This window comes from Ferribacterium limneticum, assembly GCF_020510625.1.
Taxonomy (GTDB): Bacteria; Pseudomonadota; Gammaproteobacteria; order Burkholderiales; family Rhodocyclaceae; genus Azonexus; species Azonexus limneticus_A.
Genome location: NZ_CP075191.1, coordinates 1,066,607 through 1,292,829 on the forward strand (window position 1 = coordinate 1,066,607; position 226,223 = coordinate 1,292,829).

The window sequence follows — 226,223 nt, forward strand, 5'->3', positions numbered from 1 at the left end:
CGCCGCCGGTTGGCGGTTCGACCTTGCGGCCCTCGGCTACATCGCGGGCATAGGCGCGCAGGCGATTGATCGACCAGGTCAGCCAGCCGGAGAAAAAGAGGCCGATCGCTGCCGTGGCGGCCAGCAGCAGCAGGCCGGATTGCTTGACGCGCTCGGCCGCCCGATTAACGTAGGGGGCAACCGAGGACATCGGCTTGGCCAGCGACAGAACGCCGATCAGTTCGCCCTGCCAGAAGATGGGTGCGGCGACATGCATGACCGAAGAGGTCGGATCGTAGGGATCTTCGCGGGTCTGGCGGGCGCCGTATTCACCGCGCAGGACGCGGGCGATGTCGCGCCAGTGCGAGAAATCCTCGCCGAGCGCCGCCTGTTTCGAGTCGTAGAGAACGATACCCTGCGCATCGGTGACGTAGATGCGGAAATCGATGCTTTCCTTGTGCACGCCGGCAATGTCGGCTTGCGGGCTGCGCCTGATGGCGGCCCGGACTGCGTCGGCAAACGGGCCCTGGCCGATGCGCCCGGCCGAGAGTTCGAGTGCCGCCATTTCGGCCAGGACGTGGGCCGTGTCGACCAGCGTTTCTTCGGTGGCCTGGCGGATGCCCGGTTCGGTTTCGCGGGTGAAGGTGTTGAGGACAAACCAGGCGGCGAGGCCGACGACCAGGAAGTAGCCGAAAAAGAGGCGGACGGAGATGTTCACGGCAGGATTACCCGACGACGCTGTAGCCGAGGCCGCGGTGGGTGAGGATGACGTCCTCGTCGGGGTGCAGCCCGCGCAGCTTGCCGCGCAGCGTCTTGATGTGGGTGTCGACCGTGCGCTCCAGGCTTTCGCCGCCATCCTGCCAGACGGTTTCCATGATCTGGGTGCGGCTCAGGATGCGGCCGGGGCGTTCGAGCAGCAGCGCCAGCAACAGGTATTCGTAGCGCGTCAGGTTGAGCCAGTGGCCGTGGTAGGCGATGCGCAAGCCATCAAGATCAATGGCGAAACGGCTTGGCGTCGCCGGAAGGGCTGTGGCGAGGCGCGGCTCGGGATTGAGCCGGCGCAGGATGGCGCGGATGCGCGAAACGACTTCACGCGGGCTGAACGGCTTGGCGACGTAATCATCGCCGCCGAGCTCAAGGCCGACAATGCGGTCTACTTCGTCGGAGCGGGCTGTCAGGAACAGCACCGGCACATCGGAATGGCGACGCAGGGCGCGGCAGACATCGAAACCGCTCATGTCCGGCAGGCCGACGTCGAGCACGACCAGGTCATGGCCGCCGGCACCAAGCAGCGTCAGCGCCTGGGCGCCGAGGGTGCAGCTTTCGGCAGTGAAGCCGTCGCTGCGCAGCGCATAGGCCAGCGTCTCGGAGATGGCGGGCTCGTCATCGACGATGAGGATTTTCATGGGCGTGATGATAATTCATCCCGTTGCCATGGCGGCAGCCCGATTTCTCTTGTTGGCGAGTGGCTCAGGGAAGCACTAATTTCTCTCCCCGCATCCGTAGCTTGGGGGGGCGATACGGTCCAGTTAAGCGTCATTCCCGCGAAGGCGGGAATCCAGTACGTTGAAATCCCTGGGTTCCCGCCTACGCGGGAACGACGAATTCGAAGGGTTTTCCTCTTAACTGAACGGAATTGGCCCGGCGGGGTACTTTTCTGCCTCAAGTGAGGCGGCGAGTGCTTACTGCCAGCTGACCAGGCCGTAGTTTTTCTTGCCGCGACGCAGGATAGTGAAACGGCCGTAGAGCAGCTCATCGCCGCCGATGGCATGGTCCAGCGCCTCGGCTTTGTTGCCGTTGATGGAGACACTGCCGCTCTGGATGAAAGTGCGGGCTTCCGATTTTGACTTGGCCAGACCGCTTGCAACAAGGGCGTCGATCAGACCGGTGTTGGATTTTTCCAGCTGCACGCCCGGCATGCCGTCCTGGGCCAGTTGTTCGAGGTCGTTTTCAGTCAGGTCGGCGAGCTGGCCGCTGAAGAGGCATTCGGTGATGCGGCGGGCGGCCATCAGGGCGACTTCGCCGTGCACCAGTCGGGTCGCTTCCTCGGCCAGGATGCGCTGGGCTTCCGGCTTGGTGCCGCTGGCCTGGTCGGCCGCTTCGATCTCGGCGATGCGGGCGACCGGCAGAAAGGTGAAGAAGTTCATGAACTTGTAGACGTCGGCGTCGCTGGTGTTGAGCCAGAACTGGTAGAAAGCGTAGGGCGAGGTCTTTTTCGGGTCGAGCCAGATGGCGCCGGATTCGGTCTTGCCGAACTTGGTGCCGTCGGCCTTGGTGATCAGCGGCAGGGTCAGGCCGAAGACGTGTTTCTGGTGCAGGCGGCGCGTCAGGTCGGTGCCGGCGACGATGTTGCCCCATTGGTCGGAACCGCCGATCTGCAGCACGCAGCCGTAGCGCTTGTTGAGTTCGGCGAAGTCGTAGCCCTGGAGCAGGCTGTAGGAGAACTCGGTGTAGGAAATGCCCTGGTCTTCACGGGTCAGGCGCTGCTGGACGGATTCCTTCTTGATCATGGCATTGACCGAGAAATGCTTGCCGATGTCGCGCATGAATTCGAGGCAGTTCATGCCGCCGAACCAGTCGTAGTTGTTGGCCATGATGGCCGGGTTGGCGCCGTCGAACTTGAGGAAGGGCTCGACCTGGCCGCGAATCTTGTCGACCCAGGTGGCGATCACGTCCGGCGTGTTGAGCTTGCGCTCGGTGGCCTTGAAGCTCGGGTCGCCGATCATGCCGGTGGCGCCGCCGACCAGCGCGATGGGCTGGTGGCCGGCTTCCTGGAAGCGCTTGAGGATGAGTACCGGCACCAGGTGGCCGAGGTGCAGGCTGTCGGCCGTCGGGTCGAAGCCGCAATAGAGCGTTACCGATTCCTCAGTCAGCAGTTTGTCGAGCGCCGCAGCGTCGGTGATCTGGGCGATCAGGCCGCGATCGTGCAGATCCTGGATGAGGGGGGACTGGTACATTGTGCTTTCTCCACGGAACAGCGCCGCCGGCGCCGGAAATTCGAACCGGCGATTTTAGCAGAGCGGCCGACGGTCTTTTCGGGTGTGGCGCGCGATTTGAAATTTGCTTGTTTTTTCCGCTTGACCGTGGGAGCGAGATGTATTCGGTTGCATGCGGCAGGTTACTGGCTTGTTTTGGCGCAGATTGAATACCTCGGTTCAGGTATCGTTTCCGTGGGTAAGGCCCCGCTTTTGCAATGCTTCCAGCGTCTGCAAATCGTTAGTATCGGCGAGGCGCACCGCTTCCTGGCGGCGCCCGGTGGCGAAGGTTTCGTAACGTTCCAGAGCCAATTTTTCCGCAACTTCTGCGCTCAGTTTGCCGGCATGCGTCAGCACTTCGCGCTCGTTGAAATCCAGGAAGGCATCGAGTCGGCCGGCCCAGTCGGCCATCGTCATGGACTTGCGGCGGCGGGCCTGATCTTCGGCGAATTCCAGGTACATGGTGACGATGCGGTTCAACTCGTCGATTTCCTCGGCATTCAGGTAATTCTTGGCTATCGTCACGTCTTTCTGGCGAACCTGAGCTCCGGCCCATGTGGTCAGCCCCATGTCCGGCGCCGAAGCATCGGCCCGAGCAGCAATCAATTCCGCTGCTGTCTGGCCGGTGATCGCCCACAGCATCTTGTTCTGCACCTTCTTGAAGAACAACTGCGCCGCCTCGCTCTTGCTGTCGTAATCAACGGCCGTCGCGTAAATATCGCGCACCTTCTGGTAGAAATGTTTTTCCGAAGCGCGAATGTCGCGAATGCGCGCCAGCAGTTCGTCGAAATAATCCCAGCCAGCCGGGTCTTTCAGTCGGGCATCGTCCATGACGAAGCCCTTGACCAGGAATTCGTTCAGATGCCGCGTCGCCCACTGCCGGAACTGCGTGCCGCGCGCCGAGCGTACCCGGTAGCCGACGGCCAGGATCAGCGGCAGGCTGTACATCATCGTTTTTCGGCGAACGCTTCTGCTGCCTTCGTTTTGAACTGTCAAATACGATTTGACAGTTGCCTCCGACTGCTCACCCTCGGCCAGAATGGCGCGGACATGGTGGCTGATGTTCTGCTTACTCGACGCGAACAATTCGGCCATTTCCTGCTGCGAGAGCCAGACCGTGCCGTCCTCGGCGCGCAGCTTGATGCTGGTCTGGCCGTCTTCGGTGGTGTAGAGGATTAGTTCGGGCATGTGGGTATCACTGAGGGGCAAAAAAACCATTGTTTCGGTCGAAGGTAAGAAGTGCCTAATCTGCGACTTCGGGCAAGTCCCAATTGCCTACGCGAGCATTGTCGGTCTGGTGGAACTGCCTGACCCAGCTGATGAAGTTCTGAAAGTCGCTGTTTTCCATTGCCAGGCGATTACAGGCGTCCCAGTCGATGTCTGATCGTTCGCGAGCCGGGATGAGAATTTCGCTTTCGCTTGGGTCTGCGGCATTCAGGCGTATCAGGCCGATACCGTAGGAGGCGGCGAGCAGATGTAGTTCCTTCATCGCGGATTCTTGAATTTCTCCAGCGACCAGATAACCAAGATTGGCCCACGACGAGTTGGATACGGCCTGGAACCAGACTTCGCGAACATTGGCACGATTGATCAGTAGCTTGACCTCGAATGACCATAAACGCGCCCGTTGTGCGGCAACCTGCTGTACGCAGGCGCGAATTTCCCGGTCCCAACTGGCGCCAAGGTCTTCCAGCGCAACCAGATCAGGGAAAAGCCATTTGTTGCCGTTGGGGCCATTCCGGTTGGAAGAGCGTTTTTCATCAATTCGTTTTGGGTAAAGCCCCCATTCGCTGTGGAGGTATAGGCACAGCAGCGGATACAGATCATGCTCGGTCAGTTTTCCGGCATTGGGCGCTGCTGGTTTCTCTGCTTCGGCAATTTCTGCTGCCTCACTGACAGCGGTCCAGTAATACTGACGCGGGCGGCCTTCGGTGGTGCGTACCTGTGGCCATCGCTTCTGGATTTCCGGTCGATTGGCGCCAATTTCCGCGACCAGTTGATAGAGGAAAGTCGCGTCCTCGCTCAAGTCCTGCTGGCTGTTTTGCCGTTTTACCTCGCACGCTTCGCGCAGGTTCTCAAACATCCACAGTGCGATTTGTCGGGCAGTGAAACGTTCTTCCGGGCGTGTCTTCAGGAAGTCGACGATGGTTTGGCGCAGATTCAGCTTCGCGGTCATGGTTGGGACTGCATTCCATTGATTTCGGTAGCGCACCATATTAATTCACCCCAATGCCATCAGCGGCGACTGGATTCCTTTGGCTGGCCGGTGGGTTAGGGCGCAAAGACTGTTTCGGGTAAAATCCCCTTTTTTTCCAGCGGCCTGCGCCGCGCCTTGGCGCCTAAAGACCATGACCCAGAACACTTCCCTCTCCTACCGTGATGCCGGCGTCGATATCGATGCGGGCGATGCCCTCGTTGAACGTATCAAGCCCCTGGCCAAGAAGACCCTGCGCGAAGGCGTGCTGGGCGGCATTGGCGGTTTCGGCGCGCTGTTCGAAGTGCCGAAGCGTTACAAGGAGCCGGTGCTGGTGTCCGGCACCGACGGCGTCGGCACCAAGCTGCGCCTGGCTTTTGACCTGAACCGCCATGACACGGTCGGTCAGGATCTGGTCGCCATGAGCGTCAATGACATTCTCGTGCTCGGCGCCGAGTCGTTGTTCTTCCTCGATTATTTCGCCTGTGGCAAGCTCGATGTCGATACCGCCGCTGCGGTCGTCGGCGGCATCGCCAAGGGGTGCGAATTGGCCGGCTGCGCGCTGATCGGTGGCGAAACCGCCGAAATGCCGGGCATGTACCCGGCTGGCGAATACGATCTGGCCGGTTTCGCGGTTGGCGTCGTTGAAAAATCCAAGGCCATCGACGGCAAGGCTTCGATTGCCCCGGGCGACGTGGTGCTCGGTCTGGCTTCTTCCGGCGCCCACTCCAACGGTTACTCGCTGGTCCGCAAGATCATCGAACGCTCCAATCCGGACATGAACGCCAAGTTTGACGGCGAGCGCACGTTGGCCGACGTCGTCATGGCGCCGACCCGCATCTACGTCAAGCAAGTGCTGGCGACGATGGAAAAGGTCAGCATCAAAGGCATGGCCCACATCACCGGCGGCGGCCTGCTTGAAAACGTGCCGCGCGTGCTGCCGGAAAACACCGTCGCCGAGCTGGAAAAGGCTGCCTGGCCGCGTCCCAAGCTGTTCGACTGGATGCAGGCCGAAGGCAATGTCGCCGAAAACGAAATGCACCGCGTCTTCAACTGCGGTATCGGCCTGGTAGTGGTCGTCGCGGCAGCCGATGCCGATGCAGCGATGGCCGAGCTGAAGGCGCAGGGTGAAGCCGTTTATCGCATCGGCAAGATCCGGGCGCGTTCCGGCGATGAAGCGCAGACCGTTGTGGTCTAAATGGAAGTTGCAGGTCGCGGCATTTGCCTGCGGCCTGCTGTTGTTGAGTGCCGTGTCGCCTGTCTGGGCGGCGGACAAGAAAAAATCGGCCAAGCCGGCAGTCGCCCGGCAGGCCAAGAAGGCGACGCACCGCGTGGTGCGTCCGGCCTTGCCAGCAGCGGAATTCGGGCCGGCCGACCTCATTGATGATGATTCCCCCAGCCTGCATGGGCTGGCCAGCTTTTACGGCAAGGGCTTCCAGGGGCGGAAGACGTCGACTGGCGAACGTTTCGACGTCAAGCAATTTACTGCCGCCAGCAACCGTTTCCCGCTCGGCACCATGCTCGCCGTTCGGCGCGTCGATAACGATCGTTGCGCCATCGTCAAGGTCAATGACCGGATGCACGCCAAGCATCGCAAACGCGTCATCGACGTTTCCCGTGGGGTAGCGGAATATCTCGGCATGATTCACGCTGGCGTCGTTTTCGTGCGGGTCGCTCCATTGAAGAAGGAGGACCATGGAGAGGGGGCGGCGGCTTGTCATGCGGCTTTCGAGCCGGAGCCGCCCTGTCTCACCTGTGCCCAGCCGGCAAAATTGCCGGAATTTCTGCCCGGAAGCGACGGCTAGGTTTTTCGGCTTGATGATTCCTTGCGCCAGGCCGTCGACTGAGGGAAAACAGGGCGCCTGCGATCTAATTGCTTGCTGTCGTTCACCAAAAACCCCAGAATGAAATAAACATAATCAGAGGGGCTTGGGCGTGGATAACTTGCGTGTTTTTGTCGTTGATGATGACCCGATCATCCTTGATATTCTGAGCGGAACCCTGGGCGGCGTTTGTCAGCTCGAATCGTTTGCCTCTGCCGAGTCCTGTCTGAATCGCCTGGCAGATGCCAAGCCGGACCTGTTTTTGCTGGACGTCTCGATGCCGGTCATGGATGGCTACGAATTGTGTCGCCGCCTGAAGGATGATTGGGATACACAGGATATCCCGGTACTTTTCGTCTCGGCCAACGACGACAGTGATACCCGTCTGCTTTGCTACGAAGCGGGGGGCGATGATTTTATCCAGAAGCCCTTCGAGCATGCCGAGCTGCTCAGCAAGCTCAAAGTCGCCACGCGTATCCTGGACGACAAGAAGGCTTTGCGCGAGCAAGCCGGCTATGCGCAGCGCACGGCTATGGCAGCCATGGTCAGCATGGGGGAGCTGGGGGTTGTCCTGCAGTTCCTGAGCAAGTCCTTCGCCTGCGCCAATGTCGATGAACTGGCCTCGGCGGTGATCGATGCCATGCAGCAGTACGATCTGCAGGCGGCCGTCCAGATGCGGCTTGGCGATGAATCTTTTTCCTTGAGCCATAACGGGCGAAATGTGCCGCTCGAAGTCTCGGTCCTCAACCATGTCCGTGAAAGCGGGCGGATTTTTCAGTTCAAATCCCGCTGCGTCTTCAACTACGGCCGGGTCACCCTGATGGTCAACAACATGCCGCTGGAAGACGCCGATCGTTGCGGGCGCATTCGGGACAACGGTGCCTTGCTGGCCGAAGGGGCCGATGCCCGGCTTAAGGCCATCGAAGCCGAAATGCTCGCCAGCCGGCGGCGGGCGGGCATCGAAGCCGCCTTGCCACGTCTCTATTCAACGCTGGACGATGTGCAGGGCAACTATCGGCGTAACTGTTTTGAACTGACGCAGGTGATGATCGATTTTCAGGAAACGCTGACCAAGGCATTCATCCATCTGGGCCTGATGGAACGTCAGGAAGAGCAGTTAAGCAACATGGCCAACGAATTCATGCTGCGCATGGTGGGCACTCAGGATGCTTCTCTGGAAATCGTCCACCGGCTTGAGTCCCTGGCCAATGACCTGAAGACGTACCTCAAGACCTGAGAAAAGCCTCGGTCCGTGTCGCAATCCGGTCGGCCAGCGCCGGATCGAGGCAGTCGTAATTCTCGGCTGCGAAGGAATTGGTCAGCCAGGTGATCTGCCGCTTGGCCAGTTGGCGTGTTGCGAAGACGCCACGATCACGCCACTCCCGTTTCGGGATCAAGCCTTCCTGCATCTCCCAGGTCTGCCGGTAGCCGACGCAGCGCATCGAGGGCAGATTGAGGTTCAGGTCGTATTTTTCACGCAGTCGACGCACTTCGTCATCCAGCCCGGCCAGCAGCATTTCGTCGAAACGGCGGGCGATGCGCTGGTGCAGCGTGGCGCGGTCGGACGGCAGCAGGCCGATCTGCAGCAGATCGTAGGGCGGCTTCTGTTTTTCGCTTTCGGCCAGCAGTTCCGACATCGGGCGCCCGGTCAGTCGGCAGATTTCCAGGGCGCGTTGCAGGCGCTGGCTGTCGGTCGGATGCAGGCGGGCGGCGGTCGCCGGGTCGAGCCGGGCTAGTTTTGCGTGCATCGCCGGCCAGCCCTCGGCGGCGGCTTCGGCATCGATTTCAGCGCGCAGGGCGGCATCGGCCTGCGGCAGATCGGCCAGCCCGTGCAGCAGGGCGCGGTAATACATCATCGTGCCGCCGACCAGCACAGGCACCTTGCCGGTGGCCGTGATCTCAGCCATCGCCGTCAGCGCATCGGCCCGGAAGCGGGCCGCCGAGTAGCTTTCCTCGGGCGTGATCAGGTCGATCAGGCGATGCGGATAACGGGCCAGCGTGGCGCGGTCCGGCTTGGCGGTGCCGACATCCATGTCGATGAATACCTGAGCCGAATCGACACTGATCAGCTCGACCGGGAAACGGTCGGCCAGCGCCATGGCCACCGCCGTCTTGCCCGAGGCAGTCGGGCCCATGATCAGGATGGCGGGAGGTAGGCGGGGCGGATTCATGGCGGCGAATGCTATCACGCTGGCTGGCTGCAGGCCGCGACCTAGCCGATATCGAAGGCCCATCTGATACACACCAGCGCCAGAATCAGCCAGAGCACGATGACGCCTGCTGCAGCAACCCGGCTGACCGGCCGCTCAGTGGCCTGTGCGGCTTTTTCACGGGCTGCCGCGATGACCTCGGGTGGCGTCAGACGGACGACCAGGGCGATACCTAGCGGCACCAGCAACAGGTCGTCGAGGTAACCAATGACCGGAATGAAGTCAGGAATCAGGTCGATCGGGCTCAGCGCATAGGCTGCCACGAGCAGCGCAAGCAGGCGGACAAGCAACGGGGTACGCGGGTCGCGGGCCGCGAAATAGACGGTCAGCGTATGTTGCTTGATTGTCCTGGCCCAGGTCTTCAAATTGGCGTTTGCTGACATGAGTGACTCAAATTTCTTTCTTCTTCCAATCGGTGTTACTCGGTGGCAGGAGGCGCAAAGCGCTGAAGGATGTGCCGGCTCATCCCGATGGCGAGTTCTTCCTCGCCAAAGAATACGGTGCCGATGCCGTCCTGGCGCAGCAGCTCGGAGTCGTCGTCACTGTGAGTGCGCAGAACGATTTCGACCGCTGGATTCAGGGTGCGGGCGCAGTCGGCCATCTGGCGGATATTGATGGCATCCGGCGCGGCGATGACCAGCATCGCGGCATGGGCGATGTGCGCCTGAATCAGGACGGCCGGCTCGGCGGCATTTCCGGCAACTGCTGCGATGCCCTCCCGGCGCAGGTTTTCGACCTGCTCGCGGTTCTGTTCGACGACGACATAAGGAATGCCCTGCGCCTTCATGCTGCTGGCGATGCGCTGCCCGACCCGGCCGTAGCCAACCAGCACGACCTGGCCTTCCAGGTATTTGCGATCGGTGCTGAGCGGCAACTGGGCGTAGGGCTCGTCACGGTCCTCAAGACGTTGCGCCTGTGCGGAGTGGCGCAGCGTCCAGCGGCGCAGTGGCTCGACTGCCGCGAAGACTAGCGGGTTGAGGGCGATGGAAATCAGTGCGCCGGCCAGTACCAGACTCATTCCCTCACTGGAAAACAGGCCGAGCGACTGCCCCAGTCCGGCCAGAATGAAGGAAAACTCGCCAATCTGGGCCAGGCTGGCGGCCACGGTCAGTGCCGTGTTGAGCGGGTAGCGCAGGGCGAGCACCAAGGCCAGCGCAGCCAGCGACTTGCCGATGATGATGATGGCAACCACGGCGACCACCTGCCAGGGCTGTTCGACCAGGATGGCCGGATCGAAGAGCATGCCGACGGCCACGAAAAAGAGCACCGAGAAGGCATCGCGCAGTGGCAGCGATTCCTCGGCGGCCCGGTGGCTGAACTCCGAGTTCCGCATCACGGTGCCGGCAAAGAAGGCGCCCAAAGCGAAGGACACACTGAACAGTTGTGCCGCGCCGTAGGCAATGCTGATCGCCGCGGTGATGACGGCCAGCGTGAACAGCTCGCGCGAGCCGGTGCGCGTCACCTGCCAGAGCAGCCAGGGCAGGGCGCGCCGGCCGACAATCAGCATCAGGGCGATGAAGGCGGCCACCTCGAGCAGTGTTTTGCCGATGGCCTGCCAGAGCGGGCCGCTGCCTTCGGCTGCCGCATTGCCGCCAAGCACGCCGGCGAGCGGCGGGAGCAGCACCAGGATGAGTACGGTGGCGAGATCCTCGACGACCAGCCAGCCGACCGCAATGCGGCCATTCATCGTGCTCAGCAGGCCGCGCGCTTCGAGCGCCTTGAGCAGCACCACGGTGCTGGCGCAGGATAGCGACAGGCCGAAGATCAGCGATGGCCCGATGGCCCAGCCCCACCACTGGCCAATGGCCATGCCAAGCAAGGTGGCCAGGCTCATCTGGACGACGGCGCCGGGCAGGGCGATGCGCTTGACGGATAGCAGGTCGTCAATCGAGAAATGCAGGCCAACGCCGAACATCAGCAACATGACGCCGATTTCGGAGAGCTGCGAAGCCGTGCTCAGGTCAGCGACGAAACCCGGGGTGGCCGGGCCGATCAGGATGCCGGCAACGAGGTAGCCGACCAGGGCGGGTGTTTTCAGGCGCTCGGCGACGAAGCCGAGAATCAGGGCAAAGCCGAAAGCTGCCGCGACGGTGGTGATCAGGGAAATATCGTGGGGCATTCGGTGCTCTGGGGGAGATGAATAAAACGTCAGGTCGAATTGGAGTCGACCAGGTCGGAATAGTGCCCGGGGCCTGGCAAAAAAGCGATTTAACCAGTCAGGGCACGCCGACGGTGCTGCAATTCCGTTCAGTTAAGAGGAAAACCCTTCGAATTCGTCGTTCCCGCGCAGGCGGGAACCCAGGAATTTCAACGTACTGGATTCCCGCCTGCGCGGGAATGACGCTTAACTGAATGGCATTCCCGACAGTGCTGTCGTTTGCTGCATCAAAATACGCTGACCAGTCAGCCGGGACCTGCCTCAAGAGCCCGGGTGGCGATTTGCCAGCCCGTGCTCAGTCAGACGACCTGATTCCCGATGCCGGGGGCTTGGCCAGCGCGTTTTCCAGATGAGCAACAGCACTGAGGTAATCGCCCCGCTGGGTTTCACGCGTGCCACTTCCCACCCGGCTGAGCGGCCGCCACAGGGGTTCCGGGATGCCGGCCAGCGTGGCGTGCTTGCCGATCAATTCGGTGGCGGGGATGGGCGTCAGATCGCCTGACGGCGCCAGCGCCGCAGCTTCAACGCCAACGTGAGCGGCCAGCAGAAACAGGTGGCGCAGGCGCGGTGAACTGACCTGTTCGACCCGCCCGGCAAGGCCGGCCGGGTCTTCTTCGATGCGCTGGGTCAGGCGGCTGAAATCGGCGGCGGTGCGCATCGGCAGGCGGGCAGCCGGGGCCACGGCCAGTTGTTCGGCCAGTTCATCGAGACGGCGGATGTGTGCTTCGACCGGGCGTGACAGTTGCAGCATGGCCGCCTCCGTCTGTTGTCCGTAGCCGCCCAGCCACTGACTCAGATAGCCGTATTCGTAACCCAGCTGAAATACCCGTTGCGGAACGCGTGGGTCGAGGCGCGCCTCAAGTGGCCGGGATTGCTCGGCGACTGTGGTGGCCTCTGCCGCGTAGGTTTCGGCCGGATCGTTGACCGTCCAGCCAATGTGCCCCAACTGGGCAGCACCCCACATCCAGATCGCCTGAATGCCAAGGTAGAGCAAGGTGATAGCCACCGTCGCCAGCAGGAAGCGGCGTCGTTCGCGCCAGCTGGACTGGCTCTTCGGTGCGCTGATGTCCGGGCTGTTCAAGACGGGTTCCTGAGCATGATTTGGAGTAGGCTAGCATCATTCCGAGATGTCAGGAGCAAGCGATGAATGGCGGCGAGTTGAGTGTCCATTTCACCAACAGCGTGCTGGTCACTGTCATCGTCGCCCTGTTTGTTCTATGGCGTTACCGGCGCGCCATTCTTGGCGGCATGATGCAGGGTGATAGCCTTGCCTTGCCGGTCCCGGCGGCCACTCTCCTCGCGCCGGACAGTGCCGTGGCCGGCGATCTGGCGGCTTATGAACGCTCCATGCGCTGGCGCATTTCGGCGGCCTGGCTGCTGACGACAGCGATCTGCGGCCTGCCGATGGCCATTGCCTATCAGTGGGCCGGAAACTTCGGCTTCTCGCCGGCCTATTCGCTGGGCCTGACACTTTGCTACATGATCGCCGCCCTGCCGATGATCGCCGTATCGCTGGCTTTGCCGCCGCTGCGCATCATTGGCGGCTGCATCGTCATGATGCTTGGCTTCGCGCTGATTTTCCTGCTGGCGGGCATGCTGCAGCGAGCAATCATCGGGCGGCCGTTCAGCTGGCAGATCTTCGGCATGGCGCCGCTGTTCTTCGATATCGCCAGGAACCAGCTCTGGATGGCTGCCCTGTTCTGTGTGTGCTCGTGGCCGGTTCGCCTGCGTGGCGTTGTGCCGATCACCTTTGCCGCCTTACTGGTCTTTGGGCTGGCGCCTTTTGCCGGTTCTCGCCTGACGGCGCTCCTGGCCGACACTGAATTCGGCACGCCCTGGGTGATGACGCTGGGGCTGGATGGCGTATTCATGCTCATCGCCCTGCCGGTCGGCTGGCTGGCCTGGCTGCGCCTGCGCCGACTGGCTGGCGATTACGAAGCCAAGCGATTTTCCGATGCCCAACTGCTGGCCCGAACCTGGTGGCTGATGCTGGTAGTCAGCATTGGCTTCGACATCTTTATTGCCTACGAGCATCGTGTTCTGGCATTACTGCTGGTCGTTGGCGAGATCGCTCTTTTCGGGCCAGTCAATCATTGGGCAATGCAACGGCTCGGGGTGGTCGGGCTGGCAGAAAGCCAGCCGGCGCCGACGCTGTTGCTGCTCCGGGTCTTCGGCTACACCGCCCGTACCGAGCGCCTGTTCGACCGGGTGGCGGCCCGCTGGCGGCTGATCGGCCCGGTCACGATGATCGCCGCACCCGATGTCACCGCCCGCACCATCGATGCCGGCGATTACCTGCGCTGGCTGACCGGGCGGATCGATGAGCTGTTTGTCACCTCGCGCCCCGGTCTCGATGCCCGGTTGGCCTCGCTGGACCTGCGTCCTGACCCCGACGGGCGTTACCGCCTCAATGAATTCTGTTGTCGCGACTCGACCTGGCAGGCGACCGTGGTCGAACTGATGTTGCGTGCCGATGCGGTGATCATGGACGTGCGCGGGATCACCCTAACTCGTCGCGGTTGCGAATTCGAGCTGCAACAACTGGCGCAGCGGCTACCACCCGGGCGACTGGTGCTGGTTACCGATGAGCAGACCGACAAGGCAATCCTGCAGGCGGCGTTTGGCCCCGGCCTAAGTGAGGTACGCATGGTCGAACTGCGCCGTAGCTGGCAGGCGGACCGGGCGTTTGATGCCCTGGTTGAAGCAGTGGGCTGAATGCGGGGCGTCGCAATAACTGCTCGCCTGATCAACACCCCCGGCCCGGGCTTGTCCGGCTGAAGCCAAATCCGCCTTCTCCAGCCCGTGGTGGCAGAATGCAGATGCGCATGGTCAGCGAGCGGGCGGCCTTGTTGATATCGGCCGGGAATGGCGAGAACGGAATCGAGCGCTCGACAACCGATTTGACGAAGGCAATTTCCTCGGCCTGATCGCCTTCGTTCACCACCTTGAAGGATTTCATCGTGCCGTCCGGGTTGAGTTTGAACTCCACTGCGGCGGCGCGTACCCCCTTGTTGCGCGGGTCGTTCTTGACGAAGGTGGCGCTCCGGTTCAGACGCTTGACCAAGCCATCGAGATACATTTCCAGGCTGAACGGGTCCGGCGGGGCCGCATTTGGCCGCAGTTCAAGGCTGGCGCCGTCGGCGGCCTCCTGGCGGGCGTGCTGCATGGCCTGTTCGCGGGCCATGGCCAGCGAGCGCTGGGCGAGCGTAGGCTTGGGCGTCGCCTTGGCCTGGGTATCGAGTTCTTCGAGAAAGCGGTTCATCTCCGCCTTTTCGGCAGCGGACCATTTCGGGGCGGCTGCGACTGAGCGTTTTCCCGGCTTGTTGGTGGTCAGTATCCTTGACTGTTCCGGTTTGGTTTTTGCCGGCTTGGCCGGGCTGGCCGGTGTGCTTACTGCTTCCGTCACTGCCGCTTTGGCCAGGCGAGCCTCCAGCCGGGGCGGGCTTGGCTCACTGCTCGGGTCATGCCGGGGGATCAGCAAGACCAGAGCGTGAATGAGCAGCGATGCGGCAAAGGCAAATACCGGTGCGCGCCGTGCGGGAGGAAGGGAGTGCAGAAACATCGGCCGCATTCTAGATGGCAAAGCCGGCGAATGTCTGCCTTGATGGACGCTTTGAACAATTGTCCGCCTCTGCCAGTTCAGGCGGATGGCCAGCGGCTCTGGTTTATGGTCGAGTGCAAAAGTTGGTTAACGGCGAAATCCAGGCAGGGATTAAGCTTTTGATGCCGCTACCTCAAGCCACCCTGGCTGGTTTTGCGCTTTTTATTCAGTCGATATTTTGCGAGAGTCTGATCGGTTGGCCGTTTTGATCGACTTGAGGGTTTCTCGATAACCGCTGATCAGAAAGCCCTTTTCGAGGGAAATCGCTTCGTTGAAAACGATCTCACCGAGCGAGGGGGCGTAATAGAGCGTAATTGTGGCCGTGGCGTTCCAGGTGTGTTTCGTCGACTTGATAACGCCCTCGTAATCAACGCGGACGGTGGGTATCCGGGCTTCACGGTTATCGATCAGGATCGGGAAATCCGGGCCGGGCTGGGCAATTGCATGGTAGCTGACGATGTTGTCCCCATAACTGTCAGTCTTTCTTCTAAAACTGACGTCCCATTGTTGCCCCGGCTCAGGCGTCTTTCCGAGTGGGAAATGACGAAACTGGTATGCCTCATCAATCGGGTTTCCGTGGCTAACGATTTTTGTCGCAAAGGCGTCGCGCACGGCAAAGTTTTTGCCGCTTCGGTGATCGTAGCTGCGATCACCGTTGTCACTGATGGTGACTTTGAGGATGCGATCCGGTTTCTTCTCGAAAACGATGGCTTGGCCCGGTTGCTGGGTGGGCGAAAGAAGTTCGTAGCTGAGCGTGTCGCCGCTCGAGATGGCTGGGCTTTGCGCCTGAGCGCTGCCGTTCGGAAGAAAAACTGAAATCAACAGCGCAACGATAAGGACTCTCATGATGCCTCCCTTTGGTCAGAGAACCACTTTACGCTGCTTGGTGAAGGATGAATATTGGGCGCTCCCTGCTGAGCGCGAATGGCCTGGGTTCAGCTTGCAATACCCCAAGGCGTGCGTTGGCTATCCTCGCTTACGCCTCAGGCTGGCAGGCCAGCCGGGCAACGATGGCCTGCATCTGTCGCCGGTGGGCCTTGGTGTGCATGGCGGCCAGCGCGTGCCAGCCGCGCAGGTCGAGTTGGCCGAACCACGGATGGGCGTGGCGCAAGGTGGTGCGTAGATCGCCCAGTCCGTCGATCAGTTGCGCGTAATCATCGACTGCCGCTCGCAGCAGGGCGAGCTGTTCAAACCCCGCGTCTGGCACTGGCTTGACCTCGGCAATACGCAGTTCGCACCCGAATGATGTGTCGTCTGACAGCGCTTCGGCCAGTTCCCGAATGCCGGTATCGACGATCACCAGATGCTGCAACACCATGTTGGCGGACCAGCAGCGGCTGCTGTCCTCCAGCCCGGTCACGCGTGGCAGCAAAACCGGCTGACAGGCAAGCGCTTCAGGCAGGTTGGCCGCAAGGGCGAGCACGCTTTCGGTTTCCCGGCGCAGCCAGTGGGTCAGCGCATCCTTGCTCCAGAAAGTGCTCAACGCCTTGAGCAGTGCGCTGGAAAACCAGCGCTCCAGCATTGGCAGACCGGCGCCGGGTGGGGCGAGGTAAGGGGTGGTGGTCATTTCAGTGTGTTTTGACCGGAATTGAGCTTACGCTGAACTCTTTGGGGTTCTTGGTCGAATAAAACCAATCGATTGTTTGGGCGGGTCAGCTGGCGCCATTAATTGTCGGATAGCTTCGAATACCTCTTTAAGTTGCAGCCGGGTGTTGTGGCTAAAGTTGTCATGTTTCAAGGACATTGCTTCGGTTTTTTCTTCCAGTTCGCCCAGCCGCTTTTCCAGATTGTCGTGCGTTGCACTTAGTTCGCGTATGCGGACGAAGGTGCGCATGATCTCGATATTCACCGCAATGGCTCGGGCGCTGCCGAGAACCGATGACAACATCGCCACGCCTTGTTCGGTGAAAGCGTAGGGAGCGCTGCGGCGTCCTCCACGTCCGGGCTTTGAGGTCACAATTTGTGACCTCAAAGCGGCAAATTCTTCGGTCGTCAGTTGAAACATGAAATCCGTCGGGAAGCGCTGGATATTGCGTTTGACTGCCTGCACCAGCACTTTGGTATGGACGCCGTAAAGTTCGGCCAGGTCAGCATCAAGCATGATGCGCAACTCGCGGAATAATCGGATGCGACTGCTGATCAAAGGGTGGGCTGCCGTCGGCTGTCCTGAGCGGAATGTGTCACGCTCGGGTATGGATTTTTCCAGAAAATCAGACATGTGCGTTGGCTGGCATGGGAATAATGCCGATCAGCATACGACAGCCGGTAATGGCCGTCTATTCAATATGGGTAAGTGCTGCTTACTGCCCGCGCAGGAAAAGCTTGTCGAGCTGGTCCATCGTCAGCTCCGTCCACGTTGGTCTACCGTGGTTGCACTGACCGGCCCGTTCGGTTTCTTCCATTTGCCGCAGCAGGGCATTCATTTCGGGGAGCGTGAGCTGGCGGCGGGCGCGGACGGCGCCGTGGCAGGCCATGGTGGCGAGCAGTTCATTGCGGCGGGCGGTGGCGAGCTGGGTGATGCCGTGTTCGCGCAGTTCGACGATCAGGGATTTGGCCAGCGCGGCTGGGTCGCCGGATTGGAGCAGGGCGGGGACGGCGCGGACGCCTAGCTGATTCGGGCCGAGCGGGGCGATCGAGAAACCGAGGTCGGCCAAGGCGTCGGCGTGTTCTTCGACGGCGGCGATGTCGAGCGGGTCGGCCGAGAAGACGGCCGGGATGAGCAGCGCCTGGGTGGCGATCTGGCGGTTGTCGAAAGCGGTTTTCAGCTTTTCGTAGAGGATGCGTTCATGCGCTGCGTGCATGTCGATCAGGATCAGGCCGCGGGCGTTCTGGGCGAGGATGTAGATGCCGTGCAACTGGGCCAGTGCGTAGCCGAGCGGCGGGCCATCGCTGCCGGTGCTTTCAACGGGCTGGAATTGCGGGGCGACTTCGCTGCGAGGGGCCGGTGACTGGCCGATGTCCTGCACGGCGCGGGCGAAGGCGAGGTAGGCCGCGGCGGCCGGTTCGGCGACGCCAAGGCTGCCTTGGTGGCGCAGTGGCGGGGCATATTCGTAATTTGGCCGGTTTGCCGGCGTGACCACCGAATTCGAATATTCGCTGCTTGCTTCACTCCGTTCGATCAGCGACGGCGCGCTTTCTGCCTGCACCGGCGCTGCCAGCGTGCGCTGGATGGCGTGGAAAACGAACTGGTGCATGGCGCGCGAGTCGCGGAAGCGGACTTCGGTCTTGGCCGGGTGCACATTGACGTCGACCAGCGCCGGATCGATGTTCACGAACAGGCAGACGGCCGGCTGGCGGCTGCCGTGCAGCACGTCGCGATAGGCTTCGCGCAGGGCGTGGCTGATGATCTTGTCGCGCACGAAACGGCCATTGACGAAGACGTACTGGCCATCTTTGGCATCGGTGGCGCGGGTCGGGTCGATGGCGAAGCCGCCTATCGACAGCGCACCGGCGCCGGCTTCGATGCGCCGGGCGGCGCCGAGAAAGTCGTCGCCGAGGATGTCGGCAATGCGCCGGGGGGCGTCGGCCGGAGCCAGCTGGAACAGGTTGCGGCCGTTGTGGGTCAGGCTGATCGCCACATCCGGCCGGGTCAGCGCCAGCCGCTTGACGGCATCGGCGCAGTGGGCGAACTCGGTGCTTTCCGACTTCAAAAATTTGCGGCGGGCCGGGGTGTTGAAATAGAGGTCGCGCATTTCGACCACGGTGCCAGCCATCAGCGCGGCCGGTTCCGGTTCGGCGCCGGGCTCGCCGCGCAGCTTCCAGGCATGCGCCGCCCCACGCTCTCGGCTGGTAATCGTCAGTCGGGCAACGGAAGCGACGGAAGCCAGCGCCTCGCCACGGAAACCCAAGGTGCCGACGCGTTCAAGATCGTCGAGGCTGGAAATCTTCGAGGTGGCGTGCCGGGTCAGGGCCAGCGCCAGTTCGTCCTTGGCAATGCCGCAACCGTCATCGGTAATGCGGATCAACTTGACGCCGCCTTCTTCCAGATGCACCTGGATGGCCTTGCTGCCTGCATCGAGGCTGTTTTCGAGCAGTTCCTTGAGGACGGAAGCGGGTCTTTCGACCACTTCGCCAGCGGCAATCTGGCTGATCAGCAGGTCGGGGAGGCGGGCAATGGTCGGCATGGCGGGATTATCCCAGATTGCACCAGAGGAGGCGCGGTCGACGATGCCGGGAAGCCGGCTCGCCGTCGCAAGAACTGGGGTGTCCGCAAGGCACAACTCTCAACTTCAGGATGCCGACAATGGATGAATGTGCTCAAGCCTAGAGGCGAGGATCGTATACAAACTGTCGAACCAGGCTGGCCGTGATCCCTGCTGAATCCGCGTGGGCGGGATTGATGAGTACGTTGAATTCCTCATGAACGATGACTGAGGGGACTTCCAGGAGCGCCGCGGTATTCCCTTTGATCCAAGCATCGCCAAGCGAGATGGTGGCCATGCCAGGGGGTTCTGAAACCCAAGTCGGATCGAGCCTGGCTACATCCAGTGTTTCCCGGGCTTTCCAAACATCATCCGGTACTTCAATCCGGATCAGGAAGCGATTTCGCGCCGCTATCTCGTTGCCGATATGGGCAAGGGTCTCAAGGGTCGCCAGGGCGATTGTCGGCGAGGTGTAGATGACTGCGTTGCCCTTTGAATTCCAGCGGCCGCCGACGGCCTTGGCTCCGCCGCCGGACATGTCGTTCGCTCGATACTGGGCTGTGTTCTTGGCAATCCGCCAAAGGCTGACGGTCATGCCGCGATGCCGTGTTCGATCCGGCCGAGCGTGTCCATGACGAGATCCACGCCGGCATCGGTATCGAGCAGGGAAAGGGGCGTGACGCCGCCGAGGGAGCGGATTCGATGCTGTATCCAGGCGGTGGCTGAGGCTTCGTCCTCAAGGACTTCCGTGGCGCGTGCCAGGACTTTTTCGACGCGGTACAGGCGATCGGTTTCTGTCGTGGTGAGCGGCTTTTTCTCGGCAAGGCGGCGTTCAATCGTGCTCTGCTTCATGTCGATCTCGCCGAGGAAGAGGGAGCGCGACATGCCGAGCCGCTTGGCCATGATATCGACCGTGCTGGCCGGCAAGCCAATCCGACTGACGCGAACTTGCTCCGAGGCAGCCATGCCGACCACAAAATTTGTCGGCGGGGCAACAAGAACCTTGGCGGTTTTACCGGCCTGACGCTTGAGCCCACGGCCTGGTGGAGTGAGCGCGCTGGTCGCGATCTCAGCTGCCGACATGGTCAGCTGCGGGCCTTTGGTGGCCTTGCCATGCATTCCGGTGATAGGTTTTGACATCGGATATACCTCGTATGATGGTTTTTATTGCATCATTATATGGCGACAAGGTTGGGGTGGGAGGGAAATTTTGTTGATCGTCCGCGGCGCCAATGGAAAGTGCTGCGTCACAGTCTGTAGGTAGCCGTGAGGTAAAATGCACCGTCATTCAAAGCTTGGCGCCCCGCATGGAACTCCTGACCCAATTCATCGAAATCGTTCTTCACCTCGACAAGCATCTGGCGGTTCTCGTCCAGCAATACGGGCTGTGGATCTACGGCATCCTGTTCTTCATCATCTTTGCCGAGACGGGCTTTGTCGTCTTTCCCTTCCTGCCCGGCGATTCGCTGCTGTTCGTCGCTGGTGCGCTGGCGGCGATCGGCGAGGGCGGCATGAATATCTGGACGCTGGTCGGCGTCCTGCTCGCTGCAGCGGTGCTCGGCAACATGGTCAATTACCAGATCGGGCGCTTCCTCGGCCCCAAGGTCTTTCACTGGGAAAACTCCCGCCTCTTCAACAAGGCGGCGCTGCAAAAGACGCATGCTTTCTACGAAATCCATGGCGGCAAGACGCTGGTCATTTCGCGCTTCCTGCCGCTGTTTCGTACCTTCGCACCGTTCGTGGCCGGTATCGGCGCCATGTCGTACGCCAAGTTTTCGCTGTTCAACCTGATCGGCGCCGCCGGCTGGGTCATGTCGCTGTGCTTTGCCGGTTACTGGCTGGGCAACATGCCGTGGGTCAAGCAGAACCTGTCGCTGCTCATCGTCGGCATCATCGTTGTCTCGCTGCTGCCCGTTGCCATCGGCTACCTCCAGCACCGGAAAACGGCCTGATGCGCTGGCTGGCCGTCCTTCTTGTGGTGATGCTGACGGCCTGTTCGACGAAACTGGGCAAGGATGGCCGGACCGATACCTCGGTCGATCTCAAATACCTGGCCAAATCGGAGGTTGACCGCATCGCCGATACCAATCGGGCCGAGGTGGTGAATGGCCTGCTGCTGATTGCCGACAAACTCTACAAGCGCAATCCCAAGGAGTGGAAAAAGAGCGGTGCAGTCAGTCGTGAGGCGGCCATCGAGCGCCTGCGTCAGCGTCAGTACCGTTCCTGGCCGGAATACAACGGCCAGCGCGAGGGGGCTGTGGCGACCCTGGCCTTTACCGAAACCTATGCCGGCGACCGCGTCATGGCGCTGGTCTTCGGGCTGCAGACCATGGTCGATGCAGCTTTCGAGCACAAGCAGGAGTTCTACGTCCTCGACAGCCTGAACGAAATCAAGCTCTACAACAGCGCCCGCAACATGGATATCGCCGTCTGGAAACTTGGCCATGACCGCAATGCGGCGGGCGAACTGTTCCTGCTTTCCAACGAGCTGGACCCAGGCAATCGCAATTTGTCCTTTGAGCGCGAATTCGGCCGCGTCATGGGCCTGCTCGATTTCATGGCGCAGATCGTCGCCGACCGCAACGGGCGCGGTCTTTCCCGGCTGACCCATTCGGTGGTCAGCACCATTTTCTTACCGGTGAGTTTTTTGAAATGAAGAATATCGTCATCCTGATTTCCGGCCGTGGCAGCAACCTGGAGGCGCTGATCGCCGCCCGCGATGCTGGAAATCTGCCCGTCAACATCGCGGCCGTGATCAGCAACCGGCCTGAGGCCATGGGGCTGGAGACCGCGCAGAAGGCAGGCATTGCGGCGCATTTCATCAACCACAAGGCTTTTGCCGGTCGCGAGGCTTTCGATGCGGCGCTGGCCGAGTGCATCGACGATTTTTCGCCTGACCTCGTCGTGCTGGCCGGTTTCATGCGCATCCTGAGCGAAGGCTTCGTCCGTCATTACGAAGGCCGGTTGATGAACATCCACCCGTCGCTGCTGCCCTCCTTCCCCGGTCTGCACACCCACCAGCGGGCGCTGGAAGAGGGGGTGCGCATCCACGGCTGCACCGTGCATTTCGTCACGCCCACCCTGGATCATGGGCCGGTGATCATTCAGGCCGCCGTGCCGGTGCTCGACAGCGATAGCGAAGACAGCCTGTCGGCCCGAGTGCTGCGTCAGGAGCATCTGATTTACCCGCAGGCGGTGCGCTGGTTTGCCGAAGACAAGCTGACGCTGGAAAACGGCCGCGTCCGGCTGGCGGCCGAACTCGCCGACCACGCCGTGCTGATCTCGCCCGAGATCCGCTAAGCCGCCATGCCCCTGGCGTTCGTCCTCGCGCTGGCCGCTTCGCTGGGCATTCACGTCGCCGCACTGTTTGGTCCGGACGTTGAATTGTTCGGCGGTGCCAGCGACGAGCCGGTTACCTTGCGCGCCGAGTTGCAGCCGCCGCCGGCCGTTGCACCAAAAGCAGCAGCCGAGAACAAGCCGGTGGCCAAGCCGCGGCCCAAACCGCTCAAGCCCGGGCCGCTGGCCAGCAGCAAGTCGGTGGCCGATGCGCCGGTAGTGCCGGTGCCCGAAGTGCCTCCCGAGTCAGTACAGGAAACGCCAGCGACCGCCACGGCGGCTGCCCCCGAGCCGGTCAAGCCCCTGCTGCCGGCCAAGGGCACCATCCGCTTCGTGATCACCACGGGAACGCAGGGTTTTACGATCGGTCGCGCCGAGCACACCTGGGAATTCACCGAGGATGGCCATTACCACCTGAGCGGCATGACCGAAACCACCGGCCTGGTTGCCCTGTTCAAGTCGGTACGTTTCGAGAACGAAAGCCGCGGCCGGCTGGTGGCCGGCGGCTTGCAGCCCGAGCAATATCTGACGCGCAAGAACGGCAAGAATGCCAACGAAAATGCCGATTTTGACTGGCCCAATGCCGCCGTCCGGCTTTCCCGCGACGGCAACGTGCGCCCGCTGGCACCCGGCGCCCAGGACATCCTGTCGCTGAACTATCACCTGGCGTACATCAAGCAGCCGGAAGCCGGGGCTACTGTCGGCGTCGTCACCGGCAAGAAGTACGACCGTTACGCCCTAGATTCGTTGGGCGAAGAAGAAATCGACACGCCGGCCGGCCATTTCCGCACGCTGCATCTGCGCGCCATGACTGATACCGTCACTGAAATCTGGATCGCACTCGATCGGCACCGCCTGCCGGTTAAAATCCGCTTTACCGACAAGAAGGGCGACATTTACGAACAAGTCGCCACCCAGATAGGAATACCATGAAAGCCCGCTTCACACCCGCCCTGTTTGCCCACGCCGAGGCCGTTCTCGGCCAGTTGCTGCGTTTCGATCATCCGGCCGATGCCGTCGTTTCACGTTATTTCCGTGACCATCGCGAGCTTGGCCATGCTGATCGCGCCTTTGTCGCCGAAACGGTATTCGCCGTGCTGCGCCGGGGGCGCAGCCTGGAGGCGCGCTGTGGCGGTCAGATGTCCGATCGTCACCGCTTGCTGGCTGCGCTGGCCGTGGCGCGTGGCTGGAGCCAGCGCGAACTGGCGCCGGTCCTCAAGGCCAGCGAAGAAGAATGGTTGTCCGGGGTCAAGGCGGTGCGCGAAGAAGAGATGCCGCCGGCCGTTCGTTGTGATCTGCCGGATTGGCTCTACCAGCGCCTCGAAGTCCAGTTCGGTGCCGAAGAAACGCTGGTTCTGTCGAAAGCGCTGAATCAGCCGGCCCCGCTCGATCTGCGCGTCAATACCTTGAAAATGAACCGTGAGACGCTGCTGGAAAAACTGGCCGCCGACGGTATTGCCTCTGAACCCGGCCCTTTGTCGCCAATGGCCGTTCGCCTGCGCGACAAGCCGGCCCTGGCCAAGACCGCGCTTTTCCTCGAAGGCGCTTACGAGGTGCAGGACGAAGGCAGTCAGTTGCTTGGCTATCTGCTGGAGCCGAAGCGCGGCGAGATGGTCGTCGATTTCTGCGCCGGCGCCGGTGGCAAGACGCTGCTGCTTGGCGCCTTGATGCGCAATACCGGCCGTCTCTATGCCTTCGACGTCTCCGACAAGCGCCTCGCCAATTTGAAGCCACGACTGGCCCGTTCCGGCCTGTCCAACGTTCATCCGGCCCGCATCGAGCACGAGCGCGACACCAAGATCAAGCGCCTGGCCGGCAAGGCCGACCGGGTGCTGGTCGATGCCCCGTGTTCCGGCCTTGGCACTCTGCGCCGCAATCCTGATTTGAAGTGGCGGCAGAGCGAAACCTCGGTGGCCGAACTGACCGTCAAGCAGGCCTCGATTCTCGAAGCGGCGGCCAAGCTGGTTCGCCCCGGTGGCCGTCTGGTCTATGCCACCTGCAGTCTGCTGACGGCAGAAAACGATGAAATCATCGACGCTTTCCTCGAAAAGCATCCCGATTTTTCGCTGACTCCCGCCTCGGCGGTGCTTGCCAAACAGGGCATCACGTTCGAGGGCGACGTGCTGCGTTTGCTGCCGCACAAGCACAATACCGACGGTTTCTTCGCGGCTGTTCTGGATAAAAAGGCATGAGTCAAAAAAGCCCGGCCCTGCGCCTGATCAACGACCTGCTGGCCGATTTCCGCGACCCGGATTTCATCTGGCAGGTGGTCGCGCTGGTCGCTTGTCTCGGCTTGGCTTTTCTGGTGGCGCGCTGGTGGCAGGGGCGCCACGAAGAAGGTGCCGGGCGGCTTTCCGATGCAGGCTCCCGCCTGGCCTTTCCGCTGACCGGCATGGTGCTGGCCGGCCTGGCCATCGCCACGCTGTCTGGCTTCATCCATGTCAATCTGCTCAAGCTGGCCATGCCGCTGCTTGGCTCGATGGCCCTGGTGCGCGGCGTCATTTTCGTGCTGCGCCAAGCCTTCCCGCGAGCGACCTGGCTGACCGCGTGGGAGCGCATCATCGCCGCCACGGTCTGGAGTTGGCTGGCGCTCTACATCACCGATCTGGCGCCTTACGTCATCGATGCCATGGAAGGCGTGGAATTCCATGTCGGCAAGCAACACGTCGATTTGTGGACCATCCTGCGGGCCGTTGCCACCATCTTCCTGACTGTGGTTTTCGCGCTGTGGATTGCCGGCGTCATCGAAGCGAAGCTGATGCGCCTGCATACGCTCGACGCCAACCTGCGCATCGTCGGTGTTCGCGTCGCCAAAGCAGGTCTGACGGTCATCGCCATCCTGACCAGCCTGGCCCTGGTCGGCATCGACATGACGGCACTCTCGGTCTTTACCGGCGCCCTTGGTGTGGGCCTTGGCCTCGGCCTGCAGAAGATCGCCAGCAACTATGTCTCCGGCTTCATCATCCTGCTCGACCGGTCGATCCGCATCGGCAACATCGTCCAGGTCGGCACCGATAGCGGCGAAGTGACCCAAATCACCACGCGCTACACCGTGCTCAAGCATCCCGGCGGTACCGAGTTCATCGTGCCGAACGAAACCTTGATCGGCAGCACGGTCCAGAACCAGACCTATTCCAACAACCAGTTGCGACTGACGACAACCGTCGGCGTTGCCTACGACACCGACCTCGATCTGGCCCAACGTCTGATGACCGAAGTCGCCGCCGCCCATCCGCGCGTGCTGGCCACGCCGGCTCCCAAGGTCTTCCTGACCCAGTTCGCCGACAGCAGCATCAACCTCGAACTCGGTTTCTGGATCGACGACCCGGAAGAGGGCAAGGGCAACATCGTGTCCGACGTCAATTTCGCCCTCTGGCGTGCCTTCAAGGAACACGGTGTGGCAATTCCCTTCCCGCAGCGGGAAGTTAGGCTGTTGAATACGCCGACTTGAAATATTTCAATCTCTGGTTCTGTAGTTCCATTGCGCAATAAATCCCCTTGGTATAATGCTGCCCGAGTTTTTTTGCGGTTTCTTACTTCCATGGGGAAATAATTTTGCGTCGCTCTCTTTCAGTATTCTCCGTTGCCCTGTTTTCCGGCCTATTCCCTGTCGCAGATGCCTTCGCATATAGCCAGAGTTATCTGACCTATTGGGAAACCGAGAATTTGGGTAATGGCAATGCCTGGTACAACTTTGTCGTGGCGAACACGGGCTCAGCCGATTACAACTCGGCGACTACCCTAATCAGTGCCGGTCCTCCGCGTGTCGAGCAGACTCAGGTTCACAACGAAATTCCCGTCATTACCTCTTACGCTCTCCCCATCTTGAGTGCAGCGGCCTGGAATACGGTCAACCAGGCTTCCATTTACCAGCCAGATGGGTGGTCTTGGCGCTTGGTGGATGCAAATTCGCAGAATTGGAGCAATTCGACTGGTAATTCCTTGTTCGATAATCCCTACAAGGTGCTTGAATGGTATGTGACTGATCCCTCTTCTGCTCCCGGCGACTGGCCCTATGACTGGTCTTACCGCTATGGACTGGCTCCGTTGTTCAGTCAAGCTGACGTTATGGGGTGGCTCGCCAACTCTCCGGATGATGATCCGGTCGATTTTTTACACGACGAAGTCACGGATCAGGACGGGAATACAATCTGGTCTTCGGCAGGCTATTTGTGGCATGAAGGTATTGCGCCGGCATTCGGCTTTTTGGCCTATTCGGGCAAAACACTGAGTCCCGATCAGACCGGCTGGGATTTGGTGGTTCAGGACTACACCTACACCACGACCTACACGCCGCTGCCCCCACGTATCGGCGATCCAGATGACCCGTTGAAGAGTTCTGGCGTTGGTGCAGTGGCTTTGCCAACTGCTCCGATGTCTGTTCCCGAGCCAGAAACGCTACCGATGGCCTTGGTAGCCTTGGGGTTGATGACGCTGGTTGCCCGTCGGCGTAAATCTTTGAGTTAATCACCTTGGCGTAATGGATGCCGCTGAGCCAAGTGCTCAGGATAAATACGGAAATGGCGCTCAAATAATCCCGGTCAAGTATTTCTTGCCGGGATTATTTCTTGAACAGTGCCGCCGCCGTAACTCGGGCCTCAACTTTCCCGTTTTTCTCTCTTTGGAAATTGCAGCATCAACCTCGAACTCGGTTTCTGGATCGACGACCCGGAAGAGGGCAAGGGCAACATCGTGTCCGACGTCAATTTCGCCCTCTGGCGTGCCTTCAAGGAACACGGCGTGGCAATTCCCTTCCCGCAGCGGGAAGTGCGAATGCTGAACGAAACGAGGTAATACCCTAGGTCTCGGCGGTGGGGTTGGGCGGTAAATCTTTGTTAAACTCGGCCCCTCCGCAATCGACAAGTCCTTGTTTCGATACAGCCTGGGTCAGCGTTTCTGCCTCGTCGCCAGGTTGTTCTCGCAGAAGAGCAACGTGAACTCAACAGAAATGCAATTTCCGCTGCGCCTGCGACAGGCGGCTTTGTTTGTCGCAGTACTGCTGGCATTCCCGGCAAGCGCCGATGACGAACTGTTTTTCAGCGAAATGCCGATCGTCGCTTCGGTCAGTCGCTTGCCACAGCAGCTTTCCGAAACCCCCGCATCGGTCACGGTGATCGATCAGGAAATGATCCGGGCCTCGGGCATGCGGACGGTTGAAGACCTGCTCCGGCTGGTGCCGGGCTTTCAGGTGACGTCGCACAATCAGGATCCGGCCATCGTCGCCTATCACGGGCTGGCTAATGGTCTCGCGGGGGAAGAGTACGGGCCGCGTGTGCAGGTACTGGTCGATGGCCGTTCGCAGTATTCGCCCTTGTTCAAGTCGGGGGTCAACTGGAATCTGCTGCCGGTAGCACAGGAGAACATCGAGCGTATAGAAGTGATCCGGGGCTCGAATACGGTTTCCTATGGCTCAAACGCCTTTATGGGCGTGGTGAATATCATCTCGATTGATCCGGCCCTGACCAAAGGCTGGCAGGTATCTGCCAATCACGGCAATAACGGAATTCGTGACGAAATGGTGAGTTGGGGGGAGCGAATCGGCGAAGCGAATGTGCGCATGACCTATCGCTCCTTGCAGGATGACGGTTTTCAGCGGGGCTTCTACCGGGTCAATAATCTGGACCAATGGACTTACGCGCCGGATAGCCGTCAGTCCCAGTTGTTCGATTTGCGCGTTGATCTGCCGCTGTCAGCCCGCGATGATCTGCAATTGACCGGCACCTTTGCGCGGGACATGACCCAATACGGGCGGCCGGGAAGTCCGAGTAACGATCCCTTGCGCAATCTCGAGCAGTCCTCGACTGCCTTTGGCATCCAATGGCGTCGTGTTTTTTCGCCGACCGATGAATTGAAGCTTCGTTACGCCTATACCGAGGATTGGGCTTACGGTCGCTATTGGCGAGAGCACAGTATCACGACGCCTTCTGGCACCTCGGCGCCGTTACGGTTTTCGTATGATCCCGGTGGCCGCTCCATGCTTCATGAACTGGAAGTCGAGCATCGGCTCTCTTTCTCGCCAGCCACGCGGGCGGCATGGGGCGCGGGCGCAAAGTTTACCGAGCTCCAGTCATACGCCCAGTTCTCGACGCCTGGCTGGCAAGATCGTTTTGCCTACCGAGCTTTCGGCAATCTCGAGTATCGCCCGTTTCAATCTCTGCTCTTCAATCTCGGTGCAAGCGCTGAGCACGATAGCGTCACTGGCTGGATGTTCGATCCTCGTGCCAGTGTCAGCTATCACGTTCTGCCGGGGCACACGCTGCGTTTTTCTGTTTCCAGGGCGCACAGGAATCCGAGCCTCTATGAAACTTCCGGGCGTTTTGACCGGCGCGACGCTTATACAGGAATACTGGATATCAATTATCTGGCACAAGGCGTAGAGCCAGAGCGTATCGATACGATGGAAATCGGTTATCTGGCTGAATTGAAGGAGTACCGGGCCAGCCTCGATGTTCGCATGTTCAGCGAGCGGATTCCAAACTACATCCAGATTCTTCCGCTCCCGCTCCCGGCTGGCATTCCTGATGAAAATGACCGTCAGAGCACACGTGATAATGCTGCATTTAATTTCGCAACCTATCACTACGGGCGTGCCGATGCCGCCGTCAATCTGGAAAACGTTCGCGTCAAGGGTTACGAGTATCAACTGCAATGGCGGCCATTCGATAGCACACGCCTTATTTACGGCAGTGCGCTCGTCTGTATCGAAGCTGAACTCACCGACATCAATCGGGTAGCCGATGATCGGGGCCCCAACACCTACAAGATCGCTACGCAAACGCGCGATTCGGCACCGACCCACTCGCAGTCGGCCATGCTGATCCAGAAACTGCCCTACGGTTTGCAGGCCTCCGTTATGTATTTCCGGGCATCACCGATGCGCTGGCGGCGGAACGATCCGACCTCCATCGAGGCCAGTGAGCGCTTCGATTGGCGTCTTGCCAAGGGCTTCACCCTTGGGCCAGTACGGGGCGAACTGGCTTACACGGTGCAGATGGCGAACGAGTCACAGCAGGGACGGACGGTCAACCGCATTGCTGACCGCCTGCAATGGGTCTCGCTGCGCCTCAATTTCTGATCAGCAGGATTTCAGAACAGCGTCGTCGCCTGCACCCAGGCGTCCGGCAGCACTGAAACCACTTGTGCTTCCAGCCACTTGTCGGCGCCGGAAAGAATGGCCAGTCCGGTCAGCAGGATCAGGACGCCAAAGGCCTTCTTGATCCCGTCAATGCGGGCCAGCACCCAGCCTCTTGCCACACTGAACCCCCGCCGCGAGGCGTAGGCGACAGCGACCAGCGGGATCGCCGCGCCGATGCCGAACAGGCCGAGAATGGTGCCACCGCGCAGCGCCCCGCCTTCGCTGGCGACCAGCGTCAGGGCCGAGGCGAGCAGTGGGCCGGAGCAGGGGCTCCAGACCAGGCCGAGCACGCCGCCAAGCAGCAGTGCACCGGTCAGCGAGCCACCGTCGAGCTTGGCAGAAGCCGCATTGGCACTCGAGGCGATGGGCAGCATCCATTCCGTGAAGCGCTGATTGAGCACCGGCACCAGCATGACCAGGCCGAAGGCGATCAGCAGCCAGGCGCCGAACAGCCGAACACTGTCTGAATCAATGCCGAGGGCCGGGCCGAGAGCGCCGAGCACGACGCCGATCAGTGCAAAGGAAATGGCCATGCCGAGGCCCATGGCCAGCGGCGCCAGCCGGTTGGCCTGCACGGCGCCGCCGAGGACCAGCGGCAGGATGGGAAAAACGCAGGGCGAGAGTGTCGTCAAACTGCCGGCGACCAGGCTCAGGCCGAGGTGGGCGAGGGGAATGTCCATGGCGCTTACTTCGCGCTGTCGAGCACGGCGCGCAGCGTCTTGGCGTCAGTCTCGCCGGCCAGACGCCCGGTTTCCTTGCTGCCCTTGTAGACAATTACCGTCGATTGGGTGCGCACGCCAAGCTGGCGTTTCAACTCGCGCTCCTTGTCGTAATTGACGATGAGCAGCGTGCCGGGCACCGCGGCATCGCCCTTCCAGCCGTTGAACACCTTTTCCTGAGCACGGCAGGTCGGGCACCAGTCAGCGTGGAAATGCAGGGCCACCGCTTCGCCGGCCTTCTGTTTGGCCGCCAGCGTTTCCGGCGAGTAGGGCTGGATGTCGAGGGCGAAGACGAGGCTGGCAGCGGCCGAGATGGCGAGGCCGGCGAGAAGCTGGATGGTTTTCATGATTATTCTCCGTTGAAGTGGGGTAATCATTAGTCGCCGGCGGGGCGAAAAACTTACAGCTCAACGGGGAATGATTCAGCCGTGGGGAATGCTGGCTGCGGGACTGCATCCAGAGGGATAGGTTCAAAGGTGTCCATCAGACCTTAATGGGTTAAAAATACGGACCTCCAGAGTTGCCACAGAAACGCCCTACTTAATAAGTCCCTTTTCGAGAGCATACAGTTTTCCACTCTTGGTCAACTGATACAAAGTCGCGGTAGGTTGAGTCAAATAGCCTAGTTGAACAGCCTCTTCAACGAGCAGATCAATCATTACTCGTGATATATCCATAGCATTTACAAGATCAGCATAGCGCTGAAGGTCCCTGCTATTTGTCTCAAACAGCATAACAACGACTGACATCAACTCTCTCAATCCATCGTTTGTTGGGGAGGCTGCCTTTGGAATAACTGGGAAAGGGGATTTGGTAATAGGTGGTTTTTCAAACAATGGGGCGTTGTGTAGGGTTCGAATTAGCTCATCGAAAGAAAACTCAAATTGATCCTGGCGTGAGAAGTCAAGATACAGTTTTGTTTGCAGGAATGTGGGTAGCTTATTTCCCGCTACTTGGCGAATAAGAGGGATTACTTTGTTTGAATCAATGCGTGCAAGCAATCCTGCTGTGACGATCATTTTTTCGTAGCCAACACCTCCTACGCCTGCATTGGCTTTTTCCACGTACTTCTCAGTACATACCATCAGTACCTTATCCGCTGCTGCCACCTGCGTTTCCATAAAATAAGCGAGGTCATCCCCTGGACGTAGGTCCCACTGATCGATTACAGCATCCACCCCAGATGAACGAAGCTGGGTTGCAAGATCCAGAACCCATTTTTTGTGATCGAGTGAGTCATGGGAGTAGGAGATGAATACCTTCGGAATGCTCATGTTTGAATGCCCTGTTGGGTAAAAGGGGCCAGGCTCGAATTTTCACCGGTGCCCGAGCCGAATAACGCCGAAAGCATACACGCAGTAGTCGATTGTCCGCTTGAGAAAACAGTGGGTCAGCGATCACTCCTGGCCGATTGTTGCCTGATAAAACCTGCTCAGGACAACGAAATCGCGCTGATCAAACTGCCAAGCACGATGCCCTGCCGACGCAAGTCGTCGAGCAACGTTGCGCCGTGGGCCAGCAGTTGTTCGGGGGCGGGGTGTTGCAGTTCGATGGCGATCTGGCGGATGGCGGTTTCGCCGGTGGTTGGTGCGGTGGCGAGCAGGCTCAGCAGGCGGCTGGTGACGGCGTTGATCTGGCTGAATTGCACGTCGTCGTTGGCATCGCGGTAGACGGCGAGGTAAGTTGGCTGTGGCTTGCGCGGGCGGTAATCCGGGCTGATGCGGTGCACCGGCCAGGTGTAGGCGAGGTTGAGGAGGGCCGGGTTGAGGGCGACCGGGTTGCGCAGCAGGTCGCCGGCGGGGTCGTGTGCGGGCCTCGGTGCATCGATGACGTCGACCGCCAGTTCAGCCCATTCGTAATGCGCCAGTTCGGCCAGCCAGACGGGGAGCGGCTGACTGATCTCGGCTTCGGCCAGATAGCGGACGAATTCGCGCGGAATTTCGCGGAACCACGGCGTGTGCAGCGGCCAGTCGCGGTAGAAGGTCCGGCACAGCCGTCGCCAGCGCTTTTCGCCAAGAATGGCCCGGCTGGCCGGGAAGCAGCGGTCGACAAAGCCGCAGATATTGTTGAACAGCAGTTCGTTGTACACCGCCATGCGTCGGGCCGGCACGCCGGGTGGGCGCGGGGTGTGTTGCGGGTCGCGCAGGTGGTCGGCGAAGGCGCGCTGGAAGTCCTGGAAATCGGCACTCATCAGGCGGCCTTCCGGGGTGCGGCGGCGGCCTGCAAACGGGCGATCTGCTCGACTTCCGCGGTCAGCGCTGGCAAATCGGGAATGTTGAAATCGCGTTCAAGGCAGGTCGGCACAGTGCCGCCGATGCGGGTGTAGGCCGCTTCGAGCAGCGACCAGACCGGGTCGATGACTTCGGCGCCATGGGTGTCGATCAGCAGCCCATCCGGCTCGACGTAATGGCCGGCGACATGGACGTAGCAGGTGCGTTCGAGTGGCAGGGCGTGCATGAAAGCGAGCGGGTCGAAGCCGAAATTACGGCTGTTGACGTAGATATTGTTGACGTCGAGATGCAGCAGGCAATCGGCCTCACGGATGATGCTGGAAATGAATTCGGCCTCGCTCATCTCGGCGCCTGGTGGTGCGACATAGTACGAGGCGTTTTCGATGCCGATGCGCTGGCCGAGTATGTCCTGCGCCCGCTGGATGCGTTCGACCGTCCATTTGACGGCTGGCTCGGTCATCGGGATCGGCAGCAGGTCGTAGAGATGGCTGTCGTCGGCGCACCACGACAGGTGTTCGGTGTACAACGCCATGCCGTGTTCGCTCATGAAAGCCTTGATGCGCCGAAGCAGGGCTTCATCCAGGGGCCCCGGTCCGCCAAGCGATAGCGACAGGCCGTGGCAGACGAAGGGGTAACGTTCGGTGAACTGGCGCAGCTCCTTGGCGGAGCGACCGCCCATGCCGGCCCAGTTTTCCGGGGCAAGCTCGAAAAAGCGGATGGCCTCAGGCACGCCGGCTTTCAGCGCTTCGATCAGTTCGCGGCGAAAGCCGAGGCCGGCACCGTGGGCGTGGCGTGGCAACATTAGCGTGATTTCCGTTGAGAAGAAAAGCGGGCAGGGCGAACCCTGCGCCGCAGCCGATCAACCCAGCCTTATTTCTTGGCGCCGCAGGAGGCGTCCTTTTTCTTGTCCGCGCCGCATTTGGCTTCGGTCGATTTCTTGGCCGCACCGCAGGAAGCGTCTTTCTTCTTGTCGGCGCCACACTTTGCCTCGGCTGCCTTTTTGTCGGCACCGCATTTGGCGTCCATCTTCTTGTCGCCGCCGCAGCTGCCGTCCTTCATCTTGGTATCGGCCTGGGCTAGCTGATAGCCGGCTTCCAGCTTGGTGGCGCCAAACGGGTTGTCGGCGGCGTGGGCAACCGGGCTGAAGGCAAGGGTGGCGAAGGCAGAGCCGACAGCCAGGGAAACGAGATTTTGTTTTTTCATGATTTGCTCCGTTGAGATTGAGGTGGTCGGATCAGTCTTTGGGACTCATCCAGGCCCCCGTCACCTGACGCATGAATGCGAACTGCTTTTCAGCCCGTCGGCAACCGATACATATCGCCAGATGCAGTCGAAACTGAACGCGCTCCCAAAAACTGAGCTTGCGTTCCATCTGTATCGAGGCGAGGCGGGTGGCTTCCATGCAGCTGATCATTTCAATTCCTGTTCTGCGTCCTGGCTTGAGGGCCTGTTCCATTAGTCGGCACGGTCATCAAAACCTTACAAAATTTTTTTACAGTAAGATCTGCGATGACAAAACCTATCGAGACGACATGTCCTCTGACCCGCTGCACGACCCGGAGTTTCTCACAGGCCTGCGTCGCGACATGCTGCGCTTCGCCGAGATGCAGTTGCGAAATCGTGCCCAGGCCGAAGACGCGGTTCAGGAGGCGCTGGCCGGCGCCCTGCAGGGCCGGGAAAAATTTGCTTCCCGGGCGTCCTTGCGCACCTGGGTACTCTCCATCCTGAAGCACAAGATCGTCGATGTGCTGCGGGCCAAGGTTCGCGAGAATGTCGTCGCCGATGTTGAAAACGACGACGATCTGAATGCCTATTTCGATGATCGCCAGCACTGGGCCGAAGATACCCGGCCGTCGGAATGGCAGACGCCGCAGGAGGCGATGGAGAACAAGCGTTTCTGGGAGGTTTTCGAGGCCTGCCTTTACCGCCTGCCGGAAGCGAGCGCTCGCATCTTCACCATGCGCGAAGTGCTCGGCTTCGATACCGACGAAATCTGTCAGACCCTGGCGATCACCAGCAACAACTGCTGGGTGCAACTGCACCGTGCCCGGCTGGCGCTGCGCGCCTGTCTTGGCGCCAACTGGTTCGGCGAAGCAGCGTAGGCAGCTGCGGGCATCACGGTTTTGGCGGGCCGTGATCGCCGTGCGGCATGGGCGATCAATGAGCGGGTGGCGACCGCCGTTGCTCAGGCATTTTTCGGCAGTCATCACCGGGTAATGCGCGTCGCCCACAATCGGGCGATGACCAGACAAGGATTTGCCCGCCGTGATTAAAAATGCCCTTGCATTGTTTCGCGGCTACGCCATTTGGGTTCGCCGACTACCGCAGGCAACGGGCTTCATGTTCGCTGCGCGCTCGCGCTGGGGCCGTTCAGTCAAGGTTCTTCTCTTCGCGGTCGGCGTTGTCCTGCCGCTCGGCTCGTTGATCTGGGCATTGTTGTTCTGGCATGGCAACGGTGTGCTCCGGGCCGGCCAAGCTGCCGCCGTTCGTCACGCGCCATCGCCTGCGGCGGCTGATTAAGCAGCTACCGGCTCGCCTATCTGGTGAACGATGGGCACCGGTTGCCAGCGATCCATGCGTAATGCCAATGCCAGCCCCCGGGGCGCAACGGCTCGCTTGGCATCGTCTTGTCGCTGGTGGGCCCTTCGTCGGCATTCCCGCCTCAGGCCACCCGAAATCCCATTGGCGGCATCTGAATAAGCCTTTGGCATGTCTCTTTTTCAAGACAAATTAATCAGCCAATAATCATGTGCTTGGCATGGAAGGGCTTTTCCCTGTCTCCGTGGCGCGACATCCGGGTGCTGATTATTGGACGAAACTCCCAATAAGCAATTGATTGCAGGTTGTTAAATTTTTGGCATGTTTGTTGCGCTATTCGTCTGGCATCTGTCGTTTTCGTCACCTAGCCAGGAGAAAAGAAATGAATGCCACTGCCAGCGAAGAACCCATGGGCGTGCCTTGTTGCCCGGCGCTCGCCAAAGATACCGTCTGCGATGTCCTGGATTTTCACTATCGGACACGCCACACCACCAACGTCGCCGCAGGGGGGCGGCGTATCCAGGTCGAGGTGCTCATCCATGCCCGCCTGGAACGCTGCCCGGGGCCGATGACCCTGGGCGACCTGGTGTACAGCACGACGCTGCTGCCGGGTGAGAAGGTCCGGCTGTTCACCTCCGATCGCCGCACCCGATTCAGCGTCGATAGCGAGAGCAAGGTGAGCTACCGGCACGAACAAACCTCCGAGGAACGTTACTACCTGTCGAGCATGCAGGATTTCATGTCCGACCTGTCGGTGCGCGACGCCGGCAGTGCGTACGCCAGCAGCAATGGGTCGGCCCGGGGGCACGGCGAAACCAGCAGCGCCCTCGGCGCCATTTTTTCGGGGCCGTCGGTCGATGTCAGCGGTTCCTACGATGCGTCATCGACATCGTCGTTCATGCGCGAGTTGAGCCAGCACGCCAGTGCTTCGGACCGTCGCTCCGAATCGGCAACGCGCGCCGCCAGTTCGGTCTCGGTCGGCGAAGTGTCCAGCCGTTCTCACACTCAAGGGGAGTCGGAAGACCACCAGGAGTCGTCGTCACGCGAGTTTTCCAACCCCAATCGCTGCCGCGCGGTGACCTACTTTTTCTACCAGATCAACAAGACCCAGACCATCAAGTTCAGGATTGTCGCCATTCAAAGACGCGTCATCGATCCGGCCGCCGAGACGCGCGTCTCGAACAATCCCTTCGCCGCCGACGGTGGCATCTCGGCCATTCCCAGCGCCGTGCTGGCGACCGATCCCAATCGTCTGAAAGTCGAGCAGCTTGGCCGCGACAGCGTGCTGGCCAAACAGAATGCCAACTTTGCCGCAGGCCTGAGCCGGGAGGCGGCCGGGGCCAATCTGGCCCGCCTCTCGGCTCTCGACAGCAATGTGCAATCGATCTCCCCGATACTGAAGGCGCGCGCCTTGCAGGAGGTCGATCAGTCCCTTATCAAGGAACGCCTGATCGACAAGAACGGCAAGGTGCTCGATGAGCTGGTCGGTGAACTCTCCTTTGAGCGAATCAGCTCCTTGCCGACGCCGGGCCTTCTGGTCAAAGGCTGTCTGGACGAGTGCGACACCTGTGAGCCGGCGCTCGAAAAATCGATCCAGCTTGAACTGGAGCACAAGCAGTTGCAAAACGAACTGCTTAAAAAGCAGATCGAACTGCTCGAAAAATCGCAGGAGTATCGCTGCTGCCCCATCTCAGGGGTGGAACCCGTCACGCCATGAATTTCTGGCTAGTCCAATTTCTTGTGTAGCAAAGCCGGTATCCACCACCAGGAGGTTTAGCCATGAATGACGAATTGAAAAAGGCCGTGAGCAAGTCGAAAGCCGTGATGAACGGCCCGTACACCAATGAGCGCGAGAAGTACAAGGCGCTGCTGCTGAGCAATCCCAATTACTTTGGCTCGCTGCAATCGAGCCCGTTCAAACCGGTACTGCCGCTGGCCGGCAATACTTTTTACGAGGAGTTGGTGTGCGTCGGCTATCAACCGCAGCAGCAACGGCTCGAAGGCGTGGTGCACGTCTACCAGCCGTCGGGTTACGGCAGCGGCCTCTGCGGCCAGGGCAGCACCGAATATGTCCGCTTCTATCTCTCCTTCGATCAGGGGGCGACCTGGGTCGATCAAGGCCTGACCAGCTTCCAGGCCTGGAACATCCCGCAGGGCACCGACGGCAGCAAGCGGCTCGAATACGCGGTGCAACTGCCGGTGAACCCGACGCGCCGCATTTGCTTCCTCGGCGCGCAGTTGATCCGCGTCCGCGCCATCCTGTCGTGGAACGCGCCGCCACCGCCCAACCAGCCCAACTGGATTCCGCCCTGGGGCAATCTCCGCGACGCGACGATTCAGGTCGAGCCGCGCCGCTTGTTCACTGGCAAGGAGGTGTTCGAGGCTGCCAAGCTCAAATTGCCGCCGCTGCTCAAGGAGGCGCTCGATCTCGATCAGCCGCTGCCGTCCAAGATGCCAATCCTCGCTGCGGCCGATCTCGCCGTGCATTACAAGGCGGCCGGCATTCCGGCCCACCGCTTCGCCTTCAAGGAAATGCACGCGCTGACCGCCGGTCCGCATGCCTTCAATGGCGAACTCAGCGCCCAGTTGCTGCCCGGCATCGAGATCCCGGCCAATATCGGCGATCTGCTCTTCCCGAAAACCGACGGCGACACCAGCTACGAAGAGCTCGGCTGCATCGGCCTCGACCCGAACAGCCCCGATACCCTGATCGGCGTCATCAAGCTCAAGCGCAGCCAGGGCTATTCGGGCGGCCCGTGCACCGCCGGCAGCGCCGAGTATGTTTCCTGGTGGGCAGATTTCGACGGCAACGGCAGTTTCGAGAGTTTTCTCGGCACCGCGCAGGTGCGTGTCTACGATCTGGCCAACATTCCCGCCGATGGCGTGAGCTACGCGGTGCGCCTGCCGGTGGATTTGTCGGCCCATCGCAAACCTTGCCAGAACGGGCCGGTCGTCGTGCGCATCCGTGCCATCTTGTCGTGGAATGTCGCGGTGCCGGGCAATGCGCCCAACCATGTGCCGGCCTGGGGCAATCGCGAAGAAACGCTGATTCACGTCGCGCCGCTCGGGGCGATGCATGCACCAGCCGGCAAGATCGCCATCCTCGGCGGCATTCCGGTCAGCATGATCGACGACGCCAGCGGCATGACCACGCCGGATGCGGTGTTCGCGCTGAACAACGCGCCGGTCGGCGGTGCTTGTCCGTTCGGCGCCGCGGTGACCCTGCAGGGCGCGCCGCTACCCGCCGGCTACACCTACAAGGTTGAAGTCACACCCGAGGGCGGTGGCGTCCCGGCGCCGGTGCTGACTGAACTGACGCTGACGCGCCAGGATGGGAGCACCTACAAGCTCAACGCCAACCCGGTGACCCAACGCTTCGCCTACCAGGCGTTCACCGATAACGTGAATGCACTGCTCGGGCACTGGGATTCGGCCGGCGACGCGCGCTGGATCGTCTCGCTGAGCAGCTACGACCCGGGCGGCAACTATCTCGGCACCGACTCGCAGCTGATCCAGCTCGACAACACCGGGCCGAGCGCCAGCATCGACATCACGACCGGTACCGGCAATTGCGGCAAGTTCCCGACCGGCGCAGTGATCGGTGGCAGTTTCATCGCCCGCGATCTCCATCTGCTGAGCTATACGATAGGCGTCAAGCCGCCCGGCCTGAACGATCCGGGCGAGGCGGTCACGGCGCCGAGCGCGGGCGTATCGAATACCGCCATCACCGGCGATGCCTGGTCGCTCGACACTACTGGCATGGTCGATTGCGGCTACGTGGTCGAGTTGGTCGTGCGCGATCGCACCATCGTCGCCAGCCAGAGCCAGGGATGGTACGCCTCCGATAGCGCGGGCTTTTGCCTGGAGGCGGCACACGATGGCGTTGACTGAAAGCGGCGGTCGGCGTGACTGACGCAGCCGCATCACCGGCGTAATCTACCCAAAGCCCCGAATCCTTCTTGCTGGATTCGGGGCTTTGGCCTATCGAGAGTACGAAGAGGCGGCGACCGGAAAAAAAGACCCCGCCACGAGGGCGGGGTAACAGGGAGGTCTCGAATCGGGGGGTATTCGAGAGGAGGGTAAAACGGTTCAGCGCTTGTCGGGGCGTTTCAATACTTTCCGGACGATGGCGATGATTGCGCCGGCGGCAATCGCAGCAACGGCTGCCTTGAGCGGCTCAGCCTGGCCTTCGGCCAGCCAGTCGAAGCCGGTGATGCCGACGAATACACCGAGCGATTCGCTGATCGGCAGGTTGTCGGCAAAGGCCATCAGAGATCCTTGCAGGCGGAGGCAACTGCCAGAACGGGTTGGGCTGGCGCCAGCTCGAACAGGTACTGGCGGGTTGCTTCGATAAATTGCTTGATATTCATTTCGATGATTTCCTCGTTATCCTCTTGGCGGGATTGGTTTTCTTCCATGCCTCGCATTCTAGGGAGGCGATGACCAGCCGTCTGTTGCGCAAGCGTTGCGCCGAGGTAACGGGTTTTGATCTTCTGTGACGCTTTGTAACGGCCCCGTGGTTGGCTACTGCCGGGCTTTCCAGGCGAGGGTAAAGCGGGCGCCGCCGAGTGGCGATGCGTCGGCAATGGCGGTGCCGCCATGCAACTCCAGCACGCGTCGGGCAATGGCCAGGCCGAGGCCGTAGCCGCCGGTCGAGCGGTCACGCGAACGGTCAAGCCGGGTGAAGGCTGAAAAGATGTGTTCGCGTTCTTCCGGTGGAATGCCGATGCCGTCGTCGTCGACGTGGATCAGGATGTTCTCGCCCACCAGTTCCGCATTGACCGAAATCCGCTTGCCGGCGTACTTGAAGGCATTGCGCAGCAGGTTGCGCAGGGCGTAGGGCATGGCCTTGCGGTCAAGATCGATAAACAGGTTTGCCGGCAGCTTTTCGGTATCGACGACCACATCGAGTTGACGGCCAAGCAGGCGGACCGAGTCGACCTCGTCGGCCAGCCAGTCGGCGAATTTGACGCTGGAGAAGTGCGGTTCCGGCGCTTCGCGTTCGAAACGGGCGTAGGTCAGGCTGGTGTCGATCAACTGGTCGAGTTCGTCCAGGTCGGCTTCCATCATGGCCCACAGGCGTTCGCGCTCTTCGTGCTCGTCGGTTTCGGCGAGCATTTCCAGTGCAAAGCGCATGCGGGCGATCGGCGTGCGCAGTTCGTGCGAGATGCCGCAGGAAAGCTCGCGATGGGTCGCCAGCAGTTGCCGGATGCGGTCGGCCATGCTGTTCATGGTATCTGACAGCGGGGCAAAGAGCTGGGTGCGGGCGGCCGGTGTGCGGGCGTCGAAATGACCGTCGCCGAGGTCGCGGGCAGTCTGGCGCAGCGCTTCCAGATCGCGCCAGATCGGGCGAATCCAGAACCACAATGCGATGGCGAAAATGACGCCGATCAGGCTCCAGGTCAATAAGCGCAGCCGCAACTCCAGTGGCAGTCGATCCTTCAGTTCGGGGTTGCGGTTCGAGGCCAGCGGGCCGACGACGAGCACCTGGCTGGACGTGCCAAGGCGGTGGTACATGATGTCGCCGTCGTGGTCGATGGCGATATCGCCGGCATCGAGCTTGATCACCTGGGAGGGCGTCAGTGTCCTGTCGAGCGTGATGCGTTCGACGATGCCCAGGTTGTAGGAGAATTTCTCGTCGAGTTCCTTGATCTTTTTCTGCCACTCACGGCGCGGATGGCGGAATAACTCGTCTTCAATCAGCGTAATCGTGCCGCGCATGAAGCGCCGGGCATAGTCGTCAGTAATGCCGCGCTGGGCGGTGGAGATGACGAAGTCGGCAGTGAAGGCGATGGCGACGAAGGAACCCATCGCCAGCAGGTAGATGTTGAAGAACAGTTTCGACAGGCTGTAGCGCCCGCCACGCCAGCGCGGCAAAGCAACCCGGAACAGCGAGCGGGCGAGTCCCTGGCTGGATTCCTTGGCGCCCGAGTCTTCTGGCCTGGATTCAGTTCCAGTCATGCTTGCTGAACAGGTAGCCCTTGCCGCGGACTGTCTTGATGCGCGTCGGGTTTTCCGGGTCGTCGTTCAACTTTTTGCGCAGGCGGGAGATACGGGCGTCGATGGAGCGATCCAGGCCATCGAAGCCGATACCGCGCAATTCCTGCAGCAGATCGTCGCGTGACAGCACGTTGCCGGCATGCGAGGCAAGCAGCCACAGCAGGTCGAATTCGGCTGTGGTCAGGTCTATGGTTTGGCCGGCCAACGAAGCGGTGCGGGTCGCCTGGCTGATCTTGAACTGGCCGAACAGCATGCTTTCCGACTCGCCACTGCTCGCTTCACCAGCGCTTGGCAATCGGCGCAGCAGGGCCTTGATACGGGCGAGCAGGACGCGCGGCTGGACCGGCTTGGCGATGTAATCGTCCGCCCCCATCTCGAGGCCGAGAATCTGGTCGAAATCCTCATCGCGGGCCGTCAGCATCAGGATTACGCCACGGAATTGCGAGCGCACGGCGCGGCAGACCTCGAAGCCGTCCTTGCCCGGCAGCATGACGTCGAGAATCACCAAGTCGGGCTGTTCGGCCAGGATGCGCGCCTCGGCGGTGTCGCCGCGCGGCTCGATGCTGACTTGCAGATCGTTCTTGGTGAGATATTCAGCCGTCAGTTCGGCCAGGCGTTCGTCGTCTTCGACAAGCAGGATGCGTGTGTTCATCCGGCAATCTTAACCACCTGCCGGGCGCCGGTCCATAGCGCTGTCGTCAGCGTTGAATGTGCTCATGTCGCAGCCGTGCCTGGCATCGCTTAGAATTCCGGCTGGCTATCTATTTGGAAGTTTCTTGATGATCTGGTCGAATGTGCCCGTCAGGGCGTGGTTTGCAACGCTGGGGCTAGGTTGCCTCGGTCTGGTTGCGGTCGGCATGGAATTGCAAACCCTGCTGCGCTTGGCGCCTTGTCCGCTTTGCATCTTTCAGCGCCTGCTCTACATCGTGATCGGCCTGATTGGCCTGCTTGGCTTCGCCTTGCCGGCCGGGCGGCTGCTTTGGTCTGTTCTGGCTGCCGGGCTTGGTTTGCTCGGTTTCGGTGTAGCCGCTTACCAAACCTGGATGCAGGCTTTTCCGCACCTGGCGCCGGAATGCAGCTTTACCGATCCCAATGCCATCGAAAGTCTTGTCGACTGGCTGGGCATGGAGTGGCCTTCGATGTTCCTGGCTACCGGGTTCTGTACCAGTCGCGATTGGGAGTTGTTTGGCTTGTCGATGGCCAACTGGTCGGTTCTGTTCTTTGCCGGCATCGTGGTTTATACGGCTTTGCTGTTTGTTCGCAAACGCCAGGCCTGAAAAAACAAAACCCGCCAAGCGGCGTAATGCCGTTCAGTTAAGGCTTTTTTTTCAGATATTTGACGGCATAACGCTTGGGCAGGGCTTTAACAACACGGGGGCATTGACGCCCCCGTCGCTTTTCCACGATGGCGAATTGAAGCTGGATGCGCAAGCGCAACAAATGGGAGGGCAGTCTGCCCGGCGCCATCCCGGCCGCCCAGATCATTTCATTCTGCAAGATGTGCAGAGCCCGCAGGAAACTGAGGTCAGTCGGCTCGACCTTGGCTTGAATGGCGGCCTTGGCCATTTCCAGGCGGACCAGATTGTAGGCAATCAAGGCCCCCCAGATTTCCTGATTGATCCCCGTGGGTTGCTGACTGCGCAACGTCAGGGCCGTGCCGAGCATGGATTGCTTGAGTTCGCGATAGCTGGTTTCGATTTCCCAGCGACGGCGATAGCACTCGGCCAAATCCTCGGCCTTGAAGCGGCGACGATCCAGCAGTGAGGTCAGCAGCACCCGTTCCTTCCCGTTGGCCGCCACCATCCGGACAGCGCGGGCCGTCCAGTATTCGGGCAGCGAGGGCGCTTTGGCGCGGGCTTGCGGCGAAACGCGCATACGCACGAGGCCATCTTGCTCGGTACCGGAGAGTCGTTCCCATTTTGTATTGGATTTGGCGGGAATCAGGTAGTGCCGCTCTTCTCCTCTCAAGCTCAGACCCAAGAGGATTTCCGCACAGAGAAAGCCACGATCAAAGACGGTCAGCGAATGCTCGGCGATACGCTCGACCAGCGTCTTGGCGTACAACATCTCGTTCTGGCCGTACTGGCCGAAGGCCATGTCGGCCACCAGATGCGAGGGAATCGCCGTGACGCTGACGGCCCGGACCTGCGGGTAACTCGCCACCTTGCCGCTGGCGTATGTCTGAGCACCAAAATGGGCCCGGTTCTCGGCGCTATCGGGCGTGCGAAAGGTGGTGCCATCCATGGCCCACAGGGAGAGTCCCTTCCAGGTATGGCGCTCGGCAACTTGCGCGCACCAGGCGCTTGCCGTCTGGCTGAAGAGAGTTTCAAGCGGATCGCTCCCCAGGCGTTGCCTGGCTTGCGTGACGGCACTCTTGCTGATGACCGGGGTCGCTGTGGACGGCAATGCCAGGTCCAGTGTCGCCAGCACTTCGGGCACGGATTGGTGCCGGTACAACGCCAGCGCAATAACCAACCACACCACTTGTTCGGCCGGTAATCGCCGTCGTCTGATACTGGCCGTACCGGTCGCCCTGAGCGCCTGCTCAATCCACGCCAGCGGCAGATGCTCGGCCAATCGGTCAAGACCGATTGCGGGTAGAACATCCGTTGTCGCGTGAAGTTGGCTCGAGAACATCGAACCAGAAGTTAACAGCGTTTACTATTGTTTACAATAGCTTGCAAAAAAATAAAAATGCCGTTCAGTCTTAACTGAACGGCATTACGCCAAGCGGCGGGTTTTTCGAATGCTGGAAGAAGCCGAATTACTTCAGCTTGACTTCCTTGTAAGCAACGTGCTTACGTGCCTTCGGGTCGTACTTCATGAACTCCAGCTTTTCAGGCGTCGTGCGCTTGTTCTTGGAGGTGGTATAGAAGTGCCCGGTGCCAGCTGTAGATTCCAGCTTGATTTTTTCGCGACCGCCTTTAGCCATTTTATCTATCCTTCTTTATCAGACTTCGCCGCGAGCACGCAGATCGGCCAGGACAGCATCAATGCCGTTCTTGTCAATCAGGCGCAGGCCGGCGTTGGAAACACGCAGACGCAGGAAGCGGTTTTCAGATTCAACCCAAAAACGACGGTACTGCAAGTTCGGCAGGAAGCGGCGTTTGGTTCTATTGTTGGCATGGGAAACATTGTTCCCAACCATCGGGCCTTTACCCGTTACTTGGCAGACTCGCGCCATGATGGTGCTCCAGAATTCGCTAGAAGAGAGCCCACAAGTATAACCAAAACTACTTAATCGTTTCAAGGGGTTTTGCGTTTTTTTATAGCAAACCTCGCTCGGCAAAGGAGAGCGGCGGGGTATTGCCGGCGACGATGAAATGATCAAGCAGCTTCACATCGACCATGGCGAGGGCATCTTTCAGGGATCGGGTGAGCATTTCGTCGGCCCGGGAGGGTTCGGCGACACCAGAGGGATGGTTGTGGGCCAGGATGACTGCAGCTGCATTGTGAGCGAGTGCCGCCTTGACGACCTCTCGCGGGTATACAGAAGTCTGGGTCAGCGTACCGGTAAACAGTTCATCCGCTTTCAGCAGGCGGTTCTGGGCGTCGAGCCATAATGCCATGAACACCTCGTTACCCCGGCTGGCCAGCTTCAGGCGCAGCCAGTCGCGCACTTTAGTGGGGGAGGTGAAGCTGTCGCGCACTGCCATTTCCTGCGTCAGGGCACGGCGGGCCAGTTCGAAACTGGCTTTCAATTGGGCTGCCTTGGCCATGCCGATTCCCGAAACACTGGCCAGTTCGTCCAGCGAGGCTTCGACCAGGGTGCCGAGTTGGCCGTCGAAGCGCTGCAGCAGTTCGCGCGCCAGATCGACGGCGCTTTTGCCGCGCACGCCGACTCTTAAATAGATGGCTAGCAGTTCGGCGTCGGAGAGTGCTTGCGGGCCGAGCGCCAGCAGCCGCTCGCGCGGTCGTTCGCCTTCGGGCCAATCGGTGATCGCCATATTCTTTCCGTTAGAATGAGCAGAGTTCAATTCTAGCGGTAAGACAATGGAATTACAGGGAAAGCGCATCGTTCTCGGGGTGACCGGCGGTATCGCAGCCTACAAGGCGGCCGAGCTGGTTCGTTTGCTCGGCAAGCAGGGCGCCGACGTGCAGGTGGCGATGACCGAGGGGGCGACGCATTTCGTGACTGCGACGACCTTTCAGGCGCTGTCGGGCAAGCCGGTCTACCTGGATCAGTGGGATGCACGGATGCCGAATGCCATGGCGCATATCGATCTGTCGCGGCAGGCTGACCTGATTCTGGTGGCGCCGGCCTCGGCCGATTTTCTTGCTCGCATCGCGCACGGCCTGGCCGATGATCTGCTGGCAACCATGGTGCTGGCGCGCGACTGCCCCTTGCTGGTGGCGCCGGCGATGAATCGCCAGATGTGGGAAAACCCGGCGACACAAAGAAACATCAATCAGTTGCAGGCCGATGGCGTGCAGATACTTGGCCCGGCCAGCGGCGAACAGGCCTGTGGCGAGGTTGGTGCCGGTCGCATGCTGGAGCCGGATGAAATCGTCGAAGAGGTGATCGCCTTCTTTACACCCAAGGTGCTGGCTGGTCGGAAGGTATTGATTACGGCTGGTCCGACCTTCGAGGCGATTGACCCGGTGCGTGGCATCACCAATCTGTCGTCAGGGCGCATGGGCTATGCGGTTGCCCGTGCCGCACGCCAGGCTGGAGCTGAAGTGACCCTGATTTCCGGGCCGGTTGGTTTTGCTGCACCACAGGGCGTCGACCGCATCAATATCAGAAGCGCGCTCGACATGCATGTAGCCGTGATGGCGCGGGCGGCCGGGGCGGATGTCTTCATTGGCGTGGCTGCCGTGGCCGATTACCGGGTTGCCAACGCCGCCGAGCATAAGTTGAAGAAGGACACGGGGGGCATTCCGCCGATCGAACTGGTCGAGAACCCTGACATCCTGGCCGAAGTGGCGGCCTTGAAGGATGGTCCGTTCTGCGTTGGCTTCGCGGCGGAAAGTCGCAATCTGGAAGAATATGCCCAGGCCAAGCGACGCAAGAAGAATATCCCGCTGATTGCCGGCAACCTGATCCAGGACGGCTTTGGCGGCGACGACAACCGGCTGGTGTTGTTCGACGATACCGGCACCCATCCGCTGACACCGGCGCCGAAGTCGGTGCTGGCTCGCCAGTTGATTGAACACATTGCCAAATTGACAGGAAAACACTGATGCATCAAATCGACGTAAAGATTCTCGACAACCGCCTGCGCGAAAGTCCCCCGCACTACGCCACGCCGGGTTCGGCTGGCTTGGACCTGCGTGCCTGCATTGAAGCGCCGCTGCATGTCGAGCCTGGCCAGACGACGCTGGTGCCGACCGGCATGGCCATCCATCTGGCTGATCCGGGGCTGGCGGCGATGATCCTGCCGCGCTCCGGTCTGGGCCACAAACACGGCATCGTGCTCGGTAATCTGGTCGGCTTGATCGACAGCGACTACCAGGGCGAGTTGATGGTTTCGGTGTGGAACCGGGGTCACACAGGCTTTACGCTGAATCCGCTCGATCGCATTGCCCAATTGATCATCGTGCCGGTCTTGCAGGTCGGCTTCAATATTGTCGACGACTTCGATGCCAGCCATCGTGGCGAAGGCGGTTTCGGCAGCACCGGCAAAGCATGATCCGGCGCTTGGTCTTGGCTGTTGCGGCGTTTTTCGCCTTGGCTGCGCAGGCAGTGGAAGATCCGGTGCTGATGCAGCGTGGTGAAGAACAGGTCATGGGCAAATGCTTTCTTTGTCACGGCGCCACCGGCGACAGTTCCAGCCCGCTCTATCCGAAACTGGCCGGGCAGAACGAAGCCTATCTGCTGAAGCAGTTGCGCAATTTCAAGTCGGGGCTACGCGACAGCAACGACATGCGCAAGATCGTTGCTGATATGAACGATGACGACATGCGGGCGGCGGCGCATTATTTCAGCCACCAGGAGCCAAGCCGCGGCAAGTCGGCCTACGCCGAGATGCGCGCCGTTGGCGAGAAAATCTATCGGGAGGGCGACGTAGCCAAGGGACTGACGCCTTGCCGTGAATGTCATGGCGAGACCGGGACCGGATCGGACGTGCTGCCGCGCATCGCCGGCCAGCATACGCTCTATATTGAAACCCAATTGACGCTGTTCGAAGAGCGCAAGCGGACCAACGACAATGCCCTGATGCAGGACATTGCCAAGCGCCTGACGACCGATGAAATCCGCGCTGTTGCCGAGTTTTTGCGCGCCCTGTGAGGCGGTTGCTTTTCGTATAGAAGAAAATTATTATTTGATAATTATCAAATAAACGGGAGGGGCAATGCGCAAGTTGATTCAAAGGGCGCTTGTGGCGGGCTTGTTGGCTGCATCTGGCGCTGTATTGGCAGCCGATGCGTTGCCTGTCGATCTGAAGCGGGCCGAGGAAATCGTCGGTGGCCGTTGTTTTCTCTGCCATGGCCTGAATGGCGAGTCGGCCAGCGCCGTATTCCCTCGGTTGGCCGGGCAGCACGCTGAATACATCGCCAAGCAGCTCTCCGACTTCAAGTCGAGCAAGCGAGCCAGCGATACCATGAAGCCCCAGGCGGAAGAGCTGACGCCGACTGAAATGAAGTCGCTCGGCGCCTTCTTCCAGGCCAAGGTGGTCGGGCCGCGTCCGGGCAGGGACCAGGAGCTTCTCGCGGTCGGCAAATTTGTCTTCAACCGGGGCAACCAGTTCAGTGGCTTGCCGGCCTGTTCCACCTGCCACGGTGCCAAAGGCCTCGGTACGCCACAATTGCCGCGTCTGGCTGGTCAGCACCCACGCTATATCGAGGATCAGCTGAAGCAGTTCAACAAGCGTGAGCGGACCAACGACAACGCCATCATGCACACCATCGCCTCCAAATTGTCGGAACTGGAGACCCACGCTGTTGCGGAGTACATCGCAACGCTGGATTGAGTCATGCCGTCATTGAAAAGACAAAAGGCCGCATCTGCGGCCTTTTGTCTTTGTAGCAGCTAACAATCAGGTCAGCATGTCGGCCCAGATGTTCCTGGCCCAGCCCATGGCGGCCTTGCCTTCCAGTTCGTTGCGGGCCACCGAGACACCACCGGCACCCTTGACCGGTTGCACGGTCTTGGTGGCGGCGTCGTACTGGTGCACCGAGGCGACGTGGATGACGTTCTTCGCGTCGACGAAGCTGTAGCAGGTATTCATGACCACCGGCTCCGGGTTCGGCTCCAGGCCGGACAGCATGTTCAGGATCGCTGCTGCAGCGAGCTTGCCGTGCTGGTTGGCCATGTGGCCGGACTTCGGCATGGTCGGCGCCGGGAAGATGGCATCGCCGAGCACGTGGATGCCCGGTGTGCTGGTCGATTCCATGCTTAGCCAGTTGATGTCCACCCAGCGGTTGTTGATCAGCTTGATGCCTGACTTGGCGGCGATGTCGCCGGCCCGGTGCGGCGGGATGATGTTGAGTACGTCGGCCTTGAACTTGTCGAATTCGAGCACGGCGGTGTTGGTGCCGACTTCGACATCCTTCACTTCGCTGTTGTTGCGGTACTCAATGATGCCCTTGTAAAGATCGGTCCAGGCCTTGGTGAACAAGCCCTTCTTGGACATCACATCTTCGTTGGCATCTAGGATGACCACCTTGGATTTCGGCTTGCTCTTCTTGAAGTAGTCGGCCACCAGGCAGGCGCGCTCGTAGGGTCCGGGCGGGCAGCGGTAGGGGGCCTTGGGGATGGAAATGGCGTAGGTGCCGCCATCCTTCATCGATTCCAGCTGTTTGCGCAGGGCGACGGTTTGCGGGCCGGCCTTCCAGGCGTGCAGGATCTTCGACTGGGCATCGGCATTGTTCAGGCCAGGAATCTGGTCGAACATGAAATCGACACCCGGCGAGAGGACCAGACGGTCGTAGCTCAGGGCGCTGCCGCCCTTCAGGGCAATCGTTTTCTTGGCCGCATCGACCGAAATAACGTCGTCCTGGATGACGCGGACGCCCCATTTGCTGCGCAGGCCTTCGTAGCTGATCGTGATGTCTTCCATGGTCTTGGTGCCACCAATGACCAGATTGGAGATCGGGCAGGAGATGAAGGTTGGGTTGCGCTCGATTAGCGTCACCTGCACGCCGCCTTCGCTCCACATGCGCAGGTATTTGGCCACCGTCGCACCGCCGTAGCCGCCACCGACGACGACCACGTGGCCGCTGGCCTTGTTGCCACCGGCGCAGCCGTAAAGGGAAGCCATCGCGCCAGCTGCCGCGCCCACTTTCAGGAAATCACGTCTTTTCATCAGCATCATGGTGGTCTCCCTTATTTTTGTGCGGCGAAATAGCCGGCGATCAGATCAAGCTGGGCTTCGGTATAGCCCTTGGAGATCTGATGCATGATCGAAGCGGGCTTGTCGCCGCTCTTGTAGTCGGCCAGTTTCTGCAGGATCTTGGCTTTTTCCATGCCGGCCAGGGCGTCCATGCCGGAGCCCTTGACGGCATTGCCGTTGGTGCCATGACAGTTGGCGCAGGTGGCGGCCAGGTTGCGGGCCAGGTAGGGATCGGCCGCGTGCGAGGCGCTGGCGGAAGCCAGCAGGCACAGGGCAGCGATGGGTGCGAACAGTTTCATCGAGACATCTCCTCTAGTGTTGTCGATACGCTATATAGCCGAAATTATTAGTGGTTTGTTCGGGTCAGCATAGTGCCAAGGGTATAAGTCTTTCGCACAAATTGCATGCTGCATCGCAACAATATTAGTAGTTGACTATATAAGTACGCAGTTATACATTGATTCTTTGATTGAAGTCAAAGACTGATATGGATATGGATGAAGCAACTCAGGTTTTCGAACAGGTGGCTAGTTACTTCGGATTACTGGCTGATCCGACGCGCTTGCGCATTCTCTCCTGTTTGTGTGCCGAAGAGCGCCCTGTCCACGAAGTTGTTGAAAAGATCGGCCTGACGCAAGCCAACATTTCGCGGCACCTGAACATCCTGTACCGGGCCGGCGTGGTTAACCGCCGACGGGAGGGGAGTTCGGTTTATTACAAGGTAGTCGATCCGAATTTTGTCGATATCTGCCGAACGGTCAGCATCACGGTGGCAAGCCGCGATCTGGGCGATCAGCTGGGGGTGTCGGCGGTGAATTGCAGTACTGACGTCAAATAATCGGAGGGGTTTATCCATATGGGTGACATCGTGAAACAACCGGGGCGTCTACGGCCCGCACCGGAGAATTTTTTGTCGGATGAGCAGGTCAAGGCCGTTGCTGCCGGGCGGCGTGACTTCCTGCGCAAGAGTCTGTTCGCAGCGGGGGCCGCGATGGCCGCGCCGCTGGCGGCGCGTGCCGCCAGCGAGGGCGATGTCAATATTCTCGAAAACCCGGCCTGGACGACGTCACTTGGCCTGCCGGTAGCGACCAACCCGTACGGCATGCCGTCGAAGTACGAGAGCCAGTTGCTGCGCCGCGAGTCGCCGGGTCTGGCCCGCGTTGGCGGTGCCTCGGTTTCGTTTGCGCCGCTGCAGGGCCTGTTCGGCATCATCACGCCGTCCGGCCTGCACTTCGAGCGCCATCACCAGGGCTGGCATGACATCGATCCGTCCAAGCACCGCCTGATGGTCAATGGTTCCGATGATTCCCTGCTCAAGAAGGCCAAGGTTTATACGCTCGACGAATTGATGCGCCTGCCGTCGGTGTCGCGCATCCACTTCATCGAGTGCGGTGCCAATACCGGCCTCGAATGGGGCAATGTCGCTGTGCCGACCGTGCAATACACGCATGGCATGCTCTCCTGTTCTGAATTCACCGGCGTGCCGCTCAAGGTGTTGCTGGAAGACTGCGGCGTCGATTACAAGAAGGCGCGTTACGTGCTGGCCGAGGGGGCCGATGGCTCTTCGATGACCCGCACCATCCCGATGGAAATGGTCGAGTCGGGCGAGGTGTTCGTCGCCTACGGCCAGAACGGCGAAATGCTGCGTCCCGAAAACGGTTACCCACTGCGCCTTGTCGTGCCGGGCGTGCAGGGTGTGTCGTGGGTCAAGTGGCTGCGCCGCATCGAAGTCGGTGACAAGCCGTATGCGACCAAGGACGAGGCGGTGCATTACATCGACCTCCTGCCGAACGGCCAGCATCGCCAGTACAGCTCGATCCAGGAAGCGAAGTCAGTGATCACTACCCCGTCCGGCGGCCAGACGCTGCTCGACAAGGGCTTCTACAACGTCTCCGGTCTCGCCTGGTCTGGTCGCGGCAGGATCAAGCAGGTCGATGTCTCCTTCGACGGCGGCATCAACTGGCAGACAGCGCGTCTTGAAGGGCCGATCCAGAACAAGGCGCTAACCCGTTTCAACACCAACTGGGTGTGGGACGGCTCGCCGGCCATTCTGCAGTCGCGGGCCATCGACGAGACCGGTTTCGTCCAGCCGACCTATGGTCAGCTGCGCAAGGTGCGCGGTACCAAGTCGATTTATCACAACAACGCCATCCAGTCGTGGAAGATCATCGAAAGCGGGGAGGTCAGCAATGTTCAGGTTCTCTAAACCGCTTTTCGTTTTTGCGCTTTTTTCGGCGTCCACCGTGGCGGTGGGCTTCGAGAACTACAGCGGCGTCGGCCGGGCGGCAACGCCGGCCGAAGTGAAGGCCTGGGACATCGACGTGCGTCCGGACTTCAAGGGTCTGCCCAAGGGATCGGGCAATGTCGAGCGCGGCAACGAGCTGTTCGAGGAAAAGTGCGCTTCCTGCCACGGTTCCTTTGGCGAGTCGAACGAAGTGTTCACGCCGCTCGCCGGCGGCACGACCAAGGACGACATCAAGACCGGCAACGTCAAGGGGCTGTCTTCAGGTGAGCTGCCACAGCGTACGACCTTCACCAAGGTGGCGACCATCTCTACGGTCTGGGACTACATCTACCGCGCCATGCCCTGGACGGCGCCGAAGTCGCTGAAGCCGGACGAGGTCTACGCCATCCTCGCCTACCTGCTCAACCTGCAGGAAATCGTGCCGGCTGACTTCGTGCTGTCCGACAAGAACATCGGCGACGTCCAGAAGCTGCTGCCCAACCGCAACGGCATGACCACCGACCACGGCATGTGGCCCGGTGCGCCGGCCAAGAAGGGCGGTATCGGCAACGGTGGCAAGCCGGATACGGCCAACAAGGCGTGCATGAAGAACTGCAAGCCGGAAGTGCTGATCGGTTCGACCCTGCCCGAGTACGCCCGCACGGCGCACGGCGAACTGCGGGATCAGAACCGTTCGTTCGGTCCGGTCCGCGGCACCCAGACGCTCGGCCCCGAAGCCGCCAAAAAGGCGGCCGACGCCGGCACGCTGGATCTGGCGACGAAGAGCGGCTGCATGGCCTGTCACGGCATGAAGAGCAAGATCGTCGGCCCGGGCTACAGCGAAGTCGTCGCCCGTTACAAGGATCAGACCGATGCCGAATCGCGCCTGATCGCCAAGGTCAAGGCCGGTGGGCAGGGCGTCTGGGGATCGATCCCGATGCCGCCGAACGGTCATATCAAGGATGAGGACATCACCACGCTGGTCAAGTGGATCCTCAACGGTTCCAAGTAATCCCAATTTCTACAGAGGAGAAGTCATGAACAATCAACGTCGCACCGTACTGAAATCCGGCTCCGGCGCCGCCCTGCTGGGCATGCTGGCCGCCGCCGGCCTTATCACCCCGGGCATGGCCCTGGCCGACTGGAACAAGGCCGCCTTCGACGCCAAGAGCATGGCCGACACGCTCAAGGCCCTCGGCGCCGGCACGCCGGCTGACAGCAAGGACGTTCAGGTCACCGGTCCGGACATCGCCGAAAACGGCGCCGTGGTGCCGGTTGGCGTCGCCTCGACGCTGCCGAATATCACCATGGTCGCCATCCTGATCGAGAAGAACCCGAACGCCCTAGCCGCTTCCTTCGTGCTGCCGGAAGGCACCGAAGCCAACGTCCAGACCCGCGTCAAGATGGGCCAGACCTCGAACATCTACGCGCTGGTCAAGTCGGACGGCAAGTTCTTCATGGCCACGAAAGAGATCAAGGTCACCCTGGGTGGCTGCGGCGGCTGAGAAACAGTCGCTAGTTGCTAGTAATTAGTTATTAGCAACGACCACCCCGTGACCAATAGCTAGCGACTAACGACTAGCAACTAACATCTAGGAGCATCAAATGGGCAATCCAATGAAAATCCGCGCCGCCAACAAGGACGGCGTTACCGAAGTGAAGGTTCTGGTCAGCCACGAAATGGAAACCGGCCAGCGCAAGGACGCGGCTGGCGCCATCGTGCCGGCCTGGTTCATCACCGAACTGGTTGCCAAACATGGCGACAAGCTCGTGCTGAGCAGCGAGTTCGGACCGTCCGTGTCGAAGAACCCGTACCTGGCTTTCAAGTTCAAGGGCGGTGCCAAGGGCGAGAAGGTTACGGTCAGCTGGAAGGACAACAAGGGCGACACCCGCTCCGACGAAGCTGTCATCAACTAATGCCTGAAAGCCGCGGCGAGGCGGCGCAGACCGCCGCCGCGGCTGCTGAATTTTTCCCCTGGAGGAGTAGTCAATGATCCGACGTTTGATGAAAACGGTGGTCGGCACGGCAGTGCTTGCCGCTTTTGCTGGCGGAGCGTTTGCTCAGGACAGCAAGGTGGCCGACGAGCTCGCGAAATATCGCGAAGCGCTGGCCGACGGCAATCCGGCCGACCTGCTGGAAGTGAAGGGCGAGGGCCTGTGGGCTGAAAAGCGCGGCCCGAAGAATGCCTCGCTTGAGCAATGCGATCTTGGCCAGGGGCCGGGCAAGGTGGACGGCGCTTATGCCGCGCTGCCCAAGTATTTCAAGGACACCAACAAGGTGATGGACGTCGAGTCCCGCCTCGTGCATTGCATGATGACGCTGCAAGGCTTCACGCTAGCTGAGGCGACCAAGCAGTGGTACTCCAAGCCAGGCAAGGATTCCGACATCGAGGCGCTGGTCACCTTCATCGGCGCCAAGTCCAATGGCAAGCCGATCAACGCGCCGGCGACCCACCCGGAAGAAGCCAGGATGGCCAAGATGGGCGAGTACATTTTCTACCGCCGTTCGGGGCCGCAGGATTTTTCCTGCTCGATCTGCCACGGTCAGGACGGCAAGCGGATTCGCTTGCAGGATCTGGGCAACCTGACGACCAAGGAAGGCGCCGGCGTCGCCATGAAGAACTGGCCGTCCTATCGCGTGTCGCAGGGGGCGGTGTGGACCATGCAGCGTCGTCTGATCGACTGCATGCGCCAGGCCCGCTGGCCTGAGCCCGAGTATCTGGCTGATTCGATCATCGCGCTGGAAACCTATCTGCAAAAAACTGCAACCGGCACCGTGATGGAAACGCCGGGCATCAAACGGTGAAAAAGGGGACGATCATGAATTTCAAATTTGCCCTTTTTTTCGGGTTGAGCCTGGCCATTGCTGCCCCGGCCATTGCGCAGAAAGCTGTTGAAGCACCGGGCGGAAAATACGCCAAGGACGCCGAGCAGATGTTCCGCACCTCCTTCAAGGCCGAAAATCCGAAATACTGGATGACGCGTCTGGAGCAGGACGAAACGATGAAGACCTGCCAGCAATACCGCGACAACCCGCCGCGCAAGATCGGCGAGAAGCTGGAAAAGCTGAATGCCGCGACCATCCGCTACCCGGTCGAAGGCAAACTGATCGGCGACTGGAAGGAAGGCGAGAAGCTTGCTGCCGTCGGCACCGGCGGTCACATTGGTTTCATCCAGCCCGATCCGGCCGGCCGCGTGCGTGGCGGCAACTGCTACGCCTGCCACGAGCTGGCCAAGAAAGAAATCGCCTACGGCACCATCGGCCCCAGCCTGCGTAACTTCGGCAAGGTGCGCGGCAAGGACGAGGACACGATCAAGTACGTCTACGACAAGATCTACAACTCGAACGCCTTCACGGCCTGTACCAACATGCCGCGTTTCGGCCTGCACAGCTGGCTGACCCCGGAGCAGATCACCCACATCGTGGCCTTCCTGATCGATCCGGAATCGCCGGTGAATAAGGACTAGTTGCTAGTGGTTAGTCGGTAGTTGTTAGCAAACAGCAATTACCGACTTTCAGCTAATAACTAACGACTAACAACTACGGACTAAAAAACATGAGCATGAATCGCCGCGAATTCCTGCAGGTCATGGCCGTCGCCGCTGCCGGTGGCATGAGCCTGCACAGCGACCTGGCGCTGGCCGAAAAGGGCGCCGCCAAACTTTATGACCTGCCCAAATTCGGCAATGTCAGCCTGTTGCACATCACCGACTGCCATGCCCAGTTGCTGCCGATCTACTTCCGTGAACCGAACGTCAATCTCGGCTTTGGCGACCAGTTCGGCAAGGTGCCGCACCTCGTTGGCGACAACCTGCTCAAGCACTTCGGCTTCAAGCCGAACAGCATCGAGGCGCACGCCTACACCTATCTGAATTTCGAAAAAGCCGCCGAGACCTACGGCAAGGTCGGCGGCTTCGCCCACCTGGCGACGCTGGTCAAGCGCATGAAGGCGACCCGCCCGGGCGCCCTGCTGCTCGACGGCGGCGACACCTGGCAGGGTTCCGGCACGGCGCTGTGGACCAACGCCCAGGACATGGTCGACGCCTGCAAGGCGCTCGGCGTCAACATCATGACCCTGCACTGGGAATCGACCGTCGGCGAGACCCGCCTCAAGGAAATCGAGGAAAAGGACTTCGCCGGCCACGTAGACATCGTCGCCCAGAACGTCAAAACGACGGACTTCGGCGACCCGGTCTTCAAGCCCTTCGTCATGAAGAATATCAACGGCGTGCCGGTCGCCATCATCGGCCAGGCTTTCCCCTACACGCCGATCGCCAACCCGCGCTGGCAGACGCCGAACTGGAGCTTCGGCATCCAGGAAGAGAACATGCAGAAGACCGTCGACGAAGCCCGCGCCGCTGGCGCCCAGGTTGTCGTCGTGTTGTCGCACAACGGCATGGATGTCGATTTGAAGATGGCGTCGCGCGTCAAAGGCATCGACGCCATCCTCGGCGGCCACACCCATGACGGCATGCCGGCCCCAGTCGTTGTCAAGAATGCCGGCGGCCAGACCCTGGTCACCAACGCCGGCTCGAACGGCAAATATCTTGGCGTGCTTGATTTCGACGTCAAGAACGGCAAGATCGCCGACTTCCGCTACAAGCTGCTCCCCGTCTTCGCCAACCTGCTGCCGGCGGACAAAGACATGCAGGCCCTGATCGACAAGGCACGCGCGCCCTACCTGTCGAAACTGAACGAGAAGCTGGCCATCTCGGAAGGCACGCTGTACCGCCGCGGCAACTTCAACGGCACCTTCGACCAGGTCATCCTCGATGCCCTGATGAAAGTGAAGGATGCCGAAATCGCCTTCTCGCCGGGCTTCCGCTGGGGCACCTCGCTGCTGCCCGGCCAGCCCATCCTGATGGAACACGTGCTCGACCAGACCGCCATCACCTACCCGTGGACGACGGTGACCAACATGAGCGGCGAGATGATCAAGACCGTGCTCGAAGACGTCTGCGACAACCTGTTCAATCCCGACCCGTACTACCAGCAGGGCGGCGACATGGTGCGCGTCGGCGGCCTGCAATGGACCTGCGATCCGACGGCGAAAATGGGCCAACGCATCCAGAACATGATGCTCAAGAGCCAGTTGATCGATCCGAAGAAGACCTACAAGGTGGCCGGCTGGGCACCCGTTTCCGAGGAAGCCAAGAATTCCGGCGAGCCGATCTGGGACGTTGTCGCTACCTATCTGCGCGACATCAAGACGGTCAAGCCGGTCAGCCTGAACCTGCCGACCCTGAAGGGTGCGGCCAACAACCCGGGGATTGCCTGATGAACAAGCGCCTGTTTTTCAAGCACGCGCTGGCCGTTGGGCTGCTGGCTGCGTCGTCACTGAGCCTGGCGGCCGATTGGGCGCCAGGCAGTACGGACTGGGACAAGCTGCCGGAGGTCAAGAAGTCCAAACTTGGCCTTTACCTGACGCCGCAGCAAGCCTACGACATGAAGAAGGCCAACCCGAAAGGCGTTGCTTTCTTCGATGTCCGGACCCGGGCCGAAGCCATGTACGTCGGCTGGCCGAGCGATGCCGACGCGCTGGTACCTTTCGTCGAGCATCCGGAACTGATGACCGAATGGGACGACAAGCGCTTCATGTACAAGCTGGAGCCGAATCAGGACTTCGTGCCGGAGGCGGAGCGTCGTTTGAAGGAAATGGGGCTGGGTAAGGACGCCACCATCATCCTGATCTGCCGCTCCGGCGACCGTAGCTCGAAGGCGCAGGATCGCCTGCAGATGGCCGGTTACAGCAAGGTTTACAGCATTGCCGAGGGGGTTGAGGGCGACACCGTCAAGGACGGCCCGAAAGCGGGGCAGCGGGCAGTCAACGGCTGGAAGAACGCCAATTTGCCCTGGACCTACAAGCTGGACAAAGCAAAGATGTATTTCGCCAAGTAGGCCGCAAGTTCTGACTCAGGCCCCGCCGCAGTGATTCTGCTGGCGGGGTTTTTTTCGTCTCTTGTGCCGGTTCGGCGGCTGTTCTACGGCTCAGGGTTGAAAGGCACTCGCCATAGAGGCGGTGGCTTTCGGGCGATCGATCAGGCGGTTGGTCAGCCCGGCTCCCGCCCACATGCCGATCAGCGAAATCCAGGCGGTTAGCGCAAAGATGGCGGCGCCGGAGACGCCGGCACCGACGGCACAGCCGCCGGCCAGCATGCCGCCGAAGCCCATGCAGACGGCGCCTGCGATATAGCGGCGCATGCTGTGGCCGTCCTTGAAACCTTCCAGTTTCAATTCACGACCCCAAAGGGCGGCAAGGAATGAGCCGAGGACAACGCCCGGGACGAGGCCGATATCGAAGTCCCAGGGTTGCCCCGGCGGCGACAGCACCAGCATCAGCGTGTCGGCCGATGGGCCGGTGAAACTCAGGCTCTGGACCGGGATGATCTCGAAGGATTGCGTACCAATCTGGTAGGTGACCAGCCAGGCCAGCCCGACCATGATGCCGACGCCGGTGGCGCCGAGGCATTCGCGGGCGCCCAGCCGGGCTCGCCTGGCGAAGTGGATGGCAGCAGCCAGCCAGATCAGGCCGAACAACAGCCCGCCGACATGCCCCATGTGCAGCGTGGCGAGGAGGTCTCGGGTGCCGCCGCCCTGAATGGTCCACCAGCTGGCAATCCAGGTTCGCACCGGGGAAAGCAGGCCGTTCAGTGAAGCCTGGGCGACCACCGCAAAAATCAGCCCGGTGAGCAAGGCGCGCAGATTGCCATTGGCGGCGAGGACCAGCATGCGCGACGAACAGCCGCGCGCCAGGATCATGCCGATGCCGAACAACAGCCCGCCGACCAAAGCGCCCGAAATGCTGCCGGTGGCGGCCAGTTGGCGGGCCTGCGAAACATCAAGCCAGCCTTGGGTGATGAACAGTTGCGTCGCAATGACTGCGGCGGAAAAAGCGAAGAGCCAGACGGCCAGCTTGCCGCTGCCTTCACGGTTCCAGAATTCGACGACGGCCGAGCGCAGGCAAAAACGCGAGCGCTGGGCAAACAGACCGAAGAGCAGACCGATCACCAGCCCGGCCAGGGTGACTGTCGTCTTGTCGCCGAGGGTTTCGATCAGACTGCCCAGGTCCATGATTAATGCTTCAAAGGACCGCAGGCATGCCAGCCTGGATCAGAACAGCTCGATTTCACCATCGCTGCTCGACTTGGCATGGCTGGCGGCATTGCTCGACTGGAGCGCATCGCCCTTGACGTGAGAGTTGACCAGCAACTCGACCAGCTTCTGGCTGCGTTTGCGGAAGCGCTGCAGGCCATCGGATTCGTTGTCGTGCTGCAGGGCGAGGAAGGCATGCATGTATTCGCCGACATTGACGGTACGCTGACTGATGCGCCCCATCATCTGCGTCACGATGTCTTCGAACTGCATGGCCATGACGCCTTCCTGCGTCAGGTTGTGCATCTGCTCGGTCACCGCGGTGATGTGATCGGAGTGTTCGCGCGCCTTGCTGGTCAGTTCCAGCAGTTCGCTGCCCAAGTCGTGCAGGGTGGTGCGGGATTTCTCGGCGATGCTCATGTCGATGTTGGTTGCATCGGCGATCCGGACGCCCACTTCCTGCAGCGACTTGAGAATGTCGCTCAGGCCGTGGCGGATATCGACATTGAATTCCCCGGTACGGGCAGCCAGATTGCGCACTTCATCGGCTACCACAGCGAAGCCGCGGCCAGCTTCGCCGGCCCGTGCGGCTTCGATGGCGGCGTTGAGGGCCAGCAGGTCGGTCTGCTTGGTAATGCCGGCGATGTCGTTGAGCGAGCCGGTGATGTGCTTCACCTGGTTCTGCATCTGATCGAAACTGCTGGCGATGCCCTGGCTGGTCGTTTGCAGTTGGGTCATCTTGCTGACGAATTCGGCAATCAGCGAATTGGTTTCATCGAAGAAACGTTGCAGGCTGACCTGCGAGTTTGCCTGGCTGTTATTCGAGTCGGTCATTTTCAGCATCTGATCGATCAGCGAGCGCAGCACTTGACGTTGGTCGGATGACTGCGATTCGAGACCGGTCAGGCTGCCGGAAATCTTGTTGACCGAAGCGCGGATGACCTCCTGCGCCTCCTGCATGTCTCTTTCCAGCGAGGTGAATTGCAACTCGGCATGCGCCATGGCCTCGTTGGAGAGCACATGGTATTCGGACATGACGTCGTTCAGCTCGTGAAAATGCTTCTGCTGGTGTGCTTTCCAGCGTTTCCGTTCACGGAATGAAAACAGGATGGCAGCAACGACAAGCCCGGCCAGCAGCAGGAAAAAGTGTGCCGAGAGCGGACCGCTGACCGCTGACCAGACCCATAGCAGGAGGCATGTAACTGCTGTAAGCCAGATCAGCAGGTCGTCGATTCTTTTCATTGGCAGGGCCTTGGATTGCAATAACGGCCGATTGTAAGGTTTCTGATATTTTTGGTATAGCTAAAGAAGCCGCTCACCCCATCGACTTGAGGTTCTGGATGATCTCGCCGGCCATGGGCTGGGCATCGCCATAGAGCATGCGGCAGTTGTCGGTATAGAACAGGGCATTCTCTACTCCGGAGTAACCGGTGCCCTTGCCGCGCTTGATCACGATGACGTTCTGCGCCATGTCGGCATTCAGGATCGGCATGCCGTAGATCGGGCTGGACTTGTCGGTGCGGGCGCTCGGATTGACCACGTCGTTCGCCCCGATGATCAATGCCACATCGGCCTGGCCGAATTCGCCGTTGATTTCCTCCAGATCGAAGATCTTGTCGTAAGGCACCCCGGCTTCGGCCAGCAGTACGTTCATGTGGCCGGGCATGCGGCCGGCCACCGGGTGGATGGCAAACTTCACCTCGACCCCGACTTCCTCGAGCATCTCGGTCATCTCCCACACTTTGTGCTGGGCATGGGCTACGGCCATGCCGTAGCCCGGCACGATGATGACCTTGGAGGCGTAACGCATCATTGCGGCTGCATCGAGGGCAGAGAGTTCCTTCATCGTGCCGCTGATCGCTTCGCCACTGGAGGCGGCAACCATCGGCGTGAAGAGGATGTTCGAGATCGGCCGGTTCATCGCCTTGGCCATCAGCTGGGTGAGCAGCGTGCCTGCCGCACCTACCACAATACCGGCGATGATCAGGGCCGGATTGCCGAGGACGTAGCCTTCGAAACCAACAGCCAGACCCGTGAAGGCATTGAACAGCGAGATCACCACTGGCATGTCGGCCCCGCCGATCGGCAGGGTGACGATCAGGCCGAGGATCAGCGAGATGGCGAAGAAGAAGTAGATCAGTTCCGGCTGGGCCGGGGCCATCACCACCATGGCGATACCGAGACCGATGGCGTTGAGGGCGAGGATCACATTGATTGCATTCTGGGCCGGCAGACGAATGGCTTTCTTCAGCACCCCTTGCAGTTTCGCCCAGGCGACACAGGAGCCGGTGAAGGAGACAGCACCGATCAGCGCACCGATGACAGCCAGAACGGTGGTCACGGTGCTGTGCACATCCCCGCGGGCGAACTCGATGGCGGCAATCGCGGCGGCAGCCCCACCGCCCATGCCGTTGTAGATGGCGACCATCTGCGGCATGTCGGTCATCTTGACCTTCTGGCCGGAGATCCAGGCAGCGGCACCCCCCAGGCCGAGGGCAGCGACCATCAGGGCAATGTTCTTCAGGCCGGGCACCAGGAAGGTGCCGGCGATGGCGATCAGCATGCCGTAACCGGCGATGACGATGCCCTTGCGGGCGCTGGCCGGGGAGCTCATGCCCTTGAGGCCGAAAATGAACAGGGCGGCGCCGAGGAACCAGGCGCCCTGGACGTAAATGGGGAGCGTCATGGTTAGCTTTCTTTCTTCTTGAACATGGCGAGCATGCGTTCGGTCACGACGTAACCGCCGGCCGCATTGGCGGCGCCGAGGGCAACGGCGAAGAAGCCGATGGCTTGTTCGACGACGGTGTCGGCATTCCCCAGTGCGATCATGGCGCCGACGACGACAACGCCGTGGATGAAGTTGGAGCCGGACATCAGCGGCGTGTGCAGGATAACCGGCACCTTGGCGATGATCTCGTAGCCTGTGAAGGCGGCGAGCATGAAGATGTACAACGCGAGCAGGCCATCCATCAGTTTTCTCCCAGAACTTGTTTGACCACCGGATGCACGGTGGCGCCATCACGGCACAGCACGGTGCCGGCCAGCACTTCGTCGCTCCAGTCGAACTGTAGGCTGCCGTCCTTGATCCACGGCGACAGGAAGTTGTAGAGATTCTTGGCGTAGAGCTCGGAGGCGTGGGTCGGCATGCGGGAGGGAAGATTCAAGGGGCCGTGGATGTTCACGTCGTTGGCGATGACGTGTTCGCCCGGCTGGGTCAGTTCACAGTTGCCACCGGATTCGGCGGCCATGTCGACGATGATGGCGCCGTATTTCATGCGGCCGACCATTTCGCGGGTGATGATGACCGGGGCCTTCTTGCCCGGGATGGCAGCAGTGGTGATGACGACATCGGACATGGCAATCACTTTGGTCAGCTTCTCGACCTGCGCCGCTTTCTCTTCGGCGGTCAGTTCGCGGGCATAGCCGCCGGTGCCATCGGCAGAAACACCGGTGTCGACGAACTTGGCGCCGAGCGATTCGATCTGTTCCTTGGCGGCGGCGCGCACATCATAGGCTTCGACCATGGCACCCAAGCGCTTGCAGGTGGCGATGGCTTGCAGGCCGGCGACGCCGGCACCGATGACGAGGACACGGGCCGGCCTGATCGTCCCGGCGGCGGTGGTGAGCATCGGGAAGAATTTGGTGCAGCGGGCGGCGGCGATCAGGCCGCACTGGTAGCCGGCGCAGGCGCCTTGGCTGGACAGGGCATCCATGCTCTGGGCGCGCGAGATGCGGGGGAGCAGTTCCAGCGAGAAGGCGGTGATCTTCCTGGCGTTCAGTGCGGCCAGGCGTTCCTTCGACTCGAAGGGCTTGAGCAGGCCGATCAACACCGAGCCTTCGGGCAGGGCTGCGATCTCGCCGAGGCTCGGCGGGGTGACGCGGAGGATCAGGTTGGCTTGGCCGTAGGCTTCGATCGGGCCGGGCTGGAACTCGACATCGGTGTAATCCGAATCGAGAAAGTGGGCTTGGATGCCGGAACTTTGCTCCATGCGTAGTCGGGCGCCGAGGGCGGCAAATTTCTTGGCTGTCTCGGGAGAGAGCGCGGTGCGGCTTTCGCCATCCGCGCTTTCGCGAGCAACCGCCAGGGTCAGCGGCATTGAAGTTCTCCTTGAGGTTCTAATTTGAATACTTGGCGCATTGGTGCCGATCGATTGGTATCGATCACTGTTGTATTAATGCATTTGCGCGAAAGATAAGTGATTTGTTATGACGTGAGTAGTCAGAGTTTCTGACCGCCTTATTCAGCAATGCCTTAACTATTGCCCTCTACGATGGGCGCCGGGGCATTGATGAAGCGCAGTTCCTGCGGGTAGGGGAAAAAGTCTTCGACGTGGCCGCTGCGGATTTTCTCCTGCGCGTCCTGCCAGAACCCGGGGCTCAGCAAATCCTTGTGGTGCTTGATGAAAATCTTGCGAACTTGCGGCGAGGTGAGCAGGAAGGTGGCGAATTCCTCCGGAAAGACATCGCCCCGATTGACCGGATACCAGACCTCGCCCGACATCTCGGTCTCGAAATCCGGGGCCGGCGGGATCTTGCGGAAGTTGATGTCGGTCATGTATTCGATTTCGTCGTAGTCGTAGAAGACGACCCGGCCAAAACGGGTGACGCCGAAGTTCTTCCACAGCATGTCGCCCGGGAAGACGTTGGCCTGGGCCATTTCGCGGATGGCACTGCCGTATTCACGGATGACGTGTTCCAGTCCTTCGACATTGTTGGAGCGCTCCATCCGGTCTAAGTGAATGTTGAGCGGCTCCATGCGGCGCTCGATGTACAGGTGCTTGATGATCAACTGGTCGCCATCGACCTCGAAGCAACTGGGGGCAAGTTTTTGCAGTTCGGCCAGCACCTCGTCGTCGAAGCGCTTCAGCGGGAACATCACGTTGGAGAATTCCAGCGTATCGGCCATGCGCCCAACGCGGTCGACCTGCTTGACCATCATGAATTTCTTCTTGACAGTGGCACGGTCCATGTCCTTGGAACTGCCGAAGACGTCCTTGATCAGCTTGAAAACGTAGGGGTAGGAGGGCAGCGTGAAGACCAGCATGACCAGGCCGCGGATGCCGGGGGCCATGATGAATTTGTCTTCCGAGTGATGCAGGTGATAAATAAAGTCGCGGAAGAACATGGTTTTGCCCTGTTTGCCGAGGCCGAGCATGATGTAAAGCTCGGAGCGCGGCTTGTTGGGCAGGATGGAGCGGAGGAACTGCACGTAACCGGACGGCACCTCCATGTCGACCATGAAATAGGCGCGTGACAGCGAAAAGAGCAGGCCGATCCGCCAGGCATCGAGCAGGATGGTGTCGAGATAGAGCTTGCCGTCCTCGTTTTGCAGCACCGGAATGGTGAAGGGGTATTCGGTGGCGCCGTTGATCGCCTTGCCGATGATGTAGGCGGCCTTGTTGCGATAGAAGGCCGAGCCGAGCACCTGAATCTGGAAATTGACTTCGCGCCGGGGCATGCCGTTCAGGAAGCGGTGGACGGCCTGGTAAACATGCTCGATGTCGCGCTCCAGATCGACAAACGACCGGTGCCAGTCGAAATCCCCGACGATCTTGCGAATCGCGCCGCGCAGGCCGTCTTCCTTGGCGTAATAACTGCGGTAAGTCTGGGTGTCGTCGCCTTCGATGTTTTCCGTGGAAATGCTCGGGCGAACGAAGATGAAATCGTTGTGGAAATAGTTACGGTGCAGGATCTTGGTCGTCACCGAGTTGAAGAAGGTCTCGGCCAGTTCGGGCTGCTTGTGGTTGAGCAGCAGGCCGATGTAGAGCAGTTTGACCTGCTGCCAGGTGGTGTCGTCGATGGAGGCTGCATCGAACTCGTTGCGCAGGCGCTCGACGCATTCGTCGACCCGGTCGTCGTAGAAGCGGATGCGTTCCTTGACCGCCTTGTGCACACCCAGCCAGTCGGCCTGTTCAAAGCGCGTTTTTGCTTCGCGGCTGGTCTGGCGGAACAGGGTGTAGTGCTTGTTGAAGCCCTGGATCATGGCCAGGGCGATCTGGTGTGCGTTGGTGCCGTAGAGGCCGACGGATATTTTCATGGTCGAAAAAGCCTGAGTTCAGCGCCAAATATTAGCACCAGCGTAAAGCGCCGATGTGACTGAATTTGCAGCGAAATCGCAATGTGAAAAGGCATTTCGTTGACTGAGATGAAACGGGGGTTGATACTCTTGCTGTTTTGCTTCAGCAAACCGGTTCACAAAGGGCCGAGCTTTACCCTCGGCTCCAAAAATTCAATCCAACGCAAGGGGATATTCATGGCTGGTGGAAAGTCGAAAATCATTTACACGCTGACCGATGAGGCGCCGCTGCTGGCGACTTGTGCATTTTTGCCGATCATCCGCACCTTCACCGGTCCGGCCGGTATCGAGATCGAAAAGGCCGACATCTCCGTGTCCGCCCGTGTTCTCTCTGAATTCTCCGATTTCCTGAAAGACGAGCAGAAGGTCCCCAATACGCTGGGCGAACTGGGCAAGAAGTGCCTGCTGCCGGAAACCAACATCATCAAGCTGCCGAACATTTCTGCTTCTGTTGCGCAGCTCAAGGCCTGTGTCAAGGAACTGCAGGAAAAGGGCTACGCCATTCCCGATTACCCGGAAACTGCCGATACCGAAGAAGCCAAGGCGCTCAAGGCCCGTTTCGGCAAGTGTATTGGTTCGGCCGTCAATCCGGTGCTGCGCGAAGGCAACTCCGACCGCCGCGCGCCGGGCGCCGTCAAGAATTACGCCAAAAAGCGCCCGCACTCGATGGGCGAATGGAAGCAGTGGTCGCAGACCCACGTTTCCCACATGGAACACGGTGACTTCTACCATGGCGAAAAGTCGCTGACCCTGGACAAGGCACGCGAAGTCCGCATGGAACTGATCGCCAAGGGCGGCAAGACCACCGTGCTGAAGCCGAAGCTGTCGCTGCTCGCAGGCGAGATCATCGATTCGATGTTCATGAGCAAGAAGGCGCTGTGCGACTTCTACGAAGCCCAGCTCGAAGACTGCCGCGAATCAGGCATCCTGTTCTCGCTGCACGTCAAGGCGACGATGATGAAGGTCTCGCACCCGATCGTTTTCGGCCACTGCGTCAAGATCTACTACAAGGACGCCTTCGAGAAGCACGGCAAGACCTTCGATGAACTGGGCATCAATGTCAATAACGGCATGGTCGATCTGTACGAGAAGATCAAGCAGTTGCCAGAATCGAAGCGCGACGAAATCATCCGTGACCTGCACGCCTGTCAGGAACACCGTCCGCGCCTGGCCATGGTCGACTCGGCCAAGGGCATCACCAATTTCCACTCGCCGAACGACATCATCGTCGACGCTTCCATGCCGGCCATGATCCGCCAAGGCGGCAAGATGTGGGGCGCTGACGGCAAGCAGTACGACAGCAAGTGCGTCATGCCGGAATCGACCTTTGCCCGCATCTATCAGGAGATGATCAATTTCGTCAAATGGCATGGCAACTTCGATCCGAAGACCATGGGCACCGTGCCGAACGTTGGTCTGATGGCCCAGCAGGCCGAGGAATACGGCTCGCACGACAAGACCTTCGAAATCACTGAAGACGGCATCGCCAATATCGTCGATAACGCCACCGGCGAAGTCCTGCTGACGCAAAACGTTGAAGCCGGCGACATCTGGCGTGCCTGCCAGGTCAAGGACGCGCCGATCCGCGACTGGGTCAAGCTGGCTGTCACCCGTGCCCGCAATTCCAACACGCCGGCCGTCTTCTGGCTGGACCCGTACCGCCCGCACGAAAAGGAACTGATCAAGAAGGTCGAAACCTACCTGAAGGATCACGACACCAGCGGCCTGGAAATCCACATCATGTCGCAGGTTCGCGCCATGCGCTTCACGCTGGAACGCGTCGCCCGCGGCCTCGACACCATCTCGGTGACCGGCAACATCCTGCGCGACTACCTGACCGACCTGTTCCCGATCATGGAACTGGGCACCTCGGCCAAGATGCTGTCCATCGTCCCGCTGATGAATGGCGGCGGCATGTACGAAACCGGTGCCGGCGGTTCGGCCCCGAAGCACGTCCAGCAGCTGACCCAGGAAAACCACCTGCGCTGGGATTCGCTCGGCGAGTTCCTGGCCCTGGCCGTCTCCCTGGAAGAGCAGGGCATCAAGGATGGCAACAAGCGCGCCATTCTGCTGGCCAAGACCCTGGATGCCGCCACCGGCAAACTGCTCGACAACAACAAGTCGCCATCGCCGAAGACCGGTGAACTCGACAACCGCGGTTCGCAGTTCTACCTCGCCATGTACTGGGCGCAGGAACTGGCAGCGCAGACCGAGGACAAGGAACTGGCGACCCACTTTGCCAAGCTGGCCAAGACCCTGACCGACAACGAGGCACAGATCATCGCCGAACTGAAATCGGTGCAAGGTCGTCCGGTCGATATCGGTGGCTACTACAAGGCCGATGCCGAGAAGTGCAAGGCCGTCATGCGTCCGAGCCCGACGTTGAATGCCGCACTGAAGGCCGCCCGCGCCTAAGTCGCAAACGTCTCCGAACAGCCCGGCGAACCCTCTGGTTCCCCGGGCTGTTTTCTTTGGTACTAGACAAAAGAGAGGTGGCTGACATCGGCGCTGCTTTTGCCGCATAATCGAAAGCAATGCCGGCCTCAGGAGACAATCTGTCCGGTGCCCCGTCGCGGGGAAATTCGACTCTCGAAGTCGTCCGATAACAACGCATGGAGTGAATATGACTTCTCACATCAAGGTTCCGCAAGGTGGCTCGAAAATCGTTCCGGGGCAGGCGATTCCGGATAACCCGATCATTCCGTTCATTGAAGGTGACGGTATCGGCATCGACATCACGCCGGTGATGATCAAGGTCATCGATGCGGCGGTCGACAAGGCTTATGGCGGCAAGAAGAAGATCCACTGGATGGAGGTTTATGCCGGCGAAAAATCCACCCGTCTGTATGGTCCGGACGAATGGCTGCCCAAGGAAACCTTCGATGCGCTGAAGGAATACTCCGTCTCCATCAAGGGGCCGATGACGACGCCGGTCGGCGGCGGCATCCGTTCCCTGAACGTGGCCCTGCGCCAGGAACTGGATCTCTACCAGTGCGTCCGGCCGGTGCAGTATTTCAAGGGTGTGCCATCGCCCTTGAAGCATCCGGAATTGGTCAACATGGTCATCTTCCGTGAGAACACTGAAGACATCTATGCCGGTATCGAGTGGGCTTGCGGCTCCGAGGGCGTCAAGAAAGTCGTCAAGTTCCTGCAGGAAGAAATGGGCGTCAAGAAGATCCGTTTCCCGGAATCCTCAGGCATCGGTATCAAGCCGATTTCCGTCGAAGGCACGTCGCGCCTGGTTCGCGCTGCGATCAAGTACGCCATCGAAAATGATCGCAAGTCGGTGACCATCGTGCACAAGGGCAACATCATGAAATTCACGGAAGGCCTGTTCCGTGACACCTGCTACAAGCTGGCCCAGGACGAGTTCGGGGCTGAATTGATCGACGGCGGCCCGTGGTGCAAGGTCAAGAATCCCAAGACCGGGCGCGAGATCATCATCAAGGATTCCATTGCCGACGCCTTCCTGCAGCAGATCCTGTTGCGTCCGGCCGAATACGACGTGATCGCCACCACCAACCTGAACGGCGACTATATCTCCGACGCACTGGCGGCCCAGGTCGGCGGCATCGGCATCGCGCCGGGGGCCAACATCTCCGACCAGTACGCCTGCTTCGAAGCCACCCACGGGACCGCACCGAAGTACGCCGGTCTGGACAAGGTGAATCCGGGCTCGCTGATCCTCTCGGCCGAAATGATGCTGCGCCATCTCGGCTGGATCGAAGCTGCCAATCTGGTGGTCAAGGCCATGGAAGCGGCCATTGGCGACAAACAGGTGACCTATGACTTCGCCCGCCTGATGGAAGGCGCCAACGAATTGAGTTGCTCCGATTTTGGCGATGCCATGATCGCCCGCATGTAGTCTCGCCGGGAGATTTCGCCTGAATGAAGCCCCCGCTTGGGGGCTTCTGTCTTTTGGAGCCCCAACAGGCCAGGCGGAGGCGTATGCTGTTGCCAGCCAATTGGCCATGCAATCGCCGCCGTCAGGCGCGAACGAAAGGATAGTCTTGTGAGCCCTGCCAAAATTGAAGAACTCTTCGAACTCCTCCGCGCGGCTTGTGCCCGCCAGTTCCGCTTCAATCCCCGGCGCGTCACCGCCGGCATGCGCTATGTCGGCAAGGAGGGGCATGGCAAGGACATGGTCCATGTTTTCCGTGATGCCTCGACGCATTCACAGATTGCCCTGGACAGCACCTTCGCCACCCTGCGCGAAAAGCATGGCGAAAAACCGCATTGGACCGAAGCGGAGAAAGCTCATTACCAGAATACCGACGCCGAGATCGACGCCGAAATTGCTGCCAAACAGGCCGAACTCGAGTTCGTGCAAAATTCTGCGCTCTATCAGGACCACAAGGCCGAACTGCTGACGCACTACAAGGACTGGCCCGGCTATGTCCCCGGCGTGACCAATCCGCGCGAAGCGGCTCGGCTGTTGATCACGGCGCTGGCCGAAGCCAAGGATGCTCGCTTTGTCGCTTTCGCCGAGCACCTGGGCTCGAACGATCCAGAGCATCTGGCCCATCTGCTGCTGTCGCCGTGTCACCTTGAAATCGAAGCCGCCAAGGCAGCCGCAGCGCCTTAATCAGGCGCTACAGCAGGCGTCTGAACGTCGGCGGGAAGTACAATCCGGGGATGACAGAAAATGTAATCAACGATCCCGTCGAGACTGAAGAGGCCGACGTCATCAACGAACCGCGCCTGTGGCGCAGCAATGGCTGGACTGCCCGCGTCATCAAGAACGAAGACGACGAAGGCTGGGCTGTCGAAATGATCAAGGATGGTGAGTCCGAGCCGGCGCTGGTCGGCCCGTGGACCATGGGCCGCGACAAGAAAAGCCCCAAGCCGCTCGATGTGTCGGCCTTCCAGACCCTGATCAAGACCGCCTCGGAAGTCCTGCGCCGCCATGAGCATCAACTACATGCGATGCTCCACAAGAAACTGACGGTCGACCGGGAAAACGGGCCGGTTTTGATCAGCCTCGACATTGGCCCTGACGAGGATGACCCCTACGCCACATTGAGTGCCGAAGATGCCGATGGCGAACAACTGGCCACAGTCCGGGTCGGGCCGAATTTCAAGCTCAGCTCGGCCAGCGCCAACGCCTGGATAGACGACGAATTCCGCCAGCCCGAGTAAGGCCATCAATGAGCATCGAAACCATCACCAGAAAACAGGCCGTCAAGGACTATACCGGCTACGCGTGCATCGGCCTCTACAACCCGAAAGGCCCGGAAAACGTCGGCTCCATCATGCGTGCCGCCGGCTGCTACGGCGTCAACACGGTTTTCTACACCGGCAAACGCTACGAGCGCGCCGCGGAGTTCCGCACCGACACCAAGCAGGTCCATCTGCAATTGCCGCTGATCGGCGTGGAGGACTTGCAGCAAGTCATCCCTTTCGGTTGTGTGCCGGTCGCCATCGAAGTGCACCCGGACGCCAAGCCGCTGACCGAATACCAGCACCCCGAGCGTGCCTTCTACATCTTTGGCCCGGAAGACGGCAGCCTGAAAAAGAACGTGACCTCATGGTGCAAGGACATCGTTTACATCCCGACCCACGGCTGCATGAACCTGGCGGCAACGGTCAATGTGGTGCTTTATGACCGGATGCTGAAGGCGAGTTGGTCGATGGCGAAGTGACGCTGCGACCTGCACTGTGGCGTACCCATAGCGCCCTCACAAGGCGGTTTCTGTTTTGCGTTAGAATTTGCGCCATTCCCCCATTTTCTGGTGTTTTACGATGAGTGCAGACTTGGAACCCGCCGCTTTGAGCGCCGACGAGTTGTTGAAGCGGCAAAAGGAAGTGCGCAAATGGGTGCTGGTGCGCAGCTTCCTGTTGGGTGTGCTGGTTGCTGCCTGGTGGATTTTGTTCGTGCCGGAATCCATCGTGGCTTCGACCTTGAAATACGTGCTCGGCGTTGTCGTCGGCCTGATAGCGACGGGCGGGTATCTGTACCAGTTGCGCGGCGTATTCCAGGCGCCGGCCAGGGATTGAGCGCGAGCGCCCGGCAACGATGCCTGCGGCTCGGGGAAGCCTTCTGAACAAACAACCCATCGCTGTTTTTGACTCCGGCCTCGGTGGCCTGACGGTGTTGCGCGCCCTGCGCGATCGACTGCCGCAGGAAGATTATTTCTATTTCGCTGACACCCGGTTTTTGCCCTACGGCGATCGGCCGGAAGTGTTTCTGCGCGAGCGCGGGGTATTGATTGCCAAAGCGCTGGCCAGGCGCGGTGTCAAGGCCTTGGTGATTGCCTGCAACACGGCAACAGCGGCCGCGGCGGAGGCGATTCGGGCAGCCATTGATTTACCTGTGGTGGCGCTGGAACCCGGGGTCAAGCCGGCAGTGGTGCTGACCCACAGCGGCGTCATCGGCGTGTTGGCGACGACGCGGACTTTGGAGAGCGAGCGCTTTCAACGGCTGGTCGGCAATCATGCCCATCATTTGCAGGTGATCGCCCAGGCTTGCCCCGGGCTGGCCGAGGCCATCGAGGCACAGGGGCCGGATAGCCCGCAGGTTGCCGTCTTGCTCGATACTTTTGTCGCACCGCTGGCTGCTGCGGCGGCTGATGTTGTTGTGCTCGGCTGCACGCATTATCCCTGGGTGGCCGAGGCGATTGCCCGGCGCATGCCGGCCGGGACGCGCCTGCTCGATACCGGCGAACCGGTAGCCCGCCAACTGGAACGATTGCTGGCGGCGAGCAATCTGCTTGGCGGCGGACATGGTCGGCTGACGGTAGCGACCAGCGGCGCCCCCGCCTCGGTGAGCGCCACGGTTGAGCGGCTGTGGGGGACAAACCTTCACGTTGAACACTGGGAGCCCTGAGATGAGCGAAGCACAAAAGCCTTTGGCCGGACTCAAGGTGGTCGAACTCGGCACGCTGATCGCCGGGCCGTTCTGCACCCGCATCATGGCCGAATTCGGGGCCGAGGTGATCAAGGTGGAATCGCCCGATGGCGGCGACCCGTTGCGCAAGTGGCGCAAGCTGTATGAAGGCACATCGCTGTGGTGGTACGTCCAGGCCCGCAACAAGAAATCGGTGACGGCCAACCTGAAGCACCCGGAGGGCCGGGAGTTTGTCCGCAAGCTGATTGCCGAGGCGGATATCCTGGTCGAGAATTTTCGGCCCGGCGTGCTGGAAAAACTCGGGCTGGGTTGGGAGGCGCTCAAGGCGGACAACCCCGGGCTGGTCATGGTGCGCCTCTCCGGCTTCGGCCAGACCGGCCCGTACAAGGATCAGCCGGGCTTCGGCGCGGTTGGCGAGTCGATGGGTGGCCTGCGCTACATCACCGGCTTTTCTGACCGGCCGCCGGTACGCACCGGCATTTCCATCGGCGATTCGATTGCCGCCTTGTGGGGCGCCATCGGTGCGCTGATGGCACTGCGTCACAAGGAAGTCAATGGCGGGGCCGGGCAGGTCGTCGATGTTGCGCTCTACGAGGCGGTTTTCGCGATGATGGAGTCGCTGGTGCCGGAATTCGACGTCTTCGGTTTCGTCCGCGAACGGACCGGCAACATCATGCCGGGCATCACGCCATCAAGCACGCACACGACCAAGGACGGCAAGCACGTCACCATCGGCGCCAACGGCGATGCAATCTTCAAACGCTTCATGCTGGCCATCGGTCGGCCGGACATGGCCGACGATCCGACGCTGGCCGACAACGCCGGCCGCGATGCACGGCGCGACGAAATCTATGCGCTGATCGACCATTGGTGCGCCGGGCTCGATGAGGCCGACGTGCTGGCCATGCTGGCCGCGGCGGAAGTGCCATCGTCACGCGTTTATTCGGCAATCGACATGTTTGCCGACCCGCAATTCATCGCCCGCCAGATGTTCGAGTCGGCACAGTTGCCGGATGGCAAGGCATTCCGCATTCCCGGTATCGTACCGAAATTGTCGGAAACGCCGGGTTCTACGGAATGGCTGGGGGTGGAACTGGGCGCCCATACCGACCAGGTGCTGACCGGTTTGGGTTATCGGCCTGAACGGATTGCCGAATTGAGAGCAGCCGGCGCGGTCTGATTATTTGCCTCGCCGGCTACGCTTGGGTTCAGGTCTTGAACTGACTGATCAGTTGCTTCAGGTTGCCGGCAATGTCTTCGAGTTCATGTGCCGACTCGGCTGTGCCGCGAATGGTCGCCGTGGTTTCCTCGACCATGTTGGCAATCTGTTCGACCCGCTGGGCAATGGAGGTGCTGGCCGTGCTTTGCTCCTTGGTGGCATCGGCCACTTCGGCAACGCGATCCAGGGTTCGGCGAGCCCCATCCTCGATGGCTTGCAGGGACTGCGAAGCTGACGAGGCAAGGGCAACCCCTTCCTGAACTTCGGGCAGGGCAGCGTTCATGGCTTCAACCGCGCCCACTGTATCGTGCTGGATACCGCTGATCATCTGCTCGATTTCCAGTGTCGCCGACGAGGTCCGTTCGGCCAGCTTGCGCACTTCATCGGCCACGACGGCGAAGCCTCGGCCCTGTTCTCCGGCGCGGGCAGCCTCAATGGCAGCGTTGAGCGCCAGAAGGTTGGTTTGGCCGGCAATATCCTTGATCACGCTGGCTATGGTCGAAACCTGATTGGCTCGCTCTTCCAGGGCGTGGATACGCCCAGACGCATCGGTGACCGTATCGGCAATTTTCTGGATTGCCATACTCGCCTGATTGACCCGTTCGCTACCGCGTCCGGCCAGTTCAGCCGCCTCCGAGGTTTCGCGAGCTGTTTCGTCGGCACTGTCGGAAATGTGGTTGGAGCTGACCGTCAGCTCTTCGATGGCGGCCGCCATGGCCGAGGTCGAGTCGGCCTGATGTTCGGCTGCCTTGGCGACCTCGTCGGAAGCCCGGGCGATGTGGTCGGCATTGGCCACCAGCTTGTTGGCATCTGCGTTGATGGCGCTGACCATTTGCCGCAGCGAACCGACCATGCCGCCAAGCGCATGGAGCAGGCTGCCGCTGGGGGCATTTTCGAGGCGTGCAGTCAGGTCGCCACCGGCAACCCGCTGCATGATCTCGGTAGCTGCCTGCGGTTCGCCGCCCAGTTGGCGCAGGATGCTGACGCTGATCTGCCAGCCGATCAGGCTGAGGAGCACGAGCAGGAGTGCTGCGATGCCGCCGAGCAGCATGGCACCCTCCTTATATTCGCGCTCAACATCATCGATGTAGATGCCGGTGCCGATCACCCAGCCCCAGGGCGAGAAAAGTGCGGCATAGGAAAGTTTCGGTTCAGCCTTTTGTTGCCCGGCCCGGGGAAACCAGTAATCGACAAAGCCACCGCTCGCCTGGGCGGCGCTGATCAGTTCCCTGATGATCAGTTTGCCGTTGGTATCCTTGAGGTCGAGCTTCTCTTGCCCTTCCATGCTGGGATTTGCACCGTGCAGGAAATAAACCCCCTTGGTGTCGATGCCGAAGTAGTAGTCATCCTTCTCGAAGCGAAGGCCACGGAGGATGTCGCGGGCAGATTTCTTGGCCTCTTCTTCGCTCAGCTTGCCTGCACCGACCAGCTTGTGCTGCTGGTCGATCACGCCGGCGGCGACCTCGACGAGGTTGCGCAGCTTGATCTTGCGATCCTCCATCATGGTGTCCTTGAGCTGATAGAGGGAGGTGAAACAGAGTATCAGCAGACCCAGCAAGGTCAGTCCGATGAGCAGATAGATGCGTGTCGAGACACGGCTTCCAGAGAATCCCATGATTTTCCCCTGTATTGCTTTGGTTATAGATATGCGATTATGGTAACGCTAAAATTAACAAAACAGCAATTAATTATTTGAGACGGAAGCGCAACCACAACAAGGTGTCGCGGGGGCTGTCGGCAGGAATGCTGCTCAGGGAGCGGACGGCCTTGAGTGCGGCCTCATCGAGAAATGCATGGCCGCAGCTTTGCTCGACACGGGCTGCGACCACCTTGCCTGATTCGTCAAGGACCAGCAAGACCTGGACATCGCCTTCCAGACCACGGGCAATGGCTTCGGCCGGATAAAACTGGCCGGCCGCATCCAGTTTTTTCAGGTGTTCGCGAACAGCCTGGTTAAAGGATTTCGGGGTGTTGGCCTGGTTTGGCTTGGCTGGGCGTGGCTTTAGGCTGTCGACTGGCCTGGGTGGCTCAGGCAGCTTCAGCAGCGGTGGTGGCTGATCAACCGGCGGTGGACTGCGCAGTTCAGCCTGCAGCGGCCGGGCAGTCTCGGGCTTGGACGGGGATTTGACTGCATCTGGCAAAAATGGCAATAGATGCAAAGAGAGCGACAGCGCCAGCGCTGCAAAAAGCCGGTGATCGATCCGGGTCATGAGAAAATGGTGGCTGGCCTGAGGCAATGGAAACGCAATGAGACTAACTGCAAAACGACTGGTCGCCATGATAATCGGGATGGGGCTGCTGCTGTCGGCGGCAAGCCCGGTTTTTTCGGCCGATGCCGGGGTGTCGCCGGACCCGATCGCATTTACCAACAGCATGGAACTGGGTGACTTGCGGCAGGCCGAAGCCTGGCTCGATGCCGGGATGTCGCCGGATTTCATGGGCAGCCGGGTCGGTTCCGGGCTGATGATTGGCGCCTGGGAAGGCAAGATCGACCTGATGCGCCTGTTCATTTCGCGGGGTGCTGATATCAACAAACTGAACGCCAATGGCGAATCGGCTATCGCCCTGGCCGCGTGGCGCGGCAATCTGGAAGCCGTCAAATGGCTGCTGGAACGGGGAGCACGGATCAATGCTCCGAAGCGCCAGTGGTCGGCACTGCATTACGCTGTATTTGCCGGGCATGCCGAAGTCGCCGACTACCTGATCGAGCAGGGTGCGGACATCGACGCCCAGAGCACCAACGGTTCCAGCGTGCTGATGATGGCTGTCTACGAAGGGCATCAGCAACTGGCCCGCAAGCTGATCGAGAAGGGGGCCGATCGCACGCCGAAGAACGAGTGGGGCGATGGCGCGCTGGAATGGGCAATGCGCCAGAACCGGCTTGAGCTTGCCCGCATGGTCAGCAATCCCGAAGAGTTCAACATCGCCGTCAGCCAGCCCAAGGAAAAATGGGGCGAACCGACGCGTTCGCTGCGGACTTCGAAAGACCTGGAGAACCTGCTCAATATTCGCGAGACTCTGGTCAAGCGGGGCATGGACACCGCTGCAATCGACAAGCGGATTTCCGTTGAGCGCATGCGTATCGTTCGTTCCGAGCTTGATCGGCAGACGCCGGCCCGGGCGGTGACCATGGAAATTACCGCCAGCCGCAACAAGCCGCAGGAGCAGTCGGCCAAGATCATCTACGACGACAAGGGCAAGGCGACCGGCTACAAGGCACCGCCAGCCACTTACTTCGGCACTCCCAAGATGCCGCCCAAGGGGCAGGTGAAAAACTACTGAGCAGCGACTGGACAGAGGTCCAATTGCCAAGCCTGACGGGCTGATGCAGACTGCCCGGAACGACAGAAAGAGGAGCCGGCATGCTTTACGTGACTAGGGATGGCAACGGGCGGATCAGCGAGCTGCATTCGATGTCCGTTGGCGACAACCAGGAGGCGCTGCCGGCCGATCATCCGGAGGTGCTGCAATTCCTGCACGACCGCTGGCGGCAAAGCGAACTCGATCAGCTCGACCGCGATTTCGTGCGAGCCATCGAGGATCTGATCGAACTGCTGATCAAGCGGGAGGTGATCATGTTCACGGACCTGCCGGCCAAGGTGCAGGAAAAGTTGCTGCGCCGCAAGGAAGTGCGCCAGCAAACGCACTATCTGGGCGATATCGGCGTCGGCGGCGACGACATCATTCCGCTCTGAGGCAGTGCCGGCCGCGCAGTCCCGGCCTCAATTGACCGTCATGACTGCCTTGACCAGTTCGGCCAGGGTACGGACGCCCATTTTTTCCATGACTCGGGCCCGATGGGCTTCGACCGTTTTCATGCTGATGTTCAACTCGTCGGCGATCTGCTTGTTCAGCTTGCCGGCGACGACCAGTTGCATGACCTCGCGCTCGCGCTGGGTGAGTTGATCCAGGCGATGCGAAATGGCGCCGTCGCGCTGGCGGCGGGCTGACAACTGGTTGTCCAGTTCCAGCGCGCGCTGGATGCGCGACAGCAGGTCTTCGTTATGGAACGGTTTCTCGATGAAGTCGCAGGCGCCGCGTTGCAGGGCGGAAACGGCCATCGGCACGTCGCCGTGGCCGGTAACGAAGATGACCGGCAGTTGTGAGCCGAGCGAGTCCAGCTTTTCCTGCAGTTCCAGGCCGCTCATTTCCGGCATCCGGACATCCAGCACGATGCAGCCTTGCATGTCGCTGCGCCAGGCTTTCAGGAAGCTTTCGGCCGAATCGAAGCACAATAATAGGGGACAGACCACGGTTTATAATGCCCATTAACCGACCAACTCTCCCGCTCACCCCATGCCCCGTCGCCCCCGCCTCTCACTGCCAAACACGCCGCTGCATCTGATTCAGCGTGGCAACAACCGCCAAGCCTGCTTTATTGCTGACGAGGATTACCGTTTCTATCTCGACTGGCTGGCCGAGTATGCCGGCAAGACCGGTTGCCGTATTCATGCTTACGTGTTGATGACCAACCATGTGCATCTGTTGGTGTCATCGGCACGCGGCGAAGCGCCGGGCGAAATGATGAAGGGCTTGGGACAGCGTTATGTGCAATACGTGAATCGCACTTACCGGCGTAGCGGCACGCTCTGGGAGGGGCGTTATCGCTCTTGCCCGACGCAGGCGGAAGATTATTTGCTGGCTTGTCAGCGCTATATCGAGTTGAACCCAGTACGCGCCGGGATGGTGGAACATCCGGCGGAGTATCGCTGGTCGAGTTACCGGGCGAATGCGCAGGGGGAGAGCGATGCGCTGATCCAGCCCCATGAAGTGTATGGCGCACTTGGCCCGGACGCGGCGAGTCGGCAGGCGGCTTATCGGGAACTGTTTCGTTACGAATTGGAACCGGGCTTGGTGGATGAGATTCGGCGGGCGACCAATGGCAATTACGCCTTGGGCAGCGATCTGTTTACGGAGCAGATCGCTGCGGCGCTAGGGCGGCGGGTGACGCCGGGAAAGTCAGGGCGACCGCGCAAGGTGGCTGATCCGGAGTCGATGGGTGGATAAAACCGTGGTCTGTCCCCTATTTATACTGCTACGTTCGCTGCGGACTTCGAAAGATTTGGAAAACCTGCTCAATATTCGCGAGACCCTCGTCAAGCGCGGCATGGATACGGCGTCAATCGACAAGCGGATTTCCGTTGAGCGCATGCGTATCGTTCGTTCCGAGCTTGATCGGCAGACGCCGGCCCGTGCTGTGACCATGGAAATTACCGCCAGCCGCAACAAGCCGCAGGAGCAGTCGGCCAAGATCATTTACGACGACAAGGGCAAGGCGACCGGTTACAAGGCCCCGCCAGCTACTTACTTCGGCACTCCCAAGATGCCGCCCAAGGGGCAGGTGAAAAACTACTGAGCAGCGACTGGACAGAGGTCCAATTGCCAAGCCTGACGGGCTGATGCAGACTGCCCGGAATAACAGAAAGAGGAGCCGGCATGCTTTACGTGACGAGGGATGGCAACGGGCGGATCAGCGAGCTGCATTCGATGTCCGTTGGCGACAATCAGGAGGCGCTGCCGGCCGATCATCCGGAGGTGCTGCAATTCCTGCACGACCGCTGGCGGCAAAGCGAGCTGGATCAGCTTGACCGCGATTTCGTGCGAGCCATCGAGGATCTGATCGAACTGCTGATCAAGCGGGACGTGATCATGTTCACCGACCTGCCGGCCAAGGTGCAGGAAAAGTTGCTGCGCCGCAAGGAAGTGCGCCAGCAGAAGCACTACCTGGGCGATATCGGCGTCGGCGGCGACGACATCATTCCGCTCTGAGGCAGTGCCGGCCGCGCAGTCCCGGCCTCAATTGACCGTCATGACTGCCTTGACCAGTTCGGCCAGGGTACGGACGCCCATTTTTTCCATGACTCGGGCCCGATGGGCTTCGACCGTTTTCATGCTGATGTTCAACTCGTCGGCGATCTGTTTGTTCAGCTTGCCGGCGACGACCAGTTGCATGACCTCGCGCTCGCGCTGGGTGAGTTGATCCAGGCGATGCGAAATGGCGCCGTCGCGCTGGCGGCGGGCTGACAGCTGATTGTCCAGTTCTAGCGCGCGCTGGATGCGCGACAGCAGGTCTTCGTTGTGGAACGGTTTCTCGATGAAGTCGCAGGCGCCGCGTTGCAGGGCGGAAACGGCCATCGGCACGTCGCCGTGGCCGGTAACGAAGATGACCGGCAGTTGCGAGCCGAGTGAGTCCAGCTTTTCCTGCAGTTCCAGGCCGCTCATTTCCGGCATCCGGACATCCAGCACGATGCAGCCTTGCATGTCGCTGCGCCAGGCTTTCAGGAAGCTTTCGGCCGAATCGAAGCAGGTGACGCGATAGGCTTCGCCTTCGAGCAGCCAGGTCATCGAGTCGCGCATGGCCTCGTCGTCGTCGACGACATAAATGGTTTGCGTCGGATTAGTCATGGGTCACCTCGACAGTTTCCTCGATTGGTACGGTGAAATGGAAGACAGTGCCACCTTCGCGGCGTGGTTCGACCCACAGCCGCCCCTGGTGGAACTCGATAATGGACCGGCAGATGGCCAGGCCGATGCCCATGCCTTCCGGCTTGGTGGTGTAGAAGGGGGCGAAAATCTTTTCGATGTCTGCCTCGTCCAGGCCATGTCCCTGATCGGTCACGGCGATTTCCAGCATACGATCATCGACGACTTTGGCCTGCAGGGTCAGTTGGCGGCGCTCGAACGGCACATCGATCATCGCCTCGATGCCATTCTTGACCAGATTGAGCAGCACCTGCTCGATCATGATGCGGTCGACGACAATGCGCGGCAGGTTGTCCGGCAGGTCGACGATGATCTGCGTGCCGGTGCGCTGTGCCTCGATGTCGGCGAAGGCGCGGGTTTCATCGACCAGTTCTTCGAGGGCAATCGGTTGCCGGTTCGGGTCACCCTTCTTCACCATGTCGCGCATGCGGCGAATGATCTTGCCGGCCCGCTCGGCCTGGCTGGAGGCTTTCTGCATGGCGGCCAGCAGGTCGTCCAGGCGGTAGTTGCCGGCCTGCATGCGCTTGACGCAGCCGGCGCAGTAATTGGCGATGGCCGACAGCGGCTGGTTCAGTTCGTGGGCCAGTGAGGAGGCCATTTCGCCCATGGTGATCAGGCGCGAGGTCTGTTCGAGGCGCTTTTGCTGTTGCAGATTGACTTCCTCGATGTGCTTCTTGTCGGTGATGTCGGCAGCGATCTGGACGCGCACGGTGCGGCCGTCCACCCAGCGAATGGCCCGCTCATGCAGGTGATACCAGTGGCCGGAAAGCGTGTGCTGGATTTCACCATCGAACAGTTCGCAAGGCAGTTCCTCGGGCCCGATCTGCAGCGGGTCACGGGATAGCCATTCCGGGTTGGGATGGCAGGGGGCGGTGACCAGGGCTGAATTGCGGCCAACGGTATCGAAGCCGAAAATGTTCTGGAAGGCCCGGTTGGCAAAAAGAATTTCCCCGGTTTGCACATCGGCGACGTGCACCGCCGAGTCGAGGCCGTCGATTACCGTGACGAAGCGTTCATGTGCCCGTTCCAGTTCAACGCGGACGCGCTTCGGTTCGGTAATGTCGTTCATCGAGGCCATCCAGCCGATTTGCAGGCCATGGGTGTCGATCAGCGGCGAGAAATAGAGGCGTACGTCGAAGCGCTCGCCGCTCTTGCGCATGATCCGCATCTCGAAGCCGCTGGCCGGTGCCTTGCCGGCCAGCGCGGTGTCGATATTGTGTTTCAGGCGATCGAATTCCTCGGCCGGCCAGTAGGGATAGGGAGGCTTGATCCCGATCAGTTCGTTTTCGTCGAAACCGGTCATCCGGCAGAAGGCCGAATTGACGAAGGTGATGCGCCCATCGAGATCGATGGCGCGCAGGCCGGTGATCAGCGACTGCGACATGGCCTGGCGGAAGGCGTAGGCGGCGCGCAGCTCTTCTTCGGTCGCGGCGCGGTGTTTGGCATGCCGGCGCAACTGGATCAGGGTGATCGTCGCGATCAGCGTCAGGATGGTGATCAGGGCCGCCGGCACGAAGGGCAGCCAGGCGCCGCCCAGGCGGTAGGCCACGATGTTCAGGCCAAGGCGGTTGTTGGGCAGGTCGAGGCTGATGGTGCCGGACAACTGGCGCTCGGTAGGCTTGACTGAAGAGTTGGTGAACAGCTCGCGATTCTCGGCATCGACCACCGTCAGGCTGTAGCGGGTGGTAAACACGGTGGGCAGCGTCGCCCGGAGCAGGGTTTCCAGCGACTGCAGGGCAATGAAGGCGCCGATATCGGCGCTGCCGCGCTGCACCGGCAGGATGATGTCGTGGGCCGGGCGCTGCGTTTCATTCCGGTAATCCGGCGAGACGACGGTGCGCCGCACGCGCAGGGCTTCCTGCAGGGCGGCCAGGCGCACGCCGCTGAGTTGTTCGCCGACGAAGGTGGCCGTCGACTCATTGGGAGCGACCCATTCGACCTTGCCGTCGGTATCGATCCAGATGATGGCCTGGATTTCCGGTGCGTCACGCACGTAACGGGCGGCCTTGACCTGGAAGGATTCGTAGGTCAGTTGCTTGAATTCCTGCTCGCGGCCGAGTTCGCCGAGGAAGTCCTGATGGGCGTGCAGACGGTTTTCAATGGTCCGTTCGGCCCAGTGCATGTCGCCTTCCAGCGCCGAGCGGGCGGTGTCCAGTTCCCGCCATTGCAGCAGACCGGTCAGGACCAGCATGGCGAGCGCAAAAATGCCGATCGCGACATACGGTGCCAGCCATAACCAGGCCTGGCGGGGGGCAGCTTTGGGGAGGTGCGGCAACATGAGCCAATTCTTGGTTGTGGACGCGCGCTCGACCATTGGTACTTACCCTTACTGCATTGGAAATAAGCCTGAATCAGGCCGTTTTGGGGCCGGTTTATGCCATGGGCCGGGGGCTTGGGGCAACCAGCGGCAGGATGAGTTCAAAACAGCACCCTTCGTTTGGCTGGCAGTCTACCGAGATGCTGCCGCCCAGTACCTGCACGGCAATGTTGTGGGCAATGTGCAGGCCGAGGCCTGTACCGCCACGCCCCATCTTGGAGGTTACGAATGGATCGAAGATGCGCGGCAGCAATTCGACCGGGATGCCGCAGCCGTCGTCTTGCACGCTCAGTCGAACCCGCTCGTCCCCGATCAACTCGGCCCGGACAACGATCAAGCCCTGCTCGCGGCCCTCGAAGGCATGGAAGGCGGCATTGCTGATCAGGTTGGCGAGAATCTGGCCGAGCGGCCCGGGGTAGCCGTCGAGGTAGATGTCTTGCGGAATATCGATCTGCAATTTGGCGACACCGTGCTTCAGCGTCGGTTGCAGGGTCAGCGCGACTTCGTGCACGGTCTGGTTCAGTTCAAACCGCCGCCGCTGCGAACTGGTCTGATCGACGGCGACCTGCTTGAAGCTGGTGACCAGCTCGGCGGCGCGTTGCAGGTTGCGCTCGGCGATGACCGAACCGGTATCGACAGACTCCAGCAGGCTGTCGAGAACCGATCGCTTGAGGCCGTCGGCGCTCCGCTCGCGGAAAGTCTTCAATGCCTGGCGCATGGTGCTGATCGCCATGACGCCGTTGCCGATCGGGGTGTTCAGTTCGTGGGCCACGCCGGCCACTAGCGAGCCCAGCGAAGCCAGTTTTTCGGAACGAACCAGTTCGCCCTGTGCCAGCTTCAGGTGCTCGACGGTGGTCGATAGTTCCTGGTTGGCCTGGCGCAGCTGTTCCGTGCGCTTTTGCACCCGTGCTTCGAGTTCAACGTTCAGCTCGCGAACTTCGTGTTCGATGCGGCGCAGTTCGGTGACGTCTTCGGCTACCCAGATGGTGCGCATGCCGCCGCCCATCTGGACCGACTTGGCCTGGATGTAAGCGAGAAACTCGCGGCCGTCCTTGCGCTTGATCCAGGCCTCGCATTGGGCAATTTGCTTTTCCTTGAGCTGGGAGAGCATGTATTCCCGATCCGCCAGGTTCTTCCATAGCCCGAGTTGCGAGCCGTTCTTGCCGAGTAGTTCATCGAGGCGATAGCCGAACAGGCGGAGGGTGGCGGCATTCGCCTGGGCGAAGGCAACGCTGGGATGGTTTTCGGTCACCAGCATGCTGACCGGTGAAGACTCGAAAATGATTTCCAGTTCCCGCTCGCGTTCGTGGATCGCGTTCGACATCTGTTCGAGGTCGGACGAAAGCTGGTTCAGTTCGATGACCGAACTGCGCGGCCATTCGCCGCCCGGCTTGCGCTCTGCCAGTTGCCGGGCGCGATCGGCGATGGCGTTGATCGGGCGGGAGGTCAGGGTCGCCCACAGCGGGGCAAAGACCAGGCTCAGCAAGATCAGGGAGACCAGGGCACTCAAGCCGAGATTCAGGGCGGTCCGCAATTGCGGAGAATCCAGGCCGCTCGGGCTGCGGACGATGAAGTACCAGTTCATCAGGTCGGAGCGCGAGGCCGCCATTTCGTAGGGCTTGTCCTCGAAAACCACGGCATCCTGGACATGCTGTGCGCGCTGCGCCTTGATGAACAGCGACAGATTGGCCAGGTTGACGACGCCCACCCGCTCGTTGCGCTCCGAATCGGCGAGGATGTCGCCGAAACCGTCGGTCACCCAGATGGCCCATTCCGATGGATTGCTCGTTTCGCTCACCGTTTCGAGAATGTAGCTCAGCGGAATCTCCCCGATGATCACATCATGGCCGGTCCATACGCCGATGGCGACGGCAAGGCGCTGGGAGACCGGCGACAGGTACTTGTCGCTCCAGGTTGTCTGCAAGCGTTGCATGACCAGCCGGCGCAGACGGTCGTTGCTCAGATCGTTGCCGATCAATTCCCCTGATTGCTTGCGGGCGCTCTCGGCAATGGCCGCCTGCTCAACACGGCCGGACGGGGCGATGCGATAGACGGCCGAGAAAGCTCCCTGCTGCACGAGCATTTCCATTTGGCGTTGTTGATCCTTGTAGGCACCTTTGGCCATGCCGCTGGCGACCAGTTCCAGCTGCCCCTGCAGGATGGAGAGCACGGTTTCAGAGCGGTGGGCCAGATCCCGGCTTTTGGCACTCAGGTCGTGGCGCATCTGGTTGGCCAGGCGGGGCTGGTAGTAGGCCAGCATCAGCGCGAAGGCAATCAGAAAGGCAATGGCCGAGGCGAGAACCAGCAGCAGGGTGAGCGAACTGCGGAGGTGCCAGCGGGGCCGAATCATTGGGTTTGCCGGACGTAATGGCCGTTGCGGATCAGCGCGACGGCCACGCTGCGCCGGGTGTCGCCGTAGGCATCGAAGCGGATCGTTTCCTGCAGGCCCTGGAATGGTCCCAGTTCAAGCAGCGCTTTCTTCAGTGGCTGGTCGCTGCGCCGGCGCGCCAGGGAATCGAGCAGGACGGTGGCCGCATCGTGGGCGAGGACGCTGGCGAAAGCCGGCTCGCGACCGAAGCGTTTGATGTAGCGCTGCCGGAAATCGCTGAAACGGGGCGAATGGTCATCGGCATTGAATTGCTGAATGATCGCCAGCCCCTCGACAGAAGTGCCGCCCAGTTCGATCAGCTGGTCGGTCGCGGCCCATTCGGCCGCTACCAGCGGTACATGCTTGTCCAGCTTGCGCGTCTGTTGGGCGAGGCGAGCCGAATCACCGGCGTTGGCGACGAGAACCAGGGCATCCGGCTTCTGCTCCAGCATTTTCTCGACGACCGGCAACTGGCTGTCGGCGGCGGAGTCAAAGTGCTCGCTGGCGATGATCTGGCCGCTGCCTCGTTCGAAAGCGAGTTTGAACTCCTCCATCCAGCTATCGGCAAACGTCCGATTGTTCAGGTTGACGGCGGCACTGATGCGGCGGAAGCCTCGTTCCAGGCAATATTTGGCGTAAAGCTGGGCGTTGTCGCGGGTCGTCCAGTTGATGCGGAAGAGCTGGTCGTCGCGGCCGGCCAGCTTGGCCGCCGAAGCGGTCGGCGAAAGCAGGGGTACCTGGGCCGATTCGTGCTGCGGCACCAGGACATCGGCCATGCCGCTGGTCATCGGCCCGATAACGGCGACGACCCGGGTTTTCAGCAGTTCGCTGTCTGCCTGGCGGGCGGATTCCGGGGTGCTGCCGGTATCGCGGGTCAGCAGTTCGGCGCGCTGTCCCTTGATGCCACCGGTCTGATTGATTTGTTCGATGGCGAGCATGGCGCCGTTGCGGCCGGCTTCGCCGAGGTCGGCCGAATTGCCGGTCAGTTCGCCAATGAAGCCGATGCGGATCGGCTCTTCCTGGCCGCAGCCGGCAAGCAGCCCGATGGCGAGCAGGCCGGCGGCGAGGCAATTGGTCGTTGTCGGTTTCATGCGCTTGTCCGTGTTTGCTGGGCGTGGCTCATGGGGTGCGGACGAAACGACCATCCTGGATGATGGCCCGGTAGACCTTGCGCTGGGCATCGCCATAGGCGTCGAACAGGACATCTTCCTGGAGACCCTGGAAGGGGCCGAGTTCGAGCATGCTTTCCTTGAGCGACTTGCCAGGCTCCCGCCTGGCCAGGGTTTCGAACAGCGCGGTGGCCGCATCGTGGGCCAGGATGCTGGCAAAGGCGGGGTCGCGCCCGAAACGTACGCTGTAATTCTGGCGGAAAGCTTCGTAGCGCGTCGATTTGCTCCCGGTGTCGTACTGCTCGAGGATGGTCATTTTCTCGACGGCCTTGCCGCCCAGTTCGATCAGTTGCTCGGTGGCTGCCCACTCGATGCCGATCAGTGGAATGTTTGGCGAGGATTTGCGGGCCTGCTGGGCCAGTCGCGCCGTATCGCTGGCGTTGGCGATCAGGAGCAGGGCATCGGGCCTGGCGTCGAGCATCACCTTGATTTCTTCAGCCAGGCTGCTGGAATTTGAATCGAAACCCGGCGAGGCAACGATCTTGCCGCCACCACCCTCGAAAGCCAGCTTGAATTCACGGAACCAGCTGCCGGTATAGCCGAGGTTGTTCTGGTTGATGGCGCTGCTGATCCGGCGGAGGCCGCGTTTCAGGCAATCGTCGGCATAGATCTGTGCCTTGCCGCGCAGTGACTGGTTGATCCTGAGCAGATAGTCGTCCCGGCCGGTCAGCTCGACGGCCGAGGCAGTGGGGGTAATCAGTGGCACTTGGGCGGCATCGAAGGCGGGCAGCACGGCATTGACCATCCGGGTGGTCGTTGGCCCGATGACGGCAATCACTTTGCTCTGCAACACTTCGTTGGCGGCCAGCCGGGCATTGTTTTCCGTGTCGCCGGTGTCGCGGGCGATCAGTTCGACTCGTTGGCCATTGATGCCGCCTTTCTGATTCAACGCCTCGACGGCCAGCAAGGTGCCGTTGCGTGCCGCTTCGGCGGTGTCGTTTGTGTTGCCGGTTAGTTCACCGATGTAGCCGATGCGTATGGGTTCCTTCTCCATGCAGCCGGAGACAAGGAGGCTTAGCGCCAGCAGGGGGGCTGTCCATTGTCTGGTCAGGAACACAGATGTTCTTTCAGCCAGGCCAGGAATGCCGCCTCGTCCATGGGGCGGGCGTAGTGATAGCCTTGCGCGGAGTGGCAGCCGATCTCCTGCAGCAAATCGCCGATATTCTGATCTTCGACACCTTCAGCCACGGTCTTCATGTTCAGTTCCTGGCCCAGTTTCGAGATCGTGCGGACGATGCGGGCGCCGCGTTCGCTGGAAGCAAGCGACACGACGAAGGAACGGTCGATCTTCAGGTGGTCGATGGGCAGTTGCTCAAGGTAGTTCAGGGAGGAATAGCCCGTGCCGAAATCGTCGATGGCGATGCAGATGCCGCGGCTGCGCAACTCGGTGAGCAGGGCGACCATCGGTTCGATGCCTTCGAGAACGACCGATTCGGTGATTTCCAGTTCGAGATTGTGCGGCGAGGTGCCTGTCTCGCGCAGGGCGGTATCGATGAAATCGACAAAGCCGGGTTGCCGGAGTTGAACCGTTGAAATATTGACGGCCATGCGCAAATCCGGGAAACCGGCGGCGCGGAAGCGCTGCAGGGCGAACAGCGCTTCGTGCATGATCCATTGGCCCAGCGGGACAATCAGTCCGGATTGTTCGGCGACCGGGATGAAACGGTCGGGCGGGATCGTCTGGCCGTCGTGGTGTTGCCAGCGCATCAGCGCCTCGATGCCGATGATCTTGCCGGAGCAGAGATCGATCTGCGGTTGATAAACGGCGTGGATCTGCTTTCGTTCAAGCGCTTCGCGCAGGTCACGCAGCAATTGCGTGCGCCCGCGGGTTTCTTCGCCGATGGATTTCGAGAAACTGACGGTTTGACTGCTGCCCGCGGCTTTGGCCCGGCGCAAGGCGATGTAGGCATTTTCCAGGGTGTCGGCGCCCCGGCCATTGCTGGCGACGGGGGTCAAACCGATGCCGACCGTGACCAGGTGGTCGACGCTCTCAATGGCAAATGGCTGGGCGAAAATGCGCTGGATGGTGTCGGCTTTGACCAGCAGGCTGGCGCCGGTGACTGCAAAGGTGTCGCCGGCCACACGGGCGACAAAGACATTGGCCGGGAAGAGGGTCCGCAGGCGCAAGGCCGCCGCCTTGAGCATGGCGTCCCCGTATTGATGGCCGAGCAGGTCATTGGCAGCGGCAAACTGGTCGATATCGATCAGGGCCAGCACGTCGTCCGCCGCGGCGGTGGCCAGTCGGCGGTCTAGTTCGGCAATCAGGGCATTGCGGTTGGGCAGGTCGACCTGGCGATCGATCTGTGAGTCGCGCCGAAGGTCACCCACCAGGTCGATATTGTTGGCGCACAAGGCAATATTGGTGCAGAAAATCTCGAGCAGGTTCTGGTCGACTTCGCTGATCGGATCGGCTGTTTCGATGAAAGCAGCAAAGCCTTCATCGGGTGTCTTGCGGAAATACAGGGTGACATCCTGCTTGGTGATCGTGCTGTGGCGATTGCGCAGGGCATGCCCCAGGCTGCGCGCCAGGTGCTGGTTGTCAATTTCGGACAGTCGGTGCTGGATCAGGTGCCGGTAGTTGCCTGCTGCCGCAATGACACGGTATCCGCCGGGCCCGATGTTCTTGTCGGTGGCGGCGCAGACCAGCCCTTCCGGGGCAACACCGATCAGGCTGGCGAGTTGGGTGATGACTCCCTCGGCGAAGGATTGCAGTCCTTGTTCCGCCATGAACTGATGGCTCGACGCAACGATCTTTTCCAGGCCGCGGCGGCTGGCATCGAGGCGTTCCAGTTGGTCGTAGCAGCGCACGGCCGAGGTCAGTGTCGTGAACAGCCTGGACTGGGTCAGTTCGCTCTTGGTCTTGTAGTCGTTGATGTCGTAGCGGGTAATCGTTTCCGCTTCGGGCGCCTGCCCCGGTTGCCCGGTCCGCAGGATGATCCGCGTGTTGAGCAGCATCAGTTCATTGCGGATGGCGTCGACGGTCTTCAGGCCGGCATCGTCGCTTTCCATCACGACATCGAGCAGGATGACCGCGATATCGGTTTCACGATCAAGGAAATCGATGGCTTCCCGTCCGGAGTAGACGTGGAACAGGCGCAGACTACGCCCCTGTATCTCCATGCCGCTCAGAGCAAACTCGGTCGCTTCATGGACATCCTTGTCATCATCGACGATCAGGATGCGCCAATACTTTTCTTTACGAGCCGGGGTTTCCGTCTGCTGATCGTCTTCGATCAAGATCAGTTCGTCGTCGCTAGAGTTGCTCATGGCGCTCCCTGATTAAGGGCTAATAATTTTGATGATTTAGTGATTATAAGCGTTTTTTTATATTTTGATTTGCGCTGCACGGGCTTGATGCCGACTCAAGCCAAAGGCGGATTTTTAACGCAACAGCGGCAGAAGAATGGGCAGGCAGACGGCCGTGACCACCGCGTTCATGCCCATGGCCAGCGCGGCAAAGGCGCCGCTCTGTTCATTGACCTGAAAGGCCCGGGCGGTGCCGATGCCATGCGAGGCAACACCGATCGCGAAGCCGCGGATGGCCGGGTCGCGTACCTTGATGGCATCGAAAACATAGCGTGCACCAACCGCGCCGAGTATGCCAGTGACAATGACCAGCACCGCCGTCAGCGACGGTATGCCGCCGATCCGCTCGGCAATGCCCATGGCAATCGGCGTGGTGACCGACTTGGGGGCGAGCGACAGTTGCGTCGACATGCTGGCGCCGAGCAGGCGAGCCACCACGACGGCCGAGATGATGGCCGTCAGGCTGCCGGCGAACAGGCCGGCAACGACCGGCAGCAGCATCGAACGCACCCGCTTGAACTGGGTGTAGAGCGGGATGGCCAGCGCCACGGTGGCCGGGCCGAGCAGAAAATGTACGAACTGGGCACCGGCGAAGTAGGTTTCGTAGCTGGTTCCGGTCAGGGTCAGAAACAGGACGAGAACCAGTACCGCGATCAGTACCGGGTTGGCCAGCGGGTTGTTGCCGGAGCGCTGGTATAGCCAGAAAGCGCCCTGATAGGCGAGCAGGGTGATGGTCAGCCCGAGCAGCGGCGAGGCCGAGAGATAGATCCAGATCTGGGTGATGTCCTGAGTCATTGCGCTTCTCCCGTGCCGGCCGGCGTGCGCTGACAGAGTTTCATCACCAGCGCGGTGACGACCAGCGTGGCCAGCGTGCTGATCAGCAGCGACAGTACGAGCGGCAGCCATTCGTCGGCCACCCGGTGCAGATGCACCATGATGCCGGTGCCAGCCGGCACGAACAGCAGGGACAGGTGTTGCAGCAGGTTCTGGCTGGTTGTCTGAAGTTCGCGTTCCGGGCCGCCGCGCAGCATCAGTGCGATGAACAGGAAGAGCATGCCGAGCACCGGGCCGGGAACCGGCAGGGCCAGGCCGCGGGCGATGACCTCGCCAGCCAGTTGAAAGATGAGCAGTTGGGTGAGTGCGGACAGCATGGGCAAGCCTCCAGAGAACAGACCTGAAGTCTATTGCTTAGCGCTGGTCTGCAATAGATGGCAAAACGTCTATGGATTTTTTATTAATAGTATCGATTGGCGCTCAGGCGAGCAGCGCGTGCCCGAGTGTGCGCAGGGCAATGCCGACGCAGGCACCGATGGCAGCCGGTTTCCAGACGGCAGCGACACGACGGCCGGCGGAGATCAGCACGGCAACGCCGGGCAGGTCGAACGGTGAAATCAGGAAGCCGGCGCTGGCATTGAGCAATTCGACACTGACCTGGCCGGCCCGGCGCATGTCGTCCATGACGCCCATCATCGCCGTGCCGCCGGCCAGATATTTGGTCAGCGCCGGCAGGATCAGGATCGGGTCAATGCCGGCCAGTGCCAGCAGGGGCGTCAGCCATAGGGTGATCAGGTCAATGGCGCCGAAACGCTTGAGGGCGGTGACGGCGACCAGCGACAGCACCAGCATCGGGATGGCGCCGACGGCGATCTTGAAGGCCTCGGCGCCGGCCCGGTTGATCACGTCGAGTACGCCCTTGGCGCTCTCGGCAACCGGGTGGTGCAGGGTTTCATCGAGTTGTGCTTCGTCGGCAGATAGGTGGCGGCCGAACAGGTAATAGGTGGCTGCTGCCGCCGCCAGTCCGCCGAGTACCGAAAAGATCAGGGTTGGGCCGAATTGCAGGCCCATGGTCAGCATCGGAAAGGCGGCGTTGGCCTGGGCCATGGCAAAGACCATGGCCAGCGTGGCAGCGAGGTGGCGATCCGAGGTGCCGCGTTGCTCCATCATGGTCAGCGTCGCCATCGGCGCGGCGAAGCTGACGAAGTTGATTTGCAGGGCGGCGAAGACGCCGAGGCCGGTCAGCCCGAAGGGGCGCAGCAGGGGAGCGAGCAGCGCGACGACCCGATCCAGCGCGCCGCGCGCTTCGAGCAGGCGCATCAGCGACAGCATGACCACCATCACCGGCAGCAGCACAAACAGCGAAAGCTCGACCGCCGAGCGGCCGGCCTTGAGGATGATGTCGATCAGGATTTCCATGGTTCTGCTGATTCCAGAATGCGTTCGGGGGAACTGTCCGGCTGACGGGCTTCCCCCCATTGCCAACGAGGACTGCTCGCGGCAAGCATTTCGGCGGGCTGACGAGGCAGCCCGGTATTCCTTACATGCCCAGCGACTTGAGCAGTTCGTCGTGCTCGTCTGACGGTGTCGGCATGGGCGCAGATGCTGGCGCTGCGTTGGCCTGAGCGATCAATTCATCGGGATCCGGTGCCTCACGAGCCTCGAAATCATTCAGCTTGATGAACTCGGTCCGATCAATGGCCAGTTCGAGATAGAAAATGTTGTTGCGACCCGTGAAGAAGGTGACGCGGCGGGCTTCCGGCTGGTCGAGATTGGTGTCGACGCTGAGCATCACCTGCTTGTTGATGACCAGCATCTTCGGCTGGTTCTGGGTGATATGGGTTTGCAGTTCGCGCGCCACCGTACCGGTGAAGTCGCCGACGATCTGGTTCATTAGTTCGCCCATCACGTTGCTGACTTCATCCGCCGTGTGGGAACTGGCCAGTTCATTCTTGGCCATGCCCATGTGCAGCATGTAGCTCTCGTAGAGCTCCATCGCCGCCTGGGCCGAGAAGTTGATCACGACCAGCCCGGAGAAACCGCCATCGAACAGCACGAAGCAGCCGATGTCCGGCTTCAGGCAGGTCTTGGTGATGCGCTGGACCATGCCGGAATAGTGGATGTTGCTCTGGGTGGCAATGCTCAGAACCTTGGTGACTGAATTGCACAGGCTGCGCAGAATGTCTTCGGTACCGAAGACGGCGGGGGCTTCTTGCATGCTCATGGTTTCGCGATGGTCCAGACATAAACGAATACCGATATGTATCACAGAGTTCCGGGGCAGCGGCGTTTTTGCCGCTTTCATTGTTTTTCTTTTATCGAAATTGCGCAAATAGCTGACGGAGGCGAAATCCGCCGCGTTTGAATTTACCGACAGGCAAGGCGAGAATTTTGCACGGCTCAGGCAGTTTTATTGGGGCATTTTTGCGGTTGAGCATAGCCGTCAAGTTTTGAAAATTCACGCGCTTCCTATGTCTGCAGGTATTTCTCGCCAGCCGAAAATTTTTACGCCGCTGCGTTCATGGCTTTCGTCGCCACCATAAATCAGCCAGGGCGTTAGAGCTTCGTCCTCGGCCATGCGGGTGGCGCGTTGGCCGGCACGGATTGTGTCGCTGGTGACGGTTTGCCCGGACTTGATTTCGACCATTTGCAGGCGGTTGTCTTGCTCAAAAATCAGGTCTGCTTCCATCCCGTTATTGTCGCGCCAGAAATAGAGGTCAGTAGGTTGGCCGCGGTTATAACGAGCCTTAATGAATTCGCTGACAACCCAGTTTTCAAAAAGTGCGCCACGCAGGGGGTGCAGGGCGAGTATGTCTTCGTTGCGTATGCCAAGCAGCCAGCAGGCAAGGCCAGTGTCGAGGAAATACAGCTTAGGCATTTTTACAAGGCGCTTGCCGAAGTTCCGGAAGTAGGGCGGCAGCAGGTGGATGAGATCGCTGGATTCGAGTACGGCGAGCCAGCTCTTGGCCGTGTTGGCGGTAATGCCGGCTTCGCCGGCCAGCGCAGAGATATTGAGCAGTTGCCCCGTGCGTCCGGCACAGAGCCGCAGGAAGCGGTGGAAGGTGGGGAGGCTCTGGATGTTGAGGACTTGCCGGACGTCACGCTCGACATAGGTGGCGATGTAGCTGGCGAACCAGTCTGCTGGCTCGACCGATTGGGTGTGTAGCGCCGGGTAGCCACCTTTGAGCATGAGGCCATCCAGAGAGAGCTGGCGCTCTTTGATACCGGGAATTTCAGTTGCAGCGAGTGGCAGAAGGCGGGTCATGCCGACCCGGCCGGCGAGTGATTGGGTGACACCGGCAATCAGGCCAAATTGTTGTGAGCCGGTGAGAATGAAGCGGCCGGGCCGACGATCTACATCAACCATGCCTTGCAGGTGCGAGAAAAGATCGGGCCAGCGCTGGGCTTCGTCGAATACAGCACCTTGGGTGAATCGGGCGAGAAAACCGCGCGGGTCTTCGTTGGCAAAGGCACGCTCGATTGGGTCTTCCAAGCTGACGTAAGGCTTGTCGGCAAACTGAGCGCGGGCAAGTGTTGTTTTGCCTGACTGGCGTGGGCCAGTCATGGCCACTACGGGAAAGCTGGCGGCCAGCCGCAGGAGCGTCGGAGTAATTGAGCGAGTCAGCATCTATACAATTTGATCAACCTGTTGATTGAATTGTATAGATTTGTCGGGGTGGGTGTTGATATTTTTCAAGGTACGCCGGATTTCAGTTTCGTCCGAGATTTCCGGTTGGAAGTGGGTTAGTTGTTGTCTCTATGGTCGTAGAAGTTCGTATTTTGCGAACGGCGAACCTGGCGCCGCTTGTGTATTTTGCTCAAATAAAAAGCGCCGGGATGTCCCGGCGCTTTGGTGTTGCCTTTGTTTCCGTTGCCGCTTAGGCCATTGCTTCGTACAGCGGCAGGGTCAGGAATTCCGGGTATTCCGGGGTCAGCGACATTTCGTCGAAGATGACGGCGGCCTGGTCGTAGCTGGCGGTGTCTTCGCCCTGGGCGGCGACGAATGCCTTCACCTTGACTAGTTCCTCGGCGATCATCGGGCGGACCATTTCGACGGTGACCTTGCGGCCGTCGTCGAGGATGCCCTTCGGCGAAACCACCCACTGCCAGACTTGTGAGCGGGAGATTTCGGCGGTGGCGGCGTCTTCCATCAGGTTGTGGATGGGCACGCAGCCGTTGCCGGCCAGCCAGGAACCGAGGTAGTGAATACCGACGTTGATGTTGTTGCGCAGGCCGGCTTCGGTGATCGGGGTGGTCGGGCGGAAGTCGAGCCACTGCTCGGGGCCGAACTTGCCTTCAACCTGCTTCTCGAACTGGTTCGGCTTGTCGCCGAGCACCTTGACGAACTCTTCCATGGCGATCGGCACGAGGCCCGGGTGAGCCACCCAGCCGCCGTCGAAACCGTCGTTGGCGTCGCGGGTCTTGTCGTGACGGATGCCGGCCAGTGCCTTTTCGTTGGCGACCGGGTCGTTCTTGATCGGGATCAGGGCCGACATGCCTCCCATGGCCGGCGCGCCGCGCTTGTGGCAAGCCTGCACCAAAGCGAGAGCGTAGCCGCGCATGAACGGCACTTCCATGGTGATGGCGCTGCGCTGGGCCAGGCAGAAGTCCTTGTTCTTCTTGAACTTCTTGATGCAGGAAAAGATGTAGTCCCAGCGACCGGCGTTCAGGCCGGCGGAGTGGTTGCGCAGTTCGTAGAGGATTTCTTCCATCTCGAACGTGGCGAGGATGGTTTCGATCAGCACGGTGGCCTTGATGGTGCCCTGCGGGATGCCGCAGTGGTCCTGGGCCATCACGAAGGCATCGTTCCACAGGCGGGCTTCGAGGTGGCTTTCCATCTTCGGCAGGTAGTAGAACGGGCCAGCACCGCGGGCGATTTGTTCCTTGGCGTTATGGAAGAAGACCAGGCCGAAGTCGAACAAGCCGCCGGACACGCGCTGACCATCGACCAGCATGTGCTTTTCGTCGAGGTGCCAGCCGCGCGGGCGGATCTGCAGGGTGGCGATCTTGTCGTTCAGCTTGTATTCCTTGCCGTTTTCGTTCTTGAACGACAGTTCGCGGCGGATGGCCTTGTAGAGGTTCATCTGGCCGACGATCTGGTTTTCCCAGTTTGGCGAGTTGGAGTCCTCGAAGTCAGTCATGTAGGAATCAGCGCCCGAGTTGAAGGCGTTGATGATCATCTTGGCTTCAACCGGACCGGTGATTTCGACGCGGCGGCATTGCAGGGCGGCCGGCACCGGGGCGACCTTCCAGTCGCCTTCACGGATTGCCTTGGTTTCCGGCAGGAAATCCGGCATTTCGCCGGCATCGATGCGCGCCTGGCGCTCGACGCGGGCCTTCAGCAGTTCCTGGCGACGGCCTTCGAAGGCACGGTGCAGCTTGGCAACCAGGGCCAGCGCGTCGTGGGTGAGAATGGTTTCGTAACCCGGCTTGATTTCGCCGGTGATTTGCACGCCTTGCGGAAGGTTGAGGGCCATGGAGAACTCCTGAGTGAAGGATGAATGGATGTTGCGCTGCAGCGAATTCTATGACTCTTCTATAAGACTTGAAAGCCGGATAGAATCAATTCATCTTTTACTTAAAGTATGAAATGGACCGCCTAAAACAGATCGAAGCCTTCGTTTTGGCCGCTACTCGGGGCAGTCTCTCGGCGGCGGCGCGCGTCGAGGGCGTCACGCCGGCCATCATCGGCCGTCGGCTCGACGCACTGGAAACGCGTCTGGGGGTCAAATTATTGCTGCGCACCACGCGCAAGCTGACCATCACTTTCGAGGGGCAGGCCTTTCTCGAAGATTGCCAGAAGACCCTGAACGATCTGGCCAATGCCGAGGCGGCGGTATCGCTCGGTAGCGTGCGGGCCAGCGGCCAGTTGCGGGTCTCGGCACCTTCCGGTTTCGGGCGGCAGCATGTCGCGCCGCTGGTCGGCGATTTCATGCTGGCCAACCCGGAAGTCCGGGTCAATCTGAACCTCAGTGACCGGCTGGTCGATCTGGTCAATGAGAACATCGACTGCGCCATCCGCATTGGCGAACTGACCGATTCCAGCCTGGTCAGCGTCCGTCTCGGTGAAATGCGGCGCATGGTCGTTGCCAGTCCGGCCTATCTGGTTGCCCACGGCGTGCCGCGCGAACCGGTCGATCTGTCCGGGCACAACTGTCTGTCGCTGGGCCAGCAGCGCGGCTGGTTATTCCGCGACCCGGCAAGCGGGGAGGTTCATACCTTGAAAGTGAACGGCACATTCGAATGCAATGATGGCGCGGTACTGCGCGAATGGGCCCTGGCCGGCCGTGGCCTAGCCTGGCGCTCGCTGTGGGAGGTTGGCCAGGATCTGAAAGAAGGTCGGCTGACCTCGGTGCTCGATGCCTGGCAAGCGCCACCGATGGGCATCTACGCCGTCTTTCCGCAACGCCGCCACCTGCCGCTGCGGGTCAGGCTTTTTATCGACCTGCTGAAGGAAACCTACAGCCGGCCGAGCTATTGGGAATTGCGCTGAGCGCCATGAAAACCCCTGTCTATCGTGGCCTCGGTATTCTTTGTGTCGTGCTCGGCGTCATCGGCGCGGTGCTACCTTTGTTGCCGACAACCCCTTTCCTGATCCTCGCCGCCTATTTCTTCGCCCGCTCACATCCCGAATGGGAAGCCCGGCTACTGGCGCATCCGATGGCCGGGCCAGCCATCCGGGCCTGGCGCGACCATGGCGCCATTCCGCTCTTCGCCAAGCGGCTGGCGACAGTCCTGATGGCCATCAGTGCCATCGGCGGCTGGTTCGGTCTGCCGGAGCCGTGGAGCTACGTGCCGCTGGTTTTTGCTATCGCGGTCTTAAGCTGGATGTGGTCGCGGCCTTCGGTTTGAGCGGCATTTCAATTTTGCTCATGTTTTCCGATTGCCCCTGGGGCCAGTCTTTGTTTTTATGGTCGTGGAAGCCGCTTCGCTGAAATGAAAAAGGCCGGCCCCTTGTGGGAGCCGGCCTTTATTGCTGCCAGGTAAGGCAGCAAGCTTAAGCGGTCAGTTCTTAGTGGAACTGTTCTTCTTCGGTCGAGCCGGTCAGCGCGGTGACGGAGGACTTGCCGCCCTGGATCACGGTGGTGACGTCGTCGAAGTAGCCGGTGCCGACTTCCTGCTGGTGCGAAACGAAGGTGTAGCCACGGTCGCGAGCAGCGAATTCCGGCTCCTGAACCTTCTCGACGTAGGCAGACATGCCGCGCTTTGCGTAGTCCTGGGCCAGGTCGAACATGTGGTACCACATGTTGTGGATGCCAGCCAGGGTGATGAACTGGTACTTGTAGCCCATGGCGCCCAGTTCCTTCTGGAACTTGGCGATGGTGGCGTCGTCCAGGTTCTTCTTCCAGTTGAAGGAAGGCGAACAGTTGTAGGCCAGCATCTTGCCCGGGTGAACCTTATGCACGGCTTCGGCGAACTTGCGGGCAAATTCCAGATCCGGCGTGCCGGTTTCGCACCACACCAGATCGGCGTAGTCAGCGTAAGCGATAGCGCGGGAGATGGCCTGGTCCAGACCCTTCTTGGTCTTGTAGAAGCCTTCGGCAGTACGCTCGCCAGTCAGGAACGGCTTGTCGTTCTCGTCGTAGTCAGAGGTCAGCAGGTCAGCAGCTTCGGCATCGGTACGGGCGATGACCAGGGTCGGCACGCCATAGACGTCAGCAGCCATACGGGCAGCGATCAGCTTCTGGATGGCTTCGGTGGTCGGAACCAGAACCTTGCCGCCCATGTGGCCGCACTTCTTGACGGAAGCCAGTTGGTCTTCCCAATGCACGCCGGCAGCGCCGGCGCGGATCATGGCCTTCATCAGTTCGTAGGCGTTCAGCACGCCGCCGAAACCGGCTTCAGCGTCAGCGACGATCGGCAGGTGGTATTCAACGTGACCAGCATCGCCGGCGTTGATGTTCTTGGACCACTGGATTTCGTCGGCGCGGTTGAAGGCATTGTTGATGCGCTCGACAACCTTCGGCACGGAGTCAACCGGGTACAGGGACTGGTCCGGGTACATGGCAGCGTATTCGTTGTTGTCGGCAGCAACTTGCCAGCCGGACAGGTAGATGGCCTTGATGCCAGCCTTGGCTTGCTGAACGGCTTGGCCGCCGGTCAGGGCGCCCAGGCAGTTGACGTAGGGGGTATTGTTGACCAGATCCCACAGCTTTTCGGCGCCACGGCGGGCCAGGGTGTGCTCAACCTGGAAAGAACCGCGCAGACGGACGACATCAGCAGCGGAGTAGCCGCGCTTGATGCCCTTCCAGCGGGGGTTTTCAGCCCAGTCTTTTTCGAGGGCGGCGATTTGCTGTTCGCGAGTGCTCATTGTGAATTCCTCAGAGATTTGGTTAGGGAACGGCGTTGAACCGGGTGCTTATGGTGCAGCGTCGATGGGGGAAAGTATAGTTATTTTTTTGCAGGGCAGCAATAGTCTTATATAAGACATAAGACAATATTTTTATTCTTTAAATCAGTGTGTTAGGCTTAGAATTTCACGATGCAAAACGCTGTTCGTGTTTGTGAAATGCAATGCACCATTTTTTCTGCCTTGAATTTTCGGCTTGCCCTGCGCCTTAAGTATTTCCTCTTATTGACGCTAGTCAAGAAGAGGTATTGAATTCGACAAATTTTGTAATTTTTGGCGCGTAAAATGGAAATTATTCGAAAACTTTACGACTGGAATGAGCGGACCTTCTGGAATTCTCTGACCAAGAAGCTGATGAGCTTTCTGCTGCTCTTCTTCATCGACGTCGGCTATCTTGGAATTTATATCCACCAGAAGGGTGTGATTGCTGCCGAAATCGGCAAGGCGGGTGTGGCAAAAGAGGTATTGCAACGGGTTTCGGATAGTTTGGATCAGGGCTTGCTGCTGATGATTGCGTTGACGGCTGTTGCCCTGTGCTGGAACGTGTTGCAGATCGTTTATATCCGCTACCTGATTCTTCGCCCAGTCCGCATGATCTCAACGATCTTCGATGAAATCGGCCGGGGGGAGGGCGACTTTTCGCGGAATCTGCCGACCATTACCCATGATGAGTTGCGCACGCTGGCTGAGGCCTATAACCGCTTCGCCGACAAGATGCGGGAAATCATCAGCGAAGTCCGCAAGATGAGCGTCAACATCGCCCGCGAGGCAGTCGTGGTGAAGAGAACAGTCGCGTCGACGGCAGAGCGTGCAGGCCGGCAGGGTGACATTGCCAGTGCGGTTTTTGGCGCCAGCACCGAGGCGATGCAGGCTATTCAGGAGGTGTCGAGTTCAACGGAGCTGATTTCCCATTCCACCGATGCCAACCTGGCGACTGCACGCTTGTCACTGAACGAAATGCATGAAATCGTCAGCAAGGTCCATCTGGTCAGCGACAAGCTGTCGACTTTCAACGCGACGGTTGATCATCTCGCGCAGCGCTCTGACAGCATCCGGCAGATTGCCGGGCTGATCAAGGATATCGCCGACCAGACCAACCTGCTGGCCCTGAATGCAGCGATCGAGGCGGCGCGGGCCGGCGAGATGGGGCGTGGTTTCGCGGTGGTGGCCGACGAGGTGCGCAAGCTGGCCGAGCGGGTGAATGTCGCGACGCAGGAGATCGGCGAGAATATCGGGGGCATGATCTCGCTGGTTCGTGAAACACAGAGCGAAAACGAGAGCATCAATCACGACATCAAGCAGACGCGCGTTGTGGTTGAGCGCTCTTCAACTGAATTCCAGCGCATGGTTGGCGATTTTGAGCGGACTGGCGACCAGTTGAATCAGATTGCCGCAGCAATGGAACAACTCACCGCAACCAATGGTCAGGTGCATGAGGCCGTAACCCAGGTCCATGACTTGTCGCTTGAGGTTTCAGGGAGCATGAAGGCTTCTGAGGAATCGGCGCAGACCCTGAGTCGGGCGACAGAAAGTGTTCAGGAACTGGTTTCTCGCTTCAAGATCGGGCGTGGTGCTTTCGACTACAACGTCGACCAGGCACGCAATTTCCGCGATGCGATCCAGCTGCACCTTGAGCAATTGGCCAACGAGGGCATCAACGTCTGGGACCAGAATTATCAGCCGCAGCCAAGAACCAATCCCCAGAAATATGAAGTCAGCTATTGCCGGGCCTTCGAGCAGCAGATCCAGCCGATTCTGGAGAGCGCGCTGGCCGGACTGCAGGGCGGCGCGTACGCCCTGATCATCGATACGCGTGGCTATGGCGCCATCCACAACCAGAAGCATTCACGTCCGCTGACCGGCAATTACGAGTCAGATTTGGTCGGTAACCGGACCCGACGTATCTGGGATGATGTCACCGGGCAGCGTGGCGCAAAAAATACCCTGCCGTTGCTGGTCCAGACTTACGCCCGTGATACTGGAGAAATACTCTCCGAGATCAACATGCCGATCATGGTCGCCGGGCGGCACTGGGGGGCGGTCAGGGTGGGCTGCGAAAGTGCGGTGTTGCTGCAGGGCTAATCGCCGCAGAGACAAAAAACCGGGGAATTCCCCGGTTTTGTTTTTTAGGTCAGGGATTTGCCTGAAACAAGGACGCCGTCTTCGTCGGCGTAGAGGTATTCGCCCGGATTGAAAGTGACCCCGCCGAAGGTGACAGCGACGTTCTTGTCGCCAACGCCCTTCTTGAGCGTCTTCTGCGGATGGGTGTTGAGGGCGCGAACGCCGATGTCGATGCCGGTGATATCGCCAGAGTCGCGGATGCAGCCATAAACCACCACGCCTTCCCAGCCATTCTTGTTGGCCAGGATGGCCAGCTGGTCGCCGACCAGGGCGCAACGCAGCGAGCCGCCACCATCAATGACCAGTACCTTGCCCTTGCCGTCTTCGCCGAAAACTTCGCGGACCAGCGAGTTGTCCTCGAAAATCTTCAGCGTGACGATCTGGCCGGAGAAGCTGGTGCGGCCGCCGTAACGCTGGAACATCGGGGCAACGACACGAACGGTCTTTCCGAGTTCGGATTCGAATTCATCACAAAGGTCAGGGGTCTTGAAGGTCATGCTGGAATCCTTGAAATAAAAAAGCCGTGCAATCTTGCACGGCTTTTGGGGTGGATGGCAATCGTTCAGACGACGACTTCGGTCTTTTCTTCCTCGAAATCGAGTCTGATCTTGCCGTCCTTGTCGAGGTCGACGGTGACTCGTCCGCCGTTCGACAGCTTGCCAAACAGCAGTTCGTCAGCCAGGGCCGAGCGGATGGTGTCCTGAATCAGGCGTGCCATCGGACGGGCGCCCATCAGGGGATCAAAGCCCTTCTCGGCCAGCATTTTCTTCACTGACTCACTGAAGTGCGCCTCGACTTTCTTCTCATGCAGTTGTTCTTCAAGCTGCATCAGGAACTTGTCGACGACGCGCAGGATGACCTCATGATCAAGCGGTGCAAACGAGATCGTCGCATCCAGCCGGTTACGGAACTCCGGCGTGAACAGACGCTTGATCTCGGCCATCTCGTCACCGGTCTGCTTGTTGGCGGTGAAACCCATGCTCGATTTTTGCAGGTCGGCCGCACCCGCGTTGGTGGTCATGATGATCACCACATTGCGGAAATCCGCCTTGCGACCGTTGTTATCGGTCAGCGTGCCGTGATCCATGACCTGCAGCAGAATATTGAAGATGTCAGGGTGAGCTTTCTCGATTTCGTCGAGCAGCAGCACACAGTATGGCTTCTTCGTCACCGCTTCAGTCAGCAGACCCCCCTGGTCAAAACCGACATAGCCCGGCGGGGCGCCGATCAACCGTGAAACGGCATGACGCTCCATGTATTCGGACATATCGAAGCGCTGCAGTTCGATACCAAGGCAGTAGGCCAGTTGCTTGGCGACTTCTGTCTTGCCGACACCGGTCGGGCCGCTGAACAGGAAGGAGCCGATCGGCTTGCCGGGATTGCCGAGCCCGGAACGGGCCATCTTGATCGCCTTGGCCAGCGCATCGATCGCTTTCTCCTGGCCGAAGACGACGGCCTTCAGGTCGCGGTCGAGATTTTTCAGTGCGCCGCGATCATCAAGCGTCACATGCTGCGACGGGATGCGCGCGATCTTGGCGACAATCTCCTCGATGTCCGTTTTGTTGATCACCTTCTTCTGCTTCGACTTCGGCAGGATGCGCTGGGCAGCACCCGCCTCGTCGATGACATCAATGGCCTTGTCCGGCAGGTGGCGGTCGGTGATATAGCGTGCCGACAGTTCGGCTGCAGACGAAATGGCCGTCGCCGAGTACTTGATGCCATGGTGCGCCTCGAAACGGGCTTTCAGACCCTTGAGGATTTCCACGGTTTCGGCGACTGACGGCTCATTGACATCGATCTTCTGGAAGCGGCGGGACAGGGCGCTGTCCTTCTCGAAGATGCCGCGGAACTCGGTGTAGGTGGTCGCCCCGATACATTTCATTTGCCCTGACGACAAGGCTGGCTTGAGCAGGTTGGATGCATCCAGCGTACCGCCCGAAGCCGAGCCGGCACCGATCAGGGTATGGATTTCGTCGATGAACAGGATGGCGTGCGGATTGTCCTGCAACGCCTTCAAAACACCCTTCAGGCGCTGCTCGAAGTCACCGCGGTACTTGGTGCCGGCCAGCAGCGACCCCATGTCCAGCGCGTAGACGTTGGCCTTCGCCAGAATTTCCGGGACTTCGCCTTCAACGACCTTGCGAGCCAGGCCTTCGGCGATGGCAGTCTTGCCGACACCGGCTTCGCCCACCAGAAGCGGATTGTTCTTGCGGCGACGGCACAGGGTCTGGATAACGCGTTCCAGTTCCTTGTCGCGGCCAATCAACGGGTCGATCTTGCCCTGGATGGCCAAGGCATTGAGGTTGATGGTGTATTGCTCCAGCGGGCCGGCTTCTGCCTTTTCTCCCTCGGTTTCAACCTCACCTTCCTGGGTGGCCTTTGGCTGCTGCGGAACCTTGCTGATGCCATGCGAAATGAAATTCACGACATCCAGCCGGGTGACTCCCTGCTTTTGCAGGAAATAGACGGCGTGCGAATCCTTTTCGCCATAAATGGCGACCAGCACGTTGGCGCCATTCACTTCTTTTTTGCCGGAAGACTGCACGTGCAGGATGGCGCGCTGGATGACGCGCTGGAAGCCCAGTGTCGGCTGGGTATCAATATCGTCCTCGCCCGAGACGGTCGGCGTGTGCTCGTCGATGAAGTTGGTCAAATCCTTGCGCAGGGTGTCGGGTTTCGCCCCGCAGGCGCGCAGTGCGTCAGCGGCGGAGGGATTATCGATCAGTGCCAGCAGGAGATGTTCAACAGTGATGAATTCGTGACGCTTCTGGCGCGCCTCGACGAAGGCCATGTGCAGGCTGACTTCGAGTTCCTGGGCGATCATCAGTTTTCCTCCATGATGCAGGCAAGTGGGTGTTGGTGCTGGCGGGCAAATGCAGAGACTTGTTCAACTTTGGTCGCAGCAATATCTCGCGGGAATATCCCGCATACGCCACGACCTTCGTTGTGAACTTTGAGCATGATTCGCGTCGCTTGTTCAGTGTCCAGAGAAAAAAACCGCTGCAGAACGGTGATGACGAAATCCATCGGTGTGTAATCGTCGTTCAGCAACACCACCTTGTACATCTTTGGCGGCCCCAGCCTGCTGCGCTGCGCCTCAAGCTGTCCGCCTTCCTGATACTTCGTAGCCATGCGTTCGATTCTATACAGTCCGTCTCATTCTGCAATACAAAATATGGGGGTCAAATGCCGGATATCCAGATCACCACAGGCGATTTTGTTGCCAGAGTATTGCTGCAGTGCGACATCGAAACTTGTTGACGACATAATTCAACGGGCGTAGAAAGCCATTGTGTTTGAATTAAAGCTGCATAAAGGTTGCCATGTGCGCCAGTGCATTTAGATTCAAACAGGGAGTCGGGGAGACCCGTAAATTTGTTAGTTTTTTGTATGAAAGTTGCAAACATGGCAATCGGTACTGTCAAGTGGTTCAATGATTCCAAGGGTTTCGGTTTTATCACTCCTGATGATGGCAGCGAAGATCTTTTCGCACATTTCTCCGCCATCAACATGAATGGTTTCAAGACCCTGAAGGAAGGTCAAAAGGTTTCCTTCGATGTCGTGCAAGGCCCCAAGGGCAAGCAGGCTTCCAACATCCAGAGCGCCTAAGCACCGGATAAAAATATCAAAGCCCGCCTGGTTTCAGGCGGGCTTTTTTTATTTGGGGTGCCTGAAATTGATCAGGCGACGGTGATTTCGTCCAGGCGCCGATCACCTGTGTTGTCGATCCAGGCGACCGACAATTTATCGCCGGTTTTGATGCCGCGGGCCTTGAAGGTGAATAGCGGATTCTTGGAGATCGAGGTATTCAACTGTCCGTCAATGATGGGCTTGCCATTCAAATTGACCGTAAAAGTCTGGATGAAGTTGATTGCCAAGGTTTGACCCTTGTCGTCCTTGCGTTGTCCGGTTTCCATCGGATGTTGCATCAGGATGCGGATGTCGGTGATTTCACCTTGATTTTGGGCGCGAATCTTGATTTGGTCTGCCATCGTTAGCCCCCACATCCGCCAAGTGTGACCTTGATCTCGCGGAAAGCCACGTAGGACTTCCCATCGCTGTTCTTGGCCACAGCCCTGATGCGCGTGGTTTCGGAGAGTTTGAGTTGCGCCCGGACATAAGGAAGTACCGGGCCGGAAAATTCGATGGCCGAACACATTGGCATCGGGTTCTTGTCAGCAAATATCGCCAGGCTGCGCGTGTTGGCGATATTGCTGCTGATTTCCACTTCAACCTTGGCACCGTTTTCGGCAATTTCGGGAGCGTTGATAGTGATGTCTCGCGAGTCGGCCGCGTTGGCGCTACCGTAGGCTTTCAGTGCTTCGCTGACGTTGCGGGCGGAGAACGCGTTCTTGTTCCAGTCCGCAGCAAGCACGCTGGTCGGGATCAGCAAGCCCGTACCCAGCAGTGGCGAGAGAAGGGCAGCCGAGGCGCCGCCTTTGAGAAATTTTCTGCGCAGTTCGATCATGTCGTTCAGTGAGAATTATTCGGCGACCCAGTGGCCGGATTTTCCGCCGGTCTTTTCCAGCAGGCGAATGTTTTCGATACGCATGCCGCGGTCAACGGCTTTTGCCATGTCGTAAATGGTGAGCAGTCCGACCGAGGTTGCAGTCAGTGCTTCCATTTCGACACCGGTCCGGCCGAAGCATTCGGCGGTGACTTCGCAATGCACGGCGCTTTGGGCTTCATCGATGGAGAATTCTGCAGCGACGCGGGTCAAGGCGATCGGGTGGCAAAGCGGGATCAGATCACCGGTGCGTTTCGACGCCTGAATGGCGGCGATGCGGGCAATGCCCAGGACGTCGCCTTTCTTGGCAGAGCCGGCGCGGATCAGGGCTAGCGTTTCCGGTTTCATGAAAATGCTGCCGGCGGCACGGGCAACGCGAGCGGTTTCCGCCTTGTTGCCGACGTCGACCATGTGCGCCTGGCCGGCGCTGTCGAAATGAGTCAGGTTCTGGTTTTTCACGGGGAGTTACGAATGGTTACGATCCGCCGAATGGCGTTTTTCGTGGCTGCGATATCATAGCACCATGCCTCTGAACCAACGATTCATCGCCGCTATCCTGGCCTGTGCGCTGGCCTTGCAGCCTTTGCGCGCCGATGAATTACCGGAATTGGGGGATGTGGCGAGCAACGACTTGTCCGTGAGTACGGAGAAGAAAATTGGCCAGCAGATCATGCATGAAATCCGCTGGCGCGAGCCATCCTATCTGGATGATGCAGATATTGAGGCCTACCTAAATCAGTTGGGGGGGCGTCTGGCCGCGGTGAGTAGCGACCCTGGCTTCGGCTTCTACTTTTTTCCGATCAACGATTCAAACATCAATGCCTTCGCCATGCCGGGCGGCTATATCGGTGTGCATACCGGCCTGATTGCCTCGGCCCAAACTGAGTCAGAGCTCGCCGGTGTGCTCGGGCATGAAATTTCGCACGTGACGCAGCGGCATATTGCGCGCCAGGTGTTTCAGTCAAAACAGATTGGCATGGCGTCGATGGTCGCCATGGCGTTGGCGTTGTTGGCGGCGCGCTCGAGTGGTCAGGTGGCCGGGGCGGCGATCGCGACGACGCAGGCCGGGGCGATTTCGGCCCAGTTGGCTTTTTCCCGGGATTTTGAGCGTGAAGCGGACCGCCAGGGTTTTGACATCCTGCGCAAGTCAGGCTTCGATGTTCGCGGGATGGGGGTTTTCTTCGAACGCCTGCAAAAAACCGTGCGCCTGTATGAGAACAATGCAACGGCCTATCTTCGCACCCACCCGCTGACTGGCGAGCGCCTGACCGATATGCAGAATCGCGAGCAGGCAGTTCCTTATCGCCAGGTCGCAGATAGCGTCGATTTTCAGTTGGTCCGTGCCAAGGTCCGGGCCATGCAGGGCAGGCCGGATGATGCAATCAAGGATCTGGAAAACCTGCTCCGCGAGAAGAAGTTTGCCTCCGAAGCGGCAATTCGCTATGGCTTGGCGTTTGCCCATTTTCGGGCGCGTAACTGGGGGCGGGCTGAACAGGAAATCGATGCGGTCCGCCGTTTGAAGGTTTCGGCCGCCATGCTGGAGCACCTGAGGGCCGACGTGAAGATCGCTCAAGGAGATGTCGCCGCCGGACTGGGCTTCTATCGCGATGGAATGGTTCGTTTTCCGCTGAATCAGGGCTTGTCCTACGGCTATGGGCTGGCTTTGATTGGTGCCAGACGGTTCGACGATTCGCTGCGCTTTGCTGAAAATCAGCTGCGCAATTACCCGGAAGATGTTCGGCTACACAAGATGCGGGCCGAAAGTTATGCCGGTCTTGGCCGCAAGGCCATGCAGCATTTGGCCCTTTCCGAGGTGTTTGCCTTGCAGGGGCAGACTGCCGGAGCAATTGAGCAACTGCAACTGGCCCAGAAGGCGGGAGATGCGAATTTCTATGAAATGTCCTCGATTGACGCCCGGCTGCGTCAGTTGAAGCTTCGGCAGATTGAGGAGCTCAAGGAAAAACGTGGGTTTTAGGGGTAAAATCGATTTCCTGTCCCATTTGCTGAATGACCATGGAATTTGATCGCGATCTTGATGTTAAAGGGCTGAACTGCCCGCTGCCTATCCTGCGTACCAAGAAGACGCTCGCTGAGATGGAGTCTGGCCAGGTTCTACGCGTACTGGCCACCGATCCTGGGTCACTGAAGGATTTTCCCGCTTTTGCCAAGCAGACTGGTAACGAACTGCTTGAACAGAAAGAAGAGAATCGCGTCTTCGAGTATTACCTGAAGCGCAAATAAGCACCGAACTCATCGCATTTTTCGAGGACAGGCGGGCGCCGGCAGGCGAACCCGCCGCTTGGTATTTCGAAGGCCTGATTGAGTGCCTTGAGGTCCGCGATGAAGCCTCGCTTGCTGCAGCATTGCGGCGCCTGGAAGATGCTCAGGCGTGGTCGGTCGCTGCCCTTGAATACGAATTGGGCTACCTGCTCGAATCAAAATCGGTGCCACCAGGATGGTTGCCTGGCAAGAAGCCGCTAGCCCGTTTCTGGCGATTCGCCAAACGGCTGCCTTTGATGGCGGATGCTGTCGAGGCTTGGCTGGGCCAGCAGGCAGGCAAGGCGGTCGCAGGTGTGGGTGGCGTTCATTCGACCGTTTGCGAACAAGATTACGTGGCAGCGGTAGAGCGGATAAAGCAGCTTATTTTCTCCGGCGACTGCTATCAGGTGAATCTCACCTTTCCGCTCGAATTCGACTGGTTCGGCTCTCCTCTGGCTCTCTATGCGAGGTTACGCGAGCGTCAGCCGGTACGTTACGGCGGCTTTGTCGGTGATCGTTCGCAGGGACTGCTTTCCCTTTCGCCTGAGCTCTTTCTTGAGCGCCAAGGCGAGAGGCTGCTAACGCGGCCAATGAAGGGAACAGCGCCACGTAGCGCTCCCGCCGAGCAATTGCGCAACTCCGAGAAAGATTGCGCCGAAAACCTGATGATCGTGGACCTGCTGCGTAACGATCTTGGGCGGGTGGCCGACAACGGTAGCGTGGTGGTTGATCATCTGTTCGAGATCGAGGATTACCCGACGGTCTGGCAAATGGTCTCCGAAGTCTCGGCGCGGGCTGGTGGCAGGACTTTTGGTGAAATACTGCGGGCGCTTTTTCCCTGTGGCTCGATTACCGGTGCGCCAAAGATTCGCGCCATGCAGATTGCCGCTGAGCTTGAAGGCACGCCACGTGGTGTCTATACCGGTGCTCTTGGCTGGATTGCGCCAGGGGGTGACTTTCGCTTGAATGTGGCAATTCGCACCCTGGAATTGCAAGCGGGAGGGCGAGGCAAGCTGGGTATTGGCAGCGGCATCGTGGCGGACTCTCAGCCGCTGGCAGAGTGGCAGGAATGTCAGCTTAAGGCCGGATTTCTGCGTAATTCTGATCCAGGGGTTTCACTGATCGAGACGTTGCGTCGCGAAGAAGGTGCATATCCGCGTTTCGCCGGCCATCTGGCTCGCTTGCGCCAGTCGGCGGCTTGGCTGGGCTTCAGCCTTGACGAAAAGCGGGTCATGGAATTGCTGGCCGAACAGCCCCAAAGTGGGCTTTGGCGGGTGCGCCTGACGCTAAACAAAGATGGCCGCCTTGCTGTGCAGTCGTTTCCGCTCGCTGATGAGCCTGGCACTCTGCGTCAGGCGCTATTGGCCCATCAGCCGATTTGTTCTACGCATCCCTTGCGCCGCCACAAGACAACCGATCGTGCACTCTACGACGAAGCGCTAAGTGTTCTGGTGGGCGATCCGCAATTGTTTGATGTGGTCTTTCTGAATGAGCGCGGTGAGGTAGCCGAGGGCGCACGCAGCAACGTATTTGTCGAGCGCGATGGGGTTTTCCTGACGCCGCCTCTGGCAAGCGGTGCCTTGCCCGGCGTGTTGCGGGCCGAAATGCTGGCCGATGGGCGAGCGCGTGAAACGGTGCTATGGCCGGATGACCTGTGTGATGGCTTCTGGCTGGGAAATGCCCTGCGTGGGCTGGTTTGGGTGTCCCTTAGGACAAAGGCCTGAAAATCAGGGATTTCCAGGCCTTTGGGGGAACTGCATCCCACAGGGGGGGGCGTGCCAGCCCCAGTGGGATGGTGTGCCTTGGGCTGATCAGCCGCGCAGCTTGCGCAGATATAGCCCGAGCAAAGAGAAGAGGCCGGCTGCGATACCGTAGTAGAAGGCTTTGGCCGCAACGTCCTGATATTCGATCAGTACCGGTACTTCGTTTTCCACCTTGTAGCGAATGGTAGTCTGGAAGTGCCAGGATGAGGCCTTCACCTCATAAATGCCGTTTTCCTTCTTCCATTTCAGCCAGTTCTGCTTTTCTTCGACATCGCCGGCTGGCTCAGGCATCTCCAGCGTGGTGTAAATGCCTTTGGCCTTGGCGTCAGCCAGTTCGCTGTAGGCAAAACCACAGGGTTCCTTGTCGGCGGCACAAACGGCGACCACGCGGAACTCGGGTTTCCATTCAGCGTTCTTTTCCCATGGCCAGGACATGATGAAGGCGACTGTCCATACCCAGACCAGTCCGGTAAAGATCATCAGGGCGATGAATATCTTGGCAAAAAAACCGCGTTTGTCTTCCATATGTCTCTCTATGCCTGGCCGAGCTTGGCCAGTTGGGGTTTAAGTTGTTCCAGCGTTGCCGTGAAATCGGCCACCCGCTGCTTTTCCTGATCGATCACCGCTGCCGGGGCGCGGGCGACGAAACCTTCGTTGGCGAGCTTGCCCTGGGCAATCGAAATCTGCTTTTCCAGCTTCTCGATTTCCTTGGCGAGGCGCACGCGTTCGGCGGCTACGTCGATTTCCACCTTCAGCATCAGGCGGGTTTCACCGACTACGGCAACCGGCGCCATGGCATCGGCCGGCATGTCGGAAACGATTTGTACCTCGGAGAGCTTACCCAGAGCTTGCAGGATGGCTGCGAACTCGGAAATCTCGGCGCCGCCACCAGCCACCAGTAGCGGCATGCGCAGGGCCGGCGAGACATTCATCTCGCCACGCAGGTTGCGGCAGGCGTAGGCCAGGGCCTTGAGGCGCTCGACCTTGGCTTCGGAGGCAGGATCGAGCTTGTACTCCTCGGCGCGCGGGTAGGCGGCGAGCATGATCGAGTCGTGCGTCTTGCGGCCGGCGATCGGCGCGACGGTCTGCCACAGCTCTTCGGTGATGAACGGAATGAGCGGGTGGGCCAGGCGCAGCACGGCTTCCAGCGTGCGGACTAGGGTGCGGCGGGCGCCGCGCTGCTGGGCATCGTTGCCGGTCTGGATCTCGACCTTGGCGATTTCCAGGTACCAGTCGCAGAACTCGTCCCAGATGAATTTGTAGATGGCCTGGGCAACAAGGTCGAAACGGTAGTCGGTGAAGTGCTGCTCGACTTCCTTCTCGACGCGCTGCAGCTGGCTGACGATCCAGCGGTCAGCGAAGCTGAATTCGAGCGGGGCAGAACCGCCACAGGCCGGACCGTTCTGCTGATGTTCGAGGGCCAGGTCATGGCCTTCTACATTCATCAGCACGAAGCGCGTGGCATTCCACAGCTTGTTGCAGAAATTGCGATAGCCATCGCAGCGATTCAGGTCGAACTTGATGTCGCGGCCGGGCGAGGCGAGGCTGGCAAAGGTGAAACGCAGGGCGTCGGTGCCGAAGGAAGCGATGCCTTCCGGGAATTCCTTCTTGGTTTTCTTGGCGATGCTCTCGGCTTGCTTCGGGTTCATTAGGCCGGTCGTGCGCTTTTCGATCAGCGCGTCGAGGCCGATGCCGTCGATGAGGTCGATCGGGTCGAGTACGTTGCCCTTCGATTTCGACATCTTCTGGCCTTCGCCATCGCGGATCAGGCCATGCACGTAAACGTGCTTGAACGGGATCTGGCCGGTGATTTGCTTGGTCATCATGACCATGCGGGCGACCCAGAAGAAGATGATGTCGAAGCCGGTGACCAGCACGGTCGACGGCAAATATTGCTGCAAAATCGGGTTGGCGGCGTCGATGGCCTCGTCGCCCGTCCAGTCCAGCGTCGAGAACGGCCACAGGGCGGATGAGAACCAGGTGTCGAGGACGTCTTCGTCACGGCTCAGGGCGCCGGTGTAGCCCTGTTTGGCCGCTTCGGCCTTGGCTTCTGCCTCGCTGTGAGCGACAAAAATCTGGCCGTTATCGCCATACCAGGCCGGAATCTGGTGGCCCCACCATAGCTGGCGGGAAATACACCAATCCTGGATGTTGTTGAGCCACTGGTTGTAGGTATTGACCCAGTTTTCCGGGTAGAACTTGATCTCGCCGGAATGGACGACGTCGAGCGCCTTCTCGGTGATCGACTTGCCGTCGTCACCCGGCTTGGACATGGCGACAAACCACTGGTCGGTGAGCATCGGCTCGATGACGACGTTGGTCCGGTCGCCGCGCGGCACCTTGAGCTTGTGCTTGTCGGTCTTTTCCAGGATGCCGAGGGCTTCGAGATCGGCGACGACGGCCTTGCGGGCGTCGAAGCGGTCGAGGCCACGGTATTTCTCCGGGGCGTTTTCGTTGATCTTGGCGTCCAGCGTCAGGATCGAGATCATCGGCAGGCCGTGGCGCTGGCCAACCGCGTAGTCGTTGAAGTCATGCGCCGGCGTGACCTTGACGCAGCCTGTGCCGAATTCGAGATCGACATAGCTGTCGGCGATGATCGGGATTTCTCGATCGGTCAGCGGCAGCTTCACCATCTTGCCGATCATGTGCTTGTAGCGCTCGTCTTCCGGGTGAACCATGACGGCGGTGTCGCCAAGCATGGTTTCCGGCCGCGTCGTGGCGACGACCAGGCTATCCGAGCCATCGGCCAGCGGATAGCGGATGTGCCACATGAAGCCGTCTTCTTCCTCCTGCACCACTTCGAGGTCGGAAACGGCAGTGTGCAGCTTTGGATCCCAGTTCACCAGCCGCTTGCCGCGGTAGATCAGGCCTTCGTTGAACAGGCGGACGAAAGTTTCGGTGACGACCTTGTTGAGGCCGGCATCCATCGTGAAGCGTTCGCGCTTCCAGTCCGGGCTGGTGCCCATGCGGCGCATCTGCTTGGTGATGGTGTTGCCGGAGTATTCCTTCCATTCCCAGACTTTTTCCAGGAACTTCTCACGGCCGAGGTCGTGGCGGCTGATGCCCTGCGCGTCCAGTTGCCGCTCGACGACGATCTGCGTCGCGATGCCGGCGTGGTCGGTGCCCGGCTGCCACAGTGTGTTGTGGCCACGCATCCGGTAATAGCGGGTCAGGGCGTCCATCAGCGTCTGGTTGAAACCGTGGCCCATGTGCAGCGTACCGGTCACATTGGGCGGCGGCAGCAAGATGCAGAAGTTTTCTTCAGGTGCCTTGCTGCTATCTACGCCGGCAGCGAAGTAATTCTGGGCTTCCCACTCGGGGTACCAGCGGCGTTCGATATCGGCTGGTTCAAAGGCTTTGGCGAGTTCCATGGGCTTGTCGGAAAAGGGGAAAACCCATGATTATACCGGAGCCTAGCACCGGTATCGGCGCGATCTCAGTCGTGCGAAGGCTGAGCGTCAATCATGGCCTGCTCGGCCAGGAAATCGCGGACGGTCGATTCGATGATGCCTGGTAATTCAGCGCTCAGGCGTTGTTCGACGCGGCGAGCCAGTTCGTAAATCAACTGGTCACGCAGCGCGGGATCGATTGTTGGGGCCAACGGTGTTGGCACCAATATCTCGACATCTGGCTCGATGATGGCGTCAGAGGTGGCGATGAACACCGGTTCCTCTATTGCCAAAAGCTCAGCGGAGACGGAAATCTCTGCATCCAGCAAAACCGGAATGTCGTCTTCGTCGATGGCATCGGTCAGTACCGGCAGGTCGTCAAACTCGTTGTCGCTCTGGCGTTTGCGGTGCATCAGCGCGTCGGCGCGGGCGAGTATCGGGCTGGGCACTAGGTTTCCTTAACGGTCGCTGAGGTCGAAGTAGCGTACTTCGTAACCGCGATCCTTGTAGAACTTGACGCGATCCCGGGCGGCAAGACGGTCGCTTTCGTCCTGGCCAACAACCTCGATCAGGCTTTGGAAGCGCGAAAAACCAGGGGGGATTTCCCGGCTCAGGTTCATCAGGCGCTCATCCTGCGGGATCGTTTCTAGCGTGTCGGTGATCAGGATCGGGGTTTCGGCCGCCAATGGCGAATCCGCCCGGCAGTGCGGCACGAAACTGAGTGGAGCATGGGTCCAGAGCATGCGGTCGACGCTGCCAGCAACTTCTTTTTCAAGGGCGTACACCAGCACCGCTTTCTTCTTGGCATAGGCGCCACTCAGCAGAGCGCAGGCAGCGGCGATCTTGTCAGACGCGCCGTGGTAAAAAAATACTTCCGTCAATTGAGTTTGCCTGCCCGTTGCAGCAGGTAATAGGCGAGCATGGGCACCGGGCGGCCGGTAGCGCCCTTGTCGGCGCCGGATTTCCAGGCGGTGCCAGCGATGTCGAGGTGGGCCCAGTCGAATTTCTTGGTGAACCGCGACAGGAAGCAGGCGGCAGAGATGGCGCCACCCCAGCGGCCGCCGATGTTGGCCATGTCGGCAAACGGGCTCTTCAACAACTCCTGGTAGTCATCCCACAATGGCATGTGCCAGCCGCGGTCGTTGGCGTCTTCGCCGGCGTCGAGCAGGTCGCGGGCCAGGGCGTCCTTGTTGGCGAACAGGCCGGTCGCAATGCTGCCCAGAGCGACGACGCAGGCACCGGTCAGGGTCGCCACGTCAATCACTGTATCGGGCTCAAAGCGTTCGGCATAAGTCAGGGCATCGCACAGGATCAGGCGGCCTTCGGCATCGGTATTCAGAATTTCGATGGTCTGACCCGACATGGAAGTAACGATGTCGCCGGGGCGGGTGGCATTGCCTCCAGGCATGTTCTCTGTCGCGGGTACGACAACCGTCAGGTTGATCGGCAGCGCCATGCGCGCCACAGCCTGCATGGTGCCCAGAACGCTGGCGGCACCGCACATGTCGTATTTCATCTCGTCCATTTCGGCGCCGGGTTTCAACGAAATGCCGCCGGTGTCGAAAGTGACGCCCTTGCCCACCAGCACAACAGGCTTTTCGCTGGCTCGGGAACCCTTGTAGGTCAGGACGATCAGTTTTGGAGGCTGGTGTGATCCGCGGGCCACCGAAAGCAGGGAGTGCATGCCGAGCTTTTCCATGTCGGCGCGATCAAGGATTTCGCAGCCCAGCTTGAATTCCTCGGCCATGGCCTGTGCCTGCTCGGCGAGATAGGTTGGATGGCAGATATTGGGGGGCAGGTTGCCCAGTGTTTTTGCCATGGCCATGCCTTCGGCAATGGCGAGGCCTTGCGCCAGAGCTTCCTCGGCCGGGGCCAGTTCGTTGCGTCGTTCGACGCTGATGGTCAGTTTGCGCAGCGGCCGACGAATTTCTTCCTTCTTGCTCTTGAACTGGTCGAACTTGTAGGTGGCATCCAGCGCAATCATGGCCGTCTGGCGAACGCGCCAGGCGATACTACGTTTTTTGACCGGCAGTTCGGTCAGGAAAATGGAGGCATCAAAGGCGCCGGTTTCGTTCAATACTTTGACTGCTGTCCGGATGGCGCTGGCGAATTCCTTTTCCCGGAATTCCTTTTCCTTACCCAGGCCGACAAGCAGGATGCGGTCGCACAGCGTGGAAGGCACGCTGTGCAGCAGCAAGGTGCTGCCCGCCTTGCCTTCCATGTCGCCACGCCGAATGATGTCGGAAAGATAACCCCCGGATGCCTTGTCGAGCAGTTCGGCGGGAAGTGTCATTTTCCTTGATTCAAAAATCCCCACAACGACGCAGGCGCTACGCTGTTTTTCCGGGCTACCGCTTTTTATGCTAAATTCCACAAGCTGCTCCTGATCAAGGAAATATCAGTATTTGAGGGATTATCCTCGTATTTTTTCGGTTTCGTCAAAGCATGATATTCGAGCGCGCCGCCCGGCGCGAATTTGCCCAGGCAGCTGCCGGCATCAGCGTTGCGCTGCTGGCTATTCTGACCTCCACCAATCTGATTCGCCTGCTCAAGGAAGCGGCCGGCGGTCGAATTGCGCCCGAAGCGGTTGCCTCACTGCTGGGCTTCTCAGCGCTGAACTTCATGCCGGTGCTCCTCTCGCTGACCCTTTTCGTCTCCGTACTGCTGAGTTTGTCGCGGGTTTACCGGGATTCGGAGATGGTGGTCTGGTTTTCTTCCGGTCTGCCGCTGACAGGGTGGGTTTCCCCCGTTTTGCGATTTGCTGCACCGATTGTTATTGCTATCGCTGTGGTTTCCGGCTTTCTGGCGCCTTGGGCGAATTCCAGTTCAGCTGAGTATCGCGAAAAACTATCAGCCCGAAGTGAGCTTTCCCAAGTCTCCCCAGGAGCCTTCCGGGAAGTGAAAAAAGGGCAGCGCGTATTTTTTGTTGAGGGCGTCGAGGGGGACGGTAGTCACGTCGGCAATGTCTTCGTTGCGTCTTATCAGGAAGGCAAGCTCGGCGTCATCATGTCGGACTCCGGTTACCAGGAAGCCTCCGGTAATGGCGACCGCTTCGTGGTTTTGGAGCATGGGCGCCGCTACGAGGTTGAGCCGGGGACGCCTGCCTTCAAGGTAATGGAGTTCGAGCGTTACCGGGCCCGGGTCGAGGATGGAGAGCCGACACCTTCTGATCTGTCACCCAAAGGAATGCCGATTACCCGACTGGTGCTTGAGGATAGCAATCAGGCCCGGGGCGAACTGTTGTGGCGGGTCGGTTTGCCGGTATCTGCCTTGGTTCTGTGCTTGCTGGCTATTCCGCTTTCATATGTCAATCCGCGGGCTGGTCGTTCCGCCAATATGCTAATTGCTATCCTGGTTTACGCGATTTACAACAATCTGCTGTCGGTCAGTCAGGCCTGGGTGGCGCAGGGGAAAATGTCGTTCTGGGTCGGCCTTTGGGCCGCGCATGCGTTGATGCTGTTGCCGCTGCTCTTGCTTTTTTACCGACGAGTAGTCGTTCGTATGCCTTGGCAGAGGTGGGGTGCATGATATCCCGCTTGAATCTCTATCAGCGCTATCTCATTCGCGAAACATTTGCCTCGGTGTTTCTCGTTCTGGCGGCCTTTTTGGCGCTGTTCGCCTTCTTTAACTTTATTGACGAACTGCGTACTGTTGGCAAGGCTGGCTATAGCGTTGTGCATGCGGCTCTTTTTGTCGCGCTCAGCATGCCGGGTTTGGTCTATGAGCTGATACCGATTGCGACCTTGATTGGCACGCTGTACGCACTGTCCACCTTGGCGCGGCATTCCGAAATTACCGTGCTACGGGCGTCGGGTTTGGCGACGAGTGATCTGCTGATGACTTTATTCCGTGCTGCCCTGCTTTTGGCTTTGCTTACCTTCCTGATTGGTGAAGCGGTTGTTCCATTCAGCGAGCGCCTGGGAAAGGAGATCCGGGCCAAGGCGTTAAGTACGGTAATCGCGCAAAGTGGTTTCGACAGTGGCTTGTGGGTCAAGGATGGACGTAGCTTCATCAATATCCGGAAAGCCGCTCCTGATGCGCCTCTTGAGGGGGTTCGTATCTACCATTTCAGCCAGCAGAATCTGCTTGAGTCGGTGACGGATGCTCAGAGAGCGGATTTCGAAGATCCCGATCTATGGCGTTTGAGTGGGGTGGTGAAAACGGTACTTGAGGGGGATTCCTCTCGTGTTGAAAGTGCTCAGGCGGGTGAATGGCGGTCCACTGTTACGCCGACACTGCTTGCGGCGCTGATGGTTTCTCCTGAGCGCATGTCGCTTTTGGGGCTCCTGAATTACACCAGGCATCTGACCGAGAACAAGCAGAAAACCGAGCGCTACGAAATAGCCCTCTGGAAGAAGGTGGTCTACCCCTTGGCCGCACTCGTCATGGTGGCGTTGGCGCTACCTTTCGGCTACTCGCATAATCGGGTCGGCGGCGTCAGTCTGAAAATATTTGCCGGCGTAATGCTGGGTATTCTTTTCTATGCCCTGAATGGGCTGTCGTCGAATCTTGGAGCGATCAATTCGTGGTCGCCAGTGGTCAGTGCGACTGCGCCTTCGGCGATATTTCTGCTTATTGCGACCGGAATGCTCTGGTGGGTCGAGCGCCGCTGATCAGCCAGCGACAACAATCCTTGTTCCGGCAAGTCTGTCGTGCAGAAATTGCTGATCCTTGTCGAACATGACCCAGAAGATGCCAATGCCAAACAGCAGGATGCTGGGCCAGGCGATCAGGTAGCGCAGCACCGCCTGCATTGGGCGCAAGGGCAATCCGTTGGCATTAACGATGCGGAGCTTCCATGTTTTCATGGGTAGCGTCTGGCCGCCATTGAGCCAGCACCAGACGAAGTAGATCAGCAGCAGAACAAGGATATGAAGCCACAGGGCTCTTGGGCTGATCGTCCAGCCAAACCCGGAAAGGACGACCTGTGGCATCAGGAAACCGATCAGCAGGATCGAGAAGACGACGAGTCCTTCGTAGAGCATGCAGACCAGGCGCCGCTGAATACCCGGAAGTTGAGTTGTCATCATTGAGCGCTTCCACCAACCGCCGAGGGTTGGGCTGGTGGTGTTCCTGTTCCGGTTGCGGCGTCAGTCGCGTGGGGGGCGGCTGAACTTGAAAGAGGAGCTGAGGCTGGTGGAGTGGCAAGCAGCTTCGATGATTTGCCGGTTTCTCTAATGCGCTGCTTTTCATCGGCAGGGAGATTTGAATATGCCTCCCACTTTTGCCTGACTACCTGTTTCTGCTCGGGGGGGAGTTGCTTGAAGTCTTTGTAGGTGTCGCGGACTTTTGAGCGCTCCGTCGGTGAGAGGCCTGCCCATTCGCGCATCCGGTCCTGTATCCGTTGTTGCTCGTCCTGTTTCATGCTCGGGTAGCGTTCAGCAATGCCAAGCCACTTTTTCTTCCGGATGTTCTCCATCCCGTCCCAGTCTTTTGCGAGTGGTGCGAGAATATTTCTTTGTTGGCCGTTCAGCTGACTCCATGCAGGTTGTGGAGGCGTGCCAATGATCGCTGTCGTTGGCGGTTCGGCAGCGAAAGAAGAACTAAGGGCAAGACTGAGAATCAGTCCTCCGAGGAATCGTCTACAAGCCATTCGAAGAAATCGTTATCCAGGAAAGCATCGGGAGGCAAATCGTCGGTCAGAAGGGCGCTATCCACTTCTTCCAATTCGGTGACGTACTGGACGCTGTGCCAATAGAAAGAAATCCACATGCCAAGTAGCAATGCCAGCACGGCAAGTATCTGCTTGAGATAGGGAATGTGAGAACCCGTTCGGAATGAGTGCGAGCCAAACCCGGCCAGCACCATTTGCGGAGCAGCTTGTTTCTGGCGCGCCAATGCCTGATGGCGAGCGGCTTCCAGCCTCCGGGATGCGGCCGGAGGAATGTCTTTCAGTCCGTGGTTCAGCGCTTGCCGAACGCGATATGCATAACGTTCTTCGTTCATAGCTTTATACCTTTTGCCGATAGAGCGGCGGCAAGCGTGTGGGTGGCACGCGAGCAATGGGTCTTGACGCTGCCTTCCGAGCAACCCATCGCAGCCGCAGTTTCGGCTACGTCCATGTCTTCCCAGTAACGCATGAGGAAGGCTTCCCGTTGACGTGTGGGCAATTTTTTTATTTCGTCGTCGATAAGATTCAGGGTCTGGGCCTGGAGTAACTTGCTTTCCGGGGTTCTTGGGCCGGCATCATCTTCGTCGGCGGCCAGTGTTTCGAGCGGGTCGTGGTCATCGTCGTCGTCCGGGGTGAATGCCGAGAGCAACGTCGTCCACATTGAGCGCACCTTGCTGCGCCGATAGTAGTCGCGGATGGTGTTTTGCAAAATGCGCTGGAAGAGCATCGGAAACTCTTCGTTAGGACGGTCGCCATATTTCTCGGCGAGCTTGAGCATGGCATCCTGAACGATGTCCAGCGCCGCCTCTTCATCGCGGACGGCAAACATCGCCTGTTTGAAGGCCCGGCGCTCGATAGATTCGAGAAAGCTGGAAAGTTGTTGGGGTGATGCCAGGGTCGTCTCTTCCAATAGGCCTTGAGCAATATGGGGAATACCGGGAAACCTTGACCGAAAAGGGGCGGTCGATTAAGGTTACGCCCTTTTAGGCAACAGCTTTTTTGGGCTCAAGAATGATGATCAGCGGTGCAGAAATTGTAATCAGGTGCCTGCAAGAAGAAAAGGTCGAATATGTGTTCGGTTACCCAGGGGGTTCCGTTTTGCACATTTATGATGCACTTTTCAAGCAGGATCAGGTCAAGCACATTCTCGTTCGCCACGAGCAGGCTGCTGTCCATGCTGCAGACGCGTTTTCGCGTTCCTCGCAGAAGGTAGGCGTCGCGCTGGTGACCTCGGGGCCCGGTGTGACCAACACCGTGACGGGTATTGCCACCGCTTACATGGATTCGATTCCGATGGTGGTCATCACTGGTCAGGTGCCGACCCAATACATCGGTCAGGACGCCTTCCAGGAGTGCGACACGGTCGGCATCACCCGTCCGTGCGTCAAGCACAATTTCCTGGTCAAGGATGTCAAGGACTTGGCCTCGACGATCAAGAAGGCCTTTCATATTGCCTCGACTGGTCGGCCCGGTCCGGTCGTTGTTGATGTTCCGAAGGACATCACCGCTCAGATGTGCGAGTTCGATTACCCCAAGACCGTTCATATGCGGTCCTACAACCCGGTGGTCAAAGGGCATCTGGGGCAGATCAAAAAAGCTGTGCAGATTCTTCAGGAAGCCAAGCGCCCGATTATTTATACCGGCGGTGGCGTGATTCTTTCGGATGCGGCCGAAAAGTTGACTCAACTGGCTCGCAAGCTGGATTTTCCGGTCACCAATACGCTGATGGGCTTGGGCGGTTATCCGGCCACCGATCGTCAGTTCGTTGGCATGCTGGGCATGCACGGCACGTTCGAGGCCAACAATGCCATGCACTACGCCGATGTGATCCTGGCGATTGGTGCCCGTTTCGATGACCGCGTGATTGGCAACCCTGATCACTTCGGTAGCGAGAAGCGCCGCGTCATTCACATCGATATCGATCCTTCGTCGATTTCCAAGCGGGTCAAGGTCGATGTGCCTATTGTCGGTAATGTGCCTGATGTCCTGGATGAAATCCTGAAGTTGCTCGACGGTGGATTCAAGACCGATCCGGAAGTCTCCGACTGGTGGAAACAGATTGAGGAATGGCGTGGCCGTGATTCTCTGCGTTACAAGCAGGCTGAACACATCATGCCGCAGTACGTCGTCGAAAAATTGTACGAAGTGACCGGGGGCGATGCCTTCATTACTTCCGACGTTGGCCAGCACCAGATGTTTGCCGCGCAGTACTACAAGTTCAACAAGCCGCGTCGCTGGATCAATTCCGGTGGTCTGGGCACCATGGGCGTTGGCTTGCCTTATGGCATGGGTGTCCTGCTCGCCAATCCCGGAGCGCAAGTGGCTTGTGTGACTGGCGAAGGTTCCATCCAGATGTGTATTCAGGAAATGTCGACTTGCAAGCAGTATGAACTGCCGGTCAAGATCATCAACCTGAACAACGGCATGCTGGGTATGGTCCGTCAGTGGCAGGAGATGTTCTACTCCAAGCGTTATTCCCAGTCCTACGTCACCTCGCTGCCTGATTTCGTCAAGCTGGCCGAAGCCTATGGTCACGTTGGCATGCGCATTGAAAAGCCGGAGGATGTCGAGCCGGCGTTGCGCAAGGCATTCACCGAGCACAAGAACGATCTGGTCTTCATGGACTTCATCATCGATCCGGGTGCCAACGTGTTCCCGATGGTCGCGGCAGGCAAGGGCCTGACCGAAATGATCCTCGCTGAAGATCTGTAAGCGGGGGAGGAAAAGAATATGCGACACATCATTTCCATCCTGATTGAAAACGAATCGGGCGCATTGTCCCGAGTGGCAGGGCTGTTCTCTGCCCGTGGCTATAACATCGATACGCTCACCGTGGCACCGACGGAAGATCCCTCGTTGTCCCGGATGACCATCCTGACCAGGGGTTCCGACGAGGTCCTCGAACAGATCACCAAGCAGCTCAACAAGCTGGTTGATGTGGTCAAGGTGGTTGATCTCTCCGAGGCTGCTCACGTCGAGCGCGAACTGATGCTGATCAAGGTTCGCGCCACCGGCAAGGACCGCGAAGAGATGAAGCGCATGGCCGATATTTTCCGTGGTCGCATCATCGATGTCACGGAGTCGACCTATGTGATCGAGTTGACTGGCGCAAGCTCCAAGCTCGACTCCTTCATTGCCGCGCTCGATGCCGGCCTGATTCTCGAAACCGTCCGTACCGGTGTCTGTGGCATCGGTCGTGGCGATCGTATTCTCAAAGTCTAACTATCTGTCTATAAAGAGGATTTCATGAAAGTTTATTACGACAAGGACGCCGATCTCTCCCTCATCAAGGGCAAGAAGGTCACCATCGTTGGTTACGGCTCGCAGGGCCACGCCCACGCCCAGAACCTGAAGGATTCCGGCGTCAAGGTCACGGTTGGCCTGCGCAAGGAAGGCGCTTCCTGGAAGAAGGCAGAAGCCGCTGGCCTGAAGGTCGAAGAAATCGCCAAGGCCGTCAAGGGTGCCGACGTTGTCATGATCCTGTTGCCGGATGAAAACATTCCGCAGGTGTACAACGAAGAAGTTGCTCCGAATTTGAAGAAGGGCGCTGCTCTGGCTTTTGCCCACGGCTTCAACGTGCATTACAACCAGGTCGTGCCGCGCGCCGACGTGGACGTCATCATGATTGCCCCGAAGGGTCCTGGTCACACCGTGCGTTCCGAGTATCTGAAGGGTGGCGGCGTGCCGTCCCTGATCGCTGTGTACCAGGACGTGACCAAGAAGGCCAAGGACATCGCCCTGTCCTACGCAGCAGCCAACGGCGGCACCAAGGGTGGCGTCATTGAAACCAACTTCCGTGAAGAAACTGAAACCGACCTGTTCGGTGAACAGGCTGTTCTGTGCGGCGGCGCTGTTGAACTGGTCAAGATGGGCTTCGAAACCCTGACCGAAGCTGGTTACGCTCCGGAAATGGCCTACTTCGAATGTCTGCATGAGCTCAAGCTGATTGTCGACCTGATGTACGAAGGCGGCATCGCCAACATGAACTACTCCATCTCCAACAATGCAGAGTATGGCGAGTACGTGACCGGCACCGAAGTGATCAACGAGCAGTCCCGCGAAGCCATGCGCAATGCACTGAAGCGCATCCAGACCGGCGAATATGCCAAGATGTTCATCCTCGAAGGCCGCACGAACTATCCTTCGATGACTGCCCGTCGTCGTCTGAATGCCGTGCATCCGATCGAAACCGTTGGTGGTCAGTTGCGCGACATGATGCCGTGGATTCGCAAGAACAAGCTGGTCGACCAATCCAAGAACTAATTTGGTCTCGGCTCGGTAGCGTCTCCCGTATTGGCTGACGCTATCCTCGCTTCGGGCGGTGCGGGAGACTGCACCGCCCTTGTTGTTTGTGGCTTTTCGCGGCGCCGGGTGTATCCTTTTCCGGTTGCCCATTCAATTGTGACCCATGACAGAACTCAAGCCCCGTAAGACCCTGTTCAATCCCGAGTTAAAGCGGCGCGGAATTTATGTGCTGCCCAATCTGTTCACTACGGCAGCCCTGTTTGCCGGGTTTTTCGCCATTGTGCAGGCCATGCAGGGGGATTTCGAGCGGGCGGCGATGGCGATCTTCATCGCCATGGTCCTTGATGGCCTCGATGGCCGTGTGGCGCGACTGACGCATACCCAATCGGCTTTTGGCGCCGAGTACGACTCGCTGTCGGATATGGTCAGCTTTGGCGCTGCGCCGGCGCTGGTCATGTACGAATGGGCATTGCGCGATCTCGGCCGCCTGGGCTGGATCGCCGCGTTTATCTATTGTGCGGGAGCGGCGTTGCGCTTGGCGCGTTTCAATACGACGCTGGAAGTAATGGACAAGCGTTTCTTCCAGGGTTTGCCCTCTCCGGCGGCGGCGGCGCTGGTCGCCGGTCTGGTCTGGGTGATGATTGTTTCCGGTGTCCCGGGCAGCGATGTGCGCTGGCTGGCTTGTGTGCTGACCATCTTTGCCGGCATCACCATGGTGTCCAATATCCGCTATTACAGCTTCAAGGACGTCAATCTCAAGAAGAGCGTGCCCTTCTTCGTGATTGCAGCAATTGCACTTGGCTTTGCACTGGTTGCCTACAGCCCTGAAATTGCCCTTTTCGGCTTCTTCGTCTTTTATGGTTTGTCCGGCTACGTGCTGGCCGCTGTCGGCCTGTTGAAACGTAAGGCACAGTGACTTCTCGGAGCAGTATATGAAACAGCATCTGGTTATTTTCGACACCACGCTGCGTGACGGCGAGCAAAGCCCTGGCGCATCGATGACCAAGGAAGAAAAGCTTCGCGTTGCCCGTCAGCTCGAAAAAATGAAGGTTGACGTCATTGAGGCGGGTTTCGCTGCGGCGTCCCAAGGTGACTTCGATGCCATCCACGCCATTGCCCAGACCATCAAGGATTCGACGGTTTGTTCGCTGGCACGGGCCAATGAGAATGATATTCGCCGGGCCGGTGAGGCGATCAAGCCGGCCAAGTCCGGTCGTATACATACCTTTATCGCGACCTCTCCCATCCACATGGAAAAGAAGTTGCGCATGACGCCTGATCAGGTGGTCGAGCAGGCAATCAAGGCGATTGGCTGGGCTCGTGAATACACCGATGACGTCGAGTTTTCAGCTGAAGATGCTGGACGTTCCGAACTGGACTTCCTATGTCGTATCTTCGAGGAGGTCATCAAGGCCGGTGCAACGACCATCAATGTGCCGGATACCGTTGGCTACAATATCCCCTCGCAGTACGCGGAGACCATGCGCCAGTTGATCGAGCGTGTGCCTAATTCCGGCAAAGTCGTTTGGTCGGTCCATTGCCATAACGACCTCGGGCTGGCTGTGTCCAATTCCCTGGCTGCGGTGCTGTCAGGGGCGCGTCAGGTCGAATGTACAATCAATGGTCTTGGTGAGCGGGCCGGTAACGCGGCGCTGGAAGAGATCGTCATGGCGGTGCGTACCCGGGCCGATGTCTTCCCGGTCGAGACACGCATCGATACAACCCAGATCGTGCCGGCGTCGAAGCTGGTGTCGCAGATTACGGGTTATCCGGTGCAGCCGAACAAGGCCGTGGTTGGCGCCAATGCCTTCGCCCACGAGTCCGGTATCCATCAGGATGGCGTGCTGAAGCATCGTGAAACCTACGAAATCATGCGAGCTCAGGATGTGGGCTGGACACAGAACAAACTGGTGCTCGGCAAGCATTCCGGCCGCAATGCCTTCAAGAATCGCCTGCAGGAGTTGGGTATCGAATTGGATAGCGATGAGGCGATGAATGCTGCGTTCGCGCGTTTCAAGGAATTGGCCGACAAGAAACACGAAATCTTCGACGAAGACCTGCATGCCTTGGTTTCTGACGAACTAGTGACACCGGATCAGGAATACTACAAGCTGGTCTATTCGCGCGTTTGTTCCGAGACGGGCGAGATGCCGCGGGCGCTAGTGATCCTTAACGTTGGCGGCACCGAGCACAAGGCCGAGGCTGATGGTGGTGGGCCGGTCGATGCGACTTTCAAGGCCATCGAGAGCATTGCCAGTAGTGGCGCCGAATTGCTGCTCTATTCGGTCAATGCAATTACCACCGGGACCGATGCGCAGGGTGAGGTGACAACTCGTCTGTCCAAGGGTGATCGCATCGTCAATGGCAACGGCGCGGATACGGACATCGTCATCGCTTCAGCGCGGTCCTATCTGAATGCGCTGAACAAGCTGCATTCGACGCTCGACAAGGTCAAGGCGCAAGGCAACGTCTGATTGCTCTGCCTTGTTTGCCGAAAAGCCGCCTCAGTTCGACTGAGCGGCTTTTTTTTCTTTGGGGCCGCGTGTTGCCCGGATGTACAGGATACAAGCGACAAACAGGATGACGGCCAGCAGTGTTTCACCAATCGCCAGCTTCTGTGACAGGCCGCTGTCGCTGGTGGCGCGCAGGAGGCCTTCCATTAGATAGAACTGGATGAACAGCGACAACCATTTGTAGGTGTAACGCTTGCCGCGCAGGATGCCGAATAGCGGGAAGAGCAGGAAGGCTGCCTTCAGCGTCATCCACGAGCCGCCGGGCTTGAGTGGTGCCAGCCAGCCTTCCCAGGCCAAGCAAAGAAAAATCAGCGCAATGAGGCTGGCGCTGGCAGTCATTTGATAACGGGTAGGTGTCACGGGCAACTCAGTTTCTGGACCAAAAGCGCAAGACGTTGTCCTTGGGCAAAGGCCAGCTTGCTCTCGGCTTCGGATAATTCCGGGTTGCCGTTCGGGCCGGCGACATGACTGGCGCCGTAGGGGGTGCCACCGGTGCGTGTGGAGGATAGCTCGGGCTCGGTGAACGGGAGTCCCATGACCAGCATCCCATGATGTAGCAGGGGGAGCGTCATCGAGAGAAGGGTTGCCTCATTGCCACCATGCTGGCTGCCGCTGGAGGTGAAGACGCAAGCGGGTTTGCCGGACAGTGAGCCGTTCTGCCAGGCGGCGATGGTGCCGTCCCAGAAGTACTTCATCGGGGCGGCCATGTTGCCGAAGCGAACCGGGCTGCCAAGGGCGAGGCCGGCGCATTCTTCAAGGTCCGATAGTTCGACATAAGGCGCCCCGGCATCGGGAACCACTGGATCGACCGCCTCGCAGGTGGTCGAAACTCTGGGTACGGTACGTAACCGGGCCTGAATGCCTGTAACCGACTCGACTCCTCGGGCGATCCTTTCGGCCAGTGCCCGAACCGAGCCGCGATGGCTGTAGTAGAGAATGAGGATGTCTTGCATGGTCGGCTATTATACGGCCCCATGCAAATTCGCTCCCGAAATCGCCGTGACGGTCGGAAGTCGCCAGTTACGGCCGGTATCTTCCATCGCTTTTACAGCGAAAACATGATGCAGACGAGTGCAGCGCTGGCCTTCACAACGCTGATGGCACTGGTTCCGCTCGTCACTGTTGTCCTGTCTGTGGCGCATGCCATTCCCTATCTCGATCTGGTCGTGGCACGTCTGGATCTGATGGTGCGCGAAGCGTTGTTGCCGACCGGCGCTGCCGGCGCGATTGTCGGCAATATCGGGAGGTTCTCGCAGAAAGCGCAAAATCTTACCCTGGCGGGTATCGGGGTGCTCAGCGTGACGGCGTTTTTGTTGATGAATACCATCGAAAGGGCCTTCAATCATCTTTGGCAGGTGAAGCCGCGTCCTGTGCTGGCACGCTTGCGTCTTTACGCCTTCGTGATGGCGGTATGGCCTTTTGTCCTGGGCGCCGTCGCGGGAGTGATGTCTTTTGCCGTGACCGCTTCGCTTGGCTTCTTTGATGAACCAATGTGGTTTCGTCGTTTTGCCCTGAAAGTGGTTGCCACGGTGCTGCTTGGCTTGTTTTTCTCGTTTCTTTATTACGCGGTTCCAAACGCCGAGGTCTCCCGGCGAGCTGCACTGCTTGGTGGCGTATTTGCTGCACTGGCCTTTGCAGCCATGCAGAAAGTTTTCGAGTTCTTTCTGGTCAGTTCGGCCACGCTGAAAAGCATCTACGGTGCTTTCGCAGCCTTTCCTGTCTTTCTGGTCTGGCTGCACCTCTCATGGGCTGTGGTGCTTTTCGGTGGTTTGCTAGCAGCTAGCGTGAACCGTCCGGGGCGACGCTGAAGATTTCGATCGTGTTGGTCTGTTCGATGAGGCGCGTGGTCTGAAATTCGTGAATCTGCAGGTTGTCCTCTTCCTGGAGCACAATGATTCGCCGGGTATTTTCCTTGATCAATCCGGTCGGTACGACTAGCGACTGACTTGGGCGTAACGGCGGTGTGGGGGGCAGGATCAGTGCCGCCACCTTGCTTGATTCCAGTTCGTAAGGGTAGGCAATTTCTACGGCCATGGCCTTGGGGGCCAGCATTTGCAGGCCGAGTTCAATATGCTCGGGGTTCTCTGATATGGCCCAGCGGATGATGCAGGCGTGCCATGCGGTCGATGTCCCGGAGTGCTCTTCCGTTGCCTGCAGGGCCACAATATCGCCAACCCTGATATCTGCCGTGTGGCCGGACATGTGCATCAGCGCGTAACCATCCGGACTTTCGTTGGTGACCATCCACTCGCTTAATTCGGTGGGTAGCCCCGGGGAGCGTATGAGTCGCCATAGGTTGCTGAGTCCAGAGCACAGGTTGGCACGATAGGATTGTCTCCGGCGGGGAAATCTCCGTTTTGTCGGGTGTCCCCACAGGTGAGTCAGGCGTAACAGCACGCCGGGGCCAGTATGAGAGTCGGCGAATGCTGGCAGTTTCAGAAAATCGGACGGAATGCCCTGAATGAGTTCCGCGTGGTGCTTGAGTGCAAGTTCCGCGACCGCATCGCAGGAGAAGTAAAGAACTTGCGCTTCAGGGCTGGGAATGCGGCGAATAAGCGCATGGGCCGGAAAATCCTTGTCCGGATCAATCCAGAAGATGCCTTGGCTGTCGAGTGGCGGGTTTTCGAGCAACTCGATATCCGGCGTGCAGTTGGTGATGTATTCGCCAATGAATTCGAGCTCTTCGGATGAGAAGGAGGCTGGTTGGGCAATGGCGGCCAAGAGGATGTACGAGTAGATTCGCCGTATGCTTGGGCCGCCATTGGGGCCGGGGAAATCTTCCAGGCCGAGTCGACGTGCCGTACGAAACGCCGCATGCAGTTGTTGCCAAAGTCCGATGGGGGTTGGAGCCGCGATCAATTGCGTAATGCGGACCTGCCAGGCAATAGTGTGCATCGCGCGACGCAGGGAGGTGTGCGGGGTGCGCGAGGCGCCAAGTCCTTCGGGGTCAAAAAGTTCTGCCAGCGTATTGAAATAGTCTTGCGTCAAGGTCTCGAGCAGGTCGAGCAGCGTCCTGACTCTTTGCCGGACTTTTCGCGAAATCGGCAGGCCGACTTCATGCAGTCCAGGGGCTTCCGCCTTGGCAATGCGTTCCGCTTGACTGAAGAGCAAGTCGAGGATTTTCAGTCGCTGGGTATTGGGCGCAGGGGTTTCGCGCAGTAACAAAAGCTGGTGGTGTAACTGGTCGGCATCTTCTGCGCCAGTGCGTCCGTGGGCCAGTGCCAACCATTCAAGAATGCTCTTGATGTTGGCTTCGGGGCTTGTTGGCAAGAGACGGCTCGCTGCGCTATTCATTGTCTGCGGAGGATAACAAAAAATTACCTTTTCGCCATTGGTGCAGTGTCATTGGCGAGCAGGCTTCCTGGCGTTGCTGCTGTTTCCACTTCTCTAAGTGGCTTGTTTTTCCTTGATAAAGCGATATAATCGACGGTCTTTTTTCCTGCTAACGAAAGTATTCCCATGGTTGTTATCCGTCTTGCCCGTGGTGGCGCCAAGAAGCGCCCGTTCTACAACATGGTTGTTACCGATTCCCGTAACCGTCGTGATGGCCGTTTCGTTGAGCGCATCGGCTTCTACAACCCGGTAGCCTCAGGCAATGCCGAAGCGCTGCGCGTTTCCGTTGATCGTCTCGCCTACTGGCAGAGCAATGGCGCCCAGCTATCCCCGACGGTTGCTCGTCTGGTCAAGCAGCACGCTGCTCAGCAAGTCGCCTAAGTTTTTGTTTTGACCGGCAACGATATCGTCGTACTGGGTCGGCTGGCCGATCCTTACGGGATTCAGGGCTGGCTTTGGTTGTACCCCTTTGGGGATGATCCGTTGGCCTGGGCTGAAATGCCCGTCTGGTGGATTGCCAGAGAAGGCGAGCCGTGGCGCGAATGCAAGCTGAAAAGCTTGAAAGCCCACGGCAACGGTGTGGTGGTGCTGTTGGATGGCGTTGCTGATCGTTCTGCGGCTGAATCGATGAAGGGTATTTTGGTCGGGGCGCCGCGCGAAGCGTTGCCCACGACTGAAAAAAACGAGTTTTACTGGACCGATCTGATTGGTCTGGATGTCATCAATACCGCGGACGAGCGGCTCGGCAAGGTGGTCGGGTTGATCGAAACCGGTGCCAACGCAGTTTTGCGCGTGCTTGGTGATGACAGCGTCGAGCGCCTTTTGCCGTTTGTTTCGGCGGTGGTGCTGGCCGTAGAGAAGGAAGCGGGGCAGATTCGAGTGGAGTGGGGCAGCGACTGGTGATCCGCTTTGACTGCGTCACCCTCTTTCCGGAGATGTTTGCGGCAGTAACGGAAAGTGGCATTACCCGTCGGGCGCTGGAAGAGCAGCGCTGGGTGTGGCAAGGCTGGAATCCTCGCGATTTCGCCGAGAACACCTGGCGACGGGTTGATGATCGTCCTTTCGGGGGCGGGCCAGGCATGCTGATGCAACCGGGGCCGCTGGAGAAGACGATTGCCGCTGCCAAGGCGCAGCAGCGCGAGGCGGGGCTGGCGAAGAGCCGGGTTATCTACCTTTCGCCGCAGGGAGCACCGCTCACCCATGATCGGGTGATGCAGTTGGCGACTGGCGATGAAGGCTTGATCCTTCTTTGCGGTCGTTATGAAGGAATTGACGAGCGGTTGATCGAGCGCTGTGTTGATGAAGAAATATCGATCGGAGATTTTGTGCTTTCCGGTGGCGAGTTGCCGGCGATGGCTTTGATTGATGCCGTTGTCCGCCAGCTACCGGGGGTGCTCGGAGATGCCGCTTCGGCGGTGGAAGATTCGTTTGTTGGTGGTTTGCTGGATTGTCCGCACTACACCCGCCCTGAGGTCTATGAGGGCGAGGCGGTGCCGGAGGTTTTGATGTCTGGCGACCACAAAAAAATTCGTCGCTGGCGGCTCAAACAGTCGCTGGCCCGAACCCGGAAGCGCCGGCCGGATTTGCTGGCGCGCCGCAGTTTGACCGCGGAAGAAACGCAACTCCTCACGGAAATCGTCGGAGAGGAGCAATGCGGTGAGTAAGTGTTTATAAAATTTAAGGATCTCACATGAACCTGATTGAACAGTTGGAACAAGAAGAAATTGCCCGTCTGGGCAAGACCATTCCTGACTTCGCGCCGGGCGACACCGTTGTCGTGCAAGTGAAGGTCAAGGAAGGTAACCGCGAGCGTCTGCAGGCTTACGAAGGCGTCGTTATCGCCAAGCGTAACCGTGGTCTGAACTCGGGTTTTACCGTTCGCAAGATTTCTTCCGGTGAAGGCGTCGAGCGTACTTTCCAGACCTACTCCCCGCTGGTCGCTTCCATCGAAGTGAAGCGCCGTGGTGACGTTCGCCGCGCCAAGTTGTACTACCTGCGCGAGCGTTCTGGCAAGTCGGCTCGTATCAAGGAAAAGCTGGTTCGCAAGGAAAAGCCGGTCGTCGCTGCTTAAGCGATTTCGCTGGATTGAGAAAGGGCGCCTCGGCGCCCTTTTTCTTTGTCATCGGCTTTTTGTCTGAAATCAAGCGTGAGCCGCAGGATTCTTCTTGTCGTTTTCGATCAGGGCATACGCTGAGTGGTTATGAATCGATTCGAAGTTTTCTGATTCAACAATGTAGGCGTCGACGCGTGCTTCTGCGTTGAGGCGGGCTGCTACATCACGAACCATGTCTTCAACGAACTTGGGATTATCGTAGGCGCGCTCGGTAACGTATTTCTCGTCGGGGCGCTTCAGCAAACCGTAGAGCTCACAGGATGCTTCCTGTTCGACGAGCTGGACGATTTCCTCGATCCACATGAAGTCGTTGGTGCGGGCGGTGACGGTGACGTGCGAGCGCTGATTGTGGGCGCCGTATTCGGAGATTTTCTTCGAGCAGGGGCACAGGCTGGTCACCGGCACAACGACCTTGACCGAGGTGGCGATCTCGCCGTGGCAGATGTCGCCGATGAAGGTGACGTCGTAGTCCATCAGGCTCTGTACGCCGGAAATCGGGGCGGTCTTGTTGATGAAGTAGGGAAAATTCATCTCAATGTGCCCGGTTTCGGCTTCGAGTTTGGCAACCATGTCGCGCAGCATGACCGGAAAGTTTTCGACCGAGATTTCGCGTTCGTGGCTGTTCAGGATCTCCACGAAGCGCGACATGTGCGTGCCCTTGAAGTTGTGCGGCAGGCCAACGTACATGTTGAACATGGCGATGGTGTGCTGGATGCCGGTCGATTTGTCCTGGACCTTGATCGGGTGGCGGATCGACTTGATGCCGACCTTGTTGATGGCGATATGGCGCGTGTCGGCTGAGTTCTGGACGTCGGGAATGCTCGTGTTCGGGGTGCTCATGGGCTGTTCTTTAATAAATTATTGTGGGGTGCTGCGGTTACGTACGGTGCGGACGATGCCGTCCTTGTCGAGGCCAAGTTCAGCCAGCAATTGTCCTTGTTCGCCGTGATCGATGAAGCGGTCGGGCAGGCCGAGGCGAAGCACCGGCACGTTCAGTCCGCGTTCTGCCAGCACACGCTCGATTTCAGAGCCGGCGCCGCCGATCACAGCATTCTCTTCGATGCTAACCAGCAGCGAATGGTTCCCGGCCAGTTCGATAATCAGCTCGACGTCGAGCGGTTTGACGAAGCGCATGTTAGCCACGGTGGCGTTGAGTTCCTCGCCGGCTACGAGCGCGGCCGGGACCAGGCTGCCGAAGGCGAGCAGGGCGATGTCCTTGCCCTGGCGGCGGATTTCGCCTTTGCCGACGGGTAGCGTATCGAGATTGGTTGCCGGGATGGTGCCGGTGCCGCCGCCGCGCGGGTAGCGGACCATACTCGGGCAATCCAGCGCATAGGCGGTGGACAGCATCTGCCGGCATTCGGCCTCATCGGCCGGGGCCATGACGACCATGTTCGGGATGCAGGTGACGAAGGAGAGGTCGAAGGTACCGTGGTGCGTCGGGCCGTCGGCACCGACCAGACCGCCACGGTCGACCGCGAAGACAACCGGCAGGTTTTGCAGGGCGACGTCGTGCACAAGCTGGTCGTAGCCTCGCTGCAGGAAGGTCGAGTAGATGGCGACGACCGGCTTCAGGCCCTCGCAGGCCAGGCCGGCCGCGAAGGTCACGGCGTGCTGTTCGGCGATGCCGACATCGAAATAGCGGTCGGCATGCTCGGCCGAGAAGCGCACCATGCCAGAGCCTTCACGCATGGCCGGGGTGATGGCGACAAGGCGGGAATCGGCCTTGGCCATATCGCACAGCCAGTCGCCGAAAACCTGCGTGTAGGTCAGCTTGGCGGGGCCCTTGGCGGACAGGATGCCGTCGCAGGCGGCGAACTTGCCGACGCCATGGTAGAGAATCGGGTCGTTCTCGGCCAGCTTGTAGCCCTGGCCCTTCTTCGTGATGACGTGCAGAAACTTCGGGCCCTTGAGTTTCTTGAGATTTTCCAGCGTCGGGATCAGGGCGTCGAGGTCGTGGCCGTCGATCGGGCCGTAGTAATGGAAACCGAATTCTTCGAACAGCGTGCCGGGGGCGATCATGCCCTTGACGTGCTCCTCGGCGCGGCGCGCCAGTTCGAGCAGCGGCGGGGCGAAGCCGAGCATGTGGCGGCCGGCTTCGCGGGCGACGTTGTAGGTCTTGCTCGAAGTCAGTCGGGTCAGGATGTTATTCAGCGCGCCGACCGGCGGCGAGATCGACATCTCATTGTCGTTGAGGATGACCAGCATGTCGGCATCGGCGACGCCGGCGTTGTTCATCGCCTCGAAGGCCATGCCAGCCGACATCGCGCCGTCGCCGATGATGGCGATGGCCTTGCGGTCCTCGCCCTTGTGCTTGGCAGCCAGTGCCATGCCGAGCGCGGCGGATATCGAGGTCGAGGAATGGCCGACGCCGAAGGTGTCGTACGGGCTCTCTGAGCGCTTCGGAAAGCCGGAGACGCCGCCGTGCATGCGCAGGCCGCTCATGCCCTGCCGGCGGCCGGTCAGCACCTTGTGGGCGTAGCACTGGTGGCCGACGTCCCAGACCAGGCGGTCGTCCGGGGTGTTGAAGACGGCGTGCAGGGCGATGGTCAGTTCGACCGTGCCGAGGTTGGACGACAGATGGCCGCCGGTTTTCGAGACGGAGTCGATCAGGAAGGCGCGCAATTCGGTCGCCAGTTGCGGCAACTGCTTGCGGTCCAGGCGGCGCAGATCGGCCGGGCTGTTGATGGTTTCGAGCAGGCGGGAGGCGGTCATCAGAATTGCCGGTGGCAGATGAAGTCGGCCAGCTGGGTGAGGCGCGCGGCGCGCTCGCCGAAAATGGACAGCGCGTCGAGGGCGTCGGCGCGCAGTTCGTCGGCGTAGGCGCGGGCGGCGTCGAGGCCGAGCAGGCTGACGTAGGTTGGTTTGTCGGCGGCTTCATCCTTGCCGGCGGTCTTGCCGAGGGTGGCGGTGCTGGCCGTGCAGTCGAGGATGTCATCGACAACCTGGAAGAGCAGGCCGGCGCGCTTGGCGAAGCGGTCCAGGTTGCTTCGTTCTTCGCTGGAAAGCGGGTTGCCGGCCAGGGCGCCGAGCAGCACGGCGGCGCGGATCAGGGCGCCGGTCTTCAGGGCGTGCATGAGCTCCAGCTCGGGCTGGTTCAAAGGCTTGCCGACCGAGGCGAGATCGATGGCCTGGCCGCCGGCCATGCCGCGCGAGCCGCTGGCGTGGGCGAGCAGGGCGATCATTTCGAGTTGCTGCTTGGCCTCGCCGATGGGCTGGCTGGCCAGCAGTTCGAAGGCTAAGGTCTGCAGGCTGTCGCCGACGAGCAGGGCGGTCGGTTCGTCGAACTCGACGTGGCAGGTCGGCCGGCCGCGGCGCAGCACGTCGTCGTCCATGCACGGCAGGTCGTCATGGACCAGCGAGTAGGCGTGGATCATTTCGACGGCGCTGGCGACGATGTCGAGCGTTTCCGGCGCGGCGCCGGTCAATTGGCCGGCGGCGTGGGCGAGCAGCGGGCGGATGCGCTTGCCGCCGCCGAGCGTGGCGTAGCGCATGGCTTCGTGCAGGCGGGCGGGGATGCAGTCGCTACCCGGCAGGAGACGGGCGAGGGCGGATTCGGCGCGGTCCTGGGTGACGGCCATCCATTCGGCAAACGGGATGGTGCTCACTGGGCCTCCAGCGTACGGCGGTCGACGTCCTTGAATTCGCCGTTTTCGAGGATGCGGATTTGTTCTTCGGCGTTGGCGAGTTGGGCCTGGCAGTGCTTCATCAACTCGGTTCCGCGCTTGTAGGCGGCGATGGAGGCTTCGAGTTCGAGCTTGCCGCCTTCCATGCTGGAGACGATGGCTTCGAGTTCGGCGAGCGCCGTCTCGAATTTCATGTCGGCGATGGGCGTTTGATCCATGTCTGGAGCGTTCGAGGAAACAGGCGAAAATACTCTATCAAGGGGCTTCAGGTCAAATGCGGGGCGGGGTAAAATTACATATTTAATAACCCGCTGGAGGCGTGGAATGTCCGACGTGGCGAATTTGTCCCGTTTGGCCCCAGCAGTTTCCCAACTGCCGGTGGACTGGTACTTTGATGAATCGGTGTATGAGCTGGAGAAAAAGCTCATCTTCGATGCCGGTCCGGGCTATGTCGGTCATCAGTTGATGGTGCCGGAAGCGGGTAACTACCGTTCGCTGGAATGGAAGGACCACGGCCAGATGCTGCTAAACGGCGGCACCGAAGGCAAGAATGCGGGTATCTGGCAGATGTCCAATGTCTGCCGCCACCGCCAGGCGATCATGCTGCAGGGCGCGGGGACGCTGAGCGGCCCGATCGTTTGCCCGATTCATCGCTGGACCTACGAGCAGGGTGGCGAGCTGATCGGCGCGCCGCACTTCCCGCAGAACCCCTGTCTGAACCTGAACAAGGCCAAGCTGGAGAACTGGAACGGTCTGCTCTTCAAGGGACCGCGCTCGGCCAATGCCGACCTCGGTGGCATGACCGTCGCCCGCGACCTCGATTTCACTGGCTACAAGCTCGACCATGTCGAGATGCACGAGTGCAATTACAACTGGAAGACCTTCATCGAGGTCTATCTCGAGGATTACCACGTCGTGCCCTACCACCCCGGTCTGGGCAATTTCGTCACCTGTGACGACCTGAGTTGGCAGTTTGGCGACTGGTATTCGGTGCAGAAGGTCGGCATCACTTCGCTGATGAAGTCCGGTTCGGCCGCTTACGATCGCTGGCAGAAGGTGGTTCGCGAGTATTACGGCGACCGGGGCGAGACGCCGCCGCAAGGGGCGATCTGGCTGACCTATTATCCGAACATCATGGTCGAGTGGTATCCGCACGTGCTGGTCGTCTCGACGCTGATCCCGCAGGGACCGCACAAGACGATCAATGTCGTCGAGTTCTACTATCCCGAGGAAATCGTCGATTTCGAGCGTGAGTTCATCGAGGCCGAACGCGCCGCCTACATGGAAACCGCCATCGAGGACGACGACATCGGCGAGCGCATGGACCGCGGCCGCAAGGCGCTGCTGGCCGAAGGGCGCAACGAGGTCGGCCCTTACCAGAGCCCGATGGAAGACGGCATGCAGCACTTCCACGAGTTCTACCGCCGGATCATGCAGAAGGACATTGAAGCAAGATGAGCGAGGCGCGCTGAGCCTTTACCGCACCGCAAGAGGGCGTCGGGGTAAAATCCGGCGCCCTTGGTCTTTTTGAGTTCCCCTGATGCAGTCTTTGTGGATGATCGCCGCCAGTTTCCTGTTCGCCTGCATGGGCGTCTGCGTCAAGCTGGCAGCCGAGACGCATTCGGCGGTCGAAATTACCTTCTACCGCAGCTTCATCTCGCTGATCCTGATGTTCGGGCTGGTTCGCCTGAGCGGCGTGTCACTGGCCACGCCGCATCTGCGCTGGCAGGTAACGCGCGGTACGGTCGGCTTCATCGCGCTGTTTTCGTACTTCTACGCCATCACCCTGCTGCCGCTGGCGACGGCGGTGACGCTGAACTACACCTCGGCCATTTTCCTCGCCCTCTACCTCGGTTTCGCTGGCATGCAGCTGCGCAAGGGCATCATGGGCGCGCTGGTGCTGGGCCTCGTCGGCGTCGTGCTGCTGCTCAGGCCGACCATGAACGCCGACCAGCTGGTTGGCGGCCTGGTCGGCCTTGGTTCCGGGATCATGGCCGGCATGGCCTATTTCAGCGTGCGCGAGCTCGGGGCGCGCGGTGAGCCGGAAATGCGCACAGTGTTCTATTTTTCGCTGGTGTCGTCGGTCGGCGCCGGCGCCTGGCTGCTGTTCAGCGACATCCATGCGGTCGACCTCAAAAGCGGCCTGCTTCTGCTCGGTGTCGCCTGCTTTGCCACGGTCGCCCAACTGGCCATGACCCGCGCCTACACGCGGGGCAAGACGCTGATGTCGGCCGCACTGGCCTACAGCACGGTGATTTTTTCCAGTCTTTTCGGTATGGCCTTCTGGGGTGAGGTGCTCGACGCCTCGGCGTGGGCGGCGATCGGCCTGATCATCCTGTCCGGCATCGCCGCCACCCACTTTTCCCGCGCTCCGCGCGTCGAGCAGACCTGATTCGTCTGGCATCACCAGGCGTCGTAGAATGGCGCGGTCATTCTCAAACGGGGCTTTGAATGGGGGCGTGGGAACTTCTCTGGGTGCTGCTGGCGGCGCTTGCTATCTGGCTTGTCGTGATAGGCAGCCAGATCGCCCTGGCGGTGCTGCGCCTGATGCGCATGCGCTTCGTTTCGGACGAGACTCAAACGCTGGGACGAGAGGAAGTTCCGGCTGATATCGCCGCGGTCTTCGGGCCGTCCGGGCGCCGGCTTGGCGAACTGGGCTTTGCCTATCTGGAAACCCTGAAAATTCCTCCCCGCCTGCGTTGCGAAGGGCTCGAGCCGATCTGGGTCGATATTTACCGCCACGCCGACGGCGCAACGCGGGCCGCCATTCTGGTTGCGGAAGCACCCGAGCCGGGCAGGGCTGCGACCGTCAGCTTCTCGACCCATTTCAAGAATACCGCCCTGCTGACCGAGAACCGGCGCCAGCACCTGCTTTTCGCCATGCCGCCGGGCTGGCAGGTCGAGGATGCGCTGGCCGCCAGTCTGGACGAGCATTGGGCATTTCATCAGCGACGGGTCGCCGCTGAAAGCGATGAACCATTGCTGGATGAACAGGAGATCCGCCGCCGCCATCGCGATCTGGATCTCGAGACGTTTCGCCATTTGCAGGCTGCCGGCGTCATGGTGGCGGCGGGCGATGTATGGCGCCTCACCGCGACAGGCGCCTACCGCTTCGTGCGCCAGGTGGTGGCGGGAAATCGCCGCCTGGCGGCGTTGCCCCCGCTGGCCGAGGTCGAAGACATGCCGCTGCGCGTCATTGCCGATCGTCACGCCTGGGCCAGCCAGGAGGCCATTCAGGCAGGTACCGGCATGTCCCGGCGCGGCAAGATTGTCATGTTCGGGCTCAGCGCCCTGGCCGGTGCGGCCGCGTTTGGTTATCTCGTGTCGTGGGAGATGCTGCCCGTGCTGCTGGGCGTGCTGCTCTTTCACGAATTCGGCCACGCGCTGGCCATGCGCGCTTTCGGCTACCGCGACCTGAGCGTCGTCGTTCTGCCCTTTCTCGGTGCCGTCGCCTTCGGCCGCAAGGACGACGCCGGCCCCTGGCAAAAGCTCGTCGTGTTGCTGGCTGGCCCCTTGCCCGGCCTGGTCGTTGCCGTCATCTGCCTCGAGCTGGCCATGCAGGGCGGCAGCGATCCGCTGCTGCTCAAGATCGGCGTCATGGCACTGGTGCTCAATCTGTTCAACCTGCTGCCGCTGACGCCGCTTGATGGCGGGCAGATCGTCGACACCTTCCTGTTTGCCCGCCGCCCGCGTTTGCGTTTTGCCTTTTTTGCCGTCAGCGTGCTGGCTCTGATCGGCATCGCCCTGATGCTCGACAGCACGGCGCTGGCTGCCGCCGGCGTCCTGCTCGCACTGGGCATTCCGGCCCTCTGGCGGCGCCTGCGGATGCTGTCCGGCATCGACCTGGCGGCGGAAAGCGACGTGCCGACGGCCATCTTCAAGCAACTGCATGAGGACAGGCAGGGAAAAATGCCGAATTTCGCAGCCCGGACGCAGATCGTCCGCCTGCTGCAGCCCCTGATCCGGGGGCGTGCGCCGTCGCTGCAGGAAAGCCTGGTCGGACTCTCGGCCTACCTTGCTGCCATTGCCGTGCCGGTCGCCCTGCTCTGGCACACCGGGCTGCCGCAAGGAAGCTACGCCGGGCTGTTTTCCCCGAGGCTTGCCCAAACCGCCGAACTGGCGCCCGATTGGGATAAGCAACTGGCCGCGGCGCAGTCGCCCGATGAACGCCATCGGGTGCATTGGGAGGCTGGCCGCTGGTTTGAAGACAGCGAAGATGACGAGCAGGCGCGCACCCACTATGCGGCTGCACTGGCCGAAACTGCTGCCTTCGCCGAGGTGCCCGGCGATCTGCGCCGCCTTGACGCGCAACTGGCGCTGGCGCGCCTGGCGGAACCGGGCGAGGCGCGGCAGATGCACCTCGACTTGTTGCCGCAGCTACGCGCCTTGCCACCGCCCGAACGCCAGCGTCTGGCCGATGTGCTGGAAGCGCTGAACTGGGAAGATGGCGATGACCCGGAGCGACAGCAAGCCTACCTGCGCGAGGCAATTTCGGTACGCAGCATGGCCGGGACCGAGGACGGGGCGCGATACCTGGCGATGGACCGGATCGCACTGGCCCGCCTGCTCGATGCGCTTGGCAAACCCACGGAAGCGGAAAGCGAGTTACAGAAGGAGATGACTGATGGCAGGCCTCATTTTGCTTGGGAAATCGAGCCGGTCGTCTGGTTTTATCTGGCCCACCAGCAGCCTGATCAGGCCGAAAAGCTGTTGCTTGGCCTGCCGTCGGCTTCCCGTGCCGAGCCGCAGCTGGCCAGGTTGTCGAGCTGGGTGGCGCTGGCCCAGGGCCGCGGGGCAGAAGCCCGCCAGTTGCTCGAAGCGCAAATGGCTGAAGACAAGCGCCAAAATGGCGAATGGCGACGCCTGCAGACTGCGGTCGACCTGATCCATGCCAGCCGCGATGTACCGGCCGAAAGGGCGCGCTGGCTGGCCGAGGCCGAGGCCAGCAAAGCGAAAATGGGCAAGCCGTTTGCGTATTTTCTCAAGGGCTTGCGCGGCGAAGCCGAGCGCGGACAGTGGGAGAGCCAGCGTGGCAAATCCAGGCTGGAAGCAATCAGCCTGCTACCGGGTGTGGCTGACACATTGAGGCAGCTGGATTGATCCTGATTATTTCCCGGCAGTGCGGGGAAAACGGCGTCACACGCTGCCTTTCAGGCTAAACTGAAACAAACAACAGCGGAGAGAAAACATGATTGTCATCGACCACCAAGCCAGCCTTGTCAACGTGTCCGTGTTCGGCGAATTCACACTGGCCGACTACAAGGAATTCGAAGAAGTCGTCAATTTCAAGGTCCAGTTCGAAGGCCCGGTCGACCTCTATTTCGATCTGACCCAGATGGCCGGCCTGACGCTGGACGTGGCCTGGGAAGAGGTCAAGTTCTCGCGTGCCCACGCCAACGATTTCAAGCGCATCGCCGTCGTGACCGACAGCCAGTGGGTAACGTGGAGCGCCTGGATTTCGCAGACCTTCGTCAATGCCGACGTCGAGGTTTTTACCAACGCCGACGAAGCCAAGGCCTGGCTGGCCTGAGCTGTCGTGAGTTATACGACGCTCGTTGACGTCGCGACGCTGCGGACGCATCTCGACGACCCGAACTGGCTGGTCGTCGATGTGCGCCACCAGCTTTCCGATACCGCTTATGGCGAGCGGGTGTACGCCGAAGCACACATTCCCGGCGCGGTTTTCCTGCATTGCGACCGCGATCTGTCGGGGGCGATGACTGGCTGCAACGGCCGCCATCCGCTGCCTGATCCGGAAAAACTGGCGCAGCGGCTGGGTGAAATCGGCATCGGTACGGCGACGCAGGTCGTGGTCTATGACGACGCACAAGGCATGATTGCCGGGCGTCTGTGGTGGCTGCTGCGCTGGCTGGGGCACGATGCCGTGGCCTTGCTCGACGGCGGTCTGCAGGCCTGGCAAGCGGCGTCTGGCGCGATGACATCGCTATTGCCGACTCTTGAGCCGCGTGCCTTTGTCGCCCGGCCACAGAATTTTAAGGTGCACGCCGACTACGTTCTGGAACGCATCGAAACGCCGCACATGCGTCTGGTCGATGCGCGCGGCCCGGATCGCTTCCGTGGCGAGAACGAGACCATCGACCCGGTCGGCGGCCATATCCCCGGTGCGGTCAATCGTTTTTTCAAGGACAACCTGCTGCCCGACGGCCGTTTCAAGCCGGCTGCCCAGTTGCGGGCCGAGTGGCTGGCCGTGCTGGCTGGTTCACCGCCCGACTTGGTTATTCACCAGTGTGGCTCCGGCGTTTCCGCCTGCCTGAACATGGTGGCCATGGAAATTGCCGGCCTGCCCGGTTCGCGGCTGTATGCCGGTTCGTGGAGCGAATGGTGTGCCGATCCGGGGCGGCCGGTGGCCCGTTGAGCCGTGACCTGATTCTCTGAAAGCTTAGATCGTGTCCCTGTCCAGTCGCGTGATGCGCCAAGTGTTGCTGGTGGCTGGCGGGGCATCGCTGTTGTTTGCCGTACTTTTTCTCGGCCTATACCGCGAACAACTGGAACGCGAACGGGCCGCCACTTCGACCCAGATCAACCGCCTGCTCCGCGTGGCGCTGGAAAACGCCATGCTCAAGCGCGACGTGCCGGGGCTGCGCGACATTGTCGAGAAAATGGGCGAGCAGCCGGGCATTGTCGGGGTGATGATCCTGGCACCCGGCGGCGAAGTGCGCTTCGCCTCGCGGCCGGAAAAGCTCGGACAGCAGCTCCCCGAGTTGCTCGGCAAGGAACATCCCGGTGTGCCGCAGACGCGTTTCGTCGCTGAAGCCGGGCAGGCCGAAGTGCTCCGCTCGATCAATCCGGTGCCCAACCAGCTGGTCTGTACGAGTTGCCACGGCCCGCTGGCCAAGCATCCGATCAACGGTGTGCTGGTCGTCGATTACGACGCCGGCACGATACGGCAGGATGCCTATCGCAGCGCCGCCCTGTTCGCCGGAGCCGGCATTGCCGTGCTGGCGCTCACCCTGTGGTCGATCTGGCGCTTGCTGCGCCGTCGTGTCATTGATCCGCTGGCTCGCCTTGATCTGGCCGCCAATGAGTTGGCGGCCGGCGACCTGACTGTTCGCGCGCCGGTTAATCTGGACGACGAGCCGGGTCGTCTGTCTGCCAGTTTCAATCGCATGGCGGATCATCTGGCCGAGCAGATCGGCCGCTCCGAACGCCAGCAGCGCTATTTGCAGGAACTGCTCGATGGCTTGCCCGATGGCGTGCGGGTTATCCGCCAGGCCGACTTTTCGATTGTCGCGGTCAATGCCGCGTATTGCAGTCAATTGGGGATCGCTGCCGACAAGACCATTGGCCAGCCTTGCTACCGTTCCAGTCACGGCCGCGATACCCCCTGCGCGCCGACCATGGTCGTTTGCCCGGTAGCCGAACTCGCTCGCCCCGGCCAATCGGTGAAATGCCGTCATCACCACCGGGCGGCGGATGGCCGGGATATTCCGGTCGAAGTGCATGCCGTGCTGCTGCAGAGCGATGGTGAGCAGGGGCCGGAGCAATTGATCATTGAATCGATCATCGATCTGTCGCAGGCGGTGCGCCACTCGCAGGAGCAGCGGCTGTCCGAACTCGGGCTGCTGGCGGCCGGCATTGCCCACGAAATTCACAATCCCCTCGGTTCGATGCGCCTGGCCGTCGATGGCTTGCTGCGCAACCTGCGCAACGGCAACGACGACCCGCAGCGCATGGCCGGCTATCTGGAAATGATGAGCAATGAAATCGACCGTTGTACCGGTGTCACACAGCGCCTGTTGCTGCTGTCACGACTGCCGCAGCAACAGGCTCAGGTCGTCGCGCTGAATCCGGCCATTTCGGATACCGTGACCCTGCTCGATTTCGATGCCCGCAGCCACGGCATCAGCCAGCAGCTTGAACTCGATGCCTGCGAGCCGCGCGTGCTGGCCGACGACAGCGATTTGCGCATGCTGGTCCTCAATCTGGTCCAGAACGCCCACCATGCCATGCCGCAGGGCGGTGTGCTGATCGTGCGCAGCCGTGTCGAGGATGGCAAGGCGATTGTCGAAGTGATCGATCACGGTTCTGGTATCGCGGAGGAGTCGCTGAACCGCATTTTCGACCCCTTCTACAGCCGCCGGGCCGATGGCGAGGCGGGGACCGGCTTGGGCCTGACCATCTGCAAGAGCATCGTCGAACGTTACGGCGGCGGCATCGAGGTGCGCAGCATTCTGGGTGAGGGCACTACCTTCCGCGTCACGCTGGCGCGGGTGAGCGGATAAAACCATGAAAAAACTGATTCTCGTCGTCGATGACGACCAGGTGTTCAACCGGCTGCTCGTCGAGCAGATCGGCGATATGGGGCTGGATGCAGTCGGCGCGCTGAGCTGGGCCGAGGCATCGGCCATCCTCTCCGAGCGTGAGCCGGACCTGATCTTTCTCGATTTTCGTTTGCCCGATGCCGATACGCCGCAACTGGTCGAAACGCTGGCCGGGCAATTCCCGGTCATCGTGCTGACCGGCTACGGTTCGATCCGCAACGCGGTCAGCCTGATCCAGGCCGGGGCGGTCGAATACCTGACCAAGCCGGTCGGCCTGGATGAGCTTGAAATCACCATCCGCCGCGAGCTGGAAAATGCCGAGCTGCGCCAGCGCAATGCCTTCTACCAGCGGCAGCTGGAGTCGCGTCGCCCCGGGCCGCTGGTCGGCAATTCACGGGCCATGGACGATCTGCTGGCGATGATCGAGGCGGTGGCGCCGACCGACGCGACCGTGCTGATCCAGGGCGATTCGGGTACCGGCAAGGAAATGGTCGCCCAGGCCATTCATGAGGGCAGCGCCCGCCACGCCCACGAGATGGTCACTATCGACGGCGGTACGCTGCAGGAGACGCTGTTCGAGTCCGAACTCTTCGGCTACGAGCGTGGGGCCTTCACCGGCGCCGATCGGCAGAAGAAGGGACTGATCGAAGAGGCGGCGAGCAGCACGCTGTTTCTCGACGAAATCGGCGAAACGACGCCGGCCAACCAGGCCAAGCTGCTGCGCGTACTCGAAACCGGCACTTTCCGGCGGGTCGGCGGGGCGCGGACGCTGAAATCGGATGTCCGCTTCGTCGTGGCGACCAACCGCGATCTGGCCGAAATGAGCCAGACCGGCGGTTTTCGCAGCGACCTCTATTTCCGGCTGGCCAGCTTCATCATCAAGGTGCCGCCATTGCGTGAACGGCGCGACGATATTCCGCTGCTGGCGGCGCATTTTCTGCAGCGTTTTTCGCGCGGCATCGAACGCAAGCTCAGCGCCGAGGCGCAGAAACTGCTGGTCGCCTACGACTGGCCGGGCAATGTCCGCGAACTGCGCAACCTGATCGAACGCGCCGCCATTCTGGCCGGGCGGGAGGAGCGCATCCGGCCGGAGCATTTCGGCCCCTTGCACTCGCGCCGCGAAGATGCGCTGCTGCTGGCCTTCGAACACGAGCCGAACCTCGCAGAGGTCGAGCGCGAATGCCTGCGCCATAGCCTTGTCCGGCATGCCGGCAATCGGGCAAAAGTGGCTGCGGTGCTGGGTATCAGCGAACGGAACATCTACCGCCTGATCAAGCAGTACGAACTGGGAGATTGAGCCGTGCCGGCAGGCTTTCGGGTGCCTAGGCCGCCTGATGCGCCGAATTGGCATGGCTTTACGGGAAATCATGCCATTTTGGCAGGCTGTGTTTTTCCATACAATCAGTCGCTTAGCATAATGGCTCGATTTCAGCCTGCCATTTTGGCAGGTGCCGCTGCAGGCCGGATTCTTGGTTGGTGTTTTTTGACTATATAAATCAATGGCTTGTAAATATTGCCTCGCTGGCACATGAAATGCTCAGTAGAAGTGCCCTGGCAGGTGCCCGGGTCGTTTTCAGCCGCTTGGCGGAGACGATGACTATAAAATTCGAGTGAGGTTTTACATGAAGAAATTTTCGACTTTTGCAGCACTTGCCATCGTCTCCCTGGCTGCTGCTAGCGCTAACGTCTATGCTGATCAGAAGGGCATGAGCGGCATGCAGGGCCAGAAGGGTATGTCTGGCATGGAAGGTCAGAAAGGCATGTCCGGCATGGGTGGCATGTCGGGTATGGAAGGCCAGAAGGGTATGTCCGGTATGGGCGGCATGTCTGGCATGGATGGCATGTCCGGTATGGAAGGCAAGAAAGCCAAGAAGGGCCAGAAGCAGGAAGGCATGTCGGGTATGGGTGGCATGTCCGGCATGGAAGGCCAGAAGGGTATGTCTGGTATGGGTGGTATGGAAGGCAAGAAGTAAGTCTTCCGACCCCCGAATGGGGTGGGTGGTTTTCCCCGCCCCATTTTTTGCGCGGAGCGCTGCATCATGTGCAAGCTGTTGAAGTTTCGAGTTTTTGCTTTTGCCTCGTTTTTCCCGTTAAGTGCAGCAATCGCCGATTCAGGCTTTGTTGCCGGGCTGAATCCCTCGGTGCGGCCGGCGAACGCGCCGGTAATCTCGGTATTTGAACCTGCCGATGCCTGGAAGCAGCAGGCGCTGCGCGGCATCCACGAACCGCAGACCGGGCTGGGTTTCCTCAAGGATCAGGGCGCCTGGTATACCCCGTTCAATCGTCCGAACATGCCGGGGTACTACGATATTCGCGGCCTGCACGACACCACCAAGAACAAGAAAGACTGACCATGGAAAGCCCCAAGACTGGCCTCCTGATTTTCGCCCTGATCGCCGTGGCCACCGTTGCCGGCGGCTTCCTCGGCTGGACCATCCGCCAGCAAGGACTGTCGCCACAGAGCACCGTCGTTCTTCCGGCCGGCGGACCGAGTACCGACCATCTGCGCGCCACCTACGATCCGATTCATTTCAAGCCGGCCATCGACAGCGCCACCGACGCCCAGTGTCTGGCCTGCCACCGCGAGGTGCTTGAAGACAAGGTGCGCGAAACCTCGCCGGCCGGTGTCAAGGCCGGTACCAGCAAGGCCTGGTACCAGCAGCTCAGCACCTATCAGGGCGAGCAGGACACCTTCCACCGTCGCCACCTCGTGACGCCGATGGCCAAGGAGCTGATGAACCTCAGTTGCACCACCTGCCACCAGGGGCACGACCCGCGCGAAGAGGCTCAGGGCTCCTCGGCGACAGCAGCGCCGCAGAGCGACAAGTCCTTCACGCTACGCAAGCAGGTCAATGTCGAAACGACCTGCCTCAAGTGTCATGGCCAGATGAACGCGCCGGTGATGGGCCTGCCGAGTGCATGGCCGGAATCGAAGGAAATGTTCGGCAACAGTTGTCTGACCTGTCACGCCGCCATCCGCACCAAGCGCCATCAGGTCAGCTACCTGAAGGCCGAGGCCATCGAAGCGGCCGGCGCCAAGAATGCCGACACCTGTTACGGCTGCCACGGGGGGCGTTCCTGGTACCGGATCAGTTACCCCTATCCGCGCCACGCCTGGGAGGGTATGGCTCCCGAGGTTCCCGACTGGGCCAGGGATCGCCCGACGGAAAGCGAAGCCCGCTTCCTGATTCCCACGACCATGGAAACAACAGCTGGCCCCAGGGTCAATACGAAATAAAGGCAAAAAAATCATGGACCGGAAACGTAACTGGCTTGATCTCCTCAACCCCAATCGTCGCAGCTTCCTGAAAACTGTCGGTGCCGGCACGGCCGTCGCCACGACCAGCGGCCTGATCGAACTCGGCACCGGCCAGCAGGAAGCCAAGGCCTTCGCCTACGAGCCGTATCCCAAGGATGACCAGCTGACCACCGTCGTCACCTCCTGCGACCACAACTGCGGTTCACGCCACATGCTGGTTGCCCACAAGAAGGGTGACGTTATCGTTCGTCTGTCGACCGACGATGGGCGCTACCAGGAAGGTGGCAAATTCGGTGATGACACCGAGCAGGTGCCGCAACTGCGCGCCTGTCTGCGCGGTCGCTCCTACCGCTCGCGCCTTTATTCGCCGGAGCGCCTGCTCTATCCGATGATGCGAGTTGGCGAACGGGGTGAAGGCAAATTCAAGCGGGTGTCGTGGGATGAAGCCCTCGACCATGTCGCCAAAAAGATGGTCGAGCTGAAGCAGAAATACGGCCCGACGGCCATTCTCGATCAGGCCTATGCCGGCACTTCCTATGGCGTGCTGCACAAGTCCGACCAGATCGAAGGTCTGCTTGCCCGCTTCCTCGGCATGTTCGGCTGCCGGACCAACTCGTGGTCAGTACCGAGCTACCAGGGCACGACCTTCAGCTCGCGGATGACCTTCGGTACCATCACTGACGGCAACGAGGATGACGCCTTCGCCCACTCCAAGCTGATCATCATGTGGGGCTGGAATCCGGCCTATACTTTCCACGGCGGCAACACCTTCTACTACATGCGGCTGGCCAAGCAGCGCGGCTGCAAGTTCGTCGTGATCGATCCGCAATACACCGATTCGGCCGCCAGTTACGACGCCTGGTGGATCCCGATCAAGCCGAATACCGACGCGGCGATGCTGGCCGCCATGGCGCACCACATTTTCGTCAATAATTTGCAGGATCAGAAGTTCATCAACAAGTTCTGTCAGGGCATGGATGCCGGCACGATGCCGAAGCAATTTGCCGACAAAGAGAACTTCAAGGACTACATCCTCGGCAAATACGACGGCACCCCGAAAACCCCGGAATGGGCTGAGAAGATTTGCGGCGTACCGGCCGCCGATATCAAGAAGCTGGCCGAGATGTACGCCAAGACCAAGCCGGCCGCGCTGAAGGCGAGCTGGGCGCCGGGCCGGGCCAGCTACGGCGAACAATACAACCGGATGGCGGCCGCCCTGCAGGCGATGACCGGCAACATCGGCATACTCGGCGGCTGCGCCGAGGGCGTCGGCAAGGGCTGGCACGCCGAAGCGGTGGCCTACCCGTACGACCAGTACGCCAACGTCTGGTACGCCTCGCTCAAGTCCGACCGCTGGGCGCATTGCGTGCTCAACTACCCCAACGTCAAGCGCGAGGAAATCGGCTGCTGGCCACGCAACGACGAACTGGACGGCAAGATCCCGAACATCAAGGCCATCTTCTGGCACGGCTCGGACTGGTTCAACCAGCTGACCAACATCAACAAGGAAATCGAGGCGATCAAGAAGCTGGAGCTGGTCGTATGCATGGATTCGACCATCACGCCGTCCGGCTTGTGGGCTGACGTGCTGTTCCCGATCGCCACGCACTTCGAGCGCCATGATGTGGCTTTGCCCTGGTACAAGGGGCACTACTACATCCACCGCCCGAAGGTCATCGAGCCGCTGGGAGAGTCGAAGACCGACTTTCAGGTATTCACTGAACTTGCCTACCGAATCGAGAAGCTGGACCCGTCCGTCAAGGATTTTGGCAAGCGCTACAACCCGAAGTCGCAACGCGACTACTTCGAGAAGAACGATGCCACTGACGAGTCCTACCTGACCGACTGGTGGACCAAAAAGGTGCAGAAGCATCAGGGCGTCACCATGTCCTGGGAGACTTTCAAGAAGCACGGCGTCTACAAATTCACCTTCGACAAGCCGCATGTCGCCTTCGAAGACCAGATCAGCAAGGGCGTGCCCTTCGAGACCCCCTCCGGCAAGATCGAAATCCTGTCGACCACGCTGGCCAACATCAAGGACTGGACCAAGACACAGTACGGCTACGAGATACCTTACCTGCCCAAGTGGATCGAACCTTTCGAGTCGCTGAATCACGAGAAGGCGAAGAAATTCCCCTTCCACATGATCACGCCGCACCCGAGATGGCGCACCCACTCCATCTTCCACAACATCCCCTGGCTGCGCGAAACCTACCAGCAGGAAGTAACGCTCCACACCAAGGATGCCGAGCGGCTGGGCATCAAGACCGGCGACATCGTTGAAATCTGGAACGAGCGCGGCAAGGTGGTAGTGCCGGCCTACGTCACCGAGCGCTGTATGCCCAATGTGGTGGTGCTCTACGAGGGCGCCTGGATGGACCTCGCCAAGGACGGTACCGACCGTTCCGGCAACCCGGACTTCCTGACCCTCGACCAGCCCAGTCCGGCCGGGGCATTCGCCTACAACACCATCCTGGTCGATTTGAAGAAGACCAATCTGGATCATCGTCCCGGCTGGGATACCCAGGCGACCTCGCGCTCCGTGATCTTCCGGAGGGACAAGTAATGGTCAAGAAAATCGACAAGGCTGAATTGAAGGTCGCCATCGAGCGCAAGGTGGCGCAGACCTACGAACCGGTCAAGCCGGCCAAACAGCTAGGCTTCGTCCATCACAACGTCGACTGCATCGGCTGCCGGGCCTGCGAAATTGCCTGCAAGGACAAGAACGGCCTGCCGCCCGGGCCACGTTTCCGCCGCGTCATGTACGTCGAAGGGGGTACTTACCCGGACGTCTATGCCTACAAGGTGAACATGGCCTGCAACCATTGCGCCGAACCGGCCTGCCTGCCGGCGTGTCCGACCGGGGCGATCTGGAAGCGGGCCGACAACGGCGTGGTCGACATCGACTCGACCCTGTGCATCGGTTGCCGCAAGTGCGAGCCGGCCTGCCCCTACGGCGCGCCGCAGTGGGACCCGCAGGAAATGGTCATCAAGAAGTGCAACATGTGCATCGACGAACTGGAAGCTGGTCGCAAGCCGTACTGCGTCCAGGCTTGCATGATGCGCGTGCTCGACATCGGGCCGATCGAGGAAATCTGGAATTCGACCCTGAAATCCAAGGCCATCGGGCCGCACGACAAGACGGTCAAGCAGGTCAAGAACATGGCCAACCCCGAATTGACCCGGCCTTCCATCGCCTTCATTCCCCATAGCAAAGGCAAGATCGATGCAAAGTGAACTCGGTGCCGCGCTGGCTGACGACCTTGATCAGCTGATACGTCTGCACGACAGGGAATTGGATGCCGCAACCCTTGCTGCCCTCAAGGAAAGCTCCTTTCCGCTGGGGCTGGCACTCCAGCCTTCGGGCGAGGCAGGAGAAATGGCCTGCGCCAACATGTCTGCGGCGGTATGGGGCGACCTTTCCCTCGATGATCTGGCCGCCGACTACGCCGCAATCTATCTCAACAACAGCCTCGGCGCTTCGCCCTACGAATCCGTCTGGCTCTCCGATGACCACCTCGCCTGTGCCGCGCCAATGTTCGAATTGCGCGATATCTACGCCGCGGCAGGTTTGCAGGCAAAAGACTGGCGCTGCCGCTTCGACGACCACTTCGTGCTGCAATTGCAGTATTTGCGCCACGTTCTGGCGTCTTCTAAGGGAGCACCGGAAAAACTCGCCAAATTCAACGACGAACACCTTGGCTACTGGTTCCCCGACTTCGCCCAGCGCGTCTCCATGCAATGCGACACTCCGTTCTACGCCGCACTGGCCGAATTGACCCACGTCTGGCTGATCAGCTTCCGCCAGCTGCTCGACGAACTCTACGATTTGCCCATTCCCGAGCGCGAGCAAATCGGCCAGCGCATCAACCGCAAGCTGGCAATGGAAAAGGCCGAGGTTTCCCCCATCCGCTTCATGCCGGGGGCGCAGGGGCCGAGCTGGTAGGGGCGAATGGTCGAGCTGCACGGCAGCCGGCCGGCATGGCATGAAAAAGCAAGAAGGCCAGCGTTAAGCTGGCCTTCGGCATTCCGATGCAGGTTGAGGTTTCAGGCCGGGTAACGGCCGTAGATCAATGTGCTGGAATCAGGGTGCGCTCGGAGACGATCAGTCGTTTTCGAATTCCGGCACCTATCTTTCGTTCAACTTCCCACATGGCCAAACCCTTGACCACGGCCACTTGCTCGATGGCGGTTACGACATCACCCAGCTTGGTGCAGAGATACACAGCACCACGTTCGATTGAAGACTTTACTTTCATTCGGCCAAATCTCCTGTGCGGTTGTTGCGGGGACAATATTACCCACGTAAACCCGAGCTTGAAACCGGATATTTCGTATGCTCTTTTCGGTTATCCCGAAGAGTCCGACAGGCTCGCCGGTTTGGCCCGGCAAGGGCTGCTGTCCCCCGAAAATAGGGGAGTTTCAGCCCTCCAGCCTGGCAAGCGCCCATGTGACATGCTCGCGCACCAATGGCGATGGGTGAGCCAATATCATTTTCAGGCCATTTTTCGCGTCGACCGTCGCAGGCCCATTGCCGAGCGCGACGGCAATGTTGCGCAGCCAGCGCTCGTGGCCGATCCGGCGGATCGGATTGCCGGCCAGTCGGTCGTTGAACTGCTGCTCAGTCCAGGCGAGCAGGTCGATCAGCGTTGCCGTATCGAGCCCGTGGCGCGGCGAAAACTCAGGGTCGCCGATCTGCGCAAAACGATTCCACGGGCAGCACAACTGGCAGTCGTCGCAGCCGTAGATGCGGTTGCCGATCAAGGGCCGGAATTCTTCCGGAATCGGGCCGGCCAGTTCGATGGTCAGGTAGGAAATGCAGCGCCGGGCATCGACCTTGTAAGGGGCGACGATGGCTTGGGTCGGGCAGGCGTCGAGGCAGGCCGTGCAGGTGCCGCAATGTTCCTCAACGGGGGCGTCGGGCGGCAAGGGCAGGTCGGTGTAGATATCGCCGAGAAAGCGCCAGGAACCTTGCTTGGAGAGCAGCAAGGTGTGCTTGCCGCGCCAGCCGAGGCCAGCCTGGCTGGCAAATTCGACTTCCATCACCGGTGCCGAGTCGGAAAAGACGCGATAGCCGAACGGCCCGGTGATCTTGGTAATGGTGTCCGCCAACTTCTGCAGCCGGCTGCGGATCAGCTTGTGATAATCACGACCCTGGGCGTAGCGCGAAATCGCCGCCTCATCCGGCTGGTCGGCGGTTTTGCGGTGTGGCAGGTAGTCGATGGCCGCACTGATGACGGTGATTGTTCCCGGATGCAGTTGCTGCGGCTGGGCGCGCAATTCGGCATGGCGGGCCATATAATCCATTTCGCCGTGGCAGCCAGCCGCCAGCCATTCCCGCATTTTTTCAACGGCTGGCCCGGGTTCTGCCCGCGCCACGCCAACGGCTGAAAAGCCGAGTTGCCTGCCGGCCTCGCGGATTTTTTCCTTGAGCGCCGAGTAATCCACCGTGGAGTCCTGATTGTGCATAGCCCCGATGTTACCGCCGTTTTTCAATTGCCCGATGAGGCTGCGACTCTTCGATTGGGCGAGGCACTGGCGCCATTGCTGGTGCCGGGGCTGGTCATTTTCCTCGAAGGCGACCTGGGTGCCGGCAAAACCACCCTGTCGCGCGCCATGATCCGGGCGCTCGGCCACACCGGTCCGGTCAAAAGCCCGACCTATTCACTGGTTGAAGTTTACGTAATTTCGAGCTTATACTTATATCACTTTGATTTTTATCGTTTCGAGTCACCCGAGGAGTTTCTCGATGCGGGCTTTGATGAATATTTTAATGACACTGCGGTCTGTCTTGTCGAATGGCCGGAGCGTGCTCAGGGCTGCGTTCCGTCGCCAGACCTGCGGCTGTGTCTTCATCATGCAGGTGTCGGGCGTGTCCTCGAAGCCGTGGCAGATACACCGAAAGGGCAAGCATGTCTAAACGCGCTCATCCAAGCCTTGGGCGCCGACAGCTCCTCCGCTATGCCGGCGCCTCGCTGATTCTTTCCGTTTCACCGATTGCCGGCGCCGCGGCCAAGCTACCGTCTGTCCTCGCCGTACGCATCTGGCCTGCAGCCGACTACACCCGCGTCACGCTCGAACACGACGGACCGCTCAAATTCACGCATTTCACCGTTGAAAACCCGGATCGCCTGGTGGTCGATATCGAAGGCGTCGAATTCAACAGCGTGCTCGACAGTCTCGCCCGCAAGGTGGCAACCGACGATCCGAACATCAAGCTGCTGCGCGCCGGCCGTTTCAAGCCGGGCGTCGTGCGCCTGGTCATGGAACTGAAAGGCAAGGTCAATCCGCAGGTCTTCACGCTGGAGCCGGCCGGCGAATACGGCCGTCGTCTGGTGCTCGACGTCTATCCGGTCAATCCACCGGACCCGATGATGGCGCTGCTCGAAGGTCGCAAGGATGCGGTCGAGCCCTTGAAGGGCGAGCCGGATTTCCAGATTGCCGAAAAGCGGCCTGACGAGGTGACTGCCAGAACTCCCGAAAAGCAGATTGTCGAAGCGCCGGAGGTTCACACCAGCAAGAAATCCGGCAAGCCGATCGTCGACCGCTTGGTTACCATCACGCTCGACCCCGGTCATGGTGGTGAAGATCCAGGCGCCATCGGCAAGGCGGGCACCTACGAAAAGAATGTGACGCTTGAAGTGGCCCGTCGCCTGAAGGCGCGGATCGATGCCGAGCCGAACATGCGCGCCGTCCTGACGCGCGACTCCGATTTTTTCGTGCCGCTGCAGATGCGCGTGCAAAAAGCCCGTCGCGTTCAGTCGGATCTCTTCCTGTCGATCCATGCCGATGCCTGGATCAAGCCCGATGCGCGCGGTTCATCGGTATTCGTGCTTTCGGAAAAGGGCGCTTCAAGTACCCAGGCACGCCTGCTCGCCCAGAAGGAAAATCAGGCCGACCTGATCGGTGGCGTCAATATCGGCAGCAAGGATCTTTTCCTCGCCCGTACGTTGCTCGACCTGTCGCAAACCGGCACGATCAACGACAGCCTGAAGCTGGGCAAATACCTGCTCGGAGAGTTGGGGTCGATCAACACGCTGCACAAGGCCCATGTCGAACAGGCCGGTTTTGCTGTGCTCAAGGCGCCGGATATTCCATCGGCCCTGATCGAAACGGCGTTCATCTCGAATCCGGAAGAAGAAGCGCGTCTCAATGACGACGCTTATCAGGAAAAGCTGGCTGGGGCGATCGTTCGTGGTATCCGGCAGTACTTCATCAAGCATCCCCCCGGGCCAAAGGCCAGGATGGCCTTGCTGAGCTAAGTTCGCTCAGAACAGTTCGACTTCGCCCTTGGCGATTTCCTTGGCGGCGACTTCGCCGTCCGCGACCAGTTTTTCGTAACAATTGACCCGGTTCCGGCCGTGACGTTTGGCGTAATAGAGCGCCTCGTCGGCACGGTCGATCACGTCGGTCGGGGTGTCGCTGGGCAGCAGGGCACTGAAGCCGATGCTTATCGTGACGTGTCCGACTCGGCTGAATAGCTGCTTCTCAACATTGCTCCGGAAGCGTTCCAGCGCGGCAAGCGCAAACTTTTCATCGGTCGGTTGCAACAAGACAATGAATTCCTCGCCGCCGAAACGGAACAACTGGTCATCGAAGCGGAAGGATTGATTCATTACCTGAGCCAGCATGATCAGCACTTCGTCACCGATCAGGTGGCCAAAGTTGTCATTGACCAGCTTGAATTTGTCGATGTCGCAAACGGCCAGCCAGTGGTTGGCATCGGCTTTTTGGCTCCGCCGGCTTTCCTTGGCGTTACCGGATCGATTGTCGCTAGCCGCTTTGCCAAGCAATTCGAAAAGGTGCTTGTCGAAGGTTTTTCGACTGGCTAGGCCGGTCAGGGTATCGGCCTCACCGTAGTCGAGCAGCGCGATATGATTGCCAAAGTAGTCGATCAGGCCCATCAGGGTGACGCGCTGGTCGGCCGAAAACTCTTCGGAAAGCCAGAGGTCGATCAGGTAGACCGGTTCGTTGAGCCGGATAACCGGAAAGATGACGCGGTGCGATCCATCATCAAGAACGTCGAGGACCGCAGACAGTTCCTTGCGGCACCGATTAAGCAACGGGTCACGCTCAATCGGCTGGCAATACAGGTGTTCCGGAAGGTAGGCGTTACGGAGAAAGCGGCCGTTCGAACCGAAGCCGGCGCACGCAAACACCATCGCTTTTTTGCTGCCGGCGTAGCTGCGGTAAATGGTGACGCGTTGCGGGTGGAAAAGATCAAGCAGGGAATCCACCATGGCCTCATTGATTTCCGTGCGGTCTCGGCGCGATGAAATCTGGACGATATGGCTGATCAGCTCAAGCATGAAGTGGTGCGCGGGATTCTTTGTTAGTCCGGCGGATTATAGCTAAAAGCGACTCCTGGCGTTTTGGCTATATGCGGTTTTCCTTGATACATGGCCGATGTTCTCGTATCCCTCCGGTCCCTTAGGTCGTTATAATTCAACGTTTTTCCGGCCAGTTTGCCCATGCGCGTCTTTCGCGGTCATTCGCGTCCCGTTCCTGCTCCCGTCGTGCTCGCCATCGGAAATTTCGATGGTGTTCACTTGGGGCATGCTGCGTTGGTCCGGCGCTTGGCCGAGGTGGCCGAAAACCGCCGGTTGGCACCTACCGTTTTGACCTTCGAGCCGCATCCGCGCGAGTTTTTTGCGCCGGAATCAGCACCGGCCCGTCTGACGACTCTGCGCGAAAAACTGGAGTTGCTGGGTGAGAGCGGCGTGGCGCAGGCCGTTATCTGTCCTTTCAATGCAGCCTTTGCCGCCCTTTCCGCTGAAGGGTTCATCGAGCAGGTGCTGGTGCGGGGCTGTCAGGTTCGTCACTTGATCATTGGTGACGATTTCCGCTTCGGTCGTGGGCGTGCCGGCGACTTCGCTCTGCTGCAGGAGGCCGGGCAGCGTTTCTGTTTTTCCGTCGAGGCCATGGGCAGTGTCACGGTTGCCGGCAAACGGGTTTCCAGTTCAGCGGTACGCCAGGCGCTGGCGATCGGCGACATGGAGGAGGCGGCCAGTTTGCTCGGCCGCCCCTACATCATCGATGGTCAGGTGGCGCATGGTCAAAAACTTGGCCGGCAACTCGGTTTCGCCACGGCTAACCTGCGTATCAAGCACAACCCGCTGCCGATGAGCGGGGTTTTCGCCGTCGAAGTCAGTGGTTTGGGCGACCGGCCGCTGCCTGGCGTGGCCAATCTGGGGGTGCGGCCGACTGTCGGTGGCACGCGCCCATTGCTGGAAGTGCATCTCTTTGATTTCGATCGCGACATTTATGGCGCGCACATTTCGGTTCGTTTCGTGCACAAGCTGCGCAACGAGCAACGGTTTCCCAATTTTGATGCCCTCAAGGCGCAGATCGCGGCAGACGCCGCGGCCGCCCGGGCCTTCTTCACGCTGTGAGCACGCAAAATGGCTGATTACAAAGACTCCCTGAACCTGCCGGATACCGCTTTCCCGATGCGCGGCGACTTGCCCAAGCGCGAGCCGCAATGGGTCGCCCAGTGGCAGGAGAAAAAGCTCTACCAGCGTATCCGCGAAGTCTGTGCCGGCCGCCCGCATTTCACGCTGCATGACGGCCCGCCTTACGCCAACGGTGACATTCACATCGGCCACGCGGTTAACAAGGTGCTGAAGGACATCATCGTCCGTTCGAAGACCTTGTCCGGTTTTGATGCACCTTACGTGCCGGGCTGGGACTGCCACGGCCTGCCGATCGAGCATCAGATCGAAAAGCTGCACGGCAAGGCCATTCCAGCCGACAAGGTGCGCGAACTGTCGCGCGCCTATGCGGCTGAGCAGGTCGAGCGCCAGAAAAAGGATTTCATCCGGCTCGGCGTGCTGGGCGACTGGGGCAATCCCTACCTGACGATGAACTTCTCGGCCGAGGCTGGTGAAATCCGCGCCTTGGGCAAGATTCTCGAACAAGGCTACCTCTATCAGGGCCTGAAGCCGGTCAACTGGTGTCTGGACTGCGGTTCGGCGCTGGCGGAGGCCGAGGTCGAGTACGAAGACAAAAACTCCCCCGCCATCGACGTCGTATTTGAAGTCCATGAGAACCACGCCGCCAAACTGGCTGCTGCGTTCGGCCTGACGCATCTGCGCGGCCCGGCCTTTGCGGTGATCTGGACGACGACGCCATGGACACTGCCGGCCAACGAGGCAGTCAGCGTGCATCCGGATCTGACCTACGACCTGATCGAAACCGAGAAGGGTGCCTTGATTTTGGTTCGCGAACTGGCTGACGCTGCGCTCAAACGCTACGCCCTTGAAGGCACGGTCACCGGCTCCTGCACCGGCGACAAGCTCGACCAGATTCTGCTCAAGCACCCGTTCCAGAACCGCGATGTTGCTATCATCTGCGGAACGCACGTCACGACCGAAGCCGGTACCGGCCTGGTGCACACCGCGCCGGCCCACGGTGTGGACGACTACAACATCGGCAAGAAATACGGCTTGCCGGTGAACAACCCGGTCGCAAACGATGGCAAGTTCATCAGCACGACACCGGCGTTGTCGGTTGGCGAACTGGCTGGCAAGACGGTCTGGGAAGCCAATCCGCTGGTGCTGCAGGAACTCGAAGCCCGTGGTCGCCTGCTCAAGAACGAGCGCATCCAGCACAGCTACCCGCACTGCTGGCGCCACAAGACGCCGATCATCTTCCGTGCGACGACCCAGTGGTTCATCGGCATGGAGAACAAGAAGAACGAGGATGCTTCGACCCTGCGCTGGATTGCCGAGCGTGCTGTCGATGAAACCCAGTTCTTCCCGGCTTGGGGCCGTGCTCGTCTGGAAGGCATGATGAAGACTCGCCCGGACTGGTGTGTTTCCCGCCAGCGCAACTGGGGTGTGCCGATTCCGTTCTTCCTGCACAAGGAAACCGGCCAGCCGCATCCGCGTACCGCTGAGCTGATCGAACAGGTCGCCTTGCGTGTCGAAAAATCGGGCATCGAAGCCTGGTTCAGCCTTGATGCGGCCGAACTGCTCGGTGCCGAAGCCGACCAGTACGTCAAGATGAAGGATACGCTGGACGTCTGGTTCGACTCCGGCACGACGCACTGGCACGTCATGCGCGGTTCGCATGCGGCCGAACACACCTATCCGGCTGACCTCTATCTCGAAGGCTCCGACCAGCATCGTGGCTGGTTCCAGTCGTCCTTGCTCTCCGGCTGCGCCATCGATGGTCGTGCCCCGTACAAGGCGCTGCTGACGCACGGCTTCGTGGTGGACGGCAAGGGACACAAGATGTCCAAGTCCAAGGGCAACGTTATCGCCCCGCAGCAGGTTTCGGACAAGATGGGCGCTGACATCCTGCGTCTGTGGACGGCGTCGACCGACTACTCCGGCGAACTGACCATTTCCGACGAAATCCTCAAGCGTGTCGTCGAAGGCTACCGCCGCATCCGCAACACGCTGCGCTTCCTGTTGGCCAATGTGTCCGACTTCGATGCCAATGCCGACATGCTGCCGGTCGACCAGTGGCTGGAAATCGACCGCTACGCGCTGGCGCTGACCCGCGAACTGCAGGACGGCTGCCGTGCCGACTTCGACAAGTACGAATTTCATCGCGTCGTCCAGGCCCTGCAGACCTTCTGCTCCGAAGACCTCGGCGGCTTCTACCTCGATATCCTGAAGGACCGCCTGTACACGACGGCACCGAAGTCCGTGGCTCGCCGTTCGGCCCAATCCGCCCTGTGGCACATCACGCAGGCTTTCGTTCGCCTGCTGGCACCGATCACCGCCTTTACGGCCGAAGAGGTCTGGCAGGTATTGACCGGTAAGGCCGACGATTCAGTGATGTTCCATGTCTGGCATGAATTGCCGGCGCTGGCGGGTGAGGGCGATTTGCTGGCCAAGTGGGCGCTGATCCGTACTGCCCGTGCTGACGTGACCAAGGCACTCGAAGCTCAGCGCGAAGCCGGCAAGATCGGTTCAGCGCTTCAGGCTACTGTCGAAATCCATTGTGCCGGCGAGAAGTACGAAGCACTGGCGTCCCTGGGTGACGACCTGAAGTTCGTTTTCATCTGCTCGTCTACCGTTGCTGTACGTGACGACAACGAACAAGTCATCGCTACGCCGCTTGAACACGCCAAGTGTGAACGCTGCTGGCACGTCCGCGAAGATGTCGGCGCCAACGCGGAACATCCCACCCTGTGCGGTCGTTGTGTCAGCAACCTGTACGGCGAAGGCGAGGCACGCCGCTGTGCCTAAGGCGGCGCACTGGTATGGCCTTGCCGGCCTGGTCATCGTGCTCGACCAGATCAGCAAGTGGGTAGTGCTGGAGAACATCCGCTTCGGCGAAACGATCTATGTCGCCCCGTTCTGGAACTGGGTGCTGACCTTCAATCCCGGTGCGGCCTTCAGCTTTTTGGCTGATCAGCCGGGCTGGCAGCGCTGGTTCTTCGCATTGCTGGCGCTCGCGGTTTCCGGCTGGATCGCCGTCATGCTCCGCCAGCATTCGCAACAAAAGCTGCTCTCGCTGGCCCTGACGCTGGTCATGGGCGGCGCTTTGGGCAACGTGATTGACCGCATCCGCTTCGGCGCGGTCGTTGATTTCATTCAATGGCATGCCGCCGGCTTCTACTGGCCGGCCTTCAATGTCGCCGATTCAGCGATCACGGTCGGCGCGATTTTGCTCGTCGTCGAGCAGTTGACTGTCGCTAAACAGAAAGAGAATTCCTGATGAGCACCACCGTCCGTTCCGACAGCTTCCTGACCCTGCACTACCGGATCACCACGCTCGACGGCGAGGAATTCCTCTCCACCTTCGACATGAGTCCAGCCACCCTGCAGATGGGCGGCGGCCAGCTGGCCGAAAACCTCGAATCGGTGCTGATCGGACTGCCCGCCCACGAACGTTTCGTCTTCGAACTCGAACCGGCGCAGGCCTTTGGCCAGCACAACGACCGCCTTGTCGAGCGCATCGCCCGCAGCGGATTGCCGGCCGACATGGAACTCAAGGAGAATTCCGTCGTCGAATTCACCGCCCCCAACGGTGGTACCTTCGCCGGCTTCCTGCGTGAGCTGGATGCCAAGCACGCCTTGTTCGACTTCAACCACCCGATGGCCGGAAAAACGATCCGCTTCGAGGTGGAAATCATCGGAATCATGTAATGGAAATCATCCTCGCCAACCCTCGCGGCTTCTGCGCCGGCGTCGAACGTGCTATCGCCATTGTCGAACGCGCCCTGGAAAAGTTCGGCGCCCCGATCTATGTCCGCCACGAAGTCGTGCACAACAAATTTGTCTGCGATGACCTGCGCGCCAAGGGGGCTGTTTTCGTCGAGGAACTGGATGAGGTTCCCTCTGGCAGCACTGTGATCTTCAGCGCCCACGGCGTTTCCAAAGCCGTCCGCACCGATGCCGAAGCCCGTGGCCTCAAAGTCTTCGATGCCACCTGCCCGCTGGTCACCAAGGTCCACGTTGAGGTTGGCAAGATGCGCAACCAGACCCGCGAAGTTGTCATGATCGGCCACAAGGGGCATCCTGAAGTCGAAGGGACGATGGGGCAGAGTCAGGGCGGCATGTATCTCGTTGAAACAGTTGAGGATGTTCACCAGCTTGTGGTGAAGGAGTCAGATCAGCTTTCTTTCGTAACCCAAACCACGCTTTCGGTAGATGACGCTACCGTGGTGATCGCGGCTCTGCAAGAACGCTTTCCAAAAATTCAAGGGCCGAAAAAGGATGATATTTGCTATGCGACCCAGAATCGGCAAGATGCGGTCAAGGCTCTGGCGGAGATGTGCGATCTAGTAATTGTGGTTGGGAGTCCAAATAGTTCCAATTCACGTCGTCTGCGTGAAGTTGCAGCAAGTCGCGGTGTCGAGTCTTATCTTGTTGATGGTGTGGATGAAGTGCAATTCGGGTGGCTGACAGGGAAGGTCAATGTTGGCGTAACTGCAGGTGCTTCGGCACCGGAAATTCTCGTCAAGAATGTCATCGAGTGCATCAAGGCAATGTCTGGGGCCGAAGTCGTTCAGATGACTGGAGTTGATGAGAACGTATCATTCCCACTTCCTCGCGAACTGAGCGCTGCTCAATAGCAATAACCACTAATCCTCTTGCGGAAAGCAGAAGGCTGTCTCAGGGTACCGTTGGCAACCTTCGATCTCCCGCTTATCGGATATTGCGTTTAGCAGGAAAGCAATTGAGCTAACTTCTCAGAAAGCGTTATCGGAGCATTTTTTCGAGCTGCCAATCACGCGTGCAATAAATGAGGGCTTATGCGCTGCCAAGAAATGCAAATGATCGGGAGTGACGTAGATAGATGCCGGGAGATGATTCCTGCGCAACCTGTTCTGTGGTCGATCCTTTTTCATGCTCTGGTGATATCAATATTCTTGGTTGGGGGCAGTACGGGTTTTCGGTATGCCTCGACCGGAGAGATGCTGTCGGTCCGTCTGCTTGCAGACCATGACCAGGAAAGTCTCGATTCGGCAATACCTGCTTCAAATGTTCGAAATCCATCTGTTGAAAATGTGGCGAACCAGTCTGCGCTTTCAGGTGCGCGTTTGAGCAAAATGTGGGAGGCGCCCGACCTGCTGGCAGGGAGCGAGGAGGGTTATCTGCCACCGGAGTTCCTTTCTCGCGCAGCTTTTCCGGTAGATGATATTGATCTTCAGGATATTTCCTCACCGGAGGAAGGCTCATTTCAAATGTATCTCTGGATTGACAGCCGCGGCAAGGTGACCCGTGTCGATGTACAGGAGTCCAAAGTCGCTGCTTGGTTTGTTGATCAAATTGTTGAGCGATTTAAGAGCTCACGTTTCACGCCAGGGTTGCGGGGTGACAGGCCCGTAGCTGCCATCATGCATGTCGAGGTTGTTTTCTAGTAGAACTCAAAATGAAAATTGCACATCTGAAAAGGCGCGCGGCGAGAGGGTTCACGCTCATTGAACTGATGGTCGCCATTGCCTTGCTGGGTATTCTGCTGGCGCTTGCCATGCCGTCATTTTCCGACATGATTCGACGGATGCGGATCGAGAGTGCCGCCAGTAGCCTCTCGGTGGCATTTGCGACCGCCCGTAGCGAAGCCGTCAAGCGCGGCCGGAACATATCGGTTTGTAAGAGTGACAATGGTACGACGTGCTCAACCAGTGGCGACTGGTCAACCGGATGGCTGATTTACGCTACGGCAGGAACGCCAATCAAGGTATTCGATGCACCGAGCGGGGAGTTGTCCATGGTGGGCGATGCCAGCTTGGTCAATGTTGTTACCTTTACTGCGACCGGAGGAACCACGCTGGGGGCCGCCGGCAGTATTCAGGTATGCAAGTCTGGTCAGACGGCCAAAGTGGTATCGGTGGCGGTCTCAGGCCGTGTCAGAGTTGCTTCAGGGGGGGCGTGTTCATGATGTCGGGCCAAAATCAACGCGGGGTTAGCTTGATTGAGATCTTGGTTTCCATTGTCATTGTCTGCTTTGGGTTGCTGGGTGTTGCCGGATTGCTGACAACGGGTCTTAAGAGTACCCAAGTTTCGCAGATCCGCACGCAGGCTAGTTTCCTGGCTTACGATATGGCTGACCGCATGCGTACCAATCGGCAGGTGGCTCTCAACGGAGAGTACACGACGGCAACAACAGCCAGCAATGCAACTGCGGTTGCAGACAAGGCTGACTGGAAAACTGCGGTTGAAACCTTGCCCGGTGGTTCAGGGACGGTGGCTATGAACAATACGTTCTTCACCATCACCATCCAGTGGGACGATTCCAAGCTTGCCGGGGGGAGTGCGACCCAACAATTTGTCTTCGTGGGAGAACTTTGATGGACAAGCCTGTGTTTTTCCCGAGGCATCGACAGACTGGCGTTTCGATTATCGAGATCATGATCACGCTGGTTTTGGGTTTGTTTATTATTGGTGGTGTTCTTTACACCTTTCTGAGTACGCGCACGGCCTATATTTCAAATGATGCGATCGCCAGGATTCAGGAGGATGGTCGCATGGCCATGGAGCGCTTGGCGCGGGAGATTCGCCAAGCCGGCTTCATGGGATGTTCGAATTCACTTGATATCACGCCACGAATCATCGCCGATCCAGACAAAGATGGTAACACTGCGGAGCATGTCACTTTCGGTGCAGGAGACGGTATTCAGGTCTACAACAATGGTGTGGGCTGGGTGAATCCCTCAGCGATTGTTCGGGTAGCTGGCACTGATGTTATCCAGATCAAAGGGCTGGGGGCCTGTACTGGCCGGCTGACCGGCAATATGACTGCAGTTAACGCCAATATTCAGATCGGCACCAATCCCTGCGGATGGACAGCCGGGCAGATTCTGGTAATCGCCGACTGTACAAATGTCGATATTTTTGCCGCAACCAATGTTAGCTCTGGCTCGATCACCATCGCACATGCAAATTCAGCAAATACCGATGAGAAACTTTCTAAGGCCTATGGCAAAGAAGCCATGATCTTCGGATATGGTGAAAAGACATTCTTTATCGGTATGCATCCCACCCTAAACCTGCCGATGCTTTATGAAATAAGCTACAACGGAACAGTAACAACAGCAAATGATGTGGTTGCCAATGTTTATGATATGCAGGTGCTTGCTGCGAGGGTTGATACCAATGCGGATAGCGCCCCCGATTCAACCGTGACTTCAACAGGCTCGCCGCCCGCACTTGGAGGGGTAACGTGGCCACAGGCACTAAGTTTGCAGGTCCGCTTTTCTGTGCGCAGCGAGTCCGACAACGCGGGGCCTTCGAGTTTGACTTATACCTTCAATGGAGCCGCTGTGACCGACAAGCGGATTAAGCGCGATTTCACGACGGTTATTGGAATCAGGAATCGTCTGCCATGAAAAAGCCTCTGTCAGTAGCGTATTCGCAAAAAGGGATCTCGCTTGTAGTGTCCCTGTTGATTCTGGTTATGGTTACCCTGTTGGCCCTCAGCGTGGTGAATACTAGTGTTTTTGAAGAGCGTATGGCCGGGAATACCCGCGATCGTTCCCTGGCGTTCGAGTCGGCAGAATATGCTATGCGAGAAGCTCAGGATTTTCTGTCAAATGCGGTTTTGCCGCCATTTACCACCTCGGGTGGCTCTACCGGTGGTTACTACCGCGATCTAAATACCTCGCCGACTGGTCAGACTGAGGAAATTTACTGGCGGGATACTCACAACTGGTCAGCCAATTCAGTGGCGGCGACGAAAGCCAGCGGGGTGCTTAGTGGGCAAACCCAGCCTCGATATGTCATCGAGGAATACCCGGCAATTTCATGTGCTGGGTATTCAAAAAAATGGCCGCCACCGCCGCCGCGTAATGTTTATAAGATTACGGCACGTGGGCAGGGGCGGACTACTGAGTCGGTGGTCATTCTTCAGTCATGGTTTGACCGCGGCTGCGGCTAATTGGAGGTCGAAATGAAAAAATTATTCTGCGGTTTGATATTGGCGATGGTTTCCTGCGTTTCGGCGCAGGCCGGAGTCATTGCCCAGGATCCTCTGTTCATAAGTGCTCAGGCCGATCCTCGCGTCATGCTTGTTGCGTCTCGCGACCACCAGCTATTCATCAAGGCTTATACCGATTATTCCGATCTTGATGGTGACGGCTTCCTTGATACTGCCTTCACGCCTTACATTGAGTACGACGGCTACTTCAATCCGCGGAAGTGTTACACCTATCAAAACAATCGTTTCGAAGCGACATCAGCAGCTACAACAGAAACGGTGACTGTGAGCTTTCCGAATGGCTCGACGGCGACCAAGTCCCAATACGTCTGCGCCAGTCAGTGGAGTGGTAATTTGCTCAACTGGGCAAGCATGACCCGAGCCGACATTGTTCGGAAGGTTTTTTATGGTGGGTATCGCTCGACGGACACCGAGTCGCTAACGGTCCTTGAGCGTGCTCATCTGCCCCGCGACGTCCATGCGTTTGCCAAGGTGTTCGATGCGGCCACGACGGCCAATATGAACAAGTTCACCCCATACAACGATCAGACTTCCATTAGTTTCTGTAACCTGACTAACGATGGGGCCAGTGCTTCGAAGTCATCGACGAATCCGCCGGTCATGCAGATAGCCAACGGCGCATTCCGTCTCTGGGCAGCCAATGAGCATCCTCAGTGCGGAACAGGCTCAGGCACAAAGCCTGCATCACTTCGTGAAACACTGAATGCTCGGGTCAAAGTTTGCGACGATGCTGGCGGTACAGATACCATCAGTGGCCCCGGCCCGAAGTGCAAGACTTACCTGAAAACGGGGGCTGCTAAAAAGCCAATCGGCTTACTGCAACAATACGGGGATGCCGATGTGTCGCTCAGCCTGAAGTTTGGCCTGATGACCGGAAGTTGGGCGCACGGCAAATCCGGTGGCGTACTCCGGAAGAATATTGGCAGCCTGAGCAACAGCGGCGGCAAGTACCCGAACAACTACAACTGTGCCACAGCGGGCGAGGGTTTCGTCTCAGGTTCAACCGATGAGGTTGATTTTTGCACAGGCCTATTTGTCAATAATCAGGGCTTGCCGAGAAGTGCTTCGTCGACCGACGACTTGCCTACCACTGGCGGAGTCATAGGAACTTTGAACCGACTGCGAATTGCAGGTTGGGATGGCAGCAAGTATGACGGTGTTTGTAACAATCCGGGAGTTACCTCGTTTGCCAACGGCAACTGTGTTGACTGGGGAAATCCCATTTCAGAGATGTATCTGGAGTCGCTGCGCTATCTCCAGGCCGGAAATGCCACCACCAAGCTGGCTAGCGATACCAGTGCCGCATCGCCAACAGCTAACTTCAATGGTAGTGATGCCTCGTATATTGCAGGTTTGCCGCAGCTAACCTGGAAAGATCCGATTCCGGCCGCCGAATGGTGTGCCAAGTCGAATATCGTGATGATCTCGACAGGCCTGAACTCCTTTGACTTTGACGAAACTGCTCACGACCTAGGCTGGGGAAAGTCGACAGCAACTTTGACCAATGAGGTTGCCGATGCTTCGCATGAGAAGCTCACAGGCAATTTCATGATCGGCAGTGTGACCGGGGCCTCCAACTACGAGTCTGTCTGTTCCTCAAAAGCGTTGGGCGACCTTTCGCAAGCCTCCGGCATCTGCCCGGAGGTGCCCAGCGTTGAGGGCAGCTACCATGTGGCCGGTTTGGCCTTGGGTACTTCTTTGTTCGACCTGCGCTCCGGTTATGCTTCTAAACGCAATTCGTTGTGGAGTAAATCCAAACCCGAGTACGCGCTGCGGCAGCCATTGACGACCTTTGCGGTTGCGCTGGCTGAGAATCTCCCGGATTTTTCGATCCCGGTTGGGGTGAGCGGCAAAGAAATCACCTTCATTCCCTTCTGTCAGGCCAATTCGAACGGATCGGCTGCGCTAGGTGATACAGGCTGGCGTGCCTGCAGTATGGTTGATCTGGAAGTAGAGCAGGGTACCAACCAGACTGCAGGTAGCTTCAAGATCATGTGGGAAGACTCGACGTGGGGTAACGACTACGATATGGACGGCGTCGCTCATATCCGTTATTGCGTTGGCGCGGCGTGTAATGCCTATGCCGGACAGAATGGCATGCCGGCTATTCCCGATGCTGACAAGCTGTATCTTAAGGTTGCGTCGATGACCGCGGCGGCAGGCCATGCGTTGAAATATGGCTACACGATCTCCGGTAGTACGGCTGATGGGACGGTGATGGATGTATTACGTCCAGGTAACGCAAACTATTCGACCTATGCTGCAAACAGCGAGTTCACAAAGCCGGTTACATCCTGGAGCACTCCTGCCTGGGTCGGATACTCGATATCGGCGAGCACCACGGCCAACCTGATGCAGAATCCGCTCTACTACACTGCAAAATACGCGGCTTGGCCAAATTGGGACAAAAAGAATAACGCCACGCGTGCGACGCTCGTGAATGGCGATGGTCAGGCAGATAACTTCTTCCGGGTACGCAATCCCGCTGGCCTGGAGCAGGCCATCGGCTCGGCATTGAAGGAGTCCTTGGCTGATCCCTCATCATCGTCATCGATTGCGACGAACTCGACCCGCTTGGATACGGACACCTTTGTCTATCAAGCGCGCTTCAAGGCGACCGACTGGAGTGGACAGGTGCTAGCCTATCCCGTCGTGACTGTCACCAATACTACTACCAATACAACTTCAGCCGCCTTAGGAACCTTGGCTTGGGATGCGGGCGTTCTGGCGAAATATCCTGCCGAATCATTGCGTCGAATATATACCTATAATCGTAGTGCGACGCTTAAAGGTATTGACTTTAAATGGGGTTCGCTATCTGCGAAGCAGAAGGCAGGTTTGGATGATGCCAATGTTGTAAACACTTCATCTTCTGTGATTAGCTATCTGCGCGGTGATCAGAGTCAGGAGTTGAAGGACACCTCTGTGCCGAGTGATGGTGTTTTCGACGTCGGTATTTATCGGCCGCGAACGTCACTCATGGGGGATATCATCAATTCTGATCCGGTCTTTATCGGCGGGCAAAATTTCTCCTATGGCAATATCAGCAGCATCACCGGCTATGACTCTTATGCAGCCCAAGTGGATAAGAAGTTTTCAACGACGGGGTCTGCCAAAAATCCGCTGATCGTTGTTAATTCAAATGACGGCATGATGCATGTGATTGACGCCAAGAATGGCAACGAAATATTCACCTACTTGCCAAGTTGGTTGATTTGCCCTGACGAAACGGCCGCATCCGGGTGCAACAGCGGAGCGAATAGTAGTCCGCTTCGCAACCTTCTGAATGCCAACATGAACCATCAGTATCTTCTGGATGGCAACCTGGTAGTTGGTGATGCCTACGTCGATACGGGGGCAGGGGTTGCTTGGAAGACGCTTCTTGTCGGGGCCGCGGCAGCGGGTGGCAAGGGAGTTTTTGCAGTGGATCTGACCAAGAGTTACGACGGTACCAGCGAAACGTTGTCAACTTCGGATGTGGCAACAACTCAGTCGACCTATGCTGCACTGACTGCCACCGATACCGTGCTCTGGGAGTTTACGGATAAATTTGGGGATGCCGATCTTGGCTATACCTATGGCCAGCCTGTGATTGCCAGAATGGCAAATGACCAATGGGCAGCGGTTTTTGGCAATGGTTATAGTTCCGCGAATGGCAAGGCTGTGCTCTATATCGTTAATCTGGCTGATGGTAGCTTGATCAAGAAAATTGAGGTTGGCGATGGATCGACTGCAGCCAGTCCTAATGGGCTTTCTGCTCCCGCTGCGATATTCGATTCCGGCACCGGGGCGCTATCAGCAATTTTTGCGGGAGATCTAAAAGGAAATCTCTGGAAATTTGACGTAACGGGTTCCAATACCAATAACTGGAAAGTGGATAATGGAGCAGGGACTCCGTTATTTACTGCTTTTGACGATGCTGGAAATCGCCAGCCAATCACCGCCGGTCTGGATATTGGCACCCATCCAAATGGTGGTTACATGGTGTATTTCGGAACAGGAAAGTATTTCGAAAAAGGTGATAACACCTCTACTGCTCAGCAAACAATCTACGGGATTTGGGATAAGACGGCCAGCAATGATGAAATTGCTGCATCAACTGTCGATACGGTTTCCGAAAAAGATGTTGTACTGCAAAAACACTCAATTTTGATTGAAATGCCGAACCCGTTGGCGGGGGGGGGGGACATCCGGGTTACCGATGATACCGGATCTATCAACTGGGCCAACAAGCGCGGCTGGTATCTCAATATGGGTGTGACATCGCGGGAACGTGTGGTTACCCCGCCGATTCTTCGCAATAAGCGGGTTATCGTGACGAGCATGATTCCCAGTGCATCGCCCTGTGATTTTGGTGGCACAAGCTGGATTATGGAATTCGATCCGGAAACAGGAAATCGTCCGTCATTCTCGGTATTCGACCTGAATAATAACGGTACTTTCACAAGTTCTGATTATGTTTCAGTGACGATTGGTGGGGTTGCAGTCAATGTTCCGGCCAATGGAGTCAAATCGACGGAGGGCATCATTAAATCGCCCGCCATCATTTCAGCCGGTTCCAAAGACTTCAAGATCAGTAGCGGTACCACCGGCAATGTGTTGGTCGTTGCTGAGCAGGGATCAACCACCCGCCCACGCCCGGCTTGGCGTCAGATTCAATAAGGAATGATGGATCATGAAACATAAGGGTTTCACATTGATCGAACTGATGATTGTCGTGGCAATTGTCGGAGTGCTGGCTGCCATAGCCTATCCGAGTTACCAGGAGTACATCGCCAGGGCGCGGCGGGCTGATGCCAAGACGGTGTTGCTGGAAAATGCACAATTTCTCGAACGCTTCTATACGCAAAATGGAACATATCTAAATGCGACTTTGCCGATTACAGAAGCACCGAAGGATGGTGGCACCAAGTTCTACGACATTAGCTTTGTAGCGGCCCAGACTGCCACCGCATTCCAGATTCAGGCAGCTCCCAAGAATGCTCAGTCGGGAGACAAATGCGGAACCCTTATCGTCAACCATTCCAATCAGAAGTCAGTTTCGGGGGCCACATTGGATAGTCCGACCTGCTGGAGCAAATAACCGATCGCCCTCACTTAGGGAGAAGTTGTGTAGAGCAATCCTCACTCCTGAGTGTGGATTCTCTGGCGATCTCGCTTGCTAAGAATAGGCTCCTTTGTTATACTAGCTGACTTAGATTTTTTGATACCGGATACATTAACATGGCCAATAGCGCACAAGCCCGCAAGCGCGCCCGTCAAGCTGACGGGCAGCGTTCCCATAACGCCAGCCTGCGTTCGACCCTGCGTACCGCAATCAAGCGTGTCCGTCAGGCGATCGAAGCTGGTGACAAAGCCGCCGCTCAAGGCGTCTTCCAGCAGTCCGTCGCAGTGCTTGACCGCATTGCTGACAAGAAGATTGTTCACAAGAACAAGGCTTCCCGTACCAAGAGCCGTCTGTCTGCTCAAATCAAGGCACTTGCTGCTGCCTGATTGAGCTGGTACTCAAAAAATTGGCGCCTGCGGGCGCCTTTTTTATTGCCTGATTTTATTGCTTACTTTTTGTCGATGGCGCAGACGCCGTCAATAATTTGCAGGTCGTTGTCCTGAGCGAAGTTGAGCATGAAGCGGTAGGCCATGGGTTCAATCTCGCCCAGGCGCCCATCGACAAACACGGCTTTTTCGCCGTTGTAGTCACCTGGGCCGACGTAAGGGGAGTATTTCATCTTGCGTTCGGCGCCAAAGGCGGACATGACGCCGCAAAGACGTTCCGCCCAATCGCTTGGGCGAAATTTCTTCCCTTGTTGGGTGAGGCCGACAATGATGAATGTGGTCGATTCTTGATTTGTCATTGTTCTACTCTGCGTTTTTGGGCGATACGACCTTGCGTTGGCGCATTCTAGCAGAAGCTCGATGTCTTTCCATCACTACGCCGGTCGTCATTCTGGTGGGCGATTTGGCTTGGTCCTGCTGTTCTATACAAGGCCTTGTTTTTCACCTAGAATTTAGCTTTCCGGCGGCATTGGCCGCCGTTTTCGTTTTTTGGGGTTGCCTCATGTCGCATGTCATGAATACCTACGCCCGGTTGCCGGTGACTTTCAGTCACGGAAATGGCTGCCGGATTACCGATACCGAGGGCAAGGAGTATCTGGACGCGTTGTCCGGGATTGCTGTTTCGACGCTCGGTCACGCTCATCCCCGGTTGGTTGCGGCCATTGCAGCTCAAGCCGGGCGCATGCTGCACACTTCCAACCTGTATCGAATTGCTGAACAGGAACAGTTGGCTGACAGGCTCTGTGGGCTTTCGGGCATGCAGGAGGTTTTTTTCAGCAACTCCGGTGCCGAGGCTAATGAGGCGGCGATCAAGCTGGCGCGCTTCTACGGTCACAAGAAGAATATCGAACTACCGACTGTCATCGTGATGGAAAAGGCTTTTCACGGCCGGACGATGGCGACGCTCTCTGCAACAGGCAACCGCAAGGCGCAGGCCGGCTTTGAGCCACTGGTGGCGGGCTTTGTGCGCGTGCCGTACGGTGATCTTGAAGCGATCAAGACGCTGGCTGAGCACAACAATAATATTGTGGCGGTCATGCTGGAGATCATTCAGGGTGAAGGTGGTATTCATCTGGCCGATCCGGTTTTCTATCGCGGTGTGCGCGAACTCTGCGATACGCAGGAATGGCTGATGATCTGCGATGAGGTGCAGTGCGGCATGGGCCGTACCGGCAAGTGGTTCGGCTATCAACAGGCCGGCGTGCAGCCCGACATAGCTACGCTGGCCAAGGGGCTGGGCTCTGGGGTGCCGATTGGTGCCTGTCTGGCTGGCGGCAAGGCCGCAGGACTATTCGGGCCGGGCAATCATGGCTCGACCTTTGGTGGTAATCCGCTGGTGTCGACCGCAGCCCTGACGACCATCGATGTGATCGAGCAGGATGGTTTGCTGGGCAATGCAGAGCGTATTGGCGCCCTGATCCGTAAGCTGTTTGCCGAAGTGCTGGCCGGCGTCAAAGGTGTGGTCGATATTCGCGGGCATGGCTTGATGATCGGCCTTGAACTGGATCGCCCCTGCGGTGCTCTGGTTGGCAAGGCGCTGGCCGCGGGGCTGCTGATTAATGTCACCGCCGACACGGTCATTCGTTTCCTGCCGCCGCTGATTTTCAGTGAAAGCGATGCTCGTGAGCTGGTGGAGCGCACCACGCCACTGATCAAGGAATTTCTGGCTGCTTAATCATGGCAATCAAACACTTTCTGCAATTCAAGGATTTCACCCGTGAAGAGCTCGAATATGTATTCGAGCGCACTGGCTGGATCAAAAATCAGTTCAAGTCCTATCAGAAGTATTGGCCGCTCTCCGACCGTACACTGGTTATGATCTTCGAGAAGGCCAGCACGCGGACGCGTTTGTCGTTCGAGGCTGGCATGCAGCAACTCGGTGGTTCTGCGATCTACCTGAACACTCGCGATTCCCAACTTGGGCGAGGTGAACCGGTCGAGGATGCGGCGCAGGTAATTTCCCGGATGAGCGACATCGTGATGATTCGCACCTTCGAGCAGGAGATCATCGAGCGTTTCGCCGCTAATTCGCGCGTGCCGGTGATCAATGGACTGACCAACGAATATCACCCCTGCCAGATTCTGGCTGACATCTACACCTACATCGAGCATCGCGGCTGCATCCAGGGCAAGACCGTGGCCTGGGTGGGTGATGCCAACAATATGTGCAACACTTGGCTGCAGGCGGCCGAGGTGCTGGACTTCAAGGTTCACGTGTCTACCCCACCGGGTTACGAGATTCAGCCAGAATTGGTCGGCAAGATCGATTCGGCACGATTCAAGGTTTTTGCTGATCCGATGGATGCCTGCCGTGATGCCGATCTGGTGACCACTGACGTGTGGACCTCAATGGGCTTCGAGGCGGAGAACGAGGAACGGATCAAGGCCTTTGCTGACTGGTGCGTCGATGGCGAGATGATGCAGGTAGCTAATCCACAAGCCGTGTTCATGCACTGTCTGCCGGCGCATCGCGGCGAGGAAGTGACTGCCGAGGTGATCGATGGGCCGCAATCTGTGGTTTGGGATGAGGCTGAAAACCGCCTGCACGTGCAGAAGGCGTTGATGGAATATTTGCTGCTGGGCCGGCTTCAGGGCTGAGTGGCGCGGTTAATCGAAACAAGGGAACAGAAATGAGCGACATCAAGAAGGTTGTGCTGGCCTATTCGGGCGGTCTGGATACCTCGGTCATCCTCAAGTGGCTGCAGGATGTTTACAAGTGTGAAGTCGTCACCTTCACGGCCGACCTCGGCCAGGGTGAGGAGCTGGAGCCAGCGCGCGTCAAGGCTTTGAAGGCCGGCATCAAGCCGAAGAATATCTACATCGACGACGTTCGCGAGGAGTTCGTCCGTGATTTCGTCTTCCCGATGTTCCGTGCCAACACCGTCTATGAAGGCGAGTACCTGCTGGGTACCTCAATCGCCCGTCCGCTGATCGCCAAGCGCCTGGTCGAGATCGTCAATGAAACCGGTGCCGATGCAATCTGCCACGGCGCCACCGGCAAGGGCAACGACCAGGTCCGTTTCGAGCTGGGCGCCTATGCGCTGAAGCCGGGCATCAAGGTCATCGCACCGTGGCGTGAGTGGGACCTGATGTCACGCGAGAAGCTGATGGCCTATGCCGAGAAGCATGGCATCGAAATCGACATGAAGCACAAGAAGGGCGGTTCCCCGTATTCGATGGACGCCAACCTGCTGCATATCTCCTACGAAGGTCGTCACCTCGAAGATCCGGCAGCGGAAGCCGAAGAGTCGATGTGGCGTTGGACCGTTTCGCCGGAAAAAGCGCCGAACAAGGCCGAGTATCTCGACCTCGAATTCGCCCAGGGCGACGTCGTCGCCATCAACGGCAAGAAAATGAAGGCCCACGAAGTGCTCGGCACGCTGAACGAGATCGGCGGCAAGCACGGTATCGGCCGTCTTGATCTGGTCGAGAACCGCTATGTCGGCATGAAGTCGCGCGGCTGCTACGAAACCCCGGGTGGCACCATCCTGCTGCGCGCCCACCGTGCCATCGAATCAGTGACGCTCGACCGCGAAGTCGCCCACCTTAAGGATGACCTAATGCCGCGTTACGCCAGCCTGGTGTACAACGGCTACTGGTGGAGCCCTGAGCGCAAGGCGCTGCAGGTGCTGATCGATCACACTCAGCAGACGGTCAACGGTACCGTCCGCCTGAAACTGTACAAGGGCAACGTGATCGTCGTCGGTCGCGATTCGAAGACCGATTCGCTGTTCGACTCGACCATCGCCACCTTTGAGGACGACGCTGGCGCCTACGACCAGCGCGATGCTGGCGGCTTCATCAAGCTGAATGCCTTGCGCATGCGTATCGCGGCCAATCTGGCAGCAAAAAAAGCCGGCAAGCCGGCTGCGAAGAAAGCGGTTGCCAAGAAAGCTGAAGCTGCAAAGCCTGTGGCCAAGGCCGTAGCTAAACCAGCTGCCAAAGCTGCGACCAAGCTTGCTGCCAAGGCGGTTGCAGCCAAAGCGGTTGTCGCCAAGGCCGTGAAAGCGCCTGCCAAGGTGCCGGCTAAAAAACCGGCCGCCAAGAAGAAGGGCTAAGCGATGGAGGGCGGCACCGTATTCGGGCTCAACGAAGAACAGATCGCAGACTTCTTCTCGACCTGGGGCGTTGGCGCCTTCATCCTCTTCATGCTGTTCATCATTGGCGAGATCGCCTACAAATCCAAGGCTGGCAAGACGGGTACCTTTGTACTCTTCTTCGTGCTGGCTTTCGGCATGGTCGGGTTCATCGCCAAATCAGTCATTCAGAAACTCTGGGGTATTTAAATGTCGCAATACGACAATGTTTCCGTGGTCAAGAAGGCCAATGTTTACTTCGATGGTAAGTGCGTCAGCCACACCGTGGTGTTGGCCGACGGCACGAAGAAAACGGTTGGTGTGATCCTGCCGTCCAGCCTGACCTTCAATACCGGCGCACCGGAAATCATGGAAGGCGTTGGTGGTTCCTGCAGCGTCAAGCTGAAAGGCGAAAGTGAATGGAAGACCTACGGCGATGGTCAGTCCTTCAACGTGCCGGGCAACTCCAGCTTCGAAATTGCTTGTGACGAGCCCTATCACTACGTCTGTCACTTCGGGTAATTGCCATGCCGAGTTTTGACTTCACCTCCGAAGCGGACATGGTTGGTCTGAAGAACGCAGTCGACGTCACCTCACGCCAGATCGATAACCGTTACGACTTCAAGGGTACCAGCGCCAAGGTTGAGCTGAACGAAAAGGACAAGGTCATCACCCTCTGGGGCGATTCCGACTTTCAGCTCGACCAGATCAAGGACCTGCTTTTCCCGGCGATGGAAAAGAAGGAGAAGGAAAGCGTCAAGCGACTGGATCACCAGAAGGTGGTCAGCGTCTCCGGCAACAAGGTCAAGCAGGAGATGAAGATCAAGGATGGCATCGACAGCGACCTGGCCAAGAAGATCGTCAAGCTGGTTAAGGACGGTAAGCTCAAGGTTCAGGCCTCGATCCAGGGCGATACTGTGCGTGTCCAGGGGGCCAAGCGCGATGATCTGCAGGGCTGTATTGCTCTAATTACCAAGTCGATTACCGACTTTCCGATCAAGTACGGTAATTTCCGCGACTAAGGTCTGGGTAGCAGTGAATGAAAAACGGGCAGCTTGGCTGCCTGTTTTGTTTTTCAGAAGCGGGCCATCAGCGCCGCAGCCCCTCTATCCATACTGAATAAAGCTGGTTTGACAACTGGCGCATGCGCGGCAGGCGTTCGCCAATCTGCGCTTGCATGACCTCAGGCGTTTGAGCGCTCGGCTGGTCGGCAACCGCGATGGCCTCGTCAGCCCATTGTTCGCACCAGGTAGCAATCATTTCCGGCATCATTTCGACATGGCACTGCATGCCAAGATGTGGTCCGAGGGCGAACATCTGGTTGGCGCAATGGCTACTGGCGAACAAGCGGGTCGCTTCCGTCGGGATGCTGAAGGTTTCGCCGTGCCACTGGAAGACCGTGCTGTTTTCCCCCGCATAGTCGCCAAGCCAGTGGCGGGCAATGGCGTTGTCTTCGCCGTGGACATCGCCCCAGCCAATCTCCTTGACCGGATTTTTCGTGATTCGTCCACCGAATGCCTTGCTCATCAACTGGCCGCCCAGGCAGTGGCCGATGACCGGGATGTCTTTGTCGGCGGCGTCACGAATCAAGGCGCAGACCGGTTCGATCCAGGGCAGAGAATCGTTGACGCTCATTGGGCCACCCATGAAACACAGGCCGGAAAACCCATCGGCTGTGCTTGGCACGGCGGCGCCTTCATCAATGGCAATCAATTGCCATGGAATCCCGTGCTGCTCAAGGAATATGGCAAAATAGCCCGGACCTTCAGTAGGGGAGTGACGAAAGATGGCGACTGGTTGCATGGTGAAAATGTCCGGAAAATTGATGCGTCATTCTACGCTGCTCGCTGTGCTGGTGTGTCTGTTTCAGGTGCCAGCGATGGCGCAGGATGTCGGGCTGGCCGGCATCATGGGCAGCAAGGCCATGTTGATGATCAATGGCGGCGAGCCGCAGGCTGTGCCGGTTGGGCAGACAGTGGATGGCGTGAAGGTGTTGTCCATTCAGGGTGATCAGGCAACGATTGAAGTGGGCGGCAAGAAACGTCCGCTGCGGGTTGGTCAACATGCCATTGGCACTTCCAGTGGCGATGGTTCCGGTAAAGTCACCATGACCGCCGATGGGCAGGGCCATTTTTTCACAACAGGAACGGTAAACGGTACTTCAGTCCGCTTTGTCGTTGATACTGGCGCGACATTCATCGCTCTTGGCCCAAGTGATGCGCGACGGATTGGTATTGACCCCAACAAAGGGAAAAAGGCGATGGCGAGTACCGCCAATGGTAATGCGGTCTATATGCGAGTCATGCTTGATACAGTGCGTATAGGAGATATCACATTACATAACGTTGAGGCCGGTATCCTTCCAACCGAAATGCCCGCAGCCCTGCTCGGCATGAGTTTCCTGAATCGGATGGAAATGCAGCGCGATGGCAGTACCATGACACTGAAAAAACGATTTTAGGAGAGAGAAAGTGCCAAAAAGAGATCAGGAAATAGCACTGTTGCGCGAAGAGTTGGAAATGCTGATGGGCGAGCGGCAGGCGCTGTTGCGCGTGGCTGGTGCTTCGGCGGTGCTGATTGCCAGCCTCGACAGCAAGCGATTGCCGCTCGGTGCGATCGAATCGGCTGATCTGGTGGCAACGACGATCAACGATCTTCAGGAAGAAACGCTCCAGGATGCTCTGGCTGCCGTGCACGCCGAAATCGAGGAAGACTCTGCGACGGCATGACGATTGATCTGGAGCGCTTGCGGGCCAGTTTGCTGCCCGAACCGCTGGCTGGTCACTTTGTCCAGGAAGATGGCGTTGCCGACCAGCCGTTGACGCCGGCAGCAGTGCTATTTCCCATCGTGCTGCGCGAAGGCGGGCACACTGTACTGCTGACCCAGCGCACCGTCCATCTGAGGGATCACGCCGGGCAGATCAGTTTCCCCGGCGGTCGAGTCGAGGACGAGGATCTGTCGCCAATCCACACCGCCCTGCGGGAAACGGAAGAAGAAATTGGCTTGTCTCGCGAGCGGGTCGAGATTGTCGGCTTTCTCCCCGAGTATCGAACCGGTACCGGGTTTCGCGTGACCCCGGTGGTGGCGCTGGTCCAGCCGCCTTTCGACCTCCAGCCTGATCCTTTTGAGGTCGCAGAGATTTTCGAAGTGCCGCTTTCATTCTTGCTTGATCCGGCCAATCATCAGCGGCATTCACTGCATTACCGTGGTGCGCTGCGGAATTATTTCGCCATGCCTTATGGCGAGTATTTCATCTGGGGCGCCACCGCCGGCATGATCCGTTCGCTGAGCGAGCGCCTTGGGCTTCTCCAAGCTTCCTGAGCTTGTGGTATCGTGGCGCTTTGAGACACCAAAATAAGCCGAATACGGCAATCCTTGGCACCCCATGAGTCTTCTCTCGCTGATTGCAGTTTTTCTCATCGAGCAGCTGCAACCCCTTGATTACCGGCGTGTTGTCGCTGATCCGCTCGGTGTTTGGGCGGATTTTATCGAATCCCGTTTCAACGCCGGTGCATACCGGCATGGTGTCCTTGCCTGGTGTCTGGCGGTGTTGCTGCCAGTGTTGCTTGTGGCGACCGCTTACGGCTTGCTTTACTCCCTGAACCCGCTCTTCGGCCTGCTGCTCAATATCGGTGTGCTGTACCTGACCATGGGCTTCCGTCAGTTCAGCCATCACTACACCGAAATCCAGCTCGCCTTGCGTCTGGGCGATCTGGAGCGAGCCCGGCAACTGCTCGGTGAATGGCAGGGGCGCTCAACCTACAGCCTCAGCTCGGAAGACATTGCCCGGCTTTCCATCGAGGGGGCGCTGGGGGCTTCGCATCGGCACGTCTTTGCCGTCTTGCTGTGGTTTGTCCTGTTGCCCGGGCCTTGTGGTGCCTTGCTCTACCGTCTTTCCCTGATTGTCCGCGACCGCTGGAATCGTGAAACTGCCAATCAGCGTAATGAATTTCCCATATTTTCCAGACAAGTTTTCGGTATGATCGACTGGTTGCCTTTGCGAGCGACCGCTTCGGCTTTCGCCATTGTTGGCGATTTCGAGGATGCCGCCTATTGCTGGCGTACTCAGCCGGCGCAGTGGCCTGATCGCGACATGGGCATCGTGCTTGCGGCCGGCGCTGGCGCCCTTGGTGTCCAGTTGGGACGGCCGGTGGCTGACGGTGTGGAAGTATCCGATCGTGCCGAGCTGGGTCTGGGTGATCCGGCCGACGTAGATTTTATGCAGAGTGCCGTTGGGCTCGTCTGGCGAGCTACGGTGTTGTGGATGTTGTTGCTCTTTTTGTTGGGGCTCGCCAGTCTGGTGGGCTGAATCAATTTCCAAGTGGAGGTAGTTACATGAGCAGAGATGTTGTCGTTCTGAGCGCAGTTCGTTCCGCTATTGGTGCCTTTGGTGGCGCCCTGGCTGATTTCGAATCTACCGAGCTGGCTGGTATCGTCATGAAGGAAGCGATTGCCCGCTCCGGTGTCGATCCCCAGGCAATCAACTACGTAACCGTCGGCACCACGATGCCTACCGATTCCCGCTACGCCTATGTTTCCCGCGTTGCTTCCATCCAGGCCGGCTTGTCGATGGATTCCGTCGCCATGCAGGTTTCCCGTCTGTGCGCGTCCGGCCTGCAAGGTATCGTGACCACCGCCCAGAACCTGATGTTGGGTGATGCCGATTACGGTATCGGCGGTGGTGTTGAAGTGATGTCCAAGGCGGCCTACCTGATGCCGACGCTGCGTTCTGGCGCTCGCATGGGTGACACCAAGGCCATCGACTCGATGGTTGCCGTGCTGACCGACCCGTTTGGCGTTGGCCACATGGGTATCACCGCTGAAAACCTCGCGGCCAAGCATGGCTTCAGCCGTGAAGACCAGGATGCCTTCGCGGTCGAATCCCAGCGCCGTGCTGCTGCTGCTATCGATGCCGGCTACTTCAAGTCGCAGATCGTGCCGATCGTCAAGCAGACCCGCAAGGGCGAAGTGGTGTTCGACACCGACGAGCACCTGAAGCGTGGCACGACCATGGAGTCCCTGGCCAAGATGAAGCCGGCCTTCAAGAAGGACGGTACCGTTACTGCCGGTAACGCTTCCGGCATCAACGACGGCGCTGCCTTCTTCGTGCTGGCTGCTGCTGATGTGGCTGCCAAGGCTGGTCACAAGGCCCGTGCCCGCATCGCTGGTTACGCCGTTGCCGGCGTGCCGAACGATGTCATGGGCGAAGGCCCGATCCCGGCGACCAAGGCTGCCCTGAAGAAGGCCGGTCTGACCCTGGACCAGATGGATGTCATCGAATCCAACGAAGCCTTCGCTGCCCAGGCACTGTCGGTTTCCAAGGTTCTCGGCCTCGATCCGGCCAAGACCAACCCGAACGGCGGCGCAATCGCCCTCGGTCACCCGGTTGGCTGTTCCGGTGCGTTCATCGCCACCAAGGCGCTGTACGAACTGGAACGCATTGGCGGCAAGTACGCGCTGGTCACCATGTGTATCGGTGGCGGTCAGGGTATTGCGGTCATCTTCGAACGCGCCTAAGCACTTCGAACTGGCTGTACCAGAAACCCGCCGGAGTAATCCGGCGGGTTTTTTTATTTGCACCATCTTGAAAATCTGTCGCACCTTTGCGGTGCGTCAATAGCCAGAAAGTAGTATTCAGCGCATGATTTAAAGCTTGTTTGCGGGTGGCATGGAACCTGCTGAAACCTGTACGAGAGCATCCTCAGCGACGAGTGGAAAAATGAACTTCTATAACGAGATGTATGACGCCAATGGCGGTGTCCGTGCGCATTACAAGGGATATGAAGACTGGTTGAAGGCAACGCCAGGCGAGCGCATCGAGCGCAAGCGGGCCGAGGCGGATCTGGCCTTTCACCGCGTCGGTATTACCTTCGCGGTTTATGGCGAGGAGGCGGGCAAGGAGCGCCTGATTCCCTTCGACATCATTCCCCGCGTCATTCCATCGGCGGAGTGGAAGGCACTGCAGTCCGGACTGCGCCAGCGCGTCAAGGCGTTGAACATGTTTCTGTGGGATGTCTATCACGATCAGGAAATTCTCAAGGCCGGCATCATTCCTGCCGAGCAGGTGCTGAACAATGCCCAGTATCGTCCGGTCATGAAAGGCGTTGATGTGCCGGGAGGGATCTACGCGCATATCACTGGCGTCGATATCGTCCGGGCTGGCGAAGGCGAGTTCTACGTGCTGGAAGACAATCTGCGCGTGCCGTCCGGTGTGTCGTACATGCTTGAAGACCGCAAGATGATGATGCGACTCTTCCCGGAGTTGTTTGCCAAGCACAAGGTGGCACCGGTCCAGCATTACCCGGACATGCTGCTGGAGAAGCTGCGCGCTGTGGCCCCGCAAGGCGTTTCGAATCCAACGGTCGTCGTGTTGACGCCTGGCGCCTATAACAGCGCCTATTTCGAACACACTTTCCTGGCTCAGCAGATGGGTGTCGAACTGGTTGAAGGGCGTGATCTCTTCGTCAAGGACGAGGTGGTCTATATGCGGACGACCCAGGGACCGCAGCGCGTCGATGTCATCTACCGGCGCCTGGACGATGATTTCATGGACCCCACCGTTTTCCGCGAAGATTCCTCGCTTGGCGTGCCGGGCATCATTCGGGCCTACCAGGCGGGTAACGTGACCCTGGCCAATGCGGTGGGTACCGGCGTCGCTGACGACAAGTCGATTTACCCGTACGTGCCGGAGATGATCCGTTTCTATCTCGGCGAAGAGCCGAAGCTGAACAACGTGCCGACCTACATGTGCCGCAAGCCGGACGATCTGGCTTATGTGCTCGATCACCTGCCGGAACTGGTGGTCAAGGAGGTGCATGGTGCCGGCGGTTACGGCATGCTGGTCGGCCCGGCTTCGACCAAGGAGCAGATCGAACATTTCCGCCAGTTGCTGATCGACAAGCCGGATGGCTACATCGCCCAGCCGACCTTGGCGCTGTCCAATTGCCCGACCTTCGTTGAAGAGGGCATTGCGCCGCGTCACCTTGACCTGCGCCCCTTCGTGCTGTCGTCGGGCGAATGCGTCAACATGGTGCCCGGTGGCCTGACCCGTGTTGCGCTGACCAAGGGCTCGCTGGTTGTCAATTCGTCGCAGGGCGGCGGTACCAAAGACACCTGGGTTCTGGAGGATTAAGCCATGCTGAGCCGTACCGCCGATCACCTGTTCTGGATGTCCCGTTATATCGAGCGGGCCGAAAGCCCGGTGTGCCGGGCTTCAGTGCAGGCTAACGTAAGCGCAGCGTACGTTATGCCGGAACTAAAACCTGGTGGATTTGGCGCAGCCAAAGCCGGAGGTTTGCGGCCCGCCGTTCAAGGAGAGACAACATGCTGAGCCGTACTGCCGATCACCTGTTCTGGATGTCCCGTTATATCGAGCGGGCCGAAAACCTTGCCCGTCTGCTTGACGTGACGTGGCAAATGTCACTGGTCCCCCAATCCGAGGAAGCGGCCAACCAAAACTGGAATGCGATCATCGTCCTGAATAGTCTGGAGGATGCTTTTTCTGCCAAGTATTCAGTAGTCAATGGCGAAAATGTCCTGAAATTCATGGTCAGTGATCCGGACAATTACTCGTCCATTCACAGCTGCCTGCGTCTGGCCCGCGAGAACGCCCATGCCGTGCGCGGAACGCTGACCACCGAAATGTGGGAAACCTTGAACTACACGTGGCTGGAAGCCCGGGGGCGGAGTTTTGAGCAACTGATCAGCGCCGGTATCAGTGATTATTTCGAATGGGTCAAGATGCGCTCCTCGCTATCGCGGGGCACCACGCTGGGCACCTTGCTGCAGGACGAGGCCTATCACTTCATCCGTATCGGGACGCTGCTTGAGCGAGCCGACAACACGGCGCGCATCCTCGACTTCAAATACCACGTCCTGCGTCCACAGGGTGACGAAGGGGCCACCGATTTCTACGAGTGGGGGGCCTTGCTGCGCTCGGTCTCGGCTTTCGAGGTCTATCGCAAGGTTTATCGTGACGTGATCACGCCGGACCGGGTGGCTGAACTGCTGATCCTCAACAAGGACATGCCGCGTTCGCTGCATTTCTGCATGAACAGCGTGATCAAGAACCTCGACCTGATCGCCAATCGTCAGTCAGGAGAAACGGCACGCCAGGCCGGATTGCTGCATGCCCAGCTGCATTACGGGCGGATCGAGGACATTCTGGCGCAGGGCTTGCACGAGTGGCTGACCGATTTCATGGATCGGATCTACCTGCTCGGTGATGGCATCAGCAAGGACTTCCTGGTGCCGATGGCCGAGGTGGCCTAGGGAGAGGCTTTTCCTCGCCCGGTGATTCGAGGCCGGGCGGCCTTGCAGACAAAAAAAGCCCGCGATCAACGCGGGCTTTTTTGTTCAGGCAAGGATAGCTTACTTGTTCTTCTTGACGGCCTTGGCGGTGGCGCTGGTGGCCGCAGCCATGTTGTTCTGGGCCATTTCGGTCACTTGCTGGGCAGCCTTGCGCATGTTTTCGAAGGTGCTGGTGGCAGCAGCGATAGCGTTCTGGAAAGCATTGACCGCGACATCGGAACCGCCCGGGGCTGCCTTGGCAGCCTTTTCAAGCATGTCGGCAACGGACTTCTGGAAGTCGCCGAACTGGGCTTCGACCATCTTGGCCATTTGTTCCTGGGTCTGGGTAGAGATTTCGTAGATGGAGCGTGAGTAGGCAACGGCCTTCTCGACGTTCGGCTGGGTCAGGGAAGCCTGGATCGACATGGCTTCCTGCGGATCCTTGGCACCCATCAGCGCCTTGGCGCCGGAGACGGAGTCTTCGATGACGGAGCGGGCGGTTTCAAGGTTCAGGGTAGCGATACGCTCGGCGGAAGCCAGGGCGGTATTGGCAACGGACAACAGAGAATCAATGGCGGCCTTGTTGGCGGCGGCTAACTGCTCGGGATTGATAGACATCGGACGCTCCTAGAAGAGAAAATTAATAATTACAGCAAATCGATTGTAACAGTGTTTTTGCATAAATGTTGCAATGCAGCATTATTGATTTGTTGATTTTTATCAACTCGTTAGCGGATATTTTAGGCAAACAATCGTTTCAAACGAATTGTCCAAAACATGCTCTGAGGTATTCAGAGATTTTAAAAGTACCTGAAATAGTGGAACTGAGCTTGGTTTTTGTCTTTTCTGAAACAATATTTCCGCGAGTTGTACTCCGGGTGTCGAAGCGCTGTGCTCTCGATGAAAAAAGATCGGCTGCCCGTCGCTTATTGAGAACACGCCCTGGCCTCGCAGAACCCGGGTGATAAAATCCGCGGCGTTTCAGCGCGAGTTTTTCCTCGGATCGGACCCCCATGCATTTTGACGTCATCATCATCGGCGCCGGCGCGGCCGGCCTGATGTGCGCCGCGCAGGCGGCTGCCCGCGGACGACACGTGCTGCTGGTCGATCACGCTGAAACGCTCGGCGAACGCATCCGCATCTCCGGTGGCGGGCGCTGCAATTTCACCAATCGCACGGTAAGTGCCGACAACTACCTGTCGCAGAACCCGCACTTTTGCCGCTCGGCACTCGCCCGCTTCTCGCAGTTCGATTTCATCGCGATGATCGAGAAGCGGCGCATTCCCTATCATGAGCGCGAACACGGCCAGCTGTTCTGCGACGAATCGGCCCAGGACATCATCGACATGCTGCGCGATGCCTGTGACGACGGCGGGGTGAAATGGGCTTTCCCCTGCGCCGTGCTGCACATCGAGCGGCAGGGGGGCGAGACGGCCAAGCGTTATTTTGTTGCCACCGAGCAGGGGAATTTTTCCTGCCAGTCTCTGGTGGTGGCCACGGGCGGCTTGGCCATTCCGAAGATTGGCGCCAGCCCGTTTGGTTATCGATTGGCCGAGCAGTTTGGCCTGCCGGTCGTACCGCCCAAGCCGGCCCTAGTACCGTTGGCCCTAGCACCGGAACTGCTTGAACCGATGAAGCCGTTGGCCGGTGCGACGCTGGATGCGATCGCACAGTTCGACGATGCACAGTTCCGCGAGAACGTGCTGATTACCCACCGCGGACTGTCTGGCCCGGCCATCCTGCAGATTTCCAGCTACTGGCAAATGCAGGAATACCGGCAGGGCAAGAAACTGCCGGTGGAAATCAATCTGCTGCCCGCTTTCGATGCCGCGACCTGGCTGGAAGAGCACCGGCAGGGCAGGGTGCATTTGCCCAACCTGCTGGCTGAACACCTGCCGCGGCGTTTTGCTCATGAATGGTGTGCCCTCCAGGGCGGCGAAAAAATGCTGACTCGCCCGATCAGCGAGCTCAGTCGGCGTGATCTGGAGGCGGTTGCCGCCAAACTCAACGCCTGGCCGCTGATGCCGGCGGGCACGCTCGGTTTCGCCAAGGCCGAAGTGACGCTGGGTGGCGTATCGACCGATGCGCTGTCATCGAAGACGATGGAGGCCAAGGCCGCGCCGGGGCTGTTCTTTGTCGGCGAAGTCGTTGATGTCACCGGCTGGCTGGGTGGCTACAACTTCCAGTGGGCGTGGTCGTCGGGCTGGGTGGCGGGGCAGTTCGCCTGAGTTTGGCGCGAGGCTCCGGGCGATATCGAATTTCCCCGAAGTGGCTGGACGTCGATTACTTCTGGTGCTGTTCTTCGGCCGGGCCGCCTTGAAGCGGTAGCCACACCCGGAAAGTGCTGCCCTGGCCGGGTTCGCTATGGACTTCAATGCGCCCGCCATGCTTTTTCACAATGTCGTAAGCAAGCGAAAGACCCAGCCCGGTGCCCTTGCCAACCGGTTTGGTGGTGTAGAAGGGCTCGAAGATGCGCTGCATGACGGCTGGCGTCATGCCCTTGCCGGTATCGGCCACTTCAATCCAGGCCCAGGCATCGTCGTGGCCGGTGCGGACGACGATGGTGCCGCGGCTTTCAATGGCGTGCGCGGCATTGACCAGCAGGTTCATGACCACCTGATCGATCTGCGCGGCAATACACGGGACCAGCGGCAATTCACCCAGTTCGCGGACGACTTCGGCCTTGTATTTCAACTCATGCCAGACCACATTGAGTGTGGCCTCGATGCCGGCGTTGAGATCAGCCTCTTGCCAGCCGGCTTCGTCGACGTGCGAGAAATCCTTGAGATCGCTGACGATTTTTGTGACGCGCCCCAGGCCATCGCGGGATTCGCGCAGCAGATCGGCCAAGTCTTCCTTCAGGTAATCAAAATCGGCGGCGACAAAGTCGGCTTCGCTGGCCTGACCGCTACGGCAGCGTTCAAGCAGTGCAATCATTTGTTCGCTGTAGTTTTTCAGTGAGTTGAGGTTGGAGCTGACAAAACCGACCGGGTTGTTGATTTCATGCGCCACGCCAGCGGCCAATTGGCCAATCGCTGCCATTTTTTCGGATTGCAGCAACTGGCTCTGGGCGTCCTGCAATTCCTGGATTTTGTCACCGAGTTCAAACCAGCGCCGACGCAGCATTTCAAGCATCAGCCAGCCGGCAACCAGGACCAGTATGAAAACCAGTCCGTGGCTGAGTAGCACCCTGTGCCAACCCGCTTGCACGGCCGCCTCGATCGGTGCATTGCGCTGCGAAACGCTGATGCCGCCGCGAATGTCGCCAACCTGATAGCCCTGCTTGCGATGGCATTGCAGGCAGCTTTCCTGCACCTTGAGCGGGGCCATGTAGCGCAACATGTCGCCTTCCGGGCTGGGTTCGATGCCGGAAGTCTCCTTGATGCCCTGTTCGAACGCCTCCAGCGCCTGGCGCTCCCAGCGATCCGGTTTGTTCTCGGGGCGAATGGGCCGCAGACTGGTCAGCCGGAAGACCGCGCCCGACGCGGATTCGGCCATTTCGGCGATCAGGCGCGTCATGTAGGCCGGGTTCACCATGGTCAGTTCAACCCCTTCCGTGGTCGTCACATCACGGTGCGGCACATTCAGATATGGGTTGGGCTGGGTGCGTTCGGTGACCGGCACGTAAATGCCGCCATGACTGGCATTCCAGTTGCGGGTGAGCAGCACCATGCGAAACATGTTGCGAGCTCCTTCGATGGCTATCGCCGTCGTCTGCTGGCGAATTTGCTCGATTTGGGCGTGCAGCGAAAAGGCCACGGCGACTGTCCAGACGACCAATAGCAACAGCCACCATCGCCGTTCGCGAACGAACCGGGGAATGCTGCGGTTGCTGACGGGGGCGATGTGGGCTTCCATGGATTTTCCCGCGCGGAATGAGCTCTGCTAAGCCCGCGCGGGCGCTGCAGCTTCGACCGTTTTTGCCATCGACAGTGCCAAGGCCTCCGCGACCTTGATGCCATCGACGCCGGCTGACAGGATGCCGCCCGCGTAGCCCGCCCCTTCACCGGCCGGGTAGAGTCCGCGCGTGTTGATGCTCTGGTAATCGTCGCCGCGCTTGATGCGGATTGGTGACGAGGTGCGGGTTTCGACGCCGGTCAGCACGGCATCGGCCATGGCGAAGCCGCGAATCTGCTTGTCGAAGGCCGGGATGGCCTCGCGCAGGGCGTCGATGACGTAGGGCGGCACGCAGCTCGACAGGTCGGTCATGTGCACGCCGGGCTGGTAGGAGGGATCGACTTCGCCCAAGGCGGTCGATGGCCGGCCGGCCAGGAAGTCGCCGACGCGCTGGGCGGGGGCGGCGTAGGTGCTGCCGCCGGCCACAAAGGCGGCGGATTCCCATTGGCGCTGAAAGTCGATGCCGGCCAGTGGGTTGGTCCGGTAGTCGCCGGGGAAGTCTTCGGGATTGACGTTGACCACCAGCGCGGCGTTGGCGTTGCGTTCGGCGCGGGAGTACTGGCTCATGCCGTTGGTGACGACGCGGCCTTCTTCCGAAGTGGCGGCGACCACCTGGCCGCCCGGGCACATGCAGAAACTGTAGGCAGCGCGGCCGTTGGCACAGTGGTGGACCAGCTTGTAGTCGGCGGCACCGAGAATTTCGTTGCCGGCATTGGGGCCGAAGCGGGCCTTGTCGATCAGGGCCTGCGGGTGTTCGACCCGGAAGCCGATGGAGAAGGGCTTGGCTTCGATGTAAACGCCCTGCTCGTAGAGCGCCTGGAAAGTGTCGCGGGCACTGTGGCCGACGGCGAGGACGACGTGGTCGGTGGCGATGGTTTCGCCATCGGCCATGACCACGCCGCGCACTTGATGGTCTTCGATGACCAGCCGGTCGACCTTGCTGCCGAAGCGGATTTCGCCACCCAGTTCTGTGATCGTCGCACGCATGTTCTCGACCATCTTGACCAGCCGGAAGGTGCCGATGTGCGGTTTGCTGACGTACATGATCTCTTCCGGCGCGCCGGCCTTGACGAACTCTTCGAGCACCTTGCGGCCGTGGTGCTGCGGGTCCTTGATCTGGCTGTAGAGCTTGCCATCCGAGAAGGTGCCGGCGCCGCCTTCGCCGAACTGGACGTTCGATTCCGGGTTGAGCTTGTTCTTGCGCCACAGGCCCCAGGTGTCCTTGGTCCGCTCGCGCACGGCCTTGCCGCGTTCGAGAATGATCGGCTTGAAGCCCATCTGGGCCAGGATCAGCCCGGCCAGCAGGCCGCAGGGGCCGGTGCCGATGACGACCGGGCGGCTCTTCAAATCAGCCGGGGCCTGGGTTACGTATTTGTATTGGGTGTCCGGCTTGGGAACGAGATGACCATCGGTACCAAAGCGCTTGAGCAAGGCTGCTTCGTCGCGCACTTCCAGATCAACCGTATAAATCAGCGTGATGGCCGATTTCTTGCGCGCATCGTAGCTGCGCTTGAAGATCGTGAAATCGAGCAGTTCGCCGTCGGCTATGCCGAGGCGCTGGCAGATGGCCGGGCGCAGGGCGTCCTTGGCGTGGTCGAGCGGCAACTTCAGTTCGGTCAGTCTCAACATGCGAATACTCTCAGCGTTCCTTGAACTGCTTGTGGCAGGTCTTGCAGGCTTCGTGAACGGCCTCGTAGGCCTTCTCCACCTGTGCCTTGTCCTTGCCCTGAGCGGCAGTCCGCAGGGTGTCGGTGGCCGTGATGAAAGCCTGCTTGTTCTTCTCGAACTGTTCCGGCTGCTTCCAGACTTCCGGTGTCGCCTTGGTCGGTGGGTAATGGGTGTCCGGGCCGAAATGCGACCAGGGGGCATCGCGCTTGGCCATCAGCTTGTCGGCCAGTGCGGCAAATTTATCGGCCTCGTAGCGCCCCTCGCGCAGCATCACACCCATGGGCTCGAAAGTCTTGACCATCTCCTTGAACGCCATTTGGCGCTGCTTCACCGGTTGTCCCGGCCGCGTATCCTCGACCTCGCCACAGGCGGCAAGCATGGCTGCGGAGAGCAGCAAAAAAAGGCGAGGTTTCAAGGGTTTGAACATGACAGGCAATCGGTAGCGGGACGGAACCCGGAGGCAGAGATTATACGGGGTCCGGCTTGGCGACGCTGAAAGCCCGCTGGCGGCAGGCTTGGCCTGTCTGGACGTGTCAGGCGTTCTTCATGGCCAGGAATTCATCGATCAGCCGAACCAGAATTTCCTCTTCATCTTCTTCATTCAGTCCAAGCAGTTCGGCAACCAGCTTGACCTTGCCGGGGCTGACCTTGCTGCGGGCGGCAGGGGAGGGTGCGGCAACGGGCGTGCTCGGTGCATCCTCCCAAGGCAAAACGGTAACTGCGGCGGGCCCCTGGGCGCTTGTGGTCGCGCCGTTCATCGCTGGTTCGCTAGCGGGGGCGGCTTCTTCGGTTTTCTTGCGACGACCGGTCGCCTCGGAAAGCGCATTGTCGACGACCTTCTTGGAGACCTTCTCGCCTTCCGGCAACTGCTCAATCTGATCGATCAGCGATTCGGCCTTGGCTTCGTTCTTCTTGGCCAGCTTCTCCAGCTGGACGGCGGTGCCGGTGCTGGAGATCTTTCCCGAATCGAGCAGGGCGGTGACTTTTTCCGACAAGTTGGCGGCAGCAGTGGCCTGGCTGAGCCAGGTCGGTGCGCGGCCGAAGTATTGGGCGGCCTCTTCCAGTGTCGCGAAGTGTTCGGAGATGGTCTGGATGGCATTGGCCATGTCGCGCGGTTCGAGCGCCGAACGAACGCCCAGGCCGATGTTTTCGAAGACCTGGACTTTGAGCATTTCATCCGGATCGCAAGCGCGGATTACCACGGGGATGGTCTTTTCACCGGCGGCAATGGCCGCCTGGCGGCGACGTTCGCCAGCAATGACAGTGTAGTTCCCGGCCGCATCGGCTGGGCGAACCACGATGGGTTGAATGAGGCCAATCTTCTCGATCGAGTTGATCAGGCCCTTCAGATTGTCTTCGTTGATGTTCTGCCGGGCATGCTTCGCATCGGGTTTGAGTGTCGTGATGTCGACGATCTGGAATTGCAAGGAACTGTCTTTGAAGGTCATGGCCGATCTGCGGTTCAGGTGGGGGTTGGCTTCTGGAACCCGGTGCGCCAGGCAACTTCAGAAGCTCAGGGGAAGGGGCGGCATGTTCGTCTTTTTTTGCCCGATTTTCAACCCGAATGCTGTTGGGCTGTAGAGCGCAGTTCGCTCAAACCAGAACGTGCCGGGTCGCTTTGAAGTAGTCGTAAATCTGCTGTTCGATGGCCGGGTCTATCATGACCTCGGGCCGCTTGCCATTCGGGCAGGCCAGCCGTGGCGTCGTGCCGAACAGGCGGCAGACCAGGGGGCGCTCGGCATAAACCTGACAGCCATTTTTTCCGAGGTGCGGGCAGTTGAGTTCGGCCAGGGCCTGCGCATGCTCGGCTTCGGTCTTGAACGGAAGGCGGGCCATTTCCTCACTGGAGGCAGTGACCGGGCCGCAGCAATCGTGGCAGCCGGGAACGCACTCGAAGGCAGGAATGCGTTGGCGCAGAGAGCGGATCTTCTGGCTGTTGGGCGTCATTGGAAGCCTGGCGTCACGCAGGCGCGCCCAGGAGTCCGGGGCTTAATCGTCCTCTTCCTCTTCATGCGCCCGGAGCAAGCCTTCCGCGTTCCGTTCAAAATAGAGTTCAATCGCCTCGCGCAAGTTGGCAACGGCCTCGGCATCGGTTTCGCCATCGCTGGCGACATCGATATCCAGGCAGCGGGCGATAAAGAGGTCACCTTCCGGATAAACCTCGTATTTGATTTTGTAGGGTGTAGATTCGTTCATTGGGCAGTGTCCGCGACTGGCAGGCGTAGCGGGTTTCTTGAAAACCCGAATTATCGGTCAAGCCAAAGCCGGGCAGCAAGCAAGGGCGACTCTTCGCCAGACGCTTATCGCTCACCATTTTTGGAGATATCGTATCGCCATGAAACAGACAATCAGCTTCATTACCCTCGGTGTCTCCGATCTGGCCCGCAGCCGGGCTTTTTACAAGGCCCTGGGTTGGCAGGAATCTTCGGCCAGCCAGGAGGCGATTGCCTTCTTTCAGGCCGGCTCGGTGGCGTTTGCCTTGTTCCAGCGGGAGGCGCTGGCCGAGGATGCGGCGGTGTCGCCCGCAGGGAGCGGGTTTTCCGGCTTTACGCTGGCCCACAATGTGCCCTCGGAGGCAGCGGTGATCGCGACACTGGAAGAGGCAGTCGCCGTTGGCGCGACCCTGGTCAGGCCGGCGGACAAGGTTTTCTGGGGCGGTTTTCGCGGCTACTTTGCCGACCCGGACGGTTTTTTGTGGGAGGTCTGCCACAACCCCTTCATCGAGCTCGATACGGATGGTTTCGTCAAACTCCCCCCGGTTTTGTAATCAGGCGCCCAGTCGCCGGAACTGCACCAACTTGGCGCGCGCCTTGTGTCATCGGGCTTTCATCAGGTGCGTGCAAAAATTGGGTCTATTGAAAAACAATGACTTGCAAGCTGGTTCGCGTCTTGCTTTTAAGCTGCTAGTCATTATGTCTGGAGCAAGCCTGTGTCGATCCACGTCGCCCTGAATCATGTCACCCGTTACAGTTACGATCGCCTGATCAATCTCGGGCCGCAGGTCATTCGTCTGCGGCCCTGTCCGCATTCACGGACCCGCATCCTGTCTTATTCGCTGAAGATCGGGCCGGAAAAGCACTTCGTTAACTGGCAGCAGGACCCGCAGGGCAACTACCTGGCCCGCCTGGTTTTCCCGGAGAAGACGCGCGAATTCAGCATCGAGGTCGACATGGTGGCCGAGATGTCGGTCATCAATCCCTTCGACTTCTTCCTCGAAGACCATGCCGAGAAGATTCCCTTCGCCTACGAGGCCTGGGAACGCCACGAACTGACGCCCTACCTGCACAAGCTGCCGGAAACGCCCGAGCTCAAAAAGTACCTGGCCGGCATCTCGCGCGAGCCGCTGCGCAGCGTCGATTTCCTCGTCGCCCTCAACGCCAACCTGCAAAAGGCCATCGGCTACACCATCCGCATGGAACCGGGCGTCCAGACCCCGGAAGAAACGCTGACCAAGCGTACCGGCTCGTGCCGCGACTCGGCCTGGCTGCTCGTCCAGATCCTGCGCCACCTCGGCCTGGCCGCCCGTTTCGTTTCCGGCTACCTGATCCAGCTCACCGCCGACGTCAAGTCGCTCGACGGCCCGTCCGGCCCGGAAGCCGATTTCACCGACCTCCACGCCTGGGCCGAAGTCTATCTGCCGGGCGCCGGCTGGATCGGCCTCGACCCGACCTCTGGCCTGTTTGCCGGCGAAGGCCACATCCCGCTCGCCTGCACACCGGAGCCGGGTTCGGCCGCGCCGGTCACCGGCAGCCTCGACGAATGCGAAACCGAGTTCTCGCACCACATGCAGGTCACCCGCATCTGGGAAGCGCCGCGCGTCACCAAGCCTTACACCGATGAACAGTGGAGCGAGATCGAAAACCTCGGCCACCAGATCGACGACACCCTCGGCAAGCGGGACGTCCGCTTGACCCAAGGTGGCGAACCGACCTTCGTCGCCGTCGACGATCCGGATGGCGCCGAATGGAACACCGCCGCCCTCGGCCCGACAAAACGCATTTTCGCGGCCGACATCTTCCATCGCCTGCGCGAAAAATACGCCCCGAACGGCCTGATGCACTTCGGTCAGGGCAAGTGGTATCCCGGCGAACAGTTGCCGCGCTGGAGCCTGAATTGCTTCTGGCGCAAGGACGGCGAGCCGATCTGGAATGCGCCCGAGCTGTACGCCAACGAAAGCGTCGATTACGGCGCGACGGCCGAACACGCCCAGCGTTTCCTCAAACGCGTCGCCGAACGCCTGGGCATGACTTCGGATTACGTCTTCCCGGCTTTCGAGGACGTTTATTACTACATGTGGCGCGAGCGCCGCCTGCCGGGTAACGTCGATCCCTTCGACTCCCGCGTCGACGACGCGCTGGAGCGCGAGCGCCTGATGAAGGTGTTCACGCAGGGCATGACCTACACCGTCGGCCATGTGCTGCCAATCATGAAGAACGTCTGGAACCAGTGGCAGACCGGTCCGTGGTTCCTGCGTGCCGAGCGCTGCTACCTGTTCCCCGGCGATTCGGCCATGGGCTACCGTTTGCCCTTCGACTCGCAGCCCTGGACGGCGACCAGCGACTATCCCTACGTCAATGTGCCAGATGCCGAAATGGCGACCGATCCGCTGGCCAGTTGGGCTGCGCTGCGCGCCCGCGTCAGCGGCGAAACTGGCGTCCGCGAGCCGCAGATGCAGAGCCGCCATTCGGGTAGCGTCGGCACCGCCGGCGGCGAGTCCGGCGATGGCAAGGTCCGGCCGTGGGAAAAGCCGACCGAAACGATGCCGCGCTTCAAGGAATCGGCCGGCTGGATCACCCGCCTCGCCATGTGCGCCGAGCCGCGCAACGGCCGTCTCTACGTCTTCATGCCGCCGACCGAGAAGCTCGACGACTATCTCGAAATCGTCGCCGCCGTCGAAGCAACGGCCGAAGAGATGAAGATGCCGGTCATCATGGAAGGCTACGAGCCGCCGTCCGACCCGCGCATGACCCACTTCCGCGTCACGCCCGACCCCGGCGTCATCGAAGTCAACATCCACCCGGCCAAGTCCTGGGATCAACTGGTCGACCAGACCACCCACCTCTACGAGTCGGCCCACTACTCGCGCCTGACCACCGAAAAGTTCATGGTCGACGGGCGTCATACCGGTACCGGCGGCGGCAATCACTTCGTGCTTGGCGGCGCCACGCCGAACGATTCGCCCTTCCTCCGCCGGCCGGACCTGCTCAAGAGCCTGATCGCCTACTGGCACAATCATCCGAGCCTGTCCTACCTGTTCTCCGGCCTGTTCATCGGCCCGACCAGCCAGGCGCCGCGCGTCGATGAAGCCCGCAACGACAGCCTTTACGAGCTCGAAATCGCCTTCAAGCAGATTCCGCAGCCGGGTGGCGTCGTCCCGCCGTGGCTCATCGACCGCATCCTGCGCAACCTGCTCACCGATGTCACCGGCAACACGCACCGTTCCGAGTTCTGTATCGACAAGCTTTACTCGCCGGACGGCCCGACCGGACGCCTCGGCCTGCTTGAACTGCGCGCCTTCGAAATGCCGCCGCACGCCCGCATGTCGCTCGCCCAGCAACTGCTGCTGCGCGCCCTGATCGCCCGCTTCTGGGAAACGCCCTACGAGCCGGCCCGCCTGGCCCGCTGGGGCACCGAGTTGCACGACCGCTTCATGCTGCCCTTCTACGCCGAGCAGGATTTCAAGGACGTCATGCAGGAAATGGCCGAGGCCGGCTTCGCCTTCAAGGCCGAATGGTTCGCCCCGCACTTCGAATTCCGCTTCCCGAAATACGGCGATTTCGCCGTCAAGGGCATGGAGTTCGAACTGCGTCACGCGCTTGAACCCTGGCACGTCACGGGCGAGGAGGGCGGGGCTGGAACCACGGTGCGCTACGTCGATTCCTCGGTCGAGCGCGTCCAGGTCAAGATCAAGGGCATGGCGCCCGACCGTTACGTGCTGACCTGCAACGGCGTTCCGGTGCCGCTGCAGAACACCGGCACCAACGGCGAGTTCGTCGCCGGCGTGCGCTACCGCGCCTGGCAGCCGGCGTCCTGCCTGCACCCGACCATCGGCGTCCATGCGCCGCTGGTCTTCGACATCGTCGATACCTGGATGCAGCGTTCGCTCGGCGGTTGCCAGTACCACGTAGCGCACCCGGGCGGGCGCAGTTTCGACACCTTCCCGGTCAATGCCTTCGAGGCTGAAAGCCGCCGTCTGGCGCGCTTCTTCCGCTTCGGCCACACGCCGGGCAAGCTGCAGGTCAGGGCGCCTGAGGTCAGCGGGGAGCACCCGTTTACGCTAGACTTGCGGCGGTTTTGATCAAAAAATCGGGCTGCCTGCAGAACGGGCCGGAGACGGTAATAGCGTTCAGTTAAGCATCGTTCCCGCTTTCGCGGGAACGACAAATTCCAGAAATCCCACTGACTGAATGGCATTGCGCCGGAAACGGCCTGTTTTCGCTGGTAAAAGATAAATGGTTCGCACGCTCCTGACGATTTACCCCAACAGTCCCCGCCGCTACGACGAAATGCTGACGGCGAAGGGCGATGTGCGTCCGCATTGGGCGCCGTTCCTGAACCATCTCGATACGCTGACGCCGGAAGAAATGCGTCGGCGTCTCGATTTTGCCGAGCAGCGGATTCAGGAAAATGGCGTCACCTACAACGTCTACGCCGACCCGAACGGCGGTGACCGGCCATGGGCGCTCGACCCGCTGCCGCTGATCATTCCGCCTGAGGAATGGGCCGAAGTGTCGGCCGCCGTCGCCCAGCGCGCCACCCTGCTCAATGCCATCCTGGCCGACCTTTATGGCGAACAGACCTTGCTCGCCGAGGGGCTGCTGCCACCGGCGCTGGTCTATGGTCAGCACGGCTATTTGTGGCCTTGCCGCGGCATCAAGCCGCCGGGCGGGGTCTGGCTGCATCATTACGCCGTCGATCTGGCTCGCTCGCCCAATGGCCGCTGGTGGGTCATCGCCGACCGCACGCAGGCGCCGTCCGGGGCCGGTTATGCGCTGGAAAACCGGCTGGTCGTCTCGCGCGTCTTTCCCGAAATGTTCCGCGACCTGCGCGTCCAGCACGTCGCCGACTTCTTCCGCGACCAGCTCGACGGCCTCTCCGCGCTGGCGCCGGTCGAGGGCGACGAGCAGCCGCACATGGTGCTGCTGACGCCGGGGCCGTACAACGAAACCTATTTCGAACACGCCTACCTGGCCCGCTACCTTGGTTTTCCGCTGGTCGAGGGGCAGGATCTGACGGTGCGCGGCGACACGGTTTACCTGAAAACCTTGCGTGGCCTCAAGCGCGTGCATGTCATCCTGCGCCGCCAGGACGACGCCTATTGCGACCCGCTCGAACTGCGCGGCGAATCGGCGCTCGGCATTCCGGGGCTGGTCAATGTGGCGCGCGCCGGCCGCGTCGTCATCGCCAATGCGCTGGGCAGCGGCCTGCTCGCCTCGGGCGCGATCATGGGCTTCCTGCCGGCCATCTGCCGACGCCTGCTCGGCGAAGAACTGGCCATGCCGTCGGTCGCCACCTGGTGGTGCGGCGAAAAGCCGGCGCTCGATTTCGTCAAGGAAAACTTTGACGATCTTGTCATCAAGCCGGCCTACCCGACGCAGAACATGGAGCCGGTTTTCGGCAACGAATTGAAGGGCGAAGCGCGCGCCGAGATGCTGCACCGGATCGAGGCGCGACCGCATGCCTACGTCGCCCAGGAAATGATCAACCTGTCGCAGGCGCCAACCTGGAGCCGGGCCCACGAACGTCGCCTGCTGGCCCGCCCGGTTGGCCTGCGCGCCTATGCCGTGACCACGCCGGATGGCTACTCGGTGATGCCGGGCGGCCTGGCCCGGGTGACGACCGGGGCCGGCGCCCGCATCATTTCCATGCAACGCGGCGGTGCCTCGAAGGATGCCTGGGTGCTGACCAAGGGCGCGGTCAGCCAGTTCTCGATGCTCAAGCCCTCGGTCGGCGTGCGCGACCTGGTGCGGGCCGGCGCCAACCTCAGCTCGCGCGTCGTCGAAAACCTCTTCTGGCTTGGCCGCTATTCCGAACGTTTCGACGACAGCGCGCGCATGCTGCGCGTTGCGCTATCGCGCGTCGTCGTCGGCGGCGGGCAGAAGACGCCGGTGGTGGTCTGGGCCATGGAACTGGCGCGGCGCCTCGGTGTTCTGCCCGAAATCGGCGAGGACACCGAAATCAAGGAAGGCAGCGAACACGAATTGCTGGAAGCCATCTACGACCCGGCGCAACCGGGCGGGCTGGCCAGCAATATCCGCAGCCTGATGTGGTCGGCAACGCATGTGCGCGAGCGCCTGTCGCTCGACCACTGGCATTCGCTGAACCGCCTGCAGCGCGACCAGCAGGCCGCGCTGAAAGTGCATCCGACGCTGACCGAAGCCATCGCCTTCCTCGACCGCGTGCTCGGCGTTTCGTCGTCGCTGACCGGCTTCGCCATGGACAACATGACGCGCGACGACGGCTGGCGTTTCCTGATCATCGGCCGCCGCCTCGAACGGCTGTCCTTCCTGGCAATGAGCGTGGCGCATTTCCTGCGCATGCCGTCCTCGCGTGGGGCCGGCTCGCTGGAGTGGCTGCTCGAACTGTCCGATTCGATCATCACCTACCGCTCGCGTTACTCCCGCCAGCCGGAGTTGCTGCCGGTCATCGACCTGCTCGTCTTTGACGACAGCAACCCGCACGGTGTCGTCTTTCAGGCCAAAGTGCTGATGCGCTACCTCGAGCGCATGGCCCGCGAACTTGGCGTGAGTTTCGAGGAGGGCCTGGCCGAAGCCCTGGAGCGGCTGCACGGCTTCGATCTTGAGCGGCTGGAAAATATCGAGTTTGACGACTCGATGGATTGCCCGCCCTGCGAAGAACTTGCCGATCTGCTGCAAGGCCTCGACAGTGCCGCAGCGCAGCTTTCCGCGGCGCTGGGCATGCGCTACTTCACCCATGTCGGCGATGTCAGCCGGCAGACCATGGCGGTTTGATCATGTCGGCTGTCCGTTACCGCGTCCTGCACGAAACCCGTTACGACTACGGCAGCGCCGTGTCCTTGTCGCAGCAGCAACTCCACCTGTCGCCGCGCGTTCTCGAGTGGCAGCAGGTCGAGGAGCAGCGCATCGACATCGAGCCTGTGCCCACCTGGCGGCGCGACGGGCGCGATGCCTTTGGCAATCCGGTGACCTGGATGGCTTTCCATGCCCCGCATGAAATGCTCTTCATTCGTTCGGTGATGGTGGTGGCCGTGACGCCCCACCGCCCCAAAGTGCTGGCGGACTCCCTGCCCTGGGAGAAGGTGCGCGACCGCCTGGCCTACGACTCGACCGACCCCTTGCCGGAAGATCTCGACGCGACGCGCTTCCTGTTCGAAAGCCCGCATGTCCGCGTCAAGCACGAACTGGCCGACTACGCGGCCGACTGCTTCCCGCCGGGCCGGCCGGTGCTGGTCGGCGCCAAGGCCTTGATGGCCAAGATTTTCCACGAATTCACCTTCGATCCCGAGGCGACCACGGTGTCGACGCCGGTGCTCGAAGTGCTTGAAAACAAGCGCGGCGTCTGCCAGGACTTCGCCCACCTGATGATCGCCTGCCTGCGTGCCTTGGGGCTGGCCGCCCGCTATGTCAGCGGCTACCTGCTGACCCGGCCGCCGCCGGGCAAGCCGCGCCTGATCGGTGCCGACGCCTCGCACGCCTGGGTCTCGGTCTATTCGCCGGGCAGCCAGGAGGACGGGAGCGACTGGGTCGATTTCGATCCGACCAACGACCTGCTGCCGGATACCGAGCACATCACCCTGGCCTTTGGCCGCGACTTCTCCGACATCTCGCCGCTGCGCGGCATCATCCTGGGCGGTGGCGGCACCGAACCCGATGTCGCGGTCACCGTCGTTCCGCTCGACGAGGAAGACATTCCCGACGAGCTGCTCGACGAGCCGGACGCTGCAGCGAAGAAGGCATGACGAAACAAGTCGCCATCATCGGGGGCGGACCGGCCGGCCTGATGGCGGCTGAAATGCTGGCTGCAGCCGGCGGTCTGGCGGTGACGGTGTTCGATGCCATGCCCTCGGTCGGCCGCAAGTTCCTGATGGCTGGCAAGGGCGGGATGAACATTACCCATGCCGAGCCGCTGGCTGATTTCGTCAGTCGCTACGGCGAGCGTGCGGACCAGATCGCGCCACTGCTTGACGCTTTCGGGCCGTCGGCTTTGCGTGAGTGGATACGCGGCCTGGGTATCGAAACCTTCGTCGGCACCTCCGGCCGGGTCTTTCCCACTGAAATGAAAGCGGCGCCAATGCTCCGCGCCTGGCTGCATCGCCTGCGCAGCCAGGGCGTGCATTTCCAGGTCCGCCATCGCTGGCTGGGCTGGGCCGATGACCAGCTGCGTTTCGCAACGCCGGCTGGTGAGATCGCTGTCGAGGCCGATGCGGTGGTGCTTGCGCTGGGTGGCGGCAGTTGGGCCAAGCTCGGTTCGGATGGCCGCTGGGTGCCCTTGCTGCTTGAGCGCGGCGTGTCGGTGGCGCCACTAAGGCCGAGCAACTGCGGCTTTGATGTGGCGTGGACGCCTTATTTCAGCGAGCGTTTTGCCGGTGAGCCGGTCAAGGCTGTAGTTGCCTCCGTGGGCGCGCAGCGCCAGCAGGGTGAATTCAACATCACCGCAACGGGTATCGAGGGCGGCCTGATCTATGCGCTGTCGGCACCGCTGCGCGATGCGCTGGCGCGCGATGGCCAGGCGGCCCTGACGCTGGACCTGGCGCCCGGTCGCAGCCTGGAAAAACTGGCGGCGGAACTCTCCCGGCCACGCGGCCGCGATACGCTGGCCAACCATCTGCGGCGGCGGGCCGGCATCGAAGGTGTCAAGGCGGCCCTGCTCAGGGAGTTCTGCCCGGCCGAGACCTTGAATGCCGCCACCAGTCTGGCTGCTGCCATCAAGGCCTTGCCGCTGCCGGTGACGGCGACCCGGCCGATTGATGAAGCGATCAGCACGGCCGGTGGCGTGGCTTTCGAAGGACTGGACGAGCACCTGATGCTGCGCAGCCAGCCCGGCGTGTTCTGCGCCGGCGAAATGCTCGACTGGGAAGCGCCGACGGGCGGCTATCTGCTCACTGCCTGCCTGGCCAGCGGCCGCGCCGCCGGCTTGGGCGTGCGGCACTGGCTGGGGGCCTGAAACGGATTTTTACCGGGCCCGATATTGATCGAGGAATAGCAGCGCATCCTCGAAGTCGAACGATGAAACCAGTCCTTCGAACTCCGGGTAAGCCGGCCCAAGCACCTGTTGCAAGGTCTTGGCTTCCAGACGAACCAGTTCCTGGACACTGATTTCTCCCTGCTGTAATTCGCGCCGGACATGCTCGATCAAGGCGGCGGTGGCTGAAGCATCACCAACTTTGGCGCCCGGCTGTTCGCTGGCCTTGAGCACGGCGAGTTGCTGGTGCAGCGATAGATAAGCCTCTTCCGTCTGCTCGATCAATGGTTCGATGTGCTCGATCGGGCACTCTTCCTTGATGGCTATTTCAAGGACCATGGCCGTCTTGTGGATGTGCACCGCGCCCAGCGTGGCGGAGACGCCTTTCAGCGAGTGGGCCAGGCGGCGCGCCTCATCGTGGTTGCCAGTGGCCAGATTCTCGCGAATCCGTGCAAAGTCTCCGAGGTGGTTTTCGGAGAACTTGCCGAGCAGGCGGAGGTAGCTCTCCATGCGGCCACGCACGGCCTGCAGGCCAAAACGGCTGTCCAGACCGCTGATGTGGGCCAGCACATCGATGCTTTCCCGAGGGCTGGCCGAGGCGGGCTGGATGCTTGCCTGGGGCGGTAGCCAGCGGGCGAGGGCGGCAAAAAGCACATCGGGAGCGACCGGCTTGGCGACGTGGTCGTTCATGCCGGCGGCGAGACAGGTGTCCCGGTCTTCGTCGAAGGCATTGGCCGTCATCGCCAGGATGGGAATCTTGCCCCAGCCGGGCAGGGTGCGAATCTGGCGGGTGGCTTCCAGACCATCCATGACCGGCATTTGCATGTCCATCAGGATCAGGTCGTAATGTTGCCGGCGAGCCAGGCTCAGGGCTTCGGCGCCGTTATTGGCCAGATCGACCTTGAGACCGGCACCGTGCAGCAAGTCGGTGGCGACTTCGGCATTGATCGCGTTGTCTTCGGCCAGCAGGATATGCGCCCCAAGCTGATGTGTCGTCGACGCAGGCTTGCCGGTATCGGCCGGGGTTTCGCTAGTGCCGACGGCTAGCCGGGCGGTGAACCAGAAGGTGCTGCCTTGCCCGGGCTGGCTGGTGAACCCGATCTCGCCCTGCATCGCTTCGGCCAGACGCCGGCTGATCGCCAGCCCCAGCCCGGTGCCGCCGTAACGACGGGTGGTCGAGGTGTCGCCCTGTTCGAAGGGCAGGAAGAGCCTTCCTTGTTCCTCCGGTGCGACACCGATGCCGGTATCGCTGACTTCGCAGCGGATCAGGACGTCTGTGCCGGTTTGTTGAAGCAGTTGGGCGCGAACTTCAATTTTGCCGCGCTCGGTGAATTTGATCGCATTCGACAGGAAATTGAGCAATATCTGCTGGACCCGCAGCGGGTCACCGGACAGCGCCGGCGGCAAGGCCGGGTCGAGCACGCAGGTGACCGGCAGGTGCTTGGCCTCGGCGCGCTGGGCGACCAGTTCGCAGGCGGTGGAACAGAGCTGGGCCAGGGAAAATTCGGTATTTTCGAGCAGCAGTTTGTCGGCTTCGATTTTCGAAATATCGAGTACGTCGTTGATGATCGACATCAGGTGATGGGCGGCATCGGTCACCTTGGCCAGGCGCTTTTGCTGCGCCGGCTCGCTGGTGCTGCGCTGGGCCAGATGGGTGAGGCCGATGATGGCATTCATCGGGGTCCGGATTTCGTGGCTCATGTTGGCCAGGAAGGCCGTTTTTGCCCGGCTGGCTGATTCGGCCTCATCCTTGGCCTGATGCAGTTCCAGGGTGCGTTCGCTGACAAGTTTTTCCAGATGCTGGCGGTAGGTCGCCAGTTCGGACTGGATACGCTTTTTCTCCGTGACGTCTTCCTTGATCGCGAGGTAGTGGGTGATTCGCCCGTCGGGCTGGCGTACCGGCGAGATGATGGCGAATTCCTCGTAGATCGAGCCATCCTTGCGCCGGTTGAGAAACTCGCCCCGCCATACCTCGCCGCGTCCCAGGGTTTGCCAAAGATCGTCGTAGGAATCGCTGGGGGTCCTTCCGGAGTGCAGCACGCTCGGGTTGCAGCCGATGGCCTCGCTGCGCGTGTAGCCGGTGTTGCGGACAAAAGCTTCGTTGACGTACTCGATCTTGGCCGCCACGTTGGTGATGACGATGCTGTGCGGACTTTGCTCGATGGCCAGCGACAGCTTGCGCAACTGTTCTTCGGCCTCGCGGCGCTCGGTAACGTCCTGGACCGTGCCGACCGCGAAGGCTGCCACGCCTTCATCGTTGCTGCGGATATGAGCCCGCTCGCGCACCCAGCGTACTTGCTGGCCGATGCTGATCCGGTGTTCGCTGTCGTAGGGCTGGCCCCGAAGTGCGGCATTCCAGTCGGCCTGGACCCGTTCGCGGTCATCCGGGTGAATGAGCGCGAGAAAGTCGACCAGTTTCAGCGGGTGATCCTTGGATAGGCCGAATATCTGGTAGACCTCATCGCTCCAGGTCAGCTTGTCGGTCAGTATGTCCAGCGTCCAGCTGCCCAGATGGGCGATAGCCTGGGCTTCCTTCAGCGCCGCTTCGTTCCGGCTCAGGCGTCGTTCGAAATGCTTGCGCTCAGTGACGTCCTGGCTGGTGCCGAAGAGGCGGGCGACCCGGCCGTTGGCGGCAATTTCGATCTGCCCGGCGCCGTGCAGCCAGCGGACTTCGCCATCGTTGCGGCGGATGACGCGGTATTCGGTATCGAAAGGCTGCCGGCCACGGAAAACGTGATCGCGCGAATAGTCGGTCATGCGCTGGCGGTCATCGGGGTGGATCAGCGCCAGCCAGGTCTCGGTGTTGATCGACAGGCCGGCTTCGATGCCGAGTAGTTCGTTGTGCGTTGGCGAGCCACTCAGGGTGTCGGTGGCCGCATCGAAGGTAAAGTGCCCGATCCTGGCCAGCCGCTGGGCCTGGAGCAGCATTTCCTCGCTGCGCGCCAGCGTCTGCCGGGAGCGCTGCATGCCGATGCCCAGGCCGAGCTCCCCGGCCAGATTGCAGAGCAGGGCGATCTCGTCATCATCAAAGGGATCGATGCGGCTTGAGTAGAGGCTGAGAACGCCGACGATCTTTCCGTCCACCCGGAGCGGGAGGGCGATTGACGAGCGAAAGCCGAGGGTTTTTGCCGCTTCTCGCCAGGGGGCGAATGCAGGATCTGTTTCTGTGTCGCGAACGATGCTCGGCACGCCGGTGCGCAGGGCGCGACCGGTCGGGCCCTGGCCGTTGGGCGAGTCAGCCCAGCTGATGTTCAGCCGATCCAGGTAGTCCCCGATGAAACCGGACTCGGCGGTTGGCACGATGCTTTTATGCTCGTCATGCCTTGCTTCTCCAACCCAGGCCATCAGGTAGCCACCGACTTCGACGGCGACGGTGCAGATTTCGGCCAGCATCTCCCGTTCATCGGTATAGCGGACGAGAACCTGAGCGACACCGCTCATCATGCGGAGCGCCCGGTTCTGGCGGTTAATCTGCTGCCGGGTCAGTTCGCGTTCGGTGATGTCGTTGAGGACGCCATCGGTCAGCCGGGGGCTGCCATCGGCATTCCGCTCGGTGACGCAACTGCGGCTTTCTACCCATAGCCAATGCCCGTCCTGGTGCTGGATACGGTATTCGGCGACCTGCGATGGCGCCTTGCTGTCGGCATCGCCGCTGGCGGTTACCAGCAGATGCCGGTCTTCCGGGTGGATACGCGCCAGCCAGTCGTTCAGTGTCCTTGGCGTGTTGTCCCGAGTACAGCCGAGCAAGGTCAGGATGCCATCGCTGACGATGTAACGGTCGATATCGTGCCGGTATTCCCAGCTGCCGGCATTGCCGACGTCGAGGGCTAACTGGAGGTGGGCTTCCAGACGGAGACGGTCGCGCTCCTGTTGCACCTGATGCAGCGCGCTTTCCAGTCGTTCCAGGGCCAGTTGTTCGAATAGACGGCGCTGGCTGACGACCCCGAGAATTTGTCCGTTGTCGTCGAGGACGACCATGTGCCGCAGGCGGAAGCGGTTCATCGCTTCCAGGGCGCCGGTGACCGATGTCTCGACATGGACGCTGCGCAGGGGGGAACTCATCGTCTCATCGAGGCGGACTTCGTGCGGGATGAGGTACTTGTCGAGCAGGCGCGGGATGTCCCGTTCGGTCAGGATGCCCAGCGGCTTGTCATCGTTGCTGACAATCAGGTAGTCAGCCGCATTTTCGACCATGCAGGCAATGGCCTGATCAAGCAGTGCATCCGGCGGAAGTTTCGGGATATGGCGATCCATGATGCCTTCCAGCGTGCGCAGATGGCGAAAGGCTGCCGTGCCCAGATGCATGCGGAAATCGGTGTCGCTGACGATGCCGACGACCTTGCCGCCGGCGTTTTCGACCACCAGGTGCCGGATGTTGCGCTCTTCGACCAGGCGTCGGGCGCTGATCAGGTCAAGATCGCTGGGGGCGGTGATCAGCGGCTGCGACATGATCGCGTCGAGACGTGTCTGCCGCGGGTGGCGGGCATGCAGGGCGCGGAGAATGTTGCTTTCGGTGACGATGCCCAGCGCCTGCCCATCGGAGATCACCAGCAGGCTGGAAATGTGCTCGGTGGCCATCAGCCTGGCGGCATCCTCCAGCGTCGCTTGCGGCGGCAGGCTGCGTACCTCGCGGGTCATGATGTCGCCAAGGGTGGAGGACGGGATTGTGCGCATGTGTGTGTGGTCGGTGTTGGCCATGGCAGATGGCTGAGTGTTTTTTAGGGGTTTACGGCTTCAAGGGGGCGATACGCTTTGCCAGCGTGGCATCCCGGGGCTGAAAACAGCCAGTCGGCGGGCCTGAATCGAGGCGGGGCAGTTTCCTCGGTGTGTTGCCTGGCCTGCCGGGTGGGGTCCATGGCCTATTCAGCGTAGGTCTTGGCGATGGTGATGAAGGTCTCGTATTCCCGGATGAAGGCATCGGCCACATCAGGGTCAAAGTGCTTGCCGCTGCCGTCAACGATGATGCGGTAGGCGTCATCGAAGGAAAAGGCGGGTTTGTACACCCGCTTGCAGGTCAGGGCATCGAAGACGTCGGCCAGTGCCATCAGGCGGGCGGCAATCGGGATGTCGTCGCCGGCCAGCTGGTCAGGGTAGCCGCTGCCATCCCATTTTTCATGGTGCGAGCGGGCGATCAGCTTGGCGATGGCGAGAAACTCGACCGGCTTTTCGGCATCGGCCTCCGCCTGGGCGATGGCGTTGCTGCCGAGCACAGCGTGGGTCTTCATGATTTCCCACTCTTCCGGCGTCAGTTTGCCGGGCTTGAGCAGAATGTGATCGGGGATGCCGACCTTGCCGATATCGTGCAAGGGTGCCGACTGGGCGAGCGCGTTGATCGTCCGCTCATCGAGATAGTGGGCAAAACGGGGGTGCTCGCGCAGGGCGCGGGCCAGTGTCAGCACGTATTCCTGGGTGCGCCGGAGGTGCTTGCCGGTCTCCGGGTCACGGGTTTCGGCGAGGCGGGCCAGGGCGTGAATGCTGACTTCCTGGATCAGCTGGTTTTCGCCCATGCGGCGGATGACTTCGGCTTCGAGGAAGCTGTTCTGATCGCTGAGGATGTCGCGGGCCTGCTTCAGTTCAAGCTGGGTGCGCACCCGGGCCAGCACGATGCTGGGGCGGATCGGCTTGGTGATGTAGTCCACGGCGCCATGGTCGAGGCCGCGTTCTTCGTCTTCCGTGCCGTCCATTGCCGTGACGAAAATGACGGGTATGCCTCGGGTGGTGCTGGAGGCCTGCAACTCGGCGAGAACGTCGTAGCCGTCCATTTCCGGCATCATCACATCGAGCAGGATCAGGTCGGGGGTCGGGGTGCCCAGCGCAATCTGCAAGGCGCGCCGTCCCGAGTTGGCCGCCCGAACGCGATAGGTGGGCTGCAATAGCTCACCCAGAACGCTGAGGTTCTCGGGGGTGTCATCGACAATCAATATGGTCGGCTGGCGGGCGCCCATTCATTTTCTCCGGTCGCGCAACATTTGCGACTTTGCCAGAATTATCACCTTTTGAGGGGGATATTGCTATCTTTGTGAAGCGGAGTGACGATTGAGCGCCGGTGGGTTCAGCTAGACCGTTGCGTTCCGACAATGCGGTGGTAGGTGGCAAAACGTGTCTTGTCGATCTTTCCGGTACTGAGCGCGGCGATCAAGGCGCAGTCCGGTTCGCGGTCATGTCGACAGTCGCGGAAGCGGCACTGGCCGAGATAATCGCGGAATTCGCGGAAAGCGAATTCGATTTCCTGGCGGTCGAGATGGCCAAGGCCGAATTCCTGCAGGCCGGGCGAGTCGACCAGATGGCTGCTGGCGTCGAGATGGTAAAGCTCGGCGTGGGTCGTCGTGTGCTTGCCGGAGTCGAGCGCCTGGGAAATCTCGCGGGTCGCGGCCCTGGCTTCCGGAATCAGCGCATTGACCAGCGTGGACTTGCCCATCCCCGACTGGCCAACGAGAACGCTGGTGCGGTCAGCCAGGTAGGGGCGCAGGTCTTCGGCGTGGTCAAGGGCGGAAAGTTCGAGGACGCGGTAGCCGAGGGCGACCAGGGGAGCCAGTCGCTCGCGGGCGGCGGGCAGTTTGTCCGCCAGATCGCACTTGTTGAGGACGATCAGCGGCTCGATTTCTTCACTTTCAGCGGCGACCAGGGCGCGGGTGATCAGTTCGTCCGAGAAGGCCGGTTCGGTAGCGACCACGATGATGATCTGGTCAACATTGGCGGCGATCAGCTTCTGGCGGATTTCATTGGACCGATAGAGCAGGCTGGTGCGCGGCTGGATCGCTTCGATGACCCCCTGGTCGTCCGAGGTGCGCTTGATGTCGACGCGGTCACCGCAGGCCACATCGCTTTTCTTGCCGCGCGGGAAGCAGGGCAACAGGCTGCCATCAGCCAGTTCGACAACGTACTGGCGGCCGTGGGCGGCAATGACGCGGCCTTCGATCATTCTTTGAAGTGGTAATACTGTTGGTTCAGGTAGGCCGCAACCTCGGCTTCCTCTTCCGGAAACCAGCCGGCCCTGACTTGCGAATTGCAGGTGGCAACCCGTTGCAGGACATCGAGCTTGGTCATCAGCAGGCGACCGTCGCGGGTATACATCTTGCTGCCATCGCCGCCGTAAAGCCTGACGTGGCAAGCAACACAGGCTTTTTCATGGTGTTCCTTGCCAGCCTTGGGGTCGGCATTGCCCCACGGCTCGGCAAAGGCAGGCAGCGCCATCAGAGAACTGGCGAGAAGCACGGCTATCGGTTTCATGCGGCTTTCTCCTGAAGTTGCAGATGGGCGATGCGCTGGGCTGCCGGCGGATGGGAATCGTAGAACAGCGAGTGTAGCGGGTCGGGCGTCAGCGTTGAAGCGTTGTCCTGATAGAGCTTGGTCAGGGCGCGGATGAGATCGCTGGCCTCGGCGTGTTCGGCTGCATAGGCATCGGCTTCGAATTCGTGCTGGCGCGAAAAATGACTCATCAGCGGGGTGAACGGGAAGGTGAAGACCGGCATGACCAGGAAAAAGAGGATCAGCGCCAGGGCGGTGTTTTGCGCCGTGACGCCGAGGCCGGCATAAAACCACGGGGCGTCGATCAGTTGACCGAGCAGCCAGAGAAAGCCGAGTGAGGCGGCAAACATGACGACCATGCGCTTGACCACATGTTTCTTGCGGAAGTGCCCGAGTTCGTGGGCCAGCACGGCTTCGATTTCCGGTGGCTGAAGGCGGGAGAGCAGGGTGTCGAAGAAGACGATGCGCTTGTTGTTGCCGAACCCAGTGAAGTACGCGTTACCGTGACTGGAGCGCTTCGAGCCGTCCATGACGAACAGGCCGGAGGAGCGGAAGCCGCAGCGGAGCAGCAGGGCTTCGATGCGGGCTTTCATTTCCCCGTCTTCGAGGGGTGAAAACTTGTTGAACAGCGGGGCTATCCAGGTCGGATAGACGAACATGATCAGCAGATTGAAGGCGCTCCAGAACAGCCAGACATAGAGCCACCAGTATTGGCCCATCGCGCCCATCAGCCAGAGTACGGCGAGAATCACCGGGGCGCCGATGGCGAGGCCAAGCAGCGTCTGCTTGATCAGGTCGGTGATGAACAGGCCGAGCGTCATTCGATTGAATCCGTGGCGGGCTTCGATGACGAACTGGCTGTAGAGCGACAGTGGCAGATCAATCAGTCCGGAAATGAACATCAGACTGAAGATCATCGCCAGGCCATAGCCCAGACCATCGACGCGGGGCGCCCAGAATTCGTGCAGGCCGGCCAGCCCGCCACCAAGGGTCAGTGTCAGCAACAGAGTGGCTTCGATCAGCGTGCTGAGCAGCGCGACCTTGCTGCGGTCCACGGTGTAATCGGCGGCCTTTTGGTGGGCCGCTAGCGTGATGCGCTCGGCAAAGTCGGCCGGCGGCATTTCGCGATGGGCGGCAACGAAACGGATGTGCCGCAGCTTCAACCACAAGCGGGCAGCAAGCGTCAGGGCAAAGAAGACAAGAAAGAAAAGCTTGAAGGTTTCGGTCACGAAGGTCGATGAAAGCTGTGCGAAAATCACGGTTTTAAAGGAATCGGGCAATTATATGGCAGGCAACGCAAACAACCTCGTCTGGCTGGACATGGAAATGACGGGCTTGAACCCGGATGGCGACCGCATCATCGAAATGGCGATGGTCGTCACCAATTCGGAACTGGAAATGGTTGCCGAGTCTCCCTCCTGGGTCGTTCATCAGTCGGATGAAATCCTGGCTGGCATGGATGATTGGAACCAGAAAACCCATGGTCGTTCCGGCCTGATCGACAAGGTCAAGGCATCGACGACGAATGAAGCGGCGGTCGAAGCCGACGCACTGGAATTCCTGAAGAAATATTCGCTGGCCGGACACTCGCCGATGTGCGGCAATTCGATCGGCCAGGACCGCCGTTTCATGGCCCGTTACATGCCGACGCTGGAAGCCTTCTTCCATTACCGCAATCTCGATGTCAGCACGCTGAAAGAGCTGTGCAAGCGCTGGCAGCCAGAGGTTTACAAGGGCTTCAAGAAGAAGAGCAAGCACACGGCGATGGCCGATATCTACGAGTCCATCGACGAACTGAAGTACTACCGCGAACACTTCCTGATCAAGCCTGCGGCTTAAGATTCAAGCCTTGCTGCGTTGTAGCCCGAATGGGTTACAACGCGTTCAGCGCCGGAAGAGACGGAATTTTTCCTTGCGGTCGCCAGGGCGGTTGCCTTCCCAGACCTTGCTCCACTGCTTGTCCGGGGCCGCCAGTTCGCGGCGCGTATCGCCGACCACCAGGAGCCAGTTGCAAGCCTGCCCGGCCTTGGAGTCTTCGGCGACCGGCTCGATGCCGACAAAATAGGACATCGACGCCAGCTGGGTTTCGCTCAACCCGCGTTCCGCCAGGCAGCCGTGATCAGCAGGAAGGGCTTGGGCGATTGCCTGGGCGACTGGCCGGTAGGTCTTGCCATAGTCGAACCACGGCAGGATCAGCGTCGTTGCCAGCAGCCACAGGGTGGTGAAGCCGAGGGTCCAGTGCGTCAGGCTGCGATACGGTGAGCGCGGTGCGGTGACGATCAGCCAGATCCACCACGCGGTCGCGACAATGCCGATGATCAGGGCGAGTACGCTGAGATGGCCGACGAAGCCGGGGCGCAGGATCAGTGCCCGTTCGGCAAGTTTTGACGGCCAGCCGAGGGCCATGGCCGACCAGGCCAGCCAGACGATGGCGACAAACAAGCTGAAGGTCGACATCGCAAACCAGTCGAAGGCATTGGCTGCCCCGCGGCGCAAGGCCAGTGTGCCAGGCGTGGCGAGCAGGGCCAGTGCCGGCAATAGCAACAGGGCCGGAATTTCCCGGGGGCGGAATGCCCAGGCCAGCATCAGCAGGGTGATCAGCAGGAAGGCCAGCGGCAGCATCAGCGACGGGGTTTTCAGTTCTTTGCGCCGAATCCACAAGGTCCAGGCCGCCAGCGGCATGGCTGGGAAGGCAAACCAGGGCAACATGGCCAGGAATCGGCCACCACCGCCGAAAGAGAACGGTGTTTTCAACGGGGCCAGTTCGGTCGCCAGCCAGCCATGAAAGCGGGCGGGCTCCAGAGCGAGCAGCAACAGCGGCCACGGCAGAATCAGCAGCGTGGCGATGCCAAGACCGATGAGCAGCGTGTGCAAGGCCTTGGGGCGGTCCGGTGATAACCACCAGGCAACCGGAGCAATGGCCAGCAAGGGCAGGGTTGGGGCAATGCCCGTGCCGAGCAGGCAGCCGGCCACAGCCAGGCCGTAGTAGATGCCCGTCAACCGCGGCTTGCGCCCGATGGCGGCCAGGCCACCCAGCGCACCGCTGTAGGCAGCAAGCGCAATCAGCATCGGCTGTGCATCGTGGGCATGGAAGAGCAGACCGGCGCAGCCGGCCAGCAACATTGGGCTCGCTGCAGCCGAGTCCTCGCCGTAAAGTTCGCGGCTGGCGTAGTACAGCCCCATCAAGGCCAGGGTGACCCAGACCCCGCTGGCGAGACGCATGGCCTCGTGCAAGGGCAGCAGCCAGCCGAACATCTTGCCGGTCAGCGCTGCGCTCCAGTAGTAAAGCGGTGGTTCGTGGAACGGTCGGCTGGCCAGGTCCGGAGACAGCCAATCGCTAAAGTTCAGCATGTGCCAAGCCGCACCGATGTGGATGGCGTCCTCGCCCTTCCACGGGTCGCGACCGAACAGGCCGGCTAGCACATAGAAGGCAAGCATGGCGGCGAGCATCCAGCCGGCCGGAGGCAGGCGGATACCGCGACGGAGCAGGTTGGTCAATTCAGACATGTTGGCCAGAAATGAAAAAGGCAGCCAGTCGGCTGCCTTTTATAACGCATTTCGGACAGATCAGGCAGCAGCAGACTTGCCGCGCATGGCGCCGAACTTCTGGTTGAACTTCTCGACGCGACCAGCCGTGTCGACAATCTTCTGCTTGCCGGTGTAGAACGGGTGGCAGGCGGAGCAGACTTCAACGTGGAAGGCATCCTTGCTCATGGTCGACTTGGTCGTGAAGGTATTGCCACAAGAGCAATTAACCTGGATTTCTTTGTAGTTCGGGTGGATATCGGCTTTCATCTTTTGTCCTTTAATCTAGCGACCGGCGGATTTGGCCGATCTGGGAAGCCCGTGATTATCTTCGAAAAATCACGCGCTTGCAACAGGTTTTGCAGTGGCTTAGCCGCGGCGCATGGCGTCAAAAAACTCCTGGTTGCCCTTGGTCGATTTGACCTTGTCGAGTAGGAATTCCATGGCTTCGAGGTCATCCATTGGGTAGCAGAGCTTGCGCAGAACCCACATTTTTTGCAGGACGTCGGGCTTGAGCAGCAATTCTTCGCGACGGGTGCCGGAACGATTGACGTTGACCGCCGGGTACATCCGCTTCTCGGCCATGCGACGGTCGAGGTGGATTTCGGAGTTGCCGGTACCCTTGAATTCTTCGTAGATCACTTCGTCCATCCGCGAGCCGGTATCGATCAGCGCGGTGGCGAGGATGGTCAGCGAGCCGCCTTCCTCGATGTTGCGCGCGGCACCGAAGAAGCGCTTCGGCTTCTGCAGGGCGTTGGCGTCAACGCCGCCGGTCAGTACCTTGCCGGAGGCCGGTTGAACGGTGTTGTAGGCGCGGGCGAGGCGGGTGATCGAGTCGAGCAGGATGACGACATCCTTCTTGTGCTCGACCAGGCGCTTGGCCTTCTCGATGACCATTTCGGCGACTGCGACGTGGCGCGAGGCCGGTTCGTCGAAGGTCGAGGCGACAACCTCTCCTTTGACGGTGCGGGTCATTTCGGTGACTTCTTCCGGACGCTCGTCGATCAGCAGCACGATCAGCACGACATCTGGGTGGTTGGCGGTGATGGCGTGGGCGATGTTCTGCAGCATCACTGTCTTGCCGGTCTTTGGCGGGGCGACGAGCAGGCCGCGCTGGCCGCAGCCGATCGGGGCAATCATGTCGATGACGCGGCTGGTGATGTTTTCTTCGGACTTGATTTCGCGCTCGAGTTTCAGGTGACGCGTCGGGTGCAGCGGCGTCAGGTTCTCGAACATGATCTTGTTCTTGTTGGCTTCCGGCGAGAAGCCGTTGATGCGGTCCAGTTTGGTCAGCGCAACGTACCGCTCGCCGTCTTTCGGCGTGCGGATTTCACCTTCGACCGTGTCGCCGGTGCGCAGGTTGAAACGGCGGATTTGCGACGGGGAAACGTAGATGTCGTCCGGATTGGCCAGGTAGGACGTATCGGAGGAGCGGAGGAAGCCGAAGCCATCCGGCAGGACTTCCAGTGTGCCGTCACCGTAGATGGTGTCGCCATTTTTTGCCTTGGCCTTCAGGATGGCGTAAATCAACTCCATCTTGCGCATGCGGTTGGCGTTTTCGATGACCAGTTCGGTGGCCATGTCCAGCAGTTTGCTGACGTGTAGTGTCTTTAGTTCGGAAAGTTGCATGTGGGGAGTGTGTGGCGCCGGATGCAGAACGGGCGATTGCCCGGTGGCCAGGGCGCAGATGCGGAGATCTTGGGGGGAGGAGAATGACGCCGGACGGTTGCCTGTCGCGTCTGCCTGAAGGCGCAGAACGCACCTTCAGGCCGGGAGACTACGGAGATTACAGATTGCTGTCAATAAAAGCAGCGAGTTGGGACTTGGACAGCGCGCCAACCTTGGTGGCTTCGATGTTGCCGTTCTTGAAGATCATCAGGGTAGGAATGCCGCGGATGCCGTATTTGGCAGGGGTGGCCTGGTTGTCATCGATATTGACCTTGGCGACCTTCAGCTTGCCGGCGTATTCATTGGCGACTTCGTCGAGGATCGGTGCAATCATCTTGCACGGACCGCACCATTCGGCCCAGTAGTCGACGAGAACCGGTTGCTGCGACTGCAGCACTTCGGCTTCAAAAGTGTCGTCGGTGACGTAATGGATGTGCTCGCTCATGGTTGCCTCATGGGAATGTGTATCGGATAAATTGCGCCGGACAGGCGGCTGGAAAGTTGGCGTGATGCTAGCGAAAAATGCAGGCTTAGGGAAGCATCAGCCACCGGTTTTCAGTAGATTGGCCAACTCGACGGCGGTTTTGACCTGCATCTTGTCGAAGAGATTGGCGCGATGCACCTCGACGGTGCGCATGCTGATATTCAGTTCGTCAGCAATGACCTTGTTGAACTTGCCGGCCAGCACCAGTTCCATGATCTGCCTTTCGCGGGTGGTCAGGCAGGAAAGCCGGGCTTTGACCGAGTCTACCGTGGCATTCGCGGCACGCTGGCGGGCATCGAGCGCCATGGCTTCCTCGATGCGGGTGACCAGGGCATTGTCGTTGAATGGTTTTTCGAAAAAATCGAAAGCGCCTTTTTTCAGCGTGGCGACGGCCAGCGGGACGTCGCCGTGGCCGGTCAGGAAAATGACCGGCAGGGTTGATTCACATTCGTGCAGTCGATCGAAACAATCCAGTCCGCTCATGCCGGACATGCGCATGTCGAGAACGATGCAACCACTCATCTCCCCGCTCCACGCAGCGAGAAAGCTTTCTGCCGAGTCGAAGGTGGTACTGGCCAGGCCGCGCGATTTGAGTAGCCAGGACAGGGCGTCACGAATCGCTTCGTCGTCGTCGACCAGATAGGCTTGTGGCGTACTCATGCGGTTTCCAAGGGTAGGGTGAAGCAGAATATCGTACCGCTTCCGGTCGATGAGCGGGGGTTGTCCTCGGCCCATAATCTGCCGCGATGGAATTCGATGATCGAGCGGCAGATCGACAAGCCGATTCCCATCCCCTCTGGCTTGGTGGTGAAGAAAGCGGTAAATAGCTTGTCGCGAATCTCCGGGGCAATGCCGCAACCCTGGTCGCTGACACTTATGCGCAGTTCGTTGCTGCTGACCTCGACGGCGATGCGGAGCAGGCGGTGAGCCTCGCCGGTGCTGGTCATGGCTTCCATGCCGTTGCGGATCAGGTTGAGCAGCACCTGTTCGAGCATCAGCCGGTCGGCCTGGACAGATAGCAAGGGTGGTGTGTCGCATTCAATTCTGACGTGACGTTTGCGGGCCTCGGCTTCGACGAAACCCAGGCAGTCTTCGATGATTTCGCCAATCAGGCAGGGCGCGCGCTTGGGTTCGCTCTTGCGGACAAAATCGTGCACCCGACGGATGATCTTGCCGGCCCGCTGGGCCTGCAGGCCAATCTTTTCCAGCGCAGGCAGGATTTCATCGGGATTGGCCTTGCCCCCATTCAGTAAATTCAGGCAGCCCGTGTTGTAGCTGGCGATGGCGGCCAGCGGCTGATTCAGTTCGTGGGCCAGTGTTGATGCCATTTCCCCCATCGTCACCAGCCGCGAGGTGAATTGCAGTTGTTCCTGCTGCTGGCGCGCCAGTTCTTCGGCCCGCTTGCGTTCGGTGATGTCGAGTACCGAGGCCATCCAGCCAGTGTGCTTGCCGTTGCCGTCAATCAGTTTTGCCTCGTAAACCAGTGCCTGGAAGCGCTCGCCATTCTTGCGCATGAAGGTGATTTCGAAGCCGTCAGAGGGGGCCTCGCCGGCCAGCACCGTTTGATGCCTGGCGTACGACTCCTCCAGTTCCTCTGGTGCCCAGTAAGGCATGGGCGGCGAACTGCCGACCAGTTCGCTGGCACTGAAACCGGTCATTCGACAGAAGGCCGGGTTGACATAAATGACCTTGCCGACCAGGTCCCGGGCTCGCATGCCGACAGTCAGCGAGTCCTCCATGGCGGCACGGAAGGCGTGCTCGGCCCGTAGTGCCTCTTCGGCGCGGCTGCGTTTCTTCATCAGGTCGCGAACCAGCCACAGGCTCCAGAAAACACCGGTGGCGAGCAGGAAAATTGCGGCAACCAGCAGGCGCTGCATTGAGTTGTCCGGGGTGTGGTAGCTGGTGATGCGCAGCAATAAACCAGATCCCGGCGGGTCGAAAGGGATTTCGTAGCGCTGGTCGCTTTTCCCTTCGATGTGCGTTTTGGTGGCGTATTGAAGATCGTTGTTATCAACGATTTCGACCTTGTATTTTTCGGTAAACCACCACGGAACCTGGTTGTCGAGCAGGGCTTCGAGCGGGTAAACCACGGCCAGCATGCCGCTCATGTCGCGCGCGTCACCATAAATCGGAACGAGCATTTCGACAAAGGCCCGATTGCCTTCGAGGAAGAAAGGTTCGCTGTAATGAAGCTTGCCGAGTCGACTGGTTACGTCAAAGGCCTGGGCGGTGACGGGTGGGCCGAATGATTCGATTTCGCTATCCGGCTGGGTGGTGGAGGGCAGGGCGTCGACGACCTGACGATTGTGGTCGAGCCAGAGAATCTGGGCGATTTCCGGCGCGTTCTTGAGCATGTGTTCGGCACGCAGCCGGAACATTTTCTGGCGGTCGGGGAGATTGGCCATTTCCAGGGCCAGTTGCTGAACCTGTTCTTCGTTGCTGTTCAGGTGAAAGCGCAGATTCTGCTCAAGCCACAGGACATCCTTGATCAGCGCGGCGCGCTCTTCTTCGACTTCGTTGCGGTGGAGCAACCAGATGAGTGCAAGCAGGGCGGCCAGCAGCAGGACGATGCCCAGCTTGGGCAAGGCGAGCAGCCAGCCAAGCCGGCGCGAACTGCCGGGGGGGGTGAGGAAGAGCGGTTTCATGCTGAAAATGGTACACCACGTTATTTCCGGCCGGGCGATTGTGGTTTTCCACAATTCGGATAACCACAATGGTTTGCTGCGGTTGAATTCTGGATACTGCGCACCGTTTTCCGGGGTTTTCCGGATGAAGCCATCTTAGGAGTGTGTATTCCATGGCCAAGAAAGCGGTATTCAAGAGTCTTTATTTTCAGGTGCTGGTTGCGATTGCCATCGGTGTCTCGCTGGGGCATTTCTATCCGGAAACCGGCGCGGCAATGAAGCCGCTGGGTGATGGTTTCATCAAGCTGATCAAGATGATCATCGCCCCGATCATCTTCTGTACCATCGTCGTCGGCATTGCCGGCATGGAAGACATGAAGAAAGTCGGCAAGACTGGCGGCCTGGCGGTGCTTTATTTCGAGGTGGTGAGCACCATTGCACTGATCATCGGCCTGATTGTCGTTAATGTCTGGGCGCCAGGTGTCGGCATGAATGTCGATGTATCGACGCTCGATACCAAGGGCATCGCCAAGTACGCCGAACCGGGCAAGATGCAATCGACGGTCGATTTTCTGTTGAACATCATCCCGACCAGCGTCGTCGATGCCTTTGCCAAGGGCGACATGCTGCAGGTGCTGTTCTTCTCGATCCTGTTCGGTTATGCGATGCACGCCTTTGGTGAGCGTGGCAAGCCGGTCTTCGATCTGATCGAAAAGCTGTCGCACGTGCTGTTCGGCATTGTCGGCGTGATCATGAAAGTCGCCCCGATCGGCGCTTTCGGTGCCATGGCCTACACCATTGGCAAACACGGCGTCGGCAGCCTGGCCCAGTTGGCCAGCCTGATGGGCGCCTTCTACCTGACCTGTGTGATCTTTATCGTCGGGGTGTTGGGCTCCATTGCGGCAGCGCATGGTTTCTCGATCTTCAAACTGATCAAGTACATCAAGGAAGAACTGTTCCTGGTGCTGGGTACTTCCTCGTCGGAGTCTGCGCTGCCCCGTCTGATGGCCAAGATGGAGAACGCCGGTGCCCAGAAGTCAGTCGTTGGTCTGGTCGTGCCGACCGGTTACTCCTTCAATCTGGACGGCACCTCGATTTACCTGACCATGGCTGCCGTGTTCATTGCCCAGGCGACCAACACGCCGATGGATCTGTCGCAACAGATCACCTTGCTGGTCATTTTGCTGCTGACTTCCAAGGGGGCGGCAGGTGTGACAGGTAGCGGTTTCATCGTGCTGGCGGCAACGCTGTCTGCCGTGGGCACTGTGCCGGTCGCTGGCTTGGCGCTGATTCTCGGTATCGATCGTTTCATGTCGGAAGCCCGGGCGCTGACCAACTTCATCGGCAATAGCGTGGCGACGCTGGTGGTTGCCAAGTGGTGCAAGGCGCTTGATGTTGAACGGATGAATGCGGTGCTCAACAACGAAACAACTGATGAAGCGGATAATCCGGAACTGGTGCTGGACGATGCGCCGGATGTGATCATTCCTCACGTTCCGCGCCCGATTGTCGAACACCACTAATCGACAATATCCGAATAAATCAAACCGCCGGCTAGCCCGGCGGTTTTTTATTGTCTATCGTATGTGGAAATCCACAATACACAGCGGTTCCTCAATTCGTAATAATTTTATCCAGTCGCAATTCGCTTGAGCGCGACCCCATTTCCGGAGGAGAAGACAATGAAAGTTTCGAAGCTATTGATTGGCCTGTTTGCTGGAGCCCTGTCGCTCGCGGCTTATGCGCAGCAACCGATCGTGATCAAGTTCAGCCACGTCGTGGCCGCCGATACGCCCAAGGGCAAGGCGGCTGAAATGTTCGCCAAGAAGGCGGCCGAGCTGACGCAGGGCAAAGTCAAGGTCGAGGTGTACGCCAATTCGACGCTGTACAAGGACAAGGAAGAAATGGAAGCGCTGCAACTCGGCGCCGTCCAGATGCTGGCCCCGTCATTGGCCAAGTTCGGCCCACTGGGCGTCAAGGAATTCGAAGTCTTCGATCTGCCGTTCATCTTCAGTGATTACGATGCTCTGCGCAAAGTCACCAATGGCGCGGTCGGCAAGCAATTGCTGGCCAAGCTGGAACCCAAGGGTATTCGCGGACTGGGTTATTGGGACAACGGCTTTAAGTCCTTCTCTGCCAATGCGCCGATCAAGACTCCGGCTGACCTGAAGGGCAAGAAGATGCGCATCCAGTCGTCCAAGGTGCTTGAAGAACAGATGCGGACGATAGGCTCCATGCCTCAGGTCATGGCCTTCTCTGAGGTTTATCAGGCGCTGCAGACCGGCGTGGTCGACGGGACCGAGAACCCGATTTCCAACCTGTATACCCAGAAGATGCATGAAGTTCAGAAGCATCTGACCTTGACCGAGCATGGCTATCTTGGCTATGCGGTGATTGTGAACAAGAAATTCTGGGATGGTCTGCCGGCGGATATCCGCAAGCAACTCGACGACGCGATGGAGCAGGCGACGCGTTATGCCAACCAGATCGCCAAGGTCGAGAACGAAGCGGCGCTGGAGGCCGTGAAGAAGAGCGGCAAGACGGCTGTCTATGTGCCGACCAAGGAAGAGCGTCTCGTCTTCAAGAAAGCCCTGGTGCCCGTGCACCAGAAAATGGAAGGTCGTGTTGGCAAGGAAGTGATCCAGGCGGTCTATCGGGATACCGGGTTTAAGCCGGATAGCCTGTAATTCGCCCAGTAACAAGAAAAACGGGGGCTGCGGCCCCCGCGCTACTCCGGGGGAACTCGTCATGATTAACAAGGCCTTGAATCACCTAGAAGAACTGCTGGTCACTTTCCTGATGGGAGCGGCCACGGTGATTATTTTTGCGGCTGTCGCGCATCGTTACCTGGCCGGGGTTGAAATCCCCGGTTTGCAGGACTGGCTGCTCAGCCTGAATTTCAGCTGGGCTCAGGAGCTCTGCATCATCATGTTTGTCTGGATGGCCAAGTTTGGTGCGGCTTACGGTGTGCGCACCGGCATCCACGTCGGGGTCGATGTCCTGATCAACCGACTGGGCGATCGGATGCGCGGCAAGTTCATCGTTTTCGGCCTGCTGGCCGGCGCCTTGTTTACCGGCATCGTCGGTGCGCTCGGGGCTAACTTTGTCTGGGAAAACGGGGCGCATTACGCCGTCTTTAATTTCTTTGGCATTCAGGCTGAAGACCTCTACGAGGGACCGACCACGCCGGACCTCGAGTGGCCGACCTGGATCGTCTATAGCGCCATTCCGCTTGGTTCGTCGCTGATGTGCTTCCGCTTTCTGCAGGTGACCTGGGGTTTCCTGAAAACGGGCGAGTTGCCGCACCACGACCATGGCCATGTCGAAGGTCTGGAGGAGGAAGAGAAATTGCCGGTCGACGTCGATGTCTACGGCATGGGCGACAACCTGCACATGCATGACCTGAAACATGCGCAACTGGGCGAACGTCGCGCTGGCAGCGATCGCCGTCAGGGCGAGGCAGCGGAGCCCGACAACGATCGGCGCGAAGGTGAACGTCGCACCAATGAGAACCAAGGAGGCCAGCAATGAACGCGCTAGTCATTTTCGGTCTGCTGGCTGTCCTCATGCTGACCGGCATGCCGATTTCGATTTCCCTCGGCCTGACCGTGCTGACCTTCCTCTTCACGATGACCCAGGTGCCGCTTGAGTCGGTGGCGCTGAAGCTGTTCACCGGCATCGAGAAGTTCGAGATCATGGCGATCCCCTTTTTCATCCTGGCCGGCAATTTCCTGACTCATGGCGGGGTGGCGAAACGGATGATCAACTTCGCGACTTCGATGGTCGGCCACTGGTACGGCGGTCTCGGTCTGGCCGGGGTGCTGGCCTGTGCGCTGTTTGCGGCAGTTTCCGGTTCCAGCCCGGCGACGGTCGTGGCCATCGGTTCCATCCTGCTGCCGGCCATGGTCAAGGCAGGCTTTCCGAACAAATTCGGGGCTGGCGTGATCGCCACCTCCGGAGCCTTGGGCATCCTGATTCCACCGTCCATCGTCATGGTGATGTACTCGGTGGCGACCAATACCTCGGTCGGCGCCCTGTTCATGGCTGGCGTCATTCCGGGCCTGGCGCTGGCGGCAACGCTCGGCGGCGTGACCTGGTACCGGGCCCGCAAGTTCGACTATCCCCGTCAGCCGAAAGCCAGCTGGGGTGAGCGCTGGAAATCCTTCCGCGCTTCCGTCTGGGGTCTGCTGCTGATCGTCGTGGTGATGGGCGGTATCTACACCGGCATCTTTACGCCGACCGAAGCGGCGGCCATGTCCGCAGTCTATGCCTTCATCGTAGCGGTTTTTGTCTACCGTGACATGGGTCTCAAGGATGTCCCGAAGGTGCTGCTCAATTCGGCCAACATGTCGGCGATGCTGCTCTACATCATCACCAATGCGGTGCTCTTCTCGTTCATCATGACCAACGAGAATATCCCGCAGTCGCTGGCCGATTGGATGATGGGCAACGGATTGGGCGTCATCACCTTCCTGCTGATGTGCAACGTGTTGCTGCTGCTTGCCGGTAACTTCATGGAACCGTCGTCCATCGTGTTGATCTTCGCGCCCATCCTCTTTCCGGTGGCCGTGGCGCTGGGTATCCATCCGGTGCATTTCGGCATCATCATGGTGGTCAACATGGAAGTTGGCATGTGTCACCCGCCGGTCGGTCTGAATCTTTACGTGGCCTCCGGGATTACCAAGATGGGCATTACCGAACTGACGGTCGCTGTCTGGCCTTGGTTGCTCTCCATGTTGTGTTTCCTTGGGGTTGTGACGTACTGGCCGGACCTGTCGTTGTGGTTCCCTCGTCAGCTTGGCATGATCTAGATCGCAACGCTTTCTTTTGGGGCAAGCCCCGGCTTCGGCCGGGGTTTGCTTTTTGGCGGACCGGGTATGGCACAATTCGGCTCCCCGGAAGATTCATCAGGAAATCATGAAATTTGCTCTCTCCATCATCGCGCTGATTCTCGTTGCCCTGATTGTTCCCTTTCTGTTTCCGGGCATGGGCAAGCGTGAAGGAGTTGATCCGAACAGCAATTTGCCGTGGCAGATTCAGCTGGATGGTCAGGGCGGCAGTTCGGTGTTCGGCCTGAAACCAGGCGTCAGTACCCTGGGTGAGGTGCGCCAGAAACTTGGCAATGAGATCGAAGTGGCGATCATTGCCGAACCCAATGAAGTCGGATTGCTCGAGGGCTACTACGCCCAGGTGCCGCTCGGCTTCGTGCTGGCCAAGCTGGTGGTAACAATCGATGCCTCTGGCGAGATGGTTTCTGCCATGCGGGAGCGGGCACTGAAGGCCAAGCACATGGAAAGCACGACGCGCCGGATTACTTTGCATCCAGACGATCTGGCGGCCGCTGATAGTCTGCCGGTCAGGGCGATCAGTGTGATTCCAACGGTGAATCTTGACGAGGCAACGGTCATCCAGCGCTTCGGTCCGCCGGGCGAGCGGGTGGCGGTTTCAGAAAAGCGGGTGCATCTGCTTTACCCGGACAAGGGGCTGGATGTCGTAGTTGATGGCGAAGGCAAGGAGCTGCTGCAATATGTGGCGCCGCGCCATTTTGCCCTGCTGCGCGAACCTCTGGCGACGGTCGAAGTTGCCAAACCGGTTGGTCAGTGAAGCAGGCGTTTGCCTTCCGATTCTGCTAAAATTGCCCGTTTTTCAACTGTCTAGCTTTTGCGGAGCAATTAAATGGCTATCGAACTCGCCCTCTCCATCATCAAACCCGATGCAGTCGCCAAGAATGTCATCGGCAAGATTTACTCCCGTTTTGAAACCAACGGTCTGAAGATCGTTGCTTCCAAGATGGTCTGGTTGTCCGAGCAGGAAGCCGGCCAGTTCTACGCCGTGCACAAGGCCCGTCCGTTCTTCAAGGATCTGGTTTCCTTTATGACCTCCGGTCCGGTCATGGTTCAAGTGCTCGAAGGCGAAAACGCCATCGCCAAGAACCGTGAACTGATGGGCGCCACCAACCCGAAGGAAGCCGCACCGGGCACCATCCGCGCTGATTTCGCCGAATCGATCGACGCCAACGCCGTGCACGGCTCTGATGCACCGGAAACCGCTGCCGTGGAAGTTGCTTTCTTCTTCCCGGGCCTGAACGTCTACTCCGGCCGTTAAGCAACACCGAATGACCGTCAACCTGCTGGATTTCGATGGCGAAAGCCTGACTGCCTGGTTTGCCGAGCAGGGCGAAAAGCCCTTCCGCGCCAAGCAGGTCTTGCGCTGGATCCATCGTTCCGGCGTGGCGGACTTCGATGCCATGACCGACATCGCCAAGAGTCTTCGCGAGAAGCTCAAGGCGAAAGCGGTCGTGGCACCGCCTGCCGTCGTCTCCGACAAACTGTCGGATGACGGTACGCGCAAGTTTTTGATCGATGTCGGCAACGGCAATGCCGTCGAGACGGTGTTCATTCCCGAAGACGACCGCGGTACGCTGTGTATTTCAACGCAGGCCGGCTGTGCGCTTGACTGCGCTTTCTGCTCGACCGGCAAGCAGGGCTTCAACCGCAACCTGACGGTGGCGGAAATCATCGGCCAGCTGTGGCAGGCCAATCACGCGCTCGGCGCGGTCCACGGTGACGAACGCGTTATTTCCAACGTTGTCCTGATGGGCATGGGCGAACCGCTCGCCAATTTCGAAAACTCCGTTGCCGCCTTGAAGCTGATGCTCGACGACAACGCCTACGGCCTGTCGCGGCGCCGTGTCACCGTCTCCACCTCCGGCCTGGTGCCGGTCATGGATCGTCTTGGCGACGAGTGCCCGGTTGCCCTGGCTGTTTCCCTGCACGCGCCGAACGACAAGTTGCGCGACCAGATCGTGCCGATCAACCAGAAGTATCCGCTGAAAGAACTGATGGCTGCCTGCCAGCGTTATCTGGACAAGGCGCCGCGCGATTTCATTACCTTCGAGTACATCATGCTCGATGGCATCAACGATACCGATGCCCACGCCCGCGAACTGCTGGCACTGGTCAGATCGGTGCATTGCAAATTCAATCTGATTCCCTTCAATCCTTTCCCGGGGTCGCCGTTCAAGCGCTCTCCGGCTGAGCGGGTGCGGCGTTTCGCCGATATCCTGATGCAGGCCGGCATCGTCACGACAACGCGCAAGACGCGCGGAGATGACATCGATGCAGCTTGCGGCCAATTGGCCGGACAAGTCCAAGATAAAACCAAACGAACAGCTGGACGCGTTATTCCCCTGAAGGAGGCTAGATCGTGAAAGTCTTTTCGCTGAAAAACCGGATTGCCGGTATTTGCCTTGGTGTCCTGTGCGTTATTTCTGCACAGGCCCAGTATGACTTCAATCCTTCTGCGACAAATCAGTCTCAAGGAAGCGACCAGCGGAACAGGGCCAAAGTTCATACGGAACTGGGGGCAATGTATTTCCAAGCAGGGAATCCCGGGGTTGCCCTCGATGAATTGCGCATTGCTTTGAGTGCTGATTCCAGTTATTACCCTGCTTATAGCGTGCGTGGCCTGGTGCACTCATCACTTAAGGAATACAGCAAAGCCGAGGACGATTTCAGTCGTGCGCTGAACCTTGCTCCCAATGACCCCGAGGTCAATAACAACTACGGCTGGTATCTCTGTGAAACAGGTAAGGAGCGCCAGTCGATCACCTATTTCCTGAACGCCCTCAAGAGCCCTTTGTACGAAACCCCGGATCGTGCCTATACCAATGCTGGCACCTGTGCTCTTAAAGCTGGTGATCTGGAGGGCGCGCAGAGCTATTTGCTCAAGGCGCTGCAGATGGCTCGAGATGGTGCTGCGCCAGCCCGTCTGCAGTTGGCCAAACTATTTTTTATGCGCGGCATTCTGGAAGAGGCCCGCATCTATCTCGGCGATGCATTAAAAATGATGGAGCCACCATCGGCGGAGGCGCTTTGGCTCGGCCTGCGCATCGAAAGAAAGCAGGGCAACCGCTCAGCCGAAAGCGGCTATGCCTCGCAACTGCGCGGCCGTTATCCATCGTCGCCGGAGTATCAGGAATTCCTAAAGGGCAATTTTGAATGAGTGAGCAGGTTATTAGCGACGACGCTGGCGCTGAGGAAAGCGTCGTGCTTTCCGAGATGCCGGTTGGGGAACAATTGCGTCTGGCGCGCGAGGCGCGCGGCCTGGAGGTCGCTGATATTGCACAAACCCTCAAGCTTGGGCCAAGACAGGTCGAGGCGCTGGAGTGTGGCGACTGGCATGGCCTGCCCGGGCAAACCTTTATTCGCGGTTTTGTCCGCAATTACGCGCGTCTGGTGCAAATTGATCCAGCCCCCCTGATGGCTCAGCTAACCCGGGTGCTTGAAAAACCGGCTGACAATCTGGCCATGCAGGAAGCTCGTCCAGCATCGATGCCGAATTCCGGTGGCGCTGTTTCGCGACGTGACCGGGTTGTTGTGCTGATCGGGGCTGGCCTGGTTGTATTGGCTGGCTTGGCCTATTTCCTGATGCCAACCGATCTGTCAGCCTTGCGCGATAGCACGCAGTCACTGCTCGATTCCCTCGCCCGAAAAGATGCGCCTTCTCCGACGCAAGGGCCTGCCCCGGATGCAACTCCTGCCGCAACACCTGGTGAGCCGGTTTTCCCGCCTGGGGCTACTCCGCAACAGGTCATGTATCCGCAGGTTCTGGCTCCGGCCGAAGCACCGGCGCCGTCTTCTATTGCTCCGCCAAAGACGGATGCGACATCCGTACAGCCAGCCCAATCTGCGGCAAATCAGCCCCAGATGCGCTTCCTGTTCGACAAGGAGTCCTGGATCGAGGTGCGAGATCGTGACAACAAGGTCATCTTTTCCCAGCGCCTGAGTGCGGGGGCTGAACAAGCCGTTTCCGGCCAAGGCCCGTTGTCTTTGACAATTGGCTATGCTCCGGGGGTTCGTCTGTTCTGGCGCGGTGAGGCCGTTGACCTTGTGCCGCATACCAAGGGCGATGTGGCTCGCCTCGTTCTGGAGTAAGCCGTGAGTGCTGTTTTGAAGCGGCCGACCCGCGCTTGTGTTGTCGGTCATGTAAAGCTTGGTGGCGATGCACCGGTAGTGGTTCAGTCGATGACCAACACGGACACCGCCGACTATCTCGCTACTGCCATCCAGTGTGCCGAGTTGGCCCGGGCTGGCTCCGAACTTGTGCGCATCACGGTCAATACGCTCGAAGCGGCCGCCGCGGTGCCCCTGATTCGCGACCATCTCGACAAGATGAATTGCAATGTCCCGTTGATTGGTGATTTTCACTACAACGGCCATCGCCTGCTGACCGAGCATCCGGCCTGTGCGGAAGCATTGGCCAAGTACCGGATCAATCCGGGCAATGTCGGCTTCGGCAAGAAAAAAGACGAACAATTTGCCCAGATGATCGAACTGGCCTGCAAATACGACAAGCCGGTGCGTATCGGTGTTAACTGGGGCAGTCTCGACCAGGAGTTACTGGCCCGCGTCATGGACGAGAACAGCCGCCGGGCTGAGCCGCTCGATGCAACTGACATGATGCGCCATGCGATGGTGACCTCGGCGCTGGAGTCTGCTGCCAAGGCAGAAGAACTTGGCTTGGCCGGCGACAAGATCATCCTGTCGTGCAAGGTATCCAGCGTTCAGGATCTGATCGCCATCTATCGTGATTTGTCGCAGCGGGCCAATTACGCCTTGCACCTTGGCTTGACCGAGGCTGGCATGGGTTCCAAGGGTATCGTTGCTTCGACCGCCGCCCTTTCGGTGCTGCTGCAGGAAGGCATTGGCGACACGATTCGTGTGTCGCTGACGCCAGAGCCCGGCGGTTCCCGTTCGCAGGAAGTCATCGTCGCCCAGGAAATCCTGCAGACCATGGGCTTGCGCGCTTTTACCCCGATGGTTGCGGCCTGTCCCGGCTGTGGTCGGACGACCAGCACCTTTTTCCAGGAGCTGGCTGGTGAAGTGCAGGATTTTGTTCGCGCCAAAATGCCGGAATGGAAGCTGCACTATGACGGTGCCGAGAACATGACGCTGGCCGTCATGGGCTGTATCGTCAATGGGCCGGGTGAATCCAAGCACGCCAATATCGGCATTTCCTTGCCGGGTACCGGCGAAGCGCCGTCCGCCCCGGTTTACGAAGATGGCGAAAAGACAGTAACGCTGAAGGGCGACAATATCGCCCATGAGTTCAAACAGATCATCGAGCGCTACGTTGAGCGCACCTACACCAAGAAACTGAAGTCATGAGTCAAACCTTGCAAGCCGTGCGCGGGATGAACGACATCCTGCCCGACGAAGCTGAATTCTGGGAACTGTTCGAAGACACCATCCGATCATGGCTGAAGTCTTATGGCTATCGTCCGGTCCGTATGCCCATCGTCGAACCGACGCCGCTGTTCAAGCGTGCGATTGGTGAAGTGACCGATATCGTCGAGAAGGAAATGTATTCCTTCATCGATGGTTTGAACGGCGAGGCGCTGACCCTGCGTCCCGAAGGCACGGCCGGTTGCGTTCGTGCGGTGATCGAGCACAACCTGGCTGCCCGCCAGACGCAGCGTCTTTACTATATTGGCCAGATGTTCCGCCACGAGCGTCCGCAGAAAGGTCGCTATCGCCAGTTTCACCAGGTCGGTGTCGAATCCTTCGGTATGGCTGGACCGGACATCGATGCCGAAATGATCCTGATGGGCGCCCGTCTGTGGGCTGACCTTGGTCTGGATGGCATCGAATTACAGATCAACAGTTTGGGCCAGCCGGAGGAGCGTGCCTTGCACCGCGCCGCGCTGATCACCTACTTCGAAGAAAATGCCGAACTGCTCGACGAGGATGCCAAGCGTCGCCTGCATACCAACCCGTTGCGCATTCTGGATACCAAAAACCCGGCGATGCAGGAACTGTGTGCTGCAGCCCCCAAGCTGATCGACTATCTCGGCGCCGAATCGCTGGCTCATTTCGAGGGCGTCCAGCGTGTGCTGCGCGATGCGGGCGTGCCTTACACCATCAACCCGCGTCTGGTGCGTGGTCTCGATTATTACAACCTGACCGTTTTCGAATGGGTGACCGACAAACTCGGTGCCCAAGGTACGGTCTGTGCTGGCGGCCGTTACGATGGTTTGGTCGAGCAACTCGGTGGCAAACCAACGCCGGCCTGCGGTTTTGCCATGGGTGTCGAGCGACTGATCGCGTTGATCAAGGAATCGGGCGGCGAGCCGGCCGCACCGGCGCCGGATGTCTATATCGTGCATCAGGGCGAAGAGGCTTCACGCCTGGCCTTCCGGGTCGCCGAAGGCTTGCGTGATCAAGGCATCAATGTGCTTCAGCACTGTGGCGGCGGCAGCTTCAAGTCGCAAATGAAAAAGGCTGACGGTAGCGGAGCAACCTTTGCCGTCATTATTGGCGACGACGAGGCGGCAACCGGAGAGGCTCAACTGAAGCCGCTGCGGGCAGAAGGCTCGGCGCAATTGAAACTGAAAGTCGATGATCTGGCCGAGGCCATCATCGGTCAACTGATTGATTTGGACGAAGAGGAATAAGCAGCATGGCGCATTACGACCTCGAAGAGCAGGAACAGATAGACACCCTGAAGACCTGGTGGAAAATGTACGGCAACCTCGTGACGAGCGTGCTCGTCGCGGCGTCGCTGGCAGTGATCGGGTGGCAGGGCTGGAACTGGTATCAAGGCGGTCAGGCCGCCAAGGCGTCGGCGATCTATGGCGTGCTCGAACAGGCGGCAGCAGTTGGTGATGCCCAGAAAGTCAAGGCTGCCGCAGGCGAGCTGGCTGAGAAGTTCGGTAGCACCAACTATGCATCACTCGGCGCGATGCTTGCTGCCAAGCAATCTTTTGACGCGGGTGATCTGAAGACGGCCAAGACCCAGCTGACCTGGGTGGCAGAAAACGGCAAGGATGAGGTCAAGGACCTGGCTCGCCTCCGCTTGGCCGCCGTGCAGCTCGACGAAAAAGCCTACGATGAAGCCATCAAGCAACTTGATGCGGCGCATGCGCCGGCCTTTGACGCACGCTTCCAGGAATTGAAGGGTGATGTGTTAGCTGCACAGGGCAAGAAGGCTGAAGCAAAGGCTGCCTACAAGTCAGCGCTGGACAAGATGGCCGGCAAGCAGGGCGCAGGTCGCGAATTGCTGCAGCAGAAGCTTGACGGCTTGGGTGAGGCAGCCTGATGTCACGTCAGCTGATTGCCTTGTTTGCCGCCGCGGGATTGCTTCTGAGCGGTTGCGCCACGATCTCCGATGGACTGGATGCGATCAATCCGTTCGCCAGTTCCGGGCCGAAAATGGCCCCTCTGCCACCGCTCAATACCACTGCTGAAGTTCGCACTGTGTGGTCGACCAGCGTCAGCAAGGCAGGAAACTACACTTTTACGCCGGCGGTTGTTGGAAACGTGGTTTACGTTGCTGCGGCGAATGGCACGGTCAGCCGAATTGAAGATGGCAAGGCTGTCTGGAAAATTGACGCAGGCCAGCCTTTGTCGGCTGGTGTCGGTGCCAATGGTCGCCTGGTGGTGGTCGCTACACCCAAGGGTGAAGTGCTGGCGTTCTCGGCAGAGGACGGCAAAGCCTTGTGGAAAGCTCGGGTGTCGAGTGAAGTTCTTGCTGCACCAGCGATTGGTGATGATGGCGTTGCCGTGAAGAGTGGCGACAATCAGGTATTTTTGCTCGATGCTGGCGATGGTGGGCGGAAATGGGCCTATCAGCGTGCGACGCCGCCCTTGTCGGTGCGTAGTGCCGGATCGCCTGTCTTTGCTGATCGCTATTTGTTCGTCGGTTACCCTGGGGGCAAGCTGGTTGCGCTGGCCCTGCAGAACGGTGCCCCTGTCTGGGAGGGTGCGGTTGCTTTGCCGAAGGGCGCGACCGAACTTGATCGGGTTGCCGATATTGTTGCCTCGCCGGTGATTGATGGTCGGCAGATTTGTGCCGTCGCCTTTCAGGGGCGGGTTGCCTGCTTCGATATGGGGCAAGGTGGGGCCATGGTCTGGTCACGCGACATCTCTTCGGTATCCGGCCTCGCCATGGATGGCCGCTACGTGTTCGTCACCGATGACAAGGGTGTCGTTTATGCCCTGGATCGCTTGTCTGGCAGCAGCCTGTGGAAGCAGGACAAGCTGAAAAATCGTCGCCTTTCCGCACCTGTCGTTCGGCGCGGTTTGGTCGTCGTGGCAGATGCAGAAGGCATCTTGCATTTTCTTTCTCGTGAAGACGGTAGCTTTGCCGCACGCCTGAAAACCGATGGCACGCCGGTTCGCGCGCCTCTTCAATTGCTCGGTTCCTCGGTTCTGGTTCAAACCTCCGGTGGTAGCGTGAGCGCAATCGAGGCTCAATGAAACCTACGCTCGTTCTGGTTGGCCGGCCCAATGTCGGCAAATCTACCCTTTTCAACCGCATGACCAAGTCGCGCGACGCCATCGTCGCCGACATGCCGGGCCTGACCCGTGATCGTCACTATGGTCATGGCAAACTGGGCAAGAAACCTTATCTGGTCGTCGATACCGGCGGTTTCGAACCGCTGGTCAAGGAAGGCATCCTGCATGAAATGGCCCGCCAGACCGAGCAGGCGATTGCCGAGGCCGACGCCATCATCTTCGTGGTGGATGGTCGTAGCGGCCTGACGCCCCACGACAAGGAAATCGCCAACAAGCTGCGGCGCATCGACCGGCCGGTATTTGTCGCGGTCAACAAGGCTGAGGGCATGAACTCCGGGATGGTCGAAGCCGAGTTCCACGAACTCGGCTTGGGTGAGCCCAATGCCATTTCTGCGGCCCATGGCGAAGGTGTCCGCGGTCTAGTAGAAATGGCACTGGAGGATTTCCCGGAGCCAGAAGAAGATGAATGGCACTCCGACTCTGTTCGCGTCGCCATTGTTGGTCGCCCCAATGTCGGCAAGTCCACGCTGATCAACACGCTGCTCGGTGAAGAGCGGGTTATCGCCTTCGATGCACCGGGTACGACGCGTGATTCGATCGAAATCGACTTCGAGCGTGGTGGTCGCAAATATGTTTTGGTCGATACGGCCGGCATGCGCAAGCGCGGCAAGGTTTTCGAGTCGATCGAAAAATTCTCGGTGGTAAAGACCTTGCAGTCCATCGAGGATGCTAATGTGGTCATCCTGATGGTCGATGCCCAGGCCGATG

General features: G+C 59.7%; 225 protein-coding genes and 2 pseudogenes (2 of these 227 running past the window's edge). 125 read left to right on the forward strand and 102 right to left on the reverse strand.

Annotated features, from left to right (window positions below; genetic code table 11):
• From creC to KI617_RS05105, 5 genes are all read right to left on the reverse strand, one after another.
• Positions 1-697, reverse strand: the beginning of a protein-coding gene (creC, locus tag KI617_RS05085; RefSeq protein ID WP_226450937.1) for a two-component system sensor histidine kinase CreC. Its footprint begins 728 nt before the window's first position; only the first 697 of its 1,425 coding nucleotides appear in the window; it begins with the start codon at positions 695-697; its stop codon lies beyond the left edge, outside the window.
• Positions 698-704: 7 nt separating this feature from the next.
• Positions 705-1,385, reverse strand: a complete 681-nt coding sequence (gene creB / locus KI617_RS05090; RefSeq protein WP_226450938.1) for a two-component system response regulator CreB — start codon at positions 1,383-1,385, stop codon at positions 705-707.
• Positions 1,386-1,661: 276 nt separating this feature from the next.
• Positions 1,662-2,936: a tyrosine--tRNA ligase gene (gene tyrS, locus KI617_RS05095; protein ID WP_226450939.1), complete on the reverse strand. Its 1,275-nt coding sequence runs from the start codon at positions 2,934-2,936 to the stop codon at positions 1,662-1,664.
• Positions 2,937-3,134: 198 nt separating this feature from the next.
• Positions 3,135-4,142, reverse strand: a complete 1,008-nt coding sequence (locus KI617_RS05100; RefSeq protein WP_226450940.1) for a virulence RhuM family protein — start codon at positions 4,140-4,142, stop codon at positions 3,135-3,137.
• A 55-nt stretch (positions 4,143-4,197) separates the two neighbouring features.
• Positions 4,198-5,130, reverse strand: a complete 933-nt coding sequence (locus KI617_RS05105) for a COG2958 family protein (RefSeq protein ID WP_226450941.1) — start codon at positions 5,128-5,130, stop codon at positions 4,198-4,200.
• 172 nt (positions 5,131-5,302) lie between these two features.
• On the opposite strand from KI617_RS05105, the gene purM reads away from it, so the two are divergent.
• The 3 genes from purM (at position 5,303) to KI617_RS05120 (ending at position 8,208) form a co-directional block, all read left to right on the forward strand.
• On the forward strand, positions 5,303-6,346 hold the full coding sequence (purM, locus tag KI617_RS05110) for a phosphoribosylformylglycinamidine cyclo-ligase (RefSeq protein WP_226450942.1): 1,044 nt from the start codon (positions 5,303-5,305) through the stop codon (positions 6,344-6,346).
• A complete protein-coding gene (locus tag KI617_RS05115) occupies positions 6,321-6,953 on the forward strand; it encodes a septal ring lytic transglycosylase RlpA family protein (RefSeq protein WP_226450943.1) in 633 nt (210 codons plus the stop codon). The genes purM and KI617_RS05115 overlap by 26 nt, the downstream gene beginning before the upstream one ends.
• A gap of 130 nt (positions 6,954-7,083) precedes the next feature.
• Complete coding sequence (locus KI617_RS05120) at positions 7,084-8,208, forward strand: response regulator (RefSeq protein WP_226450944.1); 1,125 nt, start codon at positions 7,084-7,086, stop codon at positions 8,206-8,208.
• Here the strand turns inward: KI617_RS05120 and miaA are convergent.
• From miaA to KI617_RS05140, 4 genes are all read right to left on the reverse strand, one after another.
• On the reverse strand, positions 8,198-9,142 hold the full coding sequence (gene miaA, locus KI617_RS05125; protein ID WP_226450945.1) for a tRNA (adenosine(37)-N6)-dimethylallyltransferase MiaA: 945 nt from the start codon (positions 9,140-9,142) through the stop codon (positions 8,198-8,200). The genes KI617_RS05120 and miaA overlap by 11 nt on opposite strands.
• Positions 9,143-9,183: 41 nt before the next feature.
• Entirely contained in the window at positions 9,184-9,564 is a 381-nt protein-coding gene (locus KI617_RS05130) for a YkvA family protein (protein ID WP_226450946.1), read from the reverse strand.
• 35 nt (positions 9,565-9,599) lie between these two features.
• A complete protein-coding gene (ybaL, locus tag KI617_RS05135) occupies positions 9,600-11,300 on the reverse strand; it encodes a YbaL family putative K(+) efflux transporter (protein ID WP_226450947.1) in 1,701 nt (566 codons plus the stop codon).
• 334 nt (positions 11,301-11,634) lie between these two features.
• Positions 11,635-12,420, reverse strand: a complete 786-nt coding sequence (locus tag KI617_RS05140; protein WP_226450948.1) for a hypothetical protein — start codon at positions 12,418-12,420, stop codon at positions 11,635-11,637.
• A 62-nt stretch (positions 12,421-12,482) separates the two neighbouring features.
• Here KI617_RS05140 and KI617_RS05145 point away from each other — a divergent pair, with 62 nt between their 5' ends.
• A complete protein-coding gene (locus tag KI617_RS05145) occupies positions 12,483-14,054 on the forward strand; it encodes a hypothetical protein (protein WP_226450949.1) in 1,572 nt (523 codons plus the stop codon).
• 31 nt (positions 14,055-14,085) lie between these two features.
• Here KI617_RS05145 and KI617_RS05150 read toward each other — a convergent pair whose 3' ends face one another.
• From KI617_RS05150 to parS, 7 genes are all read right to left on the reverse strand, one after another.
• Positions 14,086-14,901 carry a hypothetical protein gene (locus KI617_RS05150; protein ID WP_226450950.1) on the reverse strand — a complete coding sequence of 272 codons (816 nt, stop codon included), beginning with the start codon at positions 14,899-14,901 and terminating at the stop codon, positions 14,086-14,088.
• 201 nt (positions 14,902-15,102) lie between these two features.
• Entirely contained in the window at positions 15,103-15,786 is a 684-nt protein-coding gene (locus tag KI617_RS05155) for a hypothetical protein (RefSeq protein WP_226450951.1), read from the reverse strand.
• A 130-nt stretch (positions 15,787-15,916) separates the two neighbouring features.
• The gene (locus tag KI617_RS05160; RefSeq protein ID WP_226450952.1) at positions 15,917-16,507 is read right to left on the reverse strand and encodes a DinB family protein; all 591 of its coding nucleotides are present in this window, start codon (positions 16,505-16,507) and stop codon (positions 15,917-15,919) included.
• Between the two features lie 27 nt (positions 16,508-16,534).
• Positions 16,535-17,158 (reverse strand): ORF6N domain-containing protein, encoded by a 624-nt coding sequence (locus KI617_RS05165; protein ID WP_226450953.1) that lies wholly within the window; start codon positions 17,156-17,158, stop codon positions 16,535-16,537.
• An 82-nt stretch (positions 17,159-17,240) separates the two neighbouring features.
• A complete protein-coding gene (gene mutL, locus KI617_RS05170) occupies positions 17,241-19,064 on the reverse strand; it encodes a DNA mismatch repair endonuclease MutL (protein ID WP_226450954.1) in 1,824 nt (607 codons plus the stop codon).
• A gap of 139 nt (positions 19,065-19,203) precedes the next feature.
• Positions 19,204-19,677: an RES family NAD+ phosphorylase gene (locus tag KI617_RS05175; RefSeq protein ID WP_226450955.1), complete on the reverse strand. Its 474-nt coding sequence runs from the start codon at positions 19,675-19,677 to the stop codon at positions 19,204-19,206.
• Complete coding sequence (parS, locus tag KI617_RS05180; protein ID WP_226450956.1) at positions 19,674-20,222, reverse strand: type II RES/Xre toxin-antitoxin system antitoxin; 549 nt, start codon at positions 20,220-20,222, stop codon at positions 19,674-19,676. The genes KI617_RS05175 and parS overlap by 4 nt, the downstream gene beginning before the upstream one ends.
• 167 nt (positions 20,223-20,389) lie before the next feature.
• Between parS and KI617_RS05185 the strand changes: the two genes are divergently transcribed.
• The 7 genes from KI617_RS05185 (at position 20,390) to KI617_RS05215 (ending at position 26,885) form a co-directional block, all read left to right on the forward strand.
• Positions 20,390-21,034 (forward strand): DedA family protein, encoded by a 645-nt coding sequence (locus KI617_RS05185; RefSeq protein ID WP_226450957.1) that lies wholly within the window; start codon positions 20,390-20,392, stop codon positions 21,032-21,034.
• The gene (locus KI617_RS05190; RefSeq protein ID WP_226450958.1) at positions 21,034-21,738 is read left to right on the forward strand and encodes a hypothetical protein; all 705 of its coding nucleotides are present in this window, start codon (positions 21,034-21,036) and stop codon (positions 21,736-21,738) included. The genes KI617_RS05185 and KI617_RS05190 overlap by 1 nt, the downstream gene beginning before the upstream one ends.
• Positions 21,735-22,382 (forward strand): phosphoribosylglycinamide formyltransferase, encoded by a 648-nt coding sequence (gene purN, locus KI617_RS05195; protein ID WP_226450959.1) that lies wholly within the window; start codon positions 21,735-21,737, stop codon positions 22,380-22,382. The genes KI617_RS05190 and purN overlap by 4 nt, the downstream gene beginning before the upstream one ends.
• A 6-nt stretch (positions 22,383-22,388) precedes the next feature.
• A complete protein-coding gene (locus tag KI617_RS05200) occupies positions 22,389-23,351 on the forward strand; it encodes a DUF3108 domain-containing protein (RefSeq protein WP_226450960.1) in 963 nt (320 codons plus the stop codon).
• Positions 23,348-24,610: an RsmB/NOP family class I SAM-dependent RNA methyltransferase gene (locus KI617_RS05205; RefSeq protein WP_226450961.1), complete on the forward strand. Its 1,263-nt coding sequence runs from the start codon at positions 23,348-23,350 to the stop codon at positions 24,608-24,610. Before KI617_RS05200 ends, KI617_RS05205 begins: the two co-directional genes overlap by 4 nt.
• Positions 24,607-25,869 carry a mechanosensitive ion channel family protein gene (locus tag KI617_RS05210; RefSeq protein WP_226450962.1) on the forward strand — a complete coding sequence of 421 codons (1,263 nt, stop codon included), beginning with the start codon at positions 24,607-24,609 and terminating at the stop codon, positions 25,867-25,869. Before KI617_RS05205 ends, KI617_RS05210 begins: the two co-directional genes overlap by 4 nt.
• A gap of 104 nt (positions 25,870-25,973) precedes the next feature.
• Positions 25,974-26,885: a PEP-CTERM sorting domain-containing protein gene (locus KI617_RS05215; protein ID WP_226450963.1), complete on the forward strand. Its 912-nt coding sequence runs from the start codon at positions 25,974-25,976 to the stop codon at positions 26,883-26,885.
• Positions 26,886-26,945: 60 nt separating this feature from the next.
• On the opposite strand, the gene KI617_RS05220 is transcribed toward KI617_RS05215, so the two are convergent.
• On the reverse strand, positions 26,946-27,155 hold the full coding sequence (locus KI617_RS05220; protein WP_226450964.1) for a hypothetical protein: 210 nt from the start codon (positions 27,153-27,155) through the stop codon (positions 26,946-26,948).
• A 175-nt stretch (positions 27,156-27,330) separates the two neighbouring features.
• Here KI617_RS05220 and KI617_RS05225 point away from each other — a divergent pair, with 175 nt between their 5' ends.
• Positions 27,331-29,493, forward strand: coding sequence for a TonB-dependent receptor plug domain-containing protein (locus KI617_RS05225; protein WP_226450965.1), 2,163 nt, complete (start codon positions 27,331-27,333; stop codon positions 29,491-29,493).
• A gap of 11 nt (positions 29,494-29,504) precedes the next feature.
• Here KI617_RS05225 and KI617_RS05230 read toward each other — a convergent pair whose 3' ends face one another.
• From KI617_RS05230 to KI617_RS05260, 7 genes are all read right to left on the reverse strand, one after another.
• Entirely contained in the window at positions 29,505-30,233 is a 729-nt protein-coding gene (locus KI617_RS05230) for a cytochrome c biogenesis CcdA family protein (RefSeq protein ID WP_226450966.1), read from the reverse strand.
• A gap of 5 nt (positions 30,234-30,238) precedes the next feature.
• Positions 30,239-30,619, reverse strand: coding sequence for a thioredoxin family protein (locus KI617_RS05235; RefSeq protein WP_226450967.1), 381 nt, complete (start codon positions 30,617-30,619; stop codon positions 30,239-30,241).
• Between the two features lie 189 nt (positions 30,620-30,808).
• A complete protein-coding gene (locus KI617_RS05240; RefSeq protein ID WP_226450968.1) occupies positions 30,809-31,546 on the reverse strand; it encodes a toll/interleukin-1 receptor domain-containing protein in 738 nt (245 codons plus the stop codon).
• 158 nt (positions 31,547-31,704) lie between these two features.
• Positions 31,705-32,463 carry an HvfC family RiPP maturation protein gene (locus KI617_RS05245; protein ID WP_226450969.1) on the reverse strand — a complete coding sequence of 253 codons (759 nt, stop codon included), beginning with the start codon at positions 32,461-32,463 and terminating at the stop codon, positions 31,705-31,707.
• Entirely contained in the window at positions 32,463-33,305 is an 843-nt protein-coding gene (locus KI617_RS05250) for an HvfB family MNIO-type RiPP peptide maturase (RefSeq protein WP_226450970.1), read from the reverse strand. The genes KI617_RS05245 and KI617_RS05250 overlap by 1 nt, the downstream gene beginning before the upstream one ends.
• A 68-nt stretch (positions 33,306-33,373) precedes the next feature.
• Positions 33,374-33,706 carry a hypothetical protein gene (locus KI617_RS05255; RefSeq protein WP_226450971.1) on the reverse strand — a complete coding sequence of 111 codons (333 nt, stop codon included), beginning with the start codon at positions 33,704-33,706 and terminating at the stop codon, positions 33,374-33,376.
• A 31-nt stretch (positions 33,707-33,737) separates the two neighbouring features.
• Positions 33,738-33,905, reverse strand: coding sequence for an anti-sigma factor family protein (locus KI617_RS05260; protein WP_226452044.1), 168 nt, complete (start codon positions 33,903-33,905; stop codon positions 33,738-33,740).
• 130 nt (positions 33,906-34,035) lie between these two features.
• Between KI617_RS05260 and KI617_RS05265 the strand changes: the two genes are divergently transcribed.
• The 4 genes from KI617_RS05265 (at position 34,036) to KI617_RS05280 (ending at position 38,932) form a co-directional block, all read left to right on the forward strand.
• On the forward strand, positions 34,036-34,605 hold the full coding sequence (locus tag KI617_RS05265; protein WP_226450973.1) for a sigma-70 family RNA polymerase sigma factor: 570 nt from the start codon (positions 34,036-34,038) through the stop codon (positions 34,603-34,605).
• A 163-nt stretch (positions 34,606-34,768) separates the two neighbouring features.
• Positions 34,769-35,023 carry a hypothetical protein gene (locus KI617_RS05270; RefSeq protein ID WP_226450974.1) on the forward strand — a complete coding sequence of 85 codons (255 nt, stop codon included), beginning with the start codon at positions 34,769-34,771 and terminating at the stop codon, positions 35,021-35,023.
• Positions 35,024-35,423: 400 nt separating this feature from the next.
• Entirely contained in the window at positions 35,424-36,758 is a 1,335-nt protein-coding gene (locus tag KI617_RS05275) for a hypothetical protein (protein WP_226450975.1), read from the forward strand.
• A gap of 62 nt (positions 36,759-36,820) precedes the next feature.
• Entirely contained in the window at positions 36,821-38,932 is a 2,112-nt protein-coding gene (locus tag KI617_RS05280) for a hypothetical protein (protein WP_226450976.1), read from the forward strand.
• A gap of 198 nt (positions 38,933-39,130) precedes the next feature.
• Here KI617_RS05280 and KI617_RS05285 read toward each other — a convergent pair whose 3' ends face one another.
• The 4 genes from KI617_RS05285 to KI617_RS05300 all read right to left on the reverse strand — a co-directional run bounded on the left by KI617_RS05285 (position 39,131) and on the right by KI617_RS05300 (position 41,693).
• Entirely contained in the window at positions 39,131-39,310 is a 180-nt protein-coding gene (locus KI617_RS05285; RefSeq protein ID WP_226450977.1) for a hypothetical protein, read from the reverse strand.
• The gene (locus tag KI617_RS05290; RefSeq protein WP_226450978.1) at positions 39,310-39,459 is read right to left on the reverse strand and encodes a hypothetical protein; all 150 of its coding nucleotides are present in this window, start codon (positions 39,457-39,459) and stop codon (positions 39,310-39,312) included. The genes KI617_RS05285 and KI617_RS05290 overlap by 1 nt, the downstream gene beginning before the upstream one ends.
• A gap of 106 nt (positions 39,460-39,565) precedes the next feature.
• Positions 39,566-41,002, reverse strand: a complete 1,437-nt coding sequence (locus tag KI617_RS05295; protein ID WP_226450979.1) for an ATP-binding protein — start codon at positions 41,000-41,002, stop codon at positions 39,566-39,568.
• Positions 40,989-41,693, reverse strand: coding sequence for a winged helix-turn-helix domain-containing protein (locus tag KI617_RS05300; protein ID WP_226450980.1), 705 nt, complete (start codon positions 41,691-41,693; stop codon positions 40,989-40,991). The genes KI617_RS05295 and KI617_RS05300 overlap by 14 nt, the downstream gene beginning before the upstream one ends.
• A gap of 127 nt (positions 41,694-41,820) precedes the next feature.
• On the opposite strand from KI617_RS05300, the gene KI617_RS05305 reads away from it, so the two are divergent.
• Entirely contained in the window at positions 41,821-42,318 is a 498-nt protein-coding gene (locus KI617_RS05305) for a disulfide bond formation protein B (protein ID WP_226450981.1), read from the forward strand.
• Between the two features lie 37 nt (positions 42,319-42,355).
• Here the strand turns inward: KI617_RS05305 and KI617_RS05310 are convergent, their stop codons facing one another.
• From KI617_RS05310 to radC, 4 genes are all read right to left on the reverse strand, one after another.
• Entirely contained in the window at positions 42,356-43,618 is a 1,263-nt protein-coding gene (locus KI617_RS05310) for an IS4 family transposase (protein WP_264180062.1), read from the reverse strand.
• A 187-nt stretch (positions 43,619-43,805) separates the two neighbouring features.
• Positions 43,806-43,973 (reverse strand): 50S ribosomal protein L33, encoded by a 168-nt coding sequence (gene rpmG / locus KI617_RS05315; RefSeq protein WP_011288870.1) that lies wholly within the window; start codon positions 43,971-43,973, stop codon positions 43,806-43,808.
• 18 nt (positions 43,974-43,991) lie between these two features.
• A complete protein-coding gene (rpmB, locus tag KI617_RS05320) occupies positions 43,992-44,225 on the reverse strand; it encodes a 50S ribosomal protein L28 (RefSeq protein WP_226451840.1) in 234 nt (77 codons plus the stop codon).
• Between the two features lie 82 nt (positions 44,226-44,307).
• On the reverse strand, positions 44,308-44,988 hold the full coding sequence (gene radC, locus KI617_RS05325) for a RadC family protein (protein WP_226450983.1): 681 nt from the start codon (positions 44,986-44,988) through the stop codon (positions 44,308-44,310).
• 46 nt (positions 44,989-45,034) lie between these two features.
• Here radC and coaBC point away from each other — a divergent pair, with 46 nt between their 5' ends.
• The 4 genes from coaBC (at position 45,035) to KI617_RS05345 (ending at position 47,955) form a co-directional block, all read left to right on the forward strand.
• Complete coding sequence (gene coaBC / locus KI617_RS05330) at positions 45,035-46,225, forward strand: bifunctional phosphopantothenoylcysteine decarboxylase/phosphopantothenate--cysteine ligase CoaBC (RefSeq protein ID WP_226450984.1); 1,191 nt, start codon at positions 45,035-45,037, stop codon at positions 46,223-46,225.
• Positions 46,225-46,674, forward strand: coding sequence for a dUTP diphosphatase (gene dut, locus KI617_RS05335; protein WP_226450985.1), 450 nt, complete (start codon positions 46,225-46,227; stop codon positions 46,672-46,674). The genes coaBC and dut overlap by 1 nt, the downstream gene beginning before the upstream one ends.
• Positions 46,671-47,273, forward strand: coding sequence for a c-type cytochrome (locus KI617_RS05340; RefSeq protein WP_226450986.1), 603 nt, complete (start codon positions 46,671-46,673; stop codon positions 47,271-47,273). Before dut ends, KI617_RS05340 begins: the two co-directional genes overlap by 4 nt.
• 64 nt (positions 47,274-47,337) lie before the next feature.
• Complete coding sequence (locus tag KI617_RS05345; RefSeq protein WP_226450987.1) at positions 47,338-47,955, forward strand: c-type cytochrome; 618 nt, start codon at positions 47,338-47,340, stop codon at positions 47,953-47,955.
• A gap of 66 nt (positions 47,956-48,021) precedes the next feature.
• Here the strand turns inward: KI617_RS05345 and KI617_RS05350 are convergent, their stop codons facing one another.
• Positions 48,022-49,299 (reverse strand): FCSD flavin-binding domain-containing protein, encoded by a 1,278-nt coding sequence (locus tag KI617_RS05350; protein WP_226450988.1) that lies wholly within the window; start codon positions 49,297-49,299, stop codon positions 48,022-48,024.
• Positions 49,300-49,310: 11 nt separating this feature from the next.
• On the reverse strand, positions 49,311-49,616 hold the full coding sequence (locus KI617_RS05355) for a c-type cytochrome (RefSeq protein WP_226450989.1): 306 nt from the start codon (positions 49,614-49,616) through the stop codon (positions 49,311-49,313).
• 194 nt (positions 49,617-49,810) lie between these two features.
• Between KI617_RS05355 and KI617_RS05360 the strand changes: the two genes are divergently transcribed.
• The 9 genes from KI617_RS05360 (at position 49,811) to KI617_RS05400 (ending at position 57,440) form a co-directional block, all read left to right on the forward strand.
• The gene (locus tag KI617_RS05360) at positions 49,811-50,155 is read left to right on the forward strand and encodes an ArsR/SmtB family transcription factor (protein WP_226450990.1); all 345 of its coding nucleotides are present in this window, start codon (positions 49,811-49,813) and stop codon (positions 50,153-50,155) included.
• Positions 50,156-50,227: 72 nt separating this feature from the next.
• A complete protein-coding gene (gene soxC / locus KI617_RS05365; RefSeq protein ID WP_226450991.1) occupies positions 50,228-51,523 on the forward strand; it encodes a sulfite dehydrogenase in 1,296 nt (431 codons plus the stop codon).
• Positions 51,507-52,553, forward strand: coding sequence for a c-type cytochrome (locus KI617_RS05370; protein ID WP_226450992.1), 1,047 nt, complete (start codon positions 51,507-51,509; stop codon positions 52,551-52,553). Before soxC ends, KI617_RS05370 begins: the two co-directional genes overlap by 17 nt.
• 25 nt (positions 52,554-52,578) lie before the next feature.
• Positions 52,579-53,046, forward strand: a complete 468-nt coding sequence (gene soxY / locus KI617_RS05375; RefSeq protein ID WP_226450993.1) for a thiosulfate oxidation carrier protein SoxY — start codon at positions 52,579-52,581, stop codon at positions 53,044-53,046.
• Between the two features lie 100 nt (positions 53,047-53,146).
• Complete coding sequence (gene soxZ, locus KI617_RS05380) at positions 53,147-53,458, forward strand: thiosulfate oxidation carrier complex protein SoxZ (protein WP_226450994.1); 312 nt, start codon at positions 53,147-53,149, stop codon at positions 53,456-53,458.
• Positions 53,459-53,531: 73 nt separating this feature from the next.
• On the forward strand, positions 53,532-54,347 hold the full coding sequence (soxA, locus tag KI617_RS05385; protein ID WP_226450995.1) for a sulfur oxidation c-type cytochrome SoxA: 816 nt from the start codon (positions 53,532-53,534) through the stop codon (positions 54,345-54,347).
• A gap of 14 nt (positions 54,348-54,361) precedes the next feature.
• Complete coding sequence (gene soxX, locus KI617_RS05390) at positions 54,362-55,009, forward strand: sulfur oxidation c-type cytochrome SoxX (RefSeq protein ID WP_226450996.1); 648 nt, start codon at positions 54,362-54,364, stop codon at positions 55,007-55,009.
• 89 nt (positions 55,010-55,098) lie between these two features.
• Positions 55,099-56,820 carry a thiosulfohydrolase SoxB gene (gene soxB / locus KI617_RS05395; RefSeq protein WP_226450997.1) on the forward strand — a complete coding sequence of 574 codons (1,722 nt, stop codon included), beginning with the start codon at positions 55,099-55,101 and terminating at the stop codon, positions 56,818-56,820.
• Entirely contained in the window at positions 56,820-57,440 is a 621-nt protein-coding gene (locus KI617_RS05400) for a rhodanese-like domain-containing protein (RefSeq protein WP_226450998.1), read from the forward strand. The genes soxB and KI617_RS05400 overlap by 1 nt, the downstream gene beginning before the upstream one ends.
• A 90-nt stretch (positions 57,441-57,530) precedes the next feature.
• On the opposite strand, the gene KI617_RS05405 is transcribed toward KI617_RS05400, so the two are convergent.
• The 6 genes and pseudogenes from KI617_RS05405 to aceK all read right to left on the reverse strand — a co-directional run bounded on the left by KI617_RS05405 (position 57,531) and on the right by aceK (position 64,671).
• Positions 57,531-58,613 carry a YeeE/YedE family protein gene (locus KI617_RS05405; RefSeq protein ID WP_226450999.1) on the reverse strand — a complete coding sequence of 361 codons (1,083 nt, stop codon included), beginning with the start codon at positions 58,611-58,613 and terminating at the stop codon, positions 57,531-57,533.
• Between the two features lie 384 nt (positions 58,614-58,997).
• Positions 58,998-59,318: pseudogene (locus tag KI617_RS20505) on the reverse strand (methyl-accepting chemotaxis protein); the annotation flags it as partial.
• A gap of 631 nt (positions 59,319-59,949) precedes the next feature.
• Complete coding sequence (locus tag KI617_RS05415; RefSeq protein ID WP_226451000.1) at positions 59,950-61,320, reverse strand: NAD(P)(+) transhydrogenase (Re/Si-specific) subunit beta; 1,371 nt, start codon at positions 61,318-61,320, stop codon at positions 59,950-59,952.
• 2 nt (positions 61,321-61,322) lie between these two features.
• Entirely contained in the window at positions 61,323-61,604 is a 282-nt protein-coding gene (locus KI617_RS05420; RefSeq protein ID WP_226451001.1) for an NAD(P) transhydrogenase subunit alpha, read from the reverse strand.
• Positions 61,604-62,731: an NAD(P) transhydrogenase subunit alpha gene (locus KI617_RS05425; RefSeq protein ID WP_226451002.1), complete on the reverse strand. Its 1,128-nt coding sequence runs from the start codon at positions 62,729-62,731 to the stop codon at positions 61,604-61,606. The genes KI617_RS05420 and KI617_RS05425 overlap by 1 nt, the downstream gene beginning before the upstream one ends.
• Before the next feature lie 155 nt (positions 62,732-62,886).
• Positions 62,887-64,671, reverse strand: a complete 1,785-nt coding sequence (aceK, locus tag KI617_RS05430; protein WP_226451003.1) for a bifunctional isocitrate dehydrogenase kinase/phosphatase — start codon at positions 64,669-64,671, stop codon at positions 62,887-62,889.
• 216 nt (positions 64,672-64,887) lie between these two features.
• Between aceK and KI617_RS05435 the strand changes: the two genes are divergently transcribed.
• The 8 genes from KI617_RS05435 (at position 64,888) to KI617_RS05470 (ending at position 72,737) form a co-directional block, all read left to right on the forward strand.
• Entirely contained in the window at positions 64,888-67,125 is a 2,238-nt protein-coding gene (locus KI617_RS05435) for an NADP-dependent isocitrate dehydrogenase (protein ID WP_226451004.1), read from the forward strand.
• 208 nt (positions 67,126-67,333) lie between these two features.
• Positions 67,334-68,575 (forward strand): NADP-dependent isocitrate dehydrogenase, encoded by a 1,242-nt coding sequence (gene icd / locus KI617_RS05440; RefSeq protein ID WP_226451005.1) that lies wholly within the window; start codon positions 67,334-67,336, stop codon positions 68,573-68,575.
• A 147-nt stretch (positions 68,576-68,722) separates the two neighbouring features.
• Positions 68,723-69,295: a hypothetical protein gene (locus KI617_RS05445; RefSeq protein WP_226451006.1), complete on the forward strand. Its 573-nt coding sequence runs from the start codon at positions 68,723-68,725 to the stop codon at positions 69,293-69,295.
• Between the two features lie 50 nt (positions 69,296-69,345).
• Complete coding sequence (locus KI617_RS05450; protein WP_226451007.1) at positions 69,346-69,849, forward strand: hypothetical protein; 504 nt, start codon at positions 69,346-69,348, stop codon at positions 69,847-69,849.
• Positions 69,850-69,857: 8 nt separating this feature from the next.
• Positions 69,858-70,352, forward strand: coding sequence for an RNA methyltransferase (locus KI617_RS05455; protein WP_226451008.1), 495 nt, complete (start codon positions 69,858-69,860; stop codon positions 70,350-70,352).
• 100 nt (positions 70,353-70,452) lie between these two features.
• Positions 70,453-70,707 carry a hypothetical protein gene (locus tag KI617_RS05460; protein WP_226451009.1) on the forward strand — a complete coding sequence of 85 codons (255 nt, stop codon included), beginning with the start codon at positions 70,453-70,455 and terminating at the stop codon, positions 70,705-70,707.
• Positions 70,708-70,726: 19 nt separating this feature from the next.
• Entirely contained in the window at positions 70,727-71,536 is an 810-nt protein-coding gene (gene murI, locus KI617_RS05465) for a glutamate racemase (protein WP_226451010.1), read from the forward strand.
• Between the two features lies 1 nt (position 71,537).
• Positions 71,538-72,737: a CaiB/BaiF CoA transferase family protein gene (locus KI617_RS05470; protein ID WP_226451011.1), complete on the forward strand. Its 1,200-nt coding sequence runs from the start codon at positions 71,538-71,540 to the stop codon at positions 72,735-72,737.
• A gap of 28 nt (positions 72,738-72,765) precedes the next feature.
• Here KI617_RS05470 and KI617_RS05475 read toward each other — a convergent pair whose 3' ends face one another.
• Positions 72,766-74,391, reverse strand: a complete 1,626-nt coding sequence (locus tag KI617_RS05475; protein ID WP_226451012.1) for a methyl-accepting chemotaxis protein — start codon at positions 74,389-74,391, stop codon at positions 72,766-72,768.
• 73 nt (positions 74,392-74,464) lie between these two features.
• Positions 74,465-74,986, reverse strand: coding sequence for an energy transducer TonB (locus tag KI617_RS05480; protein ID WP_226451013.1), 522 nt, complete (start codon positions 74,984-74,986; stop codon positions 74,465-74,467).
• A 37-nt stretch (positions 74,987-75,023) separates the two neighbouring features.
• Here KI617_RS05480 and KI617_RS05485 point away from each other — a divergent pair, with 37 nt between their 5' ends.
• Together KI617_RS05485 and KI617_RS05490 are read left to right on the forward strand one after the other, a co-directional pair.
• Entirely contained in the window at positions 75,024-76,058 is a 1,035-nt protein-coding gene (locus tag KI617_RS05485) for an ankyrin repeat domain-containing protein (RefSeq protein ID WP_226451014.1), read from the forward strand.
• An 80-nt stretch (positions 76,059-76,138) separates the two neighbouring features.
• Positions 76,139-76,471: a hypothetical protein gene (locus KI617_RS05490; protein ID WP_226451015.1), complete on the forward strand. Its 333-nt coding sequence runs from the start codon at positions 76,139-76,141 to the stop codon at positions 76,469-76,471.
• A gap of 27 nt (positions 76,472-76,498) precedes the next feature.
• Here KI617_RS05490 and KI617_RS05495 read toward each other — a convergent pair whose 3' ends face one another.
• Positions 76,499-77,029: a response regulator transcription factor gene (locus KI617_RS05495; protein ID WP_226451016.1), complete on the reverse strand. Its 531-nt coding sequence runs from the start codon at positions 77,027-77,029 to the stop codon at positions 76,499-76,501.
• Between the two features lie 43 nt (positions 77,030-77,072).
• Here KI617_RS05495 and KI617_RS05500 point away from each other — a divergent pair, with 43 nt between their 5' ends.
• From KI617_RS05500 to KI617_RS05510, 3 genes are all read left to right on the forward strand, one after another.
• Positions 77,073-77,783, forward strand: coding sequence for a transposase (locus KI617_RS05500; protein ID WP_226451017.1), 711 nt, complete (start codon positions 77,073-77,075; stop codon positions 77,781-77,783).
• A gap of 55 nt (positions 77,784-77,838) precedes the next feature.
• A complete protein-coding gene (locus tag KI617_RS05505; RefSeq protein WP_226451018.1) occupies positions 77,839-78,132 on the forward strand; it encodes a hypothetical protein in 294 nt (97 codons plus the stop codon).
• Positions 78,133-78,212: 80 nt separating this feature from the next.
• Positions 78,213-78,545: a hypothetical protein gene (locus tag KI617_RS05510; RefSeq protein ID WP_226451019.1), complete on the forward strand. Its 333-nt coding sequence runs from the start codon at positions 78,213-78,215 to the stop codon at positions 78,543-78,545.
• Positions 78,546-78,572: 27 nt separating this feature from the next.
• Here KI617_RS05510 and KI617_RS05515 read toward each other — a convergent pair whose 3' ends face one another.
• From KI617_RS05515 to aceB, 12 genes are all read right to left on the reverse strand, one after another.
• Positions 78,573-79,181, reverse strand: coding sequence for a response regulator transcription factor (locus KI617_RS05515; RefSeq protein ID WP_226451020.1), 609 nt, complete (start codon positions 79,179-79,181; stop codon positions 78,573-78,575).
• Positions 79,174-81,537, reverse strand: coding sequence for a PAS domain-containing sensor histidine kinase (locus KI617_RS05520; RefSeq protein ID WP_226451021.1), 2,364 nt, complete (start codon positions 81,535-81,537; stop codon positions 79,174-79,176). The genes KI617_RS05515 and KI617_RS05520 overlap by 8 nt, the downstream gene beginning before the upstream one ends.
• A gap of 94 nt (positions 81,538-81,631) precedes the next feature.
• The gene (locus KI617_RS05525; RefSeq protein ID WP_226451022.1) at positions 81,632-83,926 is read right to left on the reverse strand and encodes an ATP-binding protein; all 2,295 of its coding nucleotides are present in this window, start codon (positions 83,924-83,926) and stop codon (positions 81,632-81,634) included.
• Positions 83,923-85,035 (reverse strand): ABC transporter substrate-binding protein, encoded by a 1,113-nt coding sequence (locus tag KI617_RS05530; RefSeq protein WP_226451023.1) that lies wholly within the window; start codon positions 85,033-85,035, stop codon positions 83,923-83,925. The genes KI617_RS05525 and KI617_RS05530 overlap by 4 nt, the downstream gene beginning before the upstream one ends.
• A gap of 28 nt (positions 85,036-85,063) precedes the next feature.
• Positions 85,064-86,170: an ABC transporter substrate-binding protein gene (locus tag KI617_RS05535; RefSeq protein WP_226451024.1), complete on the reverse strand. Its 1,107-nt coding sequence runs from the start codon at positions 86,168-86,170 to the stop codon at positions 85,064-85,066.
• Positions 86,161-88,380, reverse strand: coding sequence for a GGDEF/EAL domain-containing response regulator (locus KI617_RS05540; RefSeq protein ID WP_226451025.1), 2,220 nt, complete (start codon positions 88,378-88,380; stop codon positions 86,161-86,163). The genes KI617_RS05535 and KI617_RS05540 overlap by 10 nt, the downstream gene beginning before the upstream one ends.
• 114 nt (positions 88,381-88,494) lie before the next feature.
• Positions 88,495-89,214: an LrgB family protein gene (locus KI617_RS05545; protein WP_226451026.1), complete on the reverse strand. Its 720-nt coding sequence runs from the start codon at positions 89,212-89,214 to the stop codon at positions 88,495-88,497.
• Positions 89,211-89,570, reverse strand: a complete 360-nt coding sequence (locus KI617_RS05550) for a CidA/LrgA family protein (RefSeq protein ID WP_226451027.1) — start codon at positions 89,568-89,570, stop codon at positions 89,211-89,213. The genes KI617_RS05545 and KI617_RS05550 overlap by 4 nt, the downstream gene beginning before the upstream one ends.
• 103 nt (positions 89,571-89,673) lie before the next feature.
• Positions 89,674-90,612 (reverse strand): nucleoside recognition domain-containing protein, encoded by a 939-nt coding sequence (locus tag KI617_RS05555; protein WP_226451028.1) that lies wholly within the window; start codon positions 90,610-90,612, stop codon positions 89,674-89,676.
• Between the two features lie 121 nt (positions 90,613-90,733).
• Positions 90,734-91,417: a DUF3334 family protein gene (locus KI617_RS05560; protein ID WP_226451029.1), complete on the reverse strand. Its 684-nt coding sequence runs from the start codon at positions 91,415-91,417 to the stop codon at positions 90,734-90,736.
• Positions 91,418-91,651: 234 nt separating this feature from the next.
• Positions 91,652-92,758 carry an ATP-binding protein gene (locus tag KI617_RS05565; protein WP_264180063.1) on the reverse strand — a complete coding sequence of 369 codons (1,107 nt, stop codon included), beginning with the start codon at positions 92,756-92,758 and terminating at the stop codon, positions 91,652-91,654.
• Between the two features lie 313 nt (positions 92,759-93,071).
• Positions 93,072-94,670 carry a malate synthase A gene (gene aceB / locus KI617_RS05570; RefSeq protein WP_226451031.1) on the reverse strand — a complete coding sequence of 533 codons (1,599 nt, stop codon included), beginning with the start codon at positions 94,668-94,670 and terminating at the stop codon, positions 93,072-93,074.
• Positions 94,671-94,783: 113 nt separating this feature from the next.
• Here aceB and KI617_RS05575 point away from each other — a divergent pair, with 113 nt between their 5' ends.
• Together KI617_RS05575 and KI617_RS05580 are read left to right on the forward strand one after the other, a co-directional pair.
• Positions 94,784-95,686 (forward strand): LysR family transcriptional regulator, encoded by a 903-nt coding sequence (locus tag KI617_RS05575; protein WP_226451032.1) that lies wholly within the window; start codon positions 94,784-94,786, stop codon positions 95,684-95,686.
• Between the two features lie 5 nt (positions 95,687-95,691).
• Positions 95,692-96,045 (forward strand): YbaN family protein, encoded by a 354-nt coding sequence (locus tag KI617_RS05580; RefSeq protein WP_226451033.1) that lies wholly within the window; start codon positions 95,692-95,694, stop codon positions 96,043-96,045.
• 160 nt (positions 96,046-96,205) lie between these two features.
• On the opposite strand, the gene aceA is transcribed toward KI617_RS05580, so the two are convergent.
• On the reverse strand, positions 96,206-97,504 hold the full coding sequence (gene aceA, locus KI617_RS05585) for an isocitrate lyase (RefSeq protein WP_117608162.1): 1,299 nt from the start codon (positions 97,502-97,504) through the stop codon (positions 96,206-96,208).
• 324 nt (positions 97,505-97,828) lie between these two features.
• Here aceA and KI617_RS05590 point away from each other — a divergent pair, with 324 nt between their 5' ends.
• Positions 97,829-99,625 (forward strand): methyl-accepting chemotaxis protein, encoded by a 1,797-nt coding sequence (locus KI617_RS05590; RefSeq protein ID WP_226451034.1) that lies wholly within the window; start codon positions 97,829-97,831, stop codon positions 99,623-99,625.
• A 44-nt stretch (positions 99,626-99,669) separates the two neighbouring features.
• On the opposite strand, the gene rraA is transcribed toward KI617_RS05590, so the two are convergent.
• The 3 genes from rraA to clpS all read right to left on the reverse strand — a co-directional run bounded on the left by rraA (position 99,670) and on the right by clpS (position 102,796).
• Positions 99,670-100,161 (reverse strand): ribonuclease E activity regulator RraA, encoded by a 492-nt coding sequence (rraA, locus tag KI617_RS05595; RefSeq protein ID WP_226451035.1) that lies wholly within the window; start codon positions 100,159-100,161, stop codon positions 99,670-99,672.
• Between the two features lie 65 nt (positions 100,162-100,226).
• The gene (gene clpA, locus KI617_RS05600; protein WP_226451036.1) at positions 100,227-102,488 is read right to left on the reverse strand and encodes an ATP-dependent Clp protease ATP-binding subunit ClpA; all 2,262 of its coding nucleotides are present in this window, start codon (positions 102,486-102,488) and stop codon (positions 100,227-100,229) included.
• Entirely contained in the window at positions 102,488-102,796 is a 309-nt protein-coding gene (clpS, locus tag KI617_RS05605; RefSeq protein ID WP_226451037.1) for an ATP-dependent Clp protease adapter ClpS, read from the reverse strand. The genes clpA and clpS overlap by 1 nt, the downstream gene beginning before the upstream one ends.
• A gap of 273 nt (positions 102,797-103,069) precedes the next feature.
• Between clpS and KI617_RS05610 the strand changes: the two genes are divergently transcribed.
• Positions 103,070-103,273 carry a cold-shock protein gene (locus KI617_RS05610; protein WP_041225119.1) on the forward strand — a complete coding sequence of 68 codons (204 nt, stop codon included), beginning with the start codon at positions 103,070-103,072 and terminating at the stop codon, positions 103,271-103,273.
• A 71-nt stretch (positions 103,274-103,344) separates the two neighbouring features.
• On the opposite strand, the gene soxZ (KI617_RS05615) is transcribed toward KI617_RS05610, so the two are convergent.
• From soxZ (KI617_RS05615) to moaC, 3 genes are read right to left on the reverse strand one after another with little or no spacing between them, the layout of a single operon-like run.
• Entirely contained in the window at positions 103,345-103,656 is a 312-nt protein-coding gene (gene soxZ / locus KI617_RS05615) for a thiosulfate oxidation carrier complex protein SoxZ (protein ID WP_226451038.1), read from the reverse strand.
• A gap of 2 nt (positions 103,657-103,658) precedes the next feature.
• Positions 103,659-104,132, reverse strand: a complete 474-nt coding sequence (gene soxY / locus KI617_RS05620; protein ID WP_226451039.1) for a thiosulfate oxidation carrier protein SoxY — start codon at positions 104,130-104,132, stop codon at positions 103,659-103,661.
• A gap of 15 nt (positions 104,133-104,147) precedes the next feature.
• A complete protein-coding gene (moaC, locus tag KI617_RS05625; protein ID WP_404826812.1) occupies positions 104,148-104,582 on the reverse strand; it encodes a cyclic pyranopterin monophosphate synthase MoaC in 435 nt (144 codons plus the stop codon).
• A gap of 112 nt (positions 104,583-104,694) precedes the next feature.
• Between moaC and KI617_RS05630 the strand changes: the two genes are divergently transcribed.
• The 3 genes from KI617_RS05630 to pabB all read left to right on the forward strand — a co-directional run bounded on the left by KI617_RS05630 (position 104,695) and on the right by pabB (position 108,154).
• Entirely contained in the window at positions 104,695-106,146 is a 1,452-nt protein-coding gene (locus tag KI617_RS05630) for a M48 family metalloprotease (protein ID WP_226451041.1), read from the forward strand.
• A gap of 38 nt (positions 106,147-106,184) precedes the next feature.
• A complete protein-coding gene (locus KI617_RS05635) occupies positions 106,185-106,412 on the forward strand; it encodes a sulfurtransferase TusA family protein (RefSeq protein WP_226451042.1) in 228 nt (75 codons plus the stop codon).
• Between the two features lie 122 nt (positions 106,413-106,534).
• A complete protein-coding gene (gene pabB / locus KI617_RS05640) occupies positions 106,535-108,154 on the forward strand; it encodes an aminodeoxychorismate synthase component I (RefSeq protein WP_226451043.1) in 1,620 nt (539 codons plus the stop codon).
• An 87-nt stretch (positions 108,155-108,241) separates the two neighbouring features.
• Here pabB and KI617_RS05645 read toward each other — a convergent pair whose 3' ends face one another.
• The 5 genes from KI617_RS05645 to KI617_RS05665 form a co-directional block, all read right to left on the reverse strand.
• Entirely contained in the window at positions 108,242-108,718 is a 477-nt protein-coding gene (locus KI617_RS05645; RefSeq protein WP_226451044.1) for a hypothetical protein, read from the reverse strand.
• An 8-nt stretch (positions 108,719-108,726) separates the two neighbouring features.
• A complete protein-coding gene (locus KI617_RS05650) occupies positions 108,727-111,564 on the reverse strand; it encodes a valine--tRNA ligase (protein ID WP_226451045.1) in 2,838 nt (945 codons plus the stop codon).
• 65 nt (positions 111,565-111,629) lie between these two features.
• Positions 111,630-112,031 (reverse strand): hypothetical protein, encoded by a 402-nt coding sequence (locus KI617_RS05655; RefSeq protein ID WP_226451046.1) that lies wholly within the window; start codon positions 112,029-112,031, stop codon positions 111,630-111,632.
• Positions 112,032-112,040: 9 nt separating this feature from the next.
• Positions 112,041-112,463, reverse strand: coding sequence for a DNA polymerase III subunit chi (locus KI617_RS05660; RefSeq protein WP_226451047.1), 423 nt, complete (start codon positions 112,461-112,463; stop codon positions 112,041-112,043).
• Positions 112,460-113,956: a leucyl aminopeptidase gene (locus tag KI617_RS05665; protein WP_226451048.1), complete on the reverse strand. Its 1,497-nt coding sequence runs from the start codon at positions 113,954-113,956 to the stop codon at positions 112,460-112,462. The genes KI617_RS05660 and KI617_RS05665 overlap by 4 nt, the downstream gene beginning before the upstream one ends.
• A 71-nt stretch (positions 113,957-114,027) precedes the next feature.
• Between KI617_RS05665 and lptF the strand changes: the two genes are divergently transcribed.
• Entirely contained in the window at positions 114,028-115,110 is a 1,083-nt protein-coding gene (gene lptF / locus KI617_RS05670; RefSeq protein WP_226451049.1) for an LPS export ABC transporter permease LptF, read from the forward strand.
• Positions 115,107-116,195, forward strand: a complete 1,089-nt coding sequence (lptG, locus tag KI617_RS05675) for an LPS export ABC transporter permease LptG (protein WP_226451050.1) — start codon at positions 115,107-115,109, stop codon at positions 116,193-116,195. The genes lptF and lptG overlap by 4 nt, the downstream gene beginning before the upstream one ends.
• On the opposite strand, the gene KI617_RS05680 is transcribed toward lptG, so the two are convergent.
• Genes KI617_RS05680 through KI617_RS05695 form a run of 4 tightly spaced genes read right to left on the reverse strand, consistent with a single transcriptional unit; the run spans position 116,196 to position 118,103 of the window.
• Positions 116,196-116,612 carry an RDD family protein gene (locus KI617_RS05680; protein WP_226451051.1) on the reverse strand — a complete coding sequence of 139 codons (417 nt, stop codon included), beginning with the start codon at positions 116,610-116,612 and terminating at the stop codon, positions 116,196-116,198.
• A complete protein-coding gene (locus KI617_RS05685; RefSeq protein WP_226451052.1) occupies positions 116,609-117,175 on the reverse strand; it encodes a DUF3106 domain-containing protein in 567 nt (188 codons plus the stop codon). Before KI617_RS05685 ends, KI617_RS05680 begins: the two co-directional genes overlap by 4 nt.
• Complete coding sequence (locus tag KI617_RS05690; RefSeq protein WP_226451053.1) at positions 117,145-117,528, reverse strand: DUF3619 family protein; 384 nt, start codon at positions 117,526-117,528, stop codon at positions 117,145-117,147. Before KI617_RS05690 ends, KI617_RS05685 begins: the two co-directional genes overlap by 31 nt.
• Positions 117,525-118,103: an RNA polymerase sigma factor gene (locus KI617_RS05695; protein ID WP_226451054.1), complete on the reverse strand. Its 579-nt coding sequence runs from the start codon at positions 118,101-118,103 to the stop codon at positions 117,525-117,527. Before KI617_RS05695 ends, KI617_RS05690 begins: the two co-directional genes overlap by 4 nt.
• Positions 118,104-118,204: 101 nt before the next feature.
• On the opposite strand from KI617_RS05695, the gene ilvB reads away from it, so the two are divergent.
• The 5 genes from ilvB to KI617_RS05720 all read left to right on the forward strand — a co-directional run bounded on the left by ilvB (position 118,205) and on the right by KI617_RS05720 (position 123,912).
• Positions 118,205-119,905 carry a biosynthetic-type acetolactate synthase large subunit gene (gene ilvB, locus KI617_RS05700; protein WP_226451055.1) on the forward strand — a complete coding sequence of 567 codons (1,701 nt, stop codon included), beginning with the start codon at positions 118,205-118,207 and terminating at the stop codon, positions 119,903-119,905.
• 18 nt (positions 119,906-119,923) lie between these two features.
• Positions 119,924-120,415 carry an acetolactate synthase small subunit gene (ilvN, locus tag KI617_RS05705; protein ID WP_011288802.1) on the forward strand — a complete coding sequence of 164 codons (492 nt, stop codon included), beginning with the start codon at positions 119,924-119,926 and terminating at the stop codon, positions 120,413-120,415.
• A 24-nt stretch (positions 120,416-120,439) separates the two neighbouring features.
• Positions 120,440-121,456 carry a ketol-acid reductoisomerase gene (ilvC, locus tag KI617_RS05710; RefSeq protein ID WP_226451056.1) on the forward strand — a complete coding sequence of 339 codons (1,017 nt, stop codon included), beginning with the start codon at positions 120,440-120,442 and terminating at the stop codon, positions 121,454-121,456.
• Between the two features lie 145 nt (positions 121,457-121,601).
• Complete coding sequence (pssA, locus tag KI617_RS05715; RefSeq protein ID WP_226451057.1) at positions 121,602-122,354, forward strand: CDP-diacylglycerol--serine O-phosphatidyltransferase; 753 nt, start codon at positions 121,602-121,604, stop codon at positions 122,352-122,354.
• A gap of 16 nt (positions 122,355-122,370) precedes the next feature.
• The gene (locus KI617_RS05720; protein WP_226451058.1) at positions 122,371-123,912 is read left to right on the forward strand and encodes a 2-isopropylmalate synthase; all 1,542 of its coding nucleotides are present in this window, start codon (positions 122,371-122,373) and stop codon (positions 123,910-123,912) included.
• Between the two features lie 30 nt (positions 123,913-123,942).
• Here KI617_RS05720 and KI617_RS05725 read toward each other — a convergent pair whose 3' ends face one another.
• Together KI617_RS05725 and wrbA are read right to left on the reverse strand one after the other, a co-directional pair.
• Positions 123,943-124,311, reverse strand: a complete 369-nt coding sequence (locus KI617_RS05725) for a DUF2069 domain-containing protein (RefSeq protein WP_226451059.1) — start codon at positions 124,309-124,311, stop codon at positions 123,943-123,945.
• Positions 124,308-124,904 (reverse strand): NAD(P)H:quinone oxidoreductase, encoded by a 597-nt coding sequence (gene wrbA, locus KI617_RS05730; protein ID WP_226451060.1) that lies wholly within the window; start codon positions 124,902-124,904, stop codon positions 124,308-124,310. Before wrbA ends, KI617_RS05725 begins: the two co-directional genes overlap by 4 nt.
• Between wrbA and KI617_RS05735 the strand changes: the two genes are divergently transcribed.
• The gene (locus KI617_RS05735; protein ID WP_226451061.1) at positions 124,872-125,759 is read left to right on the forward strand and encodes a YhjD/YihY/BrkB family envelope integrity protein; all 888 of its coding nucleotides are present in this window, start codon (positions 124,872-124,874) and stop codon (positions 125,757-125,759) included. The two genes, wrbA and KI617_RS05735, sit on opposite strands and share 33 nt — an antisense overlap.
• On the opposite strand, the gene KI617_RS05740 is transcribed toward KI617_RS05735, so the two are convergent.
• A complete protein-coding gene (locus tag KI617_RS05740; protein WP_226451062.1) occupies positions 125,731-127,221 on the reverse strand; it encodes a hypothetical protein in 1,491 nt (496 codons plus the stop codon). The genes KI617_RS05735 and KI617_RS05740 overlap by 29 nt on opposite strands.
• A 47-nt stretch (positions 127,222-127,268) precedes the next feature.
• Positions 127,269-127,412, reverse strand: coding sequence for a hypothetical protein (locus KI617_RS05745; protein WP_226451063.1), 144 nt, complete (start codon positions 127,410-127,412; stop codon positions 127,269-127,271).
• Between KI617_RS05745 and rpsP the strand changes: the two genes are divergently transcribed.
• The 4 genes from rpsP to rplS are packed head-to-tail and all read left to right on the forward strand — an operon-like array spanning position 127,411 to position 129,355.
• Positions 127,411-127,665: a 30S ribosomal protein S16 gene (gene rpsP, locus KI617_RS05750; protein ID WP_226451064.1), complete on the forward strand. Its 255-nt coding sequence runs from the start codon at positions 127,411-127,413 to the stop codon at positions 127,663-127,665. The two genes, KI617_RS05745 and rpsP, sit on opposite strands and share 2 nt — an antisense overlap.
• Positions 127,666-127,674: 9 nt before the next feature.
• Positions 127,675-128,187, forward strand: a complete 513-nt coding sequence (gene rimM / locus KI617_RS05755) for a ribosome maturation factor RimM (RefSeq protein ID WP_226451065.1) — start codon at positions 127,675-127,677, stop codon at positions 128,185-128,187.
• A gap of 32 nt (positions 128,188-128,219) precedes the next feature.
• Positions 128,220-128,948, forward strand: coding sequence for a tRNA (guanosine(37)-N1)-methyltransferase TrmD (gene trmD, locus KI617_RS05760; protein ID WP_404826827.1), 729 nt, complete (start codon positions 128,220-128,222; stop codon positions 128,946-128,948).
• A gap of 26 nt (positions 128,949-128,974) precedes the next feature.
• Positions 128,975-129,355, forward strand: a complete 381-nt coding sequence (rplS, locus tag KI617_RS05765; protein WP_226451066.1) for a 50S ribosomal protein L19 — start codon at positions 128,975-128,977, stop codon at positions 129,353-129,355.
• 69 nt (positions 129,356-129,424) lie between these two features.
• Here rplS and folE2 read toward each other — a convergent pair whose 3' ends face one another.
• From folE2 to xseB, 4 genes are read right to left on the reverse strand one after another with little or no spacing between them, the layout of a single operon-like run.
• Entirely contained in the window at positions 129,425-130,237 is an 813-nt protein-coding gene (gene folE2, locus KI617_RS05770) for a GTP cyclohydrolase FolE2 (RefSeq protein WP_226451067.1), read from the reverse strand.
• An 18-nt stretch (positions 130,238-130,255) separates the two neighbouring features.
• Positions 130,256-132,112: a 1-deoxy-D-xylulose-5-phosphate synthase gene (gene dxs, locus KI617_RS05775; protein ID WP_226451068.1), complete on the reverse strand. Its 1,857-nt coding sequence runs from the start codon at positions 132,110-132,112 to the stop codon at positions 130,256-130,258.
• Positions 132,112-133,005, reverse strand: coding sequence for a polyprenyl synthetase family protein (locus KI617_RS05780; protein ID WP_226451069.1), 894 nt, complete (start codon positions 133,003-133,005; stop codon positions 132,112-132,114). The genes dxs and KI617_RS05780 overlap by 1 nt, the downstream gene beginning before the upstream one ends.
• Positions 133,002-133,241 carry an exodeoxyribonuclease VII small subunit gene (gene xseB, locus KI617_RS05785; RefSeq protein WP_226451070.1) on the reverse strand — a complete coding sequence of 80 codons (240 nt, stop codon included), beginning with the start codon at positions 133,239-133,241 and terminating at the stop codon, positions 133,002-133,004. Before xseB ends, KI617_RS05780 begins: the two co-directional genes overlap by 4 nt.
• A gap of 106 nt (positions 133,242-133,347) precedes the next feature.
• Between xseB and KI617_RS05790 the strand changes: the two genes are divergently transcribed.
• The 13 genes from KI617_RS05790 (at position 133,348) to KI617_RS05850 (ending at position 148,510) form a co-directional block, all read left to right on the forward strand.
• A complete protein-coding gene (locus tag KI617_RS05790; RefSeq protein ID WP_226451071.1) occupies positions 133,348-134,481 on the forward strand; it encodes an aromatic ring-hydroxylating oxygenase subunit alpha in 1,134 nt (377 codons plus the stop codon).
• Positions 134,482-134,563: 82 nt separating this feature from the next.
• Complete coding sequence (locus KI617_RS05795; RefSeq protein WP_226451072.1) at positions 134,564-135,415, forward strand: DMT family transporter; 852 nt, start codon at positions 134,564-134,566, stop codon at positions 135,413-135,415.
• Positions 135,416-135,474: 59 nt separating this feature from the next.
• Entirely contained in the window at positions 135,475-138,123 is a 2,649-nt protein-coding gene (locus tag KI617_RS05800) for a site-2 protease family protein (protein WP_226451073.1), read from the forward strand.
• A gap of 88 nt (positions 138,124-138,211) precedes the next feature.
• Positions 138,212-138,553, forward strand: coding sequence for a SpoIIAA family protein (locus tag KI617_RS05805; protein WP_226451074.1), 342 nt, complete (start codon positions 138,212-138,214; stop codon positions 138,551-138,553).
• Between the two features lie 6 nt (positions 138,554-138,559).
• Positions 138,560-139,399, forward strand: a complete 840-nt coding sequence (locus KI617_RS05810; protein ID WP_226451075.1) for a sulfurtransferase — start codon at positions 138,560-138,562, stop codon at positions 139,397-139,399.
• 31 nt (positions 139,400-139,430) lie between these two features.
• Entirely contained in the window at positions 139,431-141,266 is a 1,836-nt protein-coding gene (locus KI617_RS05815) for a sensor histidine kinase (protein ID WP_226451076.1), read from the forward strand.
• A 4-nt stretch (positions 141,267-141,270) separates the two neighbouring features.
• On the forward strand, positions 141,271-142,602 hold the full coding sequence (locus KI617_RS05820; protein ID WP_226451077.1) for a sigma-54-dependent transcriptional regulator: 1,332 nt from the start codon (positions 141,271-141,273) through the stop codon (positions 142,600-142,602).
• A 325-nt stretch (positions 142,603-142,927) separates the two neighbouring features.
• A complete protein-coding gene (locus KI617_RS05825) occupies positions 142,928-143,278 on the forward strand; it encodes a hypothetical protein (RefSeq protein WP_226451078.1) in 351 nt (116 codons plus the stop codon).
• A gap of 66 nt (positions 143,279-143,344) precedes the next feature.
• Positions 143,345-143,656 (forward strand): hypothetical protein, encoded by a 312-nt coding sequence (locus KI617_RS05830; RefSeq protein WP_226451079.1) that lies wholly within the window; start codon positions 143,345-143,347, stop codon positions 143,654-143,656.
• Positions 143,657-143,658: 2 nt separating this feature from the next.
• Positions 143,659-144,543 (forward strand): NapC/NirT family cytochrome c, encoded by an 885-nt coding sequence (locus tag KI617_RS05835; RefSeq protein WP_226451080.1) that lies wholly within the window; start codon positions 143,659-143,661, stop codon positions 144,541-144,543.
• Positions 144,544-144,556: 13 nt separating this feature from the next.
• A complete protein-coding gene (locus KI617_RS05840; protein WP_226451081.1) occupies positions 144,557-147,130 on the forward strand; it encodes a molybdopterin-dependent oxidoreductase in 2,574 nt (857 codons plus the stop codon).
• Complete coding sequence (locus tag KI617_RS05845) at positions 147,130-147,801, forward strand: 4Fe-4S dicluster domain-containing protein (protein ID WP_226451082.1); 672 nt, start codon at positions 147,130-147,132, stop codon at positions 147,799-147,801. The genes KI617_RS05840 and KI617_RS05845 overlap by 1 nt, the downstream gene beginning before the upstream one ends.
• Positions 147,791-148,510 (forward strand): TorD/DmsD family molecular chaperone, encoded by a 720-nt coding sequence (locus tag KI617_RS05850; protein ID WP_226451083.1) that lies wholly within the window; start codon positions 147,791-147,793, stop codon positions 148,508-148,510. The genes KI617_RS05845 and KI617_RS05850 overlap by 11 nt, the downstream gene beginning before the upstream one ends.
• A gap of 124 nt (positions 148,511-148,634) precedes the next feature.
• On the opposite strand, the gene KI617_RS05855 is transcribed toward KI617_RS05850, so the two are convergent.
• Complete coding sequence (locus tag KI617_RS05855) at positions 148,635-148,823, reverse strand: hypothetical protein (protein WP_226451084.1); 189 nt, start codon at positions 148,821-148,823, stop codon at positions 148,635-148,637.
• A gap of 163 nt (positions 148,824-148,986) precedes the next feature.
• Positions 148,987-150,033 (reverse strand): tRNA epoxyqueuosine(34) reductase QueG, encoded by a 1,047-nt coding sequence (queG, locus tag KI617_RS05860; protein ID WP_226451085.1) that lies wholly within the window; start codon positions 150,031-150,033, stop codon positions 148,987-148,989.
• Between queG and tsaE the strand changes: the two genes are divergently transcribed.
• Together tsaE and KI617_RS05870 are read left to right on the forward strand one after the other, a co-directional pair.
• Complete coding sequence (tsaE, locus tag KI617_RS05865; RefSeq protein ID WP_226451086.1) at positions 150,028-150,543, forward strand: tRNA (adenosine(37)-N6)-threonylcarbamoyltransferase complex ATPase subunit type 1 TsaE; 516 nt, start codon at positions 150,028-150,030, stop codon at positions 150,541-150,543. The genes queG and tsaE overlap by 6 nt on opposite strands.
• Positions 150,477-151,826, forward strand: a complete 1,350-nt coding sequence (locus tag KI617_RS05870; protein WP_226451087.1) for an N-acetylmuramoyl-L-alanine amidase — start codon at positions 150,477-150,479, stop codon at positions 151,824-151,826. Before tsaE ends, KI617_RS05870 begins: the two co-directional genes overlap by 67 nt.
• A 6-nt stretch (positions 151,827-151,832) precedes the next feature.
• Here KI617_RS05870 and KI617_RS05875 read toward each other — a convergent pair whose 3' ends face one another.
• Complete coding sequence (locus KI617_RS05875) at positions 151,833-152,873, reverse strand: GGDEF domain-containing protein (RefSeq protein WP_226451088.1); 1,041 nt, start codon at positions 152,871-152,873, stop codon at positions 151,833-151,835.
• Between the two features lie 162 nt (positions 152,874-153,035).
• On the opposite strand from KI617_RS05875, the gene KI617_RS05880 reads away from it, so the two are divergent.
• From KI617_RS05880 to rpsT, 13 genes are all read left to right on the forward strand, one after another.
• Positions 153,036-153,956 carry a bifunctional riboflavin kinase/FAD synthetase gene (locus KI617_RS05880; protein WP_226451089.1) on the forward strand — a complete coding sequence of 307 codons (921 nt, stop codon included), beginning with the start codon at positions 153,036-153,038 and terminating at the stop codon, positions 153,954-153,956.
• 9 nt (positions 153,957-153,965) lie between these two features.
• Positions 153,966-156,764 (forward strand): isoleucine--tRNA ligase, encoded by a 2,799-nt coding sequence (gene ileS, locus KI617_RS05885; RefSeq protein ID WP_226451090.1) that lies wholly within the window; start codon positions 153,966-153,968, stop codon positions 156,762-156,764.
• Complete coding sequence (gene lspA / locus KI617_RS05890) at positions 156,757-157,236, forward strand: signal peptidase II (protein WP_226451091.1); 480 nt, start codon at positions 156,757-156,759, stop codon at positions 157,234-157,236. Before ileS ends, lspA begins: the two co-directional genes overlap by 8 nt.
• Positions 157,236-157,667, forward strand: coding sequence for an FKBP-type peptidyl-prolyl cis-trans isomerase (locus KI617_RS05895; RefSeq protein ID WP_226451092.1), 432 nt, complete (start codon positions 157,236-157,238; stop codon positions 157,665-157,667). The genes lspA and KI617_RS05895 overlap by 1 nt, the downstream gene beginning before the upstream one ends.
• Complete coding sequence (gene ispH / locus KI617_RS05900; protein WP_226451093.1) at positions 157,667-158,596, forward strand: 4-hydroxy-3-methylbut-2-enyl diphosphate reductase; 930 nt, start codon at positions 157,667-157,669, stop codon at positions 158,594-158,596. The genes KI617_RS05895 and ispH overlap by 1 nt, the downstream gene beginning before the upstream one ends.
• Before the next feature lie 234 nt (positions 158,597-158,830).
• Positions 158,831-159,385: an energy transducer TonB gene (locus KI617_RS05905; protein ID WP_226451094.1), complete on the forward strand. Its 555-nt coding sequence runs from the start codon at positions 158,831-158,833 to the stop codon at positions 159,383-159,385.
• A gap of 11 nt (positions 159,386-159,396) precedes the next feature.
• Positions 159,397-159,906, forward strand: a complete 510-nt coding sequence (locus tag KI617_RS05910) for a GspH/FimT family pseudopilin (RefSeq protein WP_226451095.1) — start codon at positions 159,397-159,399, stop codon at positions 159,904-159,906.
• Between the two features lie 29 nt (positions 159,907-159,935).
• The gene (gene pilV, locus KI617_RS05915) at positions 159,936-160,316 is read left to right on the forward strand and encodes a type IV pilus modification protein PilV (RefSeq protein WP_404826826.1); all 381 of its coding nucleotides are present in this window, start codon (positions 159,936-159,938) and stop codon (positions 160,314-160,316) included.
• A complete protein-coding gene (locus tag KI617_RS05920) occupies positions 160,316-161,353 on the forward strand; it encodes a PilW family protein (protein ID WP_226451096.1) in 1,038 nt (345 codons plus the stop codon). The genes pilV and KI617_RS05920 overlap by 1 nt, the downstream gene beginning before the upstream one ends.
• Positions 161,350-161,901 (forward strand): pilus assembly PilX family protein, encoded by a 552-nt coding sequence (locus KI617_RS05925; RefSeq protein ID WP_226451097.1) that lies wholly within the window; start codon positions 161,350-161,352, stop codon positions 161,899-161,901. The genes KI617_RS05920 and KI617_RS05925 overlap by 4 nt, the downstream gene beginning before the upstream one ends.
• Positions 161,902-161,913: 12 nt before the next feature.
• On the forward strand, positions 161,914-166,623 hold the full coding sequence (locus KI617_RS05930) for a pilus assembly protein (protein WP_226451098.1): 4,710 nt from the start codon (positions 161,914-161,916) through the stop codon (positions 166,621-166,623).
• Positions 166,624-166,636: 13 nt separating this feature from the next.
• Complete coding sequence (locus tag KI617_RS05940; protein WP_319004139.1) at positions 166,637-167,044, forward strand: type IV pilin protein; 408 nt, start codon at positions 166,637-166,639, stop codon at positions 167,042-167,044.
• Positions 167,045-167,184: 140 nt separating this feature from the next.
• Positions 167,185-167,454: a 30S ribosomal protein S20 gene (gene rpsT / locus KI617_RS05945; RefSeq protein ID WP_011288763.1), complete on the forward strand. Its 270-nt coding sequence runs from the start codon at positions 167,185-167,187 to the stop codon at positions 167,452-167,454.
• A 62-nt stretch (positions 167,455-167,516) separates the two neighbouring features.
• Here rpsT and KI617_RS05950 read toward each other — a convergent pair whose 3' ends face one another.
• Complete coding sequence (locus tag KI617_RS05950) at positions 167,517-167,813, reverse strand: DUF3579 domain-containing protein (protein WP_226451099.1); 297 nt, start codon at positions 167,811-167,813, stop codon at positions 167,517-167,519.
• Between the two features lie 203 nt (positions 167,814-168,016).
• On the opposite strand from KI617_RS05950, the gene KI617_RS05955 reads away from it, so the two are divergent.
• From KI617_RS05955 to KI617_RS05980, 6 genes and pseudogenes are all read left to right on the forward strand, one after another.
• Entirely contained in the window at positions 168,017-169,189 is a 1,173-nt protein-coding gene (locus KI617_RS05955; protein WP_226451845.1) for an aspartate aminotransferase family protein, read from the forward strand.
• A 2-nt stretch (positions 169,190-169,191) separates the two neighbouring features.
• Positions 169,192-170,112: an ornithine carbamoyltransferase gene (gene argF, locus KI617_RS05960; RefSeq protein WP_404826795.1), complete on the forward strand. Its 921-nt coding sequence runs from the start codon at positions 169,192-169,194 to the stop codon at positions 170,110-170,112.
• Between the two features lie 32 nt (positions 170,113-170,144).
• Positions 170,145-171,368 (forward strand): annotated as a pseudogene (locus tag KI617_RS05965) (argininosuccinate synthase); the annotation flags it as partial.
• Between the two features lie 207 nt (positions 171,369-171,575).
• Complete coding sequence (locus KI617_RS05970; RefSeq protein WP_226451100.1) at positions 171,576-171,800, forward strand: DUF2788 domain-containing protein; 225 nt, start codon at positions 171,576-171,578, stop codon at positions 171,798-171,800.
• A complete protein-coding gene (gene ppnP / locus KI617_RS05975) occupies positions 171,801-172,112 on the forward strand; it encodes a pyrimidine/purine nucleoside phosphorylase (protein WP_226451101.1) in 312 nt (103 codons plus the stop codon). It begins immediately after the preceding gene.
• A gap of 5 nt (positions 172,113-172,117) precedes the next feature.
• On the forward strand, positions 172,118-172,612 hold the full coding sequence (locus KI617_RS05980) for a YajQ family cyclic di-GMP-binding protein (protein ID WP_226451102.1): 495 nt from the start codon (positions 172,118-172,120) through the stop codon (positions 172,610-172,612).
• Positions 172,613-172,679: 67 nt separating this feature from the next.
• Here KI617_RS05980 and KI617_RS05985 read toward each other — a convergent pair whose 3' ends face one another.
• The gene (locus tag KI617_RS05985; protein WP_226451103.1) at positions 172,680-173,393 is read right to left on the reverse strand and encodes a type 1 glutamine amidotransferase; all 714 of its coding nucleotides are present in this window, start codon (positions 173,391-173,393) and stop codon (positions 172,680-172,682) included.
• Here KI617_RS05985 and KI617_RS05990 point away from each other — a divergent pair.
• The 8 genes from KI617_RS05990 to KI617_RS06025 all read left to right on the forward strand — a co-directional run bounded on the left by KI617_RS05990 (position 173,392) and on the right by KI617_RS06025 (position 179,862).
• A complete protein-coding gene (locus KI617_RS05990) occupies positions 173,392-174,051 on the forward strand; it encodes a retropepsin-like aspartic protease family protein (protein WP_226451104.1) in 660 nt (219 codons plus the stop codon). The two genes, KI617_RS05985 and KI617_RS05990, sit on opposite strands and share 2 nt — an antisense overlap.
• A 10-nt stretch (positions 174,052-174,061) precedes the next feature.
• Positions 174,062-174,319 (forward strand): hypothetical protein, encoded by a 258-nt coding sequence (locus tag KI617_RS05995; protein ID WP_226451105.1) that lies wholly within the window; start codon positions 174,062-174,064, stop codon positions 174,317-174,319.
• On the forward strand, positions 174,316-174,912 hold the full coding sequence (locus KI617_RS06000) for a CoA pyrophosphatase (protein ID WP_226451106.1): 597 nt from the start codon (positions 174,316-174,318) through the stop codon (positions 174,910-174,912). The genes KI617_RS05995 and KI617_RS06000 overlap by 4 nt, the downstream gene beginning before the upstream one ends.
• 64 nt (positions 174,913-174,976) lie before the next feature.
• Complete coding sequence (locus tag KI617_RS06005; protein ID WP_226451107.1) at positions 174,977-175,900, forward strand: CobD/CbiB family protein; 924 nt, start codon at positions 174,977-174,979, stop codon at positions 175,898-175,900.
• A gap of 26 nt (positions 175,901-175,926) precedes the next feature.
• The gene (locus KI617_RS06010; RefSeq protein WP_226451108.1) at positions 175,927-177,108 is read left to right on the forward strand and encodes an acetyl-CoA C-acyltransferase family protein; all 1,182 of its coding nucleotides are present in this window, start codon (positions 175,927-175,929) and stop codon (positions 177,106-177,108) included.
• Positions 177,109-177,310: 202 nt separating this feature from the next.
• Positions 177,311-178,723: a circularly permuted type 2 ATP-grasp protein gene (locus tag KI617_RS06015; protein WP_226451109.1), complete on the forward strand. Its 1,413-nt coding sequence runs from the start codon at positions 177,311-177,313 to the stop codon at positions 178,721-178,723.
• A gap of 3 nt (positions 178,724-178,726) precedes the next feature.
• Positions 178,727-178,921, forward strand: coding sequence for an alpha-E domain-containing protein (locus tag KI617_RS20510; RefSeq protein ID WP_226451110.1), 195 nt, complete (start codon positions 178,727-178,729; stop codon positions 178,919-178,921).
• On the forward strand, positions 178,915-179,862 hold the full coding sequence (locus KI617_RS06025; protein ID WP_226451111.1) for an alpha-E domain-containing protein: 948 nt from the start codon (positions 178,915-178,917) through the stop codon (positions 179,860-179,862). The genes KI617_RS20510 and KI617_RS06025 overlap by 7 nt, the downstream gene beginning before the upstream one ends.
• 99 nt (positions 179,863-179,961) lie before the next feature.
• Here the strand turns inward: KI617_RS06025 and KI617_RS06030 are convergent, their stop codons facing one another.
• On the reverse strand, positions 179,962-180,498 hold the full coding sequence (locus KI617_RS06030) for a phasin family protein (RefSeq protein WP_226451112.1): 537 nt from the start codon (positions 180,496-180,498) through the stop codon (positions 179,962-179,964).
• Positions 180,499-180,893: 395 nt separating this feature from the next.
• Here KI617_RS06030 and KI617_RS06035 point away from each other — a divergent pair, with 395 nt between their 5' ends.
• A complete protein-coding gene (locus KI617_RS06035; protein ID WP_226451113.1) occupies positions 180,894-182,108 on the forward strand; it encodes a BaiN/RdsA family NAD(P)/FAD-dependent oxidoreductase in 1,215 nt (404 codons plus the stop codon).
• Between the two features lie 55 nt (positions 182,109-182,163).
• Here the strand turns inward: KI617_RS06035 and KI617_RS06040 are convergent, their stop codons facing one another.
• The 6 genes from KI617_RS06040 to KI617_RS06065 form a co-directional block, all read right to left on the reverse strand.
• Entirely contained in the window at positions 182,164-183,738 is a 1,575-nt protein-coding gene (locus KI617_RS06040) for an ATP-binding protein (RefSeq protein WP_226451114.1), read from the reverse strand.
• A gap of 27 nt (positions 183,739-183,765) precedes the next feature.
• Positions 183,766-185,406, reverse strand: a complete 1,641-nt coding sequence (locus tag KI617_RS06045; protein ID WP_226451115.1) for an NAD(P)/FAD-dependent oxidoreductase — start codon at positions 185,404-185,406, stop codon at positions 183,766-183,768.
• A 10-nt stretch (positions 185,407-185,416) separates the two neighbouring features.
• Positions 185,417-185,872 carry a c-type cytochrome gene (locus KI617_RS06050; RefSeq protein ID WP_226451116.1) on the reverse strand — a complete coding sequence of 152 codons (456 nt, stop codon included), beginning with the start codon at positions 185,870-185,872 and terminating at the stop codon, positions 185,417-185,419.
• Positions 185,873-185,978: 106 nt separating this feature from the next.
• Positions 185,979-186,893, reverse strand: a complete 915-nt coding sequence (locus KI617_RS06055) for a ParB/RepB/Spo0J family partition protein (protein WP_226451117.1) — start codon at positions 186,891-186,893, stop codon at positions 185,979-185,981.
• A 145-nt stretch (positions 186,894-187,038) separates the two neighbouring features.
• Entirely contained in the window at positions 187,039-187,392 is a 354-nt protein-coding gene (locus tag KI617_RS06060) for a YkgJ family cysteine cluster protein (protein ID WP_226451118.1), read from the reverse strand.
• Between the two features lie 42 nt (positions 187,393-187,434).
• A complete protein-coding gene (locus tag KI617_RS06065; protein WP_226451119.1) occupies positions 187,435-187,641 on the reverse strand; it encodes a type II toxin-antitoxin system HicB family antitoxin in 207 nt (68 codons plus the stop codon).
• A 139-nt stretch (positions 187,642-187,780) separates the two neighbouring features.
• Here KI617_RS06065 and KI617_RS06070 point away from each other — a divergent pair, with 139 nt between their 5' ends.
• The 5 genes from KI617_RS06070 (at position 187,781) to KI617_RS06090 (ending at position 196,590) form a co-directional block, all read left to right on the forward strand.
• Complete coding sequence (locus tag KI617_RS06070) at positions 187,781-188,212, forward strand: VOC family protein (RefSeq protein WP_226451120.1); 432 nt, start codon at positions 187,781-187,783, stop codon at positions 188,210-188,212.
• A 162-nt stretch (positions 188,213-188,374) separates the two neighbouring features.
• Positions 188,375-191,743: a transglutaminase family protein gene (locus tag KI617_RS06075; protein WP_226451121.1), complete on the forward strand. Its 3,369-nt coding sequence runs from the start codon at positions 188,375-188,377 to the stop codon at positions 191,741-191,743.
• Positions 191,744-191,897: 154 nt separating this feature from the next.
• On the forward strand, positions 191,898-194,417 hold the full coding sequence (locus KI617_RS06080; protein WP_226451122.1) for a circularly permuted type 2 ATP-grasp protein: 2,520 nt from the start codon (positions 191,898-191,900) through the stop codon (positions 194,415-194,417).
• A 2-nt stretch (positions 194,418-194,419) separates the two neighbouring features.
• Positions 194,420-195,385, forward strand: coding sequence for a transglutaminase family protein (locus KI617_RS06085; protein ID WP_226451123.1), 966 nt, complete (start codon positions 194,420-194,422; stop codon positions 195,383-195,385).
• The gene (locus KI617_RS06090) at positions 195,382-196,590 is read left to right on the forward strand and encodes a TIGR03862 family flavoprotein (RefSeq protein WP_226451124.1); all 1,209 of its coding nucleotides are present in this window, start codon (positions 195,382-195,384) and stop codon (positions 196,588-196,590) included. Before KI617_RS06085 ends, KI617_RS06090 begins: the two co-directional genes overlap by 4 nt.
• 9 nt (positions 196,591-196,599) lie before the next feature.
• Here KI617_RS06090 and KI617_RS06095 read toward each other — a convergent pair whose 3' ends face one another.
• The 5 genes from KI617_RS06095 to KI617_RS06115 form a co-directional block, all read right to left on the reverse strand.
• Positions 196,600-201,282: a PAS domain-containing protein gene (locus KI617_RS06095; protein WP_226451125.1), complete on the reverse strand. Its 4,683-nt coding sequence runs from the start codon at positions 201,280-201,282 to the stop codon at positions 196,600-196,602.
• A gap of 185 nt (positions 201,283-201,467) precedes the next feature.
• Positions 201,468-202,553, reverse strand: coding sequence for an HD-GYP domain-containing protein (locus KI617_RS06100; RefSeq protein ID WP_226451126.1), 1,086 nt, complete (start codon positions 202,551-202,553; stop codon positions 201,468-201,470).
• A gap of 107 nt (positions 202,554-202,660) precedes the next feature.
• Entirely contained in the window at positions 202,661-203,530 is an 870-nt protein-coding gene (gene rsgA / locus KI617_RS06105) for a ribosome small subunit-dependent GTPase A (RefSeq protein WP_226451127.1), read from the reverse strand.
• Complete coding sequence (locus KI617_RS06110; RefSeq protein WP_226451128.1) at positions 203,527-203,838, reverse strand: cytochrome c; 312 nt, start codon at positions 203,836-203,838, stop codon at positions 203,527-203,529. The genes rsgA and KI617_RS06110 overlap by 4 nt, the downstream gene beginning before the upstream one ends.
• On the reverse strand, positions 203,835-205,112 hold the full coding sequence (locus KI617_RS06115) for a M48 family metallopeptidase (protein WP_404826813.1): 1,278 nt from the start codon (positions 205,110-205,112) through the stop codon (positions 203,835-203,837). The genes KI617_RS06110 and KI617_RS06115 overlap by 4 nt, the downstream gene beginning before the upstream one ends.
• A gap of 28 nt (positions 205,113-205,140) precedes the next feature.
• Here KI617_RS06115 and orn point away from each other — a divergent pair, with 28 nt between their 5' ends.
• The gene (orn, locus tag KI617_RS06120; RefSeq protein ID WP_226451129.1) at positions 205,141-205,695 is read left to right on the forward strand and encodes an oligoribonuclease; all 555 of its coding nucleotides are present in this window, start codon (positions 205,141-205,143) and stop codon (positions 205,693-205,695) included.
• Between the two features lie 45 nt (positions 205,696-205,740).
• Here the strand turns inward: orn and KI617_RS06125 are convergent, their stop codons facing one another.
• From KI617_RS06125 to KI617_RS06150, 6 genes are all read right to left on the reverse strand, one after another.
• Positions 205,741-207,363, reverse strand: a complete 1,623-nt coding sequence (locus KI617_RS06125) for an ArnT family glycosyltransferase (protein WP_226451130.1) — start codon at positions 207,361-207,363, stop codon at positions 205,741-205,743.
• A gap of 60 nt (positions 207,364-207,423) precedes the next feature.
• Positions 207,424-207,651: a 50S ribosomal protein L31 gene (rpmE, locus tag KI617_RS06130; RefSeq protein ID WP_226451131.1), complete on the reverse strand. Its 228-nt coding sequence runs from the start codon at positions 207,649-207,651 to the stop codon at positions 207,424-207,426.
• Positions 207,652-207,750: 99 nt separating this feature from the next.
• Positions 207,751-209,010: a transcription termination factor Rho gene (gene rho / locus KI617_RS06135; RefSeq protein WP_153131263.1), complete on the reverse strand. Its 1,260-nt coding sequence runs from the start codon at positions 209,008-209,010 to the stop codon at positions 207,751-207,753.
• A gap of 157 nt (positions 209,011-209,167) precedes the next feature.
• Positions 209,168-209,494, reverse strand: coding sequence for a thioredoxin TrxA (gene trxA / locus KI617_RS06140; RefSeq protein WP_117608276.1), 327 nt, complete (start codon positions 209,492-209,494; stop codon positions 209,168-209,170).
• Between the two features lie 96 nt (positions 209,495-209,590).
• Positions 209,591-210,193 (reverse strand): response regulator transcription factor, encoded by a 603-nt coding sequence (locus KI617_RS06145; RefSeq protein WP_226451132.1) that lies wholly within the window; start codon positions 210,191-210,193, stop codon positions 209,591-209,593.
• On the reverse strand, positions 210,190-212,178 hold the full coding sequence (locus tag KI617_RS06150) for a PAS domain S-box protein (protein WP_226451133.1): 1,989 nt from the start codon (positions 212,176-212,178) through the stop codon (positions 210,190-210,192). The genes KI617_RS06145 and KI617_RS06150 overlap by 4 nt, the downstream gene beginning before the upstream one ends.
• 152 nt (positions 212,179-212,330) lie before the next feature.
• Between KI617_RS06150 and KI617_RS06155 the strand changes: the two genes are divergently transcribed.
• The 14 genes from KI617_RS06155 to der all read left to right on the forward strand — a co-directional run.
• Positions 212,331-213,680, forward strand: a complete 1,350-nt coding sequence (locus tag KI617_RS06155; RefSeq protein WP_226451134.1) for a dicarboxylate/amino acid:cation symporter — start codon at positions 212,331-212,333, stop codon at positions 213,678-213,680.
• A 159-nt stretch (positions 213,681-213,839) separates the two neighbouring features.
• On the forward strand, positions 213,840-214,844 hold the full coding sequence (locus tag KI617_RS06160) for a TRAP transporter substrate-binding protein (protein ID WP_226451135.1): 1,005 nt from the start codon (positions 213,840-213,842) through the stop codon (positions 214,842-214,844).
• A 64-nt stretch (positions 214,845-214,908) separates the two neighbouring features.
• Positions 214,909-215,688 (forward strand): TRAP transporter small permease, encoded by a 780-nt coding sequence (locus tag KI617_RS06165; protein WP_226451848.1) that lies wholly within the window; start codon positions 214,909-214,911, stop codon positions 215,686-215,688.
• Complete coding sequence (locus tag KI617_RS06170) at positions 215,685-216,968, forward strand: TRAP transporter large permease (RefSeq protein ID WP_226451136.1); 1,284 nt, start codon at positions 215,685-215,687, stop codon at positions 216,966-216,968. Before KI617_RS06165 ends, KI617_RS06170 begins: the two co-directional genes overlap by 4 nt.
• 106 nt (positions 216,969-217,074) lie before the next feature.
• Complete coding sequence (locus KI617_RS06175; RefSeq protein WP_226451137.1) at positions 217,075-217,761, forward strand: hypothetical protein; 687 nt, start codon at positions 217,075-217,077, stop codon at positions 217,759-217,761.
• A 72-nt stretch (positions 217,762-217,833) separates the two neighbouring features.
• Positions 217,834-218,262: a nucleoside-diphosphate kinase gene (gene ndk, locus KI617_RS06180; RefSeq protein WP_226451138.1), complete on the forward strand. Its 429-nt coding sequence runs from the start codon at positions 217,834-217,836 to the stop codon at positions 218,260-218,262.
• A gap of 10 nt (positions 218,263-218,272) precedes the next feature.
• Positions 218,273-219,367 carry a 23S rRNA (adenine(2503)-C(2))-methyltransferase RlmN gene (gene rlmN / locus KI617_RS06185; RefSeq protein WP_226451139.1) on the forward strand — a complete coding sequence of 365 codons (1,095 nt, stop codon included), beginning with the start codon at positions 218,273-218,275 and terminating at the stop codon, positions 219,365-219,367.
• On the forward strand, positions 219,364-220,161 hold the full coding sequence (gene pilW, locus KI617_RS06190) for a type IV pilus biogenesis/stability protein PilW (RefSeq protein ID WP_226451140.1): 798 nt from the start codon (positions 219,364-219,366) through the stop codon (positions 220,159-220,161). Before rlmN ends, pilW begins: the two co-directional genes overlap by 4 nt.
• The gene (locus KI617_RS06195) at positions 220,158-221,093 is read left to right on the forward strand and encodes a RodZ domain-containing protein (protein WP_226451141.1); all 936 of its coding nucleotides are present in this window, start codon (positions 220,158-220,160) and stop codon (positions 221,091-221,093) included. The genes pilW and KI617_RS06195 overlap by 4 nt, the downstream gene beginning before the upstream one ends.
• Before the next feature lie 3 nt (positions 221,094-221,096).
• Entirely contained in the window at positions 221,097-222,326 is a 1,230-nt protein-coding gene (gene ispG, locus KI617_RS06200) for a flavodoxin-dependent (E)-4-hydroxy-3-methylbut-2-enyl-diphosphate synthase (RefSeq protein WP_226451142.1), read from the forward strand.
• Positions 222,323-223,612: a histidine--tRNA ligase gene (gene hisS / locus KI617_RS06205; RefSeq protein ID WP_226451143.1), complete on the forward strand. Its 1,290-nt coding sequence runs from the start codon at positions 222,323-222,325 to the stop codon at positions 223,610-223,612. Before ispG ends, hisS begins: the two co-directional genes overlap by 4 nt.
• Positions 223,613-223,617: 5 nt before the next feature.
• Positions 223,618-224,256 (forward strand): YfgM family protein, encoded by a 639-nt coding sequence (locus tag KI617_RS06210; protein WP_226451144.1) that lies wholly within the window; start codon positions 223,618-223,620, stop codon positions 224,254-224,256.
• On the forward strand, positions 224,256-225,416 hold the full coding sequence (bamB, locus tag KI617_RS06215; RefSeq protein WP_226451145.1) for an outer membrane protein assembly factor BamB: 1,161 nt from the start codon (positions 224,256-224,258) through the stop codon (positions 225,414-225,416). The genes KI617_RS06210 and bamB overlap by 1 nt, the downstream gene beginning before the upstream one ends.
• A protein-coding gene (gene der / locus KI617_RS06220) for a ribosome biogenesis GTPase Der (protein WP_226451146.1) crosses the window boundary here: on the forward strand, positions 225,413-226,223 show its 5' portion. Its footprint extends 521 nt past the window's final position; only the first 811 of its 1,332 coding nucleotides appear in the window; its start codon is at positions 225,413-225,415; its stop codon lies off the right edge, out of view. The genes bamB and der overlap by 4 nt, the downstream gene beginning before the upstream one ends.

Excerpts from the sequence above, each read along its gene's own strand:
- creB (WP_226450938.1), bottom strand. The coding sequence starts at position 1,385 with ATGAAAATCCTCATCGTCGATGACGAGCCCGCCATCTCCGAGACGCTG.
- tyrS (WP_226450939.1), bottom strand. The coding sequence starts at position 2,936 with ATGTACCAGTCCCCCCTCATCCAGGATCTGCACGATCGCGGCCTGATC.
- KI617_RS05100 (WP_226450940.1), bottom strand. The coding sequence starts at position 4,142 with ATGCCCGAACTAATCCTCTACACCACCGAAGACGGCCAGACCAGCATC.
- KI617_RS05105 (WP_226450941.1), bottom strand. The coding sequence starts at position 5,130 with ATGACCGCGAAGCTGAATCTGCGCCAAACCATCGTCGACTTCCTGAAG.
- purM (WP_226450942.1), top strand. The coding sequence starts at position 5,303 with ATGACCCAGAACACTTCCCTCTCCTACCGTGATGCCGGCGTCGATATC.
- KI617_RS05115 (WP_226450943.1), top strand. The coding sequence starts at position 6,321 with ATGAAGCGCAGACCGTTGTGGTCTAAATGGAAGTTGCAGGTCGCGGCA.
- miaA (WP_226450945.1), bottom strand. The coding sequence starts at position 9,142 with ATGAATCCGCCCCGCCTACCTCCCGCCATCCTGATCATGGGCCCGACT.
- KI617_RS05130 (WP_226450946.1), bottom strand. The coding sequence starts at position 9,564 with ATGTCAGCAAACGCCAATTTGAAGACCTGGGCCAGGACAATCAAGCAA.
- ybaL (WP_226450947.1), bottom strand. The coding sequence starts at position 11,300 with ATGCCCCACGATATTTCCCTGATCACCACCGTCGCGGCAGCTTTCGGC.
- KI617_RS05145 (WP_226450949.1), top strand. The coding sequence starts at position 12,483 with ATGAATGGCGGCGAGTTGAGTGTCCATTTCACCAACAGCGTGCTGGTC.
- KI617_RS05150 (WP_226450950.1), bottom strand. The coding sequence starts at position 14,901 with ATGTTTCTGCACTCCCTTCCTCCCGCACGGCGCGCACCGGTATTTGCC.
- KI617_RS05155 (WP_226450951.1), bottom strand. The coding sequence starts at position 15,786 with ATGAGAGTCCTTATCGTTGCGCTGTTGATTTCAGTTTTTCTTCCGAAC.
- KI617_RS05160 (WP_226450952.1), bottom strand. The coding sequence starts at position 16,507 with ATGACCACCACCCCTTACCTCGCCCCACCCGGCGCCGGTCTGCCAATG.
- KI617_RS05165 (WP_226450953.1), bottom strand. The coding sequence starts at position 17,158 with ATGTCTGATTTTCTGGAAAAATCCATACCCGAGCGTGACACATTCCGC.
- mutL (WP_226450954.1), bottom strand. The coding sequence starts at position 19,064 with ATGCCGACCATTGCCCGCCTCCCCGACCTGCTGATCAGCCAGATTGCC.
- KI617_RS05175 (WP_226450955.1), bottom strand. The coding sequence starts at position 19,677 with ATGACCGTCAGCCTTTGGCGGATTGCCAAGAACACAGCCCAGTATCGA.
- parS (WP_226450956.1), bottom strand. The coding sequence starts at position 20,222 with ATGTCAAAACCTATCACCGGAATGCATGGCAAGGCCACCAAAGGCCCG.
- KI617_RS05185 (WP_226450957.1), top strand. The coding sequence starts at position 20,390 with ATGGAACTCCTGACCCAATTCATCGAAATCGTTCTTCACCTCGACAAG.
- KI617_RS05190 (WP_226450958.1), top strand. The coding sequence starts at position 21,034 with ATGCGCTGGCTGGCCGTCCTTCTTGTGGTGATGCTGACGGCCTGTTCG.
- purN (WP_226450959.1), top strand. The coding sequence starts at position 21,735 with ATGAAGAATATCGTCATCCTGATTTCCGGCCGTGGCAGCAACCTGGAG.
- KI617_RS05200 (WP_226450960.1), top strand. The coding sequence starts at position 22,389 with ATGCCCCTGGCGTTCGTCCTCGCGCTGGCCGCTTCGCTGGGCATTCAC.
- KI617_RS05205 (WP_226450961.1), top strand. The coding sequence starts at position 23,348 with ATGAAAGCCCGCTTCACACCCGCCCTGTTTGCCCACGCCGAGGCCGTT.
- KI617_RS05210 (WP_226450962.1), top strand. The coding sequence starts at position 24,607 with ATGAGTCAAAAAAGCCCGGCCCTGCGCCTGATCAACGACCTGCTGGCC.
- KI617_RS05230 (WP_226450966.1), bottom strand. The coding sequence starts at position 30,233 with ATGGACATTCCCCTCGCCCACCTCGGCCTGAGCCTGGTCGCCGGCAGT.
- KI617_RS05235 (WP_226450967.1), bottom strand. The coding sequence starts at position 30,619 with ATGAAAACCATCCAGCTTCTCGCCGGCCTCGCCATCTCGGCCGCTGCC.
- KI617_RS05240 (WP_226450968.1), bottom strand. The coding sequence starts at position 31,546 with ATGAGCATTCCGAAGGTATTCATCTCCTACTCCCATGACTCACTCGAT.
- KI617_RS05245 (WP_226450969.1), bottom strand. The coding sequence starts at position 32,463 with ATGAGTGCCGATTTCCAGGACTTCCAGCGCGCCTTCGCCGACCACCTG.
- KI617_RS05250 (WP_226450970.1), bottom strand. The coding sequence starts at position 33,305 with ATGTTGCCACGCCACGCCCACGGTGCCGGCCTCGGCTTTCGCCGCGAA.
- KI617_RS05255 (WP_226450971.1), bottom strand. The coding sequence starts at position 33,706 with ATGAAAAAACAAAATCTCGTTTCCCTGGCTGTCGGCTCTGCCTTCGCC.
- KI617_RS05260 (WP_226452044.1), bottom strand. The coding sequence starts at position 33,905 with ATGGAAGCCACCCGCCTCGCCTCGATACAGATGGAACGCAAGCTCAGT.
- KI617_RS05265 (WP_226450973.1), top strand. The coding sequence starts at position 34,036 with ATGTCCTCTGACCCGCTGCACGACCCGGAGTTTCTCACAGGCCTGCGT.
- KI617_RS05275 (WP_226450975.1), top strand. The coding sequence starts at position 35,424 with ATGAATGCCACTGCCAGCGAAGAACCCATGGGCGTGCCTTGTTGCCCG.
- KI617_RS05280 (WP_226450976.1), top strand. The coding sequence starts at position 36,821 with ATGAATGACGAATTGAAAAAGGCCGTGAGCAAGTCGAAAGCCGTGATG.
- KI617_RS05285 (WP_226450977.1), bottom strand. The coding sequence starts at position 39,310 with ATGGCCTTTGCCGACAACCTGCCGATCAGCGAATCGCTCGGTGTATTC.
- KI617_RS05290 (WP_226450978.1), bottom strand. The coding sequence starts at position 39,459 with ATGGAAGAAAACCAATCCCGCCAAGAGGATAACGAGGAAATCATCGAA.
- KI617_RS05295 (WP_226450979.1), bottom strand. The coding sequence starts at position 41,002 with ATGACTGGAACTGAATCCAGGCCAGAAGACTCGGGCGCCAAGGAATCC.
- KI617_RS05300 (WP_226450980.1), bottom strand. The coding sequence starts at position 41,693 with ATGAACACACGCATCCTGCTTGTCGAAGACGACGAACGCCTGGCCGAA.
- KI617_RS05305 (WP_226450981.1), top strand. The coding sequence starts at position 41,821 with ATGATCTGGTCGAATGTGCCCGTCAGGGCGTGGTTTGCAACGCTGGGG.
- rpmG (WP_011288870.1), bottom strand. The coding sequence starts at position 43,973 with ATGGCTAAAGGCGGTCGCGAAAAAATCAAGCTGGAATCTACAGCTGGC.
- rpmB (WP_226451840.1), bottom strand. The coding sequence starts at position 44,225 with ATGGCGCGAGTCTGCCAAGTAACGGGTAAAGGCCCGATGGTTGGGAAC.
- radC (WP_226450983.1), bottom strand. The coding sequence starts at position 44,988 with ATGGCGATCACCGATTGGCCCGAAGGCGAACGACCGCGCGAGCGGCTG.
- coaBC (WP_226450984.1), top strand. The coding sequence starts at position 45,035 with ATGGAATTACAGGGAAAGCGCATCGTTCTCGGGGTGACCGGCGGTATC.
- dut (WP_226450985.1), top strand. The coding sequence starts at position 46,225 with ATGCATCAAATCGACGTAAAGATTCTCGACAACCGCCTGCGCGAAAGT.
- KI617_RS05340 (WP_226450986.1), top strand. The coding sequence starts at position 46,671 with ATGATCCGGCGCTTGGTCTTGGCTGTTGCGGCGTTTTTCGCCTTGGCT.
- KI617_RS05345 (WP_226450987.1), top strand. The coding sequence starts at position 47,338 with ATGCGCAAGTTGATTCAAAGGGCGCTTGTGGCGGGCTTGTTGGCTGCA.
- KI617_RS05350 (WP_226450988.1), bottom strand. The coding sequence starts at position 49,299 with ATGATGCTGATGAAAAGACGTGATTTCCTGAAAGTGGGCGCGGCAGCT.
- KI617_RS05355 (WP_226450989.1), bottom strand. The coding sequence starts at position 49,616 with ATGAAACTGTTCGCACCCATCGCTGCCCTGTGCCTGCTGGCTTCCGCC.
- KI617_RS05360 (WP_226450990.1), top strand. The coding sequence starts at position 49,811 with ATGGATGAAGCAACTCAGGTTTTCGAACAGGTGGCTAGTTACTTCGGA.
- KI617_RS05370 (WP_226450992.1), top strand. The coding sequence starts at position 51,507 with ATGTTCAGGTTCTCTAAACCGCTTTTCGTTTTTGCGCTTTTTTCGGCG.
- soxY (WP_226450993.1), top strand. The coding sequence starts at position 52,579 with ATGAACAATCAACGTCGCACCGTACTGAAATCCGGCTCCGGCGCCGCC.
- soxZ (WP_226450994.1), top strand. The coding sequence starts at position 53,147 with ATGGGCAATCCAATGAAAATCCGCGCCGCCAACAAGGACGGCGTTACC.
- soxA (WP_226450995.1), top strand. The coding sequence starts at position 53,532 with ATGATCCGACGTTTGATGAAAACGGTGGTCGGCACGGCAGTGCTTGCC.
- soxX (WP_226450996.1), top strand. The coding sequence starts at position 54,362 with ATGAATTTCAAATTTGCCCTTTTTTTCGGGTTGAGCCTGGCCATTGCT.
- soxB (WP_226450997.1), top strand. The coding sequence starts at position 55,099 with ATGAGCATGAATCGCCGCGAATTCCTGCAGGTCATGGCCGTCGCCGCT.
- KI617_RS05400 (WP_226450998.1), top strand. The coding sequence starts at position 56,820 with ATGAACAAGCGCCTGTTTTTCAAGCACGCGCTGGCCGTTGGGCTGCTG.
- KI617_RS05405 (WP_226450999.1), bottom strand. The coding sequence starts at position 58,613 with ATGGACCTGGGCAGTCTGATCGAAACCCTCGGCGACAAGACGACAGTC.
- KI617_RS05415 (WP_226451000.1), bottom strand. The coding sequence starts at position 61,320 with ATGACGCTCCCCATTTACGTCCAGGGCGCCTGGTTCCTCGGCGCCGCC.
- KI617_RS05420 (WP_226451001.1), bottom strand. The coding sequence starts at position 61,604 with ATGGATGGCCTGCTCGCGTTGTACATCTTCATGCTCGCCGCCTTCACA.
- KI617_RS05425 (WP_226451002.1), bottom strand. The coding sequence starts at position 62,731 with ATGCCGCTGACCCTGGCGGTTGCTCGCGAAAGCGCGGATGGCGAAAGC.
- aceK (WP_226451003.1), bottom strand. The coding sequence starts at position 64,671 with ATGAAAATATCCGTCGGCCTCTACGGCACCAACGCACACCAGATCGCC.
- KI617_RS05435 (WP_226451004.1), top strand. The coding sequence starts at position 64,888 with ATGGCTGGTGGAAAGTCGAAAATCATTTACACGCTGACCGATGAGGCG.
- icd (WP_226451005.1), top strand. The coding sequence starts at position 67,334 with ATGACTTCTCACATCAAGGTTCCGCAAGGTGGCTCGAAAATCGTTCCG.
- KI617_RS05450 (WP_226451007.1), top strand. The coding sequence starts at position 69,346 with ATGACAGAAAATGTAATCAACGATCCCGTCGAGACTGAAGAGGCCGAC.
- KI617_RS05455 (WP_226451008.1), top strand. The coding sequence starts at position 69,858 with ATGAGCATCGAAACCATCACCAGAAAACAGGCCGTCAAGGACTATACC.
- KI617_RS05460 (WP_226451009.1), top strand. The coding sequence starts at position 70,453 with ATGAGTGCAGACTTGGAACCCGCCGCTTTGAGCGCCGACGAGTTGTTG.
- murI (WP_226451010.1), top strand. The coding sequence starts at position 70,727 with ATGCCTGCGGCTCGGGGAAGCCTTCTGAACAAACAACCCATCGCTGTT.
- KI617_RS05470 (WP_226451011.1), top strand. The coding sequence starts at position 71,538 with ATGAGCGAAGCACAAAAGCCTTTGGCCGGACTCAAGGTGGTCGAACTC.
- KI617_RS05475 (WP_226451012.1), bottom strand. The coding sequence starts at position 74,391 with ATGGGATTCTCTGGAAGCCGTGTCTCGACACGCATCTATCTGCTCATC.
- KI617_RS05480 (WP_226451013.1), bottom strand. The coding sequence starts at position 74,986 with ATGACCCGGATCGATCACCGGCTTTTTGCAGCGCTGGCGCTGTCGCTC.
- KI617_RS05485 (WP_226451014.1), top strand. The coding sequence starts at position 75,024 with ATGAGACTAACTGCAAAACGACTGGTCGCCATGATAATCGGGATGGGG.
- KI617_RS05490 (WP_226451015.1), top strand. The coding sequence starts at position 76,139 with ATGCTTTACGTGACTAGGGATGGCAACGGGCGGATCAGCGAGCTGCAT.
- KI617_RS05500 (WP_226451017.1), top strand. The coding sequence starts at position 77,073 with ATGCCCCGTCGCCCCCGCCTCTCACTGCCAAACACGCCGCTGCATCTG.
- KI617_RS05510 (WP_226451019.1), top strand. The coding sequence starts at position 78,213 with ATGCTTTACGTGACGAGGGATGGCAACGGGCGGATCAGCGAGCTGCAT.
- KI617_RS05515 (WP_226451020.1), bottom strand. The coding sequence starts at position 79,181 with ATGACTAATCCGACGCAAACCATTTATGTCGTCGACGACGACGAGGCC.
- KI617_RS05520 (WP_226451021.1), bottom strand. The coding sequence starts at position 81,537 with ATGTTGCCGCACCTCCCCAAAGCTGCCCCCCGCCAGGCCTGGTTATGG.
- KI617_RS05525 (WP_226451022.1), bottom strand. The coding sequence starts at position 83,926 with ATGATTCGGCCCCGCTGGCACCTCCGCAGTTCGCTCACCCTGCTGCTG.
- KI617_RS05530 (WP_226451023.1), bottom strand. The coding sequence starts at position 85,035 with ATGAAACCGACAACGACCAATTGCCTCGCCGCCGGCCTGCTCGCCATC.
- KI617_RS05540 (WP_226451025.1), bottom strand. The coding sequence starts at position 88,380 with ATGAGCAACTCTAGCGACGACGAACTGATCTTGATCGAAGACGATCAG.
- KI617_RS05545 (WP_226451026.1), bottom strand. The coding sequence starts at position 89,214 with ATGACTCAGGACATCACCCAGATCTGGATCTATCTCTCGGCCTCGCCG.
- KI617_RS05550 (WP_226451027.1), bottom strand. The coding sequence starts at position 89,570 with ATGCTGTCCGCACTCACCCAACTGCTCATCTTTCAACTGGCTGGCGAG.
- KI617_RS05555 (WP_226451028.1), bottom strand. The coding sequence starts at position 90,612 with ATGGAAATCCTGATCGACATCATCCTCAAGGCCGGCCGCTCGGCGGTC.
- KI617_RS05560 (WP_226451029.1), bottom strand. The coding sequence starts at position 91,417 with ATGAGCATGCAAGAAGCCCCCGCCGTCTTCGGTACCGAAGACATTCTG.
- KI617_RS05565 (WP_264180063.1), bottom strand. The coding sequence starts at position 92,758 with ATGACTGGCCCACGCCAGTCAGGCAAAACAACACTTGCCCGCGCTCAG.
- aceB (WP_226451031.1), bottom strand. The coding sequence starts at position 94,670 with ATGGCCCTCAACCTTCCGCAAGGCGTGCAAATCACCGGCGAAATCAAG.
- KI617_RS05575 (WP_226451032.1), top strand. The coding sequence starts at position 94,784 with ATGGACCGCCTAAAACAGATCGAAGCCTTCGTTTTGGCCGCTACTCGG.
- KI617_RS05580 (WP_226451033.1), top strand. The coding sequence starts at position 95,692 with ATGAAAACCCCTGTCTATCGTGGCCTCGGTATTCTTTGTGTCGTGCTC.
- aceA (WP_117608162.1), bottom strand. The coding sequence starts at position 97,504 with ATGAGCACTCGCGAACAGCAAATCGCCGCCCTCGAAAAAGACTGGGCT.
- KI617_RS05590 (WP_226451034.1), top strand. The coding sequence starts at position 97,829 with ATGGAAATTATTCGAAAACTTTACGACTGGAATGAGCGGACCTTCTGG.
- rraA (WP_226451035.1), bottom strand. The coding sequence starts at position 100,161 with ATGACCTTCAAGACCCCTGACCTTTGTGATGAATTCGAATCCGAACTC.
- clpA (WP_226451036.1), bottom strand. The coding sequence starts at position 102,488 with ATGATCGCCCAGGAACTCGAAGTCAGCCTGCACATGGCCTTCGTCGAG.
- clpS (WP_226451037.1), bottom strand. The coding sequence starts at position 102,796 with ATGGCTACGAAGTATCAGGAAGGCGGACAGCTTGAGGCGCAGCGCAGC.
- KI617_RS05610 (WP_041225119.1), top strand. The coding sequence starts at position 103,070 with ATGGCAATCGGTACTGTCAAGTGGTTCAATGATTCCAAGGGTTTCGGT.
- soxZ (WP_226451038.1), bottom strand. The coding sequence starts at position 103,656 with ATGGCAGACCAAATCAAGATTCGCGCCCAAAATCAAGGTGAAATCACC.
- soxY (WP_226451039.1), bottom strand. The coding sequence starts at position 104,132 with ATGATCGAACTGCGCAGAAAATTTCTCAAAGGCGGCGCCTCGGCTGCC.
- moaC (WP_404826812.1), bottom strand. The coding sequence starts at position 104,582 with ATGGTCGACGTCGGCAACAAGGCGGAAACCGCTCGCGTTGCCCGTGCC.
- KI617_RS05630 (WP_226451041.1), top strand. The coding sequence starts at position 104,695 with ATGCCTCTGAACCAACGATTCATCGCCGCTATCCTGGCCTGTGCGCTG.
- KI617_RS05635 (WP_226451042.1), top strand. The coding sequence starts at position 106,185 with ATGGAATTTGATCGCGATCTTGATGTTAAAGGGCTGAACTGCCCGCTG.
- KI617_RS05645 (WP_226451044.1), bottom strand. The coding sequence starts at position 108,718 with ATGGAAGACAAACGCGGTTTTTTTGCCAAGATATTCATCGCCCTGATG.
- KI617_RS05650 (WP_226451045.1), bottom strand. The coding sequence starts at position 111,564 with ATGGAACTCGCCAAAGCCTTTGAACCAGCCGATATCGAACGCCGCTGG.
- lptF (WP_226451049.1), top strand. The coding sequence starts at position 114,028 with ATGATATTCGAGCGCGCCGCCCGGCGCGAATTTGCCCAGGCAGCTGCC.
- lptG (WP_226451050.1), top strand. The coding sequence starts at position 115,107 with ATGATATCCCGCTTGAATCTCTATCAGCGCTATCTCATTCGCGAAACA.
- KI617_RS05680 (WP_226451051.1), bottom strand. The coding sequence starts at position 116,612 with ATGATGACAACTCAACTTCCGGGTATTCAGCGGCGCCTGGTCTGCATG.
- KI617_RS05685 (WP_226451052.1), bottom strand. The coding sequence starts at position 117,175 with ATGGCTTGTAGACGATTCCTCGGAGGACTGATTCTCAGTCTTGCCCTT.
- KI617_RS05690 (WP_226451053.1), bottom strand. The coding sequence starts at position 117,528 with ATGAACGAAGAACGTTATGCATATCGCGTTCGGCAAGCGCTGAACCAC.
- ilvB (WP_226451055.1), top strand. The coding sequence starts at position 118,205 with ATGATGATCAGCGGTGCAGAAATTGTAATCAGGTGCCTGCAAGAAGAA.
- ilvN (WP_011288802.1), top strand. The coding sequence starts at position 119,924 with ATGCGACACATCATTTCCATCCTGATTGAAAACGAATCGGGCGCATTG.
- ilvC (WP_226451056.1), top strand. The coding sequence starts at position 120,440 with ATGAAAGTTTATTACGACAAGGACGCCGATCTCTCCCTCATCAAGGGC.
- pssA (WP_226451057.1), top strand. The coding sequence starts at position 121,602 with ATGACAGAACTCAAGCCCCGTAAGACCCTGTTCAATCCCGAGTTAAAG.
- KI617_RS05720 (WP_226451058.1), top strand. The coding sequence starts at position 122,371 with ATGAAACAGCATCTGGTTATTTTCGACACCACGCTGCGTGACGGCGAG.
- KI617_RS05735 (WP_226451061.1), top strand. The coding sequence starts at position 124,872 with ATGGCTGTAGTAGAGAATGAGGATGTCTTGCATGGTCGGCTATTATAC.
- wrbA (WP_226451060.1), bottom strand. The coding sequence starts at position 124,904 with ATGCAAGACATCCTCATTCTCTACTACAGCCATCGCGGCTCGGTTCGG.
- rpsP (WP_226451064.1), top strand. The coding sequence starts at position 127,411 with ATGGTTGTTATCCGTCTTGCCCGTGGTGGCGCCAAGAAGCGCCCGTTC.
- KI617_RS05745 (WP_226451063.1), bottom strand. The coding sequence starts at position 127,412 with ATGGGAATACTTTCGTTAGCAGGAAAAAAGACCGTCGATTATATCGCT.
- trmD (WP_404826827.1), top strand. The coding sequence starts at position 128,220 with ATGTTTGCGGCAGTAACGGAAAGTGGCATTACCCGTCGGGCGCTGGAA.
- rplS (WP_226451066.1), top strand. The coding sequence starts at position 128,975 with ATGAACCTGATTGAACAGTTGGAACAAGAAGAAATTGCCCGTCTGGGC.
- folE2 (WP_226451067.1), bottom strand. The coding sequence starts at position 130,237 with ATGAGCACCCCGAACACGAGCATTCCCGACGTCCAGAACTCAGCCGAC.
- dxs (WP_226451068.1), bottom strand. The coding sequence starts at position 132,112 with ATGACCGCCTCCCGCCTGCTCGAAACCATCAACAGCCCGGCCGATCTG.
- xseB (WP_226451070.1), bottom strand. The coding sequence starts at position 133,241 with ATGGATCAAACGCCCATCGCCGACATGAAATTCGAGACGGCGCTCGCC.
- KI617_RS05790 (WP_226451071.1), top strand. The coding sequence starts at position 133,348 with ATGTCCGACGTGGCGAATTTGTCCCGTTTGGCCCCAGCAGTTTCCCAA.
- KI617_RS05795 (WP_226451072.1), top strand. The coding sequence starts at position 134,564 with ATGCAGTCTTTGTGGATGATCGCCGCCAGTTTCCTGTTCGCCTGCATG.
- KI617_RS05800 (WP_226451073.1), top strand. The coding sequence starts at position 135,475 with ATGGGGGCGTGGGAACTTCTCTGGGTGCTGCTGGCGGCGCTTGCTATC.
- KI617_RS05805 (WP_226451074.1), top strand. The coding sequence starts at position 138,212 with ATGATTGTCATCGACCACCAAGCCAGCCTTGTCAACGTGTCCGTGTTC.
- KI617_RS05820 (WP_226451077.1), top strand. The coding sequence starts at position 141,271 with ATGAAAAAACTGATTCTCGTCGTCGATGACGACCAGGTGTTCAACCGG.
- KI617_RS05825 (WP_226451078.1), top strand. The coding sequence starts at position 142,928 with ATGAAGAAATTTTCGACTTTTGCAGCACTTGCCATCGTCTCCCTGGCT.
- KI617_RS05830 (WP_226451079.1), top strand. The coding sequence starts at position 143,345 with ATGTGCAAGCTGTTGAAGTTTCGAGTTTTTGCTTTTGCCTCGTTTTTC.
- KI617_RS05835 (WP_226451080.1), top strand. The coding sequence starts at position 143,659 with ATGGAAAGCCCCAAGACTGGCCTCCTGATTTTCGCCCTGATCGCCGTG.
- KI617_RS05840 (WP_226451081.1), top strand. The coding sequence starts at position 144,557 with ATGGACCGGAAACGTAACTGGCTTGATCTCCTCAACCCCAATCGTCGC.
- KI617_RS05845 (WP_226451082.1), top strand. The coding sequence starts at position 147,130 with ATGGTCAAGAAAATCGACAAGGCTGAATTGAAGGTCGCCATCGAGCGC.
- KI617_RS05850 (WP_226451083.1), top strand. The coding sequence starts at position 147,791 with ATGCAAAGTGAACTCGGTGCCGCGCTGGCTGACGACCTTGATCAGCTG.
- KI617_RS05855 (WP_226451084.1), bottom strand. The coding sequence starts at position 148,823 with ATGAAAGTAAAGTCTTCAATCGAACGTGGTGCTGTGTATCTCTGCACC.
- queG (WP_226451085.1), bottom strand. The coding sequence starts at position 150,033 with ATGCACAATCAGGACTCCACGGTGGATTACTCGGCGCTCAAGGAAAAA.
- KI617_RS05870 (WP_226451087.1), top strand. The coding sequence starts at position 150,477 with ATGTCTAAACGCGCTCATCCAAGCCTTGGGCGCCGACAGCTCCTCCGC.
- KI617_RS05875 (WP_226451088.1), bottom strand. The coding sequence starts at position 152,873 with ATGCTTGAGCTGATCAGCCATATCGTCCAGATTTCATCGCGCCGAGAC.
- KI617_RS05880 (WP_226451089.1), top strand. The coding sequence starts at position 153,036 with ATGCGCGTCTTTCGCGGTCATTCGCGTCCCGTTCCTGCTCCCGTCGTG.
- ileS (WP_226451090.1), top strand. The coding sequence starts at position 153,966 with ATGGCTGATTACAAAGACTCCCTGAACCTGCCGGATACCGCTTTCCCG.
- KI617_RS05895 (WP_226451092.1), top strand. The coding sequence starts at position 157,236 with ATGAGCACCACCGTCCGTTCCGACAGCTTCCTGACCCTGCACTACCGG.
- ispH (WP_226451093.1), top strand. The coding sequence starts at position 157,667 with ATGGAAATCATCCTCGCCAACCCTCGCGGCTTCTGCGCCGGCGTCGAA.
- KI617_RS05905 (WP_226451094.1), top strand. The coding sequence starts at position 158,831 with ATGATTCCTGCGCAACCTGTTCTGTGGTCGATCCTTTTTCATGCTCTG.
- KI617_RS05910 (WP_226451095.1), top strand. The coding sequence starts at position 159,397 with ATGAAAATTGCACATCTGAAAAGGCGCGCGGCGAGAGGGTTCACGCTC.
- KI617_RS05920 (WP_226451096.1), top strand. The coding sequence starts at position 160,316 with ATGGACAAGCCTGTGTTTTTCCCGAGGCATCGACAGACTGGCGTTTCG.
- KI617_RS05925 (WP_226451097.1), top strand. The coding sequence starts at position 161,350 with ATGAAAAAGCCTCTGTCAGTAGCGTATTCGCAAAAAGGGATCTCGCTT.
- KI617_RS05930 (WP_226451098.1), top strand. The coding sequence starts at position 161,914 with ATGAAAAAATTATTCTGCGGTTTGATATTGGCGATGGTTTCCTGCGTT.
- KI617_RS05940 (WP_319004139.1), top strand. The coding sequence starts at position 166,637 with ATGAAACATAAGGGTTTCACATTGATCGAACTGATGATTGTCGTGGCA.
- rpsT (WP_011288763.1), top strand. The coding sequence starts at position 167,185 with ATGGCCAATAGCGCACAAGCCCGCAAGCGCGCCCGTCAAGCTGACGGG.
- KI617_RS05950 (WP_226451099.1), bottom strand. The coding sequence starts at position 167,813 with ATGACAAATCAAGAATCGACCACATTCATCATTGTCGGCCTCACCCAA.
- KI617_RS05955 (WP_226451845.1), top strand. The coding sequence starts at position 168,017 with ATGTCGCATGTCATGAATACCTACGCCCGGTTGCCGGTGACTTTCAGT.
- argF (WP_404826795.1), top strand. The coding sequence starts at position 169,192 with ATGGCAATCAAACACTTTCTGCAATTCAAGGATTTCACCCGTGAAGAG.
- KI617_RS05970 (WP_226451100.1), top strand. The coding sequence starts at position 171,576 with ATGGAGGGCGGCACCGTATTCGGGCTCAACGAAGAACAGATCGCAGAC.
- ppnP (WP_226451101.1), top strand. The coding sequence starts at position 171,801 with ATGTCGCAATACGACAATGTTTCCGTGGTCAAGAAGGCCAATGTTTAC.
- KI617_RS05980 (WP_226451102.1), top strand. The coding sequence starts at position 172,118 with ATGCCGAGTTTTGACTTCACCTCCGAAGCGGACATGGTTGGTCTGAAG.
- KI617_RS05990 (WP_226451104.1), top strand. The coding sequence starts at position 173,392 with ATGGTGAAAATGTCCGGAAAATTGATGCGTCATTCTACGCTGCTCGCT.
- KI617_RS05985 (WP_226451103.1), bottom strand. The coding sequence starts at position 173,393 with ATGCAACCAGTCGCCATCTTTCGTCACTCCCCTACTGAAGGTCCGGGC.
- KI617_RS06000 (WP_226451106.1), top strand. The coding sequence starts at position 174,316 with ATGACGATTGATCTGGAGCGCTTGCGGGCCAGTTTGCTGCCCGAACCG.
- KI617_RS06005 (WP_226451107.1), top strand. The coding sequence starts at position 174,977 with ATGAGTCTTCTCTCGCTGATTGCAGTTTTTCTCATCGAGCAGCTGCAA.
- KI617_RS06010 (WP_226451108.1), top strand. The coding sequence starts at position 175,927 with ATGAGCAGAGATGTTGTCGTTCTGAGCGCAGTTCGTTCCGCTATTGGT.
- KI617_RS06015 (WP_226451109.1), top strand. The coding sequence starts at position 177,311 with ATGAACTTCTATAACGAGATGTATGACGCCAATGGCGGTGTCCGTGCG.
- KI617_RS20510 (WP_226451110.1), top strand. The coding sequence starts at position 178,727 with ATGCTGAGCCGTACCGCCGATCACCTGTTCTGGATGTCCCGTTATATC.
- KI617_RS06025 (WP_226451111.1), top strand. The coding sequence starts at position 178,915 with ATGCTGAGCCGTACTGCCGATCACCTGTTCTGGATGTCCCGTTATATC.
- KI617_RS06030 (WP_226451112.1), bottom strand. The coding sequence starts at position 180,498 with ATGTCTATCAATCCCGAGCAGTTAGCCGCCGCCAACAAGGCCGCCATT.
- KI617_RS06035 (WP_226451113.1), top strand. The coding sequence starts at position 180,894 with ATGCATTTTGACGTCATCATCATCGGCGCCGGCGCGGCCGGCCTGATG.
- KI617_RS06040 (WP_226451114.1), bottom strand. The coding sequence starts at position 183,738 with ATGGAAGCCCACATCGCCCCCGTCAGCAACCGCAGCATTCCCCGGTTC.
- KI617_RS06045 (WP_226451115.1), bottom strand. The coding sequence starts at position 185,406 with ATGTTGAGACTGACCGAACTGAAGTTGCCGCTCGACCACGCCAAGGAC.
- KI617_RS06050 (WP_226451116.1), bottom strand. The coding sequence starts at position 185,872 with ATGTTCAAACCCTTGAAACCTCGCCTTTTTTTGCTGCTCTCCGCAGCC.
- KI617_RS06055 (WP_226451117.1), bottom strand. The coding sequence starts at position 186,893 with ATGACCTTCAAAGACAGTTCCTTGCAATTCCAGATCGTCGACATCACG.
- KI617_RS06060 (WP_226451118.1), bottom strand. The coding sequence starts at position 187,392 with ATGACGCCCAACAGCCAGAAGATCCGCTCTCTGCGCCAACGCATTCCT.
- KI617_RS06065 (WP_226451119.1), bottom strand. The coding sequence starts at position 187,641 with ATGAACGAATCTACACCCTACAAAATCAAATACGAGGTTTATCCGGAA.
- KI617_RS06070 (WP_226451120.1), top strand. The coding sequence starts at position 187,781 with ATGAAACAGACAATCAGCTTCATTACCCTCGGTGTCTCCGATCTGGCC.
- KI617_RS06080 (WP_226451122.1), top strand. The coding sequence starts at position 191,898 with ATGGTTCGCACGCTCCTGACGATTTACCCCAACAGTCCCCGCCGCTAC.
- KI617_RS06085 (WP_226451123.1), top strand. The coding sequence starts at position 194,420 with ATGTCGGCTGTCCGTTACCGCGTCCTGCACGAAACCCGTTACGACTAC.
- KI617_RS06090 (WP_226451124.1), top strand. The coding sequence starts at position 195,382 with ATGACGAAACAAGTCGCCATCATCGGGGGCGGACCGGCCGGCCTGATG.
- KI617_RS06095 (WP_226451125.1), bottom strand. The coding sequence starts at position 201,282 with ATGCGCACAATCCCGTCCTCCACCCTTGGCGACATCATGACCCGCGAG.
- KI617_RS06100 (WP_226451126.1), bottom strand. The coding sequence starts at position 202,553 with ATGGGCGCCCGCCAGCCGACCATATTGATTGTCGATGACACCCCCGAG.
- rsgA (WP_226451127.1), bottom strand. The coding sequence starts at position 203,530 with ATGATCGAAGGCCGCGTCATTGCCGCCCACGGCCGCCAGTACGTTGTC.
- KI617_RS06110 (WP_226451128.1), bottom strand. The coding sequence starts at position 203,838 with ATGAAACCGATAGCCGTGCTTCTCGCCAGTTCTCTGATGGCGCTGCCT.
- orn (WP_226451129.1), top strand. The coding sequence starts at position 205,141 with ATGGCAGGCAACGCAAACAACCTCGTCTGGCTGGACATGGAAATGACG.
- KI617_RS06125 (WP_226451130.1), bottom strand. The coding sequence starts at position 207,363 with ATGTCTGAATTGACCAACCTGCTCCGTCGCGGTATCCGCCTGCCTCCG.
- rpmE (WP_226451131.1), bottom strand. The coding sequence starts at position 207,651 with ATGAAAGCCGATATCCACCCGAACTACAAAGAAATCCAGGTTAATTGC.
- rho (WP_153131263.1), bottom strand. The coding sequence starts at position 209,010 with ATGCAACTTTCCGAACTAAAGACACTACACGTCAGCAAACTGCTGGAC.
- trxA (WP_117608276.1), bottom strand. The coding sequence starts at position 209,494 with ATGAGCGAGCACATCCATTACGTCACCGACGACACTTTTGAAGCCGAA.
- KI617_RS06145 (WP_226451132.1), bottom strand. The coding sequence starts at position 210,193 with ATGAGTACGCCACAAGCCTATCTGGTCGACGACGACGAAGCGATTCGT.
- KI617_RS06150 (WP_226451133.1), bottom strand. The coding sequence starts at position 212,178 with ATGAAACCGCTCTTCCTCACCCCCCCCGGCAGTTCGCGCCGGCTTGGC.
- KI617_RS06155 (WP_226451134.1), top strand. The coding sequence starts at position 212,331 with ATGGCCAAGAAAGCGGTATTCAAGAGTCTTTATTTTCAGGTGCTGGTT.
- KI617_RS06160 (WP_226451135.1), top strand. The coding sequence starts at position 213,840 with ATGAAAGTTTCGAAGCTATTGATTGGCCTGTTTGCTGGAGCCCTGTCG.
- KI617_RS06170 (WP_226451136.1), top strand. The coding sequence starts at position 215,685 with ATGAACGCGCTAGTCATTTTCGGTCTGCTGGCTGTCCTCATGCTGACC.
- KI617_RS06175 (WP_226451137.1), top strand. The coding sequence starts at position 217,075 with ATGAAATTTGCTCTCTCCATCATCGCGCTGATTCTCGTTGCCCTGATT.
- ndk (WP_226451138.1), top strand. The coding sequence starts at position 217,834 with ATGGCTATCGAACTCGCCCTCTCCATCATCAAACCCGATGCAGTCGCC.
- rlmN (WP_226451139.1), top strand. The coding sequence starts at position 218,273 with ATGACCGTCAACCTGCTGGATTTCGATGGCGAAAGCCTGACTGCCTGG.
- KI617_RS06195 (WP_226451141.1), top strand. The coding sequence starts at position 220,158 with ATGAGTGAGCAGGTTATTAGCGACGACGCTGGCGCTGAGGAAAGCGTC.
- hisS (WP_226451143.1), top strand. The coding sequence starts at position 222,323 with ATGAGTCAAACCTTGCAAGCCGTGCGCGGGATGAACGACATCCTGCCC.
- KI617_RS06210 (WP_226451144.1), top strand. The coding sequence starts at position 223,618 with ATGGCGCATTACGACCTCGAAGAGCAGGAACAGATAGACACCCTGAAG.
- bamB (WP_226451145.1), top strand. The coding sequence starts at position 224,256 with ATGTCACGTCAGCTGATTGCCTTGTTTGCCGCCGCGGGATTGCTTCTG.